Genomic DNA, 228,973 nt, shown 5'->3' with positions numbered 1-228,973 from the left:
CTGACTCAATTGTTGGGCGACCTTCGCGTCCACGGCCGCACAGGACGCTTCGCGGTGGTCAGCGAACCCCAGAAGCTCACGGACATCATCGAGGGTGAAACCCAGGCCACGGCTGCGGCGCACAAACAGCAGCCTGTCACGCTCAGCTTCCCCGTAGATCCGGTAGCCCGCGGCGGTGCGGCCACTTGGCGGCAGCAGCCCGAGCTGCTCGTAGTAACGGATGGTCACGGCCTTCGTCTGCGTCGCCTTGGCCAGTTCACCGATGCTCAACGTTGTTTCGCTCATGGAGCTTGACCTTATAGTTGCTATAACCCTGAGTCTACGCGAACCGACTTGAGGGAGCGAACTGCATGAAGTACGGCGCGGATCTATGTCCTTGTGAGTAGTGGGGCGACACGTTTGCCGCGAGGGCTGCTTGTGGCCGCTTGGTTTCTCGCGTTGGCGCTGAATGTGATGCTCTGGGGGCAGGAAGTGGTGTTGGCTCAAGCGCCTGGGGTGATTTGTCTTGTTCAGTTGATGCTGCTCGTGCCAATCCTGTGGCTGGCGTCGACAGCGCTGTATCGCCACGGCCAGAGCGCCCTTTATCGGGGGCTACTCTCAGCGGCAGCAGCAGGCACGCTGGCCTCTTCGATCTGCTGGTGTATTTGCAGCCGGACATTGGCCCAGCAGAGGGTAACATCCGCTGGGTTCGACATGCCGGCGAAACCATAGGGCCGCTGCCTTCGGCATTGCTCGCGGTTCTGATCGTAGTCTGCTTACTCAACTGCCAACTCCAGGCGTACTGGGAGGCCCGGGCAAGTCAGTGATACGCACAGAGCACCAGGGTTGACCTTATAGCCGCTAGAACCCTGATGCTTATACTCAGACCCTCGACAGTGTTGATTGTCGATTCCGCCTCAGAACTCGACCGGGCTTCTCTCTATGGATGCAACATCAAAAACGTTACCGAGCGACGCCGGGCTGCTGTTCACGGCTTGGTTGCTGGCACTCGTTTCGACGCTGGTAGTGCTGTTCGTGGGTGAAGTTATGGGGCAGGAGCCCTGCGTGTTGTGCTGGTATCAACGAGCGTTCATGTTCCCGCTGGCCATCATGCTTGCCGTCGCGACGGTACGGTGTGATTCGGACATCTGGCGCTATGCCGTACCACTCGCAGCCGCGGGTTGGCTTGCAGCCCTGTATCACAACCTTTTGTACTTCGCCGTCATCCCGGAAGCCATCAAGCCCTGCGGCACAGGTCCTTCATGCTCAGGAGTGGACATGACGATGATGGGCGTACTGCCCTTGCCCTCACTCTCGCTGGCTGCATTCACCCTCCTGATCATTCTTCTCTTGCTTCTTCGTCGGAACGCCAAACCATGAGCAGACGCACTGCGGTCATCATCATCAGCCTCCTTGCCATCGCGGGTTTCCTGGCGGCTGCATTCATCTACAAAGGTAAAGAGCCCGCACCGGAGGTGGCCGTGCCGGTGCAATCCACCAGCGCGCTGCTGCGTTTCAATGCACCCAGTTTCGGGCCCGCCAAGGCTCCAGTCACCATTGTGGAGTTCTTCGACCCATCATGTGAAAGCTGCCGGGCGTTCTATCCGATCGTCAAACAGATGATGGCCAAACACCCCGAGGACGTCAGGCTGGTCCTGCGCTATGTGCGCTTGCACGTTGGCTCTGAGGAGGCCATTCGCTTACTGGAGGCTGCGCGCAAGCAGGGTGTATTTGCGCCTGTGCTGGAAGCCGTCCTGGAATCTCAGCCGCAATGGCATGACGACGCCACGGCTGCGGCTGCGTGGGAAGCCGCTGCCTTGGCCGGATTGGACGTCGACAAAGCGCGCTCGCACATGATGTCGCCGGACATCATCGCAGCCATCGAGCGAGACACTCAGGATGCCAAAACACTGGGGGTCAAAGGCACGCCGACATTCTTCGTGAATGGCAAGCCGCTGCTGTCATTTGGTGCGCAACCGCTGTACGACCTGATCCGTAGCGAGATCAGCCAGTCACGCTGAGCGTGACCTAACTGTCAACGATGCCCCTTGTCCCTATAGTCGCTATAGGGTGTTTACTGATGTCCATCGATGCTCAGGAACTGCCTATGAAAAGCTGCTGCGGTGACAAACCCTCCAACACCAAAGGCGCTGTCGAAGTGTTCGACCCAGCGGCAGCGGCTGATGTGAATGCTCAATCCTCATCCTGCTGCCAGGGGAATTCGCCGAAGCTGTCTGCCCAGGAGTCTGGCCTTTACAAGTTAGCCGAGCCGGTAGGTAGCCCTGCACCGGACAAGCAGGAAGAACAAGCTGATGCATGCTGCACCTCAGGGGAGGCGTGCAAGGTTGAGACTGAGCAGTCCTCGGTCGAGAGCTGTGCGACAGGCTGTTGCGCTTCGTCTCCGGTTGCACGAGCCGCATCGTCCTCCACGCTGTATGCACTGGCGGAGCCAGCAACTGCCGCGAACGCTTCTACTCCGCTGTTCGTCCATGCCAGCGCTAATGTGAAGGTTGATGAATCGCGTGCGCCCACGGGAGAGCGGCGCGGTCAGTTCGAAAGATTCAGCATCGCCCAAATGTGCTGCCCAACCGAGCAGACCATGATCGAAGCGAAACTGAAGAAGGTCACCGGCATTCATGCCCTGGAATTCAACATGATGAACAGGACGATGGGTGTCTGGCACGAGCTGGCTGACAGTAGCCAGATCGTGGCCGCCATTCATGCACTGGGCATGCAAGCCGTGCCGGCGGCTTCGTCTGGGCAGGGCAGCGACTCGGCAGCCAAGGTTGTAGCGCCCAATGCCCACGTAAGCCGCTGGTGGACCATTGGATTGGCCGGGATCGCCGCAGTGTTCTCGGAAGTGCTGCACTTCACCGCCGCCGCACCTGAGTGGGTGGTGGCCCTTATGGCCTTGTTGGCCATCGCGTTGGGAGGTCCGTCCACCTACAAGAAGGGTTGGATTTCGCTGCGTAACCTGAACCTGAACATCAATGCGCTGATGAGCATTGCTGTCACGGGTGCGGCGCTCATTGGCCAATGGCCGGAAGCGGCGATGGTCATGGTGCTGTTCACGCTGGCCGAGCGGGTTGAGGCGAGATCCCTGGATCGCGCACGCAATGCAATCAAAGGCCTGATTGATCTGACGCCTGACCGCGCCACAGTGCAGCAGCACGATGGCAGTTGGCGGGAGGTCGAGGTCAAAGGTGTTGAGCTGTGGGCTATTGTGCGCGTGCGCCCAGGCGAGCGCATAGGCCTGGATGGTGAGGTGATCTCGGGGAGTTCGGCGGTCAATCAGGCTCCGATCACCGGTGAGAGCTTGCCCGTGGACAAGACTGTGGGTGACCCCGTGTATGCGGGCACGGTCAACGAGTCTGGCTCGGTCGAGTACCGCGTGACGGCCAAGGCCAGCGATACGACATTGGCGCGGATTATCCACGCGGTCGAGGAGGCACAGAACTCGCGGGCGCCGACTCAGCGATTCGTGGATCGTTTCGCCCGAATCTATACACCGGCAGTGTTCTTTTTCGCGGTTGCCATTGCGGTCGTCCCACCACTGTTCATGGCTGGCGTCTGGACCGAATGGATCTACCGTGCGCTCGTTCTGTTGGTGGTCGCTTGTCCTTGCGCGTTGGTCATTTCAACGCCGGTAACCATCGTCAGCGGGCTGACTGCCGCGACGCGGAAGGGGATTCTCGTCAAAGGCGGTATCTACCTAGAGCTTGGCGCCAAGCTCAGTTTCATTGCCTTCGATAAGACCGGGACACTGACACATGGCAAACCCGTACAAACAGATTACCGTCTGTGGGGTGAAGTCGCTGACGTTTCCCCTGAACTGATCGCGGCCAGCCTGGCGGTCCGCTCCGACCACCCGGTTTCCCAGGCAATCGCCAAAGCAGCGTCGGATTCGCTGGACCAGTTGGCCGATGTCGAGCAGTTCGAGGCGCTGCCAGGGCGAGGCATCCAGGGTGTCATTGGCGGTCACCTCTACTACCTGGGCAATTACCGCCTTGTCAGTGAGCTGAGCTTGACCACACCCATCCTTACCGGCGCCATGGATGCGCTGGAGCGTGAGGGTAAAACGGTAGTTGCGCTGCTCGACACACAACGTGTGCTTGCCATTTTCGGAGTGGCCGACACTATCAAACCTTCGAGCCAAAAGGCCATCGAGGCTCTCCACCAACTCGGCATCAAGACTGCGATGCTGTCTGGCGACAACGAGCATACCGCTGAGGCCATTGGTAGGAGCCTAGGCATCGACCAGGCGCGCGGAAACTTGCTTCCAGCAGATAAGCTCGATGTGATTGGCAAGCTCCAGAAGGCCAATCATATAGTGGGCATGGTAGGTGACGGTATTAACGACTCGCCGGCGTTGGCTAAATCCCAGATCGGCTTCGCCATGGGCGCAGCAGGTACCGGTACCGCGATTGAGACGGCAGATGTCGCGCTGATGGATGACGACCTGCGCAAGGTCCCTGCATTCGTGCAACTGTCGCGGGATACTGTCAGCATCCTCAAGCAAAACATCTACTTCGCGCTAGGGATCAAAGCACTGTTTTTGACCTTCACCCTGATGGGGCTCGCCACGATGTGGATGGCAGTTTTTGCGGACGTGGGGGTCAGTTTGCTGGTGGTACTAAATGGTCTGCGGCTCTTGAAAAAGTGAATGGCCCATTGCTGAACGGCCTGAGATCTTAGAGCGCAATTCAATCGCAAGGGAGTGGTATAGCAAAAATGATGAGCGGTTACCCTGCAATTGCCCTACACGCCTAACATTTTCTACCTAGGCTCGTGACGTGCCCAAATTAAAGCGGCGAGGGTGCATGAAGATATGCGTGAAGTGGTTTGGGTCGTAACCTATTCGTGGGCATTTGAACAAGCTCGCGAACTTGGCTGCGTCATAGTAAAGCTCACCTGCGACCGCGCTCGCCCTGACGCGCATCGCTTCTCTGAGTCATTGGGCTTTGTGCCCAGCCATATCAGGATTCAAAATGAAATTCTGAATGAAGGCTCTGCAATAGCGAGAAAGGCTGCCTTGATTAGTGGGCCAGCTGATCCTGGAGTAGAAGCACCGGGCGGGCGCAGATAGCGCACGACCGGTGCTATTCACTCACTCGTCGATACCGATACGCTTGAGGCTTTCAAGGGCCTTACCACACTCAGGTGAGCCATGCCGTAAACCGCAGGCCAAGGCAGCTTTGAGGCTCATCACACCGCCTACAAAACCGACTTGATTGCCGACTCCGTGTCCGTCCGAAAATCCCTGATCATACGCAATCTCGACAAGCGCATTGATCGCCGCCAGGGTGTCTTGTTTGTTTTTACTGTTCTGCATATCTACTCCGCGAGCATTCAGCTCATATCGCTCGGTTAGGTGGCGGCACCTTCAGGTTTGGGCTGAGCGAATCCCGCTCCCATAGCCAATCCCTTCAGGGGAGGGCAAAGCCCCGCCACCGAAAGAAAATCAGCTATTGAGAGCAGGTGGCTCGTTTTGGTCATCGGTGCTGCTCGCATCCCCGCACTGGCACTGAGTGGGTACATCCGGATAGCCGCTGTGTTTCTCGATGAACAGCGTTCGGCAGGTTTCGCACCCATAGATCCGCGGCAGAGACTTCAAACCCTCTGGCAACACATCGCTCAGAGGCTCGTTATGCCAAGGAGCTCCGTCAAGGATCCTGGAGCGCAGGATGTTTCCCAGGCGCCAGGTGTCACTTTGTGCGCGCCAGGACCACATCGGCGCAGAAAGCGAATACTGGATGAAGGTCTCTTGTGACTGCCTGGCGAGCGGGTACTTGGGGCGGGTCCAGCCGGAATCGATGATGCTGAAACCCATGCCCATTTCTGCGCTCGGATGGGTCTTTTCACCAAAGAAACGGTCATGCGTCGCTGGAGCCGTCGCATGATGGTCAGTCGGTGGGAATACCCACAAATAACACTCATCTCGGTTCACCATGCTGATGAGCTCGCTTGGCCCGCGCATAGGGGAATTTGCAGCCAAGGCGAAGCGATCCTTCCACGACATGTTGGGAGGCGGCGCAATACCAGCAGCGATGGCCAACGTGGCCGTCTTGGGGACGAACCGATCGCCGAGCTCGTTCAGATCCAGATTCTTGCAGAGGGCTTTGAAGGCCTTTTTGCGAGTCTTCGAGGTGAAGGTGGGGTCAAGAAGCAGGCGAACCTGGTTCACGCCGATTCCCGCGGTTCGTAGCACCTCGATGACCTCTTCTGCCACACCGACTGCTTGAAGATCGGTCAATCCCAAGCACTTTTTCGCACGCTCGACCGCCGCGTAGAGGTTGTACTGCCGTGTGTCGTTGTCACGACTGACCTGGATTGGGAGCTTGTCTTGGGAGGCTACTTGCGGTGCAACGGAGCCGATGGCCGCGTGGAACAGCTGGTGGATGTCCTGGTGAGAATACAGGCGGCCAGAAGCCGAAAACGAGGCGTGCAGCTGAGCAGCGAGAGGTTGAAGCAGCTTTTTGGCAGACATGACTATCCCCTAAAGAGCGACGTTGGGGTAGCTGCGCTTGTAGGGCCGTTAGACGCGAAGCTGGACGTCGAATCAGGTTCAATCATGAGTAGGAGTCAGGTTTGATTTGCTTGCACGGCCACCATGCAAAGCCCGACGCGGCAATCACACCAGATTCGCCGAGCGTTGGCAAGAGAGGTCATCGGTAAGCAAAAGCAGGTAGGAGGAGGGCGCTCCATGCTTGATCACGTCAGAAACAGGAAAGCCGGAAGCACATACAGCGCTTCCGGCTTTCTCACGTCAGACTGATGAGAGGGATCAGAAGACGTATTGCAGACGGGTCACGATGGCATTGCCGCTGTCGTCGCCCACGGTGTTCTCGTTATTGTCGGTACGCACGTTGATGTAGTTGGCACTGACTTTCACCGCCTCGTTGACGTACCAGTTCACACCCACAGTGTGGCTCTTGGCCTTGCGCTCGTTTGATTGGTCCGCTGCGGTGACCAGGTTGCCGTCTTCGACCTTGATATCGTCAAAGCGGTAGAAGACTTCCCAGGCCCCCAGTTCCTTGTTCTCTGGTTTGATAGTGTCGAACTTGGCACCGTCGAGCTTGTAGATACGCGGCTCGCCGGTCAGGGTGTAAGCCATCTGGGCGTAGTAACCGGAGGCCTTCATGTCGTTGTTGGCCTGGTCAGCTTTCAGCTTGCGGCGAAGGTATTCCGCTTGCACCGAGAACGGGCCGGTGGCCCAGGCACCTTCGAGACCCCAGACCGAATCGTCCTTCCACAGGCCATCTTGTGCGGCGGCACCGCCAAACAGCATGCGGTTACCGTTGGTGCCGGCATCGCCGCCGCCATTGGTATCTACACCGCGAACGCCCAGACGCGAACGAATCCGGGTATCGACCGCACTGTTTTTGAGGTCGCGGTAAGCGTACTGAGCACCGACGTGCAGGACGTTGCCATCACTGTGCAGTGGTGCGAACACGCCACGTACGTTGTAGCGCTTGGTGCTGTCGCCATCCGAGTTGTTGTTGGTTTCACTGAACACGCTACCGGAGACATAAGCCATGTCAGCGATGGTGCTGGTGGCTTGTACACCCATGCCGGCGTTGTCGTTGATCCAGTCCGCCAGGTCGTACGAGAGGTTCCGCTCCATGGCGGTGGTCCACTTCGAACTTGTGGCTTTCTCAAGACCGAAGTCGGTATAGAAACGGCCGAACCGCAGTTGGACCGGCTTGAAGCCGGTGTAGGTCAGGCTGGCTTCGTCGAAGTAGCCGTCGGAGTCGTTGCCCGTGTTGCGGGAAAGGTCGTAGTTGAGCTGATACTTCCAATCGCGGTACAGCACGCCGCCGAGCTCAAGGTAGGCGCGACGGAAGTACCCTGCGTCAGCGGTATCGCCATTCTTGGTGAAGACACCATCGAACCGGCCGTAATCGGCCTGAACTCGGCCGCCCAGTTTGAAACTGAATTCCTTGTCAGAAGTCGATACTTCAAGACCGCCCTTGGTCTTCAGAACGATGTCAGCTCCGTCAGTGGTTACTGTTCCGGAGAATGCTTGCGAGGAAAATGTGCCTATTATTGCGGCAGCCAACAGCTTTTCCCGCATGTTCGAAGAACGGATCATTGCTTGCCTCTCGTATGTTAAGTGCTTAGGTACCGACGTTGTGTTTCGCCCTGCGCCGGCCTAAATTGATCTTGCAGATGGGAGCAGGCCACGGTTGTCACCTGCTGTAACAAGATGCCTTTGTTCTAAGCACTCTGACTAGATTGCAAGCGAATATGACAGTTGTGTTTCTTAAGTGTTAACGGGAGAGTTTCAAACCTAACAAAACTGTTACCGAACAAGCCAGTCTTTCTTATCAAAGAAGCTCTTCTTGATCAATCTTCGAATTTCCAAAACCTGGGGATTACGTATCAATTTCGATTTGATAACAAGATAGACATCTTTCTCCTCCAGGTCGTCCAGGAAACCCGGCACGGGTAGGATATTTTTCTCTCCAGTTTTCGGCTGTAGTCGGGCAGCACTCCAATACACGCACCACCAACGACAAGGCCTCGTGATAGGTTGTAGCTCTTGACCCGAGTGGTACCGCCCTGATGCTCAGACATTATCGATGCCCACTTTCGTGAGCCCGCCAAGATCTCTTCATCCCAAGGGACAACGAGCATGAAGTTGTGCAAATCCAAGCTCTCCACAGGAAGGGTGACGCTCCTTGAGTAGCGGCTGGAAATGAACAGCGCGTGCCCAATCCGGCCGAGCCGTTCAAACCTATACGTAGGATGGCGATCAAAAGCGCCCTCATCATCTGGGCTCACGAAAGCGATACCCACATCGACTTCACACTCAGAAAGCATCTGCGTTGTGCACTCTGAATGGATTTCCAGCCGCATTTCGGCATGATCGCGTACGTAGGCGACTAGATCGCGGTTCACGATGTCGCTCAGCACTGGCTCTGTGATCGCGATGGTAAGCCTGGAGTCCTCCTTTTCACCAGACTTGCCCAGGCCTTCAGGGCCGAAGAGTTGGCACAGGTACTGGCTGACCCTCTCGCCTGTCCGGGTCAGAGCAAGCTTGTTGTGCTTGTAGACAAACACGGGAGCACCAATGTGCTCTTCCAGTTTCTCCAAGCGTTTGCGAAGGCCTACCACTGGCACATTGAGCCCTCGGGCAGCCTGTTTGAAACTGGCACAACGTGCTGTTGCGAAAAACTCTACGGCCAGCTGATCATCAATTGGCAGATCATCCAATATGTCAGGACTGTAAGAAACAACGCTGCTTGTATATGTTTCATTTTGTGTAACCATTCGATCCCCCTTCATTCGGGGAATCTAGCTCAATGTCGTCTGACATTTCCTTATCTTGACAACATTGTAATGCACAGGTCATGCGTGCGTTATTGGCAGGCCTTTATTTCAAAAGCGTAATCCTCAGGCAATCCCTCTGATATTGTAGCGTGCTAGTCTAGTGCGCCAACTCATTACTTATCATATATAGATTCAGCTAATTAAGCATTTACATTTAGTTCACTGTTTTTTCACCTTTGCCTCCATAGGCTTTGGCCATGGAAAATCAAAACCCACCTCTTATTACCTTACTAATTCGTTATCTGGGGATCGGCTTCATAGCAACGGGAATCCATTACGTGGTGTTCCTAGTGCTGGTTACGACAGAATTTGCTACTCCGTTGCTGGCCAGTATCTGTGGCGGCATGGTTGGCGCAATCGCAAGCTTTATTGGAAATAGGGCGCTCTGTTTTGTGGCAGATGGCTCTCGTAAGTTTCAGCCTGTCAGGTTTGCACTGGTCGCGTTAGCCACAAACTTCGGCAATGGCGTGGGTATGTGGTTCCTCATCAAGTCGAATCTGTCACCGCTTATCTCCCAAGTCCTAGTGACCTTAAGCCTCACTGCACTTGGATTCATTGCACATCGTTTTTGGACATTCAATCATGCAGACATTACATCGCTTTCCCGAGCGCCCTGATCCCTTGTTAACCATCGTGGTCCCTTGCTTCCAGGAAGAGGAAACCATCCCCGAGTTCCACCAGCGAATCACCCGCGTGGTTAAGCGCTTACCCGTCTCCTGCGAAATCCTCTATGTCGACGACGGCAGTAGTGACCGGACAGCCGACATTCTTCGCCACTATCAGGATGGGTCATCTGTACGTTGCCTGTCCCTGAGTCGCAACTTCGGTAAAGAGGCTGCACTGAGTGCCGGGATAGATCATGCCCGTGGCAGTGCGCTGATTTTCATTGATGTCGACCTGCAGGATCCACCAGAGCTCATCGCGGCCATGGTGGACTACTGGCAACGCGGCTACGACGTAGTGAACATGCAGCGCAACTTGAGAATCGGTGATTCGTGGTTCAAGCGCATGAGTGCCCGGGCTTACTACTGGGTCATGCAGCGCCTGGTGGAGAAGGTGGACATGCCGGCCGATGTCAGCGATTTCCGATTGATTGGGCCTGCGCCGCTGGCAGCACTGCGGGCGCTGGACGAACGCTCCAGGATTCTCAAAGGCATGATCGGCTGGGTAGGCTTTCGTACTATCGAACTGCCCTACAATCGCACTGTTCGCCATGCCGGGAGCACCAAGTGGAATGCATCTGGCCTGTTCAATCTGGCCATCGAGAGCATCGTCAGCTTCTCTCGCAAACCGCTGCGCATTTTCAGCCTCATCAGTTTCGGACTATTCGTCTCCAGCATCTGCTACATGCTCGCGTCGCTTGTGGCAGGCAGTTTCGACATCCATCACCTGATCGTCGGAATGGCTTCATTCATGTGCGTCGGTGTCGCCATGGTGGGAGAGTACCTGGGCGTGACACTCGCGGAAGTGAAGCGCCGGCCTCTCTATTTCCTGAAGCACAGCAACAAGGTAGATCCCGTGTCACTCCACCCTTCGATGGCTTCGATCGAGGGTAAGAAATGCTGAATCTGAAGAACGAGAGGACGCTGTGGTTGATCCTGGGTTCGATTTTGCTATTGCGCTTGGTGGGGCTGGGCATCTACCCGCTGATGGACACATCTGAGGCCCGCTACGCTGAAATGGCTCGCAAGATGGTCGAGTTGAATGACTGGATCACGCCCATGTTCGACTACGGGTACCATTCTGGGCAAGCCTCCGTTGTCCTTCTGGACTCAGGCCGCGAGCATGACGGTCTTCGGCGTTAACGAGTTCGCTGCGCGTTTCCCAGCGTGGCTACTACACCTGGCAAGCTGTTTCATCATCATCAAACTCGGTACGCAGCAGATTTCTCGTAACGCCGGCATCTGGGCTGCCATTATTTTTTCCAGCACCACACTTGGCCTGGTCTCCAGCGGTGTTGTGCTGACTGACCCTGTTTTGTCGTTCTCGATTCTGCTGGCCAGCTACGGTTTCTGGCGTTGGATGAAGTGCGCCAGCAAGGCGGATGCCTACCTGATGTTCGCAGGTCTCGGGCTGGGCTTGCTTGCCAAAGGGCCGCTGACCCTTGTGCTTATGGGGGCGCCGGCATTCGCCTGGTTCGTTATCTACAAGGAATGGGGACGGGTACTGAGGCTTCCCTGGATTAGCGGCCTTGTGCTCATGTTCGGTATATCCGTGCCGTGGTATGTCGCGGCCGAAATGAAAACGCCCGGCTTCATGGAGTACTTCTTCGTTGGTGAGCACTGGAGCCGCTACGTCGTCAGTAACTGGGCAGGGGACCTCTATGGTAGTGCTCATGCCAAGCCGTACGGCAGCATCTGGATCCAGCTCGGATTGTCGCTACTGCCATGGGCCTTGTTCCTACCACTGTTGATCCGCAAGCGTGGATCGATGCAGCGCTTCGAAGCCTACCTCTGGCTGTGGGCCTTGGCGACACCGGTCTTCTTCACATTTGCAGGCAACATTCTGTGGACCTACCTGCTACCCGCGCTGCCAGCGTGGGCCTTGCTGCTGTCTGCACGGGTCAGCGAAGTTGGCCCGAAGACCACCTGGGCTGCCGCTGCGAGCGCATTGGTGTTGCCAATCATCGGTGCGGGCATCATCTACGCCGGGGTACTGAGGAGCGACCTCAGAATCAGCGAGATGTGGTTCAAGCCTGGCTCAATGTGCAGTCTGCTCATTCCGCTCCCCTGATCTATCCTGGCCGCCGCTCATACTCGTCGGAGTTTTACAGCAGCGGGAAGTCCGAGAACATCAAGGATCCTGCCAAGTGGCCGCAGGATGGCTCGTTCTATCTGTCCAGGCGCTTGCGAGACAGCAAGGATGGTCTGCCCGCTGATCTAGCTTGCACATCGATTACCGAAGCGAACGCCAGCCAGCTCCTGCTGTGCCATTGGAAGCGTACCGCACAAGGTGCCGAGGGTCTGGCCGGAGAAAGCAATGCGGAAACGCCTCGCAAGAACGAAGGCTAAATTCCAAGCACAAAAAAGCCAGGTTTTACCCTGGCTTTTTTGTCGATTACTTTCGTCATTTGAAGTCCTATTTAACCGCCGATTAATTGTCGGCTTGTTCCTTACCATCCTTGCTTTTTTCTTTCTTTTGCTCTTGAGCGACTTGTTGTTTGTTCTGGTCCGAAGAGTCATCGCTCCATAGGCGAGCCTGTTCGGTTCGGAAGTTCTCGTTGAACTGTTTCGCTCGCTCGAAGCCGCCTTCAGCGTAAGCGGTACCCATGAGACCCAGCAGCAGGCTGCCAATAGCGATAGACTTGACAAATTTCATTGTGAACCTCGGTTCATACTAGGCCTACCTGATTAGCGGCCTTTGTTGGTTTGTAGTTTAGGAACGCGAAGCTAACGACAAGGTGAGTCAATAATTACAATTCCGTAATTTTGGCTGCAGATAGGATGCGTTAAATCGTCAAATCTGGAAGGATCATGTCTATCTCGGCACTGTCGAGGGCGACTTCGAATTTTGTCTTAAATTACAATTTTGATATCTAGCGCGTTAATTCAGCGCGGCGTTGTTGGCCGCCCTAGGAGATAGCCATGAATGACATAGAGCCCTGGGCAGTTGCTATCGGTGACTTTCGCCGCTGCACTGAAAAACTCACTGTCCAACTCGACGAGCTGACCTCGCAGACGCGCACCTCCAGCGCTGTTCTGGAGAGGTCGAACGAACTGGTGGAACAGGTGGACGCTGTCGGCCGGCAGATTCAGGAGGAGGTGCGAAAGGCGGAGAAGGCTTGGTCGAATGCGGAAGAAGTTGCCTTGCGCGCCGCTGCATCAGCATATTCAGCTGCATGCCGCGGAGTCGAAACCGCCATCCAGCCACTGATTTCGGAGCTTACAGCAGCGACAAAGGCCGCGGACGCCTCTATCCAGGAGCTCAAGCGTGCACCGGTGCTGGCCAAGCGTTATGTGATGGTGGTTGCCACGGCGTTCTTCATTCTGGCGCTGATCTGTGTCTACTCGACAATGCGCCTGATCGATGCCGCCGGCAGCGTAAGTGCTCAAGAGAAAGTGAATGCTCAGTACTTCTCCCACCTGTGGAAGAATGCCAATCCTGACGAGCAGAAGATCATCAAGTCGGTGATTCTGCGGTCGCCCATGGACCCTGTGGTCCTCCGGCACTGATGCATTGAGGCAAACAAAAAGGCCCGTCGATTGACGGGCCTAATCGTGTCTGCGCAATTTAAGCGGCGGTCATTGCCGGCTGCATTTGCTGGGCTGCGGGAAAGTGAAGGTGGAACCACGTGAAGTTTTCTTCGGTCACCTCCACGCTCGCCGACCCTTGGTGCAGGCTCATGATCGACTGCACAATGGCCAAGCCAAGACCGGTACCGCCTTCGCTCCGTGCTCGGCTCTTGTCCACACGGTAGAACCGCTCAAACAAGTGCGCATGGTGTTCCTTGGCAATACCGCGGCCGGGGTTGCCGACACTCAACGTCGTACCGCTCGCACTATGCTGCACCTTCACGTAGACCGTGCGGCCGCGAGGGCAGTAACGGATCGCGTTCGAGACCAGATTCGAGACGGCACGTTGAACCATCAGGCGGTTCCCGCGCACCACGTCATCACTGCCAGAGATCTGCAGCTGGATCTCGCCTTCTTCTGCCGAAATGCTGAAGAGATCGCACACTCGCTGAACCTCGTCCACCAAGGAAACGGGTTCGAACTCCACCATGGATGCTGGATGACTGACCTGGGCCAAGAACAGCATGTCGGAAACCATGCGGCTCATGCGGTCCAGCTCTTCTGTGCACGACTCTAGAACCTCCCGGTACTCGGAAAGCGATCGTTCTCTGGTCAAGGCAACCTGGGCCTTGCCCATTAGGTTGGAGAGCGGTGCCCGAAGTTCGTGAGCAAGGTCGTCAGAAAACTGCGAGAGCTGCTGAACCCCATCATCCAGGCGAGCCAGCATGATGTTGATACCGTCGGCGAGCTTCTTGAGTTCTGCAGGCATCCCATCAGTTGGAAGGCGATGGTCGAGGCTCTCGGTTGAGATCTTCGACGCGATCTTGAGGAACTTGGTCAGTGGCAGCAGGCCTCTGCGCACGGTCCACCAACCAATGGCCAGGATCAACGCGAGGATGACAGGGGACATCATTAGGCCCCAGGTTAACAACGCATCGAGTAGGGCTTCATTGGATGACTGATCAGCAGTCATGTAGACGCCGACCTCCGTACCATCGCCCAGAGTCATGGCCTGAGAAGCACTGAGCAGGGGGCGTCCGTTATAGTCGCTCCACTCATATTCCGTGGTCTGCGCCGCAGCCTGGAACCTATGAACCTCTCGATTGATCTGTTTGGAACCGATGGTGAGTAAAGGATCTTCACTCTCTGCGGACCTGTAGATGCTTACGTAGAGGTTGTTCTGGCCTGTGACCAAATCCACCAGCTTGTGCGAATCTGAACTGACATCGGCAATATCAGTGATTTCGGAAAGGCTGTGCGCCATTGCCTCCATTTTGACGCCGAGATCGATGCGAGCATTTCTATCCAGTGCTTGCCCAACCATCATGTAACCGAAGGTAGCGAACATCAGCAGCAGCGCTGCGCTCATCAATCCAACTTTTAGTCCCAGCTTTGCAGCCAGGCTGAATGGCCTCATGCGCGTTCCTCAAAAACGTACCCAACGCCACGAAGCGTGTGAATGAGCTTGGTTTCAAACGGGTCATCGATCTTCGAGCGCAAGCGCCGGATGGCTACATCGATGACATTGGTGTCGCAGTCGAAATTCATATCCCAGACCAACGAGATGATCTGAGAGCGAGTCAGCGCTTCGCCCGTTCGGCTCATGAGCAGGTGCAAAAGCGCAAATTCCTTGGTGGTGAGATCGATTCGTGTGCCACCGCGGAAAACGCGATGGCGGACGGAGTCGAGTTCTAGGTCGGCAATTTTCAGCGAGCTCTTCTCTACTAACTCATCACCACGGCGTTGCAGCGAACGGATGCGTGCAAGCAGCTCAGGGAATTCGAATGGCTTAACAAGGTAGTCATCCGCGCCGCCGTCCAAGCCCTTGAGCTTGTCATTGATGCGTCCGCGGGCGGTCAGCATGATGATGCGGACCCGGCTGCTCTTGCGGATGGTTTCCAGCAGATCCCAGCCGTCGATACCTGGGAGGTTCACGTCCAGCAGGACCAACGAATAGACATTAGTGTTGAACAAGTGCAGGGCATCTACACCGTTGTGCACGATATCTACGACATACCCGCTTTCGGATAGGCCCTGCTGAAGATATTCGGCAGTTTTAATTTCGTCTTCCACAACTAGAACGCGCATAACTTATCTCAAGGTGTGAGGAAGGAGTTGGCCTAATCCGCCATGGTTGCAGGCTGTTCGAAAGTTTGGCTGGGGGTATGGCATGTGGTAGTCGCTACCTCTGTCCATACGCCGGGTCACCTGAGGACGCTTGAATCTTAACGCGAAGAAGCTGGTCGCGGCGAAATCCTACAAATTTGTAATGTAGCCGCAAGATTTCTGACAGTCATGCAGGCTCCACCCTTGAGCTTAGCGGATTCTGGGGCCTGCAACGGTGTACGACAGCTTCGCCTGACGGGTGGAATCGGCCAGGACAGGCAGCATTTCTGCCGCTAGCTGGCGGGACTGGTACTGGCCTTGGATCGAGTGCCATGCAGGCAGTCCCCATGGACGGCCCCAAACCCCTGCGCCTTTCTGTGAATTAGTTCACGCGAGGGCTCAGTATTCTCTCGAATAATTATCTTACAATCTATTACATGTCCAAATTGTAATTGCGCGATCATCTTGGTGTTAGCCTCCTTTGCTAGTTTAACGGCAGCGTAAGAGGCATTGCTGCTTTGGAAATTGTCTCATTTCAAAGCAGCTTGGCAAGAGCGACGGGCAGTTGTTCACGCCAGTGCATTCACCTGTAAACCATACGCTCCTTTGGTAGGTGAATTTTAGCGCCCCCCTACGGGCGCTTTTTTATTAAGGGACTTCTTATGAACACTACTGTATCAGCGATCGCCGTGTTTATGCTCTTTACATCACTAACAGCCAATGCCCAAAGCGGTATGGAGATCAATCAACGCATTGAGCGATCTGCTAGAGAGGCTACTGCGGATTATGCTCAGCGCGTAAAAAAGCCCATGCCTCAGCTTGAAGACTACGCCTATGGCATGGACCTTGACGTTAGTAAGTTGGTGTATGTATCGCCCAGCGTGCGGTACTGCGGTAACGTGAGAAGCATGATGACCTACGAAGACTCAAAGGGCGAACTACATATGGTTCGCTACCTGGTCAAAGGTGAGTGCATCAATAGTCGTTGAACGGCCCCTGAATTGCAGTCCTGGCTCGTGACTTATAACAGCTCAATGCCAAATCGACGGAGCAGCAGGGCAAAGCCCCCAAAGCTCACCATGGTGATGACGATACTGCTGATAAGCGTTGGCCAGAATCCCAGTTTGGGCAGCAGCACTGGAAAAGCGATGAACATCGGCAGGGTCGGCAGCACGTACCAGAAGGTGTACCAAGCATGATTGGAGATCTTCTCCATGCTCTGGTTCTCCAGGTAAAGCCAGACCAGCGTCAAGACCGTGACCAGCAGCAGGGCGGCGACCAGCCCGCCCAGCTTGTCACTGCGCTTTGCCAGCTCCGATACGAGAATCACTAATCCGGCAGTGAGTAGATACTTCGTGATGATCCAAGCCATCGCTGAACCTTCTGGAGGTTATGGTCGGGGCAGGCGAAGCCATTCACCAACCCCTCTCGAAGTGCTCCTGCCGTTTACGCCATCCTTCACCGCATGTCTTCTACGACATCACCCTCAGCCAGGAGGGTGATGTGTTTGTTTGGTTTTTACCGATCGATCAGTGTGAGGGCGACGGAACGCTTTCGTGGAAAGCTGCCCGCTCGATCTGGATGGTGCAGTGATGGATTTCGAATGCATCGCTGACAGCATCCACGACGGCCGCCAGCACAGCATCCCCATCTGCAGAATCCCGTATCACTACGTGCGACGTCATCACGTTGCTGCCACTGCTGACGGCCCAGACGTGCAAGTCATGAACGTCCGTAACGCCATCTACGCCGAGGATGGTAGCCTCGATTGCCGTCACGTCGAGCCCCCTCGGCACACCCTCCATGAGGATTCCCAGGCTTTCGCGAAGCAACTGCCACGTCCGCGGCAGAACCCAGAGGCCGATTGCCACAGCGACAATCGTGTCGACCCAAGTCCAGCCGGTGAAGCGGATGATGAGTGCCGCGATGATTACGCCTAGCGAGCCGAGCATGTCGCTCCAAACTTCGAGGTAGGCTCCTTTGACGTTGAGGCTCTCGTTGCTCGCAGATGCCAGAAGGCGCATCGAAATTAGGTTGATGATCAGGCCGGCGATTGCGATCCACATCATCGCTCCGGTAGCGATCTCCGCCGGCATGAAGAAGCGCTGGTAGGCCTCATACAAGATGTACATCGCCACCAGGAAGAGCAGCACGGCGTTGAACGTCGAAGCCAGAATTTCCAGGCGCGCATAGCCGAAGGTTCTTTTCTGATCTGCCGGCCGCTTGGCTATCTGAAGTGCAATCAGTGAGATCGCCAAGGCGGCAGTATCTGTGAACATGTGAGATGCGTCCGACAGCAGCGCCAGGCTGCCGGTAATCCACGCGCCGATCACTTCTGCAATCATGAAGCTGCCAGTCAAGGCGAGCGCCATGATTAGCTTCTTCTGATGCCCCTCGCGTACTGCAGCGCTGCCATGGTCGTGATTTGAACCCACGTATTTCTCCTTGCGCAGGGTTGTGGTCTCGTTGGCCTTCCTGTCTAGCTAGCCTTAGAGCGTCGCTTGGCCACACTGACTGCAAAATCTTGCTCCTGCACTCAGCAGCGAGCCGCAGGCGGTGCAACCACTCGATAGCGGTGTTCCGCAGTTTAGACAAAAGCGTGCTGACGGATCGTTGGCCGTCCGGCACTGCCTGCAGCCCTGCAGATCTTTGATGGGGGCTGGAGTGGCAGGGCGCCCGCCGTCATACACCTGATTGCCGCCGTCGCAGCCCTGCTGCCGGCCATGGCGATCATATTGCTCGGCCCCATGTCCCCCGCTGTGGTGCTTGCCTCCACCGTGGTTTTCACGACCATGGTGCCCGCCCAGGATGTTTTTGAAAAAGCTCATGGTATTCGCCCCTCATTGATGGGTGACATATTAACGAGCAAAAGTTGAAAATAATGTTCTGCTCGCGAGAAAGACTTGTAAGTTGAATTGAAAGTTCAAAATTAGCCTACGACAAAACGAAACCGTTTTGTTCGTGAAATTAAATTTATCTAGCTGAGCGGCGCATTGTTTTTGGTGGGTGGTATTCCCCTAATTTTGATCATAGCGTGATCATTGACAATCAAAGCAGCAGTTATTGGATTTCTGTCAGCATTGTAATCCCGAGGTCATCGTGTCGTTATCAGGTCCCGGAAATAATGCGCTCAGCGAGATTCATTTCTCTTTTTATCCCTATGCCTCACACATACTAAGCGTCCCCAACGCGTAGGGGCCCAAGGCCTCTGGCGCTCCGCACATTGCGCAATCGCTCAGCATCTGTCGACGGCTTGCCTTGTAGCTCCCGCTAACTCCATAGCTACCGCCATGGATAAGCAGCTTCCAGAGTTTGATAATGACACCTTCCAAATCCATTGTTCACACCCTGTTAAGCAAATGGATCTTTGCTATTCGCAATGCGCGGCAGAAAGGCATCAGTACTAATTTGCTAATCGGCCTGGTGACTTTTTGGTTGCTGCTATTCGCGAACGCTGAGCTCTGGAACGTGCTCTGGACGCTGGTATTCAAAACCGATGAAGTGAACTGGCTGCTAGCTGCTAGCCTCCCAGTCATAGTATTCGCATGGGTGTTTACCGTTCTGAGCTTGCTGTCATGGGGGCGGCTGGCCAAACCCTTGCTGTGTCTGGTACTGATCAGCGCGTCTTTCGCGAGTTACTTCATGAATGCCTACGGCATCGTGGTCGATTACACAATGTTCACCAACGTTGTGGAGACCGACGTCGCTGAGGCAACCGAGCTGCTGAATTGGAAGCTCGGTCTTTGGGTCGCAATGGTTGGGGTGTTGCCCGTCTACCTGATTGCCCGGGTTCCCCTCCGGCGTAAGCCTTGGGCCAAAGCTTTGGTCAGCAGGTTCATTGCTCTGTCGCTCGCTCTGTTGACCTTATCTGGCATCGCGTTGAGTCAGTACCAGTCGTATGCCTCCTTGCTGCGCAACAATCGGGAGATCCGGCTGATTCTGGTACCTACCAACTTGTTTGCGGCTGGCCATGGGTACCTGAAGCGTCAGCTGGCCTCACCTAAAACGCTGACGGCCATTGGTACTGATGCGGTAGTTAATCGACAGGGTGCGGCTCGTAAACCCAGGCTGCTGGTACTGGCAGTAGGAGAGACCGCTCGCTCCGCCAACTTCTCCCTCAACGGCTACTCCCGTGAAACGAATCCGGAACTAGAAAAGCGAAATGTCATTAGCTTCACGAACGTGAGCTCCTGCGGTACCGCCACCGCGGTCTCGCTGCCATGCATGTTCCTGGACGTGGGTAAGGCCCAGTACAAAGATGGCTTGGCCAAGAGCCGAGAAGGGCTGCTCGACGTGCTTCAACGCGCTGGCATCAGTGTCATGTGGACTGACAACAACTCGGGGTGCAAAGGGGTCTGCGACAGGATTCCCAACCACAAGGCTGCCTCTCACGCGGATTCCCAACTGTGCACCAGCGAGGAGTGTAAGGACGGGGTGCTGCTCACGGAGATGCAAGACTTCATCAAGCGCCAGGAAGGCGATGCTGTCCTGGTGCTCCACTACAAAGGCAGTCACGGCCCGGCCTACTACAAGCGCTACCCCTCGCAATTCAAGAAATTCGCACCGGTGTGCGAGACCAACGAGCTCGACAAATGTAAGCAGGAGGAGGTGGTCAATGCCTACGACAACTCAATCCTCTACACCGATTATGTGACTGCAAATCTCATCGATATCCTGGCGGCCAACACCAAGTTCGACACTGCGCTAATGTACGTTTCGGACCACGGCGAATCGCTGGGGGAGGGTGGGCTCTATCTGCACGGGCTGCCTTACGCGATGGCTCCTGACGAGCAAACAAAGGTGCCGTTGGTACTTTGGATGTCTGACTCGCTCGCGAAGAGCGAAAAGGTCAACGTGGGTTGTTTGAAAGCTCAAACCACGTCACCGCTGAGCCACGACAACCTGTTCCACACCGTGCTCGGCATGATGAACGTCCAGACGTCCTCGTATCGCTCAGCGCTGGATTTCACAGCCCCTTGCAAGCCCTTGGCCGGAGGCTCTTATTCAGGCCTTTAAATGTTCGATATGGCCCGGATCATCGGCCAGGCGGCTCTGCACAAGCCTGCTTTGACAGCTGAGAGAAGCTGGACTAATTACATAGCTGCATCCAACAACCCAAGCGGAAAAGGAAGTTTTGCATGAGCATCAAGCCAGGCCCTAAGCGCACCAATGAAGATGGCACTCCGGACAAAAGGCAGCGAGTCACCCCTGAGAAGCAGAAGGACCATCCGGACCTGAAACCTCACAAGCACAAAAAGGGGGAGTAAGAGAAAAGCAGCTCTCGGGAGCTGCTTTTTTGTTTAGGCTGCGTGCAAACCTTCCTGACTGTAGTCGTGAGTCTTCTGCTTTGCGTGATCGGTTGGGGTTGTTTTAAGTCACTACAAGGTGGTCACTTGTCGGGCGCGACTCACAAAAAGCTTAGATCGGCTTGATTACCGCCTCGCTTTGGCTAGCTTGGAATCCATCGCTATCCATCGATTGCAGGGGGCTGCATGCGTTTGCGCGGAGATGTTTATTGAAGCTGGGCAGATCCTACGCTTCATCACCGGACCCACGAAGAGATCCTGAATGACGGATTTTATCTCGACGTGCAGGTAAAGCTTTCGCGGAAAGCCGCAACGCAGCTGTTTATCGGTGTGTACGCGCCGTCGGGAACCGCGCTTTATGAGGAAGCGTTCGACACCCGGCCGAACGAATCAATGACGAGCGCGTTGGCCTGGGGAGTCGCCAGAGCGCGTGTCGTAGCTACGTTGTAAACCACTTTTTTTCACTGTAAGCCACTGTGGTTTACAGTGAAAAAAGTGGTTTACAGCAGGCCTCCTCAGGCTTGAGTCAGCTCCAGCAGATCGCCCAGTTCCTCCCGGGCCATCTTCACTCAACACTGAGCCAGTCGTGAGGTTGCACCGCACAAAGTCTTCCGCATCTATGTCCCGCTTGGCAGAATTCGAAGGCGTGATGTCTGTACCTCCTTCAAATCCGCGATCATGGTCATGCGCCGACGCGATGGCGCGGCGCTGCCATTTGACATTTAAGAGAATACGAAATATTTGCGTACGGTCTCTACTACTTCCCAAGTTCCGGAAAAGCCAGGCTCTATAATAAATTTGTCGCCTGCTTTGAGGTGAATTGGCTGCTTACCATCGGGGGTAATCACGCAATAACCTTCTTGGAAGTCGCAGTACTCCCATTTGGTATAGGCCACGCGCCATTTACCGGGCGTGCATATCCATGTACCCATAATCTTCGAGCCATCTTCCGAGGTGTACGAGTTCAGATTGACAGTGTGAGGCTCGCCCGACAGCCGTTCCCAGGTGCATGCGTCAAGAACTGGTAAAGGGGAGGTGTCGCGCAGTACAACGATTAGGTCTTTCATAGAATGTGTTCGTGTGGTGATGATGTTTTGTAGCATCACAAAGTATGTCAGAAGAGAGATGTCTGTACCCGACACTAATATGCCCGTTTGCGAATTTCTGTCTAGGCTAACTCCATATGAAGGTGAGCGTTAGTGTTTTTTATATCTGATTATCAGCTCAAATGGTCGATGTTTCTATCCGGCCATTCAAAAACGATCTGAGGGTGGCGGTGGAAGGTGGTGATGTATTGAACTACGCTATACATGCGTCGCTGCAATAAACTAAATTGCATGAGAATAAAAATGCCAGAAGAATCTTATTGTAGCTATGATGAAGCTCGCCAGATAATTGCCGCGCTTAATATATGCACTGCCGGTCAATATAGGAGTCGATACAAAGAGCATGCGGGATTACCATCAAATCCCCCAATTTTCTTTGCGGGAAAAGGATGGGATTGTTGGTATGTGTTTCTGAGCAAGGCAAAGCCAGACTTATACGAATCGTTGTCGCAAGCACAGATTGCAGCAAGGTTTCTAGGTATTTCAACTCAGCTAGAATACGTGGCTCGTTATAAGGAAGACTCACGTCTGCCTTCCGATCCCGTACGGTTTTACGATGAATGCAAATCTTGGAGGCATTTCTTCCAAGAGGATTATGAGAAAGCTTATCCAACCTATGAAGAAGCAAAAAGCGCAGCGAGAAGGCTAGGTGTACACACCGCGAAAGAATATAAAAACCGTTACTTAGCCGATAAAAAACTGAGGAGTAATCCAAATGAAGTCTACGCGAAAACAGGTTGGAAAGGGTGGGGGCCGTTCCTTTCAGATGAGCTGGTTGCTATATACGCGAGCTATGAAGAGGCTAAGCAAGCGACAAAAAAGCTGGGGATTGTGAGTGTTCCGGATTATCGGAAAAGATACTACGAAGATCCCAGGCTCCCATCTAGCCCTGAAAAGGCTTATTCTGGCCGCGGCTGGACTAATTGGTATGATTTTTTTGATAGGCAGAAATCTAAATTTTATCCCACCTATTCAGAGATGGAGCAGGCGGTGCATAAATTGGGCATTACGAGTAAAGATGAGTATTTGGTTAGGCGTAAGGAAGACGAAAAATTACCCTGTGCGCCTTGGTCGGAGTACGCTTCTAAAGGCTGGGTCAGTTGGAAGTTTTTGTTTCGTTTCTTTAAACCGCTTTTTTATAGTGATTTGGCCGAGGCTAGCGCCGCTGCTCAGCGGTTGGGGATTATAAGTGCGTCTGACTATAGAGCTAAATATAAACTGGATCCTCGTCTGCCGTGCGACCCTAAGAGTCACTTTCTTCCATGGTCAGGATGGCCAAATTTCCTTGGGGTTGAGCGCGACAGGAATTACAAAACATATGAAGAAGCAAAAAAAGCTGCCGAAAAATTTGGTTTTAAGTCATATGCCGAGTATAGAGACGGATATAAGCAGGATCCTAGGCTGCCGAGTGCTCCCTATCGAGCCTTCAAGCACAAAGGCTGGATCAGTATACAAGACTTTCTTTCGCTGGAAATAGCTCCTGATTATTCAGATAGCTACCCATGCTTGTGTGATGTATATGAGAAACATTTGAGGTTTCAAACAAATTATGCAATACGTCGCATGGCGTTGAGGGTGCTGATAAACGGATACTTTCACGAATTAAATTTACCTGATGATCCAAAATTTTTATTATTAAGGGCTAATAAGTTTAATGCTGCGCTGTATATATCATTGATTGAGTCTCAGGCAGAGTCCCTGAAGCAGCAGGTACACACGTCAATTTCGACATTTTTTCAGTGGGTTCTCGACGAAGAATGTACAGATGTCGATGGGGATGAGAGCGTCGTGCTAAACGACTTCAGAAATCCGTTTTCTAGCATCCTCGCCGGATTCGCCAAAGGGTTAGGCTATTCTAAACTAGGTCAGACGAATAAACCCTCGCTTGGTTACGAGTATATTTTGAGAGCTAGAAACTACCTCGTTCCTGATTATGAGATGTCTCTATCACGACGCGTGTCCCTAAGCCAGTTAGAGCATCTCCAAGAGTTCTTCGATAGCCGCGGAGACTGGCTTGATGTCCCATTATCGAAAATTGATGTCGATGATCCTCATACGGTATGGCGAAAGCTTGAGCGAATTGAGCGGGTTGTTGCTGGGAAACGGCGCAGAGTAGTTGTGTATCAGGTATGGTCTCCGGTTCGGTTTGTAGCGCTTTATACCTTGCTAAGGTTTCCATTACGGGGGCAACAGATTCTGTGGCTGGATAGCGGAGAGGCTGACCGAGAGGTCGGAGTTGTTGACATGGAAACTGGTACAATTGAGTGGAGGAAGAATACTGGGCATCTTGCTTTGCGTGGCACCAGGAGCAGTACACCTCAGGCGGCAGTTCAAAAAGGGAAAAATGGATATCCAAAGTTCTATTGCACAACTAATAAAACTGGTGCTCGTGATCAAGGATACGAAGTCGAATGGATTCCAGAGGATTTGGCGTATTGGTTGTTGGTGTTGAGGGACTGGCAGGAAAAATACTCACCGCTTGATTACCCCACACCATGGACTTCGATAAAAACACACGCAGAGATCAATAGTGAGATTTTGAAATCTCGGGGTAGCCAATGCTTTCTTTTTCGACAAGATAAAACGGGTCAGCCTATTACTACGGCAACGGCCTTCCAGACCACATTGCCTAAGCTACTTTATCTCATTCAACGGGGTGGGGAAGATCTAGCCAGGAAAAACAGTCAGTACGGACCTCGTTATCTTAGTGACTACACTCCTCACTGCTTGAGGGTAAGTCTCATCACCGCCTATATAGCGGACGGGGATGCGCCGATACATATAGTGTCGAAGCTGGTTGGGCATGCAGCGCTCGTCATGACCATTCACTATGTGAGTCTTAAGGAACACCAAATGCGGAGGCCTATGCAAGAGGCCGAGAAGCGTGCTGAATATACCGCCTGTGATAATTTGGTGCGAGACGTGCTTGCCAATGGCTTGCAATCGCAAGCTAGGAATTTGATTGCAACTGACGGAAATAGGATTTTTTTCGAGAAGTCATCGACAAAATCTGCAAACGTAATTTTTGATTGGGGAATATGCCCGATGTCGGCTGCCGCCTGCAATATAGGTGGTGATCTCATTGAGAATGTATATGCCGCGGTTGAAGCTGGGTATCTAGGGCAGAAAAATTGTCCTCGTTGTCGTTTCTTTGTTTCAGGGATAGCATTCTTAGGAGGATTGGTTTCATTGGCGAATGAGATAGCTCTTGAAATTCATGATGAAAGCGGTAGATATCAAGCTTATACAGCTGAACTGGATGAGTTGGAAAGCGCCTGGTACGATGCGAGCATCAAAGATCTACCATTTGATCGGGAGCTGGACCGTAAACGTTCAGTCGCTCAACAGCAACAAAGTGCAGCAAAACTCGAAGTGTTGTTACGTGACTATGGGGCTGTCAATCGCTACGTAATGGATTGCGTAAAAGCAATCGATCACACTGAGTCAGAAAATAGTGAGGCAGAGCTTAAGTTAGTTGTTTCGGAAGACCTGAAGGAGATGAGCTTCAGGGCCTCAGAGTCGACCTACCATCTGCTGTCTGAAATCTGTCAAAATGCAACTATTTACAGATCTGCGAACCCATCTCGTGCCTTGCCATTGATTTCAGAAATGATCGACAGGATGGCAGCTAATAACGGGTTGCGGCCAGCAATGTATAAGCTTACAAATGCGCAAAAGCTTGCTGCATGCAATCAGTTAAATTCGTTGCTGATGAGTCGTCTGCATTCCTGGGAAAGAATCGATAATTTGATCTCAGGGAAGTTAATGATATTGGATGTTGATGAATATCAAGCCGGTTTGACTCCCATAACATCCGAAATCAAGGCGATTTTTTCGAATTACGTATCGCTTACCTCTGGTGCGCATGGAGACGAGAATGATGAGTGAGCTTCCAGAAGTGGTATTTGAAAGGTTGACATCCGAAGCAAGTGACTCTCGACGCCGTCGAAGTCTGGAGGCGATCAACGAAGCTTGTAAGATTGCTGCGAGCCTTGAGGTAAAGGACTTCTCATACAGAGCTCTGCTGGCTATGGGACAAGCTCGCGGCTTGGCAGTACCCAGTGAAAAGTCGATTGTGAATCCTACAGGGGAACATTACAGATTGCTAATCCATGCTTGGAAACAAGCATCGATGCCAGCTCCAACGCATCAATTCTCTGATGCATTATCTTGGGTCTCGAGTATCGAAGATCCGGTGCTGAAGTTAAATGTTTCTTTGCTGGTAAAGGAGTTGAAGGCGTTAAAATCAAAGATGCGTCGACAGCTTTCTAGTGGCATGACGCCCATTTTTTTAGGTGCGGTTGAAGGGAAAACACCTGAAACATACTTTCGGCTGAGGGAGGTTGAATTATCGGCGCTGAGGTTTGCAATCGATGAGGATAATCTGCGTCAGATGGGACAGACAATCGGGCCTCGTGGCGAGGTCTCGGACTCCAAGGGCCGTATCATTCAAAAACCGGGATTCAGAGATGCGATTGAGAAAGTGTTGACCTTGGAGAGGGGAGGTTAGCAAAGGGCCTTATCGGTGGCTTCGATTTAGGAACTGGATGCTGGGGTATCCTAAAATTATTCCCAAAAAAAAATCAAGAAAAACAAGTCGATAACGTATTTTTGTTGGTTTTGGGATATTTTTGGTTTCACTAAGCGAGGAAGTGGCAGAACTCCCACTTCTCGTAGTTGACCTCGAACTTGCCTGGGGTGCAGATCCAGGTGCCCATGATCTTGCTGCCGTCGGCAGACAGGTAGGCATTGAGGTTGACGGTGTGCGGATCGCCGCCGATGCGCTTCCACTTGGTGGCGTCCACGACCGGCGTCGGGCAGGTTTCGCGCAGGACGGTGATGAAATCGGACATGGCACAACTCCTGGTGACTGGCTGAATGACGGGTCACCATAGGCCCATCGGCCGAGCCGCAGTTGCCTGGGCTCGACGTCCAGCTGCCTGCCCGCGCTATGCCAGGCGTTTTACCTCGACGGTGATGTGCGCCAGTTCTTCGTGCCCGCCCAGAGCCTTGCGCACGCTGTTGGCGCTGAGAGCGACTTGGCTGGCCAGCCGAGAACGCAGGCGTACCGGTCTTTGCCCACGCGCCATAAATGCAGGTCGGTGATGCTGGCCGGCACTACCTGCACTTGTTGCTTGCCTCAGCCGCAGAGTGTGGTGACCAGCCCTGCGGCATAGCCCGGTAGCGCAGTAAAATCCCGCGCGCATACCAGCAACTTGCGGTTGGCCCATGGTTCCTCAAGCGCTACCCAATGCAACGGCAACATCCCTTGCCAGCGCTGCACCGCTGCCAGCGGCACCACCCCGACACCTGCACCGCCCGCCACCATGCGAATCACCCCGTCAAACCCTTCTGCCCGCACCCGAATCCGCATGCGCCGCCCCTCGCGTAGCGCCTGCTCTTCCAGGTACAGCGCCAACGCACTGCCAGCCCCAAGGCCGACATAGCCATGGCTCAGGCTTTCGATGAAGCTGGGCGCGGCTGCATGGGCCAGCGGGTGGCCCAGCGGTGTCACCAGCACCAGCGGGTCGTCGCGAAACGGCCGGGTTTGCAGATGCTCGCTGGGGGCAGCGGTGGAAACGATGCCCAGGTCGGCGATGCCCTGGGTAATCGACTGCACGATGCGCAAGCTCGGCAGCTCTTGCACGTCCACGCTGACACCGGGGTTTTCCGCCAGGAAGCTGGCCAGCAGTTCGGGCAGGTACTCGGTAAGCGCAGCGGTGTTGCACAGCAGGCGCACCTGGCCTTGCTGCCCCTGCGCATACTGGCTTAGGTCGAACTGCAAGCGCTCGACTTGCTGGGTTATCAGCCGCGCATGCTGCAACAACGCCTGGCCGGCCGGCGTCGGTTGTACGCCACGACGGTTACGCTCAAGCAAAGGAATACCCAGCGAGGCTTCCATGGCGCGGATGCGCGCACTGGCCGCTGCCAGTGAAAGATGGCTGCGGCTGGCGCCGGCGGTGATGTTGCCGCACTCCAGGGTGTGCTGGAACAGCTTGAGGTCGATCAGGTCAAAGTGCATGTGGCTCTGTCTTGGCAAGAGGCTGGCTGAGTATATGGCAGATTTTCACCTCGTTCGCTGTACGCCATCATCGGCCCCATGACTACCTTGCTCACTTTCTTCCAGAACATTGGCCCAGCACTCTCGCTGCTGGTGGTACTGACTTTCCTGCTAGCTGGTGCAGTGAAGGGGGTGATCGGCCTGGGCCTGCCGACCATTGCCATGGGCTTGCTGGGCCTGGCCATGTCACCGGCGCAGGCTGCCGCATTGCTGATCGTGCCCTCGACCCTCACCAATCTTTGGCAGTTGGCCAGCGGTGGGCACCTGCGGGCGCTGCTGGTGCGGCTGGGGCCGATGCTGGTGATGATCTTTGTCGGTACATGGCTGGGCAGCGCCTGGCTGGGAATCAACAGCGGCCCGTGGGCTGCCCACGCGTTGGGAGCCGCCTTGCTGGTCTATGCGTTGTATGGGTTGGTCGGCCTGGGCTTTCATGTGGCTGCGGGGCACGAGCGTTGGCTGGGGCCGCTTTGCGGCCTGGTCACTGGCGTGGTCACGGCGGCGACTGGGGTGTTCGTGATGCCCGCTGTGCCCTACCTGCAGAGCCTGGGTCTGAGCCGAGAGCAGATGATCCAGGCCTTGGGCCTATCATTCACGGTCTCGACCCTGGCCTTGGCCGTTGGCCTGGCTGGGCAGGATGCCCTGGGTGGCCAGGCGCTGGGGGCATCGCTGCTGATGCTGGCGCCGGCCCTGCTTGGCATGCTGGCCGGGCAGTGGCTGCGTCAGCGCATCAGTGCGCTGCTGTTCAAGCGTTGCTTCTTCATCGGCCTGGCCGTACTCGGCGGCCATCTGCTGATTAACGGTTAGCAGATGATGCGCTGAGCATGTCGACCCGCTGGATATCGAAATCGCGCTCCAGGTATTCCATGCGTTTTTCGAAGAACGCAGTCATGTGCGGCAGGGCCGAATGCACGTCCAGTGCAGCCTGGTCGGCCCACACTTCGAAGAACACGAACAGGCTCGGGTCTTCCTTGTCGCGCAGCATGTGGTACTCGATGCAGCCTGGCTCCTGGCGGCTTGGCTCGACGTAGGGGCGGAACAGGGTTTCGAACGCATCAGCCATTTCCGGGCGGGTCTTGGCTTTGAGGATGAAGGCGAACTGCTCACTCATGGGGCGCTACTCGATGATGGTTGGTGAGCTGATTCTACGGCAATAATTCATTGCCAATTCGTGACTTCTGATCAATTGTATTTTGCCCCGTCACTGCTGTATCCCACACCCGTGAGCCTCTAATCTGCCGGCCTGAATTTTGATTCGGCCGTGGAGGCCAGCATGAAAAAGATCCTTCTGCTCAATGGTGGTAAACAGTTCGCTCACTCTGATGGCCGTCTCAACGCAACCTTGCACGAAGCGGCCCTCGCTCATCTGGACCGCGCCGGGTTCGACGTGCAGCAGACATTCATTGACGGTGGTTACGATGTGCAGGCAGAGGTGGAGAAATTCCTCTGGGCTGATGTGATCGTCTACCAGATGCCCGGTTGGTGGATGGGGGCGCCGTGGACGGTTAAGAAGTACATCGACGAAGTCTTCACGGCAGGCCACGGCAGCCTCTACGCCAATGATGGCCGCACCCGTTCGGACCACTCGCAAAAGTACGGCAGCGGCGGCCTGGTGCACGGCAAGCAGTACATGCTGTCGTTGACCTGGAACGCGCCGCAGCAGGCGTTCGATGACCCGAGCGATTTCTTCGAAGGCAAGGGTGTTGATGCCGTTTACTTCCCGTTCCACAAGGCCAACCAGTTCCTTGGCATGAGCGGCCTGCCGACCTTCCTGGCGGTGGATGTGATGAAGCGGCCGGATGTGCCGGCTGCCTTGGCAGCGTATGAAGCCCATCTGGACAAGGTATTCGGCAAGGCGCAGTAATGGGAGGTTGGGGCCGCGCAGCGGCCCCTTGCACAGACTCCGATGACCCGCTATCAATCACCGCATACCCCTGCCAAGGCCAATCGTGTGATAACCCGATCCGAAGAACTCCAGGTATTCGTCGCCGTCATCGACTGCGGCTCGATCTCCGCCGCCGCCGACCAGATGGGCCAGACCCCCTCCGCCGTCAGCCGCACCCTGTCGCGGCTGGAAGGCAAGCTGGGCACCACGCTGGTCAACCGCACCACCCGGCGCATGGACCTGACCGAGGAGGGCCGTTTCTTCCTCGAGCGTTCGCGGCTGATCCTGGAGCAGATGGACGAGATGGAAGAGCGCCTCTCGATGAACCGCCAGACCCCCTCCGGGCGGCTGCGCATCAACGCCGCTGCGCCGTTCATGCTGCATGCCATCCTGCCGTGGATCGGCGAGTTCCGCCGCCAGTACCCGGGCATCGAGCTGGAGCTGAACACCGACGACTTGATCATCGACCTGCTGGAGCAGAGCACCGACGTGGCGATCCGCATCGGTGAGCTGGCCGACTCCAGCCTGCATGCGCGCAACCTGGGTTGCAGCCCCGTGCAGGTACTGGCCAGCCCTGCCTACCTGGAGCAGCACGGCACACCGCAGCGCGTCGAGGATTTGGCCAACCACTGCCTGCTCGGCTTCAGCCAGCCCGAATCGCTCAACCATTGGCCACTGCGCCACGCCCAGGGCGACCGCTTCAGCATCCGCCCGGCATTGCTCGCCTCCAGTGGCGAGACCCTGCGCCAGCTGGCGCTAGCCGGGGAGGGCATCGTCAGCCTGTCGCATTTCATGACCCACGAAGACATCCGCACCGGGCGCCTCCAAGTGCTGCTGGGCGAAGCCAATAATGGCTACCGTCAGCCGATCCACGCGGTCTACTACCGCAACACCCAGCTGGCGCTGCGTATCCAGTGCTTCCTGGACTTCATCCAGCGCAAATTGGCGATGTACGCCTGCTGAGTTGCCTGAACGCGACAAATCCTGCCCACAGGCGGCGAAACTTCCTACGGTTGATTGCACAGTCGAAGCGCTTCGGCCTTACTGACTGCTCAACAAAAACAACACCAAGGAAGTGTCATGCGTATTGTCCCGTTCCAGTACCTGGCTCTCGCAGCCGCGATTCTGAGCTGTTCCTCGGTTTACGCCGCCAACCTGGAGGGCGGCGCGGTGGCCGCACCTGATCAATATGGTGCACAGGTAGCCGCCGACATTCTGAAAAAGGGCGGCAACGCGGTGGACGCCGCAGTGGCAACCGCCTTCACCCTGGCGGTGACCTACCCCGAGGCCGGCAACATCGGTGGTGGCGGCTTCATGACCCTGTTCATCGACGGCAAGCCCTACTTCCTCGACTACCGCGAAGTCGCGCCCAAGGCCGCCACGCGCAACATGTACCTGGACGACAAGGGCGAGGTCATCGAGAACCTGAGCCTGGTTGGTGTACGCGCCGCTGGTGTACCCGGTACGGTGATGGGCTTGTGGGAGGCGCACCAGAAGTTCGGCAAGCTGCCCTGGAGCGAGTTGCTGACCCGGCCATCGGCTATGCGAAAAACGGCTTCAAGGTGGCGGAAAAACAGTACCAGTACCGCAACGATGCCCAGGGCATGTTCAAGACAGCGACCAACTTCAACGACTACTTCGGCAACATGAAGGTTGGCGAGCTGTTCAAACAGCCGGAAATGGCCCAGACCCTGGAGCGCATCGCCGACAAGGGCGTGAGCGAGTTCTACCAGGGCAAGACCGCCGACCTGCTGGTGGCGCAGATGCAGGCCGACAAAGGCCTGATCACCAAAGAAGACTTGAAGGACTACAAGGCCGTGTGGCGTGAGCCGATGGCCGTAAGCTGGCGCGGCAATGTGGTGTACACCGCCCCACCGCCGAGCTCCGGTGGCGTGGCACTGGCCCAGTTGCTGGGCATCAAGGAAGACCGCGCGGCGGACCTCAAAGGGGTGGCGCACAACTCGGCGCAGTACATCCACCTGTTGGCAGAGATCGAAAAGCGGGTGTTCGCCGACCGTGCCGACTACCTTGGCGACCCGGCCTTTACCAAGGTGCCGGTGGACCAGCTGGTGGCCAAGGATTACCTGGCCAAGCGCGCCGCGCAGGTCAACCCGAAGGCCATTTCCGACACCGACAAGGTCAAGCCAGGGCTGGAGCCGCACCAGACCACGCATTTCTCGATCGTCGACAAGCAAGGCAATGCGGTCAGCAATACCTACACCCTCAACCTCGACTACGGCAGTGGCGTGGTGGTGAAGGGCGCGGGCTTCCTGCTGAACGACGAGATGGATGATTTCAGCGCCAAACCGGGTGCGGCTAACGCCTTTGGTGTGGTCGGCGGTGATGCCAACGCCATCGAACCGGGCAAGCGCATGCTTTCATCGATGAGCCCTAGCCTGATGACCCGCGATGGCAAGGTCGAGCTGGTGATCGGTACCCCGGGTGGTTCACGGATCTTCACCTCGATCTTCCAGGTGATGAACAACCTGTACGACTACGGCATGCCGTTGGACAAGGCGGTGGCGGCGCAGCGGGTGCACCATCAGTTGCTGCCCAAGGACACCATCTACTTTGACAGCTATGCGCCCCTGACCGGGCCGGTAGCTGATGAACTGAAGAAGATGGGTTACGTGCTGGAGGACCAGGGTTGGGAGATGGGCGATATCCAGGCGATCCGGGTGGATGGGGCGAAGCTCGAGACCGCTTCTGATCCGCGTGGGCGTGGGGTGGGGATGATCGTCAAGTAAGCCTGTTCGGGCGCTGGGAGGGCTTCGCCCTCCTTTCGCGACACAAGGCCGCTCCTACAGGGGAACGCGATTTCCTGTAGGAGCGGCCTTGCGTCGCGATGGGCCGCTAAGCGGCCCCAGGGGCTTCAAGTCAGACGCGGAACTGGCTGACCAGTGTCTGCAACTGCCCACCCAACCGCGCCAGCTCAACGCTCGCCGACGCCGTCTCGTCACTGGCCGCCGCCGTCTGCTCCGACACATCACGTACATTCAGAATGCTGCGGCTGATCTCTTCAGCCACCGCACTCTGCTGCTCTGCCGCCGCGGCAATCTGCTGGTTCATCGACTGAATGCTCGACACCGTGCTGGTGATGCTCTCCAGCGAAGCCCCGGCCTTGCGCGCCAGTTCGACGCTGCTGTCGGTCAAGCTACGGCTGCCCTGCATGGCACTGGCCACTTGCTGGGTACCCTGCTGCAGGCTGGCAATCAGCTCTTCGATCTCTTCGGTGGACTTCTGCGTGCGTTGGGCCAGGCCGCGCACTTCGTCGGCGACCACGGCAAAGCCACGCCCGGCCTCGCCGGCGCGCGCCGCCTCGATCGCCGCGTTGAGTGCCAGCAGGTTGGTCTGTTCGGCCACTGACTTGATCACGTCCATCACGCTACCGATCTTCTGGCTTTCCTGCTGCAACAGGGTCATGGCCTCGGTGGAGCGGTGCATGTCTTCGGCCAGGCGCTCGATCTGGCCAATCGCCTCGCCCACCACGCGGTCACCGGCGCGGGCTTCGTCATCGGCACCGGTTGCGGCATGCGAGGCCTGCTCGGCATTGCGCGCCACTTCCTGAACGGTGGCGGCCATTTCGTGCATGGCGGTGGCTACCTGGTCGGTCTCGACCTTCTGGCTGTTGGCGCCGGCGCTGGTCTGTTCGGTTACTGCCGACAGCTCTTCGGCGGCGCTGGCGATTTGGGTGACGCCATCGCGGATGCCACTGATAAGTTCGCGCAAGGTAGTGCCCATTCGCGCGATGCCTTGCTGCAGTACGCCCAGTTCGTCGCGGCGGGTGACGCGCATGTGCTGGGTAAGGTCGCCGCTGGCGATCTTCTCCACGGCCACCAGGGTGTCGTGCAACGGGCGAGTGATCTGGCGGGTGATCAGCACCGCTGCCAGCACACCGACCAGCAGCGCCAGCAACGTTGCGATGGCCTGCAGGCTGCGGGCCTGGGTGCTCTCGATGTCACGGCGCTGCAGCTGGATCTGGTACAGCGCATCGCTTCGCTTGACGATATCGGCGCCCTGCACAGTCATTTCGGCACGTGAGGTGGTGATGTTGGCGACCGCATCGCGGAACTGGCGCACGGCGTCACGGTAAGCCAGTACCGAGCTTTCGAACTGTTGCAGGCGGGCGTCTTCGGCGGGCAGCTGGCGCTTGAGGTTGTCGATGTCGGCCAGCGCTGCATCCAGCTGGCGCAGGGCGGCCTGCTCGTTGGCGCTGCTGTTGTCGGCGATGTAGCCGCGCACATCGATGCGTACCTGCAGCAGTTGCTGGCGGGCCTTGCTGATCAGTTGGTACTGGGCCAGGCGCACGCTGTCCGCCTCGGGGCGTGCCATCACTTCCTGGCTGAGGGCGTCCATGGCCTGGTCGGCACGGGTGGCCGAGCTGTCCATGGTAACGCGTGCGCTGCGGGTGGCGTCGTAGCCCTGGCGCATCTTGTTCAGCGAAAGCTTGTAGGCGCTGATGGTGTCGCCCAGCTCACCCAGCAGCTTGATGTTTTCCGGGCTTTTGAACGTGGTGGCCAGGTAGGCTTGCTGCTTGCTGAAGGCGTCCAGCTTGGCCTGGGTGTTGGCGGCGGCAGTATCGTCGCCGTTGGCGATCATGTACTGCAGGCGCGCAATGCGCAGGTCAGTGAGATCCTTGTTCAACTGGCCGATATCGCCCATCCAGTTGCTGCGGTCGATCAGGCTGCCCAGGCTGGTCCAGCCGGTGAGGGCCAGCAGGCCAGTGAGGACCAGCACAAGGCCGAAGCCCAGGCCGAGTTTGAGGTTGACGCTGATGTTGGCGAACCAGCTGTTCATGCACGCTCTCCAGAAGTTGATTTCGCTCTTTTGATCTTCGATCGCCAGGCGTTGTTGTTCTGGATGCCCGCTGACTCGTGCAGGAGTTATCGGCAATGATGGGGAAGCTGAAACGCTTTTTCAGCAGATTTGTAACTGGATGATTGGGGCCGCCAAACGGCCCCAATCCGTGTCAGAGGTTACGTGCACTGAAGGTATCGCAGCTGTTCACTTCACCCTCGGCAAACCCGGTCTTGAACCAGCGCACCCGCTGCGCCGAAGTGCCATGGGTGAAGGAGTCCGGCACCACACGCCCACGGCCCTGCTGTTGCAGGCGGTCATCGCCAATGGCATTGGCCGCATTCAGCGCTTCCTCGACGTCACCTGGCTCCAGCCAATTCAGGCGCTTTTGGGCCTGGTAGGCCCAAACACCGGCCAGGCAGTCGGCCTGCAACTCCTGGCGCACCAGCAAGCCGTTGTCGCCCTCCATCCGCTGGCCACTGCGACGTGCGGCATCGACCTTTGCCGAAACGCCCAGCAGTGTCTGCACGTGGTGGCCGATTTCGTGGGCGATCACATAAGCCTGGGCAAAGTCGCCGGCCGCAGCGAAGCGGGTTTCCATTTCGCGGAAGAACGACATGTCCAGGTACACCCGCTGGTCCGCCGGGCAATCGAACGGCCCGACCGCTGCGGAGGCAAAGCCACACGCCGAGTTGACCTGGCCGCTGAACAGCACCAGCTTGGGGTCGCGGTATTGTTTGCCGGCCTCGGCGAACAGGGCCTTCCAGGTGTCTTCGGTATCGCCCAGTACCGAGGCGACGAAATCGGCCTGCTGGTCGTTGGCCGGCGGCGCCTTGCCGCCCGCACCACTGGGCGCCGTTTGTTGCTGCTGCTGTTCCATCTGGCCGGTGAGCTGGCCAAGAATCTGCAACGGGTCCTGCCCGGTAAGCCAGCCGATACCGACGATCAGCAGAATCGCCCCGAGCCCCAGCCCTTTGCCGCCGCCGAAACGCATGCCGCCGCCACCGCCACCCTCGCCTCGGGCATCGACCACGTTGTCGCTGCGTCGGCCTTTTCGCCATTCCATGAGTGCTCTCCCGAGCGTGAAACAAGAAGACAAAGATTAGTTCACGACAGCGGCGAGTGTCAGGGCAAAGTGTTTAGGCATAACCATTTGGTTATGTTTCGTGTGGTTGATTTCAATGTTCATCGTGCGCGACCTGTCGGAAACTGTAAGTCCGCCTGCCACGCCCAGGCGTTCAGATAATTCCAAGAGAGGAAATCGGCATGCCCGCACAGGACAACAGCCGCTTCGTGATCCGTGATCGCAACTGGCACCCCAAAGCCCTTACGCCTGACTACAAAACGTCCATCGCCCGCTCGCCGCGCCAGGCACTGGTCAGCATTCCGCAGTCGATCAGCGAAACCACTGGTCCGGACTTTTCCCACTTGGGCTTCGGTACCCACGACCATGACCTGCTGCTGAACTTCAACAACGGTGGCTTGCCGATTGGTGAACGCATCATCGTCGCCGGCCGTGTCGTCGATCAGTACGGCAAGCCTGTACCGAACACCCTGGTAGAGATGTGGCAAGCCAACGCCGGCGGCCGCTATCGCCACAAGAACGACCGTTACCTGGCGCCGCTGGACCCGAACTTCGGTGGCGTTGGCCGCTGCCTGACCGACCGTGACGGCTACTACAGCTTCCGTACCATCAAGCCGGGCCCGTACCCATGGCGCAATGGCCCCAACGACTGGCGCCCGGCGCACATCCACTTCGCCATCAGCGGCCCGTCGATCGCCACCAAGCTGATTACCCAGTTGTATTTCGAGGGTGACCCGCTGATCCCGATGTGCCCGATCGTCAAGTCGATCGCCAACCCTGAAGCCGTGCAGCAGTTGATCGCCAAGCTCGACATGAGCAATGCCAACCCGATGGACTGCCTGGCCTACCGCTTCGACATCGTGCTGCGTGGCCAGCGCAAGACCCACTTCGAAAACTGCTGAGGAACCCGCCATGCCAATCGAACTGCTGCCGGAAACCCCTTCGCAGACTGCCGGCCCCTACGTGCACATCGGCCTGGCCCTGGAAGCGGCCGGCAACCCGACCCGCGACCAGGAAATCTGGAACCGCCTGGCCAAGCCTGACGCGCCGGGCGAGCACATTCTGCTGATCGGCCAGGTGTACGACGGTAACGGCCACCTGGTGCGCGATTCGTTCCTGGAAGTGTGGCAGGCAGATGCCAACGGCGAGTACCAGGATGCCTACAACCTGGAAAACGCCTTCAACAGCTTTGGCCGCACCGCTACCACCTTCGATGCCGGTGAGTGGACGCTGCACACGGTCAAGCCGGGTGTGGTGAACAACGCTGCTGGCGTGCCAATGGCGCCGCACATCAACATCAGCCTGTTTGCCCGTGGCATCAACATTCACCTGCACACGCGCCTGTATTTCGATGATGAGGCCCAGGCCAATGCCAAATGCCCGGTGCTCAACCTGATCGAACAGCCACAGCGGCGTGAAACCTTGATTGCCAAGCGTTGCGAAGTGGATGGGAAGACGGCATATCGCTTTGATATCCGTATTCAGGGGGAAGGGGAGACAGTCTTCTTCGACTTCTGATTCAAACCTTTGGGGCCGCAAAGCGGCCCCAAAGGTGCGACGGTCAGCGCCTGACCAGTAGAACCCCGCTCTCCATATGGTGGGTATAGGGGAACTGGTCAAACAACGCACACCGCTCGATACGGTGCGTGTCCTGCAACTGGGCAATGTTTGCCGCCAGCGTTTCCGGGTTGCACGAGATGTACAGGATCCGCTCGAAGCGCCGGGTCAGCTCGCAGGTATCCGGGTCCATCCCCGCCCGCGGCGGGTCGACGAACACGGTACCGAACTCATAACTTTTCAGGTCGATGCCTTCCAGTCGACGGAAGGGTCGCACCTCATTCAGCGCCTGGGTCAGCTCCTCTGCCGACAACCGCACCAGCCGCACGTTATCCACAGCGTTCTCGTCGAGGTTGCTCAACGCGGCATTGACCGATGTCTTGCTGATTTCGGTGGCCAGCACCTGGCGCACACGGGTAGCCAGCGGCAGGGTGAAGTTGCCGTTGCCGCAGTACAGCTCCAGCAGGTCGTCCTCACGCTCACCGATGGCCTCGAAGGCCCAACTGAGCATCTTCTGGTTCACCGCACCGTTGGGTTGGGTGAACGCGCCTTCTGGTTGGCGGTAGCTGAACACACGGCCTGCCACGTCGAGTTCTTCAATCGCGTAGTCGCGGCCGATCACCAGGCGCTTGCCCTTGGAGCGGCCAATGACGCTTACGCCCAGCGCTTCAGCCAGTTGCCGCGCTTCCACTTCCCATGCCTCGTCCAGCGGGCGGTGGTAGCACATCGTGATCATCGCATCGCCAGCCAGGGTGGTGAGGAACTCCACCTGGAACAGGCGGTTGCCCAGTTCCTCGCTGGCCTGCCAAGCTGCCTTCAGGCGCGGCATCAGGGCATTGATGCGCTGGCTGGCAATGGGGAAATCATCGATCAAGATCGCCTTGTGCTTATCGCCCTGGGCAAACATGGCGTAGTGGCGCTGGCCATCCTCGCGCCACAGGCGGAATTCGGCGCGCAGGCGGTAGTGCTCACGCGGCGAATCGAAAACGGCCGGCTCCGGCGCGCTGAACGGCGCCAGCAGCTCGCGCAGCCGGGCCACCTTGGCGTCCAGCTGGGTGGCGTAGGAGGAGGGGTCGAAAGCAGCACTCATGCGTTGAACCAGCCCAGCTTGATGACGAACAGGATGGAAAGGATCACCAGGGCCGGGTTCAGGTCGCGGTGGCGGCCGGAAATCAGCTTGACGGCGGTCCAGGAGATGAAGCCGAAGGCAATGCCGTTGGCGATCGAGTAGGTCAGCGGCATGGCCAGGGCGGTCACCACCACCGGTGCGGCTTCGGTGACATCGTCCCAGTTTATTTCCGCCAGGCCAGAGGCCATCAGCACTGCGACGAACAGCAGGGCCGGGGCGGTGGCGAATGCCGGTACGCTACCGGCCAGCGGGGCGAAGAACAACGCCAGCAGGAACAGCACGGCCACCACGATGGCGGTCAGGCCGGTGCGGCCACCGGCACTCACGCCCGCAGCGGATTCGATGTAGCTGGTGGTGGTCGAGGTGCCCAGCAGCGAACCGGCCATGGCGGCGGTGCTGTCGGCGATCAGGGCACGGCCCATCTTCGGCATGTGGCCGTCCTTGCCCATCAGCCCGGCGCGCTTGGCCACGCCGATCAAGGTGCCGGAGTTGTCGAACAGGTCGACGAACAGGAAGGCGAAAATCACGCTGACCAGGCCGACGTCCAGCGCGCCAGCGATGTCCAGCTGCAAGAAGGTTGGGGCCAGCGACGGCGGCATGGAGACGATGCCACCGAACGGCGTCACGCCCATCACGATCGAGGCGATGGTCACCGCCAGGATGCCGATCAACACGGCGCCGCGCACTTTCAGCGACTCCAGGCCGACGATCAGGAAGAAACCCAGGGTGGCGAGGATCGGTGCAGGTTGCTTGAGGTCGCCCAGGCCCACCAAAGTGGCCGGGTTATCGACGACGATGCCAGCGTTATGCAGGGCGATCAGCGCGAGGAACAGGCCGATACCGGCGGCAATCGCCGAACGCAGCGGCAACGGGATACTGTTCACGATCCATTCGCGGATGCGGAAGATCGACAGCAGGAAGAACATCACCGCCGACAGGAACACCGCCCCCAGCGCCACCTGCCAGGTGTGGCCCATGTGCAGCACCACGGTGTAGGTGAAGAACGCGTTCAGGCCCATGCCCGGTGCCAGGGCAATCGGGTAGTTGGCGATCAGGCCCATGGTGGTGGAACCGATGGCTGCAGCCAGACAGGTGGCGACGAAGATCGCCCCTTTGTCCATGCCGGTCTCGCCGAGGATGCTCGGGTTGACGAACAGGATGTAGGCCATGGCCAGGAAGGTGGTAACGCCCGCAAGAATCTCGGTGCGCACGTTGGTGTTGTGTGCTTTTAGTTGAAACAGCCTTTCCAGCATGCCCGCTCCCCAAGGCGCCCCCGGCGCCATGAATGTATCGACCCCATCAGCAAAGCACAGACCGTACCGGTTGCCGTGGTTTTGTGTGGGGAGGAAAAAAGCCGCGCATCATACCAGCATGCTCGGTGAGCGGTAATCAATGTCGCGATATACTGCCGATTCTGCGCCGCGCGGCATGCGGCCTCGTGGGAGCAGCGCTGTGCAGTTGATTGACTACCGTGACCTGAACCAGGCCCAGCGCGCCCAATTGCTCGATATCCAGCTGCACCCAGCGCAGCAACGCCATGCCGGTGATGTGGCCAGTGCGTTGTATCTGCTGCTCAACTGCAAAAGCGATCAACGGCGTGCACTGGTGATTGTGCTCGACAGCGTGCCGCAGGGGTTGCTGTTGCTTCAGTGCGGGGCATTTCTACCCGCCTGGGCCAAGCCTGGTGCGGCGATGATAACGGCCTTGCAGGTCGACAAACGCTTGCAGGGGCGTGGCTTGGGCCGTGGGTGCATGCAGGCCTTGCCGGCAGTGGTGCGCGCGATGTGGCCGGATGTCGAATGCCTGCAATTGTCAGTGGACCGCGACAACCATGCGGCGTTGGGTTTGTACCGCGCCACCGGCTGGATGGACAGTGGCGATGGCTACACGGCCCGCAGCGGCCATGAACGTTGCATGACCTTGATGCTCTGAGCGGCCAGCGATCGGGCCACGGCGTTCAGTTGGTGGGCTTGCTGTGCAGTTGATCGCGCTTGGCCAGGGTCGGGAACAGCTTTATCCATACCCCGGTCACCACCAAGGTGCCCACCCCGCCCATCACCACCGCCGGCACTGTGCCAAACCAGTGCGCCGTCACCCCCGATTCGAACTCACCGAGCTGGTTCGAGGCACCGATGAACAAGCCGTTCACTGCACTCACCCGCCCGCGCATTTCATCCGGTGTCTCCAGTTGCACGAACGAGCTGCGAATGACCATGCTGATCATGTCCGCCGCGCCCAGCACCACCAGCACCGCCAGCGAGAACCAGAACGAGGTCGACAGGCCGAAGGCGATGGTCGCCACGCCGAATACGCCAACGGCGGTGAACATGGTCCGCCCGACTTTGCGCTCGAACGGGAAGCGTGCCAGCCACAGCGACATCAGCAACGCCCCCACCGCGGGTGCCGAGCGTAGCAGGCCAAGGCCCATCGGGCCGGTCAGCAGGATGTCCTTGGCGAACACCGGCAGTAGCGCGGTGGCCCCGCCCAGCAACACTGCAAACAGGTCCAGCGAGATGGCGCCGAGGATATCGGGCCGGCTGCGGATGAAGCGGATGCCGGCCAGCAGCGATTCGATGCTGGCGCGCCCACGTTGGGCGACTTGGCCGCGTGCCTGCAGGCTCAGGGTCAGCACACAGGCAATGGCGTACAGGGCAACGGTCGGGCCGTACACCCAGATGCTGCCGAACGCATACAGGAAACCGCCCACTGCCGGCGCCACGATGGTGGCCGACTGGGTGGCCGACGCCGAAGCCGCCACCGCCCGCGGGAACAGCCCAGGTGGCACCACATTGGGCAACAAGGCCTGGGTTGCCGGCATTTCGAACGAGCGCGTGGCTCCGAGCAGGAAGGCCAGGGCAAAGATCAGTTCGCGGGTGACGTTGTCGGTCGCGCTGCCCACCGCCAGCGCCAGGGCAATCAGCCCCTGCAGGCTCTGGCACAAGGCAGCGACCTTGCGCCGGTCATAGCGGTCGGCGACATGCCCGGTGTGCAACATGAACAACACCCGTGGGGCGAATTCGACCAGACCGACCAGGCCCAGGTCCAGCACATTGCCGGTCAACTGGTAGAGGTGCCAGCCAATGGCCACGGTGAGCATCTGGAAGCCGCTGGCGGTGAACACGCGGGCCAGCCAGAAGGCCAGGAAAGGGCGGTGGTGACGCAACAACTGCGGTGCGGAATCGGACATCGGAAACCAGGGGCCTCGGCGCAGTAGAGGGGTGGGCAGCGTATCATCTGTTTGTAACAAACGGTTACTGTTTGCCCAGGTCTGCACTTTTCCACGGTTTATGAAAGAGGGTGGGGCAACCGGTCACGCGGCAATCAACCACACGGCCCGTCAGGCCATTCGGGACTATGCTTCCTAGCAGTCGTTGATCTGGATCAATCGTTCCAGATGTAACGATCGGGCCCTTGGGCCGAAATCCCTGCGATCGAACAGAACAATTCCAACGCGCCGTACTCGACCCAGTGGGGGCAGTGGGCGACTGGGGCCACAAGCCCGGACGCCGGATTATCTGAAGAGGAAGCACCATGTTCGGAATAGAGGCCTTAGAGCTCGCCCGAATGCAGTTTGCCTTTACCGTGTCGTTCCACATCCTGTTCCCGGCCATCACCATTGGCTTGGCGAGCTACCTGGCAGTCCTCGAAGGCCTCTGGCTGAGGACCCACAACCAGGTCTACCGTGATCTCTATCATTTCTGGTCGAAGATATTCGCCGTCAACTTTGGCATGGGCGTGGTCTCTGGCCTGGTCATGGCCTACCAGTTCGGCACCAACTGGAGCCGCTTCTCCGACTTTGCCGGCGCCGTCACCGGCCCGCTGCTCACCTACGAAGTTCTCACTGCGTTCTTCCTCGAGGCGGGCTTCCTGGGTGTCATGCTGTTTGGCTGGAACCGCGTCGGCCGTGGCCTGCACTTCTTCTCCACGGTGATGGTGGCGCTCGGCACACTGGTTTCGACGTTCTGGATCCTTGCCTCCAACAGCTGGATGCAAACCCCACAAGGCCACGAGATCATCGATGGCCGGGTGGTGCCGGTGGACTGGTTTGCAGTGGTGTTCAACCCCTCGTTCCCCTACCGCCTGATGCACATGGCCACAGCCGCGTTCGTTTCCACCGCGTTCTTCGTCGGTGCTTCGGCGGCTTGGCACCTGCTGCGCGGGCGTGACAACCCGGCCGTGCGCAAGATGCTGTCGATGGCCATGTGGATGGCGCTTATCGTCGCCCCGATCCAGGCGGTGATTGGCGACTTCCATGGCCTCAACACGCTCAAGCATCAACCGGTGAAAATTGCCGCGATCGAAGGCCACTGGGAGAACGTACCCGGCGAGCCGACCCCGCTGATTCTGTTCGGCATCCCCGACATGAAGGCCGAGACTACCCGCTTCAAGGTCGAGATTCCCGCGCTGGGCAGCCTGATCCTGACCCATAGCCTGGACAAGCAGGTGCCGGCGATGAAGGAGTTCCCGCCCGAGGATCGGCCTAACTCGACCATCGTGTTCTGGTCGTTCCGGATCATGGTCGGGCTCGGCTTCCTGATGATCTTCGTCGGCCTGTGGAGCCTGTGGTTGCGCAAGCGCGGCACGCTGTACAGCTCGCGCCCGTTCCTGCATGTGGCCCTGTGGATGGGCCCATCTGGGCTGGTCGCGCTGCTGGCCGGCTGGTTCACCACCGAAATCGGCCGCCAACCTTGGGTGGTGTATGGCCTGATGCGCACGGCTGACGGCGTGTCCAACCACAGCTACGCCCAGCTTGGTTTCACCCTGGTGGCCTTCGTGGTGGTGTATTTCGCCCTGTTCGGCACCGGCCTTGGCTACATGATGCGCCTGGTGCGCAAAGGGCCGCAGACCGGGGAAGGTGACGAGCACACGCCGGGTGGCCCTGGCCAGAAACGCACTCCGGCGCGGCCGTTGTCCGCCGCCGATGATGGCCGAGAGGCCACCTCTGCCAGCCTGAACAAGGGGAACTGAGCCATGGGTATCGACCTTCCGCTGATCTGGGCCGTGATCATCATTTTCGGCGTCATGATGTACGTGGTGATGGACGGTTTCGACCTGGGCATCGGCATGCTGTTCCCCTTCGTCAAGGGCGAGCAGGACCGTGATGTGATGATGAACACTGTCGCGCCAGTGTGGGACGGCAACGAAACCTGGTTGATCCTGGGCGGGGCGGGGCTGTTCGGGGCTTTCCCGATGGCTTACGCCGTCGTTCTCGAGGCCTTGTACCTGCCGCTTATCCTGATGTTGATCGGTTTGATCTTCCGTGGCGTGGCCTTCGAGTTTCGCTTCAAGGCCAAGGCCGACAAGCGGCATATCTGGGACAAGGCATTCATCTGGGGGTCGTTGGTCGCCACCTTCTTCCAGGGTGTGGCGTTGGGTGCCTTCCTCGAAGGCTTCAAAGTGGTCGACCGCCATTTCGCCGGTGGCACACTCGACTGGCTTACCCCGTTCAGTCTGTTCTGTGGTTTGGGGCTAATCGTTGCCTACACGTTGTTGGGGTGCACCTGGCTGATCATGAAGACCGAAGGGCCGCTGCAACAGAAGATGCACGACATGGCCCGGCCGCTGGCGCTGGTGCTGCTGGCGGTGATCGGTATCGTCAGCCTGTGGACCCCCATCGCCTACCCGCAAATCGCCGACCGCTGGTTCAGCATGCCCAACCTGCTCTGGTTCATGCCGGTGCCGCTGCTGGTGCTGGTGACCTTCTACGGGCTGCTGAAGGCGGTAGCGCGCAATGCACACTACACGCCGTTCCTGCTCACCCTGGTGTTGATCTTCCTGGGTTACAGCGGCCTGGGCATCAGCCTGTGGCCGAACATCATCCCGCCGTCGATCTCGATCTGGGAGGCCGCAGCGCCCCCGCAAAGCCAAGGTTTCATGCTGGTGGGCACCCTGTTCATCCTGCCGTTCATCCTGATGTACACCTTCTGGAGCTACTACGTGTTCCGCGGCAAGGTGACCCACGAAGACGGTTATCACTAGGAGGGCCGCATGATGACGGGCAAACATGGCTTGGAAGACAAGAAACCGCTGTGGCAGCGGCTGGGTTGGCTACTGCTGATTTGGGCGATGAGTGTTGCCGCGCTGGGCGTGGCGGCATGGGTGATGCGGCTGTTCATGGGGGCTGCGGGATTGACCACCCATTGAGAGCAGCGGGGGCGCCTGTGGGAGCGGGCGTGCCCGCGAAGCAGGCATCGCGATAGATGGCACCGGCTTCGCCGGTGTTCGCGGGCAAGCCCGCTCCCACAGGGGCGGCGCGGGCTCTTATTTGCGGGCTTTCAGAATGACGAACTTGGGCGTAGCCGCCACCTGCTCAACCCCTCGGAACAACCGCGCCAGCTTGCTGTGATAGCCCAGGTGGCGGTTGCCCACGATGTACAGCGCCCCACCCACCACCAGCGCTTCTCGCGCCTGCTGGAACATGCGCCAGGCAAGGAAGTCCCCCACCACCTGTTGCTGGTGGAACGGCGGGTTGCACAGCACCACGTCCAGCGATTGTTTCTCTACCCGGCCAACCCATCGGCCGCGACGAAATTGGCGGCACGTTCGCCCAGTGCAGCTCGCCAGTTCTCCTGCGCTGATTGCACGGCCATGTACGACTCATCGACCAAGGTGTACTCAGCGTCCGGGTTGCCCAGGGCGCTGGCAATCGCCAGCACGCCGTTGCCGCAGCCCAGGTCCGCTACCCGCGCGTTGCCCAGGTCGCGGGGCAAGTGGGGCAGGAACGCCCTTGTGCCGATATCCAAGCCCTCACGGCAAAACACGTTGGCGTGGTTGACCAACTCCAGCACCGGCGCGTCGAGGTGGTAGCGGCTAGGGTAGGGTGAGCGGGCGAGCGGGCGTTCGGCCACCGTTGCGGTCAGCAAGCGGGCCTTTTTCTGTGCCAGCGAAGCCTGCACAGGGCCGATGTACTTCTCCATCAGGTCACCGGCCGCCCGTGGAAGGTGCTTGATCATGGCCCCGGCAATCACCTGCGCGCCAGGCGCCAGGTGGCCCTGCAGGCGGATCAGTTGTTCTTCAAGCAGGGCCAGGGTCTTGGGCACGCGTACCAGCACTCGGTCGAAGAGGCCTTGCCAGTGCTCGCTGGCCGGTACGAACGGCACGCTATCGAACGTCAAACCGTTGCGCGTCAGGTTCTTTTCCAGGCCAAGGTGCGCCAGATGTGAGTCACCGCTGCTGACCACCTGCAGGCGGCCCGCCAGGCTGACGGCCAGGGCGCCGAAGCTGTCATTGAGCACCAGTACCCGGCAGTTGGCGTCAGGTGCCTGTTCGTGCAATTGCGCTAGCAGGTACTCGTCGGCGGCATCGAAGGCCTGCAGCGGGTCGTTGGCCTGCTCCGGCTGGCGGATCAGGTCGAGTTCGGCGTAGGGGGTGGTCACAGGGGCATGGCGTCTGGCTCGGGTACGAAACTGCCCGTTGCGGTTCGCTCCGGGCTTTGCCGGGCGATTCTACAGGGCTTTGCCCAAGGTCGCAGGTGTGAAGGTCAGATCCAGCCACGCAGGGCGGCTATGGCGATGGCGCCAGCCTTGTTGGCAGCGTTGGTCTTGGTGATCACGCTGCGGATGTGGAAGTTCACCGTGCTTTGCGAAAGCGACAGGATGCAGGCAACGTCGGCAGCGGTCTTGCCGGCAGCCGACCATTTCAGCACTTCCAGTTCACGCTCGCTCATTCTTGGTTGAGGTGGGCACAGTGCGTTCAGGTGGTGTTCGCCAAGCACGGCATGCAGGGTATGGCACAGCCACTGGACGCTGCCGGCCTTGTCATAAAGCTCGACGATGTCGATCTTTTCGGCAGGCCTGGCCACGCTGATCTGGCTTTCGTTGTGCTGCAGGTCGTGCAGTGATTGCGTCCAGCCGTGACGCAAGCCGTGCTGACAGGCCGCTTCGCGAAATTGAGGGGCGTCTCGGTATAGGTCGTCAGTCCATAGTACGGGGGTGGTCGAACTGTGACTCATGTGCGCTGCCGGGTCCTGCTTGTAGAAATCGTCGCGCTGATAGCGCTCGATCCACTCACTTGGGTAGTTGCTGTAGAGGTACAGCCTTGGTGTTTGCGTGGCGATCTGGATGCGGATATTCAGCCCAAGGTAATCCATGCCCAGCTCCTGAGCCAGATGGACTGCGATGTCGAACAGCTTCTGCGGGTTGCGCTCGCTGACGAACGCATGAAGATGCTCGGGTTTCCAGTGAAGCATCGAGACATTCCTCGGGGCGTAGGATCCAATCCATTTGGGTACCCGATGATTGTAGGAAAGTCCTACCTTAGTGTTGGGATTTTTTTGTTATAGCACTTAGGGTTTTCTGCCAGTTCGGCACGATCCCCCTTGGTGAGGCCCTACAAAGCGGTGGTTTTTATCCAAGCCACTTTAAGCGACACTGTGCACACGCCAACCCTGGAGCCCGATATGACCGCTAGCGCCGAAAAGTTCACCCGCCAGACCCTGCTCGATGTTCAGCCGCTGACGCCGAACCTCTTCAGCCTGCGGGTTACGCGCGATGCGGGGTTCCGCTTTCGTTCCGGTCAGTTCGCCCGCCTTGGCGTGACCAAGGCCGATGGCAGCGTGGTGTGGCGCGCCTATTCAATGGTCAGCGCGCCCCATGATGAGCATCTGGACTTTTTCTCCATCGTGGTACCCGGTGGCGAGTTCACCAGCGAGCTTAGCCGGCTGGGTGCGGGCGATACCTTGCTGATCGACCGTCAGGCTTTCGGTTTCCTCACCCTCGACCGTTTCGTCGGTGGTCGCGACCTGTGGCTGCTGGCCACGGGTACGGGCATTGCGCCGTTCATGTCGATCCTGCAGGACTTCGAGGCTTGGGAGCGTTTCGACAACATCAAGCTGGTGTACTCGGTGCGCGAAGCCAAAGAGCTGGCCTACGTAGATGAAATCGCCGGGCTGGAGCAACGCGAGTACCTGGCGGAGCATGCGGGCAAGTTGCAGTTCATTCCGGTGGTGACCCGTGAACAACACCCAGGGGCGTTGAACCAGCGCATTACCACGTTGATCGAGAATGGTGAACTGGAGAAGGCGGCGGGGCTGGCGCTGTCGCCAGAGCATTCACGGGTGATGCTGTGCGGTAACCCGGAAATGATCGACGAAACCCGTAAAGTGCTGAAAGCGCGTGACCTGCAACTGAGCCTGAGCAAGCGGCCAGGGCAGGTAGCGGTCGAAAACTACTGGTAAGGCCAGGGGGCTGCAAGGCAGCCCCCTGCTACCTCACGGCAAGCGATTCTGATTCTGCGTCTTGAGCAAGTCGCGAATCTCGGTCAGCAGTGTCTCTTCAGCCGAAGGCACCGGCGGCGTAGTCGGCGCCACGGCTTCCTCACGCTTGAGCCTGTTGATCGCCTTCACCCCCATGAAGATGGCAAAGGCCACGATCACGAAGTCGATCACGGTCTGGATGAACTTGCCATACGCCAGCACTACCGCTGGTACGTCACCTTCGGCAGCCTTCAGGGTAATGGCCAGGTCGCTGAAGTCCACACCACCGATCAGCAGGCCCAGTGGTGGCATGATCACGTCACCGACGAAGGACGAGACGATCTTGCCGAAGGCCGCGCCGATGATGATACCGACCGCCATGTCGACGACATTGCCTTTGACCGCGAAAGCCTTGAACTCGTTGAGCATGCCCATGTTTGGTTCCTTGTAACAAAAGGTAAGGTTAACGCAGTGTAAGCCACTAAAACGCTTCATGCGTTGTGTTCAGGGCTACTGACTGCAGTTAGAACGAATAGTTTTGTCGCATCCCGAAGCGTTCGAGACACGTCCTGCTCGGCTATCATGGCGATTTTTTCCAGGAGACCCCACCCATGGCCAAGGCCAAGCGCTTGTATGGCTGCACCGAGTGCGGCGCGACCTTCCCCAAATGGGCCGGCCAGTGCGGCGAATGCGGGGCCTGGAACACGCTGGTCGAAACCATGATCGAAAGCGGCGGCGCCGCTGCGCCCAGCAGCGGCCGCGCGGGTTGGACCGGGCAGCAGGCACAGATCAAGACCTTGGCCGAAGTCAGCGTCGAAGAAATCCCGCGCTTCACCACCAGCAGCACTGAACTGGACCGCGTACTGGGCGGTGGCCTGGTGGATGGCTCTGTGGTGCTGATTGGTGGTGACCCCGGTATCGGCAAGTCGACCATTTTGTTGCAAACGTTATGCAACATCGCCGTCGGCATGCCGGCGCTGTATGTCACCGGTGAGGAGTCGCAGCAACAGGTTGCCATGCGCTCACGGCGGCTGGGCCTGCCCCAGGACCAGCTCAAGGTAATGACCGAAACCTGCATCGAGACCATCATCGCTACGGCACGCGTCGAGAAACCCAGGGTGATGGTGATCGACTCGATCCAGACGATTTTCACCGAGCAGCTGCAATCGGCCCCCGGCGGTGTGGCCCAGGTGCGCGAAAGCACGGCGTTGCTGGTGCGTTACGCCAAGCAGAGCGGCACGGCGATCTTCCTGGTCGGCCACGTGACCAAGGAAGGCTCGCTGGCCGGCCCGCGGGTACTGGAGCACATGGTCGATACCGTGCTGTATTTCGAAGGCGAGTCCGATGGCCGTCTGCGCTTGTTACGGGCGGTGAAGAACCGTTTTGGCGCGGTCAACGAGCTGGGCGTGTTCGGCATGACCGACCGTGGCCTTAAAGAAGTGTCCAACCCGTCGGCGATCTTCCTCAACCGTACCCAGGAAGAAGTGCCAGGCAGCGTGGTGATGGCTACCTGGGAGGGCACCCGGCCAATGCTGGTTGAAGTGCAGGCGCTGGTCGACGATAGCCATCTGGCCAATCCGCGGCGGGTAACCCTGGGCCTGGACCAGAACCGCCTGGCCATGTTGCTGGCGGTGCTGCACCGTCATGGCGGTATTCCTACCCATGACCAGGACGTGTTCCTCAACGTGGTGGGCGGGGTGAAGGTGCTGGAAACGGCTTCGGACCTGGCGCTGCTGGCGGCGGTCATGTCCAGCCTGCGCAATCGGCCGCTGGCCCATGGTCTGCTGGTGTTTGGCGAGATCGGCCTGTCGGGTGAGGTGCGGCCGGTGCCCAGTGGCCAGGAGCGCTTGAAGGAAGCGGCCAAGCACGGCTTCAAGCGGGCCATCGTGCCCAAGGGCAATGCGCCGAAAGAGCCACCGGCGGGGTTGCAGGTGATTGCCGTGACCCGGCTGGAGCAAGCCCTGGATGCATTGTTCGAGTAACTTGTAGCCTGTTCTGGCCCTATCGACGGCAATAGGCCAGAACAGGCAAACGAAAAAGGGGCCGATGATGCGCATCGGCCCCCTCCACCTCACCGCTCAGTCAGCAGTCAATGCTCGGCAACCGCTGCGCGCCTGACCGTTTCATTGCCATGCTCGTCCAGCTCCAGCATCGGCACTTCGTTACCCTCGGCATCGAACAGCTTGCCGTCCTTGAAGTAGTCGCCATCACGCAGCGCGGAAATGTCCGAATACTGGATGGTGCGCTCGTACGCCGCAGCGAACACCGACTGGTTTTCCGAGTTGCCGGTGGTGAAGTGGTTGAAGATCAGGTTCAGCAAGATGGCCATGATCGCCGCCGAGCTGATGCCCGAGTGGAAGATGGTCTCGAACCAGTTCGGGAAGTGGTGGTAGAAGGTCGGCGCGGCAATCGGGATCATGCCGAAGCCCAGCGAGGCCGCGACGATGATCAGGTTGACGTTGTTCTTGTAGCTGACCTTGGACAAAGTACGGATACCGCTGGCCGCCACGGTGCCGAACAGCACGATGCCAGCGCCACCCAGTACCGGGGTAGGCACGGCGGCAATCACCCGGCCCATGATCGGCAGCAGGCCGAGTACCACCAGAATCACACCACCGGTGGCCACCACGTAGCGGCTCTTGACCCCGGTCACGGCCACCAGGCCGACGTTCTGAGCGAACGCGCTCTGGGTGAACGAGCCGAAGATCGGTGCCAGGATGCTCGATGCCATGTCGGCACGCAGGCCGTTGCCCAGGCGCTTGGAGTCAACCTTGGTGTCGATGATTTCACCCACGGCGAGGATGTCGGCCGAAGTTTCCACCAGGGTTACCATGATCACGATGCACATCGACAGGATCGCGGCGATGTGAAACTCCGGCATGCCGAAGTGGAACGGCGTGGGGAAGGCCAGCATCGGGCCTTCGGTGACCTTGCTGAAGTCGGCCATGCCCAGCGACCAGGCGATCAGTGTGCCGATCACCATGGCCAGCAGGATCGACAGGCGCGAAATGGTCGCGCTGCCCAGCTTGCTCAGCAGCAGCACGATGGCGAAGGTCAACCCGGCCAAGCCGATGTTGGCCACGCTGCCGAACTCTGGCGAGGCGCTGTTGCCACCCATCACCCAGCGTGCGGCCACTGGCATCAGGGTCAGGCCGATGGTGGTGATGACGATGCCGGTCACCAGGGGAGGGAAGAACTTGGTGATGCGCGAGAACACCGGGGTGATCAGGAAGCCGATCAGCGACGCCGCCATGACCGCGCCAAGCACGCCAGGCAGGCCACCGCCGCCCTCGCTGCTGAGGATCGCACCCATGGTCGCCACACCGGCGAACGACACGCCCTGCACCAGCGGCAACTGGCAGCCGAAGAACGGCAGGCCAAGGGTTTGCAATAGGGTGGCCAGGCCACCGGCAAACAGCGAGGCGGCGATCAGCATGCCGATTTCGGCACCGTTCAGGCCCGCGGCCTGCCCCAGGATCAGGGGTACCGCGACGATCCCCCGTACATGGTCAACACATGCTGCAGACCATAAGCCAGGTTGGCACCAAGGCCGAGGTTTTCATCCTCGGGGCGCTTGGCGGGAGACGTGCTAGGGGACGTAGTCATGGAGCAGGCTCTCTGTTTATTGTTGTGCCGCTACTGTAGACACTTACCTCAAATGATTGCCACAAGAATTGTATACAATATTTTGATCGGAGCGCGCACAGATACGACCGCATGGGGTGCTAAATCCCAATGCAGAAGGCGTACCAACTTGTCAGAAGCTGTATTGGAAAGCTGTGTACAAAGTTCTGCTACCCAGGCTTAAAGCTGTCTGGGTAGACAGGAAACACTCGGTGGGAATGATATTAGCTAGCTAAGAGATTTCATTATTCGATGAGTTCGCGCAGCTCGCGCATCATTTCGGTGCTGTCGGCCACGTTCAATTCCACAAGACGGTGCAAATGGCTCATCGAATCGATGTCGATGTACAGGCAGATGAAGCCCAGCCGGCTCGGTTCTTCGTGGCGCAGTTCGACCTGCATCTGCACCTCGGTCACTTCGTCGTTGAGCACGATGTAGGCTTCGAAATCCTGGCTCAGGTCGGGATCCCAGGTTTTCGGGCTTTCGACCAGCAGGCCTTTGAGGGACAGGTCGAGCAGTTTCACCTCCCAGCAACGTTCGCCCTGGCAAAGCCTGGTCGGGGCGTCGAACTGGATACGCTGGAAACGGCGGCGTTCGTCGTGATCGCTCATGGCATGGATCCTTGGGTAGGTCCTAAGGTGACATCCTGACTATAGTTAGAATGTTATGTGCATCAGGTACCGCAATCTGGCCGCAGAGGCTCTAGACCAAAGCAAGTGTGGCAATGCGCGATGACTCGCCCTAGACTCGGTGGGCGGTCTTTCCAATCCACCAGCTGGAAGCTAACCATGAACAACAATAATAGCCTGCTACGCCACATTCCGTGGTTGGCGCTGGCAGTCATAGGGGCCTGCGCGCTGGGTGTGGTTGCCCTGCGTCGCGGCGAGGCAATCAACGCCTTGTGGATCGTGGTCGCGGCGGTGGCCATTTACCTGGTTGCCTACCGTTACTACAGCTTGTTCATCGCCACCAAGGTGATGCAACTCGACCCTCGCCGTGCCACCCCGGCGGTGCTCAACAACGACGGTCTGGACTACGTTCCGACCAACAAACACATTCTTTTCGGTCACCACTTCGCCGCCATCGCGGGCGCAGGCCCCTTGGTCGGCCCGGTACTTGCCGCGCAAATGGGCTACTTGCCCGGCACGTTGTGGCTGATTGCCGGCGTGGTGCTGGCCGGTGCGGTGCAGGACTTCATGGTCCTGTTCATGTCTACCCGCCGCAATGGTCGCTCGCTGGGCGACATGGTGCGCGAGGAGATGGGCCGCATTCCGGGGACCATCGCCCTGTTCGGCTGCTTCCTGATCATGATCATCATCCTCGCGGTGTTGGCGTTGATCGTGGTCAAGGCCCTCGCCGAAAGCCCGTGGGGCATGTTCACGGTGATGGCGACCATCCCGATCGCGATGTTCATGGGCATCTACATGCGCTACATCCGCCCGGGCCGCATTGGCGAGATCTCGGTGGTTGGCGTAGTGCTGCTGCTGGCGTCTATCTGGCTGGGCGGCGTGATCGCTGCGGACCCGGTATGGGGCCCGGCGTTCACCTTCACCGGGGTGCAGATCACCTGGATGCTGGTGGGCTACGGCTTTGTCGCCGCCGTGCTGCCGGTCTGGCTGGTGCTGGCACCACGTGACTACCTGTCGACCTTCCTCAAGATCGGCACCATCGTGGGCCTGGCCATCGGTATCCTGATCATTGCCCCCGAGCTGAAAATGCCGGCGCTGACCCAGTTCACCGACGGCACGGGCCCTGTGTGGAAGGGCACCCTGTTCCCGTTCCTGTTCATCACCATTGCCTGTGGTGCGGTGTCCGGCTTCCACGCGCTGATTTCCTCGGGGACCACCCCCAAGCTGCTGGATAACGAAACCAACGCCCGCTACATCGGCTACGGTGGCATGCTGATGGAATCGTTCGTCGCCATCATGGCCATGGTCGCCGCTTCGGTGATCGAGCCTGGCGTGTACTTCGCCATGAACAGCCCGGCTGCCGTGGTCGGTGCAGACGTAGCGTCGGTGGCGCAGACAGTCAGCAGCTGGGGCTTCCTGATTACACCCGAGCAGCTTGAAGCCGTCGCCCGTGACATCGGCGAGCACACCATCCTGGCCCGTGCTGGGGGTGCGCCTACCCTGGCGGTCGGTATCGCGCAGATCCTGCACCAGGTGTTGCCAGGTGAAAACACCATGGCCTTCTGGTACCACTTCGCGATCCTGTTCGAGGCGCTGTTCATCCTCACCGCAGTGGACGCCGGTACCCGAGCCGGGCGCTTCATGCTGCAGGACCTGCTGGGCAGCTTCGTGCCAGCACTCAAACGCACTGAATCGTGGGGTGCCAACCTGCTCGCCACCGCTGGCTGCGTGGCACTCTGGGGCTACCTGCTTTACCAGGGCGTGATCGACCCGCTGGGCGGCATCAACACCCTGTGGCCGCTGTTTGGCATCTCCAACCAGATGCTGGCCGGTATCGCCTTGATGCTCGGTACCGTGGTGCTGATCAAGATGAAGCGTCAGCGCTACATCTGGGTCACCCTGCTGCCGGCCGTCTGGCTGCTGATCTGCACCACTGCTGCTGGCCTGATCAAGCTGTTCGATCCGAACCCGGCGGTTGGCTTCCTGGCCCTGGCCAAGAAGTACAGCACCGCGCTGGACGCAGGCCAAGTGCTGGCCCCGGCCAAGGACATCGGGCAGATGCAGCACGTGATCTTCAACGCCTACACCAACGCGGGCCTGACGATTCTGTTCCTGCTGGTGGTCTTCAGCATCCTGTTCTTCGCCATCAAGGTCGGCTACGCCGCCCTGGGCCGCAAGGAGCGCACCGACAAGGAAACCCCGTTCCAGGCGTTGCCTGACGCGTAATCGAGAGGACTGCAGTTATGTTCAACGACTTGGGTCGACTGGGAAAATACCTGGGGCAGGCAGCCCGCCTGATGGTCGGCATGCCCGACTACGACAACTATGTCGAGCACATGCAGAAGACGCACCCGGACAAGCCGGTGATGAGCTACGAAGCGTTCTTCCGCGAACGGCAAGAAGCGCGTTACGGCGGCAAGTCCGGGCCCAAGTGCTGTTGAGCCTGCGACACGTGTGAACCTGTGGGAGCCTGGGTAACCGGCTCCCACAGTCATTTTCAGATTCAGGAGACTTTCTGCGTGCAGACGCCTATTCCCGTAACCGTCCTCACGGGCTTCCTCGGTGCCGGCAAGACCACCTTGCTCAAGCACATGCTCAAGGCCGAGCACGGCCTGAAGCTCGCGGTGATCGAAAACGAATTCAGTGAGGCCGGCATTGACAGCCAATTGCTGGGCGACCAGCCGGTGCAGGTGATGACCCTGGCCAACGGTTGTGTGTGTTGCAGCATCCATGGCGACCTGACCCGCGCCCTGTACCTGCTGCTCGAGCGCCTGGATGCCGGGGAAATCGCCTTCGACCGCCTGGTGATCGAATGCACCGGCCTGGCCGACCCGGCGCCGGTAGCGCAAACCTTCTTCATCGACGAGGAACTGCGTGAGCGCTACATCCTCGACGGCATCATCACCCTGGTCGATGCCGCGCATGCCGAACTGCACCTGACCCAGACCATCGCTCAGGCCCAGGTCGGCTTTGCCGATCGCTTGCTGCTGAGCAAGACAGACTTGGTCGAGCCGGCTGCGGTAGACGCGCTGCGCGAGCGCCTGGCCCGCATCAATGGTCGGGCCGCGATCCGGGTGGTTGAACACGGATGCATCGACCTGGCTGAACTACTGGATGTGCGAGGTTTCAACCTCAACCCTGACCTGGGTGCGAACTTGAAACTGACACTGCGCCCGGTGCTCAAACCCGCCACGCCGGACCGTATCTCCACGATGGTGCTGCGCACGGACACTGCGTTGGATATCGATCGCCTCAGCGGCTTCATGAACGAACTGCTGGAAACCCACGGCACACAACTGTTGCGCTACAAGGGCGTGCTGAACATTGCCGGCGAAGAGCGCAAGCTGGTATTCCAAGGTGTGCTCAAGCTCTATGGCTTCGATTGGGACGCCGAGTGGGGCGCTGGCGAAACGCGCGAGAGTGTGATGGTGTTCATCGCCGATGAATTACCCGAAGCTACGATTCGGGCTGGCTTCGAGGCGTTGGCTGCGGGCTGAGCCGCCGCGGCGTCTGCGCTGCGAACCACTGCGGCCAGGAGCTGCGGTGGCGGGTTTCGACCTCGATGCACGGGATCAGCCGCTCGGTCAGCACGGCAGTTTGCCGCACGGCTTTGGCGGTGCGGTACTTGACGCTGTGGATGCACTCGCGGTCGCCGAACTCGCAGCGGTTCAGGGCGGTTCCACCGCAGGGGCCATTGGCCAGGCCTTTGGGGCAGGTTTCTGGGCAGACGTACAAGGTATCTTCGAGGCGGCAGCGGCCACAGGTATCGCAACCCACCAGTGGCCGTTTCACAGCACGCTCCACCTTGTGCAGCACCAGTGCGCCAAGGCGCGTAGCCCATAGAGGCTGGCGCACCGCCCAGCCAAATGCCTTGCTCAGGCCGTTGCGGCGGCTGAACAGCAGTGAATGCATGCCGTGCATCAGGTGATAGCGCGCTTTCTCCTTGAACGTGGCATCGACCTGTGACTCGCCCTGGCGCCAGCTCGCCTGCGGCGGATGGAAGATCACTGCCGGCAGGCCGGGCATCTGCCAGCTGGCCTGCCAGGCGGGCGCCCATTGCTCCAGCGTGTGAACCCGGGTTTGCCAGTGCTCGATACGGGCTTCCAGGGCCAGCAACTGCTTGAGTTCGTGCACCCCTGAGAGGTGCACACCGGCGTAGCCCATCAGCTTTACACCGATGATCTGCAAGGCCAGGCGGTCAACACTGCGCGCCTGGGCAAATACCTTGGACAGCGCGGTCTCCGCTTCGAGCATGTCGCGCATGGACGGGGTGACGGTGACGCCGGCCACATGGTCGAGCATCGTCGCGCGCCCGTGGGTGAGGCTCATGAGGCAGGCCAGCATGGGCTTGGGCGTGGGCTGGCGGCGCATCCAAAGCATGGCTTCCTGGTGCTTGGCGGCATCAAAGCCCAGTTGCAGGGTGAAGAAGTCAGCCCCAGCCGCCAGCTTTTTCTCGGCCTTGAAATACTGGGCGCCGCCTTCTTCCTCGTGGTACTTGAACGGGTTCAGTGCCGCGCCCAGCAGCCAGTGCGGACAGGCTTGGCGGGCAATCTGCAGGGCGGCGACCGATTCCAGGTAGCGCACCGGGCGCAGGCCTGGTTCATGGCCGGGCAGGCGGTCGCCGGTAAGCAGCAACAGCTGATCGAGGCCTGCGGCGTCCATACGCTGCAGTTGCGCGAGCAGGTGATGGCGTTCGCGATCCTTGCCGGAAAAATGCGGCAGGGCAGGCACAGGGTTGGCGAACGAGGCGAGGGCGTCCAGCGGCGACATGTCCAGCGGGCTGCCGACGCGATCGCCGATGGCCACGGTCATCGGCCAGCCGCACAGGTGCGCACGGGCCAAGATCGCTTCCATGGCGGCGAAGCGTTCAGCCGAAGGCTTGGGGACGAATTCCATGACGCAGACGAAGTTCTTTTCGCGCAGCGCGGTTTTCAGCAGGCTCATGTGGCTGGGCACCCGGTGTGGTCAGGGTGGCATTGTGCGGCAGAAGGCGGGCGGGGTCATGTCCGAATGCGCAGGGTGATGCTCTGAATGAGACATCAGCATGATCATGAAGAAATCTTGGGTTCATCTCAAATTTAATGAGTTTGTCTCAAGCGTTTATCCGCCGGAAAATCCCTCTCATTCATTTATGCAGGTTAAGGGACAAAACATGGCACTGGCACACAACCTGGGCTTTCCACACATCAGCGGTGACCGCGAGGCGCGTGCCCGTCACTGGCAGGCTCAGCGTGATGCCGGCATCCAATTGCTGCCAGTGGGTGACTTTGCCTGGCATGATCAACCGTTCGACCTGAGCTGGGCGCAGCTTTTTGATGAAGTGGCACAAGCCAAGGCCTTGGGCCATGCGGTCAAGCCAGTGGTGATCGGCCCGTTGACTTATCTGTGGCAGGGCGAAAACAACGGCAGCATCGAAACGCTGGAACTGCTCGAGCGCCTGCTGCCGCTGTACGATCAGTACCTCAACCGCCTGGCTGCAATGGGCGTGGAGTGGGTGCAGATCGATGAACCGATTCTCGCCGAAGACCTGCCGCAGGACTGGAAAAACGCTTACGAGCGCGTCTACAACATTCTTCAGCGCGCGCCGCTGAAAAAGCTGATTGCCACCTACTACGGTGGCCTTGACGGCAACCTCGGCCTGGCCGTGAACCTGCCTGTCGATGGCCTGCATGTCGACCTGGTACAGGCACCCGAGCAGTACCAGACCCTTCTGGACCGCCTACCGACCTACAAGGTGTTGTCGCTGGGCCTGGTCGACGGCCGCACTGCAGCTGCTTGCGACTTGGGAGAAACCCTGGGCCTGCTGCACGATGCCCATGAGCGTCTGGGGGAGCGGCTATGGCTGGCGCCGGCCTGCTCGTTGTCGCGCAGCCCGGTGGAAGTGGCCGTGCAGAAGTGCCAGGAAGTGGCCGTGCTGGCAGCTGCGCTGGACGAAAACCGAGCTGCGGCTTGATCATCGCCACGGGCGCTTAAAACCCCCTAGAATGCCGACTCCGATCAAATCGACAGGGAGTGATGCGATGCGTGTTCTGGTAGTCGGCGCCAGTAAAGGCCTGGGCAAGGCTTTCATGGAAGGGTTGGGCAAACCCGGCGATACGTTGATTGGGGTGTCGCGCAGCAAACCCGCGGCAGTGAATGTCGGCAAGGGTATTGACGCCCAGTGGATCGAGGCCGATCTAGGCCAGCCTGCCGCTGCAGTAGAGTCGATAGCCCGAGCGCTGGCTGAGGGTGGCGTGGATACGCTGATCTATAACCTCGGCCTGTGGGAGGCCGAAGCGTTCGAAGACCACTACAGCTTCCTTGATGACTGTGACGCAGCGCTGCAGCGCATGGTCGACTGCAACATCACCGCCACCATCCTGCTGGTCAAACGGCTGCTGCCGCTGCTGCTCGAAAGCGAAAAACCACGGATCATCCTGACCGGTTCCACTTCCGGCCTGCCCCAAAGCGGTCGCCCAGAAGTGACCTTCGCTGCCTCCAAGTTCGGCCTGCGCGGCATCGCCGAAGCATTGCGTGAAGGCTATCGAGGGCAAGGCCTTGGGGTGACGTGCCTGAACCTTGGGTACCTCAATACCGAAGACGGCCTGGATGTGCCGGTGGAAGAGGCTGCCGCGCGTGGGGAAGGGGGGCTGATACCGCTGCACGATGTGGTGCTGATGGTGCGCACGCTGCTGGAGCTTTCGGCGGCCAGTTATGTGCGGGAGCTGACCTTGCCGGCGATTGCCGATGAGCGGTTCTGAAGCCTGAGAGTGGTGTTCAAGCAGGCCCGGCCTCTTCGCGGGTAACCCCGCGAAAGGGCCTAGCCTGTTCTACTCAATCTGAGATCAGCGCTCGATCGCCAGTGCCACACCTTGCCCACCGCCAATGCACAAGGTCGCCAGGCCTTTCTTGGCATCGCGCTTGATCATCTCGTGCAGCAAGGTCACCAGCACGCGGCACCCGGAAGCACCAATCGGGTGGCCCAGGGCAATCGCTCCGCCATTCACGTTGACCCGCGCGGCATCCCACTCCAGCGCCTTGCCCACGGCCAGCGCCTGTGCGGCAAAGGCTTCGTTGGCTTCGATCAGGTCCAGTTCGGCCAACTGCCAACCGGCTTTGTCCAGGCAACGCTGGGTCGCCGAAACCGGGCCGATACCCATGATCGCCGGGTCTACCCGGCACTGGCATAGGCGGCGACCTTCGCCAGCACTGGCAGGCCCAGGGCTTTGGCCTTGGCCGCGCTCATCAACAACACGGCGGCGGCGCCGTCATTCAGGCTGGAGGCATTGCCCGCAGTGACGCTGCCGTCCTTCTTGAAGGCCGGGCGCAGTTTGCCCAGGGACTCGGCGGTGGTGTCCGGGCGTGGCTGCTCGTCACGGGCGAAGACCTTGGGCTCGCCCTTTTTCTGTGGCAGCAGGATGGGGGTGATTTCCGCGTCGAATCGGCCGGCCTCGATCGCCGCCACCGCCTTGCGCTGCGATTCGGCGGCAAAGGCATCCTGCTGTTCGCGGGTGAGGCTGTACGTGTCCACCAGGTTCTCGGCAGTGATGCCCATGTGGTAGTCATTGAACGCATCCCACAGGCCATCGGTGATCATGCTGTCGATCAGTTGGCCATGGCCCATGCGCTGGCCAGTACGGGCCGAGGGCATCACGTAGGGAGCAAGGCTCATGTTCTCCTGGCCACCGGCAATCACCACCTCGGCGTCGCCGCAGCGGATGGCCTGGGTGGCCAGGTGCAGGGCCTTGAGGCCCGAGCCGCAGACCTTGTTCAGGGTCAGGGCCGGTACGCTGAAGGGCAGGCCGGCCTTGATCGCAGCCTGGCGCGCCGGGTTCTGCCCGGCGCCGGCGGTGAGCACCTGGCCGAGGATGACTTCGTCGACTTGCGCCGGGTCCAGCCCGGTCTGCTCCAGCAGCCGCTTGATCACGGCGGCGCCGAGGTCGACCGCAGGCACGGAGGCCAGGGCGCCCTGGAAGCTGCCAATGGCGGTACGGGTTGCGGCGACGATAACCACGTCGTTCATGTTGTTGTTCTCCGGGCAATAGGCGTAGTGCCACCAGCATCGGCGGGTTTGGCTTATTTGTTAAGTTTGTTTTTCTTTCGGAATGATATGAAAAACAAATCAATGGGCACTTGGCGTCCTCCCCAACTAAGCTGAATTTCGTGCTGTTTCACTCAACCCAATGGAGCCCATACCCATGCGCATCCTGATCGCACTGACCCTCCTGATCGGCAGCAGCACAGCATTCGCCGCCACCCAATGCACCACCGCGGATAAAAGCACCTGGCAAGACCAGGAAAAGTTCCAGGCCCAGCTCAAGGAGCAGGGCTACAAGATCAACAAGTTCAAGGTTACCAAGGGCAATTGCTACGAGATCTATGGGTTCGACAAGGACGGTCGCAAGGTCGAGATTTATCATGACCCGGTGACCGGCAAAGCGGTCAAGTCCGAGTACCACGATTGAACAGCGACGGCATGGTGCGGCTGTGGGATCCCCTCCTGCGGCTGTGCCACCTGTCGATCGCAGCGGTGTTCTTCGCCAACTACTTTTTCAACGAAGAGGGCGATGACTGGCACCAGTGGCTGGGCTACTACGCACTGGCGTGCGTCGTGGTGCGCGTGGTCTGGGGCTTTGTCGGGCCAGCCAGTGCGCGCTGGGCCGACTTCTGGCCAACCCCGGCACGCCTGGCCGGGCACGCGCGCAAGGTGCTGCGTGGGGAGCCTTGCCATCGTCTGGGGCACTCGCCGATTGGCGCCTTGGTGATGCTGTTGATGCTGGCGGGTATCGCTGGCCTGGGCCTGACTGGTTGGGCGTCGCAGGAAGTGGATGCACTGTGGGGCGCCGATTGGCCGACCGACCTGCACGGTTGGTTGGCCAATGCGGTGCTGGCGCTGGTGTGTGTGCATGTGCTGGCGGCCATCTACGAAAGCGTGCTGCTGCGCGAAAACTTGCCGTTGTCGATGATCACCGGGCGCCGGCGGCGTCGTGATTGAGGCCAGGCCAGGCAACCTCATTCAAACGGCCGGGCACTGATGGGTCACACAGTGAATCCCCCCACCTCCAGCCGCGATGGCATCGATGTCCAGTTGCACGATATCCCGCCCTGGATACAACGCCGCCAGCAGTGCTCGGGCCTTCTCATCCGCCTGCGCATCACCGAACTGCGGTGCGATGATCGCGCCGTTGATCACGAAGTAATTGATGTACCCCGCTGCAAAGTCGTCATTACCTTTGCTGAACTTGTTACGCCGCCCGCGCAGCGGCGGTGACACTACGTGAACCTGCAGTTTACGGCCTTCGGCATCGGTGGCCTGCTTCAGGATTTCCAGGTGTTTACGCGTCACGGCGTGGTCATAGGAGTCCGGGTCGTTGTCCAGGTTGGCAATCACCACACCCGGCCGCACGAAGCGGGCGTAGAAATCCACATGCCCATCAGTGATGTCTTCCCCGGCGATGCCCGGCAGCCAGATTATCTTGCTCAGGCCCAGCCGCGCCTTCAGCTCGGCCTCGACCTCGGCTTTGCTCCAGTCCGGGTTGCGGTTGGCATTGACCCAACTGCTCTCGGTCATGATGCCGGTGCCGTGCCCGTCCACCTCGATGGCGCCCCCTTCACCCACCAGCTCACTGCGCTGGTAGCGCGCGTTGGCCAGGGTGGCAACGCGTTTGGCCAGCTGGGCATCGTTACGGTGGCGCTGCTTGTTGCCCCAGCCATTGAAGTTGAAGTCCACCGCCGCCAGGGCGCCGTCATCGTCGACGACGAAATTGGCACCGATGTCGCGCATCCAGATGTCATCCAGTTGGCATTCGACAAAATGTGTGTTGTGGTGGCCACAGTGCTGCTCGGCCAGCTGGCGCTCGCTGGCGCGGCAGAACACGGTCACCGGCTGATAACGCGCGATGGCTTGGCTAATGCGACCGAGTGCGGCTTGCACGTCGGCGGTGAAGTCCTCCCAGATCGCATCCTGGGCGCCAAAGGCGATGAAGGCGCGCTGTTGCAATTCGCCCTCGTCAGGCATGAACCAGCGCCCCGGTTCTTCGGCACGGGCCAGCCCCAGGGGCAGGCCAAGGCCAGCGCCGAGGCCGGCGGCCAACGACAGTTGCAGGAAGGTTCTACGGCTTGGCATGGTTCAGTCCTGTGCAGTCTTGAAGCGCGTCCACACACGCATGCGTGCCCGCATGTCGGCCTGTGGAATATCCCGGCCCGGAATCAGCCGGGCATAGGTGGCTTCGTCGAGATAGATATCGGGGTTGTCGCGCATGCGTGGGTCCACCGCCTGGCGCGCTTTGGCGCTGGCCGTGGGGTAGCCGGTAAAGTTGCTGATGGCAGCCATGTTCGCCGGGCGCATGACGAAGTTGATGAAACGATAGGCGTATTCCGGGTGCCTGGCATCGGCCGGAATGGCCATGGTGTCCATCCACACCGTGGTGCCTTGGCGCGGTACGCGGTACTGGAAGTCGAGGTGCTTGCCAGCGGACTCGGCGGTACGCTGGGCCTGGATCACATCGCCGCTGTAGCCCAGTGAGAGGCACAAGTTCTCGTTGACCAATTCGGTCACCGGCTGGGACTGGAACTTGCGCACATACGGGCGTATCGCCTTGAGCAGTTCGCTGGCGGCGGCCAGGTCCTCACGCTTGGCACTGCGTGGTTCGCGGCCCAGGTAGTTGAGTACCACGGCCAGCACTTCATCGGGCGAGTCGATGACCGAGATACCACAGTCAGCGAACTTGGCCGCCAACTCCGGCTTGAACAGCAAGTCGAGGTTGTCCAGCGGTGCACCAGGCATGCGCTGGCGAACCTTGTCGGCGTTCACCGTCAGGCCGATGGTGCCCCAGGTGTAGGGCACCGTGGCCTGGCTGGCCTTGGGGTATTGGGCATGCAGCTTGCGCAGGCCGGGCTCGATATCGTCGAGCGCCTCCAGGCGGCTGTGGTCCAGTGGCTGCAGGCTGCCAGCGCGCATCAAACGCTCTGCAACGGTATCGCCGGGGAACACCAGGTCGTAACCACTGCGCCCGGACATCAGCTTGGCTTCGAGCACTTCACTGCCGTCCATCACGTCGTAGATCACCTGAATACCGGTTTCGGCCGTGAACTGCTTGAGGGTGTCCTCGGCAAAATAGTCGGCCCAGTTGTACAGGCGCAGCACCGGCTGTTCGGCCAGTGCCTGGCCAGCGCAGGCGGCCAGTGCCAATGCGGCTAGAACGTGGTGTTTCATGCTCAGGCCCTCAGGCTGTGTGGGTGTTTACCGTCCAGGGTCAGCAGCGTTGCGTACATTTCCGGGCGGCGATCACGGAAGATGCCCCAACTCAGGCGGTCTTCGCGCATGCCGGCCAAGTCCAGGTCATGCAGCCAGATGCCGCTGCTGTCGCGGTCGGCTTCGGCGAGCATGGCGCCCTTGTGGTCGCAGATGAACGATGAGCCATAGAAGCGCATGGCTAGCGCTGCATCGCTGGCGGCAACTTCCTCGCCCACGCGGTTGGCTGCCACCACCGGCAGCAGGTTGGCGGCGGCATGGCCGCGCATGGCGACCTGCCAATGGTCGCGAGAGTCCAGTTCGGCGCAGCCCGGCTCGGAGCCGATGGCGGTGGGGAACAGCAGCACCTCGGCGCCCATCAGGGCCAGGCAGCGAGCGGTTTCGGGGAACCACTGATCCCAGCAGATACCGATGCCCAAGCGCCCGAAGGCGGTATCCCAGACCTTGAAGCCGGTGTCGCCAGGGCTGAAGTATTCCTTCTCCTGGTAGCCGATGGCGTTGGGGATGTGGGTCTTGCGGTACACACCGAGCAGGCGGCCATCGGCGTCGGCCACGGTCAGCGAATTGAAGAAGGCATTGCCGGCGCGCTCGTACCAGCTCAGCGGCAGCACCACGCCCAGCTCGCCGGCCAGCGCGGCGAAGCGCTGCAGGATCGGGCTGTCGGGGTAGGGCTGGGCAAGGGCCTGGTGCTGGTGATCCTGCTCGATGCAGAAGTACGGGGTAGCGAACAACTCCTGCAGCAGGATCACCTGGGCGCCCTTGGCAGCGGCCTGGCGTACCAGTTGCTCGGCGCGGTCGAGGTTGTCGGGCAGGTTCCAACTGCACGGCATCTGCGTGGTGGCGATACGCAACTGGCTCATGGCTGTACCTCGGGCTGCTGCTGGGTGATGCAATGAATGCCGCCACCGCCGTAGGCGATGTGGTCAATGCGCACCGGCACGATCTCCCGGCCTGGGAAGGCGTGGCCCAGCTGCGCAGCGGCCTCCTGGTCGGCAGCGATGCCATAGGCCGGCATGATGATCGCGCCGTTGGCGATGTAGAAGTTGGTGTAGGACGCGCAGAACACCTCGGCATTCTGATCGACGGCGGCGCTGGCCTCGTACAGGTCGAGCAGTTCGAAATGGCGGCCTTGGGCGTCGGTGGCCAGTTCCAGGGCGCGGCGGTTTTCCCGCACCACCTCGGCGTACACCGAGTGTTGCTCATGGGTGGCGTCGACCAGCAGCACGCCTGGGCGGGCGAAGGCGCATACGCCATCGACGTGGCCGTCGGTCATGTCACCGGTGACGTACTGCGGGTCACCCGGCAGCCAGATGGTCTTGCTGATGCCCAGGTAGCGGGCGAAACAGGCCTCGAATTCAGCCTTGCTGATGCCTGGGTTACGGTTAGGGTTGAGCAGCACCGATTCGGTGGTGATCAGTGTGCCTTCGCCATCCACATGGATCGCCCCACCTTCGTTGCACAGGGACGTGCTGAAACCGTCCAGGCCCAGCTGGTCGAGCATGCGTCGGCCAAGGCTGCGGTCCAGGCTGTGGTGCGACTTGCCGCCCCAGGCATTGAAACGCCAGCTCAGGCCGGCCAGGCCATGCTGTGGGTGGCAGACGAAGCTTGGGCCGCTGTCACGGCACCAGCTGTCGTCCACGGCCAGTTCGATCAGCTCGATATCGGCGCCGCACAAGGCGCGGGCGCTGGCCATGGCGGAGGGGTCGACCACCATCTTTACCGGTTCGAAACGGGCGATGGCCGCTGCGACACGAGCGTAGTCCTGTTGTACATCGGCCAGGCGCACGTGCCAGCCGCTTTCCCATACGGCCTGGTTGTGTGGCCAGACCATCCAGGTTGCCGCGTGGCGGGCCCATTCGGCAGGCATACGCCAGCCGCTGTCGAGGGACAGGTGCATAGTGAACTCCGATCTATTAAGGATTTTTATCAACGAAGCCCGCCGTCGCGGGTGTTGGTGTCCATGCTATGGCTAGGCTTGGCTGGCGACAAACGATAGATTTAGCGCAAATCTGATTAGCGGGTCTTATCAATCATGCTCAAACACTGGCCACCCCTTAATGCCCTGCGCGGCTTCGAGGCCGCTGCGCGGCTAGGCAGCTTCCACAAGGCCGCCGAGGCGTTGAACCTGACCCAGTCGGCCATCAGCCAACAAATTCGCAGCCTGGAAACCTACCTGGAGCAGCCGCTGTTTCATCGCAGTGGCCGTAGCGTGAGCCTGACCGACGCCGGGCACGACCTGCTCAGCACCACGCAATCGCTGTTGCAGCACCTGGCCGTAGGCATTCGCCGGCTAGACCAGTACCGCAAGCCCAATCAGCTGGTGGTGAACACCAGCCCGGCTTTTGCCAGGCACTGGCTGCTGCCGCGGCTGGCGGACTTTCACCAGCGCTGTCCGCAGGTCGACTTGTGGTTGTTTACCAGTTTCGAGGTGCCGGACATGGCCACCGAGACCATCGACCTGGCTATCCGCGATGATCTCAGTGCCCAGGCTGAGTGCAGCTTCAGCGTGCTGCATCAGGACCAGCTGTACCCGGCTTGCCATCCTTCCCTGGCGACTGCAACCGCGCGTACGACCTTGCACGGCGAACGGGAGATGGACTGGAGCCATTGGCAACTGGAGGGCGGCGAGGATGTTGGGCAGCAGGGCAAGGGGCTGAATTTTTCCGACCCGGGGCTGTTGCTGGATGCGGCGAGCGAGGGGGTGGGGGTGGCGTTGGTCAGCCAGTTGCTGGCGCGTCGGGCCGTGCAAGAGGGGCGTTTGCAGGCGTTGTCGGCGCAGCGGGTGCGGGGGCCTGCGTGGGCTTGCCTGGTGCATCGGGAGAGTCAGGAGGATCCGCTGGCCCGGCAGTTTCTGGACTGGTTGAGAGCCGCGTTGGCCTTGGATTGATGCCGGCACGCAAGAACCTCGGTTTTGCATCCCCATGATCACCCCGTAATATGTGTCGGATAACCTGCGGGGGTAGTCTCACCCTCTGATCAATCGGAATCGCCCCAAGCGGCGCTTCCCCGGCATAAACCTGACGAGGTACAGACATTGGCCATCATTCATCCTAAGGTTCGCGGTTTCATCTGCACCACGACTCACCCGAAGGGCTGCGAGCTCAACGTCCGTGACCAGATCGAAGCCACCCGCAAGCTGGGCGTGCGCGAGGATGGCCCGAAGAAGGTCCTGGTCATTGGCGCTTCCAGCGGCTACGGCCTGGCAGCTCGCATCACCGCGGCGTTCGGCTTCAAGGCCGACACCCTGGGTGTGTTCTTCGAAAAGCCTGGCACTGAGACCAAGGCCGGCACCGCTGGCTGGTACAACTCTGCAGCCTTCGACAAGTTTGCCAAGGCCGAAGGCCTGTACAGCAAGTCGATCAACGGTGACGCCTTCTCTGACGAAGCCCGTGCCAAGGTCATCGAACTGATCAAGAACGAAATGGGTGGCAAGGTCGACCTGGTCATCTACTCGCTGGCATCGCCCGTGCGCAAGCTGCCGCAGACCGGTGAAGTGATTCGCTCGGCACTCAAGCCGATCGGCGAGCCGTACAAGTCGACCGCCATCGACACCAACAAGGACACCATCATCGAGGCCAGCATCGAGCCGGCCACCGAGCAGGAAATCGCCGACACCGTCACCGTCATGGGTGGCCAGGACTGGCAGCTGTGGATCGATGCCCTGGCAGGCGCCAACGTGCTGGCCGAAGGCGCTCGCACCGTGGCCTTCAGCTACATCGGCAGCGATATCACCTGGCCGATCTACTGGCACGGTGCCCTGGGCCAGGCCAAGCAGGACCTGGACGAAACCGCCCTGCGTCTGGACCAGAAACTGGCCGATGAAGTGAAAGGCGGCGCCAACGTGGCCGTGCTCAAGTCGGTGGTGACCCAGGCCAGCTCGGCCATCCCGGTGATGCCGCTGTACCTGTCGATGGTCTTCAAGATCATGCAGGAGAAAGGCATTCACGAAGGTACTCAGAACCAGCTCGACCGCATGTACCGCGACCGTATGTACCGTGCCGACGGTGCGCCGGCCGACGTTGACGAGAAGGGCCGTCTGCGCCTGGACGACTGGGAACTGCGCGACGACGTTCAGACCGCCTGCAAGGCCCTGTGGCCACAAGTGACCACCGAGAACCTGTTCGAGCTGACCGACTACGCCGGTTACAAGAAGCAGTTCCTCAACCTGTTCGGTTTCGAGCGCGCTGACGTCAACTACGACGAAGACGTGGCCACCGATGTCAAGTTCGACTGCATCGAGCTGTAACCGTAGTTAACCTGCACCGGCCCTTTTGCGGGTAAACCCGCGAAGAGGCCGGTACAGGCTATAAAATCTTTGCTAGCTTTGGCGCACAACAACAGGGAATGCGCCATGAGTAGCCTCACCCAACCCGCCGCCCCCTTTCGCCAGGCCACAGCCGACGGTTACAGCCTCGGCGGCTTCTGCTGGCGCCACGCTCGCCCTGACCCCCAGCGTCCGCTGGTGATCATCAACGCTGCCACTTCGGTACGCTGCCGCTATTACTCCCGCTTTGCCGACTACCTGTTTGCCCATGGCTGCGATGTGCTGACCTACGATTACCGTGGCATCGGCGAGTCCCGCCCAGCTTCATTGCGCGGCTTCCAGGCCTCGTGGAGCGATTGGGGCAGGCTGGATTTCGAAGCGATGCTGGCGCATGCGGCAGAGCATTTCCCCGGTCAGCCAGTGGACGTGGTGGGGCACAGTTTCGGCGGCTGCGCAGTAGGGCTGGCCGCGTCGGCAGGCCAGGTACGCCGGGTAGTGATGGTGGGCGCGCAGTTTGCCTATTGGCGCGACTACGCTGTCGACCAGCGCTGGCAGTTGCTCGGCAAATGGCATGTGGTAATGCCGCTACTGACGCGGTTATTCGGCTACTTCCCCGGCAAGCGCCTGGGTTGGCTTGAAGACACGCCATCCGGCGTGGTGCACGACTGGACCACACGTACCCCACGTTACGAGCATCGCCCCAGCGCTCGGGCGCTGGCGACGCTTCCGTTCGTTCAGGTGCGGGCGGCGACGCTGGCCATCAGCCTCACTGACGACCCGTTTGGCACCGTGGCGGCGACCGAGCGATTGTTGGGTTATCTACAGGGTGCCCGGCACCTGCGTATCGCGCCTGTGGATATCTCGGTCGACGAAATTGGCCATTTCGCGTTTTTCCATGACCGGTTTCGCGAAAGCTTGTGGCCGGTGGCCTTGCAGTGGCTGCAGCAGGGAGAGCTGAAAGAAGGGGGGCCTGGAACCATCATGGATTGAGGGTGGGATCGATATTTTGGGGCTGCTTTGCAGCCCATCGCGACACAAGGCCACTCCCACAGGAAGTATGCGCCCCTTGTGGGAGTGGCCCGGGCTATCTCAAGCCTTGCGCGACAGGGGCTGCCCGGCAAATTTCACGCCCGCCAGACCCTGCTTGATCAGCGCGCGGATATTGCCATGGTCGCTGCCCTCGGGCGTGGCCACCACGTCACGGTAGTGCTCGCCAAAGGCCAGCAGCGCTTCCTGGTCGCTCAGCCCTTCCAGCAAAGCTAGGCCCAGGGTTTTGCACGAACCTTCGTTTTGCCCGGCCGCATTCTCCACGCCGCCATTGTTGAACGCCTGAGGCTGGTAGCTGTAGTTGTCGGCAATGAACGCCAGGGTATCGGCAAAGACATGTTGGCCGCTGGCCAGGCTGGCGCGCAGGGTGTTCAGATCAGTCACGAGGTTTTCCTTTTTCGAACGCCGCTTGTTGTTCGGCGCTGGCTTCTTTCTGGTGTTGGGCTTTCCACTCGGCGTAGGGCATGCCGTACACCGCTTCGCGGGCATCATCCAGGCTCAGGTCGAGCTGGCGCTCGTCAGCCGCGGCCTTGTACCACTTGGACAGGCAGTTGCGGCAGAAACCGGACAGGTTCATCAGGTCGATGTTCTGTACATCGGTGCGCTTTTGCAGGTGTTCGACCAGGCGGCGGAACGCGGCGGCCTCAAGTTCGAGCTGTTGTTGTGGCGTCATGGGTGTCTCTCAAGTCATGCGGTTCTTCAGGTGGCGGCCACCGTTGATGACCACCTGGCTGCCGGTGCTGTACTGGCTGGCGAGCAGGTACTTGACGGTCTCGATCAGCGGGCCGGCGCCGGGTTCGAATTCCAGCAGGGCCTTTTTCAGGGTTTGCTGGCGGTAGGCTTCGTCACCCCCTTCCTTGAGGATCAGCAGCCCAGGCAGGATACCGTTCACGTGCACCTTGGGCGCATATTTTTCGGCAAATGACAGCACCATGTTCTGCAGCGCGGCCTTGGTGGCGGCGTAGCCGATGTGGCTTTTACTGCCGCGCGAAGAGGTTTCGTCGCAGATGTGGATGATGTCGGCCTTTTCCACCTTGGCCAGCAGGTCGCCCAGGGCCAGGTTGAGGTGGTAGGGCGCTTCGACGTGCAGGCGGAACATGGTGTCGAGGTTGTCGAGGCCATCGTCGAGCCACAGTGAGGCGTTATGGATGATGGCGCGCAAGCCGTCGTAATGGGTGTGCAGGTGGTCGATCAGGGCCTGGCGGTCGGCCGGCTGGCACAGGTCGGCCTGGAACTGCACGATGTTCGGGTGGGCCGCCTGTGGCTGGATGCTGCGGCTGGCACTGACCACCGTATGGCCGGCCTGTGCCAGTTCAAGGGCCAGGGCCAGCCCGACGCGCTGGCTGGCTCCGGTAACGAGAATGGGGCTGTTCATGTTCGGGGCGGTCAACTTGTCTGTCCTTTGGTTGCCACCCAGCATACCCGAACTGTTTCCCTGTTGTATGGCCTGGCCTCAGCGGCTGCGCAAGGCGCCAGTGGTGGCCGGGGAGGCCAGCAGCCAACTGGCTAGCAAGCGGGTGGACAACGGGATGAACAGGTACACCATCAGCGGCGTCAGGGCCAAAGTGCTGAGCAGTACGCGGGGTATCAGGTCGAGTGCCGACAACCAGTGGCCGAACAGCAGGTTGAATGCCAGCGATACCGGGAAGAACGCCAGCCAGATGGCCACGGCCTGCTTCCAGCGCGGTGGTTTTTGCACCATGTTGGTGCCAAACCAGTCATCGATGCCGCTTATGCGCGCCTCTTTGGGGCGCTCGAACAGGCCGTTGCCGCGCTGCAGCCAAGCCCGCCGCGAAGCGGAATGTTCCCAGGCATGCAAGGTGGGCTCGTCGCTGAAACGGAAGATGATCTGGAATTCGTCGCCATCGCGTGGCGGGGCGAGGATGCCCGAGCCGAGGTAACCGGGGAAGTCGGTGGCCAGCTGCTCGCCTTCGTGCAGCCAGGCCAGCAGGTCCTGGTAGCGGCCATGGGCGGCGCGGCGCGACACCATCAAGGTGACGGGTGGGGTAGACATCGTGTATCTCCTGGCAACGGGGCTGGCGGGTAGCTGGCCCCTTTGGCTGCGTGGCCCGGGGTGGTGGGCGACGCAGGCGTGCATGCAAGAATCGGGCGCGGATTATCGCGCAGTTGCGATCACCGGCAAATGTCAGCCGGCAAATGGCTGCACCCTGCGGCGGGTGCTGTCGTAGTAGACTATGTGTTCAACTTCCGCACCCAGGGTACACCGTGCAGATGAACGAACAGGGACGTAGTCCGGTTATCGATGCCAGCTTCGAGCAGCAGGAGCTGTTTCCGATTCGTGAAGTTTCCCGCCTGACTGGCGTCAACGCCGTGACCCTGCGTGCCTGGGAGCGCCGCTATGGCCTGATCCAGCCAATTCGCACCGACAGTGGCCACCGCCTGTACTCACAGGCCGACATCGACGAGGTCCGCCGTATCCTTGGCTGGCTGGAGCGCGGTGTGTCGGTCAGCAAGGTGGGTAGTATTCTCGCGCGAGGCCATGCCCTTGCCGGGCAGGCGGGTGGCGCGACAGATGCCTGGCAGCGTTGGCAGCACCAGATTCGTCTAGCGGTGCAGAGCTTCGATCTGGCAGGCCTGGATCGCCTTTACGAGATGGTATTTGCCGCCAGCACCCTGGATCAGGTTTTCGCCGAAGTGTTCATGCCTGTGTGGCACGACATGGCCGTGCGGCAAGGCGGCTACGGGCAGACCAGTGAATGGCTGTTCCTTGACCAGTTCCTGCGCGGTCGGGTGTTCGCCCGTCTGCAGCTTGCCCATGTGCCGCGCAGCCGTAACGTGTTGTTGGCGCCGTTGCCGGGGCAGTGTCATGAACTTGAGTTGCTGGTAACCAGCCTGCTTCTGAGCAGCGAGGAAACAGGTGTGACCCTACTGGCGAGCGGGCAGCCGCTGCGAGAACTGGCGTTGGTCTGCGAACGTCTGAAGCCGGACGCTCTGGTGCTGTTTTCTCATCAGGCACCGACAGCAGAAACTACCCGGCACGTTACGCGCCTGGCGGCGATGCTGGAATGCCCGTTGTTGCTGGCCGGCGAAGCGGCAGAAGTGGCACAGGAGAGCTTGGCTGGCAGCCTTGTCGCTTGCCTGGGGGCGCAAGGTAGTGTGATGCGCCAGCGTTTGCGGCAGTTCCTGGCCGGTCAGCTCGATACCTGAGTGTGCAGCTCGGGATGGGCCTGGCGATGGGCCTGGAGGATGTAGTCCCGCAACCGTTCGATTTCTTCGGCCGGGCTTTGGCTGAGGTCGTAGGCCGCCAGGTTTGGACCGATGCGCCGGCCCAATACGCCATGCAGTTCGATCGGGCTGATGCCGCCTGGGGCGAAGCGAAGCTCGAAGCGGGCGGGTGCCGCTGGCAGATCACGGATTTCCAGCAACACACCTTTGAAGGAAATATCACGCACCCACAGGCCGCAGGTCTGGTCATGGGCATCAAGCAGTGCGCTCGGCTGGTCCATCGACAGGCGCCAAGGGCGCAGCATGGGGCCGTCTTCGTAGATTTCCGGTGAGCCCAGTTGCAAGTGCAGGGCGTGAAACTCGTCCTCGACCAGTTGCAGCGGGAAACTGATCTGCTGGTTATTGAACTGGGCCTGCAAGGTCACTTGCTCGTTGGCCACCAGCTGGGTGAGCAAGTTCTGGATGCGGCGGTCGCCATTGACCAGCAGGCTCGACATGGAGTCGGCCAGGTTCAATTGCGGCGAGTGTTGCATGTTCTGTATGAAGTCCAGCTCGTCCTGGGTGAGGAGCACGTCTGCTTGCATGATCGAACTCGGTGGTGGCGATTTCTTCAACGGGGTTGACCGTGCGTGGCGTACTTGGTTCAGGCGCGTTCGTCGGTTTTCGGACGAGCGCACATTTCGGCCAGTTCCCGTTCCAGTTCGACCTGGCGGCTGACGTCTTTCTGGATGCCGATGAAGTAGGTGCGCTGGTCGGCGTCGCTTCTCACCGGCGTGATCGACAGTTCGTTCCAGAAGGCGCTGCCATCCTTGCGGTAGTTGCGCAGCACTTCGCGGCACGGGCGGCCTTCGGCCAGGGCCTTGCGGATGCGCGCGCGGCCAAGCTGGTCACGGTCGTCGGCCTGCAGAAAGCGGCAATCCTGATAGAGGACTTCGTCGCGGCTGTAGCCAGTCAGGCGTTCGAAGGCGGCGTTCACGTAGATCAGGATAGTGTCGTCGCCTTCCTGTTCGGCGACCACGATCCCGTCATTGGACGCATCGACCATCGATTGCAGCAATTGCGCGTTGATCATGTTCGGGCCATTGAGCAAGAAGGGGCGAAGCAGGGCTGAAGGCGGCGACTTTGGTAGAGGCGGCCTTTTGCCATCGCTGGATGCTAGTATCCTACGTTTTCACTCAGTTTCGGAATCCTCTTCCCGATAAAGTCGTCATTATTTCCGGATCGGTCTACGGCACCGCCGAAGAAGTCGCACGTCACGCTGAATCGCTGCTCAAGGCAGCGGGGCTGGAGGCCTGGCATGCGGCCCGCGCCACCCTTCAGGATCTTCAAGGCTTTGCCCCCGACGCCTTGCTGGCCGTGACCTCGACCACCGGCATGGGCGAGCTGCCGGACAACCTCATGCCGCTGTACAGCGCCATTCGTGACACCCTGCCTGCGGCCTGGCGCGGCCTGCCGGGCGCAGTGATTGCGCTGGGCGATTCCAGCTATGGTGACACCTACTGTGGTGGTGGCGAGCAGATGCGCGAGCTGTTTGCCGAGCTGGGCGTGCGCGAAGTGCAGCCGATGCTGCGCCTGGATGCGAGCGAGACAGTGACCCCGGAGGCAGATGCCGAGCCGTGGTTGGCTGAGTTGGCGAGTGCCTTCAAAGCCTGAGTCCCAAGGTAGAGCCGCTCCTACAGGGGCAGTGTCAGGCGTTGAGCTCGCGCAACAAGGCCAGCCACGCCTGAGCCGCCCGTGACAGATAGGCCCCGCGTCGCCAGATGAACGCGATATCCCACCGCAGGTCTTCCGGCGAACGCAGCGGCACACGCACCACCCCGGGGCGCTCCAGCGCTTTTGCTACCACCCGGGGCAGCAACACCACACCCTGGCCCGCCGCCACCAGCGCCGCCAAAAAATCTGCCTGGCCACTGCGCCCGCCTTCTTTCGGGGTAAAGCCCTGCTGCTGACACGCCTTCAACAGCCGATCGTTAAGCACGAAGCTGCGCTGGTACAGCAAGAACGGCGTATCGGCCAGTTGCCCCAGGTCCACTCCGGCCAAGCCCGACAAGGCATGCCCAGCCGGCAGCAAGGCGTCCAGGGGTTCGTTGCAGAACGGCTGGTAGTCGAATGCCTCGTCACTGGGCGTCAAGCTGCCGCCCAGTTCCAGCTCGCCGCTTCTGACAGCCTGTTCGACGCTGCGGCTACCGCCTTCGAGCAGTTGGATGGCGATGTTCGGGTGGCGCCGTCGGTACTCGGCGAACAGGCCGGCGAACAAGGCGTCGCTGCCTAGCATCGGTAAACCCAGGCGCAGTTCGCCACGCTCCATCAGGCTGAGATCGTCCAGTTCGTTGAGCAACGCCTGACGCTGACGCAGCAGGGCTTCGCCACGCTCCAGCACGATGCGCCCGGCAGCGGTCAGGTGCAGTTGCGAGGCCTGACGCTCCAGCAGCGGCTGGCCCACATCTTGCTCCAGCTGGGCTACCTGCTTGCTCACCGCCGACTGGCTGATGTGCAGCGTCTGTGCGGCCTGGGTAAAACCGCCCCGGTGGACCACTTCGATAAAGCTGCGCAGTTGTTTGAATTCCATGCTTGGATTCCATTATGGAATGGCGATCAGTCTAACAATTCGCTTCTGGCCTAGGCAGTCGAATCTTAAAATGAGGGCCTGTCGAGGAAACCCGCCATGAAACCCGCCTTATTGAAAAAAGCCCTGCGCCTGCTCATCGAGTTGGCGATCCTCTGTGCCCTGTTCCTGCTCGGCGGCCAGCTCGCCAGCTGGTTGGGCTGGCCGATCCCTGGCGGCGTGATGGGCCTGGCCCTGCTGTTGATACTGTTCGCTTCGGGTGTGCTCAAGCCGGCCATGTTGCAATTGGGCGCCGGCTGGCTGATGGCCGAGATGCTGCTGTTCTTCATCCCGGCGCTGATGAGCCTGTTGGACTACGGCTCGCTGATCCGTGAAGAGGGCTGGCGCATCTTGCTGGTAATCGCTGTGAGCACGTTGATGGTGATGGTGGTGACGGCATTGACCGTGGAACTGGTGTGCCGTTGGAGGTTACGCCATGAGCCTTGAACCCATGCCGCTGTTCTGGCTGGCGCTGACCTTGCTGGCCTACCTGGGTAGCCGCTGGCTGTACCGGCGCAGCAAGCGCTACCTGCTGTCGCCATTGATCCTGGTGCCGGTTTTGCTGCTGGCGGTGGCCGTGCCGCTGCATACAGCCTATGCCGAGTATGCCCGCAACACCCACTGGTTGATGAGCGTGCTCGGCCCAGTGACCGTGGCTTTCGCGGTGCCGATCTGGCAGCAGCGGGCCATGCTGGCGCGCCATTGGCCAGCCCTGATGGTGGGCATGGTGGCTGGTAGCTGTGCCTCGATTGCCAGCTCCTGGGGCTTGGCGCACCTGCTGGCGCTGGACAGCGCAACCAGCCTGTCGCTGGTGCCGCGTTCGATCACCACGCCCTTCGCCATGCCGCTGGCCCACGACCTGGGTGGCGTGCCGGAACTGACGGCGGTGTTCGTGATGTTCACTGGCGTGCTCGGCGCCATGTTCGGCGGCGTGCTGCTGCGCTGGTTGCCGCTGCGTACACCGCTGGCACGGGGTGCGCTGTTTGGTGTTGGCGCGCATGGCGCCGGGGTCAGCCGGGCGCAGGAGGTGGGCCGCGAAGAAGGCTCGGTGGCCGGCCTGGTCATGGTCCTGACTGGGCTGCTCAACCTGTTCGCAGCGCCGCTGCTGGCCATGCTGCTCTGACCGTTCGTGCCACTGACTCGCTCAGTCATCAAGCTGGCTGGCAACGCAAGTTCCAGCCAACGGGCTGCTGGCTAGACTCTGCCTCGACATAGAGAGCACATGTATGTGCCGAGGTGACATGCAATGACCGCAGCCTTGCCCTATTCCGTCAACACCACTTCTCCGGGACCGCTCTGATGCCTATGGCCGAAATTCCATTGTGCGTCTGGCGTACCCGGGACGAGTTTCATCTTCCGGGGCCAGAGCATCCGCTACTGGACCGCAGGGCAAGGAGAGCCCCTGCTTCTGTTACACGGTTTTCCCACTGCCAGCTGGGATTGGCACTACCTGTGGGGGCCTTTGACCCAACGTTTCCGGGTGATCGCGTGCGACATGCTCGGTTTTGGCGATTCGGCCAAACCGGTTGATCATGCCTACAGCCTGATGGAGCAAGCGGACCTGCAGCAGGCCTTGCTTGCCCACCTGCAGGTCAAGCAGCCGGTGCATCTGCTGGCCCATGACTATGGCGGCAGCGTGGCCCAGGAATTGTTGGCGCGCCATCATGAGCAGCGCGCCGACATCGCCAGTTGCGTGTTCCTCAACAGCGGGCTGTTCCCCGAAAGCTGCCGCATGCTGCTGATCCAGAAGCTGCTGCTCAGCCGCTTTGGCTGGCTGGTGGGGCGTTCGTTCGGGCGTGACGACCTGGTGCGCAATGTGACCCAGGTCTATGGCCCCTGCACTCACCCCAGTGAGAGCGCGCTGGATGACTTCTGGAGCCTGATCGCTACCAACCGGGGTACACGCATCCTGCACAAGTTGGTGGGCTACATGCCCGAGCGCAGGTTGCACCGTGAACGCTGGGTCGGGGCGATGCAGCGCAAAGGCGTACCACTGCGCTTCATCAATGGCGTGGTCGACCCACTGTCCGGCGGGCACATGCTCGAGCGTTACCGGCAACTGGTGCCGGAGCCGGACACCGTGCAGCTGCACGGCATTGGCCATTACCCCCATACCGAAGCGCCGATGCAGGTGCTGCGCCACTACCTGGCCTTTCGCGAACAACCGTCCAGCTACTACCAGCCGAAAGTGGCGTGGTCCTGACGGGGCCTCATCGCCCTGCGTTATTGCCAGGCATTCAGCCTGTGTGAGCTTGATTGTCCGCCTGCCGCTGGCGGCGGACACTCGGCTGACCTGAACCTGCCTGGAGCCATGAGCATGAGCGAGCCCGTCCATTTGCAAGATCGCGTGGTGATCGTCACCGGCGCCGGTGGCGGCCTGGGCCGCGCCCACGCGCTGCTGTTCGCCGCGCGGGGTGCCAGGGTGGTGGTCAACGACCTTGGCGGTTCTACCCACGGGGAAGGTGCCAGCGCCTCGGCCGCCGACCGGGTGGTGGAGGAGATCCGCGCCGCCGGTGGCAGCGCCATCGCCAACCATGACTCGGTCAGCCACGGTGCACGTATCGTCGAGCAGGCGCTGGACACGTTCGGCCGGGTCGATGTGCTGGTGAACAACGCTGGCATCCTGCGCGACAAGACCTTTCACAAGATGGACGACAGCGATTGGGAGCAGGTGTACCAGGTGCATGTCGAAGGGGCCTTCAAAGTCACCCGCGCCGCCTGGCCACACTTGCGCGAGCAAAACTGGGGGCGGGTGATCTTCACGGCTTCCACCTCGGGTATCTACGGCAACTTTGGGCAGGCCAATTACGGCATGGCCAAGCTGGGCCTGTACGGGTTGACCCGCACGCTGGCCATCGAAGGGCGCAAGCACGGCATCCTGGTCAACGCCATTGCTCCCACGGGCGGTACCCGCATGACCGAGGGGCTGATCCCACCCCAGGTATTCGAGCGGCTCAAGCCCGAGCTGGTCAGCCCACTGGTGGTTTACCTGGGCAGCGAGCAGTGCCAGGGCACGGGGGAGCTGTTCGAGGTGGGCGGCGGCTGGGTGGGCAAGGTGCGTTGGGAGCGCAGCCTGGGAGTGGGTTTTGATCCGCGCGAGGGGTTTACCCCGGAGCAGGTGGCGGAGCACTGGGCGCAAATCGGCGACTTTGACGGGGCGGTGCATCCTCAGGACAGTTTGCAGGCATTGCAGCAGATGATGGCGAACCTGCAGAAGTACCCGCTGGGCTGAAGATTTATCCGCTCAAATAAAAAAGGCCGCTGCAAGCCGCAGCGGCCAATCGAGACGTTAGATCAAGGAGCTTCAAAATCTACGTCGGTGAACCTCGCAGGCCTGAAAGGCGGGGGGAGAGCCCTTCATGCCGGCCAGTGAGTTAAGAATAAGCGCTTGATCCGCTGGGAAAAATAGCTGCTTATGACATTCACCTTTACGTATCGGGCAATAGTGCCGCTAGCGCTCAGGTAGCGGGCGAATAGCCCATGCGCCAGCTGGTTTCCCGCGCTGCCGCCAGTAGCCGTTGCGCCGCTGGGCCATGTTCGTCGGCGTGGAAGATCGAAGTCGGCCCGACCACGGTCATCACCGCCGCCACCTGCCCCATGGCATTGAACACCGGCGCCGACAGGGCGTCCACGCCCGGCATCAGCAGGCCGTGCACATGGTGCAGGCCACGTTCGCGAATGCCTGCCAGCACCGGCTGGTAATCGTCGGCGTGGTGCTGCAGGGCGGCCAGTTCGCGGTCACGCAACTCGACGGTTTCGCGCTCGGGCAGGTAGGCGGCGAACACCAGGCCGGTGGAGGAGGTGAGCAGCGGCAGCACCGAGCCCATCTGCGTCACCACGGTAACTGCACGCACCGCCGGTTCAATGCTGACCACGGTCGCGCCCTGGTTGCCCCACACGGCAATGAAGCAGCTCTCGTTAAGTTCGTCGCGCAGTTGCGACAGCGGCAGTGCGGCAGTTTTCAGCACATCGATGCTGCCCAGCGCCGCCAGCCCCACCCGCAATGCCTCGCGTCCCAGGCCGTAATGGTTGGTGGCGGCATCCTGTTCGGCAAAGCCGCTGGCGATCAGCGCTTGCAGGTAACGGTGCACTTTGCTTGCCGGCATTTGCACATGTTCCGCCAGGCGTGACAGCGAGGTGGACGGGGACAACTCGGCAAGGGCCTTGAGGATGTCGGTGCCGACCTCCGCCGAGCGGACTTTCTGCTTGCCGTTGTCGGCGGGGGAGCTGGCTTTGGTCATGGACATCTTCTTCTGGATTCTTCAAGTCGGGCCTTTATAGCTTGACGCCATGCGTGGAGCAAATTACGTTATTCGTAATCTGATTACGATAAAAACAATGCAGACGCGCTGCCACCCCACATCGGGCCAGCAGCCAGCTGCCCGCAACGGCTCGGCCAGAGCCCGGAGGCATCGATGAATCGCGACACCTCACCCGACCTTCACTACCTCAGCGGCTTCGGCAACGAGTTTGCCAGCGAAGCGCTGCCAGGGGCCTTGCCGGTCGGGCAGAACTCGCCACAGAAGGCACCCTATGGGCTGTATGCCGAGCTGCTCTCGGGCACGGCGTTCACCATGGCCCGCAGCGAGCTGCGTCGCACCTGGCTGTATCGCATTCGCCCGTCTGCCTTGCACCCTCGTTTCGAGCGCCTGGCGCGTCAGCCGCTGAGCGGGCCGCTGGGGGGCATCAACCCCAACCGCCTGCGTTGGAGCCCACAGCCGATTCCCGCCGAACCGACCGATTTCATCGAGGGCTGGTTGCCCATGGTGGCCAACGCCGCAGCGGAAAAACCGGCTGGCGTGAGCATCTACATCTACCGCGCCAACCGTTCCATGGAGCGGGTGTTCTTCAACGCCGACGGTGAACTTTTGCTGGTACCGGAACAGGGCCGCCTGCGCATTGCCACTGAACTGGGCGTAATGGAAGTCGAGCCGCTTGAAATTGCGGTGATCCCGCGTGGCATGAAGTTCCGTGTGGAACTGCTCGACGGCCAGGCCCGTGGCTACATCGCCGAAAACCACGGCGCGCCGCTGCGTATTCCAGACCTGGGCCCGATCGGCAGCAATGGCCTGGCCAACCCACGCGATTTCCTCACCCCGGTGGCGCACTACGAAGAGGCCGAAGCGCCGGTGCAACTGGTGCAGAAATTCCTGGGCGAACACTGGGCTTGCGAGCTGCAGCACTCGCCGCTGGACGTGGTGGCCTGGCACGGCAGCAACGTGCCGTACAAATACGACCTGCGCCGCTTCAATACCATCGGCACCGTCAGTTTCGACCACCCGGACCCTTCGATCTTCACCGTGCTGACCTCGCCGACCAGCGTGCATGGCCTGGCCAACATGGACTTCGTGATCTTCCCGCCACGCTGGATGGTGGCCGAGAACACCTTCCGCCCGCCATGGTTCCACCGCAACCTGATGAACGAGTTCATGGGCTTGATCAATGGTGCCTACGACGCCAAGGCCGAGGGCTTCCTGCCTGGCGGTGCCTCGCTGCACGGCGTGATGAGCGCCCACGGCCCCGACGCCGAAACCTGCGAAAAAGCCATTGCCGCCGACCTGGCGCCGCACAAGATCGACAACACCATGGCCTTCATGTTCGAGACCAGCCAGGTGCTGCGCCCGAGCCTGCAAGCCCTTGAATGCCCGCAATTGCAGGCCGACTACGATAGTTGCTGGGCAACCTTGCCAAGCACCTTCAACCCGAACCGGAGATAACCGATGAACCACACTGCCAATGCCCGTAGCTGGGTCGAGCACGCCAACGGGCACAGCGACTTCCCGCTGCAGAACCTGCCATTGGGCATCTTCAGCCGGCCGGGTGAAGCCCGGCGCTGTGGCGTGGCCATCGGCGACGCGATCCTCGACCTGGAAGCGGTGTTGGCCGCCGGCCTGTTCGCGGGGGAAGCCAAGGCCGCCGTCGAGGCTACTCGGGGTGGGGCACTGAACGCTTACTTCGCATTGGGCCGCAGCGCCCGTGTCGCCCTGCGCGAGCGTCTGCAGGTGCTGCTTGGCGAGCACAGCGAGCACCAGGCTGCTCTGCAGCCGGCACTGTATCCAGCCAGCGACTGCCAACTGCATGTGCCAGCGCAGGTCGGGACTACACCGACTTCTACGTAGGCATCGAGCACGCCAAGAACGTGGGCAAGCTTTCCGCCCCGACAACCCGCTGCTGCCCAACTACAAATATGTGCCGATCGGTTATCACGGCCGTGCCTCGACCATTCGCCCGTCCGGCACCGATGTACGCCGGCCAAAAGGCCAGACCCTCCCGGCTGGGCACACCGAGCCAAGTTTCGGCCCATGCGCACGCCTGGACTACGAACTGGAACTGGGCATCTGGATTGGCCAGGGCAATGACATGGGCCAGGCGATCCCGGTTGGCGATGCCGCCGAACACGTAGCGGGCCTGTGCCTGCTCAACGACTGGTCGGCGCGCGATATCCAGGCATGGGAATACCAGCCATTGGGGCCGTTCCTGTCCAAGAGTTTCATCACCAGCATATCGCCCTGGGTGGTTACCGCCGAAGCGCTGGAGCCGTTCCGCTGCGCCCAGCCTGCACGCCCGGAAGGCGACCCGCAGCCGCTGTCGTACCTGCTGGACAAGCGTGACCAGGCCGCCGGTGCATTCGATATTGAACTCGAAGTGTTGCTGCTGACCGAGCGCATGCGCGAGCAAGGTGTTGCCCCGCACCGCCTGACCCTGAGCAACACCCGCAGCATGTACTGGACCGTGGCGCAGTTGGTGGCGCACCACAGCGTCAACGGCTGCCAGCTGCAGCCGGGCGACCTGTTCGGTTCGGGCACGCTGTCGGGTGCTACGCCGGGTTCGTTCGGCAGCCTGCTGGAGATCACCGAAGGCGGCAAGCTGCCGATTGAGCTGGCCAGCGGCGAGGTGCGCAAGTTCCTCGAAGACGGCGACGAAATTATCCTGCGTGCCCGCTGCACGCGTGACGGCGTAGCCAGCATCGGCTTCGGCGAATGCCGTGGCACGGTCATCGCGGCCAACTAAGGAGGCAGGGGCATGGAGCTGTACACCTATTACCGTTCCACCTCGTCCTACCGGGTGCGCATTGCCTTGGCATTGAAGGGGCTGGCTTACCAGTCCCTGCCAGTCAACCTGCTGCAGGGGGAGCAGCGCGGTGCGGACTATACCGCCGTCAACCCGCAGGGCCGCGTGCCAGCCTTGCGCACTGACGGCGGTGAGTTGCTGGTGCAGTCGCCAGCCATCATCGAGTACCTGGAAGAGGTTTATCCACAACCTGCGTTGCTACCGACCACGGCCGTGGAAAGGGCAAAGGTGCGTGGTGTGGCGGCAATCATCGGCTGCGACATTCACCCGTTGCACAACGTCAGCGTGCTCAACCGGCTGCGCCAGGCGGGTCAGGACGAAGGGCAGGTCAATCAGTGGATCGGTTACTGGATAAGCCAGGGGCTGGCAGCAGTGGAGCGACTGATTGGCGATCACGGCTTCTGCTTTGGCGATACGCCTGGGTTGGCGGATGTGTACCTGATCCCGCAGTTGTATGCGGCCGAGCGCTTCAACATCGACCTCGACAGCTTCCCGCGCATCCTGCGGGTTGCCGCACTGGCGGCCGCGCACCCGGCGTTCGCCAAGGCCCACCCCGCCCAGCAGCCGGACAGCCCGGCTCAGTGAAGTGAACGGTTTGCCGCCGGAAGCTTGCCGATTCGCTCGGACAGCTTCAGGCGCTGGACCGGGTCTTCCGTCAGCAGCAACGCATGCTCCAGGTCGAAGCGCTCGGCCTGCGGGCAATCCAGTTGTTGGTAGAGCGAAGCGCGGGTCACGTAATCGCTGACTTGCACCGGGCCCAACTGCATGACCCGCTCGGCGTCGATCAACGCGGCCAGGTGGTCATCGTTGCTGATGTGCAGTTGACGCAGGTTGCGCGACAGGCGTTGCAGCATCTGCAGCGGCGTAGCGCTGCGCATGTGCTCTGCCGTCAGCGCCACATGCGGGCCAAACTGGCGTGCCAGCAGTTCGCGGCAGTCACTCGGGTACAAGCGCCGACCGCCACAGGGGTCGAGCAGGTGGTCGGCACCCGGCACGCGCAGCAAGAAATGGCCAGGAAAGCCCACGCCCTCCAGCGGTATGGACAAGCGCCGGGCCAGCTCCAGGGAAAGAATGGCCAGGGTCAGCGGTTGGCCGCGGCGGCGCTGCAGTACTTTGTCCATCATCGCCGCATGCGGGCGTAACGGGTGGTATTCATCCTGCTGAAAGCCCAGCGCAATCAGTTGGCGCAGCAGTGGCTGGGCCAGTTCGCACACTGGCAGCATCGGCAGGTTGGCGCTTATCTCGCGCTGCAGCTCGTTCAGGGTGGCAAGGCTGGCCGCGGGCTCGACACTACGATCGTGCTCGGCGGCAATCCACAATGCGGCTTCCAGCAGGGCGACAGGCTCGCGTTCCAGGCAGGCCAGGCAGGCTTGACGTGGCTTCATGGGGCATCTCCACACACGTTTGAGTATTAGCTGTGACGCGTGGTTTCGTCCAGTGGTCCGGCGGCGGCGTCAATGCCGGGGCCGTGCCTATACTGGAAGGAGCACCTCGTGGGGGAGCCTGTCGATGTTCGCACTGATGCAAAGTACCCGGACCCAGTCACTGCATTTGTTCAACGACCCACCTACGGGCCTTAAGGCGGTGGTGGCGATCCACAGTGAGCACCTGGGCCCGGCCATGGGCGGTTGCCGCTACCTGCCTTACGCCGATGACGAAAGTGCCATGACCGACGCCATTCGCCTGGCCCAAGGTATGAGCTACAAGGCGGCATTGGCCGGCTTGCCGCTAGGTGGCGGCAAGGCGGTGATCATGCGCAACCCGCACGTGGAAAACCGTGCCGCGCTGTTCGAGGCCTTTGGCCGCTTCATCGATACCTTGCATGGGCGCTTCATCATCGCCGTGGACAGCGGCACCTCGACCCTGGACATGGACTGCATCGCCCAGAGTACTCCCCATGTGACCAGCACCACTGCCTCGGGCGACCCTTCGCCGCATGCGGCGATGGGGGTGTTCGCTGGCATCCGCGCCACGACCTCGTTCCGCCTGGGCAGCGATGACCTCAGGGGCCTGCGGGTGGCGGTGCAGGGGTTGGGTAATGTCGGTTATGCACTGGCCGAGCAACTGCATGCGGTGGGCGCGGAACTGCTGGTCAGCGACCTGGACCCCGGGCGGGTGCGGCTGGCGATGGAACAGTTCGATGCCAAGCCTGTGACCAACGATGCACTGATCAGTACCCCTTGCGACATCTTCGCCCCCTGCGGTGTGGGGCCGGTGCTGAACGGGCAGAGCGTGATGCAACTGCGTTGCGCGGCAGTGGCGGGGGCGGCCAACAACCAGCTGACCACCTTGCAGGTGGCAGACCAGCTGGAGTCGCGGGGATACTGTATGCGCCTGACTACGTTATCAATGCCGGTGGGCTGATCTACGTGGCGCTGACCCATCGTGGCGAGGACCTGGGCACCATCACCGCGCACCTGGCGCGGATACCGTCACGGCTGACCGAAGTGTTTGGCCATGCGCAGGCGGAAAAACGTTCGCCGGCGCGGGTGGCGCAGATGTTGGCGGAGCGGTTGCTCTACGGCTGACTGTTGATGTTGGCTCTACTGGCCTCTTCGCGGGTTTACCCGCGAAGCAGCAACGTCGCTATCACTCGGCAGCGCCACCCTCTAGCAACTCGGCCAGGGCATCCGGCTGGCTTTTGAAGGCCCGAGCGAACACATCGCGGTTCTTGGCCATGTAGATACCGGCTTCCTCGACCTGTTGCTCGCTCAGCGACGGCACTGCCTTGTGCAGCACTTCGGCCAGGCGCTCGGCCAGTTCGAGCATCTTGTCGTGACGGTCTGCTTCGGCCTTATCCATGAACAAGCGCTCCGGGTCGCGGCTGCTGCGGTACACCACTTCGACGGCCATTCATCACCTCTATGCCTTTTTGCTGGTTGTGTTGCTGGTTACTGTATCTATATACAGTAATGGCATTTGCCATCACCACGCAACCAGATTCTCACGGCAAAAGCCTAGTACACAGGTGCCTTGCGGCAATCGGTCGCCTTCCAAGCCAAGGGCCTGGCCCTTTAACTGCATGGCACAAGCGTCACATCGGTGACGCATCATCCTTAAAGACGTATCGGGGAATGGAACATCGTGAACATCAAGTGGGCAGAAAAGCTGCGCAAGGGCCTGCACGGCTCGGCGGACTCGCTGGGCAACCTGTGCGTCGAGGCCTTCCATTACCTGGCGCTGTTCGGCATTGGCGCGATTACCGCCTATGCGGCAGTGGTGACCTTCCTGGACATGCTTGGCAAGGGTGGGGTCAGTGTCGATGACATCCTGCTGCTGTTCATCTACCTGGAGCTGGGGGCGATGGTCGGTATCTACTTCAAGACCAACCACATGCCGATCCGCTTCCTGTTGTACGTGGCGATTACCGCGCTGACCCGTCTGCTGATCGGCGATGTCTCGCACCACAAGGCGCCGGACGAAGGGCTGTTGTACCTGTGCGGCGGCATCTTGTTGCTGGCCTTCTCGATTCTGGTGGTGCGCTACGCCTCGTACCGCTACCCCTCGACCAAGGTGCTGGATGCCAACGGCAAGGAAGTGGAGGAGGGCAAGTAGCCCTCAGTTGGCCACGACATGGCGTGGGTGGTGGCGGGCATCGCGGGTCAATGCGGCCAGCACCTGCATGGGGTTCTGGCTGAGTTCGATGGCCAGGCCCAGGCGGATGCTGTCGATTACCCGCTGCAGGCGCACCGGGTCGTTGCGCTGGGCCTGGGTGATGAGGCGCTTGGCGACCACGCCTGCGTCGTCGGACAGGGTCAGCATGATGCTGCCATCGAGGTTTTCGATGCTCAGGTTGACCCGGTATTCGGGGGCAAATGCGGCACTGATGAGTTCGAATGGGTTGTTCATGTTCAGGCTTCTGCAGCGAATGAGTGCAGAAGTTGACTGGCAAAACGGCGGGTTGGTTCAGTGCCGTTGATCGCTGCAAATAAAAACGCCCGGCTCTAGGCCGGGCGTTTTGCATTGCCAATCAGGCGTCTGGGTCACTCAGTTCCAGGGCGCCGCGCTTGCTGCGCAGCTTGCCGTAGAAGTGTTCCAGCGCGTGGCTGAGCTTGGTGGCTGCACCGTCCACTGCCTGGTCCAGCGAAGTGGCGGTGTGGGTCACCGAAATCGGTTGGTGGCCTTTGGGGCGAGCCTCCATCTGGCAGCGTTTGTCATGCGGTCCGGGCTTGGCGCCGTTCTCGTCGCGCAGGTGAACCTCGATACGGGTGAGGTCTTCTTCGTAACGTTCCAGCGAGTTCTGCAGTGTGCTGCGGACCCACTGATCAAGCCGGGCGTTGCCTTCGAAATGGTTGCTGCTGTTGACCTGGATTTGCATGATTCAATCCTTATTCAGCTTGCTCGCATGGAGGCGCGCCTAGGCCCTTGAGACCCTTGGAATTTCTGCGCCTCTTGACTCTAAGGTCAGGCAACCACGAAACGAATTCAAGCCCTTTTTGAAAATAAATGTCTTGTTGCAAATGGGGCGGCAAAGCGGCCCCCCATTTGCAGTCGATCAGAATTCCACCGACGTCTGCACATACAAGGTACGCGGCTCACCCACGTACTTCCCTTTGTTGTTGTCATCGTAAGAGCGCGTGTAGTACTCGCGGTTGAACAGATTCTTCACCCCAACCGCCACTTTCAGGTTCGACAGCTGCGGGCCAAAGTCGTACCCGGCGCGGGTGCTGACCAGCATGTAGCCCGGAATGCGCCCGGTGCTGCCGTCGGCGCTTTCGGTGCTGGTGTTGGCGTTGTCTGCGTACTGGCTGCTCTGGAAGCTGCCGTCCAGGTTCAGCTGCCAAGGGCCATCGGTGTAGCCCACGCCCAGGTTGCCCTTGTGGCGTGACGAGAACGGCACCTGGTTGCCTTTGTTCGGCCCGTCCTCGCGGATAGTGGCGTCGACGAACGCATAGCTGGCATGCACATCGAAACCGGCCAGGGCGGGGCTCAGGCCGTCGAGCGCGTAGCGCACGCTGGTCTCGATGCCCTGGTGGCGAGTTTCGCCGCGGGCGATCACCGAGTCGTTGGTCTGGTTGCTTTCGTACTGGTTGTCGAAATTGATCAGGAACGCGCCAATCTCGGCCTGCAGGTCACCATTGTCATAACGGGTACCCACTTCCCAGGTACGCGCCTTTTCCGGTTTCACTTCGCCGCTGCTGACCCGGTTGGGCATCTGGCTGTACTGCACGCTGCCGAACGAGCCCTCGGTGTTGGCGTACAGGTTCCAGCTGTCGGTCAGGTGGTACATCACGTTCAGCGCCGGCAGCGCGGTGTTGTAGCTGCCTTGGTAGCGCTGGCCGTTGAGCTTGTTGCTTTGCTCGGAGTCGATCATCTCGTAGCGCACACCGGGGGTGATGGTCCAGCGGCCGATGTCGATGCGGTCATCCAGGTAGATGGCGTGGGCTTCGGTGCTGCCACGGGTGTCGCGGTCATTGCGGCTGGCGGTGGTCGGCAGGCTGCCATTGACCGGCTCGCGGAAGCGCAGCTCGTGGCCGGCTTCGTTGACGTAACGGTAGCCGATGCCCAGCTCGTGCCAGCTGTCGCCAAGGGCCAGGCCCTGCGAGAAGCGGGTTTCGATGCCGCGTACCCAGTACTCGCGTGGCGACAGCGAGACGAAGCTGCCCTGGTCCAGGTAACCGCTGCGCAGGGTCTTGGTGAAGAAGCTGTTGACGCTGAACTGGCGGTCGTCCTGCTTGTAGTCGTAGCCGAAGTTGAACAGGGTGCGGCGGCCCCAGAACTTGTCCTTCAGGCGCGTCGACTGGTACGGGTCGGCTGCGAAATCGGCAGTGCTCAGGCCGCCGGGCATGTCGGCTTCACCCTCGTAGTACTGGGCCATGGCGTGCAGGCTGTTGGCTTCGTCCAGTTGCAGCTTGCCCTTGAGGATCAGGTCGTCGATTTGCGTGTCGCTGTGTTCGCGCCAATCACCGCCACGGGTGCCGGAGTACAGCAGGGCGCCGCCCAGGCCGTTGGCATTGGTGCCGCCGACCAGCAGGTTGGCGCTGTTCTTGAAGCCATCGTGGCTGGAAGACGGGCTGATCTGGTTCTGCATGGCGGCCTTGAACGTGGCCTGTTCAGGGATCGCCCGAGTGACGAAGTTGACGATGCCGCCAACGTTCTGCGGGCCGTAGCGCACCGCGCCGTCACCGCGCACCACATCCACGGCGTCCATGTTGCCCATGCTCAGCGGTGCCAGCGACAGCTGCGGCTGGCCGTACGGGGCGAAGGGCACCGGGATGCCGTCCATCAGCACGGTGGAGCGCGATGCCAGGCGTGGGTTGAGGCCACGGATGCCGAAGTTCAGCGCCAGGTCGTGGCTACCGGTGCCGTTGTTGTCGGGGGCGTTGACACCGGGGATACGGTTGAGCACTTCGCGGGCGGTGGTGGCGCCGTTGCGCTCGAATTCCTCGCGACGCACTACGTCGCGGGCACCGGGGTGCTCGAACACGTTGTCCTGCCGGGCCTCGGCCAGCCAGTCGCCGACCACGGTGGAAGCACCGAGCTCGACCGGCGCACCCGCAGCGGGGGTATCGATGGGCTGCAGGCTGAAGGCGTTGTCGGTTTCCTGCCGCACCTGCAGGCCGCTGCCGCGCAGCAGTGCATCGAGGCCCTGTCGCACGTCGTACTGGCCGTCCAGGCCTTGAGTGTGGATGCCTTGGGTCAGTTGCGAGCCGAACGAGATCAGCGCCCCGCTTTCGCGGCCAAACTGGTTGAGGGCGTCTTCAAGCGAGCCGGCGGCGATATGGTAGCTGCGGGTTTCGGCATAGGCGGCAGGCGTGGCCAGGCCGAGGGTAGTGGTGAGCAGCAGGGCGTGGACGAACGGGCTGTGGCGCAACGGCATGGGTCGGGTCCTGAAAGAGGGGTTCTGCCATGTCTGTCACGCGAGGTTGGAAAAATGGCTCACTTGATTGAAAAAATGTACGTACGGCTCTACCCGATCTTCGGCTCGACCGTCACCCAGTACCGGGTGAACCGTCGCACCCGCACCGGTAGCGCCACCTCCAGCATCTGCAGGATGCGTTCACTGTCATCCAGCGGATACGATCCAGAAATACGCAAGTCGGCAACCTGTTCGCTACACCCCAACTGCCCATGGCGATAGCGCCCAAGTTCGGCAAGAAAGTCCGCCAGGCGCATCTGCGACGCCACCAGCATGCCGTCTACCCAGGCCCCGACATTAGGGTCGAGCGGCGTCACCGATCGCCAGGCGCCGGTGAAGCGGGCCTGTTGCCCGGCCCGCAGTGGCTGCCCAGCCGCGCTGGCAGCCCCCTGGAATACCGATACCAGGCTGTAACCGTCGAACTGGCGCACGTTGAAGCGCCCGCTGTCCAGGCGCATCGCCCCTTCAGCGGTGCGCAACAGCAATGGCCGTGCATCGCTGGCCACTTGCAATGCCAGTTCACCTTCGAACAGACGCAGCTGTCGCTGCTGGCTGTCGAAGCGCGCGTCTGCGGCACTGCGGGTATTGAGTTGCAGCACGCTGCCATCAACCAGCTGCATGCGCCGACGCTGGCCGAGCGGGCTACGGTAGTCGGCCATCAACCCAGGCAGCGGATTGTGCTGTTGCAGGCCAAGCCCGGTGGCACTCGCCACACCGACCAACAGCAACGCCTTGAGTGCCCGGCGCCTGGCCGGCGAAGGCGGGGCTTGCAGCGTTGCATGCACCACGGGCGACGACACACCGCGCAGCCGCTGGTTGACCTGCTGGATATGGGCCCAGGCTCGCTGGTGCTCCTGGTTGGCCTGGAGCCAATGCTCAAGCGCCAGTTGCTGTACCTGGCCGAAGTCATCGCCCTGAGATTCGATCAGCCAGTGCACGGCCTGCTCCGCAACCTGCGCAGAGAACGAGGCGTTCACAGGGCAAAGTAACAGCGCATGGCTGCCTTGCTCAGGTAGCGTTTTACCGTGGCCAGGGAAATGCCCAGCTCACGGGCGATTTCGCCTTGGCCAAGGCCGTCGACCTGGGCCAACAGGAAGGCACGTTTGACCAATGGAGGCAGGCCGTCCAGCAGGCGGTCGAGTTCCAGCAGGGTCTCGAAGATGATCGCCCTCTGCTCCTCACTGGGTGCCACTTCTTCCGGTATTTGGGCCAGGGCCTGCAAGTAGGCGCGCTCCAGCTCCTGGCGGCGGAAGTGGTTGCACAACACACGCTTGGCCACGGTGGCGAGAAATGCGCGAGGTTCGATCAGTTGCGGTGTTTCGCGGGCCTGCAGCAGGCGCAGGTAGGTGTCCTGGGCCAGGTCGGCGGCACTCTGCGGGCAGCCCAGGCGGCGGCGCAACCAGCTGGTGAGCCAGTTGTGATGGGCGTGGTAAAGGCCTTCGACCGTGGAAGAGAGCGCGCTGGGCACCGTGATACTCCGGCGCTCGATCGCGCAACTGGTAGTAAGAATTGTTCGCATTATATGGACGGTCGCGCTACTCGGCAATCGTCACTCGTCTTGGGGCTTTGCTTATGAGAATTGAAATCATTATTATTGCAGCCCCGAAAACGCCCGGACCTTCGCCATGACGCGCAAAACCGCCGGCCTCCCGCTCAGCTATCGCCTGGCCGTGACCTCTCGCAGCCTCGCCGCGCTGCTGGGCGGCTACTTGCTGGCGTCCCTGGCGAGCGTCTGCATTGCCTTGCTGGCACCAATGCCAAAGGTGGATGCCACGCTCACCGGCCTGCTGCTGTCGTTCGTCTTCTACCTGCTGGCGTTCATCTGGTGCTTTGCCTGCCGCAGCGCTTGGCGTGCGTGGTTGGGCGTGCTGGCGCCAAGCCTGTTGCTGGGCATGATCAGCGGCGTTGCCTACTGGATGCAGAACCCATGAAAGAAGGCTTCCGCCAGGCCATGGCCTGGCTGCACACCTGGACCGGCTTGATCTTCGGCTGGCTGTTGTTCGCCATCTTCCTCACCGGCACGCTGTCGTATTTCAAGGAAGAAATCACTCACTGGTCGCAGCCCGAAGTGCGCAGCCACGCCCTGGACCCGGTCAACAGCCTGGGGGTGGCGCAACGTTACCTGCAGGACAATGCCGGGCATTCGGGTACCTGGTTCATCCGTATGCCCAATGCGCGTGAAGCGGCCCTGAGCGTGGGCTACCGCGACCCCAATGGCGGGCCGCGTGGCTTTGTCAGCAAAACCCTCGATACCCAGACCGGCCAGCCGGTGGAGGCACGCGACAGCCGCGGTGGTGAGTTCTTCTACCGCTTCCATTTCCAGCTGCAGATGCCTCATCCGTTTGGCCGTTGGCTGTCGACGTTCTGCGCTTTCATCATGCTGTTGGGGCTGGTCACCGGCATCATCACCCACAAGAAGATCTTCAAGGAGTTCTTCACCTTCCGCCCTGGCAAGGGCCAGCGCTCCTGGCTGGATGGGCACAATGCTATTGGCGTATTGGTGCTGCCGTTTCACCTGATGATCAGCTACAGCAGCCTGGTGCTGTTCATGTACATGGTGATGCCGGCAGGCATCATGGCCAGTTACGGCAATGACACCGACAAATACTTCAATGACCTGTTCGGCCGTAACGATGCGCCCAAGGCTGCCCAGGTGGCTACACCTCTGGTAGCGCTGCCGAGTTTGTACGCCAAGGTGCAGGCACTGCAGCCGGGGGCGCGCATTGGCAACATCCAGGTGCAGAACCCAGGCGACAGCAATGCCCGCGTCACCTTCACGCAATCGGCCGCCGACCACGTGGCTTATCGGCGCAGCGCCAATTGGACTTTCGATGGCGCCAGTGGTGCGCTGCTGAGCCAGGGCAAGCCGGAGAGCGGGGCAATGATGACCGCGTTCAGTTTCGCCGGGTTGCACATGGGTAACTTCGCCGGGCCCTGGCTGCGCTGGTTGTACTTCTTCTTTGGCGTGGCCGGTACTGCGGTGATCGGCACCGGGCTGGTGATGTGGTTGGGCAAGCGCCAGCTCAAGCACGCCAAAAGCGCACACATGCCAGGCGAGCTACGCCTGGTCGAGGTGCTCAATATTGCCAGCATGAGCGGCCTGTTACTGGCAGTGGCGGGCTTTTTCTGGGCCAACCGGCTGATGCCCATGGGTGTCGAAGGCAGGTCGGACTGGGAGGTCAATGCATTCTTCATCGCCTGGGGGCTGTCGCTGGTGCACGCCGTTTTGCGCAGTGGGCGCAGGGCCTGGGGCGAGCAACTGGCGTTGGGCGCGCTGGCCTTTACCTTGTTGCCGCTGCTCAATGGCCTGACGACCGATCGGGGTTTGAACCATTCACTGCCGGAAGGTGACTGGGCCATGGCCGGCTTCGACCTGACTGCGCTGGGCACTGGCCTGTTCCTGGCCTGGCTGGCCAGCAAGATGCTGCGCAGCCCCAAGCCCGTAGCCAAGCGCGCCGCGCGTGCGGCAAAAAAGCCGAGCACTGAAACGGCGGAGGCGAGCTGATGCTGGGTAACGCACTGATCGCATTCGCAGGCTTCGTCGCCCTCTGCCTTGCCATGGAAAAGCACTTTAGCGACCTGCTTGGGCGCAAGCCGCGCCCAGGGCAGCTGCGCCTGTTGCGTGTCGTGGGTTGGCTGCTGCTGATGCTGTCGTTGGCGCTCAGCGTGCACCTGCGTGGCTGGGCTCATGGCCTGGTGGAGTGGACGGCGGTGACGATGGCCGGGGTGACGCTGTGGGTGTTTGGCCTGCCATACCAGCCGCGCCTGCTGTTGGGCCTGGCCGCCGCCAGTGGGGTGCTGGGCCCGTTGCTTGCCGTGTTTGCCGTGTGACGCTGTGAGCGAGCAGAGCGATAGCATAGAGCCTGACGCCGACAGCGCAGGTGCGCGTGCTCGTTTCGTCCAGGTGTTCCAGGCCCAGCGCGCGCGCATGGAGGCGCTGGTCAGCCGCAGGGTCGGCTGCCGAGCTACCGCTTCGGACCTGGTCCAGGAGCTTTTTCTACGCTTCTGGCGCCGCCCCGAGGTCAAGGTCGAAGCGTTGGACACCTACTTGCTGCGGTGCGCCGGTAACCTGGCCATCGACCACCTGCGCAGCGAGGGTAGCCGCGAACGCGTGGCCGAAGTTGCTCTGCAGGTGGATGAAGCGGCCATGGGCCATGCCCCGGAGCAGGCGGTGGAGATCGACCACGACTTGCAGCGAATCGAAGCCGCCTTGCGTGCCTTGCCCGAGCGCACCCGGCAGATCTTTTTGCTCAACCGCATTCACGGCTGCAAGTACGGCGAGATCGCCAAAGCCATGCAACTGTCCCAGAGTGCTGTGGAAAAGCATATGATGCGCGCCCTTGAAGCGTGCAAGGCGAGTATTGCCGAACCCGCGCCCACCCCACGCCGGCCAGGGAGCGCCCGTCGATGAGCAGCATGCCCCCCATCACCGAGGCGCAATCCCAGGCCGCCCTGCAATGGCTCAGCCGCATCAACGAGCAGCCCGCACAAGCCGAAGGGGCGGCGTTCAAGCGCTGGTTGCTGGCCGACCCAGGGCACCGTGCAGCCTACCGACAGGCGCAGGCGCTGTGGCAGAAAAGTGCCGCCCCGGCGCAGCGGTTGGCCGACGAAGAACAGCAAGCCCTGCACCGCTACCTCGATGCCATGGCCAGGCCAGCGCCCCGTGGCCGGTGGCGGCGGGTGGCAGCACTGGCGATGGCAGCCTGCATGGTACTGGCCCTAGGTATTGCAGGTGGTTGGCACCCGGGTTACTGGTTGCAGGACCTGCAAGCGGACTACAGCAGTAACGGGCAGGTGCGCCAGGTGACCTTGGCTGACCAGTCGCAGGTCACGCTTGATGCAGGTAGCGCCATTGCGGTCGATTTCAACCAGGGCGAGCGCCGTGTGCGGCTGCTGCATGGCGCAGCCTTCTTCCAGGTGACCCATACCGGCGAGCCGTTCATGGTCGAAGCTGCCGGTGGAGAGGTGCGAGTCCTCGGTACCCAGTTCGAGGTGCGCGAGCAGGGTGAGGGGGCGCTGGTCACGGTGCGCAGTGGGCGCGTGGGGGTTAGCCCTGTTCCGGGCGAGTTGGTGCGTGAACTGACTGCCAACCAGCAGGTGGCCTATCGCGCAGGGCGCGCGGGCGACACGTTGGCGGTGGACAGTGATAACCGCCTGGCCTGGCGGGAAGGCTGGCTGAACTACTACCAGGTGCCGCTGGCGCAGGTGCTCGAGGACCTTGGGCGCTATTACCCAGGGCGCATCCTGCTGCTGGATGGCGAACTGGGGCAGCGCAAGGTCAGCGGCAGTTTCCCGGTGGCCGAGCCGTTGCTGGCGCTGGATTCGTTGGGCAATGTGATGGGCTTTTCGCGGCAGACGGTGTTGGGGCGTTTGACCCTGATTCGGTAGTTGTCGGCGAAGCGGTCGGCACAGGAAAATATTTTTCAGATAGCGGGTGAGGTAACAGGACGTGGCATCCGTGTAATGAGTGGAAGTGCGATTCATTCGCAGTAATATCCCTCTCACAGGTCAGCGTCCATGAAGTTCTCCCCGCGTTGCGTCCCTCTCTGGCTAGGCCTTGCTACGCTGCCTGCCATCGCTGTCGCCCCCCTGGCCTGCGCCGCCGAGCAACAGCAGGCCTACGCCTTCGCCCAGCCAGCCCAGCCCTTGGCCCAGGCACTCAACGCTTTCAGTCGTACCACCGGCCAGAGCGTGGTCTACACCCTTGAGCTACCAGGCGTGCAGGCGCCTGCGCTAAATGGCCGGTACAGCGCCGAACAGGCCCTGCAACAGCTGCTGGGTACTTCCGGGCTGGCCTGGCGCCGCGTCGATGCACGCACCTTCACCCTCGAAGCTGCCGACACCTCCGGTGCCCTCAACCTGCAGGCCACAACGGTGACCTCGCAACTGGATGACTACAGCTATCAGCCCCCGGCTAGCGCCTCGATCATGCGCGGGCAGGGCCCTAACCAGGACATCCCCAGGCGATCAACGTGGTACCGGCGCAGGTCATCCGTGATCAGGCGCCGCGTAACCTCGATGACGCCCTGGCCAATGTCAGCGGCATTACCCAGGGCAATAACTTCGGTGGCACGTCCGACACGGTGATGAAGCGTGGTTTCGGCGACAACCGCGATGGCTCGATCATGCGCGATGGCATGCCCATCGTGCAGGGCCGCAGCCTCAACGCCAGCACCGAGCGGGTCGAAGTGCTCAAGGGCCCGGCTTCGCTGCTGTACGGCATCCAGGACCCGGGTGGGGTGATCAACGTGGTCAGCAAGCGCCCGCAACTGCAGCAGTACAACGCCCTGACCGTGCGTGGCTCGACCTACGGCAGTGGCAAGAACGGCAGTGGCGGCGGGCTCGACAGCACTGGCGCGCTGGGCGACAGCAACTTCGCCTACCGCTTGGTCGTCGACCACGAGGACGAAGACTACTGGCGTAACTACGGCGTGCACCGCGAATCGCTGGTGGCGCCGTCGCTGGCCTGGCTGGGCGAAGATACCCAGGTGGTGGTGGCTTACAGCACCGCGAGTTTCTCTACCCGTTCGATCGGGGTACCGCGTTCGGCAACAACGGCCACCCGCTGAACATCCCCGCCACGCGTCGTCTGGACGAGCCCTTCAACGACATGGAAGGGCGCTCCGACTTGTATCGCCTGGAAGTCGACCATCAGTTGGCCAATGACTGGAAGCTGCACTTCGGCTACAGCTTCAACCGTGAAACCTACGATGCCAGCCAGGTGCGGGTGACGGCCGTCAACGAAGCAAAAGGCACGCTGACACGCAGCATCGACGGCACCCACAACGCCATGAGCCGTGACCAGTTCGCGACCGTCAGCCTGGCAGGCAACGTGAATTTGGCCGGCATGCAGCACGACTTGCTGTTCGGCATCGACCACGAAGACCGCAAGATTTTCCGGGGTGATCTGATTCGCCAGATGGCCAAGTCCACGTTCAGCTATGTGGACCCAGTCTACGGTCAGGAAGTGGAAGGCAGCACGGCGCGCGCCAGTGACAGCGACCAGACCGACAAGCTGCGCACCGATGCGCTGTTCGTGCAGGACGCCTTGCACTTGGACGAGCACTGGATCCTGGTGGCCGGCGCGCGCTTCCAGCAGTACGACCAGTACGCCGGTCGCGGCCGCCCGTTCCACGTCAATACCGACATCAGTGGCCAGGCCTGGGTGCCTCACGCCGGCATTGTCTACAAGGTCGACGACCAGCTGTCGTTCTATGGCAGCTACAGCGAATCGTTCAAGCCAAACTCCACCATTGCGCCACTGACCGGCAATATCGTGCTCGACTCGTCGGTAGCCCCGGAAGAGGGCAAGTCGTGGGAGCTGGGGGCCAAGCTGGATATGCCGGGCCGCATCACGGGCACCCTGGCGCTGTTCGATATCACCAAACGCAACGTCCTGGTTTCGAACTTCGACGCCAGCACCAGCGAGACGGTCTACAGCAACGCGGGTGAAGTCAATTCACGAGGCGTGGAACTTGACCTGACCGGCCAGCTGACTGATCGCTGGAGCTTGATTGGCAGCTATGCCTACACGGATGCCAAGGTTACCAAGGACCCGGACCTGCAAGGCAACCGCCTGCAGAACGTAGCCAAGCACACTGGTTCGTTGTCGGCTGTGTACGACTTCGGCAGCCTGTTCGGTGGCGACAAGCTGAGGGTAGGTGCGGGTGCGCGCTACGTGGGCGAGCGGTCGGGTAACTCGACCAACACCTTCGACCTGCCGTCCTACACCGTGGCGGATGCATTCGCCAGCTACGAGACCAAGCTCGATGAACACAATGTGCGCCTGCAGCTCAACGTGAAGAACCTGTTCGACAAGGTTTACTACAGCTCGGCGGTGAACCAGTACTTTGTGGCGATTGGAGATGCGCGGCAGGTGAGTTTGTCGAGTACCTTTGAGTTTTAAGTACAGCCTGTGCCGGCCTCTTCGCGGCTAAAGCCGCTCCTACAGGGATCGCGTTACTCTGTGGAGCGGCTTTAGCCGCGAATGGCCGAGCGATATTCCCCAGGCGTTGCGCCAAGGGCCTGCCGGAAGCGGTTACTGAAATGGCTGGCACTGGCAAACCCGCACAACAGGGCAATTTCGCCCAGCGGCATTTCCCCCAGTCGCAACAACTCGCAAGCCCGCTGCAGCCGCCTGGCCAGCAAGTACTGATGCGGCGGTAACCCGAAACTGGCGCGGAACATGCGCGCGAAGTGGTATTCGGACAAGTTGCAGCGCAAGGCCAGTTCACCCAGGGTAATCGGCTGGTCCAGGTGCGCTTCGATGTACTCGACCAACTGCCGGCGCAGGTTCGGCGCCAGCCCGCCTTTCAGGCGCAGGCCTTGGCGCAGCCCGACCTGGTTGAGCAGCGCATGGTCGACGATTTCGTGTGCCAGGCTGCTGGCCAGCAGGCGTTCGCCGGGCTCGTCCCAGTCCAGTTGGATGAGTTGGCGAAAGCGTGCCGCCTGCTGTGGATCGTCCAGAAAGGTCGCCTCCTGCAGTTGCAGCTCCCGTGGCTCACGGTCGAGCAGGCGCACGCAGCCCAGTGCGAACTGCGCCTCGCTGACATACAGGTGTGCCAGCCGGATCGCGCCATTGACCACCCAGTTCGATTCCTGCCCGGCCGGCATCACGCACAGCTTGCCGGGTGCGCCCTTGTCGGCCGGGCGTTGGCGGCGGAAGGTGCCGGTGCCGTCGGCGATGTAGCACGACAGGGTGTGATGGGTCGGTGCCTGGTAATCACGAGCATCGTCACGGTTGCTCCACAACGCCGCCGCCAGCCCGTCGCCCAGGTGCGCGCTCAGCTCCAGCCGGGCGTGGGGCGAGGCATGCATGGCGTTGAACACTTGCAACTGGGTGAGTGGCGTCATGGCGGGTTCCTCTTGCCAGTCATCCTACTGCGCCCTGCACAGCGTGACATCTACTGGCGCAAGAAAAGCGCAAGTTTGTGCAAGCCGGTAAAGGCCCATCTAGCGAACACTGGTGATCCCTGTGGGAGCGGGTTTACCCGCGAAGCGCCGGGCACCGATCCTGAAAGGCCCAAGGAACTGCCGCCATGAACCTGTCACTCTACCTGCTCACCGTCCTGATCTGGGGCACTACCTGGATCGCCTTGAAGCTCCAGCTGGGCGTGGTCGCCATCCCGGTCTCGATCGTCTATCGCTTCGCCCTGGCTGGCCTGATTCTGTTCGCCATCCTATTGCTCACCCGCCGCCTGCAACCGATGAACCGCCGTGGCCACCTGATCTGCCTGGCACAGGGCTTTTGCCTGTTCTGCGTCAATTTCATGTGCTTTCTCACTGCCAGCCAGTGGATCGCCAGTGGTCTGATCGCCGTGGTGTTCTCCACTGCAACCCTGTGGAACGCACTTAATGCGCGGGTCTTCTTCGGCCAGAAAATCGCCGCCAATGTACTGGGCGGTGGTGCCCTGGGCCTGCTTGGGCTGGGGCTGCTGTTCTGGCCCGAGCTGTCCCATCATGCGGCCAGCCGTGAAACCCTGTACGGCCTTGGCCTGGCGCTGCTCGGCACGCTGTGCTTCTCGGCGGGCAACATGCTGTCGAGCATGCAGCAGAAGGCCGGGCTCAAGCCCATGACCACCAATGCCTGGGGCATGGTCTACGGGGCGGCCATGCTGATGGTTTATTGCCTGGTCAGCGGCATTCCTTTCAACATGGAGTGGAACACCCGCTACATCGGTTCGCTGATGTATCTGGTAATTCCGGGTTCGGTGATCGGTTTCACCGCCTACCTGACTCTGGTCGGCCGCATGGGGCCAGAGCGCGCGGCCTACTGCACGGTGCTGTTTCCGTTGGTGGCGTTGAATGTGTCGGCGGTGGCCGAGGGGTATCAGTGGACGGCACCGGCCTTGTTGGGGCTGGTGGCGGTGATGGCGGGGAATGTGCTGGTGTTTCGCAAGCCTCGGGTCCGGGTGGCTGGCGGTGTTGTGGTGGCCAAATAGGACATGCGTTGCCTGCACCGGACCTTTCGCGGGTAAACCCGCTCCCACAGCGTTCTGGACCTGTGGGAGCGGGTTTACCCGCGAAAGGGCCGGTGCAGGCAATAGAGCGCTATCAGCCTTTCCACACCTGCGGGTTCACCAGGTCCCGCGGCCGCTCGCCCAGCAGCGCCGCGCGCAGGTTGTCCATCGCCCGATTGGCCATGGCCTCACGGGTTTCGGCAGTGGCCGAACCAATGTGCGGCAAGGTCAGCGCATTGGGCAGCTTGAACAGCGGCGAATCGCTCAGCGGTTCCTTCTCGTACACATCCAGACCAGCCCCACGAAGGGTACCGTTCTGCAGGGCTTCGATCAGCGCCGCTTCATCCACCACCGGCCCGCGAGCGATGTTGATCAGGAAGGCACTCGGCTTCATCAGTTTCAGCTCGCGGGCGCCAATCAGCTTGCGGCTGGCGTCGGACAACGGCACCACAATGACCACGAAGTCAGCTTCGGCCAGCAACTGCTCCAGGCTGCGCAACTGCGCCCCAAGTTCTTGCTCCAGCGCGGTCTTGCGGCTGTTGCCAGCGTAGATGACCGACATGTTGAAACCGAACCGGCCACGGCGGGCAATGGCAGCGCCGATGTTGCCCATGCCGACGATACCCAGCGTCTTGCCATGCACATCGCTGCCGAAATGGGCCGGGCCTACGGTGGCCTGCCAGTTGCCGGCCTTGGTCCAGGCATCCAGTTCGGCGGTGCGGCGGGCACAGCCCATGATCAGCGAGAAGCCCAGGTCGGCGGTGCTTTCGGTGAGCACGTCGGGGGTGTTGGTCAGGGCGATGCCGCGTTCGTTGAAGTAGTCCAAGTCGTAGTTGTCATAGCCGACCGAAACACTGGACACCACCTCCAGCTTGGCCGCGCCTTCAAGCTGTGCACGGCCCAGCTTGCGGCCAACGCCGATCAGGCCGTGGGCCTCGGGCAGGGCTTCGTTGAACTGGGCGTTGATGTCGCCGAGCTTGGGGTTGGGCAGAATCACGTTGAAGTCTTGCTGCAGGCGCTCGGCCATGGCCGGGGTGATACGGCTGAAGGCCAGGACAGTCTTTTTCATCGGGCAACTTCTCTGCAAGGCGGGGGTGGACATTGGTTAGCAACCTACCATTGTCCACCCCCGCCATGCAGCAGCTTTTTAGTTGGCGATGAGCACTTGATGGGTTTTCAGGTCCGCCTCATGGGCCGCGAGAATCTCTGGCAGCGAGTTGCGCAGGTACTCGACCCAGGTCTTGATCTTGGCATCCAGGTACTGCCGCGATGGGTAGATGGCGTACAGGTTCAGTTCCTGCAGGCGGTACTCGGGCAACACTCGCACCAGGCTACCGTCACGCAGGCCGTCGATGGCCGAATAGATCGGCAGCACGCCTACGCCCATGCCGCTGCGGATCGCGGTCTTCATGGCATCGGCGGTGTTGACCATGAACGGCGAGCTGGTGATGTTGACCATCTCCTGGCCTTCCGGGCCGTCGAACAGCCACTTTTCCAGCGGGATCACCGGGCTGACCATGCGCAGGCAGGCATGCTTGAGCAGGTCGGCGGGCTTGTGCGCAGTGCCGTGGCGGGCGATGTAGCCGGGCGAGGCGCAGACGATGCTGTAGGTGATGCCAAGGCGCTGTGACACGAACCCCGAATCGGGCAGTTCGGTGGCCAGCACGATGGACACGTCATAACCCTCGTCGAGCAGGTCGGGCACGCGGTTGGCCATGGTCAGGTCGAAGGTGACGTCCGGGTGCGACTCGCGGTAGCGGGCGATGGCATCGACCACGAAGTGCTGGCCCACCCCGGTCATCGAGTGCACCTTCAACTGCCCGGCCGGGCGGGCGTGGGCATCGCTGGCTTCGGCTTCGGCTTCTTCCACATAGGTAAGAATCTGTTCGCAACGCATCAGGTAACGCTTGCCGGCCTCGGTCAGCGCAATGCGGCGGGTGGTACGGTTGAGCAGCCTTGTTTGCAGATGGGCTTCCAGGTTGGAGACCGCCCGCGACACGTTCGCGGTGGTCGTATCCAGTTGCGCGGCAGCAGCGGTAAAGCTGCCAAGCTGGGCTACGCAACTGAAAGCACGCATGTTTTGCAGGGTGTCCATGGGTCACTCTCGATGTAGAGGACAAAATTGTGTCACGAAGTAACGCAAAAAAGCTGAAAAGTTACCTTCGACCAAAGGCGGATTATCGCTGTTTTGGTAACAAAGATTCGCAGGAATCTGCGCTTATCGCCAGTGCTGTCGCCCCCTAGAATTGCCCGGCCCCTTCACCTCTTCCTCGGGAAATCGCAGCTGTGCCGCGTCGCATCATCAGAACGCTCAATGCGTTCAGTGCCTGTGCCCTTGCCCTCACCTTGAGTGGCTGTATCGGAACCTGGGGCATCGCCCCGCAAAGCAAGACGCTGCAAGCCAATACCTTGACCACCGACGCGGCCATACGCGAAGCCGCGACCGACGCCCATTGGCCTGATCAGCAGTGGTGGCACGCCTATGGCGACCCGCAGCTGGACCGCTGGATTGCCCTGGCCGTGGCCGGCAGCCCAAGCCTGGCCATGGCCGCGGCGCGGGTGCGCGAAGCCAAGGCCATGGCTGGCGTGGTCGAGTCGGCGGAAAAGCTCCAGGCCAACGGCCAGGCCACGCTCAAGCGCCACAACTGGCCTGAAGACCAGTTCTACGGCCCTGGCGCGCTGTCGGGCGCCAACACCTGGGACAACAACGCTGCCATTGGCTTCAGCTACGCCCTCGACCTGTGGGGGCGCGAGCGCAACGCCAGTGAGCAGGCCGTGGACCAGGCGCACATGAGCGTGGCCGAAGCCCGCCAGGCGCAACTGGAGCTGCAGAACAACGTGGTGCGCGCCTACATCCAACTGAGCCTGCACTTTGCCCAGCGCGATATCGTCAAGGCCGAACTGGAGCAGCAGGAGCAGATCCTGGCGCTGGCCAAGCGTCGCCTGGATGCCGGCATCGGCACTCACTTCGAAGTCAGTCAGGCCGAAGCGCCGCTGCCGGAAACCCACCGTCAGCTCGACAGCCTCGACGAAGAAATTGCCCTGACCCGCAACCAGCTGGCGGCGTTGGCTGGCAAAGGCCCGGGGAGGGCGCACAGTTGCAGCGCCCGACCCTGGCCCTGGCCGCGCCGCTGAAGCTGCCCTCGAACCTGCCTGCCGAACTGGTCGGCCAGCGCCCCGATGTGGTCGCCAGCCGCTGGCAGGTGGCCGCTCAAGCGCGTGGCATCGATGTTGCCCATGCCGGCTTCTTCCCCAACGTCGACCTGGTCGGCAGCCTGGGCTTCATGGCTACCGGTGGTGGCCCGCTGGAGTTCCTGACCGGGCGCAAGTTCAACTACAACGTCGGCCCGGCGATCAGCTTGCCGATCTTCGACGGTGGCCGCCTGCGTTCGGAGCTGGGCGTGGCCTCGGCGGGGTACGACGTAGCGGTGGCGCGCTACAACCAGACCGTGATTGGTGCGCTGAAGAACATTTCCGACCAGTTGATCCGCCGCGAGTCGATGAAAGAGCAGTCGCACTTCGCGGCCGAGTCCGTCGCCGCAGCCCAGAAAACCTACGACATCGCCATGGTCGCCTTCCAGCGCGGCCTTACCGACTACCTGAACGTGCTCAATGCGCAGACATTGCTGTTCCGCCAGCAGCAGGTGCAGCAACAGGTGCAGGCCGCCCGCCTGGTCGCCCATGCCGAGCTGGTCACCGCCCTGGGCGGCGGCCTGCAGGCCGGCCAGGATGTGCCGAAGGAGGAACGCCAGGCTGCGCCGAAAACCCCGGCTACCCTGGCCATTTTCGACAAGAAGCCGGATAACGCCGAATGAGCACTTCCAGTTTGCCCGTGCGCTGGCTGCAAAGCCTGGAATGGCGCCGGGGCTTCTTTGCCTGGGCGCGCACCGACGGCGTGACCTGGGTGTACATCTTCAAGGTGCTGGCCGCCGCGTTCATCACGTTGTGGCTGGCCATGCGCCTTGAGCTGCCGCAACCACGCACGGCCATGATCACCGTGTTCATCGTCATGCAGCCGCAAAGCGGGCATGTGTTCGCCAAAAGCTTCTACCGGGTGCTCGGCACCCTGGCCGGCTCGGCGATGATGGTGGCACTGATCGCCATCTTCCCGCAGAACACCGAGCTGTTCCTGCCCAGCCTGGCGCTGTGGGTGGGCCTGTGCTCGGCCGGTGCCATGCGCTACCGCACCTTCCGCGCCTATGGCTTCGTGCTGGCCGGTTACACCGCCGCGATGATCGGCCTGCCGGTACTGCAGCACCCTGACCAGGCGTTCATGGCAGCCGTATGGCGGGTGCTGGAGATTGCCTTGGGGATTCTGGTGTCGACCTTCGTCAGTGCCGCAATCCTGCCGCAGTCGGCCAGCGCCGCGATGCGTAACGCCCTGTACCAGCGCTTTGGCGTGTTCGCCGGGGTGGTGGTCGAGGCCCTGCGTGGCGATAGCCAAAAGGACCGTTTCGAGAGCAGCAACGTGCGTTTCGTGGCAGAGGCCGTAGGCCTTGAAAGCTTGCGCAACGTCACCGCCTTCGAAGACCCGCACATGCGCCGGCGCAGTGGTCGGCTGGTGCGGATGAACAGTGAGTTCATGGCCATCACCACGCGCTTCAACGCCCTGCACCGCTTGCTGGAGCGGCTGCGTGCCCGTGGCCCGCTACAGATTGTCAGTGCCATCGAGCCGGGCCTGAATACCTTGGTGGAGCTGCTGCAGCCCTACGTGGGGCGGGCGTTGACCGACGCCGATGCACTGCGCCTGACCCTGGAGCTGGCCGCCTACAAGGAAGGCCTGCAGGCCCAGGTGCGCGGCTTGCGGGCCGAATACCTGGCGACCGACCCCAGTGAATCCGACTTGCTCGACTTTCACACCGCGTTCGAACTGCTGTATCGCTTCGTCGACGAGATGTTCAGCTACGCCGAAACCCATGCCTCGCTGGCCGCGCACACGCACCAGCGCGAGCAGTGGGACGAGCCCTACGTGGCGCAGACCAGCTGGCTGGTGTCGCTGGCCGCCGGTGTGCGTGCCTCGGCGGTGCTGTTGCTGCTGGGTAGCTACTGGCTACTCAGTGACTGGCCCAGCGGCGCCATGATGACCCTGATCGCCACCGTCACCGTGGGCCTTTCGGCGGCGTCGCCGAACCCCAAGCGCATGTCGTTCCAGATGGCCTGCGGCACGGCCATCGGTGCTTTTGTCGGGTTCTTCGAAACGTTCTTCGTGTTCCCCTGGATCGACGGTTTCCCGCTGCTGTGCATGGTGCTGGCACCCGTGTTCGTGTTGGGCGCGTTTCTGTCGTCGCGCCCGGCCTATGCCGGCTACGGCATCGGCTTGCTGGTGTTTTTCGCGATTGGCTCGGTGCCGAACAACCTCACCGTGTATGACCCCTACACCTTCATCAACGACTACATCGGCATGGTGATCGGCATGTTCGTCTGTGCCGCCGCCGGGGCGATCATCCTGCCGCCCAACAGCCGCTGGTTGTGGAGCCGCCTGGAACAAGAGCTGCGCGAGCAGGTGCTGTTCGCCATCAGTGGTCGCCTGCGCGGCATCGGCACGGCGTTCGAAAGCCGCACCCGCGACCTGTTGCACCAGGCCTATGGCCTGGCGGCGGGCAAGCCGCAGGTGCAGAGCCAGTTGATGGGCTGGATGTTCACCGTGCTGGAAATCGGCCACGCCGTGATCGAGTTGCGCAAGGAGCAGGCCCGTGCGCCGGAGCACCCGGCCTACGCAGAGTCGCAGCCGTGGCGCCAGGCGATTCGCGTCATGGGCCGTGCCCTGGCGCGGTTGTTCCTGCAGCCAAGCGCCAGCAACCACGAGCGTGCATTGGTGGCCGTGGACCATGCCATCGCCCGCGTGCAGGCCACCGACGAGCCGTTCGCCCGGCACTTCGACACCTCGGTGCTGCGCCGTGCGCAAAGCTACCTGCACTTCATCCGTTCTTCCCTGCTGGACCCACAGTCGCCACTGGCACCGGCGAAAGGATTGCACCATGCCCCGTGAAATCGCCTTCCATGGCGTGTACATGCCCACCATGACCTTGATGTTCCTGTTCGCCCTGGGCCTGGCCTGGGGCCTGGACCGGTTCATCGCCAGCCATGATGGCTACCGTTTCTTCTGGCACCCGGCGCTGCTGCGCCTGAGCCTGTTCGTCTGCCTGTTCGGCGCCATGGCGCTTACTGTCTACTGGTGAGAAACCTTCGATGAAAAAGTTCTTCAGCCTGATCGCCACCCTGCTGGTGCTGGTCGCTGCCGTGGCCATCGGTCGCCAGTTGTGGTTGCACTACATGACCACCCCATGGACCCGCGACGGCCGCGTGCGTGCCGACATCATCAACGTCGCCGCCGACGTGCCCGGCTACGTGGTGGACGTACCGGTCAAGGACAACCAGCGGGTGAAGAAGGGCGACCTGCTGATCCAGATCGACCCCGAGCACTACCAGTTGGCGGTCGACCAGGCCAAGGCGCTGGTCGCCTCGCGCAAGGCCACCTGGGAAATGCGCAAGGTCAACGCCAAGCGCCGGGCCGACATGGACAACCTGGTGATCTCCAAGGAAAACCGCGACGATGCCAGCAACATTGCCAACGCTGCCCAAGCCGATTACCAGCAAGCCCTTGCTGAACTGGCCGCAGCCGAACTGAACCTCAAGCGCACGCACATCGTGGCCACGGTGGATGGCTATGTGACCAACCTGAACATCCACAAGGGCGACTATGCGCGTACCGGTGAGGCGGTGATGGCGGTGGTCGATGAGAACTCGTTCTGGGTGTACGGCTTCTTCGAGGAGACCAAGCTGCCGCACGTGAAGGTGGGTGACCAGGCCGAGCTGCAGATGATGAGCGGCGAGCGCATCAAGGGGCATGTGGAGAGCATCGCCCGTGGCATCTACGACCGCGACAACCCGCAAAGCCGCGAGCTGATTGCCGATGTGAACCCTACGTTCAACTGGGTGCGGCTGGCGCAGCGGGTGCCGGTGCGTATTCACATCGATGAAGTGCCGGAAGGGTTTTTGCTGGCGGCGGGGACGACTTGTACGGTGGTGGTGAAGCCGAGTTCGCCTTGAGAGATTTGTAGTCAGGAACATCGAGCGCCGCCCGCGCGGCGCTCGATCTCAAAGGCGCTGTAAAAATCATGGCGAGCACCTGCATGCCCAAATGAAGCTCAGAGCCAAGCGTCCAATCTTCTGTGATTTCTACCCCGCCGCCCCCACCAACACTGGCACCTTCACCTGGTCAATCACCTTCGCGCTGATGGAAGGGTCGAGCAACCGTCCCAGCCGCGACAGGTGACGGTGGCCCATGATGATCAGCTCGCAATTGAGTTCGTGCGCCTTAGTCACGATCACATCGACCGGCTGCCCAGCCACCATGCAACCTCGGCTGGCAAAGCCGGCTTGCTGCAGTTCGCGCACGGCCTCGGTCACGGCGTGGTCGGCATGCTGCTGTTCCTCGCAGGCGGCGGGGTATTCCTCCAGCTCTTCGGTGGTATAGGGCGCTGGTTGCTCATGCACGGCGAAGGTGGAATCGATGGCCAGCAGCACGTGCAATTCGTGATGGCCAGGGCGGCAGTAGCGGCGGGCGAGGGCCAGCAGGGCACTGGAAGCCGGGGAGGCGTCGATGGCGATCAGGACGGAGCTGGGCATGTAGGATCCTTGGCAGTGGCTGGCGGGTGTATCTGCAGGATCGGCCCTTTCGCGGGCACGCCCGCGAAGAGGCCGATCCTGCCAATGCTCTATTTAAGGCCGAACACGGTCAGTGAATAAATGCCCCACAACGCACGAGCGCATTGCGTCTGGTGCAATCGAGCAACCTGTTACCATCGCCATTCCCACAGCTGTAACGGAAAACGGCCATGCAACTCCCGGACATGAACCTGCTCGTCGCCCTCGATGTCCTGCTCGACGAGGGCAGCGTGGTCGGCGCAGCTCAGCGAATGAACCTGAGCCCGGCGGCCATGAGCCGGACACTGGGGCGCATTCGCGAAGCCATGGGTGACCCGATCCTGGTGCGTGCCGGCCGTGGCCTTGTGCCCACGCCGCGGGCGCTGGCCCTGCGCGAGCAGGTGCATGGGTTGGTAGAGCAAGCCGGGCAGGTGTTCCGTAGCCGTGATGATGTCGACCTGGTGAACCTGGACCGTGCCTTCAACATACGCACCAATGACCTGTTCATCGCCCTGTACGGCGCCCAATTGCTGAGCATGATGCTGGCCCAGGCGCCGCGAACGGTGTTGCGCTTCGTCCCGGAGGGCAGCGGTGACGATGATGCGGTGCTGCGCAACGGGCATATCGATTTGATCATCAGCTCGGCCGTTGAACTTGGCCCGGAAATCAAGGTGCAGAGCCTGTTCAGCACCTACTTCGTGGGCCTGGCGCGTGTGGGGCACCCGATTTTCGACGCCCCGATCACCCCAGAGCGTTTTGCCGCCTACCCGCAGATCAGCGTATCGCGGCGCGGCCGGGCCAATGGGCCGATCGATGTGGCGTTGGCCAACCACAAGGTAGAGCGGCGGGTGGCCCTGATCACCACCAGCTTTCATTCGGCGATGTTCTCACTGCCGGATTCGGACTTGATCCTGCCGATACCCGCCAACATCCTCAACAGTGTGCAGCGGCTGAAGCTGCCATTGCGCTCGTTCGAGATCCCGGTGCCGTTGGAGAAAGTCAATGTGAAGCAGGCGTGGCACCCGCGTTTCGACAACGACCCCGCACACCGTTGGCTGCGCCAGACGTTGAAAGCGTGTGGGCGCATTGACCCGTGATGTCGCCATTGATTGCGTCTGACGCAATATAAAACTGCCAACAAGTCAGTTTTCGTCAGCATTCGACCTTCTTAAACTTGCTCCAGCCCTGAAATTGTTGCTGGAGATGTATTCCCATGAGTTCCCTGACCGCGCCCCCTGCGGCGCTGGCCGCCGCCCCCGCGCCGGCCGCGCCTGCGCAGACGGCGTTTGGCCTGCAGGTGGTAGTGGGGCTGTTCGGTGTGTTGCTGGCCGTGCTGTGCGCAGGCCTCAACGAGTCGGTTACCAAGATTTCCCTCGCCGATATCCGCGGTGCCATGGGCATCGGTGCTGACGAAGGTGCCTGGCTGCTGGCGGTGTACAGCGCCGCCTCGGTCTCGGCCATGGCCTTTGCGCCGTGGCTGGCCACCACCTTCTCGCTGCGGCGCTTCACCATGAGCGCCATCGGCCTGTTCGCCGTGCTCGGCTTGCTGCAACCGTTCGCCCCCAACCTGCACAGCCTGATGCTGCTGCGCGTGCTGCAGGGCTTTGCTTCGGGGGCCTTGCCACCGATGCTGATGAGTGTGGCCCTGCGCTTCCTGCCACCGGGCATCAAGGTCTACGGCCTGGCCTGCTATGCCCTGACTGCCACCTTCGGCCCCAACCTTGGCACGCCGTTGGCGGGGCTGTGGACCGAGTATGTCGGTTGGCAATGGGCGTTCTGGCAGATCATTCTGCCCTCGCTGCTGGCCATCGTCTGCGTCGGCTGGGGCCTGCCGCAGGACCCGCTGCGCCTGGAACGTTTCAAGCAGTTCGACTGGCGTGGCGTGCTGCTCGGCCTCCCCGCCATCAGTTGCATCGTACTGGGCCTGTCGCTGGGCGACCGCTGGGGCTGGTTCGATTCGCCGCTGATCTGCTGGCTGCTGGGCGGTGGCTTGGTGTTGCTGGTGCTGTTCATGTTCAACGAGTGGTCCGAACCGCTGCCGTTCTTCCAGTTGCGCATGTTGCAGCGGCGCAACCTGAGTTTCGCGCTGGTGACACTGGCCGGTGTGCTGATCGTGCTCTCGGGCGTGGGCAGCATTCCTTCGGCCTACCTGGCGCAGATCCAAGGCTACCGCCCGGCACAGACCAGCCCGCTGATGATGCTGGTGGCCATGCCTCAACTGATCGCCCTGCCGCTGACGGCGGCACTGTGCAACATCCGTGCAGTGGACTGCCGCTGGGTGCTGGGTATCGGCCTGGCGATGCTGGCGGTGTCCTGTGTCGGCAGCAGCCTGCTGACCAGCGAATGGATCCGTGGCGACTTCTACCCGTTCTACCTGCTGCAGGTGTTCGGCCAGCCGATGGCCGTGCTGCCGTTGCTGATGCTGTCCACCAATGGCATGACCCCGCAGGAAGGCCCGTTCGCCTCCAGCTGGTTCAACACTGTGAAGGGCTTGGCCGCCGTGATTGCCGGTGGCCTGCTGGACGCCCTTGGCACCCTGCGCCGGCACTTCCATTCCAACCACCTGGTGGACAGCCTGGGCAACGCCCCGCTGGTCGACGACAGCGCTGCAGGCCTGGCCAAGCGCATCCACGACCAGGCGTTGGTCCTGACCTCGGCCGACCTGTACCTCGTCATGGCCTGCATTGCCGTGGCCTTGATCTGCCTGATTCCTTTCGTGCCTACCCGGGTCTATCCGCCGCGTGCGGTGGCCTGAACCCTGGATGAATTCGAGAACCGCTGAAATGACCAACAACCGCAAAACCCTGTTCATCGGCTCGGTGCTGGCCGTGGCCGTCCTGGCTGGCATCGTCGGCCCCTGGATGTTGGGCAGTGACCACCGCCAGAGCACCAATGACGCCTATGTGATCGCCGACTACACCGTGGTCGCGCCCAAAGTCGCCGGTTTCATCAAGGACGTGCTGGTGGAAGACAACCAGCAGGTCACCGCAGGCCAGTTGCTGGCGACCATCGATGCCCGTGACTACCAGGCCGCGCTGGATGCCGCGCAGGCGCAGTTGCTGGTAGCCCAGGCGCAAAGCGCCGATGCCCGTGCCACCCTGGAGCGCCAGGCGGCGCTGATTGCCCAGGCCGAGGCTGCTGTCAAAGCGGCCCAGGCCGAAGCGGCGTTCGCCGACCATGAAGTCAACCGTTACAGCCGCCTGGCCGAGCAGGGCGCCGGTACCGTGCAGAACGCCCAACAGGCGCGCAGCGGTGTCGACCAGGCCCGTGCTCGCCTGGCCAATGCCCAGGCGGCGCTGGTGGCGGCGCGCAAGCAAGTGGACATTCTCACCGCTCAGGTGGCCAGCGCCGATGGCCAGCTCAAACGTGCCGAAGCGGGGCTGGAAAAGGCTCAGCTCGACCTGTCCTACACCCGCATCACTGCACCGGTGGACGGTATGGTCGGCGAGCGTGCCCTGCGCGTCGGCGCCTACGTCAACCCAGGCGCCCGCCTGCTGTCGGTGGTGCCGTTGCAACAGGCCTATGTGGTCGGCAATTTCCAGGAAACCCAGCTGACCCACGTGCAACCGGGCCAGCCGGTGAGCATCAGCGTCGATACCTTCTCCGGCGAAAAGCTGCACGGCCATGTAGAAAGTATCGCTCCCGCCACCGGCGTCACCTTCGCTGCCGTGAAACCGGACAACGCCACCGGCAACTTCACCAAGGTGGTGCAGCGCATCCCGGTGAAAATCGTCTTCGATGACGGGCAGCCGCTGCTCAGCCGCCTACGTGTGGGCATGTCGGTGGAAGCGACCATCGACACCCGTGGTGACAAGCTGGACGGCAAAGAGGTAAGTGCACGATGAAATCGGCATTTCGCTTGAGTCCTTTATTGCTGGCCGTACTGATGGCCGGCTGCACCATGGGCCCGGACTTTCTGCGCCCCGACAGCCAGGCACCGCAACAGTGGGCGCCGCTGCAGGGTGAGGCAGCGGCCAGCCAGCCGCAGGCCGAACCGCTGGAGTTGCGCTGGTGGGAATCCTTTCACGATGCCCAGCTCAGCGCCTTGATCCAGCGCGTCGCCGAACGCAACCTCGACCTGCAGATGGCCAGCGCACGGTTGCTGCAAAGCCGTGCCCTGCGCAGCACCGTGGCCGCCGACGAAATGCCGTCGGTGGACGCCAACGCCGGCTACAGCCGCGCGCGTAACAGCGCCGAAGGCCTCAGCGACCCGTCCGGCAAAGCGGGTAAAGCGGCGTACAACCTCTGGCAAGGCGACCTGGTGGCAGGTTGGGAGTTGGACCTTTGGGGCCGCGTGCGGCGCCAGGTCGAGGCTGCCGATGCCAGCGTCGAAGTGGCTGAGAACGACCGCCGTGGGGTGCTGCTTGCCCTGCTGTCGGAAACCGCCGGCAACTACATCCAGCTGCGCGCGGTGCAGCACACCCTGGATGTGACGCAGGACAACCTCAAGGTTGCCCGGCACAGCCTGAAGCTGTCCGAAGACCGCCAGGCCGAAGGCGTTGCCACGCGCCTGGATGTGGCCCAGGCCAGCGCTCAGGTCGCGTCGATCGAGTCGCGACTGCCCAGCCTGGAGGCCCGCCGTGATGACCTGATCAACGCCCTCAGCCTGCTCGCTGCCGAACCGCCACGCAGTTTGCAGGCCGAATTGCTGCAGGGCGGCGAGCTGCCCGCGCCGCAGCAGAAGTTTGCCATTGGCTTGCCGTCCGAACTGGCCGAGCGCCGCCCGGACATCCGCCAGGCCGAGGCCCGCCTGCATGCCGCCACCGCCAGCATCGGTGTGGCCAAGGCAGATTTCTACCCGAGCATCCGGCTGTCGGGCAGTGTCGGTTTCCAGGCCATGCAGCTGTCTGATTTTGGTGGCTGGGATTCGCGTCGGTTTGCTTTCGGGCCGCAGCTGTCGCTGCCGATCTTCGAGGGTGGCCGGCTCAAGGGCACCCTGGAACTGCGCGAGGCGCAGCAGCAAGAGGCCGCGCTGAACTACCGCAAGGTGGTGCTGGGGGCCTGGCATGAAATTGACGATGTGCTGCGCCTGTACAACGCCAGCCAGTTGCGCCGCGACCATTTGGCCGAGGCCGTGCGGCAGAACCGCATCGCCCTGGAAACCGCCCAGCGCCAGTATGTGGAAGGGGCAGTGGACTTTCTCAATGTGCTGACAGTGCAAGGGGCATTGCTGGCCAGCGAGGAGCAGTGGATCGACAGCTCGGCAGCGGTGTCGCAGGCCTTGGTGGGTTTGTACAAGGCTTTGGGCGGTGGCTGGCAGGCGTTTGATGAGCAGCCAGCGAACAAAGCCTAGAAAGCGGGGCCGCTGTGCGGCCCATCGCGACACAAGGCCGCTCCTACAGGAGACCGCGACTGCCTGTAGGAGCGGCCTTGTGTCGCGATGGGCTGCAAAGCAGCCCCAGGGCATCCGAAAACTCAGAGCGGCCGCAGCAGCCCAAAGCGCTTGCGTAACGCCCAGTCCAGCAACCGCCGTGGCAGCAACCGGGCCATTAACGGCAACGCCGTACTGCCGTTGCCCAGCCGCACCACCCCTGGTATCGGCGCCTTGCCGACGGCCGCCAGCACCCCCTTGGCAAACACTGCCGCCGAAGTCGGCCTGTCCTGCGAAGCCCGCGCCCGTGCCTGCACATGCTCGCGCAGCGGCCACCACGGTGAATCCGCCGCCAGCACCTGCTCGGCCTGGCGCTGGGCATGGCTGGCGAACTGCGTGGCAATCGCCCCCGGCTGCACTTCCATCACCTGCACACCGAACGGTGCCAGCTCCAGGCGCAAGGCATCGCTCAGCGCATGCACGGCGGCTTTCGAGGCGCAGTAGGCACCGGCGAATGGCGTGACCAGCACGCCGGAGACGCTGCCGATGTTCACCACCAGGCCCCGTGAGCGGCGTAGCAGCGGGAACAGCGCACGGGTAACGCCGACTACGGCGAAGACGTTGGTTTCGAACTGCTGGCGCAGGGCATCCACGCCGCCATCGAGCAACGGGCCCATGGCGCCGTATCCGGCGTTGTTGATCAGGATGTCGAGGCTTTCCAGTTCGTCGGCCAAGCGGGCCAGCGCCTCGCCGTCGTTCACATCCAACTGCCGGGCGGTGTAGCCGGCGGCGCTCAGTTGCTCGACATCTTCAGGCTTGCGGGCAGTGGCCCAGACGTGGTGGCCGGCATCGCGAAAAGCATCGGCCAAGGCGCGGCCGATGCCGCTGGAACAACCTGTGATCAGGACAGTGGGCATGGGAGAGGCCTTCGATTAATTGGCGAATGTACCTTGCAGATGCTCGGCACGAAATTCCAGGGTCTGTGGCCGGTACCCGGAGCGCAGCGGCGGCACCGGCAGGCAATCTTTCCACTCGGCTCCCGGCTGCAACTCACCCGGTCCACGGTAACGCGGTGCGTTGTAGGTATTCTCGGCCAGGTTCACGGTATCGCCCGGCGCATACGCCGCTACCCGCCAACGAAGCTCGGTGAGCGGGGCCTTGTTGCCGTTTTTCATGCGTACCTGCAGGGCGCGGTCGGCAGGGCACTGCTCGGGAGCGTAGCTCAGGCGCAGGTCCAGGCGGGCCAATTGCGAGGCTTCGCGGTTTTCCTGCCAGGCAACGAACAGGGCTACCAGGCCCAGGCCGCAAACGGCGGCCAGCGAAATCGGCAAGGCCTTGGCCGGGTAGCGCAACAGCAGCACCAGCCAGGTGAGGATGAGGAAGGCACCGATGATCATTGGGCTTGAAGACCTTGGTTGCGCGGGGTCTGACCATCGTAGCCTGAAATGGGGGAGGGCTCAAAAGCGCGAGGGCTTCGCCCTCGTGTCGAGAAAAGGGCCGCAAAGCGGCCCCAGGGGTTTACTTACTGCGCAATCGTCTTGACCGAAACACCTCGCTCCACCGGCGTCGATGTCCGCCCATACACATCCTCGAAGCGCTCGATGTCATCCTCGCCCAAATAACTGCCGGACTGCACTTCGATGATCTCCAGCGGGATCTTGCCTGGGTTGCGCAGGCGGTGCACCGATGCGATCGGGATGTAGGTCGACTGGTTTTCGGTCAGCAGGAACACGTTCTCGTCGCAGGTGACCTCGGCGGTGCCGGACACCACGATCCAGTGCTCGGCGCGGTGGTGGTGCATCTGCAGCGACAGGCTGGCACCCGGCTTGACAGTGATGTGCTTGACCTGGAAGCGGCCACCCATGTCCACCGAGTCGTACGAGCCCCACGGGCGATACACTTCCAGGTGGTTCTGGGTTTCAGTGCGACCCTGTTCGTCGAGGGTCTTGACCATCTGCTTGACGCCCTGGACCTTGTCCTTGTGGGCAATCATCATGGCGTCCTTGGTTTCGACCACCACGATGTTTTCCAGGCCGATCACCGACACCAGCTTGCCGTTGCCGTGGATCATGCAATTGCGGCTGTCCTGCACCACCACGTCGCCCTTGGTGACGTTGCCGTTGTCGTCCTTCTCGTGCACTTCCCACAGCGATGACCAGCAGCCCACGTCGCTCCAGCCGGCCGACATCGGCACTACGCAGGCGCGCTGGGTTTTTTCCATCACCGCGTAGTCGATGGAGTTGTCCGGGCAGCAGGCGAAGGTGGCTTCGTCGATGCTCAGCACATCGCCGTCTTCCTCGCTGCGCTCCAGCGCCAGCACGCAGGTGTCGTAGATGTCGCCGTCGTGCTTTTTCAGCTCTTCGAGGAAGCGGCTGGCGCGGAACAGGAACATGCCGCTGTTCCAGAAGTAGCCACCGGCCTGGACGAACTCGGCGGCGCGTTTCTCATCGGGTTTCTCGACAAACTGGGCCACGCGTGCCACGCCTTCGGGCAGCAGGGCATCCTGGCTGGAGCGGATGTAGCCGTAGCCGGTTTCCGGCTTGGTCGCCGGCACGCCGAACAGCACCATCTCGCCACGCTCGGCGGCGATGGTGGCCAGGGCCAGGGCGCGCTGCAGGGCCTTCTGGTCGTCGATCACGTGGTCGGCTGGCAGCACCAGCATCAGCTCGTCGCGGCCTTCGTTGACCAGTTTCATGGCGGCCATGGCCACGGCCGGCGCGGTGTTACGGCCGAACGGCTCCATCAGGATGCCTTGGGTTTCCAGCTTCAGCGCAGCCAGCTGTTCCTGGACGATGAACTTGTGGTCCTTGTTGCAGACCACGATCGGTGTGTCCATGCCTTCGAACGCCAGGCGCTCGATGGTTTGCTGGAACAGGGTGTGTTCGCCGGTCAGGGCCAGGAACTGTTTTGGGAACTGCTTGCGCGACAGAGGCCACAGACGCGAACCGCTACCACCAGAAAGAATTACCGGGATCATCATGTTTCTCCAATAGTCGTTAAAGGCAGGGGGATCAGTTGCTAGCCACGGGGCGAGTTACCCACACCGGCGACAAGGCGTTGCCGGAACCCGTTACATACAGCACGGCGGCTTCGCCGCGCTCCAGGGCGACGGGTTTCACGTCACCCACTTTCTTGTCACCTTGGTACAGCGCCAGGTTGACCTTGACCGGGTTGATTTCGCGTTCGCCCCGGCCGTTTGCGGCCACCGGCTTGACCACTTCGGTCTTGCCGTCGGCGGTTTTCAGGGTCAGCTGCTGGTCGCTCAGGTTCTGCACGCGCACCAGGGCTTTCTGCTTGTTCTTGAACGGTGGTTCTTCGATCAACTGCGGGTTGCCGCTGCTGCTGTTGACCAGGGTGTAGTACTTGTCCGAGGCCAGCTTGACCGGCACGCTCTTGCCGCCGACCTGGGCTGTGTAGTCGCCGCCTGGCAGGAAGCTGAAGTCGCTGCTGGCCTGGGCGCCAACCTGCTTGATCTGGGTGTTGCCGACCGAGGCGGCGGCCGGTGCGCTGGCCGCGTTGTACAGGCGCACGAAGGTCGAGCCTTTCGGCGCGCTCGGGCCATACAGCGCGGCATCCGCGCCGGCGAAGGCCTGCATGGAAGCAAGGGACAGGCCGGCCGCGAGGGTGAGGGCTTTGGCAATGGAAGTCTTGGTAGTCATGTGCGTTTCCTCTCTATCGATCAGTGGCGCGTCTGGTTGGACGACAAGGCCAGGTTTTCTTCGGTTTTACGGGTGTTCTTCAGCTGCGCGATCCACTGCGGATCGAAACTGCTGAGGTCGTTTTTCATGGGCAGATAACGCTCGGGGAATTCCCACACCACCACTTGCGGTGCGGCGTTTTTAAAGGCATCGCTTTGCAGGTACTTGAGCATTGGCAGCAGCGGGCCATGGCCGTCTTCTGCGTAGTTGGCGACGTCGCTGTTCAGGGCCTGCTGCAGGGCACCAAGGAAGTTCCAGTGCGGGTTGGCGCTGTAGCTGGTACCCACCAGCGCAACCGGAATCTGCTTATCGGCGAACAGTGCGTCCCCGCGTCACCCTCGGCATCGACCGGGCGGGTGGTGCGCTGCTGCAGGTTGTCCGGGGCCGGCAACAGGTTGCTGAACAAAGGGTCCAGTGGCAGGAAGTTGGTCAGGTCGCCTTTGTAGGGCGCGGTGCTGCCAGCTTCGGTGACGAAGGTTTGCGGGTCACCGTTGAGCAGGTTCTGCCGGCTTACCGCCTCGGCCAGCGTCTGGGCGGCGACTTCGGCGCCCATTGGTGTCCAGTGGGTGTCGGTGCGCAGGAATACCTGGCCGCGGGCTTTGGCTTGTTCCATGGCCGCTTGCAGGTCTGGGGCGAACACGTTGGCCTGGCGTACCTGGGCGTGGAACTGGTTGTACAGGTCATCGTGCAGGCTGGCCGGTTGCTCTTTGCCCAGGTATTCCGAATAGAGGCGCGCCTTGGCCGGGATGATAGCCAGCACCAGCTGGCTACCGTGCTGCTGCAAGGTGTCGCGCACGCCACGGATCAGCGCCAGGTTTTCCTGCATCAGTTGTTCGGCACCGGCGGTGGGCTTGAACTCTTCGTCGCTGAACAACCACTGGTCGCGGCCCAGTACCACACCGGGTCGGCCCTCGTTGAACAGCTTGAAGTCCATGGCCGCCCAAAGGTTCGTGCCCAGGCGCTTGATCGGGAACTCGTCGTCGTAGTGGGTCTCGGCGGCCTTGGCCAGCTTGCCGTTGAGCAGTGTCATCTGCTCGGTGCGCTGAAAGCTTTGCAGACCACCGGTGGACCACACGCCCATGCCCACCAGCAAGCCAAGAAACGACAGGGAATAAGTGATGCGTAATGTGCGGTTCATGTCATCGGCCTCAGAACTGGAAGTACAGGAACGGCGAGTAGCTCTGCGCCGAAAGCTTGAGGATCGAGGCGACGAACAGCAGCAGAATCAGGGCGCGGGTCATCACCCGGGTCCAGTCCAGGCCGATCGAGCCATCGCTGTTCACCTGCACCGGGGTTGCCTTGGGCGTCGGTTTGGCATTGCGGTAGAAGTCGCGTAGGCCGAAGAACGCCAGGGTGAGGTAGGCGATGACCAGGGTCGCCACCTGCAGGCCGGTCAGCTGGGCACTGTTGAGTTCCGACAGCTGCCAGTCGCCGAAGCTGAACATGGCGCCGTACATGCGGCCGGCCACGTGCAGGTTCTCGGCGCGGAAGATCACCCAGCCGACCACCACCAGCAGGAAGGTGAAGGCCCATTTGACCGGGTTGAAGCGCTGCGGGTTGGTGTCGATGCCCAGCGCGCGTTCGATGGCCAGCCACATGCCGTGCCAGGCGCCCCAGATGATGTAAGTGAAGTTGGCACCGTGCCACAGGCCGCCCAGCAGCATGGTCAGGAACAGGTTGCGGTAGGTGTTGAAGGTGCCTTTGCGGTTACCGCCCAGGGTGATGTACAGGTAGTCGCGCAGCCAGGTCGACAGGCTGATGTGCCAGCGCCGCCAGAACTCGGTGATCGATTGGCTGATGTATGGCTGCTTGAAGTTCTCCATGAAGCGGAAGCCCATCATCAGGCCCAGGCCGATGGCCATGTCGCTGTAGCCGCTGAAGTCGAAGTACAGCTGTGCGGTGTACGCCAGCGCGCCCAGCCAGGCATCGCCCGTGGTCGGGTTTTGCAGGGCGAAGCAGTGGTCGGCGACCACGGCCAGGGTGTCGGCGATGAACACTTTCTTGATGAAGCCCTGCATGAAGCGGGTGCAGCCTTCGGAAAACTTGTCCAGGGTGTGGGTGCGGTTGTTGAATTGCTCGACCAGGTCCTTGAAGCGCAGCACGGGGCCTGCGATCAGGTGCGGGAAGATGGCCACGAACGCGGCGAAGTCGATCAGGTTGCGAGTAGCCGGGGTGTCGCCACGGTAGACGTCGATGATGTAACTGATCGACTCGAAGATGTAGAACGAGATACCGATCGGCAGCAGCACGTGGGTGAGGATGAACGGCTCAAGGCCGAACGAGGCCATGATCGCGTTGAGGCTGTCGACGCCGAAGTTGGCGTACTTGAAGTAGCCGAGAATCGCCAGGTCGACACCCACGCCAAGCAGCAGCCAGCGCTGGGCGGGCTTGGTGCGCACACCGGCGGCACCCACTTTGAGGCCGATCCAGTAATTCCACAGGGTGACCCCGGCGAACAGGGCCAGGAAGTCCACCCGCCACCAGGCATAGAAGATGTAGCTGGCGATCAGCAGCAGCAGGTTGCGATAACGTTGCCCGCTCAGGTAGTACAGGCCGAGGAAGATCGGCAAGAACAGGAACAGGAACACGTTGGACGAGAAGACCATCCCGGTTCTCCTAATTTGTTCACAGCATCCAGGGCAAAGCGCCCCCCAAACCCCCCAGCAAAAAGCTGGAGGAAACCGTTGTCACTTCATTCCTGATGGGCCGCAAAGCGGCCCTAACCCAGGCGACATCTATTTCTTGCTCTCTGCGTTCGGGTCGTAGACCCGGGTCAGGTCGCCGCCCAGCCGGAAGCTGTTGAACGGCTGCATGCCGTGCTTGCGCTGCAGGGTGTCGCCGACGCAGTGGTACAGTTCGCACCAGGGTTCGAGCCAGGCATACTTGCTGTCGACCTTGAGGTCCTTCATGTCCTGCTTCTCGCCGGTGCGGGCCTTGAACTGGCTCGGGTCGCGGGCACCGGCCAGTACGCCTTCACCCAGACGCTGCAGGGCGAAGTTGTTCTCTTTGCGCAGGTCCACGCCATTGGCCTGGGCAAAGCTGGCAATCATCGCCAGGGGCGGCAGGGCATAGTTGTGGTAGGCCAGTGCGCGCTGCTTGCGCTTGATTTCGTTGGGCAGAAAGCCCTGGTCATCCACCTGGTTGGCGCCCACCTTGTATTCCTTCACGGCCCAGTCGAACAGGTCGCGACGGTCGGTGGCGACAGCGGTCGCCATGACCGACCAGGCCGCCCAGTAGCTGTGGTTGTTGATCTTCTCCAGCGGCAGGTCGCTCCAGTCGCGCACGGTCTGTTCAGCCAGGCGGGCGAACCATTTTTCGATGACTTCGGCTTCAGCCTGGTGCGCGGCCAGCGGCTGCGAGTGGGAGAACTTCAGGCGCAGCCACGAGCCGCTCATGCTGCCCAGTGCCCATTTGCGCATCGACTTGCCGGTGTGGTTGTAGTCGGTGGACAGCAATGCGTCGGCGCGCGCCCAAGTGCCCAGCCAGGCCAAGGTGCAATCGAGCTGCGCCGGGCGGCCATCGCGCATGTACTGGCCAACCATCTTGCTCACGCCTTTCTCAAGCGTGGTGATGTCTTCGGTCGACTTGCGGAAGGCCTTTTCCGAGGCAACATTGAGCGTTGCCCGCGCCTTGTCAGAGCCTTCGTATTTGCTGCGAAACTGCAACGCGCCGGTGTACGGCTTGGGCGCCGCTTCGCAGTGGAAATTGCCGTCGCCGGTCTTGAGCTTTTCGATCCCCTCGTAGTAACCCTGCGGGGGTACCAGCGCAGCGTGCGCGGCACCGCCAAACAGGGCCAAAGCGAGCAGGGCGGGGCTGGAAATTCGCTTCAATAGGGTCATGGATCGCCTCACTGGCCGGCCTGCGCGGTCTGCGCAGGCACGGCGAAGTTGTTGCGTTTGCAGAGCTTGGCCTCGACCTTCTGGGTGCCGCTTTCCGGCCCCTGTACCTCGAACGCCAGCAGGCCCTGGCTGGCCCAGTCTTCGTCTTCACGCATTTGGAAGACGAAGCGGCCGTCGGTGTCGGAGGTTTCCGGTTTTTCCAGCTTGATGTCCTCGTGGCGGCCGTTGAGGTACCAGAGGGTGGCTTGCAACACCTTCACCGACGGGTCTTCGAACTTCACGTCCATCTGCAGGTTGCGGTTGATCAAGTCTTTGATCACGCCGCCCTTGCCGTTGACCATCAGCTCGTTCTTGCCGGGCTTGAGGGTGGTGCTGGCGCTCATCAGGGCAGGGCGGTCGTCGCAGCCGTCATCGAGCAGGCCAAGGATTTGCCGCCAGATGGTTTCCTGGTCCAGGCGGTACAGCGGGGAGAACTCCCACACCAGGATCTTCGGCGGGTGCTTCTGGAATTCCTCGCTGCCCAGGTACTGGATCATCGAGCCCTCCAGGCCACCGCCAGGGAAGGCAACGTTGAGCACGTCGGCGCCGATGTACTGCTCGAGGAAGCCCGAGAAGTTGTAGTTCTTGCCACTGTGGCTGGTGCCGACCAGGGTGATCTGCGCGTTGCCGCCGTCACCGAACAGGTCGTCGCCGCCGCTCGAACCTTTCGGCTCGGTGGCGAACTGGTCCATGTACTGCACCGCGTAGCTGGTGCCGCACAGCTGGCCGGCTACGTTATGCAGGGTGCCGGTCTTGCCCATGCGCCCGGACTTCTTGGTCTCGAATTCCTTGCGCGGTATGCCTTCGAAGGCCGGCATCTTGTGCACGGTGTCGGCCACGATTTTTGCCGCGCGCTCGGCGCCATAGGGCGTCCAGTGCTGGTCGCCACGGAAGTAGAAGTCCTTGCCCTGGTCGGCGGCGGCCAGTTGCTCGTTGGTCAGCGGCGACAGGTCGGGCACGTTGTAGCCCATGCTGGCGAAGCGCTTGAGCATGGCCTGGTAGTTGCCCAGGGCCTTTGGGTAGTCGAAGGCGGCTTTCTCGGCCGGGTTGAGCATGTTGCGGTTCACCAGGCCACGGGTCGGCTGGTACACCACCACCAGTTCCACGCCACGCTTCTTGAACGCGTCGTGCACTTGTTGCAGGCGCTTGTAGCCGGCCGGGGTGGTGGTGAACTCGGTGCGCAGGTCTTCGCGGGTACGGAACAGCCAGTCACCCTTGGCCTGCACCAGCGTGGTGAAGTTCTGCTGGTAGCGGGTGGTGTAGCGGCTGGCATCGTGCGCTTCGGGGCACAGCTGGCAGCAGGGCTCGGCGCTGAAGGTCGGGGCCTTGACGTCTTCGGCGCGCACGCCCTGGCTGATCGCCAGAAGGGCGGCGGACAGGCCCAGCAATTTCATCAGGTGTGGAGTCATGGTCTGGGCTTCCTTAATCGATCATTTCGGTCTGGCGTTCGACCGGGTCGATCAGCACAGCCTTCTGCTGGCGTACCAGCAGGTCGAGGATTTCGTCCTGGCGCTCGCCCAGCACGCCATTGAGGCTGATGCCGCTGGCCTTGCGTGGGGCGAGCATGGATACCTTGTACAGTTCGACCGACAGCGGCGAGTCGATCGACAGCGGGCCGGAGCCGTTGGCCGCCAGCTCGCCACCCACCACGATCAGCGACACCTTGGTGTCGAACGGGTCGAGGGCAATATCGCGGTCGGTGTCGGACAGGTCCTTGATGTGGCCGTACACGCCGACCAGGCCGTTGGCCATGGCGACGTTTTCGTACAGACGGATGTTCACGCTGTTGCGCACGCGGATGCCGTGGCGGCGGTTGTTGATCAGCTTGTTGCCCCAGATCAGGTTGTCGCCACTTTCGTACAGGGTGATGCCGTCGGTGTGGTTGCGGTAAATCTCGTTGTAGGCCACCAGGTTGTTGACGCTGTTACGGTCGATCACTACGCCCGAGAGCTTGTTGTCGTAGCTCTTGTTGTTGATGATCCAGCTGTCGTTGACCTCACGCGAAACGATGATGCCGTGCTTCTTCTTGGTGCCGTACACCGTGTTGCCGGCGATGATCAGGCGGTGCGAGCGGTCGTGCGGGTCGATGCCGTAGACGATGTTGTCGCGGTAGGTGCTGTCCTTGACCACGAAATCCTGGGTTTCGTAGCAATAGAAGCCGTACCACATGTCGCTGAATTCCGAGCCGATGATCCAGCCGGTGGGTTCCGGGCGGCCCATGCGCTTGGCCATGTTCGGCGTGTACTGCGAAATGCTCACGCCATACGACTTGGACTTGGCGTAGCCGAAGCTGGCCATCCTGGTGTTGACGATGTAGGTCTCGGTGCCGCCCCACGACAGCAGGAACGGGCGGAATTCCTTGGGCGAGCGGAAGGTGGCCGGGCCATTGTCCTTTTCCCGCCAGCCGGTCACCTGGGTGTCGGTGACGAACAGCTTGCCGTCGTTGACCAGGAACGAACCGCCCTCCTGGGACAGGCGCAGCTGCTTGACCTTGCCGTCGATCTCGAGGATGCCCTTTTGCCCGACCACGATCGGCAGGCGCGCCAGGTACACACCGGGCTCGACTTCGCTGAGGTACTGTTTGGGCACCTTCTTGCTCAGCTCGACCAGGTCGACATGGCCGTCATCGACGAAGATCGCCTGCGGAATGCCGTGCTGGCGCTGCACCCACTCGGCTGCCTTGTTGTCGCCGCCGACGAACTCCTTGAGGGTGTCCTCCTGGAACATGCGGCGCAGGCTGACCTTGCCTTTGTGGCTACGGTCGATCTTTTTCTGCACCGCCTCGGCGGTGAAACCGGTCAAGTCGGGCAGCTTTGGCGGGTCCATCTGCAGCGGTTCGATCGGTGCGCTGGCCACTGTGTAGGTCTTGGCCTGCTGCAGCTCCTTGGCGATCACCTGGGGTTCTGCGGCAGCGGCCAGGCCGCTGGCCAGCAGCAAGGCGCTGGCCAACAGGCTGTGACGTAAGTGCGGGTGAAGGTTCATAACGGTCAGTCCCCTACCGGCCTCAGAAGCGCCAGATCACATCGACGAAGGCGCGGTGCATGTACGAGTCCGCTTCCTTGCCGTAGGCATCGCCCGGCTTGAATACACCGGCACGCAGGCGCACCAGGGCGGACGGCTCGTCGATGGCCTGGCTCATCGATGCCGGCAGCAGGCCTTGCTTGAAGTACTTGGTCACGACCACGTCCATTTCCTGGCCAAGGTCTTTTTCGCCGTCGACCAGCGGGCGGTTCACGCCGTTGTCGTTGACCACCGCGTTGATGCCGCTGGAGCCGATGTTCTGGTTACCGTCGACCCGCCAGAATTTGTGGTAGATCAGGCTGGCGTCGTAGTCGTCGCGCAGCTGCCAGGAGGCGAACAGGGTGGCTGCCTGCAAGTTGCCCAGCTCGCCACGGAAAGCTTCGCCGAAGCGGTGCACGCGCGAGCGGGTGCCGGTGAAGTTGGAGCGGTTGCTCTCAAGGCCGGTCTGCTCGAAGTTGTTCGAGCCGTCGTCGCCACCACCGCCGCTGCCACGGGCGTAGGCCGCACCGACTTGCCATTGCGGGTCCAGGCGCAGGCGAATGCCAAGGTCGGTGGCCCATGCATTGACGTCGCCGCTCTGCTTGCCGGTGGCAATCTGATCGTTGCCGACGGCCTGGCTGCTGAGGGTGTCGCGGTCACCGGTCAGCCAGGTGACGCTACCCCAGTAGTTGACGGTGTGGTCGTTGCGCCAGTTGTAGGCGTCGCTGTTGGCTTCCAGGCCCAGCCAGGTCAACTCGCCAGTGCGGGTCTTGTCCAGCGCGTCGACGGTTTCGCCGGGGTTTTTCAGGCTGCCGCTGTCGTGCGTATGGTGTGCCCGCACGCCAACCCAATGGCCAGGCGTCCACTGCGTGGCGACGTTGCCGTAGATGTGGGTGCGGTCCTTGTCTTCCGGGGCCAGTTCGGTGAGGTCGGTGCGGTACTCGCTGAAGCGCTGGGCCACGCCCAGGTCGGCCTTGAGCAGGGTGGTGTCGAAGGTCCAGTTCAATGCTTCGATGTTGGTGTCGCGCCACATGCCATCGTCGCTGCGCAGGCGCTGGCGGCCGAAGCGCAGTTGCTCGCCGGGGTAGGCGGTGAGGCCGCTGTAGCCGACCCAGAACTCGCGCATGGCCAGGTAGCTTTTGTCCGGTTGGCGGCTGTCGTCGCCGGTTTCGGTGCTGGTGCCGTCGTCGTTCTGGCGCAGGGTGTCGGTTTCGATGGTGTCGGTGGCGGCGACGGCCTGGCCCATGGCATAGGCACTCCAGTTACCGCGCTCGCCGTACACCCAAGGGCGCAGGTCCAGGCCCAGGCCGTTGACGTCTCCACCAGGGCGGGTGCCCAGGTCGCGGTCGTCTTCCGACTGGCCGGTGATTTTCACGTCCAGGCCAAAATTCTTTTCAGCGGTCATTTCCGCCAGGGTCGGGCAGGACCACAGCAGGGCGAAGCTCAGGCCGATGCCGGCTTTCACGAAGGGATTGAGCGTCATAGCGAGTCCTCACCGTCTACTTCTTTTTCGTCGTCTTGCAGGGCTTCGAGGGCCAGGGTGCTGTTCGCGCCCTGCGCCATGCTGCCGCGTGCGCGCTTTTCCTGGCCCAACAGTTGCTGGGCCTGGCTGCGCTGGTCAGGCGTGAGTTGCTGGTCGAGTTGCTGCAGCAGTTCGCTCGATTGCGGCGTCGGGTTGGCCTGCGACAGCTGGGCGAACACCCAGGCGTTGCCCGGTTGCGGGCGGATGCCGTGGCCTTCGCTGAACAGCTGGGCCAGGGCATAGTCGGCGCTGTTCTGCCCACCACGGGCGGCGGCCAGCAGGTGATCGACGGCTTTCTGCGGCTCGACATTGCCCAGGTAGCCACGGCGGTACAGCTGGCCCAGGTAGTAATGGGCGCTGATTTCGCCAGCGTCGGCGGCGGCTTGCAGGTGCTGCTCGGCTTTTTTCGCGTCGGCTGGCAGGGTTTTGCCTTCGTAGTACAGGCGGCCCAGCAACAGTTCGGCGCGTGGTTGTTCGGCCTCGCGGCCCTTGTCGATGTAAGCCATTAGCTGGTCGGTATCGCCCAGTTCGGGGAAGTCGTACAGCAGTTGCGCCAGGCTGACCCAGGATGCCGGGTTGGCGGGGGCCACCTGCTCAAGCAGGTCCTTGGCGGTTTTCTCGTCGGTCTGGCCAAGGCTGCGGTCGGCCAGCACCCGGACAACGCTGTCGACCCGAGTGGCCGGCACCGCGCCACGGGCGTAGGCGGACTTCAACTGGGCGAGCAGGGCGGCTTGCTGGTCGGCCTGGCCACGCTTCTGGTACACGGTGGCCAGTTCGACGTAGCAGATGTCGGTGCTGTTCAGGGCGGCCTTGCAGATCTTCTCCACGTCGCCCAGGTGCTGGTCGTAGGTGCCCTGGGTGCGGTACAGCAGCACTTGGGCCAGGCCCGCTTCCGGGTTGCCGGCGGCGCGCCATTGGTCGATCTGCTGCTGCGCATTGACCTTGGGGAAGCTCTGCGGGTAGCTGAGGTAGAGCATTGCCAGCGGAATCAGGGTATTGCTTTCGCCCTGCTTCGCAGCCTGCTTGAGCAGGGTTTCGGCTTCTTCGCGTTCGGCCTGGGTGCTGTCGGGCTTGGCCACCAGCAGGCGGCCAAGGCGCGCCTGGGCACGGGGCGAAGTGGCCGCCGCTGCGCGGTAGGTGGCCTCGGCTTCCTTGATTTGCGATGGGTCGCGGGTGGCCACCTTGATGTCTGCCAGGCCTACTTGTGCTTCGCTGTAGCCCAGGTCGGCCAGGGCCTTGTAGTTGCGCTCGGCCAATGCCGTGTCACCGCGCTTCATGGCCTCGTTGGCCAGGCGCTGGTCGGGCAGGCCGGCACAGCCGGCCAGGGTAATGGCCAGGGCGAGTGTGCACCATGCGAATGGGCGAGCGCTGCGCGCTCGATCGCGACGCAAGGCCGCTCCTACAGGTTGAGTGCCAGGCGACAGATGGGAGAACGACTCGGACCCTGTAGGAGCGGCCTTGTGTCGCGATCGAGGGCAAAGCCCTCGCAACGGCGGCATGCTAGTCATCGCAAGTTCCTCTTACAGCCCACGGGCCACTGCTTTGTCGATCAGCCAGTTCATAGACGGGCCACGGTCGCTGTTGACCGAAGCCGGGCGGCCGGCCAGTTCGGCGGGCATTCCAGTGTCAGGCTTGATCTGCACGCGGATGTCGGAGGACAGGTCTTCGCTGTTGAGGCTGGTGCTGCTGACGATCTGGCCGGTGCGCACTTCGTCTTCGCCGGCGACCTGGAAGTTGACCCGGGTACCCGGCTTGACCTCGTCGAACTGGCGGTAGCTGAAGCGGGCCTCGACCATCGGCGTGGTGGTGCGCGGGATCAGCTGGAAGATCGCCTGGCCTTTGGCTGCGTACTGGCCATCGTCCACCAACTGGCGGGCGACCACACAATCGCAGGGGCTGGTGAGGGTGCCGGACAGCTGCTTGCCGAACAGCTCCTCGATCTTCGCCGGCTCCAGCTGTGCGTCTTCAAGGTTGCCCTTGAGCATGTCCAGCATGCTGGTGGTGAAGCTGGCCAGTGGCGCGCCCTTGGCGATCTGCCCGCCACTTTCGACCAGGCTGCTCACAGTGCCGTCGCGCGGCATGGTGACGGTGGTGGTCGGTACCGCGACCACACCCGCTTCGGCATGGCTGACGAAGTACATGCCGTACAGCGACTTGGCGACGAAGCCAAAAGCTGCAACGCCGACCACGAACACGCCGAGGGTGACGGTAACGGCCTTGAGCCGGCCGAAGGCGCTCAGGCCAGAACCACCGTCCTTCTGCTTGCGCGCCTTGGTGAAGTTGTCGCGCTGCAGGGTACTGAGCACGTCGCCGATGCTGATCAGCTCACCGGACAGGTGGCTGGTGATGATGTGCCGCAGCGTGGCGATGTCGCGTGGTTCAAGGTTCTGGAACTGCGCGCCGGTACGGCCATTGTCCGGGTTGTACGAGCGCACCTGGAACTCGATGTCGATCGACAGGCCCAGGTTGTCGACCACGAACTGCAGGCGCCCGCGCAGTACATCGCCTACCGTCAGCTGCTGCTTGGTGTGGAAGCTCAGGCCACCGGCGGAAAGGTCGTCGACCTTCACTTCGTGGGTCTGGCGCTGGGCGTCCAGGAAGCGCAGCTTGGCGGGAATGCGTACCCGGGCGTGTTGGCGCTGGGCTTCGGACTCATGCACGACATTGACGTTCACGGCGGTATTCATGGTGGTTTGTTCCTGTTAGATCCGATCCGGGTTGGGCTCACACGACCATGAACAGCACAGCAACGAAGATGCTGGCAGCCGAGAAGGTCATGGTCCGCGAGGACCAGGTGTTGAACCATTGTTGAAAGCTGGCGAGGTCACGCTTGAGGGCAGTGGGCTGACGCGTCCACGACTGTTTGTCGAGGCGGAAGAACACGTAGATCTTCATCAGTGCGCCGATGATCTGGTTGTAATAGAGAATCAGCGGGTAGGCCGGGCCTACGTTGTGGCCGGAGCACAGCAGCATGATGGTGAGGATCAGGCGGGTAATGCCGATCCACAGCAGGTACACCAGCAGGAAGGCCAGGCCGAACTTGAGGCTGGCGATCACCGCCACGGTCAGGCCCAGCAGGCTGGTCCACATCGACACGCGCTGGTCGAACAGCACGATGCTGGTGAACAACCCCAGGCGGCCCAGGCCCAGGCCCAGTGCGCGGGAGTTCTGCCGCAGGTTGTTGCCGTACCAGCGGTACATCAGCTTGCGGCTGGCTTTGAAGAAGCTTTTTTCCGGCGGGTGCTCGACCGTGTTGATGGCCGCGTCCGGCACGTAGAACGTGTCGTAGCCCAGGCGCATCAGGCTGAACCAGCTGGACTTGTCGTCACCGGTGAGGAACTTGAAGCGGCCCAGGCGCCAGTGCATCAGCGAGTCGCTTTCAACATCGGCGATGAATTCGGGGTTGGTCACCACGCTGGCGCGGAACATCGACATGCGGCCGGTCATGGTCAGCACGCGCTTGCTCAGTGCCATCGAGCACATGTTGATGTGGCGCTGGGCGAAGCGCAGCTTGTGCCACTCGCTCATGATGTAGCCGCCGCGCACCTCGCAGAATTCGTTGGTGGTCAGGCCACCGACGTTGGGGAACAGCTTGAACCACGGTACGGTCTTGCGTACCACGCCATCGGCCAGCACGGTGTCCCCGTCGATCACCGCCACCACGGCGTTCTCGTCCGGCAGCATGCGTGAGATGGCGCGGAAGCCGTAGGCCAGGCCATCGCGCTTGCCGGTGCCGGCGATGCGCACGATGTCCAGCTTCACATGGGCTGGTGGGTTGTATTTGGCCCACAGGCTTTTCACCAGCAGCTCATCGGACATTTCCACCAGTGAGCAGACCACGGTGGTGGGGAAGCCGCAGTTGATCGCCTCGCGGATCACCGAGCTGTACACCTGGGCGGTGGTCAGCGCTTCGATGCGGAAGCTGGTCACCATCAGGTAAACGTGCGACGGGTCGGCAGCAGTGCCCATTTTCTGCACCTTGCGGCGCAGGTACGGGTACACGCCGTAGAGGAAGATCATGCCGCGGATGAAATGGGTGGCGCCCATGGAATAGCGCCAGATGCCGACTGCGCCGACCAGGAAGATGAAGTGCTTCGATTGCGAGTCGAAGATATCGGCTGGCAGGGCCAGGGCGATCAGCATGAGCAGGCTCATGTAGAGCAGCCACCCGGCGCACTGCAACAGCACGGTCTGGAGCCTTTGCATGTTCAGCATCCGTCGAAAATTCGGGGGAGGGTGGGCAGCGCAAGTGGGGAGGGCTTGCGCTGCCCGGTCAGGCACTTACCAGCAGATGCCTTCGGTACGGCTGGTGGTGCAGGTTGGTTTGCTCATGAAACCGACCAAGTCGATTACTTGCTTGCCAGCTGGCGCTTGCTGGGCCAGCGCGCGGAACTGCTCGTCACGGTTGCCGAGGACGATGATGTCGGCGTTGTCGATCACCTGCTGGAAGTTGGCATTGAGCAGCGACGACACATGCGGGATCTTCGATTCGATGTAGTCCTTGTTGGCGCCGTGGACGCGGGCGTACTGGACGTTCTCGTCGTAGATGTCCAACTGGTAGCCCTTGCCGATCAGGCGCTCGGCCAGCTCGACCAGTGGGCTTTCGCGCAGGTCGTCGGTGCCGGCTTTGAAGCTCAGGCCCAGCAGGGCGACCTTGCGCTTGTCGTGGGCTTCGATCAGCTCGAAAGCGTTCTGCACCTGCGATTCGTTGCTGCGCATCAGCGAGTCGAGCAGCGGTGCGCGCACATCGAGACTGGCGGCACGGTAGGTGAGGGCACGCACGTCCTTGGGCAGGCACGAGCCGCCGAAGGCGAAACCTGGGCGCATGTAGTACTGGGACAGGTTCAGCACCGTGTCCTGGCAGACCACGTCCATCACTTCACGGCCATCAACGCCTACCGCCTTGGCAATGTTGCCGATTTCGTTGGCGAAGGTGACCTTGGTGGCGTGCCACACGTTGCAGGTGTACTTGATCATCTCGGCCACCTCGATCGGCTTGCGGATGACCGGGGCGTCAAGCTCTTCGTACAGGGCCTGGAGGATGTCGCCGCTGGCGCTGTCCAGTTCGCCGATAACCGTCATCGGTGGCTGGTCGTAGTCCTTGATGGCGGTGCTTTCACGCAGGAATTCCGGGTTGACCGCGACACCGAAGTCGACGCCGGCCTTTTTGCCCGAGCAGTCTTCGAGGATCGGGATGACCACATTCTTGACGGTGCCCGGCAGCACGGTGCTGCGCACCACGATGGTGTGACGGCGGGTGGTGTCACGCAGCACGTAGCCGATTTCACGGCACACCGATTCGATGTACTCAAGGCCCAGGTCGCCGTTTTTCTTGCTGGGCGTACCCACGCAGATCATCGACACATCGCTGGCACGGATGGCTTCGGCGAAGTCGGTGGTGCCACGCAGGCGGCCATTGGCGATGCCCTGTTGCAGCAGTGCTTCCAGGCCAGGTTCGACGATGGGCGACTTGCCCTGGTTGATCAGGTCGATCTTGGTGCTGGACACGTCCACACCGATCACTTCATGGCCACGCGCCGTCAGGCAGCCTGCACAGACTGCACCCACATAACCCAAACCAAAGATGCTGATACGCATCGCTATCACCTCATGTGTTTATCACGCCGGCGCCTCCGCAGAGTGCCGGGCTGGGTTGATTAACAACAGTTTTCGGGCGCACGGATCCATGGCGAATGCACACTTCGCCGAGCGCAGGCAAAATAAATCCGGAGCGCAAAAAGTTATGCGCTCAAAGTTGGCAGTAAAAAGCCATCAATTAAAAAACGTGCCCTGAAATGCAGCCGTCTTTATTGCAATGCGCTACTTGGCGCGTTGCTGTGCTTGTTTTTTCAAGTGGATAAATCCTTTGAAATCAACCACTAGGACGATTTTTAAGGGGCGCGTATCTCCAGCATGGACACGGTCTTGGGGTGTTCCCGTAGTACCTGTCGAAGTTGTAAGGGCACGGTAGTGGATACCTGCCATTGTCATCTGTAAGTCATCTCTCACAGCCCACAGGCAGGAAAATCGTTACGGCACTATGAGCGATTGCTCCTAGCAGAAGTTCCTGAGCCGGTTTCGCTCGGATGAAAGATTTCTAAATATTTATTCAGTTGTAGGCAGTTTCAATTTGATAGCACGCGGTGTTTCACCCCCGTGTATCAAGGGTGTAACTGTTACGAGATGTTTTTATGCCAGTATCGGAAAATATTTTTCAAAATTCGTCAAAAAAGGTATGAACGGTCTTATGGCGTTTGGCGATAAAGGTAGGCGTGTCGATTTGTTGGCGCCTGATTTATGGCGTGATGGCGATTTGCATCGTGCCCTGTTGCAGGGCGGAGGGGATGGGGCTTGGCTGATGGCCCCTTCGCGGACACGCCCGCGAAGAGGGCTTTGCAGGCTTAATCGGCAGGGTGATCGCGCAGGAACACCAGATGGTCCGGCTTGGACTGCTCGGCACTGTAGTAATAGCCCTGCACATCGAACTGCTTGAGCTGCTCTGGGTCGCTGATGCGCTGCTGGATGACGAAGCGGCTCATCATGCCGCGGGCTTTCTTGGCGTAGAAGCTGATGATCTTGTACTGGCCGTTCTTCAGGTCCTTGAAATCGACATTGATCACCCGGGCCTTCAGCGCGCTGCGTTTCACCGCGCTGAAGTACTCATTGCTGGCCAGGTTCAGCAGCACGTCATCACCCTGTTCGGCCAGGGCCTCGTTCAGCCATTCGCTGATGCGTGTGCCCCAGAAGGCGTACAGGTCCTTGCCGCGTGCGTTGGCCAGCTTGGTGCCCATTTCCAGGCGGTAGGGCTGCATCAGGTCCAGCGGGCGCAGCAGGCCGTACAGGCCAGAAAGCATGCGCAGGTGGTCTTGTGCGTAACTGAAGTCGTCTTCAGCCAGGCTTTCGGCGTCGAGGCCGGTGTACACGTCACCCTTGAACGCCAGCAGCGCCTGTTTGGCATTGGCGGGGGTGAAGTCTGGGGTCCAGCTGCCGAAACGAGCGGCATTCAGGCCCGCGAGCTTGTCGGACAGGTGCATCAGTTCGCTGATCTGCGCTGGCGACAGTTCGCGCAGCTGCTGGATCAGCGCCTGGGAGTCATCCAGGTACTGGGGCAGGGTGAAACGCTCGGTTACTGGCGGGGTGTCGTAGTCGAGGGTCTTGGCGGGGGAAATCACCGTCAGCATCGGGTCGGCTCCTGGCATCGTTGGCCGAGGATTCTACGGGCTGGGCGGTGCAAGTCCAAACTATGGCGACGATAGTCACAGACCATGGCCGATGCAGGCGCTATAGTTCGCGTTTTGCCGTTGCGGAGCCTTCGACCGTGCGCACTGCCTTTGCCTTGCTGGCCGCTCTGCTGAGCCTGGCCGTGCAAGCCGCCCCTTCACCCCAGGTCAGCCTGGACCGCAGCCTGTGGCCCGAGCAACTGAACAGCCCGGCGCTGTTCGACGTGGCCTCGCGGGCGGAAATTCTTTCGTTCGCCCAGGTGCTGCACGAAAGCGAGTTGCTGGATGACTCGGCGCTGGCGGCGAGGCTGGGGCTGCGGCAGATCAACCTGCAGAAGGTGCGCCAGGTGCGGGCACGTATGTGGCAGCGGTTGTGGGCTGGTTATCAACAGGCGCAGCGCAGTTGCGAGCAGGACGCGTCGTTCTGCTACCCGGTTACGTCGATGGCGGAGTTGCGCACGCAGGCAGCCACGTTCGCTGCTGATGTCGGCACGTTCTATACCGGCTGGGTCGAGCCAAGCCATCAGTTTCATGTGCGCTATCTGGACGAGCAGCTGCGCAAGGCGGCGTTGTTGCCGCAGACCAGTAGCGAAATCGAACGGTTGTCTTCGCGCGAGCGCAATGGCGACGAATTGAACGACCGTATGTTCCTGCTGACCTTCGTCGGCGGGCCCGGGCCTGAGAGTGGCAGTACCGATTTACTCACCGATTACTTGCGCCGGCAGAAGCTCGAAGGCACGTTCTTCGTGCTCGGCAACCGTCTGCAGCAACGCCGGGATGGCGGGGCTGCGAACGCCTTGCGCCGGCTCTATGGCGGCCAGTGCGTGGGCATCCAGGGTTGGGAGTACCGCTCCCATGCGCAGTGGACCGACTGGCAGGATTCGCTGCGGCGCAGCCAGGCGCGGGTGCAGGCCGACTTGCCGGAACAGTATGTGCCGCTGTTCCGCCCGCCTTATGGCCAGCGCCGGGCCGACGGCGAGGCGTTCATGGCCAGCCAACAGCTGCGGGTATCGTTATGGGATATCGATGCCCAGGATGACGGCGCACTGAGCGCAGAGGCGTCGGCGCAGCGTGTACTGACCCTGATGCTGCTGTGGCGCAAGGGCGTGATCCAGTTCCATGACAGCCTGCCCAAGGCGCAGCCGGCGGTGGAATGGGTGCTGCGCAATACCGCCCAGAGCGGGATTGGCTGGGAGAGTTGCCGAGAATATGGATATAGCGAATAGAGGGTATGACTTCTGAGCGTAGACCCCTCTGGCCCTGCCGCCAAGAGGGCTTCGTCAATCAGAAAAATAAAGTTCAAAAACACGTAAAAATGCTTTTTTTGGTCATGGTTTTTGCGGTATGAAGAAACCAGACAGCCGATTCCTGCAGCACAGGTGGCGTCATCCAGGCCCACCTTGCCAGGTTCGCTTCCCGCCCGTAACAACGCGGATACGGGAACAGCGGCAGTCACTTTGCGGCGCAACAGACCGCGCCGTATGGCTTCGACATAAGGTGACCGAGTATGGATGACCAAGGACGCAACCCTTCCTCCAGCAAGCCAATCCTCTATGTGCTCGATACCAACGTCCTGATTCACGACCCCAACGCGTTACTGAACTTCGAGGAGCACCATGTCGCCATTCCGATGACGGTGCTGGAGGAACTCGACAAGCTCAAGACCGGTAAACAGACCATCGCCGCCGAATGCCGGCAGGCCATCCGCCTGATCGACCAGACCCTTGGTGACGCTTCGCCCAGCGATGTCGAGCAGGGCGTGCCGATCCAACGCAACAAAAGCGGGCCCAAGGGCTTCCTGTCGATCCTGATGAGCCCGCGCAACGAGCCCAGCAAGTTGCTGCCGGAAAACCTCAACGACAACATCATCATCAACACCCTGCTCGACGTACGCAGCCGGCGCACCGACTTGGACGTGGTGCTGGTCACCAAAGACATCAACATGCGCCTGAAGGCGCGCGCCTGTGGCATTGCGGCCGAGGACTACAGCACCGACCAGTTGGTCGATGACGTGTCCTTGCTGTCCAAGGGTTACCACTCGGTCACCGGCTCGTTCTGGGACCGCGTCAGCAAGGTCGATACCCGCCAGGAGCGTGGCCGTACCTGGCATCGGGTGCAGATGATCGACAACTTGCCAGCCGTGCATATCAACGAGTTCATCATCGATGAGCAGGGCTTCGTCGGCTGGATCAAGGGCATCCGCAACGACGAACTGCTGCTGCTCGACTTGCACCAGGAACCGCTGCTGCACCAGGAAGCCTGGGGCCTGAAACCACGCGACATCCACCAAAGCCTGGCGCTGTTCGCCTTGCTCGACCCGGACATCCACCTGGTCAACCTGACCGGCGCCGCAGGCTCTGGCAAGACCATCCTGGCCCTGGCTGCGGCCATCGAGCAGACCATGGTCAGCAAGCGCTACCGGCGCATCATCGCCACCCGCAGCGTGCAGGGGCTGGACCAGGAGATCGGCTTCCTGCCGGGTACCGAAGCGGAGAAAATGGAGCCGTGGCTGGGCGCCATCACCGACAACCTCGAAGCCTTGCACATGGATGACGAAAGTACCCATGGCAGCGTCGAGTACATCCTCGAACGCGTGCCGTTGCAGTTCAAGTCGCTGAACTACATCCGTGGCCGCAGCTTCCAGCAAAGCCTGATCCTGATCGACGAGTGCCAGAACCTGACGCCGCACCAGATGAAAACCATCATTACCCGTGCCGGCTCCGGTTCCAAGGTGGTCTGCCTGGGCAACCTGGCGCAGATCGACACCCCCTACCTGTCCGCGACCAGCTCGGGCCTGACCTACCTGACCGAGCGTTTCAAGGACTTCCCCCACGGCGTGCACATCACCCTGCAGGGTGTGCCACGCTCGGTGCTGGCCGAGTACGCCGAGTCGCATCTGTAACCCTTGCCGCCGGGCGGTTCGCCGCCCGGCCTCTTCGCGGTCAAACCCTCTGCTCAAACCTGACCCACGGGTTTACACTGGCTGTTCCCTTCACAGGAGCAGAGCAGTGCTGACACATCTTGATTCCCAGGGGCGGGCCAACATGGTCGACGTCACTGAAAAGGCCGTGACCGAGCGCGAGGCCACCGCCGAGGCGCGGGTGCGCATGTTGCCGCAGACGTTGCAGATGATCGTCGACGGTGAACACCCCAAAGGCGACGTGTTCGCCGTGGCGCGCATTGCCGGGATCCAGGCGGCGAAGAAGACCAGCGATTTGATCCCGCTGTGCCACCCGCTGATGCTGACCAGCGTCAAGGTCGAACTCAGTGCCGAAGGGCAGGACGCCGTGCGTATCGTTGCCCGCTGCAAGCTGGCCGGGCAGACCGGTGTCGAGATGGAGGCGCTGACCGCCGCCAGCGTTGCTGCGCTGACGATCTATGACATGTGCAAGGCCGTGGACAAGGGCATGGTCATCGAGCAGGTGCGCCTGCTGGAAAAGCTCGGCGGCAAGAGCGGCCACTACAAGGTGCAAGCGTGATGAAGGTCAAGGTGAGTTATTTTGCCCGTTACCGCGAGCTGCTGGGCGTGGATGCCGAGCATGTAGAGGGCGCGTTCAAGGTGCTGGACGATGTCCGCCAGGTCCTGGTGGCCAAGGGCGGGCAATATGCGGTGCTGGCCGAGCAGAACCTGATGTGCGCGCGTAACGAAGAACTGTGCAAACTCGACGAGCCGCTGGCAGAGGGTGATGAAGTGGCGTTTTTCCCGCCGGTGACCGGAGGCTGAACATGGCAGTGCGAGTGCAGCAAGGCGCGTTCGACCCGGGGGCCGAGGTCAATGCCATGCATGCGGCCAACGTCGGCGTGGGCGCGGTGGTCGGTTTTGTCGGCTATGTGCGGGATTTCAACGATGGCCGTGAAGTGGCGGGGATGTTCCTTGAACACTATCCCGGCATGACCGAGAAGGCCTTGGCCAAGATCGTGGTCGAGGCCGAGCAGCGCTGGCCACTGCTGAAGGTGGAAGTGCTGCACCGCATCGGTGCGCTGGAGCCGGGTGAGCCGATCGTGTTCGTCGGTGTGGCCAGTGCCCATCGGCAGGCAGCGTTCGACGCCTGCAACTTCATCATGGACTACCTGAAGACCCGGGCGCCGTTCTGGAAGAAGGAGAATACCGAGGAAGGGCCGCGGTGGGTGGAAGGGAAGCAGAGTGACCAGGATGCGGCGGGGCGCTGGTAGTCAAGGTTGCACCGATTCCCTGTAGGAGCGGCCTTGTGTCGCGAAAGGGCCGCAAAGCGGCCCCGGCAATAGCTGCATTAAAGATGAAATCTTTGGGGCCGCTGCGCGGCCCTTTCGCGACACAAGGCCGCTCCTACAGGGACGGCGTTAGCATTTCGGGTAATCAGTGGTGCTTGCGCGGCACCGGCTTCAACAGCTCATCCGGCGGCATTTCACACTTGATCTTGCGCCCCAGCAGTTCTTCGATCGCCGGCAACTGGTAGGAATCATCCTCACCGGCAAAGCTGATCGACACACCACTGCTCCCCGCACGGCCAGTTCGGCCAATGCGGTGCACGTAGTCGTCCGGGTCTTCCGGCAGGGTGAAGTTGATCACATGGCTGATACCATCGATGTGAATACCACGCCCCGCCACGTCGGTCGCCACCAGCACGGTGATGCGCCCTTCACGGAAGCTCTCCAGGGTACGGATGCGCTTGTGTTGCGGCACGTCGCCCGACAGCTGGGCGGCATTGATGCCGTCACGCACCAGCTTTTCTTCGATACGCCGCACTTCGTCCTTGCGGTTGGCGAACACCATTACCCGTTCCCACTTGTTCTGGGTCACCAGGTTGTACAGCAGCTTGTACTTGTCGCTGCCGGCCACGGCATACACATGCTGCTCGACCGTTTCGCTGGCGACGTTTTCCGGTTCGATCTCGACGATGGCCGGGTTGGTGGTCCACTGCTTGGCCAGGTTCATCACGTCGTCGGTGAAGGTGGCGGAGAACAGCAGGGTCTGGCGCTCGCTCTTCGGCGGCGTCTGGCGAATGATCTGGCGAACCTGGGGATGAAGCCCATGTCGAGCATGCGGTCGGCTTCGTCCAGCACCATCACCTCGACCATGTCCAGGTGCACCTCGCCGCGCTGATTGAAGTCCAGCAGGCGGCCCGGGGTGGCCACCAGGATATCGCAGTGGCGCGCTTCCAGGGCCTTGAGCTGCTTGTCGAAGTCCATGCCACCGACGAAGCTCATCACGTTCAGGCCGGTGTACTTGGTCAGGGCCGCGGCGTCCTTGGCGATCTGCACCACCAGCTCGCGGGTAGGGGCGATGATCAGCGCGCGCGGTTCGCCCATGTAGCGTTCCTTGGGCGGGGGCGTTTGCTGCAACTGGGAAATGATCGAGATCAGGAATGCGGCGGTCTTGCCGGTACCGGTCTGGGCCCGGCCGATGGCGTCCTGGCCACGCAGGGTGTAACCCAGTACCTGCGCCTGAATCGGCGTGCAGTATGGGAAGCCCAGGTCGTGGATGGCGTGCATCAGCTCGTTGGACAGCTTGAAGTCGTGGAAACGGGTTTTGCCTTCCTGCGGCTCGACCACGAAGTCTTCGGGCTTCCATAGGCTGGCCTGCGGTTTGGGCTTGCGCTCGCGACGCGGTTTGTCCTTGGCCGGCTTCTCGGCTGCTGGCGCTGGCGTAACGGCGGCAGGCCGCTCAGCCTTGGGGGTGGGGTTGGCGCGCGGGGCGGCCGGTTTGGCTGCGGGCCGGGGCTCGCTGGCGGGCGTGGGCGCCGGTGGCGTCACGCTGGCAGCAGGAGCGACGGCCTGTGGCGCGGCGTCTCCCTTGCCGAATATTTTCTTGAGTGCCTTGAGCACGATCGTCTCATCAACTGGTTAAGGAATGTACGCCGGGCAGTGTAATGCAAGATTCGGGCGCGGCGTAGTGGAATAGCCCTACAACTACAGGCGGTCGCGGCTTATTGCAGTTGCTTGGCCAGCCATTCGTGAATGTCGTTCAGCTCTTCGACTACCACTTCGTGCTCCATCGGGTACTCGTGCCAGCGGGCGGCGACGCCCCAGGTGTTCAGGTACTCGAAGGCGGTGCGGCCCATGGACGGGATCACTACCGGGTCGTGCACCCCATGCAGGCACAGGGCCGGGGTGCGTTGCTGGCAGGCACTCAACTGGTGCTGGTCGTTGAAGGTGGGGGCGTAGGTGGACAGGGCGATCACCCCGCCCAGTGCTTCTTGCCACTTTATATAGGCAGTGTGCAGCACCACCGCACCACCCTGGGAGAAACCGGCCAGGAAGATCCGCGACAGGTTGATGCCTTTGGCCTGCTCGGCCTTGATCAGGGCAACCACTTGCTCGGCCGACTCCTCCAGCTGAGCTTCGTCGATGGCGCGGGCTGGGGTCATGGCCTTGATGTCGTACCAGCTGGGCATGGCGTAGCCGCCGTTGATGGTCACGGGGCGGGTTGGCGCCTGGGGCATGATGAAGCGGGTGCTGAGCAGGCGCTCCTGCATGAATTCGGCCACAGGTAGGAAGTCGTAACGATCGGCCCCCAGACCGTGCAACCAGATCACACAGGCGTCAGCGGTTTTCTGTGGTTCGAGAATCAGCGGGTTGGTCATGACTGCTCCGAAAATGTGCGTGTCTTGTTATGGCGTGCGTGAAAAGAAGGCACGGAAAATGATTGTCGGAAAAAGAATGTCGCAACGATACAACTTTCCCTACTTGACGAGCGCTTAAACGCTACAGCCAAAGAATCTGGTACGCCCTTTGCAATTCAACCTGTGATGCAAAGGGCAAGCCGTGACGGTAACACCCTTTGCACGCGAAGGCTGTCACAGAACAGTCCATTGCGCCAATTGACCCAATAACAAGCCAATACGGGTCGGATACGCCTCAAAAGGGTGCGGTGCAATTCCGGCTCGATACAACAAGAGCGATTTGGAGGTTGTGAATGAAGATGTTGAAAACCACCCTGGCAGTCCTGACCGCTGCCGCCGCGCTGGGCGCCGTGAGCAATGCCCAGGCCGGCGCCACCCTCGATGCGGTAAAGAAAAAGGGCTTCGTCCAGTGTGGCGTGAGCGACGGTCTTCCAGGCTTCTCGGTACCTGATGCACAGGGCAAGATCGTCGGTATCGACGCCGATGTCTGCCGTGCCGTGGCCGCCGCCGTGTTTGGCGATGCCACCAAGGTCAAGTTCAGCCAGCTCAACGCCAAGGAACGCTTCACCGCCCTGCAATCGGGCGAAGTCGACGTGCTGTCGCGCAACACCACCTGGACCAGCTCGCGCGATGCGGGCATGGGCCTGGTGTTCGCCGGTGTCACCTACTATGACGGCGTCGGCTTCCTGGTCAACAAGAAGCTGGGTGTTTCCAGCGCCAAGGAGCTCGATGGCGCGACCATCTGCATCCAGGCCGGTACCACCACCGAGCTGAACGTATCGGACTTCTTCCGCGCCAATAACCTGAAGTACACCCCGATCACCTTCGACACGTCCGACGAAAGCGCCAAGTCGCTGGAGTCCGGCCGTTGCGACGTGCTGACTTCGGACAAGTCGCAGTTGTTCGCCCAGCGCTCCAAGCTGGCCGCACCGACCGACTACGTGGTGCTGCCGGAAACCATCTCCAAGGAGCCATTGGGCCCGGTAGTGCGCAAGGGCGACGAGGAGTGGTTCAGCATCGTCAAATGGACCCTGTTCGCCATGCTCAACGCCGAAGAGGCGGGCATCACCTCGAAGAACGTCGAAGCTGAGGCCAAGGCCACCAAGAACCCGGACGTCGCCCGCCTGCTGGGTGGGGATGGCGAGTACGGCAAGGACCTCAAACTGCCCAAAGACTGGGTAGTGCAGATCGTCAAGCAAGTCGGCAACTACGGCGAAGTGTTCGAGAAGAACCTGGGCCAGAGCACCGACCTGAAGATCGACCGTGGCATGAACGCCCTGTGGAACAACGGCGGCATCCAGTACGCGCCACCTGTGCGCTGATGGTTGCACCCTGCGGCGGCATCCCGCCGCCGCAGGCTGTTCGAATCCCTACTGTCCGGGGCACTTCATGCAAAATCAAATCGGCGCACCCAAGGGCTTGTCCCTTAACGATCCGCGTGTGCGCGCGTGGCTGTTCCAGATTCTCACGATCGTCTTCGTGGTCGGTCTGGGCTGGTACCTGTTCCACAACACGCAAACCAACCTGCAGCACCGAGGCATCACGTCGGGCTTCGACTTTCTGGACCGCAGTGCCGGCTTCGGCATCGCCCAGCACCTGATCCCCTACGTGGAATCCGACAGCTATGCGCGGGTGTTCGTCATCGGCCTGCTCAATACCCTGCTGGTGACCTTCATCGGTGTCATCCTGGCGACGATCCTGGGCTTCATCATCGGTGTGGCGCGGCTGTCGCCAAACTGGATGATCAACAAGCTGGCGACCGTGTATGTGGAAACCTTCCGCAATATCCCGCCGCTGTTGCAGATCCTGTTCTGGTATTTCGCCGTGTTCCTGACCCTGCCAGGCCCACGGGGCAGCATCAACATCGACGATATGTTCTTCATCAGCAACCGTGGCCTGAACATGCCGGGCGCCTCCATGGCCGATGGTTTCTGGCCGTTTGCAGTGGCCGTGGTGGTGGCAATCGCGGCCATTGCCGTGATGGTGCGCATGGCCAACAAACGCTTTGACGAGACTGGCGTGCCGTTCCACAAGTTCTGGGCAGGGCTGGCGCTGTTGATCGCCATCCCGGGCTTGAGCGTGCTGTTGTTCGGCAGCCCGGTGACCTGGGAAGTACCGCAGCTGAAGGGCTTCAACTTCGTCGGTGGCTGGGTATTGATCCCCGAACTGCTGGCGCTGACCTTGGCGCTGACTATTTATACGGCAGCTTTCATCGCTGAAATCGTGCGTTCCGGCATCCGTTCGGTCAGCCATGGCCAGACCGAAGCCGCCCGTTCGCTCGGCCTGCGCGAGGGCCCGACCCTGCGCAAGGTGATCATCCCCCAGGCACTGCGGGTGATCATTCCGCCGCTGACCAGCCAGTACCTGAACCTTGCGAAGAACTCGTCGCTGGCGGCCGGTATCGGCTACCCGGAAATGGTCTCGCTGTTCGCCGGTACCGTGCTCAACCAGACCGGCCAGGCCATCGAGGTGATCGCCATCACCATGAGTGTCTATCTCGCCATCAGCATCAGCATTTCGCTGCTGATGAACTGGTACAACAAGCGCATTGCGCTGATCGAGCGGTGAGGATACGCCCGTGAATGCCCATGTTTTCAAACCCGATATGCCGCCACCGGTGAAAACCGTCGGCGTGCTCGCATGGATGCGTGCCAATCTGTTCTCCAGCTGGCTCAACACGTTGTTGACCCTGTTTGCCCTGTACCTGGTGTGGCTGATCGTGCCGCCGTTGCTGCAGTGGGCGTTGATCGACGCCAACTGGGTCGGCACCACCCGCGCCGACTGCACCAAGGAGGGCGCCTGCTGGGTGTTCGTGCAGCAGCGCTTCGGCCAGTTCATGTACGGCTACTACCCGGCGGAGCTGCGCTGGCGCGTGGACCTGACCGTGTGGCTTGCCGTGCTCGGTGCCGCGCCGCTGTTCATCAAGCGCTTCCCGCGCAAGGCCTTCTATGGCCTGGGCTTCCTGGTGCTGTACCCGGTTTTGGCCTACACCCTGCTGCACGGGGGCTACCTGGGCCTGGATAGCGTGCCGACCAGCCAATGGGGCGGGCTGATGCTGACCCTGGTGATCGCCACCGTGGGTATCGTCGGTGCCTTGCCGCTGGGCATCCTGCTGGCCCTGGGCCGGCGTTCGCGGATGCCAGCCGTGAAGGTGGTGTGCGTGACCTTCATCGAGTTCTGGCGCGGCGTACCGCTGATCACCGTGCTGTTCATGTCCTCGGTGATGCTGCCGTTGTTCCTGCCTGAAGGCATGAGCTTCGACAAGCTGCTGCGGGCGATGATCGGCGTGATCCTGTTCCAGTCGGCGTACATCGCCGAGGTGGTGCGCGGTGGCCTGCAGGCCATCCCCAAGGGCCAGTACGAAGCCGCTGCGGCCATGGGCCTGGGCTACTGGCGCTCGATGGGCCTGGTGATCCTGCCGCAGGCACTCAAGCTGGTGATCCCCGGCATCGTCAACACCTTCATCGCCCTGTTCAAGGACACCAGCCTGGTGATCATCATCGGCCTGTTCGACCTGCTGAACAGCGTCAAGCAAGCCGCCGCCGACCCGGCCTGGCTGGGCATGGCCACCGAGGGCTATGTGTTCGCCGCCCTGGTGTTCTGGGTTTTCTGTTTCGGTATGTCCCGCTACTCCATGCATCTGGAGCGCAAGCTGGACACTGGCCACAAGCGTTAGGAGTTTCGAAATGAGTGAAGCGATCAAGCAGCCTGCTGGCCCCGAAGGCATCATCCAGATGCAGGGTGTGAACAAGTGGTACGGCCAGTTCCATGTGCTCAAGGACATCAACCTGAATGTGCGCCAGGGCGAGCGCATCGTGCTGTGCGGGCCGTCCGGCTCGGGCAAGTCCACCACCATCCGCTGCCTCAACCGCCTGGAAGAGCATCAGCAGGGGCGTATCGTGGTCGACGGCGTGGAGCTGACCAACGACCTCAAGCAGATCGAGGCTATCCGCCGTGAAGTGGGCATGGTGTTCCAGCACTTCAACCTGTTCCCGCACCTGAGCATTCTGGAAAACTGCACCCTGGCGCCGATGTGGGTGCGCAAGATGCCACGGCGCAAGGCCGAGGAAATTGCCATGCATTACCTGGAGCGGGTGCGTATTCCGGAGCAGGCGCACAAGTACCCAGGGCAGTTGTCGGGTGGCCAGCAGCAGCGTGTGGCGATTGCCCGTGCGCTGTGCATGAAGCCCAAGATCATGCTGTTCGATGAACCGACCTCGGCGCTGGACCCGGAAATGGTCAAGGAAGTGCTCGATACCATGGTGGGCCTGGCCGAGGATGGCATGACCATGCTTTGCGTAACCCACGAAATGGGCTTTGCCCGGACTGTGGCGAACCGGGTGATCTTCATGGACAAGGGGGAGATTGTGGAGCAAGCCGCGCCGGATGACTTCTTCGACCGGCCGCGCAGTGATCGGACCAAGTTGTTCCTCAGCCAGATCCTGCACTGATGCAGTTGGGGCCGCAAAGCGGCCCCGTTTTTTATTTCTCTTCCGGGTTGGCAGCCGGCGCCGGCGGCGGCCGCAGCCCCACCTCGGCAACCAGCTTCAATTGCTGCCCATTGCGCATCACCTCGATGGTGATCTTCTCATTGGGCTTGATCCGCGCCACCTGGTTCATCGACTTGCGCCCGTCACCGGCCGGCTCGCCGTTGATGCTCAGGATCACGTCACCCAGCTGCAGCCCGGCCTTGGCCGCCGGCCCTTCGCGGAAGATACCCGCCACCACGATGCCTGGGCGGTCCTTCATGCCGAACGACTCGGCCAGCTCCTGGCTCAGCGGCTGCACTTCGATACCCAGCCAGCCACGAATCACCTGGCCATGCTCGACGATCGACTTCATCACCTCCAGTGCCAGTTTTACCGGGATGGCAAAACCGATGCCTTGCGAGCCGCCGGACTTGGAAAAGATTGCCGTGTTGATGCCGACCAGGTTGCCATTGGCATCCACCAGCGCGCCACCCGAATTGCCGGGGTTGATCGCCGCGTCGGTCTGGATGAAGTCTTCGTAGTCGTTCAGGCCCAGCTGGTTGCGGCCGGTGGCGCTGATGATGCCCATGGTCACGGTCTGGCCGACGCCAAACGGGTTGCCGATGGCCAGCGACACGTCGCCGATATGGATGTTGTCGGAACGGCCGATGGTGATTGCCGGCAGATTCTTCAGGTCGATCTTGAGCACCGCCAGGTCGGTTTCCGGGTCGCTGCCGATCACGCGGGCCAAGGTTTCGCGGCCATCCTTCAGCGCAACGACGATCTGGTCGGCGCCGCTGGTGACGTGGTTGTTGGTCAGCAGGTAGCCCTCGGGGCTCATGATCACCGCCGAGCCCAGGCTTGATTCCCAGCGGCGCTGCTTGGGCAGGTTGTCGCCGAAAAAGCGGCGGAACTGCGGGTCTTCGAAGAGCGGGTGAGCGCTTTTGTTCACCACCTTGGTGGTGTACAGGTTGACCACAGCCGGGGCGGCCAATGTCACGGCGTCGGCGTACGACACCGGGCCTTGCATGATCCGCGTGGTCTGCGGTGCTTGCTGCAGGTTGACGTCCTGGCTGGGCAGGCCGACCCATTCCGGGAAACGCTGGATGATCAGCATGGCGATCAGTACGCCGGTAAGCAGGGGCCAGCCAAAGTAACGCAAAGCCTTGAACATGAACGAATCCTGGAAAGAGCGGGGGCCAGCGGCCGCGCAGTGGGGCATGAGCGCGCGCGATGATACACCGGTTCCCCCAGTGCCGGCGACGGCCCATAATGGCCGGCATTATACGGGCGTTCGCTAGGCGTTGTGCCTGGGAAAAGCGCAGTTTTCGAGGAGATTTTCATGGCCGTCGCTCTAAACACCCTGGTCGAAGAAGCCGAGCGTTACCTGGGTAGCGCGAAGATCCAGGATTATTGCCCCAATGGCCTGCAGGTCGAAGGCCGGCCACAGGTCAGCCGCATCGTCAGTGGCGTTACCGCCAGCCAGGCGCTACTGGACGCAGCGGTCGAGGCCGGGGCCGACCTGGTGCTGGTGCACCATGGTTACTTCTGGAAAGGTGAAAACCCATGCATCACCGGTATTCGCCAGCGTCGCCTGAAAACCTTGCTGAACAACGATATCAGCCTGCTGGCGTTTCACCTGCCGCTGGACGTGCACCCGGAGGTAGGTAACAACGTGCAACTGGCGCGGCAACTGGACATCACCGTCGAAGGGCCGCTGGACCCGGAGAACCCCAAAGTGGTCGGGTTGGTCGGTTCGCTGGCCGAGCCCGTGACCGCGCGTGATTTTGCAAGGCGGGTGCAGGACGTGCTGGGCGTGAGCCGTTGCTGGTCGAAGGCGACGAGATGATCCGTCGGGTCGGCTGGTGCACCGGTGGCGGGCAGGGTTACATCGACACGGCGATTGCGGCCGGGTGGACCTGTACCTCACAGGCGAGGCGTCGGAGCAGACTTACCACAGTGCCCGCGAGAATGGGGTCAGCTTCATTGCGGCCGGGCACCATGCCACCGAGCGCTATGGCGTGCAGGCGCTGGGCGATTACCTGGCGCGGCGGTTTGCCGTGGAGCACCTGTTCATCGATTGCCCGAATCCCATCTGAAATCAGTGCTGCCCTCTGCGCGGGCTCGCCTGCTCCCAAAGGGCCGCAACGCGGCCCCGATATCAGCCAAACCCCCAGTCATATCGTTAGACCTTTTCGATCTAGCCCGCCGCCTAAATAGAAGCAGCCGCTGTGATAAAGTGGCTCGCTCGAACACGGCCCGCAGGCCGTCCATAAGATCGTTTTTCGTGAGTAGCCATGGTCGACAAACTGACGCACTTGAAACAGCTGGAGGCGGAAAGCATCCATATCATCCGCGAGGTGGCCGCCGAGTTCGACAACCCGGTGATGCTGTACTCGATCGGCAAGGATTCCGCCGTGATGCTGCACCTGGCGCGCAAGGCCTTCTTCCCGGGCAAGCTGCCGTTCCCGGTGATGCACGTCGACACCCAGTGGAAATTCCAGGAGATGTACAGCTTCCGCGACAAGATGGTCGAGGAAATGGGCCTGGAACTGATCACCCACGTCAACCCCGAGGGTGTGGCGCAGGGCATCAACCCGTTCACCCATGGCAGCTCCAAGCACACCGACATCATGAAGACCCAGGGCCTGAAGCAGGCGTTGGACAAGCATGGTTTCGACGCCGCTTTCGGTGGCGCGCGCCGCGACGAAGAGAAGTCGCGGGCCAAGGAACGCGTGTATTCGTTCCGTGACAGCAAGCACCGTTGGGACCCGAAAAACCAGCGCCCAGAGCTGTGGAACGTGTACAACGGCAAGGTCAACAAGGGTGAGTCGATCCGCGTCTTCCCGCTGTCGAACTGGACCGAGCTGGACATCTGGCAGTACATCTACCTTGAAGGCATCCCGATCGTGCCGCTGTACTTCGCCGCCGAGCGTGAAGTCATCGAGAAGAACGGCACCCTGATCATGATCGACGACGAGCGCATTCTCGAGCACCTCTCCGAGGAAGAGAAAGCCCGCATCGTCAAGAAGAAGGTGCGTTTCCGTACCCTTGGCTGCTACCCGCTGACGGGCGCTGTCGAGTCGGAAGCCGAAACGCTCACCGACATCATTCAGGAAATGCTCCTGACGCGCACTTCCGAGCGCCAGGGCCGAGTCATCGACCACGATGGCGCCGGTTCCATGGAAGACAAAAAACGTCAGGGCTACTTCTAATTTTCAGGGTTACTCCATGTCGCACCAATCCGATTTGATCAGCGAAGACATCCTCGCTTATCTGGCTCAGCACGAGCGCAAAGAACTGCTGCGTTTCCTCACCTGCGGCAACGTGGATGACGGCAAGAGCACCCTGATCGGGCGCCTGCTGCACGATTCGAAGATGATCTACGAGGACCACCTCGAGGCCATCACCCGTGATTCGAAAAAAGTCGGTACCACCGGCGAAGAAGTCGACCTGGCACTGCTGGTAGACGGCCTGCAGGCCGAGCGTGAGCAGGGCATCACCATCGATGTTGCCTACCGCTACTTCTCCACCGCCAAGCGCAAGTTCATCATTGCCGACACCCCGGGCCACGAGCAGTACACCCGCAACATGGCCACCGGTGCATCCACCTGCGACCTGGCGATCATCCTGGTCGATGCCCGCTACGGCGTGCAGACCCAGACCCGCCGCCACAGCTACATCGCCTCGTTGCTGGGCATCAAGCACATCGTGGTCGCGGTCAACAAGATGGACCTCAAGGGCTTCGACCAAGACGTCTTCGAGTCGATCAAGGCCGACTACCTGCAGTTCGCCGAAGCCATCAACCTGACCCCGAGCAGCCTGCACTTCGTGCCGATGTCGGCGCTCAAGGGTGACAACGTGGTCAACCACAGCGAGCGTTCGCCGTGGTATGCCGGCCCGACGCTGATGGAAATCCTCGAAACCGTCGAAGTGTCGGCCGACCGCAACTTCACCGACCTGCGTTTCCCGGTGCAGTACGTGAACCGCCCGAACCTGAACTTCCGTGGCTTCGCCGGCACCATCGCCAGCGGCGTGGTGCACAAGGGCGACGAAATCGTCGTGCTGCCGTCGGGCAAGAGCAGCCGCGTCAAGTCCATCGTCACCTACGAAGGTGAGCTGGAAAACGCCGGCCCAGGCCAGGCAGTGACCCTGACCATGGAAGACGAGATCGACATCTCCCGTGGCGACCTGCTGGTACATGCCGACAACGTACCGCCGGTGACCGACCAGTTCGACGCCATGCTGGTGTGGATGGCCGAAGAGCCGATGCTCCCGGGCAAGAAGTACGACATCAAGCGCGCCACCAGCTATGTGCCGGGCTCGATTGCCAGCATCACCCACAAGGTCGATGTGAACACCCTGGAGCAGGGCGCTGCCAGCGCACTGCAGCTGAACGAGATCGGCCGCGTGAAGGTTGCACTGGACGCCTCGATCGCCCTGGACGGCTACGACAGCAACCGCACCACCGGTGCGTTCATTGTCATCGACCGCCTGACCAACGGCACCGTTGGCGCCGGCATGATCATCGCTCCGCCCGTTCTGCCACACGGCAGCACCGGCCAGCATGGCAAGCAGGCCCACGTGTCGACCGAAGAGCGCGCCCTGCGCTTCGGCCAGCAGCCAGCCACCGTGCTGTTCAGCGGCCTGTCCGGCGCTGGCAAGAGCACCCTGGCCTATGCCGTGGAGCGCAAGCTGTTCGACATGGGCCGTGCGGTATACGTGCTCGATGGCCAGAACCTGCGCCACGACCTGAACAAGGGCCTGCCGCAAGACCGCGCCGGTCGCACCGAAAACTGGCGCCGCGCCGCCCATGTGGCGCGCCAGTTCAACGAGGCCGGCCTGCTGACCCTGGCTGCGTTCGTGGCCCCGGATGCCGAAGGCCGCGAACAGGCCAAGGCGCTGATCGGCAAAGAGCGCCTGGTGACCGTTTACGTCCAGGCCTCGCCGCTGGCGTGCCGCGAGCGTGATCCGCAAGGCCTGTACGCGGCCGGTGGCGAAAACATCCCGGGCGAAAGCTTCCCGTTCGATGTGCCGCTGGACGCCGACCTGGTGATCGACACCCAGTCGATAAGCGTCGACGAAGGCGTGAAGCTGGTGCTGGACGTGCTGCGTCAGCGTGGCGCGATCTAAGCGCTGAGCTGCAAGAAAAACCCCGCTGCGGCGGGGTTTTTTATTGCCCGCCACATGCCTGTACGACCCCATGTAGAAGGACCGTCTTCCTCAGAATTCCAAGGCTAATGCAGCCCGTGTGGCAGCTGGCTTACCGGCGATCACCGGCGCAGCCGGTGCCATCCAGCGTGATGCCTGCTTCGCGCCAGTTCGATATCTCGATTCGCCCGCTCCAACGGGTATCCCGTGACCTTCAAGTTCACACCGTGTCTTGGGGGCGCGGTTAGTGCTCAAGCTTTAATGCTCTCAAGATCTGCATTATAAGTTCAGACGCTTCCTACAAGTTTCATACCGCCTCATCCGGTAAGCTGTAATTGCTCCTGAAACACGTGGTTTTTAGTTGGGCGCAGGATGTGAGTATCAAAAGTTTATGAGGGAGAATCGTATGGATCTGCGTAGAGAACTGATGCCGCCTGAGCTGGATGAACAGTTAGTTTCGAAGCTGTGTGAGCTTTCAGAGGAAATAGACTGTGGGAAGCGTGATCTGACGGAGCACCTCGTTATCGAATTTAATCGGCTAGCCGCGACTGAATTTGATTTCCGAGATTTTCAGGGGATTTATGGCGCGCAAGACCATAACACCTGGGTGCGTAAGGTTCTGTATGAGCCGTATATTCAGCCGGTTGCTGATGTTACCAAAGATGAGTTGGTGGAGATGGCGCGAAGAGGGATGGAGTGTGAAGGGGCTGAGCATGACGTTGATTTTTGGCTTCTTATGTTGGAAGTGAATATTCCTAACGAACGCGTAATGGATTTGATATTTCATCCCGGCGTATACTTTGGTGGTGCTGAATTTACACGGGATCTCTCACCTGTTGAGGTGGTTGACCTTGCGCTGAGTACAAGAGCGGTTACGGTAATCTTCTAGTTCCTTTGAGAGCTGCTTGTTTAATTTATATAGAGTGTAACTGAAGGCCCTGACAGATCAGGACCTCGCTCTATTTAGCTAGGTTTGAATCCTTCTTTGCCGTTGGCCGGACGGAGCATGTGTCGAGTTAAGACTTGAAACCGCTTTTTCCGTTGGCGGCTCGCCAAGACTTGATGATTTCTATAATTTTCTCGGGCTTGCCATCCTCTGGTGTAGCTGGTCTGTAGAGGAGATTTATTCCAGAGGGGTGTTCAGTGATTTTTCTGAAATGTTGTAGCAAAGGGGTTAGCACTTGATCAGGTTCGTCTTCATTTGCTCTGTCAATTTCAGCTAAAAACTCCAGAAATTCCTGCTCTGTATAGTCGCTTAGATTTTCCTTGAGTATCATGGCTTTTCTCCGTAATGAATGGTGTTATGAACCTTAGGGGTTACGACTTTCAAATTGCTCATGTCGTAAACGCCACCGCCTTCACTTATTGGTATCACGTGATGAATCACGAAAGTCATTTGACTCATGTAAATGTCCTCGTCATCCACCAGCGGTGAATTTCCATTTTTCTTCATGCGCGCCAAGTCCCTTTCGCTGAATTGTTTGGAGAGCTCAGGATCGTTAGCCACAGCCTTCCAGAACTGCCCCCTAAACGCGTCAAAACTCCTGAATTCTCTGTCTCTGAGAAGATCAGCAATCTGCGCAGGAATTGGAGCCCCTTCGAGGTTGGCTGCCGATTTACGCCATGTATCTGATACCTGTGTACCAGTTCCGGTCGATGTACCTGGCTCGTACCGCGGGCTTTTGAACACCACCAGAATAGGCGGTAAACCCGAGTCCATGGGGAAGGTGATGATCAGCCGTTCCTGGTCCAGCAAATCCAGCGCGGGGTAACCCTCCGTCTCGGTGCTGACGGGGTTCAGGGTACTGCCGGTGTAAACGACGGTACCGGGCGGCGCTGGCGGCAAGCTTATAGAACTTCCACCTTCACCGCCCGGCGCGCTGGAAGGTGTCCAGGTCAAAATCCGCTGCGGGTTATCCAGCGCCAGGCTGTAGACCTGCCGCTCACTGTCGAATGTCGCAGCGCGTACCGGTACCGGTTTACCCCCAGCCACCACATACAGGTCCATGCCATTTGGGTGCTCGGATCCAGCCAGCAGATACGGCAGGTCGATGCTGGTTGATGACGCTGCCAAGGTTGCAAGGTCAGGCCCACCGGGTGGCGTAAGGCTGGCTAGCGGGGTGCTGATAAGATAACGGCGCTCACCGTTACCCAGCGTTGACGGCCAGGCCATCGCAAGTGTGCCTACTGCAAGCGAAGGGATAGTCGTAGCAACAAGGCGGGCAATCGCGGCCGTGATTGCTTCACCCAAAGCCGAGTAAGCCGCTTCGGCTACTGCAAAAGAGGTAGCACCAATGGGGATTACGGCAGGCGTCAGTCCCGCCAAACGCGCTTCATTGATATAGGAAATGCTCCGCCGCAGAGCCTCTTGCCTTTGCCGCTCGGCTTCTGCAGCCAAGCGCGCAGCTTCGGCCTGCTGGCGTGCAGCTTTTTCCTGTGCGGCGAATTGACTTTGGAGGTTCTCCACTTCAGCGGCGCGCTGCATCAGGTTTTGCGTGGCACCTGCATATACGCCCAGGAATCTGATCGATTCGTTTAGCGCCAGTGTGAGGTGGTATTCCTGCCAGCGCGGGCCGGCCCGGCGTAATCGTTGTTCATCTACAAGATGCAAAAGCCCTTCAAGTTGAGGCTTCGACAGGGGGGCGTTGATGCGGGGGTTTTGATCATGGTACGCCGGAATTTGCGATTGCTTGGCCTGCACCAAGGCAGCAGCGGTTGCAAGGTAGGCACTGAGGGTTTGAACAAGCGTGAGCGCGTCGTCAATGACGGTTTGCCCTAACTCATGCTGAAGAACGTTGGGTAAACAATCGAAATGTATTTGCCGCTCTGCGTGAATCTGAGCTGTTCGACGCGCGATCATTTCCAGCAGATTTAGAGGCTGGTGGTTGAGCTCCTCCTGATCCACTTGCCTTGCGAGGCCCTCAAGTTCGTCTGCCAGCGCTTGGTGCTTTTGAGCTTCGATGTGTAAACGGTAGGTGCCATCCCAAGCCCTCTGCAGCCTTGTGGCCCATTCCACACCGAGCTCCTGGCCTGTTGTTGCTGCGAAGAAGCCCGGGTCCAGAAACCGGCTCATCATTGAATCGCCGCGCTTGTAGAATGCGGGTACGCCAAAGTAGTTATTGGCGTCGGGTAAAATCTGCAAATAACCGTCACGAATCTGACTGATGCGTGACGACAGGATTTGTTGTTCTGTTGAAAGTGTGGAGGCCGCGCCGTTTGCACTGTTCGCCTCGGCTTTGATCTGGGCTTTCAGTGCAGCAATGGTTTCAGGGATCTGATTTACTTCGTGGGCATATTTGTCTGAATAGTCCTTCTCTATAATCTGAAACTCTTCTGTCAGCACCCTGCGAGTGGAAATGACCCGTGCGATGTCATTTTTGGTTGGGCTGGTCCCGCGTGGATAACCATCGCTTAGCCCCCAGCCACCTGCGCCCGGTCCACCACCACCGCCACCAATCAAACTTAGTTCGGCACCTGTTGGTGCTTGCGCACTGATGTACAGCGCTTCATCGAGATAATACGTGTTGTCCCGTGCCATGTAGGTTCTCCTGGTCACTACACGGGCTAGCTTTACGTATATTGAATTCGCGGTATGTCAGCTCCGGCCTGTCAATCGGTGGGAAGCTTCCTGGCACTCGGAAAGATCTGTCTTAGATGTGTTTTTCCGACACAGGTATCACCCGTTTCTCCTTCACCGCCTTGTAGGAAAAAACTCGAATAGATCTCCTTCACCCCCGGCAGCCGTTGCAGCACTTCCCGGGTAAATTCGCCAAACGACTCCAGGTCCCGCGCCAGAATCTCCAGCAAGAAGTCATAGCGCCCGGAGATGTTGTGGCAGGCGACGATTTCGGGGATTTCCATCAGCCGCTGCTCGAACGCCAGCGCCATGTCCTTGGTGTGCGAGTCCATCATGATGCTGACGAACGCGGTCACGCCAAACCCCAGCGACTTGGGCGAGAGGAGGGCCTGGTAGCCGGTGATGTAGCCGTTGTCTTCCAGAAGCTTGACCCGTCGCCAGCAGGGCGAGGTGGTCAGCGCCACCTGGTCGGCGAGCTCGGCGATGGTGAGGCGGGCGTTGTCCTGCAAGGCAGCCAGCAGGGCGCGGTCGGTGCGATCGAGGCTTGAAGGCATGTTTTGCCCTCCTGGTCCGTTGATTATTGTTTTCGTTCCAACAAGCACGCGTATGCGTGGGCCAATTTGGAAAAAATCGGGCAGCCCGGTGGCATAAGCTTATAACAAACCACAAGAGGCTGTTGCCATGCGCGACTCCCATAACAACACCGGTTTTTCCACGCGGGCCATTCACCATGGCTACGACCCGCTTTCCCACGGTGGTGCCCTGGTGCCACCGGTGTACCAGACCGCTACTTATGCCTTCCCCACTGTCGAATACGGCGCTGCGTGCTTCGCCGGGGAGGAAACGGGGCATTTCTACAGCCGCATCTCCAACCCGACCCTGGCCTTGCTCGAGCAACGCATGGCTTCGTTGGAGGGCGGTGAGGCGGGGCTGGCGCTGGCGTCGGGGATGGGCGCGATCACTTCGACCATCTGGACCTTGCTGCGGCCTGGCGATGAACTGATTGTCGGGCGTACTTTGTATGGCTGCACGTTCGCTTTCCTGCATCACGGCATTGGCGAGTTCGGGGTAAAGATCCACCATGTCGACCTCAACGATGCCAAGGCCCTGAAAGCGGCGATCAACAGCAAAACGCGGATGATCTACTTCGAAACGCCGGCCAACCCCAACATGCAACTGGTGGATATAGCAGCGGTCGTCGAGGCAGTACGAGGGCGTGATGTACTTGTGGTGGTCGACAACACCTATTGCACGCCGTACCTGCAGCGGCCGCTGGAGCTTGGGGCGGACCTGGTGGTGCATTCGGCGACCAAGTACCTCAGTGGCCATGGTGATATCACGGCGGGCCTGGTGGTGGGGCGTAAGGCGCTGGTCGACCGCATTCGCCTGGAGGGGCTGAAGGACATGACCGGGGCGGTGCTGTCGCCGCATGACGCGTCGCTGCTGATGCGCGGTATCAAGACCTTGGCCCTGCGCATGGACCGCCATTGCGCCAACGCCTTGCAGGTGGCGCAGTTCCTCGCGCGGCAGCCGCAGGTGGAACTTATTCACTACCCAGGTTTGCCGTCGTTCGCCCAATACGAACTGGCGCAGCGGCAGATGCGCTTGCCGGGTGGGATGATTGCCTTCGAGCTCAAGGGGGGATCGACGCCGGGCGGCGCTTCATGAATGCGCTGCAGCTGTTTGCACGGGCGGTGAGCTTGGGTGATGCCGAATCGCTGGCGCAGCATCCGGCGAGCATGACGCATTCCAGTTACACGCCGCAGGAGCGGGCGCATCACGGCATATCGGAAGGATTGGTGCGGTTGTCGGTGGGGCTGGAGGATGTGGAAGACCTGCTGGCGGATGTCGAGCAGGCATTGCAGGCTTGCAAATAGGCAGCCTGTACCAGCCCACAAAAAAGGCCTCTTGCGAGGCCTTTTTCATGTTCAGCCGATCAGCGCTTGAGCCCGTAGCTCTCGTCGAGCATGCCCGGCGAGTTCGGCGCTTTTGGCGCATAGTCGCGTGGCACTTCGGCGGTGTCCTTCGGCGGGGTCAGGCGGTCACGCGGGCCTTGCGGCGCTTCGGAATGCAGCGCAGCCAGCAGGCGCTGGCGGGTGACGTCGTCGAGGGCCAGGCTGTTGGCGCCTTCGGCCAGGTGATCCTGTACGTCCTGGTAGCTCTGGGTCAGTTTCTTGACCAGCATGGCGGTGCTGTTGAAGTGGGTGACCACTTCGTTCTGGTAGCTGTCGAAACGCTTCTGGATATCATCCAGTTGGCGCTGGGTGTTGCTCGGCGCCGCATTGGGCAGCAGGCGGGCAACGATGAAACCGACCGCCACACCGATGACCAGGGCCAGGGTTGGCAACAACCAAACAAGGAGCGAGAGTTCCACGAGTCCTTCCTCTATAAACGGCTTTGCTTTACGTTAACGGCTCAGACCTGCGCTGTATACCGCGAGCGATCGCAAATCAGAACAGAATTCCTCACCTAGACGAATCGACCCTTCCCGAGGTCACGGAGTAGTGCCTTGCTTGTCCGCGAAACCCCCTTGTTCATCGATGGCCCCAGCGGCCAGCTGGAAGCCTTGTACCTGGACGTGGCCGACGCCCGTGGCGCGGTGCTGATCTGCCACCCCAACCCGGTCCAGGGCGGCACCATGCTCAACAAGGTGGTCTCGACCCTGCAGCGCACCGCACGTGATGCCGGCTATGTGACCCTGCGTTTCAACTACCGTGGTGTTGGCCAGAGCGCCGGTAGCCATGACATGGGCGCTGGCGAAGTAGCCGATGCCGAGGCCGCTGCCGCCTGGCTGCGTGCCAAACACCCCGAGCTGCCACTTGTGCTGATGGGCTTCTCGTTCGGTGGTTTCGTGGCCACCAGTCTGGCTGGGCGCCTGGAAGCTGCAGGCACGCAGTTGCAGCATCTGTTCATGATCGCCCCCGCCGTCATGCGCCTGACCACCGAGTTCCCGGTGCCGCAGCGTTGCCCGATCACCGTGGTGCAACCGGACGCCGACGAAGTCGTCGCACCGCAGCTGGTTTACGAGTGGTCCGACAGCTTGTCGCGCCCCCATGAGCTGCTGAAAGTGGCAGAATGCGGACACTTCTTCCATGGCAAGCTGACCGATCTGAAGGATCTGCTGCTGCCGCGCCTTTCGAACTGAGCCAAGCCTGAATAAGCGAACACCCATGACCACGCGCATTCTTACCGGTATCACCACCACCGGCACACCGCACCTGGGCAACTACGCCGGCGCCATCCGCCCGGCGATCCGTGCCAGCCAGCAGCCCGGTGTCGACTCGTTCTACTTCCTGGCCGACTACCACGCCCTGATCAAGTGCGACGACCCGCAGCGCATTCAACGTTCGCGTCTGGAAATCGCCGCCACTTGGTTGGCCGGTGGGCTGGACCCGGACAAGGTGACCTTCTACCGCCAGTCCGATATCCCGGAAATCCCCGAGCTGACCTGGCTGCTGACCTGCGTTGCCGCCAAGGGCCTGCTGAACCGTGCCCATGCCTACAAGGCCTCGGTGGACAAGAACGTCGAGAGCGGCGAAGACCCGGACGCCGGCGTGAGCATGGGCCTGTTCAGCTACCCGGTGCTGATGGCTGCCGACATCCTGATGTTCAACGCCAACAAGGTGCCGGTTGGCCGTGACCAGATCCAGCACGTGGAAATGGCCCGCGACATCGGCCAACGCTTCAACCACCTGTTCGGTCAGGGCCAGGACTTCTTCGCCCTGCCAGAAGCGGTGATCGAAGAAAGCGTGGCCACGCTGCCCGGCCTGGATGGGCGCAAGATGTCCAAGAGCTATGACAACACCATCCCGTTGTTCACCAGCGCCAAGGACATGAAGGACGCCATTTCGCGCATCGTCACCGACTCGCGCGCGCCAGGCGAAGCGAAAGACCCGGACAACTCGCACCTGTTCACCCTGTACCAGGCTTTCTCGACGCCGGAGCAATGCGCCGGCTTCCGTGAAGAGCTGCTGCAGGGTCTGGGCTGGGGCGATGCCAAGCAGCGCCTGTTCCAGTTGCTGGATGGCCAGCTGGCCGAAAAACGCGAGTACTACCACCAGTTGATCGCCCGCCCGGCGGACCTGGAAGACATCCTGCTGGCCGGCGCCGCCAAGGCCCGCAAGATTGCCACGCCGTTCCTCGAGCAACTGCGCGAAGCCGTTGGCCTGCGTTCGTTCCGTACTGGCGTGCAGGCCACTACCGAAGTGAAGAAAAAAGCCGCCAAGAGTGCGCGCTTTGTCAGCTTCCGTGACGAAGATGGCAGCTTCCGCTTCCGCCTGCTGGCCGCTGACGGCGAGCAACTGCTGCTGTCGCGCAGCTTTGCCGACGGCAAGAGCGCCGGCGCCGTGAGCAAGCAGCTGCAACAGGGTGGCGAGGCCGATGTACGGGTTGAAGGCCTGAGCTTCGGCCTGTGGCTGAATGGCGAGCAGGTTGCCGACGGGCCGCAGTTCGACAGCACCGAAGCCCGTGATGTGGCCATTCAAAGCCTGCGTGATGCCCTGGCACCACAGCACGACTGAGGCATATTGACGCAAGTCTGATTGCCATTAAGCGGGCCTGTCGCTACAGTGACGGCCCGTTTTTTGTTGCCTCGCTAACGAATCATGACTCCCTTAGAACGCTATCAAGCAGATCTGAAACGTCCCGACTTCTTCCATGACGCGGCGCAGGAAACTGCGGTGCGTCACCTGCAGCGCCTGTACGACGACCTGGTGCAGGCGCAGAACAATAAGCCAGGCATGTTCGGCAAGTTGTTCGGCAAGAAGGAGCAGACCCCGGTCAAGGGCCTGTACTTCTGGGGTGGGGTAGGGCGAGGCAAGACCTACCTGGTCGATACCTTCTATGAAGCGCTGCCGTTCAAGCAGAAGATGCGCACGCACTTCCACCGCTTCATGAAGCGCGTGCACGAGGAAATGAAAACCCTCAAGGGCGAGAAGAACCCGCTGACCATCATCGCCAAGCGCTTCAGCGAAGAAGCCAAGGTCATCTGCTTCGACGAATTCTTCGTGTCGGACATTACCGATGCCATGATCCTCGGCACTCTGATGGAAGAACTGTTCAAGAACGGCGTATCGCTGGTGGCCACCTCCAACATCGTGCCGGACGGCTTGTACAAAGACGGCCTGCAACGTGCGCGCTTCCTGCCGGCCATCGCCATGATCAAGCAGTACACCGACGTGGTGAACGTGGATAGCGGCGTCGACTACCGCCTGCGTCATCTGGAACAGGCCGAACTGTTCCACTTCCCGCTCAATGATGCGGCGCATCAGAGCATGCGTGCCAGCTTCAAGGCGCTGACCCCTGAGTGCACCCAGGCGGTCGAGAACGACGTGCTGATGATCGAGAACCGCCCGATCAATGCCCTGCGTACGTGCGACGACGTCGCCTGGTTCGACTTCCGCGCCCTGTGCGACGGGCCGCGCAGCCAGAACGACTACATCGAACTGGGCAAGATCTTCCACGCCGTGTTGCTCAGCAACGTGGAGCAGATGGGCGTTACCACCGACGACATCGCCCGTCGCTTCATCAATATGGTGGACGAGTTCTACGACCGCAACGTCAAGTTGATCATCTCGGCCGAGGTGGAACTAAAGGACCTGTATACCGGTGGGCGCCTGAGCTTCGAGTTCCAGCGTACCCTGAGCCGGTTGCTGGAGATGCAGTCGCACGAATTCCTGTCGCGCGCGCACAAGCCATAAATTTGGGGGCCGCAAAGCGGCCCCATTGGCCTCAAGCCTCTTGCATGAACTGCTGCCGATACTGGTTTGGTGACAGCTCGGTGTGCTGGCGAAACAGCCGCGCGAAGAAACTGGCATCGTCATAACCGACCTCGTAGCTGATGGTCTTGATGCTCTTGCGCGTGCTCGACAACAACCCCTTGGCTGTCTCGATGCGTAGCCGTTGCAGGTAGTGCAGCGGCTTGTCACCCGTTGCGCCCTGGAACCGGCGCATGAAGTTGCGGATGCTCATGCCGTGGTTGCGGGCCACATCTTCGAAGCGGAACTTGTCGGCGAAGTGCTCTTCCAGCCAGTGCTGAATCTGCAGGATGATCAGGTCCTGGTGCAGTTTTTGCCCGCCAAAGCCCATGCGCCCCGGGGTGTAGTTGCGTTGCACTTCGTAAAGAATGTCGCGTGACACCGCACGGGCCACATTGGCACCGCAGAAGCGCTCGATCAGGTAGATGTACAGGTCGCAGGCTGAAGTTGCACCGCCGGCGCAATAGATATTGTCGGCATCGGTCAGGTGCTTGTCCTGGTTCAGGCGGATCTTCGGGAAGCGTTCGGCAAAGCTGCTGAAGAAGCGCCAGTAGGTGGTGGCCTCCTTGCCGTCGAGCAGGCCCGACTCGGCCAGCCAGAACACGCCACTGGCCTCGGCGCAAAGCACCGCGCCACGCGCGTGCTGCTCACGCAGCCACGGCAGCACCTGCGGGTAACGTTGCAGGAGGTTGTCGAAGTCATCCCAGTAGGCCGGGAGAATGATCACATCGGCGTCGTCCAGGCCACCATCGACCGGTAGCTGCACATTGCTGAAGCTGTCCACAGGTTGGCCGTCGGGGCTCACCAGGCGGATTTCGAACATGGGCTGCAAACCCAGGCCCAGCTGCTTGCTGTAGCGCAGGCTGGCGAGGTGGAAGAAGTCCTTGGCCTGCATCAAGGTCGAAGCAAACACCTTGTCAATGGCCAGGATGCTGACGCGCCGCAGCGACGCGGAGGGTTGGGTAAACATCATTGTCATTGTTCTTATAGGGTAGAGTGGTCAATCACCGGCTGGATCGTCTTATTTTTTGGCGATTGTGTCTACCCCATGTAACAGCGGGGCTGCTTTGCAGCTCAAGGTGCCGGGTTAGGCTGCTCCTGGTGGATGGCTTCAATCGCCGCCAGCAACTCATCGCTCAGGTTCAGCTCAAGGCTCGCCAGGTTGCTGTCCAGCTGTTGCAGGCTGGTGGCACCGATGATGTTGCTGGTCACGAACGGCTGTCGGGTGACGAACGCCAGGGCCATCTGCGCCGGGTCCAGGCCGTGCTCGCGGGCCAGTTGCACATAGCGGCTGCAGGCTGCCACGGTCTGCGGGTTGGAATAACGGGCAAAGCGGCTGAACAGGGTCAGGCGTGCGTTGCCCGGCCGTGCGCCGTTCTCGTACTTGCCCGAGAGCATGCCGAAGGCCAGCGGCGAATAGGCCAGCAGGCCGCACTGCTCGCGGATGGCCACTTCCGCCAGGCCTACCTCGAAGCTGCGGTTGAGCAGGTTATACGGGTTCTGGATCGACACCGCCCGCGGCCAGCCACGGCTTTCGGCCAACTGCAGGAACTTCATGGTGCCCCACGGCGTTTCGTTGGACAGGCCAATGTGGCGGATCTTGCCCGCGTGCACCTGCTCGTCGAGTACTTCGAGGGTTTCTTCCAGCGGGGTGAAATGGTCCTGTGGCAGGTGCTGGTAGCCCAGCTTGCCGAAGAAGTTGGTGCTGCGCTCCGGCCAGTGCAACTGATACAGGTCGATACGGTCGGTTTGCAGGCGCTTGAGGCTTTCGTCCAGCGCCGCGACGATGTGCTGGCGGTTGTGCTTGAGCTGGCCGTCGCGGATGTGGCTGATCCCGTTGCCGGGGCCTGCGACCTTGCTGGCCAGGACCCAGTCATCGCGATCGCCGTTGGCCCGGAACCAGTTGCCGATGATGCGTTCGGTGGCAGCGTAGGTTTCCGGGCGGGGTGGCACCGGGTACATTTCGGCGGTGTCGATGAAGTTGACCCCGGCTTTCTTGGCCCGGGCAATCTGTTCGAAGGCCTCGGCTTCAACGTTCTGCTCGCCCCAGGTCATGGTGCCCAGGCACAGGGCGCTGACGTTGAGGTCGGTACGGCCGAGCTGACGGTATTCCATCGGTTAGACACTCCTTGGCAATAGAAGCCTATCAAAGCAGGTTGAAATTTTTCTCGCAATCTGGATAATTCAGCCCCTCTCCGCGTGGCGGAAGTGATGCACCATCACGCAGGAAGAACCCCGTCGAACATTGGCGTGCCCGACCCGAGCCCCCAAAAGCGTCTGTGTTCGGCTGCGCGCTTGCCCTTGGCAAGCTGTGCACTATCCAGTAAGATTCGCCGTCTATTTTTCGCTGGGCGGCCTCTGAGGCTTTAGAGAATGAAAACTTTTACTGCTAAACCGGAAACAGTAAAGCGCGAGTGGTTCGTAGTCGACGCCGCTGGCCAGACCCTGGGTCGTCTGGCTACCGAAATCGCTACCCGTCTGCGTGGCAAACACAAACCAGAATACACCCCTCACGTTGACACCGGCGACTACATCGTCGTTATCAACGCCGAGCAGGTTCGTGTGACTGGTGCCAAGTCTTCCGACAAAATGTACTACTCCCACTCCGGCTTCCCGGGCGGTATCAAGGAAATCAACTTCGAGAAGTTGATCGCCAAGGCCCCTGAGCGTGTTATCGAAACCGCGGTCAAAGGCATGCTGCCTAAGAACCCGCTGGGTCGCGACATGTACCGCAAGCTGAAAGTGTACGCGGGTGCTGCTCACCCACACACTGCTCAGCAGCCTCAAGAACTGAAGATCTAACGGGATAGTTCATTATGTCGGCGACTCAAAATTACGGCACTGGCCGTCGCAAGACCGCAACCGCTCGCGTATTCCTGCGTCCGGGTACTGGTAACATTTCCATCAACAACCGTTCTCTGGACGTGTTCTTCGGTCGCGAAACCGCTCGCATGGTTGTTCGCCAGCCACTCGAGCTGACCGAAACCGTTGAGAAGTTCGACATCTACGTCACCGTTTCCGGTGGTGGTGTCAGCGGTCAAGCCGGTGCGATCCGTCACGGTATCACCCGCGCTCTGATGGAATACGACGAAACCCTGCGTGGCGCTCTGCGTCGTGCTGGCTACGTCACCCGCGACGCTCGTGAAGTTGAGCGTAAGAAAGTGGGTCTGCGTAAAGCGCGTAAGCGTCCTCAGTACTCCAAGCGTTAATACCGCTTCGGCAGTCGAAAAAAGCCCGGTTCCTTGGAACCGGGCTTTTTTTTTGGCTTGAACTAACCTGTCAGCATGTCAGTGGCCGCTTGTCGCATAGACACAGATCAAGCAAAGCGCGGGTTGTCACCCTTGCCGGGGTAATCACCTTGTCAGTGTGTGGATTTGTTTCTTACCATGGCGGCCAATTTTTAGTGCCATTGACACAACCTAAGTACAAGCCTGGTTCAACAGGCCAAGCAAGCTGATGGGAGAGGACTGAATGAGCAATGACGGCGTCAACGCAGGCCGGCGCCGCTTCCTCGTAGCCGCGACATCCGTGGTCGGGGCAGCGGGAGCAGTGGGGGCTGCGGTACCGTTCGTGGGGTCATGGTTTCCCAGTGCCAAGGCGAAAGCCGCGGGTGCACCGGTGAAGGTCAATATTGCCAAGGTCGAGGCCGGGCAGCAGATGGTGGCCGAGTGGCGTGGCCAGCCCGTATTCATCGTGCGCCGAACGGAGGAGATTCTCGGTAACCTGAAAAAAATCACCGGCGATCTGTCTGATCCAGAGTCCAAGGCCTCGGTCCAGCCGGCTTACGTCGACCCCGAGGTTCGCTCGATCAAGCCGGAAATCCTCATTCTCGTGGGCCTCTGCACGCACCTGGGTTGCTCGCCCACCTTCCGCCCGGAAGTCGCGCCCGCCGACCTTGGCCCGAAATGGGTAGGTGGCTACTTCTGCCCATGCCACGGCTCCCACTATGACCTGGCTGGCCGTGTCTACAAGTCGCAGCCGGCGCCTCTCAACCTGCCCGTGCCACCGCACTCTTACGAGTCGGACGAGATCATCGTCATTGGCGTCGACCAGGAGAACGCATGATGAGCAAGTTCATGGACTGGATTGATGCTCGCTTCCCCGCCACCAAGATGTGGGAAGACCACCTGAGCAAGTATTACGCGCCCAAGAACTTCAACTTCCTGTATTTCTTCGGCTCCTTGGCATTGCTGGTATTGGTGAATCAGATCGTTACCGGCGTGTGGCTGACCATGAGCTTCACGCCCTCGGCGGAAGAGGCGTTCGCCTCGGTCGAGTACATCATGCGTGATGTGGAGTACGGCTGGATTCTGCGCTACCTGCACTCTACCGGTGCGTCTGCGTTCTTCATCGTGGTCTACCTGCACATGTTCCGCGGCCTGCTCTACGGCTCCTACCAGAAGCCACGCGAACTGGTCTGGTTGTTCGGCATGCTGATCTACCTGGCGCTGATGGCTGAAGCGTTCATGGGCTACCTGTTGCCGTGGGGGCAGATGTCTTACTGGGGCGCCCAGGTGATCATTTCGCTGTTCGGTGCCATCCCGGTGATCGGTGACGACCTCACCCAGTGGATCCGTGGTGACTACCTGATCTCGGGCATCACCCTGAACCGCTTCTTCGCCCTGCACGTGGTTGCCCTGCCAATCGTGATTCTCGGCCTGGTGGTGCTGCATATCCTTGCGCTGCACGAAGTGGGTTCGAACAACCCTGATGGCGTGGACATCAAGAAGAAAAAGGACGAAAACGGCATTCCGCTGGACGGCATTCCGTTCCACCCGTACTACACCGTCAAAGACATTGTCGGGGTGGTGGTGTTCCTGTTCGTGTTCTGCGCCGTGGTGTTCTTCTTCCCGGAAATGGGCGGTTACTTCCTGGAAAAACCGAACTTCGAGCAGGCCAACGCGTTCAAGACCCCTGAGCACATCGCACCGGTGTGGTACTTCACACCCTTCTACGCGATCCTGCGTGCGGTGCCCGACAAGCTGATGGGTGTCATTGCCATGGGTGCGGCCATCGCCGTGCTGTTCGTACTGCCCTGGCTCGACCGTAGCCCGGTGCGTTCCATGCGTTACAAGGGCTGGATCAGCAAGGTCTTCCTGCTGGTGTTCTGCGTGGCCTTCGTCATCCTCGGCGTGCTGGGCGTACTGGCGCCGACACCTGGGCGTACCTTGTTGTCGCAGGTATGCACGGTGCTGTACTTCGCCTACTTCCTGCTGATGCCGTTCTACACAAGGCTCGAGAAGACCAAACCGGTTCCGGAAAGGGTGACTGGCTGATGAAAAAGTTGATTGCAGTATTTTTGCTGGCAGTGATGCCTGCCTTTTCCTTCGCTGCCGAACACGGCCTGGAGCTGGACAAGGCCGATATCGACCTGACCGACAAGGCCGCCATGCAGGACGGTGCGCGTACCTTCGCCAACTATTGCATGGGTTGCCACAGTGCCAAGTTCCAGCGTTACGAGCGAGTGGCCGATGACCTGGGCATTCCGCACGAGCTGATGCTCGAGAAGCTGGTGTTCACCGGTGCCAAGATCGGTGACCACATGCAGATCGGCATGAAGCCCAGCGACGCCAAGACTTGGTTCGGCGCTGCGCCACCCGACCTGACCCTGGTGGCTCGGGTGCGCGGTACCGACTGGCTGTACACCTATCTGCGCAGCTTCTACGAGGACCCGTCGCGGCCTTACGGGGTGAACAACAAGGTGTTCCCGAACGTCGGCATGCCGAACGTGTTGGTTGGCCTGCAGGGTAACCAGGTGATCGGCTGCAAGCAGGTGCAGACCGTGACCGATGGCAAGAAGCAATTCGACCCGTTGACCGGTAGCCCGATAACCCATGAAGCCTGTGACCAGCTGACCATTACGCCGAAATCCGGTACCCTGACCACTGAGCAGTTCGACGAGAAGGTCAAGAACCTGGTGACCTTCCTGGCCTATTCGGCCAACCCGGTCAAACTGGAAAGCCAGCGCATCGGTACCTACGTGTTGCTGTACCTGGCTTTCTTCTTCGTATTCGCCTACTTGCTCAAGCGTGAATACTGGAAGGACGTGCACTGATCACGCAGTAGTTTCTGGTTGTTGAACGCGCCCGTGGCGCCTGGCAATACTGCCAGGGTGCCCCGGGCGCGTTTTCATTTACAGTGTCACAAGCATCCCGTGCGAGGAGCCGCTACATGGGCGCAACCAACAGGTTAGCCTGCTATTCCGATCCCGCTGATCACTATTCTCATCGGGTTCGCCTGGTGCTGGCCGAGAAGGGTGTGAGCGTGCAGGTCATCGATGTCGACCCAGCTCGCCTGCCGCCCAAGCTGGTCGAGGTCAACCCTTACGGCAGCGTGCCGACTTTGGTCGACCGAGACCTGGCGTTGTATGAGTCGACCGTGGTGATGGAATACCTCGAAGAGCGTTACCCGCACCCGCCGCTGATGCCGGTCTACCCGGTTGCGCGCGGCAACAGCCGTTTGCTGATTCACCGCATCCAGCGCGACTGGTGTGCCCTGGCCGATACCGTCCTCGACCCGCGCAGCAAAGAGGCTGTCCGAGCCGATGCGCGTAAGGCCTTGCGTGAAAGCCTGACCGGGGTCTCGCCGTTGTTCAGCGAGTTCGCCTGCTTCATGAGTGATGAGCAAAGCCTGGTCGATTGCTGTCTATTGCCCATACTCTGGCGTCTGCCGGTGTTGGGTATCGAGTTGCCGCGGCAAGCCAAGCCGCTGCTTGATTACATGGAGCGCCAGTTCGCCCGCGAGTCTTTCCAGGCGAGCCTGTCCTCCGTAGAACGTGAAATGCGCAAGCTTTAAGGAGCCGTTGATGAACTCCAGTCGCCCCTATCTGGTTCGAGCACTGTACGAGTGGATCGTCGACAACGATTGCACGCCCCATATGCTGGTCAATGCCGAATTCCCGAAAGTTCAGGTGCCGGATGGTTTCGCCAGTGATGGCCAGATCGTCTTGAATATCTCGCCAAGTGCCGTGCGCAGCCTGAACATGGACAACGAAGCGGTCAGTTTCGATGGCCGCTTCGGTGGCGTGCCTCATTCGTTGTACGTGCCGGTTGGCGCCATCCTGGGCATTTATGCTCGCGAAAATGGCCAGGGTATGGTCTTCGAGCTGGAGTCCCCGTTGATGGATGGCGACGACCTTGAAGACGATGATGTACAGCCGGATGACGATGGCCCGCCAGAGGGCGGTGGCCAGCCGCCGCGTCCGACTGGTCGGCCAAGCCTGAAAGTGGTCAAGTAACAAAAAAGGCGATCCAACCGGATCGCCTTTTTCTTTACCGCCAATCTGGGTTACAGGTCGCTGATGGTGCGTACCTGGTCCTTGTTGATGCGGGTGCGCTTGCCGTCGAGCTGTTGGAACTCGTAGAAGCCGGCGTCGCGGTCGAACTTTGGTGCATCGACAGCCTGAATTTCACGGCCATCGTTGAGGGTGATCAGGCTTGGGGTGGAGCAGCCGGCCAGGGTGGCGAAGGTGCCGATCAGCAGGGCGGGCAGCAGAAGCTTTTTCATGCGGTGTTTCCTGGGTTTCTTGAGGGTGTTGTCTGCGCCGGCCTCTTCGCGGCTAAAGCCGCTCCTACAGGGTGTAGCGTACCCCTGTAGGAGCGGCTTTAGCCGCGAAGAGGCCGGAGAGTCAGTCGATGTACTCGAACAGCTTGACGATCTTTTGCACGCCCGACACGCCTTGCACCACGGCAGTGGCCGAGTTGGCCTCTTGCTGGGTGACCAGGCCAAGCAGGTAGACGATGCCGTTTTCGGTGATCACCTTGATGCGCGAGCTTGGCACCGCATTGTCGGTCAGCATCTGGGTCTTGATCTTGGTGGTCAGCCAGGCGTCGTTGTTGCGCGCCAGGATGGAGGAGGGCTGCATCACCTGCAGCTCGTTGTGCACTTTCTTGACCCGTTGTACCTGGCTGGCGGTTTGCTCGGCCAGGCTCTTGAGGTCGGCGCGTGGGGTCTGGCCGGCCAGCAGGACAATGCCGTTGTAGCTGCTGACAACGATGTGCGAGCCCTTGTCCAGGTCTGGGTTGGCCTTGGAGATGTTCACGGCGGCCTTGGTCTCGATCAACGAGTCGTCGATCTTGCTGCCAATGGTGCGCGTACCGCGATCGTCCTCAATCGGCGAATTGCGAGTAGAGGTGAGTACCGAGCTGCATCCGGTGACGCTCAGGCACAGGGTCAGGGCCATCAGGCCGAGGCGCATAGGGGTCATTCTTCACTCCCGAACAGTTGGCTGTCGATCAGATCGCACAGGCAGTGGATCGCCAGCAGGTGGACTTCCTGGATGCGCGCGGTAACCGTCGAAGGAACGCGGATTTCCACGTCCTCGGGCAGCAGCAGCGAAGCCATGCCGCCGCCGTCGCGACCAGTCAATGCTACGACAATCATTTCGCGGTCATGTGCGGCCTGAATCGCTTGAATGACGTTGGCCGAGTTGCCGCTGGTGGAGATCGCCAGCAGAACGTCGCCGGGCTGGCCCAGGGCGCGGATCTGCTTGGAAAAGACTTCGTTGTAGCTGTAGTCGTTGGCGATAGAGGTCAGGGTCGAGCTGTCGGTGGTCAGCGCGATGGCCGGCAGGCTCGGGCGCTCGCGCTCGAAGCGGTTGAGCAGCTCTGAAGAAAAGTGCTGGGCATCGCCGGCCGAGCCGCCGTTGCCACAGGCGAGCATCTTGCCCTCGTTGAGCAGCGCATTGACCATGACCAGGCTGGCCTGCTCGATGTGCGGTGCCAGGATGTCCATTGCCTGTTGCTTGGTATCGATGCTGGCCTGAAACAGCCGGCGAATTCGGGATTGCATGTCCATCTGGTGACCTTAAGTGGGGCGGTGGCCTTTGCTACGCGCAACAACGACCAGCCCGCGAAACATAGAGCAAAAAAAACGAAGTGGGTTCAGCATTCGAAGGCGTTTTTCAGCCATTGAAGCGGTCTGCCTGCATGGTGGCTGCCCTGCAGGGCGACTACGTCGAAGCGGCAGGGGTGGTTGCCCCAGTGGGGCTCCTTCTGCAGGAACAGGCTGGCGGCAAGCACCAGCCGTTTCTGCTTGCGCCCATCGATACTGTCGAGGGCGCCTCCGAAGCCCGCGTGCAACCGGTAGCGGACTTCGACGAATACTACTGTATCGGCGTCGAGCATGACCAGATCAAGCTCACCGCCTTTGCATCGCCAGTTGCGTGCCAGCAGTTGCAGGCCTTGCCCCTGAAGGTACTCAAGGGCTTGGGTCTCTGCTGCTTGCCCGGCACGGGTAGGCGATGCTGCAGGCATCAGCGCGGGGTGTCAGGCAGGCGCTTGACCTGGCCGCCGGCAAACTCGGCCCATGGCAGCTGGCGCTCGACGCGTTGGTTGGCGTTGATGCTCAGGCTGCCCGAAAGGCCCAGGACGCGGTTGTCCGGCAGTGCTTTCAGCTGGCCCAGGCGTGGCGCCAGGCTGTAGGCATCGACGCCCATGGCATACAGACGGCCCAGGCTGCCAGCGGCCTGTGGCCACTGCTGTACGACCTGTTGGCGCAGGCTGTTGCTGGTGTCGAGCAGCCACGGCGTTTCGCAGAAGCGGATGCCGTTCATGTCGTTGTACTGGTTGACGTCACCGCTGGCGCTGTACAGGTTCGAGGTGGCGTAGACCGGTACGTCACCGGCGTACTGGAAGTTCAGGGTCGGCTTGATCTGCTGGGCCTGCTGTGGGGTCGAGGCGAGGAAGATGAAGTCGATGTCCTGGCGGCGCGACGGTTGTGCGGCAATGCTGCCGCCTACCGTGCTTTGCAGGCTCTTGGCGCGGCCTTCGCTCTGGCGCAGTTGGAACAGGTCGGCAATCTGCTGGGCCAGGGCGACCGGCTGGGCGATGCGCTCGGCGGCGAGCAGGGTGCCACCATTGCCTTCCCAGTCCTGACGGAAGGCGGCCAGTACGCGGTCGCCCCATTCACCGCTCGGCACCAGGGCCACGGCGCGGACCATGCCATCGGCGCGGGCGCGGCGGGCTACTTCGCGGGCTTCGTCTTCGGCAGCCAGGCCGAACTGGAACAGTTGCGGCGGGGCTTTCTGGCCGGCGTCGGCGTAGTTCAGGGCCAGGGTAGTGATCGGCAATTGCGGTTTGGCGGCCAGTTGCTTCACCAGCGGCTTTTCCAGCGGGCCGATGACCAGTTGCACGCCGGCGGCCTGGGCCTGGCGATAGAAGTCATCGAGCGAGCCGATGCGCGAGCTGTCGAACACCTGCACGGCAGGTGCCGGTTGGCCGGCTTGCTGGGCCTGGAAGTGAGCGGCCATGAAGCCGTCACGCAGGGCGCGGGCAACACCGGCCAGCGGGCCCTCCTGAGGCAGCAGCAGGGCGACCTTGGTCAGCGGTTGGCTGGCCAGTTCCTTGAGCTTGGTCAGCGCCAGCGGCAGTTGCTGGGCGGCAGGGTGGTCCGGGTGTTGTTTGACCCAGGTCTCGATGGCCGCTTGTTGCTGTTCCAGGGTGCCTGCACTTTTCACGGCGAAGGCCAGGCTGGTCCAGCCGGCCAGGGTCTGATCGTTGGCTGGCTGTTGCAGTTGCTCTGCCGGCAGTGAGGCAACCAGGGCCCAGATGGCGTCATTGTTGGCGCTGGCGGCCTGGCCGCTGAGCAGCGGGGCCAGCAGCACGCGCTGTTGTGCGGCCGCCAAGGCCTGGCCGTCGGCTTCGAGGGCGGCGGCATGCACGTTGTAGGTGCGCGCTTGCTGTTCCTTTGGCAGCTCAGCTACGCGCTGCAGGCTGGGGTGGGCCAGGGCAGCCAGGGCCGCTTTGGGCTGGTTGCGGCTCATGGCCAGCTCGGCGGCGAGGGTGCTGGCGAACACTTGCTGGGCCGGCTTGAGCGTGTCCAGCGGAACCTGCTCGAGAATGCGTGCGGCGCGTGGGAAATCCTTCTGCTTGTAGGCCAGGTCGGCCGCGCTCAGGCGCAGCAGGGCCGCGTCTTCAGCAGACTTGCTGGAAGCGGCTTTTTCGAGCAGTTGCTCGATGCTGGCGTCCGGGGTGCGTGGCAGTTCGCCCAGGCTGGATGAGGGCGAGCTGGCGCAGGCTGCCAGCAGGGCGGCGAGGCAGAGGGCTGTGAGCAGCCGCAGGCAAGCGATCATGTAAAGGTCCTGTTACTCGATCAAGTTGGCCGGCAATTGTACCCAAGCACTGGCCGGGGCGCGATGTTGCTGTGTCGATCCTTCACTATAGGCGGCTTGTTGCTGATCGCCGGCGAAGATCTTTGCGCCCTGTTGCAGGCGCTCGGGCTACAATGGCGCCTTTGATCCAAATGACAGGTGTACGCAGTGACTGATGTGGCAGGGGCTTCGAAATCCACGGTGGGGACGCTGTATGTGGTGGCAACCCCCATCGGCAATCTCGACGACATGAGCGCCCGGGCGCTGAAGGTGCTGGCGGATGTGGCCCTGATCGCCGCCGAAGACACCCGTCATTCGATCCGCCTGCTGCAACACTTTGGCATCGATACGCCGTTGGCGGCCTGCCATGAGCACAACGAGCGCGACGAGGGCGGGCGCTTTCTCACCAAGCTGCTCGCGGGTGAGCATGTGGCGCTGGTTTCCGATGCCGGCACGCCGCTGATTTCCGATCCGGGTTACCACCTGGTGCGCCAGGCGCGGGCCGCGGGCGTGAACGTGGTGCCGGTGCCGGGCGCCTGTGCTTTGATCGCCGCGCTGTCGGCAGCCGGCTTGCCGTCGGACCGCTTCATCTTCGAAGGCTTCCTGCCGGCCAAGCAGGCCGGGCGTCGGGCACGCCTGGAGCAAGTAAAGGAAGAGCCGCGTACGCTGATTTTCTATGAGGCCCCGCACCGGATCCTGGAGTGCCTTGAGGACATGGAAGCGGTATTTGGTGGCGACCGCCCGGCGTTGCTGGCGCGCGAATTGACTAAAACCTTCGAGACCCTGAAGGGTTTGCCGCTGGCGGAGCTACGTGCATTCGTTGCTGGTGATAGCAACCAGCAGCGCGGTGAATGCGTGGTGCTGGTCGGCGGCTGGAGTGCGCCGGAGGGCGAGCAGGCCATCAGCGCCGAGGCGCAGCGTGTGCTCGACCTGCTGTTGGCCGAGTTGCCGCTGAAGCGGGCGGCGGCACTTGCCGCGGAAATTACCGGTGTGCGCAAGAACCTGTTGTATCAACTTGCCCTTGAAAAGCAGAAAGCCGAATAGTGGCACTTTGATATAAATACCGGTATTGCTTGTTCTTGTGCGCGCGTGCCGGTAACCTTGGCGGCGGAGAGTCGATCGGACAGTCGCTGCCTGTTTTTGTTCCGCAACTTTGTTGTGTGGACAGCAGGGGGAGGAAAGTCCGGGCTCCATAGGGCAGAGTGCCAGGTAACGCCTGGGAGGCGCGAGCCTACGGAAAGTGCCACAGAAAATAACCGCCTAAGCACTTCGGTGCCGGTAAGGGTGAAAAGGTGCGGTAAGAGCGCACCGCACGTCTGGCAACAGTGCGTGGCTGGGTAAACCCCACTCGGAGCAAGACCAAATAGGGTTCCATCAGGCGTGGCCCGCGTCGGAACCGGGTAGGTTGCTAGAGGCGTCCAGTGATGGCCGTCGTAGAGGAATGACTGTCCTCGACAAAACCCGGCTTACAGATCGACTCTCCACCTTTCCTTCCCTGCGTGATTCGGTAGCAGATCCTCTCTGGTAATACCGAAAAAATCTTACTCTTGATAAATCACTTTAACTTTGAACTCCATTCGCTTGAGTGGGTTTGATTTTTCACGTGTTTTTTTCTCTTCGGCAGTCCTTCCACATTCCCTTATCGCGCTAAATCTCGGTCCTGTAAGGCTTTTCCTTATGAACGCGCCTTGACGGTGCTGCGGACGGATTCCTATAGTGTGCGCAAGTGGCAGAAAGTGGGATGAAGTGGGTTTTCTGGCACAAAAAAGCTAACATTGTGGGGAATCGCAGCCGTGTTCCGCGGAGCCAACGCCGTCAGCCTCGATGCCAAGGGCCGTCTCGCCATGCCGAGCCGGTACCGTGACGAGCTCGATTCGCGTTGCAATGGTCAGCTGATCGTGACCATCGACGCCGTAGACCCCTGCTTGTGTGTTTATCCCCTCGATGAGTGGGAACAGATAGAAGCCAAGTTGCGTGCCTTGCCATCGTTGCGTGAGGAAAACCGCCGCCTGCAGCGCTTGCTGATTGGTAATGCGGTTGACCTGGAGCTCGATGGCAGTGGTCGTTTCCTGGTGCCGCCCCGCCTGCGTGAGTACGCCAAGCTCGACAAGAAGGCGATGCTGGTGGGGCAACTGAGCAAATTCCAGCTGTGGGATGAAGATGCCTGGAACGCGGTTTCGGCAGCCGACCTTGCAGCTATTCAACAACCGGGCGCCATGCCCGACGAATTGCGTGACCTGATCCTGTGACCATAGATAGCGGCTTCAACCACATTACCGTCCTGCTCGACGAAGCTGTCGAGGCATTGGCCCTGCGCGCCGACGGTTGCTATCTGGACGGCACCTTTGGCCGTGGCGGACACAGCCGGCTGATACTCAGCAAGCTCGGGCCGCAAGGGCGGCTGCTGGGCTTCGACAAAGATCCACAGGCGATTGCCACGGGGCAAGCGCTGGCGGCCGAAGACGGCCGCTTTGTCATTGTGCAGCGCAGCTTTGCCGAGCTGGGCGCTGAGGTGGCCGAGCGCGGCCTGCACGGGAAGGTCAGTGGTGTGCTGCTGGACCTGGGCGTGTCTTCGCCGCAGCTGGATGACCCCGAGCGTGGCTTCAGCTTCCTCAATGATGGCCCGCTGGACATGCGTATGAACCCGGGCCAGGGCATCAGTGCCGCGGAGTTCATCGCCACTGCGCCAGTAGAAGAAATCGCCCGCGTCTTCAAGGAGTACGGCGAGGAGCGTTTCGCTGGGCGTATGGCGCGGGCCGTGGTCGAACGCCGCGAAAAGCAGCCGTTCACCCGTACCGCCGACCTGGCAGAAGTGCTCAAGGTGGCCAACCCGGCTTGGGAAAAAGGTAAAAACCCGGCTACCCGTGCCTTCCAGGGGCTTCGCATTCACGTCAACAACGAGCTGGGCGACCTTGAGGCTGGCCTTGAAGCCGCACTCGATGCGCTCGAAGTCGGGGGCCGTCTGGCGGTCATCAGTTTCCACTCGTTGGAAGACCGTATCGTCAAGCTGTTCATGCGCAAGCTGGTGAAAGGCGAGGCCGACAACCTGCCGCGCAACCTGCCGGTGCAGCACAAGGTCTTTGAGCCAAAAATCAAACTTATCGGCAAGGCCCAGTTCGCCTCCGAAGCCGAGCTCAAGGCCAACCCGCGGTCGCGTAGCGCCGTGATGCGTGTGGCGGAGAAACTGCGGTGAGCAGGCTGTTCGCCAAGCCTTTGCCAGGCGGAAGCTTCCTGATGCTTCTGCTGTTCGTTGGCGTGCTGGTTTCGGCCATTGCCGTGTCCTACAGCGCGCACTGGAACCGCCAGCTGCTCAATACCCTGTACGGTGAATTGAGCGAGCGCGACAAGGCTCAGGCCGAATGGGGCCGGCTGATTCTGGAGCAGAGCACCTGGACCGCCGCCAGCCGTATCGAGAACCTGGCTTCCGAACAGCTGAAAATGCGCGTGCCGTCGGCTGACGAAGTACGGATGGTGGCGCCATGATGAAGCTCGAAGGCGCACTCTACCCGTGGCGCTTCCGCGTGGTGATCGGCTTGCTGGCAATCATGGTCGGTGCGATCTGCTGGCGCATCATCGACCTGCAGGTAGTTGACCGTGACTTCCTCAAGGGCCAGGGCGATGCGCGCAGCCTGCGTCACATTCCCATCCCGGCGCACCGTGGGTTGATTACCGACCGCAACGGTGAGCCATTGGCCGTGAGTACCCCGGTTACCACCCTGTGGGCCAACCCCAAGGAAATGCAGGCCTCCAAGGAGCGCTGGCCGCAACTGGCTGCCGCGCTGGGGCAAAACCCGCAACAGCTGATCGAACGCCTGACTCAGCAGGCCAACAAAGAGTTCATCTACCTGGTGCGTGGCCTGACCCCGGAGCAGGGCCAGCACGTGCTCGACTTGAAAGTGCCCGGTGTGTACGGCCTGGAAGAATTCCGCCGCTTCTACCCGGCCGGTGATGTCACCGCGCACATGGTCGGCTTTACCGACCTCGACGACCACGGTCGTGAAGGGGTGGAGCTGGCCTATGACGAGTGGCTGGCCGGTGTCCCAGGCAAGCGCCAGGTGATCAAGGACCGGCGCGGCAGGCTGATCAAGGACATCCAGGTAACCAAGAACGCCAAGGCCGGGAAGACCTTGGCGTTGTCGATAGACCTGCGCCTGCAGTACCTGGCTACCCGCGAGCTGCGCAATGCCATTGCCGAGCAGGACGCCAAGGCCGGCAGCCTGGTGATCATGGACGTGAAGACCGGTGAGGTCCTGGCCATGGTCAACCAGCCGACCTACAACCCCAACAACCGCCGCAGCATGTTCCCGGCGGCCATGCGTAACCGGGCGATCATCGATGTGTTCGAGCCGGGTTCCACGGTCAAGCCGATTTCCATGAGCGCGGCGCTGCAGAGCGGCCGCTGGAAGCCGACCGACAAGGTCGAGGTGTACCCGGGTAGCCTGCAGATCGGCCGCTACACCATCAAGGACGTGTCGCGCAGCGAGGGCCCGATCCTCGACCTGACCGGCATCCTGATCAACTCCAGTAACGTCGGCATGAGCAAGATCGCCTTCGACATCGGGGGCGAGGCCATCTACCGGGTCATGTCCCAGGTCGGTCTGGGTCAGTACACCGGCCTTGGCTTCCCGGGCGAGCGTGTCGGTAACCTGCCCAACCACCGCGAGTGGCGCAAGGCCGAGACCGCGACGCTGTCCTATGGCTATGGCTTGTCGGTGACTGCCTTGCAACTGGTGCATGCCTACGCAGCGCTGGCCAACGACGGCAAGATGGTGCCGCTGTCGATCATCAAGGTCGACAAGGCCCCGGAAGCGGTGCAGGCCATTCCGAAGGAAACCGCCGAAACCGTTCAAGGCATGCTGCAACAGGTGATTGAAGCGCCGCGTGGTGTGTTCCGTGCCCAGGTGCCGTTCTATCACGTGGCCGGCAAGTCCGGCACCGCGCGTAAAGCCACCGTGGGCTCCAAGGGTTACACCGAAAACGCCTACCGCTCGCTGTTCGCCGGCTTCGGGCCGATGAGCGACCCGCGCTACGCCATCGTCGTGGTCATCGACGAGCCGGGCAAGGGTGGTTACTTCGGTGGTCTGGTCTCGGCGCCGGTGTTCAGCAAGGTCATGTCCGGCACCCTGCGCCTGATGAACGTGCCGCCAGACAACCTGCCGCCACCAGCACCCGCGGCACCTGCCGTGCAATCGCAAGTCAATGCAACAGCCGCCAAGGGAGGGCGTGGATGATGACAATGCCATTAAGCAAACTTTTCGCCCACGCCAGCCGTGACCCGCTGATTCGTGAACTGACCCTGGACAGCCGCAACGTGCGCCCGGGTGACCTGTTCCTGGCCGTGCCGGGTGCCAAGGTCGATGGCCGCGAGCATATCGCCGATGCCTTGACCCGTGGTGCCGCCGCCGTGGCCTATGAAGAGCAGGGCGCCACCGTGCTGCCGCTGACCGAAGTGCCATTGATTCCAGTCAAGGGCCTGATCGCACAGTTGTCGGATGTCGCCGGGCGTTTTTATGGCGAACCCAGCCGCCAGCTGAACCTGGTCGGTGTGACCGGGACCAACGGCAAGACCAGCGTTACCCAATTGGTGGCCCAGGCGCTCGACCTGCTCGGCCAGCGCTGCGGCCTGATCGGCACCCTGGGTACCGGCTTCTACGGCGAGCTGCAGAGCGGCCGTCTGACCACGCCCGACCCGATTGCCGTGCAGTCGACCCTTTACGATTTGAAAAAGCAGGGCGCCAAGGCTGTGGCCATGGAGGTTTCCTCTCACGCCCTGGAGCAAGGCCGAGTCGCCGCATTGGAGTTCGACATCGCGGTGATGACCAACCTGTCCCGCGACCACCTCGACTACCACGGCAGCATGGAGGCCTATGAGGCCGCCAAGGCCAAGCTGTTCGCCTGGCCCAGCCTGCGTTGCCAGGTGGTCAACCTGGATGACGCCTTTGGCCGTCGCCTGGCCGCTGACTTTGCCCGCCGTCCGAGCGTCGACCATATCGACACCCGGCTGCTGAGCTACAGCCTGGAAAACCCAGATGCCTCGCTGTTCTGTCGCGAGGCCGCGTTCAGTGACGATGGCGTGCGCGCGACGATCGTTACCGCACAAGGTGAGCGTATCCTGCGCAGTCAGCTGCTGGGGCGCTTCAACCTGAGCAACATGCTCGCCGCTGTCGCGACACTGCTGGCACTGGATTATGCACTGGACGAAATCCTCAAGGTCACCCCGCAACTGCACGGTCCGGTAGGCCGTATGCAGCGCCTGGGTGGCGGCGACAAACCGCTGGTGGTGGTCGATTACGCCCACACCCCGGACGCCCTTGAAAAAGTGCTCGAAGCCCTGCGCCCACACGCCCACGGTAAGCTGCTGTGCCTGTTCGGCTGCGGCGGCGACCGTGATCGCGGCAAGCGCCCGCTGATGGCCGAAGTGGCCGAGCGCCTGGCCGATCGCGTACTGGTCACCGATGACAACCCACGTACCGAAGACCCACAGCGCATCTTCGACGACATCCGTCCCGGTTTCGCCCGGCCTGTCTCGGTCGAGTTCGTTGCCGGTCGTGGCGAGGCCATCGCGCAGTTGATTGCCTCCGCTGCTGCCAACGACGTGATCGTGCTGGCTGGCAAGGGGCACGAGGATTACCAGGAGATCAATGGCGAGCGCCATGACTTCTCCGATTTGACCGAAGCCGAAAAGGCACTTGCAGCCTGGGAGGCGCCACATGCTTAAGCCACTATCACTCAGCCAGCTGACCACAGCACTGAGTGGTCGACAAAACGGTGCCGATGCCACGTTTACCGGTGTCAGCATCGACAGCCGCAGTGTCGGCGCCGGGCAACTGTTCGTCGCCCTGGCCGGTCCGCGTTTCGATGGTCACGACTACCTGGCCGATGTAAAAGCCAAAGGCGCGGTCGCAGCCTTGGTAGAGCGTGAAGTCGCCGATGTAGACCTGCCACAGCTGTTGGTGGCCGATTGCCGCCTGGCCCTTGGCCAACTCGGTGCATTGAACCGCGCCGCATTCGACAAGCCGGTGGTGGCCATTACCGGCTCCAGCGGCAAGACCACGGTCAAGGAAATGCTCGCCAGCATCCTGCGTACCCGTGGCCTGGTGCACGCTACCCGTGGCAACTTGAACAACGACCTCGGTGCGCCGCTGACACTGCTGGAGATCGCCCCGGAGCACAGCGCCGCAGTGATCGAGCTGGGCGCCTCGCGCATTGGTGAGATCCGCTACACCGTGGGCCTGACCCAGCCGCAGGTGGTCATCATCAACAACGCCGGTACCGCCCACGTTGGCGAGTTCGGCGGCCCGGAGAAGATTGTCGAAGCCAAGGGCGAGATTCTCGAAGGCCTGGGCGAGGGCGGCATTGCCATCCTCAACCTGGACGACAAGGCCTTCGCCATCTGGAGTGCGCTTGCCGGCTCGCACAAGGTCGTCAGTTTCGCGCGCAGCAACCCGAAGGCCGATTTCCACGCCACGGTCATCGGTCGCGATGCACGTGGCTGCCCGTCGTTCAAGCTGCATGGCGCGGGTGAAACGGTAGACGTGCAACTCAATGTGCTGGGCGAGCACAACGTCAGCAATGCCCTGGCCGCTGCCGCCGCTGCGCATGCCGTTGGTCTGAGCCTGAACGGTATTGCTGCCGGCCTGGCTGCAGTGCAGCCGGTCAAGGGCCGTACCGTGGCACAGATTGCGCCGAACGGGGTACGGGTGATCGACGACAGTTACAACGCAAATCCCTCCTCCATGTGCGCGGCCATTGATATACTCGCCGGCTTTTCCGGACGCACCGTCCTGGTGCTTGGGGATATCGGCGAATTGGGGCAATGGGCGGAAGAAGGCCATCGTCAGGTGGGTGACTACGCGCGTGGCAAGGTCGATGCCCTGTACGCAGTGGGTTCCAACATGACACACGCGGTCAAGGCGTTCGGCGCCAATGGCCGCCATTTCGCTACTCAAGCTGAGCTGATCGACGCAGTTAGCGCCGAACACGCCAGCGACACCACTATTTTGATCAAGGGCTCGCGCAGCGCTGCGATGGAAAACGTCGTGGCGGCATTGTGCGGTGCCAGCGGGGAGAAACATTAATGCTGCTGCTGTTGGCCGAGTATCTGCAACAGTTCCACAAAGGCTTCGCGGTCTTCCAGTACCTGTCCCTGCGCGGGATTCTTGGTGTACTGACCGCGTTGTCCCTGGCGCTGTGGCTGGGGCCGTGGATGATCCGTACCCTGCAAATTCGCCAGATCGGCCAGGCCGTGCGTAACGACGGCCCGCAATCGCACCTGTCCAAGTCCGGCACCCCGACCATGGGTGGCGCGCTGATCCTGTCGGCCATCGCCGTCAGCACCCTGCTGTGGGCGGACCTGAGCAACCGTTATGTCTGGGTTGTGCTGATCGTCACCCTGGCGTTCGGTGCCATCGGCTGGGTCGATGACTACCGCAAGGTGATCGAAAAGAACTCGCGTGGCCTGCCGAGCCGCTGGAAGTATTTCTGGCAGTCGGTGTTCGGCCTGGCGGCGGCAGTGTTCCTGTACAAGACCGCGCCAACCAGCGTGGAGACCACCCTGATCCTGCCGTTCATCAAGGATGTCACCATTCCGCTGGGCGTCGGCTTCGTGGTGCTGACTTACTTCGTCATCGTCGGCTCGAGCAACGCGGTCAACCTCACCGATGGCCTCGACGGCCTGGCAATCATGCCGACAGTGATGGTCGGCGGTGCGCTGGGCATCTTCTGCTACCTGTCAGGTAACGTGAAGTTCGCCGAATACCTGCTGATCCCCTATGTGCCGGGCTCGGGCGAGCTGATTGTGTTTTGCGGCGCGCTGATCGGTGCCGGCCTGGGCTTCCTGTGGTTCAACACCTACCCGGCACAAGTGTTCATGGGCGACGTTGGCGCGCTTGCGCTGGGCGCTGCGCTGGGCACCATCGCCGTGATCGTGCGCCAGGAAATCGTGCTGTTCATCATGGGGGGCATCTTCGTTGTCGAAACCCTGTCGGTGGTGATCCAGGTCGCCTCCTTCAAGCTGACCGGCAAGCGCGTGTTCCGCATGGCGCCGATCCACCACCACTTTGAACTCAAGGGCTGGCCAGAGCCACGGGTGATCGTCCGCTTCTGGATCATCACCGTGATCCTGGTGCTGATCGGCCTTGCAACCCTGAAACTGAGGTAGATGAGCGTGTCTTTGATCGCTTCCGACCAATTCCGCATCGTTGTCGGCCTCGGCAAGAGCGGCATGTCCCTGGTTCGCTTCCTGGCGAACCGGGGCATTGCCTTTGCGGTCGCCGACACCCGCGAGCAACCGCCGGAACTGGACACCCTGCGCCGTGATTACCCGCAGGTGGAAGTGCGCTGTGGTGAGTTGGACGTGGACTTCCTGTGCCGCGCCAACGAGCTGTACGTGAGCCCTGGCCTGGCCTTGGCCACGCCGGCGCTGCAGCAGGCGGCCGCGCGCGGCGTGAAGCTGTCCGGCGATATCGAGTTGTTCGCCCGCCATGCCACCGCGCCGATCATTGCCATCAGCGGTTCCAACGCCAAGAGCACCGTCACTACCCTGGTCGGCGAAATGGCCGCCAAGGCCGGCAAGCGCGTGGCCGTGGGCGGCAACCTCGGTACCCGGCGCTGGACCTGCTGGCCGATGATGTCGAGCTGTACGTGCTGGAGCTGTCCAGCTTCCAGCTGGAAACCACTGACCAGCTCAACGCTGAAGTGGCTACGGTGCTGAACATCAGCGAAGACCACATGGATCGTTACAGCGGCCTGCCTGCCTACCACTTGGCCAAGCACCGGATCTTCCGGGGCGCCAAGCAGGTGGTGGTCAACCGTCAGGACGCCCTGAGCCGGCCGCTGCCGGTGGAAGGCCGCCCATGCTGGACCTTCGGCCTCAACCAGCCGGACTTCAAGGCCTTTGGCCTGCGTGAAGTGGATGGCGAAAAATACCTGGCGTTCGAGTTCCAGGCGCTGATGCCGGCGCGCGAGCTGAAGGTTCGCGGCGCTCACAACCAGAGTAACGCCCTGGCGGCCCTGGCCTTGGGGCATGCCGCCGGCCTGCCATTCGAACCCATGCTCGAAGCCCTGCGTGAGTTCGGTGGCCTGGCCCACCGTTGCCAGTGGGTACGCGAGCGTAACGGGGTGAACTGGTACGACGATTCCAAGGCCACCAACGTGGGTGCTGCCCTGGCCGCCATCGAAGGCCTGGGGGCCGATATCGAAGGCAAGCTGGTGCTGATTGCCGGTGGCGATGGCAAGGGCGCTGAATTCACCGCACTGCGCGAGCCGGTCAAGCGTTTCTGCCGCGCCGTGGTGTTACTGGGGCGTGATGCCGAGCGTCTGGCCGACGCCTTGGGCGATGACGTGCCGCTGGTACGGGTCAAGAGCCTCGACGACGCCGTGCAGCAGTGTGCCCAGCTGGCCCAGGCCGGTGATGCCGTGCTGCTGTCGCCGGCGTGCGCCAGCCTCGACATGTTCAAGAACTTCGAAGAACGCGGGCGCCTGTTCGCCCAGGCAGCGGGAGGCCTTGCATGATCTTCGGCATCCTCAAGCCTTACCCGTCGCCGCTGATCAGCGGCCGTGGCATCGACCTGGACTTCCCGATGCTTGCCGGTTGCCTGGCCTTGCTGGGCCTTGGCCTGGTGATGATCACCTCGGCGTCCTCGGAAGTGGCTGCGGTGCAGTCGGGCAACCCGCTTTACCACATGTTCCGCCACCTGGTTTACGTATCCCTTGGCCTGGTTGCCTGTGGTGCGACCATGCTGGTGCCGATCGCCACCTGGCAGCGCATGGGCTTCATGATGCTGCTGGGCGCCTTCGGCCTGCTGGTGCTGGTGCTGGTGCCAGGCATCGGTCGTGAAGTGAACGGCTCCATGCGCTGGATCGGTTTCAGCTTCTTCAACGTGCAGCCTTCGGAAATTGCCAAGGTGTTCGTGGTCATCTACCTGGCCGGCTACCTGGTGCGCCGTCAGACCGAGGTGCGCGAAACCTGGATGGGCTTCTTCAAACCGTTCATCGTGCTGCTGCCCATGGCTGCACTGCTGCTGATGGAGCCGGACTTCGGTGCCACCGTGGTGATGATGGGCGCGGCGGCGGCGATGCTGTTCCTTGGCGGGGTGGGGCTGTTCCGCTTCAGCCTGATGGTGGTGCTGGCGGTGCTGGCGGTGTTCGTGCTGGTACAGGCGCAGCCGTACCGGATGGCGCGCCTTATCACGTTCACCGACCCGTGGTCCGACCAGTTCGGCTCGGGTTACCAGCTGACCCAGGCGCTGATTGCCTTCGGCCGTGGCGAGTGGCTGGGTGTTGGCCTGGGCAACAGTGTGCAGAAGCAGTTCTACCTGCCTGAAGCGCACACCGACTTCGTGTTCTCGGTATTGGCCGAAGAGTTGGGCGTGGTCGGCTCGCTGGTGACCATCGCCTTGTTCGTGTTCGTCACCGTGCGTGCCCTGTACATCGGCCTGTGGGCCGAGAAGGCCAAGCAGTTCTTTGCCGCCTATATGGCGTTCGGCCTGGCCTTCCTGTGGATCGGCCAGTTCCTGATCAACATTGGCGTGAACGTCGGCCTGCTGCCGACCAAGGGCCTGACCTTGCCATTCCTCAGTTACGGGGGCAGCTCGCTGGTGATCTGCTGTGCCTGCGTGGGCCTGTTGCTGCGCATCGAGTGGGAAAGCCGCACGCACCTGGGCAGCGAGGAACACGAATTCAGTGAAAGCGATTTTGCCGAGGAGACCAGTCATGGCCGCTGACGGCAAGAATGTATTGATCATGGCAGGCGGCACCGGGGGCCATGTGTTCCCGGCCCTGGCCTGCCCCGAGAGTTCCAGGCACGCGGTTACAGCGTGCACTGGCTGGGCACCCCGCGCGGCATCGAGAACGAGCTGGTGCCACAGGCAGGCTTGCCATTGCACCTGATCCAGGTCAGCGGCTTGCGCGGCAAGGGCAAGCTGTCGTTGCTCAAGGCGCCGTTCACCCTGATCAAGGCCGTGCTGCAGGCGCGGCGGATCATTCGTCAGCTCAAGCCGGTATGCGTACTGGGCTTTGGCGGTTACGTGACCGGCCCTGGTGGCGTTGCTGCGCGGCTGTGCGGCGTGCCGCTGGTGATTCACGAGCAGAATGCCCGGGCCGGTACCGCCAATCGCCTGCTGGTGCCACTTTCGGCGCGGGTCTGCGAAGCTTTCCCGAACACCTTCGAGGCTAGCGACAAACGTCGCACCACCGGCAACCCGGTGCGCCCGGAGCTGTTCATGGACGCGCAACGCGCGCCCCTGGCCGAGCGCCGTGCACGCCTGTTGGTGCTCGGTGGCAGCCTGGGTGCGGAACCATTGAACAAATTGTTGCCTAAGGCCCTGTCCGAGGTGCCCGCTGGGCTGCGGCCAGAGGTGTTCCACCAGGCCGGCAAGCAACACGCGCCGATCACTGCCGAGCGTTATCACGAGGCGGGCGTCGCAGCTCAGGTAGAGCCCTTCATCAAAGACATGGCCCAAGCCTATGGCTGGGCCGACATGGTGGTGTGCCGGGCCGGTGCCCTGACCGTCAGCGAGCTGGCGGCAGCAGGCCTGCCTTCGATGCTGGTGCCTTTGCCCCACGCAATCGACGACCACCAGACCCACAACGCCCAATATCTGGCCCGCGAAGGCGCTGCCTTCCTGATGCCACAAGCGACAACTGGCGCAGCGCAGCTCGCTGAACGCCTGAACGAGGTGCTGATGCAACCCGAGAAACTCAACGTCATGGCAGGCACCGCACGGCGCCTGGCCAAACCTGCCGCAACCAGCACCGTGGTCGATATCTGCCTGGAGGTGGCCCATGGTTGAGAGCCAGAAAGCCATGCCCCAGCCGAAGATGGGCCGTATTCGCCGTATTCACTTCGTCGGTATCGGCGGCGTGGGCATGTGCGGTATTGCCGAAGTGCTGCTGAACCTGGGCTATGAAGTGTCCGGTTCCGACCTTAAAGCTTCGCCGGTCACCGAGCGCCTGGAATCGTTCGGCGCCGAGATTTTCGTTGGCCACCGTGCCGAGAACGCCGCCACCGCCGACGTGCTGGTGGTGTCCAGCGCGATCAACCCGGCCAACCCGGAAGTGGCCACCGCCCTCGAACGGCGCATCCCAGTGGTACCGCGTGCCGAGATGCTGGCTGAGCTGATGCGCTATCGCCACGGCGTTGCCGTTGCCGGTACCCATGGCAAGACCACCACCACCAGCCTGCTGGCGTCGGTGTTTGCCGCCGGTGGCCTGGACCCGACCTTCGTCATCGGTGGCCGCCTGACCGCTGCCGGTACCAATGCCCAGCTGGGCACCAGCCGCTACCTGATCGCCGAAGCAGACGAAAGCGATGCCAGCTTCCTGCACCTGCAGCCGATGGTGGCCGTGGTCACCAACATCGACGCCGACCACATGGCGACCTACGAAGGTGACTTCAACAAGCTGAAGAAAACCTTCGTCGAGTTTCTGCACAACCTGCCGTTCTACGGCCTGGCCGTGATGTGCCTGGACGACCCGGTGGTGCGCGAAATCCTGCCGCAGGTGAAGCGTCCGACCGTGACCTACGGCTTCAGCGAAGAGGCCGACATCCGCGCCATCAACGTGCGCCAGCAGGGCATGCAGACCCACTTCACCGTGCTGCGCCGCGACTGCGAGCCATTGGAGGTGTCGGTGAACATGCCCGGCAACCACAACGTGCTCAACGCCTTGGCCACCATCGCCATTGCCACTGACGAAGGCATCACTGACGAAGCCATCATCCAAGGCCTTTCTGGCTTCCAGGGTGTCGGCCGTCGCTTCCAGGTGTACGGCGAGCTGCCGGTCGAAGGCGGCAGCGTGATGCTGGTCGACGACTATGGTCATCACCCGACCGAAGTGGCCGCGGTGATCAAGGCCGTGCGCGGTGGCTGGCCAAGCCGTCGCCTGGTGATCGTTTACCAGCCGCACCGCTACAGCCGCACCCGCGACCTGTATGACGATTTCGTCCAGGTACTGGGCGATGCCAACGTGCTGCTGCTGATGGAAGTGTACCCGGCCGGCGAAGAGCCGATCCCCGGTGCCGACAGCCGTCAGCTGTGCCACAGCATCCGTCAGCGCGGCAAGCTGGACCCGATCTATATCGAGCGTGGCGCCGAGCTGGCGCCGCTGGTCAAGCCACTGCTGCGCGCTGGTGACATCCTGATCTGCCAGGGTGCCGGTGATGTTGGCGGCCTGGCCCCGCAGTTGATGAAAAGCCCGCTGTTCGCAGGCGCCAAGCAGGAGAAGTCGAAATGACCAGCGCCTACGACAAGCTGCACTCCACCTTGGACGTCAAGGCATTCGGCCGCGTTGCCGTGCTGTACGGTGGCAAGAGCGCCGAGCGTGAGGTGTCGTTGAAGTCTGGCGCTGCGGTGATCGATGCGCTGACAACTGCCGGTGTCGACGTGGTTGCCATCGACGTCGGTGACGACCTGCTCGCGCGCCTGCAAAGCGAGAAAATCGACCGCGCCTTCATCATCCTCCACGGCCGTGGCGGTGAAGACGGCAGCATGCAAGGCCTGCTGGAGTGCCTTGGCATCCCCTACACCGGCAGCGGCATCCTTGCTTCGGCGCTGGCCATGGACAAGCTGCGCACCAAGCAGGTGTGGCAGAGCCTGGGCATTCCGACCCCGCGTCACGCGGTATTGGCGAGCGAAAGCGATTGTTTGCAGGCCAGTACGGAACTGGGCTTCCCGCTTATCGTCAAACCCGCCCATGAAGGCTCTAGCATCGGCATGGCCAAGGTGAACAGCGCCCAGGAACTGGTCGCCGCCTGGCAGGACGCCGCCAAATACGATTCCCAGGTACTGGTGGAACAGTGGATCCACGGCCCGGAGTTCACCATCGCGGTACTGCGCGGCCAGGTGCTGCCGCCGATCGCCCTGGGTACGCCGCACGTGTTCTACGACTACGACGCCAAGTACATCGCCAACGATACCCAGTACCGCATCCCGTGCGGCCTGGATAGCGCCAAGGAACAGGAACTGATCGACCTGACCGCACGTGCCTGCGATGCCATCGGCATCGAAGGCTGGGGGCGGCTGGACGTGATGCAGGACGAGCAGGGCCGGTTCTGGCTGCTCGAAGTCAACACCGCACCAGGCATGACAGATCATAGCCTGGTGCCCATGGCGGCCCGCGCGGCCGGCCTGGACTTCCAGCAACTGGTGCTGGCAATCCTGGCCGAAAGCGTGGCGACGCGAGGTTAACAACCATGCAAGGCGCGATGATACGTCAGCAGCAACCCGTTACCGGCCGTAGCAAGCCGGTGCCGCGTGGTGCCAGCCGGCTGGTGGCCGACGAGCCCGTATCGGCGCGCCTGCCACGGCCAAGCCTGGGCGGCCTCAAGCGCCTGCTGTGGCCGGTGCTGCTGGTGGCGGCCGGTTTTGGTGCCTACGAGGGCGCCATTCGGCTGATGCCGTACGCCGACCGGCCCATCACCAAGATCGACGTGCAGGGTGACCTCAGCTACATCAGCCAGCAGTCGGTGCAGCAGCGTATCGCGCCCTACGTGGCGGCAAGCTTCTTCAGTGTCGACCTGCCGGCGATGCGTGCCGAGCTTGAGCAGATGCCCTGGATCGCCCATGCCGAAGTGCGCCGGGTGTGGCCCGACGAGGTGGTGATCCGCCTGGAAGAGCAACTGCCGGTAGCCCGCTGGGGTGATGAAGCTTTGCTCAACAACCAGGGCCAGGCCTTTACCCCGCGCGAGCTGGCCAACTACGAACACCTGCCGCAGTTGGCCGGGCCGCAGCGTGCGCAGCAACAAGTCATGCAGCAGTATCAGGTATTGAGCCAGATGCTGCGCCCCCTGGGCTTTTCCATCGCTCGCCTGGAGCTGCGCGAGCGAGGCAGCTGGTTCCTGACCACCGGTGCGAGCAGTGCCGGGCCGGGCATCGAGCTGCTGCTGGGGCGCGACCATCTGGTGGAGAAGATGCGCCGTTTCATTGCCATTTACGACAAGACACTCAAAGACCAGATCACCACTATCGCCCGCATTGATCTGCGTTATTCCAACGGACTTGCCGTTGGTTGGCGGGAACCGATTGCACCGACGACGGCCCAACCCGCCGTTGCGAAGAATTAGAGAGAGGCAGGACCATGGCAAACGCGCATAGCGGCAAAATGATCGTCGGGCTGGACATTGGCACCTCCAAGGTGGTGGCGCTGGTGGGCGAAGTGGGCGAAGACGGCACCCTGGAAATCGTCGGGATCGGCACTCATCCGTCCCGTGGCCTGAAGAAGGGCGTGGTGGTGAACATCGAGTCCACCGTGCAGTCGATCCAGCGCGCCGTGGAAGAGGCACAGCTGATGGCCGGCTGCCGCATTCACTCGGCGTTCGTCGGCGTGGCTGGCAATCACATCCGCAGCCTGAACTCCCACGGTATCGTCGCCATCCGCGACCGCGAGGTCAGCGTGGCCGACCTGGAGCGCGTACTCGACGCCGCTCAGGCCGTGGCGATTCCGGCCGACCAGCGCGTGCTGCACACCCTGCCGCAGGATTACGTGATCGACAACCAGGAAGGCGTGCGCGAGCCGCTGGGCATGTCGGGCGTACGCCTGGAAGCCAAGGTTCACGTGGTCACCTGCGCGGTCAACGCGGCGCAGAACATCGAGAAGTGCGTACGCCGCTGTGGTCTGGAAATCGACGACATCATCCTCGAGCAGCTGGCTTCGGCCTATTCGGTACTGACCGATGATGAAAAGAGCTGGGCGTGTGCCTGGTGGACATCGGTGGCGGCACCACCGACATCGCCATCTTCACCGAGGGTGCCATCCGCCACACCGCAGTCATCCCGATTGCCGGCGACCAGGTGACCAACGACATCGCCATGGCCCTGCGTACCCCTACCCAGTACGCCGAAGAAATCAAGATCCGCTACGCCTGCGCCCTGGCCAAACTGGCCGGCGCCGGCGAGACCATCAAGGTGCCGAGTGTGGGCGACCGCCCACCGCGTGAGCTGTCGCGCCAGGCCCTGGCCGAGGTGGTGGAGCCACGTTACGACGAGCTCTTCACCCTGATCCAGGCCGAACTGCGCCGCAGCGGCTACGAGGACCTGGTGCCGGCCGGCATCGTGCTCACCGGCGGCACCGCGAAGATGGAAGGCGCCGTGGAACTGGCCGAGGAAATCTTCCATATGCCGGTACGCCTGGGCGTACCGCACAGCGTTCGGGGGCTGAGCGACGTGGTGCGCAACCCGATCTATTCCACCGGCGTGGGCTTGCTCACCTATGGCCTGCTGAAGCAGTCCGAGGACCTGGTCCTGACCGGTAACAGCAACAGCAGCAACAACAGCTATGGCGATGAACCGAAGGCCCCAGTGCTTGAGCGCTTCAAGAAATGGGTCCAGGGCAACTTCTAAGTTTCAAAGCAGTAGTGGTAGGCGCAACAACTAGAGAACTGTAAGGAGAGGGAAAATGTTCGAGCTCGTAGACAACGTCCCGCAAAGCCCGGTCATCAAGGTGATCGGCGTTGGTGGTGGTGGCGGCAACGCCGTCAATCACATGGTCAAGAGCAGCATCGAAGGCGTGGAATTCATCTGCGCCAACACCGATGCCCAGGCGCTGAAAAACATTGGTGCGCGCACCATTCTGCAATTGGGCACTGGCGTGACCAAGGGCCTGGGTGCTGGTGCCAATCCGGAAGTCGGCCGTCAGGCCGCGCTGGAAGACCGTGAGCGCATCGCTGAAGTGCTGCAAGGCACCAACATGGTGTTCATCACCACTGGCATGGGCGGCGGTACCGGTACCGGTGCAGCGCCGATCATTGCCGAAGTGGCCAAGGAAATGGGCATTCTCACCGTAGCCGTGGTGACCCGTCCGTTCCCGTTCGAGGGTCGCAAACGTATGCAGATCGCCGATGAAGGCATCCGCATGCTGGCTGAAAGCGTCGACTCGTTGATCACCATCCCCAACGAGAAGCTGCTGACCATCCTGGGCAAGGATGCCAGCCTGCTGTCCGCCTTCGCCAAGGCTGACGATGTACTGGCCGGTGCCGTGCGCGGTATTTCCGACATCATCAAGCGCCCTGGCATGATCAACGTCGACTTTGCCGACGTGCGTACCGTAATGGGTGAGATGGGCATGGCCATGATGGGTACTGGCTGCGCCAGCGGCCCGAACCGTGCGCGTGAAGCCACCGAAGCCGCGATCCGCAACCCGCTGCTGGAAGACGTCAACCTGCAGGGCGCGCGCGGCATCCTGGTGAACATCACCGCAGGCCCGGACCTGTCGCTGGGTGAGTACTCCGACGTGGGTAGCATCATCGAAGCCTTCGCCTCTGACCACGCGATGGTCAAGGTCGGCACCGTGATCGACCCGGACATGCGCGACGAACTGCACGTGACGGTCGTGGCCACTGGCCTGGGCGCGCGCATCGAGAAGCCTGTGAAGGTAGTCGACAACACCCTGCAGACCGCCCAGCAGGCGTACGAAGCGTCCAACCCTGCGCCGGCCCGCCAGGAGCAGCCAGCGGTCAACTACCGTGACCTGGAGCGCCCGACCGTAATGCGCAACCAGGCCCATGCAGGTGCTGCCGCAGCCGCTAAACTGAACCCTCAGGATGACCTGGACTACCTCGATATCCCGGCTTTCCTGCGTCGTCAGGCTGATTAATGGAATTTATCAGGGGTATAAAGGTGATTGGTATTCATCAAAGGTTGGGTCTGTTATCATCCCCAGCCTTTGTTGATACCTGTTCGCAATTTGCGCTGAAGCGGCCAATGCCATGATTAAACAACGCACCCTGAAGAATACCATCCGTGCCACAGGTGTCGGTCTGCACTCCGGGGAGAAGGTTTACCTGACCCTCAAGCCTGCACCTGTTGACACCGGCATCGTCTTCCGCCGCGCCGACCTCGACCCTGTGGTCGAGATCCCTGCGCGTGCGGCCAACGTCGGCGAGACAACCATGTCGACGACGCTGGTCAACGGTGACGTCAAGGTCGATACGGTCGAGCACCTGCTCTCCGCCATGGCGGGCCTGGGCATCGATAACGCCTACGTCGAGCTCTCCGCCTCGGAAGTGCCGATCATGGATGGCAGCGCCGGACCCTTTGTATTTCTGATTCAGTCTGCCGGCCTGGAAGAACAGGACGCAGCCAAGAAGTTCATCCGCATCCTGCGTGAGGTAACTGTGGAAGAGGGCGACAAGCGCGCCACATTCCTGCCTTTCGAAGGGTTCAAGGTGAGCTTCGAGATCGACTTCGATCACCCGGTGCTTCGCAACCGGACCCAAAGCGCCAGCGTCGACTTTTCCAGCACCTCGTTCGTGAAGGAAGTCAGCCGCGCGCGTACCTTCGGCTTCATGCGTGATATCGAGTACCTGCGCAAGCACAACCTTGCGTTGGGTGGCAGTGTCGAGAACGCCATCGTGGTCGATGAGGACGGCGTGCTCAACGAAGACGGCCTTCGTTACGAAGACGAATTCGTCAAGCACAAGATCCTCGACGCCATCGGCGACCTGTACCTGCTGGGCAACAGCTTGATTGGCGAGTTCAAGGGCTACAAGTCCGGCCACGCGCTGAACAACCAGTTGCTGCGCAAGCTGATTGCTGAAACCGATGCCTGGGAAGTGGTCACTTTCGAAGATGCCAGTACGGCACCGATCTCGTACATGCGCCCTGTTGCGGCCGTGTAAGTTCGAACACTCTCTCTAGTGTTGTAATCAAGGCCACCTTCGGGTGGCCTTTTTTATGGCTTGTGCTGAGCGTGGGCTGCCAGCCGTTCCAGCGCTGCGCGCAGCTTGGGGTCGGTGATGCCCTCGGCGGTATCGCGCAGGCTCTCGGCCGCGCTGTTCGACAGCTCTGCGGCGTGCCCACCACGCTTGGCCGGCACCAGCGGCGGCTGCACCTTGAACAGGATGCGCCTGAGGTTGCCGAAGGCTTCCATGGCCTGCAATGCCGCCAGCAAACGCTTCTGCTGGTAGCGCAGGCGGGTTGCCCAATGGCCGTCGGTCACCACCAGCAACAAGGTGCCATCACGCCACGACGCCACGTGACAGTGCTCGCGGGCCGCCGGTTGCAGTTGGCTTTCCAGCAGGCGCTGCAGGTGCTCCAGGCGCTCGGCCTGGTTCAGCAGCAGGCGCAGTGGGCGCACCTGGCGCAGCAGGGCGGAGGGCGGCTGGGCGGGGGAGGGTTTGTAGGCCATGGGGTACGCATGAGATGGCAAGAGCGGCAGTTTAACACCTCTATAGCCTGTGGCGGCCGTTCGCGGGCAATGCAAGATACGAGTCATTCTCGATACGTTTCATGAACACGGGCCTTGAACTCAGGGAAAATGCCCCTATCTAAAACAAGCCCCCGCCAAAACGCTGTAATAGCATCGTGGAAATCCACCACTTTCCTCACCATCGTTTCCGGGTAGAATGCTCGTTCGCATGCGGCCTTAGGGCTGCACGGGCGACTCATGGGGCCGCCCTCCATCCCTACGTGTGGAAGATCCTGCCGATATGTTTGCGCCTTTGTTAAAAAAACTTTTTGGAAGCAAGAACGAGCGTGAAGTCAAACGCATGCTCAAGACGGTGAGTATCGTCAATGCCTTCGAAGAGAAGATGGTGGCCCTCTCCGACGAGCAGCTGCGGGGCAAGACCGCAGAGTTCAAGGAGCGCCTGGCCAAAGGCGAGACACTGGACCAATTGCTGCCCGAAGCCTTCGCCGTGGCCCGTGAGGCCGGCAAGCGCGTAATGGGCATGCGCCACTTCGACGTGCAGCTGATCGGTGGTATGACCCTGCACGAGGGTATGATCGCAGAAATGCGCACCGGTGAAGGCAAGACCTTGGTCGGTACCCTGGCCGTGTACCTCAACGCATTGTCCGGCAAGGGCGTGCACGTGGTCACCGTCAACGACTACCTGGCCCGCCGTGACGCCAACTGGATGCGCCCGCTGTACGAGTTCCTCGGCCTGTCGGTCGGTATCGTCTCGGCCTTCCAGCCGCCGGAAGAAAAGCGCGCCGCTTATGCGTCCGACATCACCTACGGCACCAACAACGAATTCGGTTTCGACTACCTGCGCGACAACATGGCGTTCAGCCAGGAGGAGAAGTTCCAGCGTGAACTGAACTTCGCCGTGATCGACGAAGTCGACTCGATCCTCATCGACGAAGCGCGTACCCCGCTGATCATTTCCGGCCAGGCTGAAGACAGCTCCAAGCTGTACATCGAAATCAACCGCCTGATCCCGCGCCTGACCCAGCACATCGAAGAGGTCGAAGGCCAGGTCACCCAGGAAGGCCACTTCACCATCGACGAGAAGAGCCGTCAGGTCGAGCTGAACGAGGCCGGTCACCAGTTCATCGAAGAGATGCTGACCCAAGCGGGCCTGCTGGCCGAAGGCGAGAGCCTGTACTCCGCCCATAACTTGGGCCTGTTGACCCACGTTTACGCTGGCCTGCGCGCGCACAAACTGTTCCACCGCAACGTCGAGTACATCGTCCAGGACGGCCAGGTCCTGCTGATCGACGAGCACACCGGCCGTACCATGCCGGGCCGTCGTCTGTCCGAGGGCCTGCACCAGGCCATCGAGGCGAAAGAAAACCTGAACATCCAGGCCGAGAGCCAGACCCTGGCTTCGACCACCTTCCAGAACTACTTCCGCCTGTACACCAAGCTGTCCGGCATGACCGGTACCGCCGACACCGAAGCGTTCGAGTTCCAGTCGATCTACGCCCTCAACGTGATGGTCATTCCGCCGAACAAGCCGCTGGCGCGCAAGGACTTCAACGACCTGGTGTACCTGACCGCCGACGAGAAATACGCCGCGATCATTGCCGACATCAAGGAAAGCATGACCAAGGGGCGGCCGATCCTGGTGGGTACCGCGACCATCGAAACTTCCGAGCACATGTCGAACCTGCTCAAGAAGGAAGGCATCGACCACAAGGTACTGAACGCCAAGTACCACGAAAAGGAAGCCGAGATCATCGCGCAAGCGGGTGCTCCGGGTGCCCTGACCATCGCCACCAACATGGCTGGCCGTGGTACCGACATCCTGTTGGGCGGTAACTGGGAAGCCGAAGTGGCCGCCCTGGAAAACCCGAGCGCCGAACAGATCGCCCAGATCAAGGCCGACTGGCAGAAGCGTCACCAGCAGGTGATCGAGGCCGGTGGCCTGCACGTAATCGCCTCCGAACGTCACGAATCGCGTCGTATCGACAACCAGCTGCGTGGCCGTTCCGGCCGTCAGGGCGACCCAGGCTCCAGCCGCTTCTACCTGTCGCTGGAAGACAGCCTGATGCGCATCTTCGCCTCTGACCGGGTGAAGAACTTCATGAAGGCACTGGGCATGCAGTCGGGCGAGGCCATCGAGCACCGCATGGTCACCAACGCCATCGAGAAGGCCCAGCGCAAGGTCGAGGGCCGCAACTTCGACATCCGTAAGCAACTGCTCGAATACGACGACGTGGCCAACGAGCAGCGCAAGGTGATCTACCACATGCGCAACAGCCTGTTGGCCGCCGAGAACATCGGCGACACCATCGTCGAATTCCGCCAGGAAGTTCTGGACGCTACCATCAGCCAGCACATTCCGCCGCAGTCGCTGCCCGAGCAGTGGGACGTGGCCGGCCTGGAAGCTTCGCTGGCCAGCGATTTCGCCATGAAGCTGCCGATTCAGCAGTGGCTCGACGAGGATGATCACCTCTACGAAGAGACCCTGCGCGAGAAGCTGCTTAACGAAATCACTACCGCCTACACCGAGAAGGAAGACCAGGCCGGTATCGAAGCCCTGCGTACCTTCGAGAAACAGATCCTGCTGCGCGTGCTGGACGACCTGTGGAAAGACCACCTGTCGACCATGGACCACCTGCGTCACGGTATTCACCTGCGCGGCTATGCGCAGAAGAACCCGAAGCAGGAGTACAAGCGCGAGTCGTTCAGCCTGTTCCAGGAGCTGCTGGAGTCGATCAAGCGCGACACCATCCGCGTGCTGTCGCACGTACAGGTTCGCCGCGAAGACCCTATCGAAGAAGAAGCCCGCCTGCGTCGCGAGGCCGAAGAACTGGCCAGCCGCATGCAGTTCCAGCACGCCGCCGCACCGGGCCTGGAAAGCGAGCAACTGAGCGAGGAGGGTGCCGAAGTGGCGGTAGCCGCGGCGCCAGTACGTAACGACCAGAAGTTGGGCCGCAACGAACCGTGCTGGTGTGGTTCGGGCAAGAAGTTCAAGCATTGCCACGGGCAGATCGAGTGATCTGATCCACTCGCAGTAACGTGACAAATCCGGGGCCGCCGCGCGGCCCATTCGCGGCACAAGGCCGCTCCCACAAGGACCGCGCCGCATTCTAGGCTGCGATGCCCTTGTGGGAGCGGCCTTGTGCCGCGAATGGGGCGCGAAGCGGCCCCGTTCTTCCATCATCATTTCACCGTTTTTCTAGGAGCGCTCTAATGGCTGTTGGTCTTGGTCCTTTGCCCACCCTGCACCCGGTTCCGGGTTTTGAACTCGGCATCGCTTCTGCCGGCATCAAGCGCCCAGGGCGCAAGGATGTGGTGGTCATGCGCTGTGCCGAAGGCTCCAGCGTGGCTGGCGTGTTCACCCTCAACGCCTTCTGCGCGGCGCCGGTGATCCTGTCCAAGCAGCGCGTTCAGGGCACCGTGCGCTACCTGCTGACCAACACCGGTAACGCCAATGCCGGTACCGGCGCGCCAGGCCTGGCCGCAGCCGAACGTACCTGCGCCAAGCTGGCCGAGCTGGCGGGTGTGCCAGCTGAATCGGTATTGCCGTTTTCCACCGGCGTGATCGGCGAACCACTGCCGGTCGAGAAGATCGAGGGAGCACTGCAGGCCGCCCTCGACAACCTGTCGGAAAACCACTGGGCTGAAGCCGCCACCGGCATCATGACCACCGACACCCTGCCCAAGGGCGCCAGCCGCCAGTTCCAGCACGAAGGCGTGACCGTTACCGTGACTGGCATCAGCAAGGGTGCAGGCATGATCCGCCCGAACATGGCCACCATGCTCGGCTACATCGCCACCGACGCCAAGGTTGCCCCTGCGGTGCTCAAGGACCTGATGCTGGACGGCGCCAACAAGTCGTTCAACCGCATCACTATCGATGGCGACACCTCGACCAACGACTGCTGCATGCTGATCGCCACCGGCAAGGCCAACCTGCCGGAAGTGACCGAAGCCAGCGGCGCGCTGTTCGAAGCGCTGAAAAAAGCGGTGTTCGAAGTGTGCATGGAAGTGGCCCAGGCCATTGTCCGTGACGGCGAAGGCGCCACCAAGTTCGTGACCGTGCAAGTCAACGGTGGTGGCAACCACCAGGAGTGCCTGGACGTCGGCTACGCCGTGGCCCATTCGCCGCTGATCAAGACTGCGCTGTTCGCCTCCGACCCGAACTGGGGCCGTATCCTTGCCGCCGTTGGCCGTGCCGGCGTACCGGAGCTGGACGTGAGCTTGATCGACGTGTACCTGGACAGTGTGTGCATCGCCAGCAAAGGCGGCCGCAGCCCAAGCTACACCGAAGCGCAGGGTTCGGCAGTGATGGCCCAGGAGGAGATCACCATCCGTATCGAGCTGGGCCGTGGCCAGTGCAGCGAAACCATCTGGACGACCGACCTGTCCCACGAGTACGTGAAGATCAACGCCGAGTACCGTACCTGATCGAAAATGGGGCCGCGTTGCGGCCCAATCGCGACACAAGGCCGCTCCCACAAGGTCCTGTGAGAGCGGCCTTGTGTCGCGATTGGGCTGCAAAGCAGCCCCAGACATCCAAACCAATGGAGCCGAACCATGAGCTATCACCTGATCATCGGCGACAAGCTGTATTCCTCCTGGTCGCTGCGTGGCGCCCTGGCCCTCGAGCTGGCTGGCGTGCCCTACGAAGAAACCCTGATCAAGCTCAACCAGCCTGATACCCGTCAGCGCATCCTCGCTTTTTCCTCCACCGGCAAGGTGCCGCTGCTCAAGAGTGAGCAGGGTGTGATCGCCGATTCCCTGGCCATTGCCGAATACCTCAACGAACAGCACCCCGAAGCCCAACTGTGGCCTGCCGACGTAGCCGCCCGTGCCCAGGCCCGTTCGGCTTGCGCACAGATGCACAGCGGTTTCTTCGCCTTGCGCAGCGCCATGCCGTTCGACCTGTCGCGTGACCAGGCCCTGGACGATATACCGCTTGAGGTGCAGGTCGACATCGATCGCATCGTCGCGCTGTGGTCCGAATGCCGCGTGGTGGCCAAGGACAGCGGCCCGTTCCTGTTCGGCAAGCCGAGCCTGGCCGACGCCTTCTTCGCCCCGGTGGCCGTGCGCCTGCGCACCTACCGCGTAGAGGTGCCGGCAGAGGCGGCAGCCTACATCGAAACCATTTATCAGTGGCCAGCCTTCCAGGCATGGCAGCAGGCCGGCCTGGCGGAGCGTGAAGGGTGAAACGGATACATGTTGTAGCTGCGGTCATTCGTGGTACTGACGGCCGCATTCTGATTGCACGCAGGGCCGATACCCAGCACCAGGGCGGCCTGTGGGAGTTTCCCGGCGGCAAAGTGGAGGAGGGGGAAGGCGTGGAAGCGGCATTGGCCCGTGAGCTGCGCGAGGAGCTGGGCATCGAGGTGACCCGCTCGCGTGCGCTGATCAAGGTCAGCCATGACTACCCGGACAAACAGGTGCTGCTGGACGTGCGCGAGGTCGAAGCGTTCACGGGCGAACCTCATGGCGCGGAAGGGCAGCCGCTGGAATGGGTTGCGCCGCGCGATTTGCCGCAGTACGAATTCCCTGAGGCCAACAAGCCGATCGTTGCAGCCGCACGCCTGCCGGACCAGTACCTGATTACCCCGGATGGCCTGGAAGTGCCGCAGATGCTCAAAGGCATCCAGAGGGCGGTGGCCAACGGTACGCGCTTGATTCAGTTGCGGGCGCCGGACATGTACGACCCCAAGTACCGCGATGTAGCGGTGGATGCCGTCGGGCTGTGCGCAGGCAAGGCTCAGTTGATGCTCAAGGGGCCGCTGGAATGGCTGGGCGATTTCCCGTCGGCGGGTTGGCACCTGACGGCTGCGCAGTTGCGCAAGTACGCCGCCAAAGGCAGGCCGTTCCCCAAGGAGCGCTGGCTGGCGGCGTCCTGCCACAGCGTCGAGGAACTGGCGCTGGCTGAGCAGATGGGCGTGGACTTTGTCACCTTGTCGCCGGTGCAGGCGACCCAGACTCACCCAGAGGCGGTGCCGCTGGGGTGGGATGAGGCGCAGCGATTGATTGCCGGGTTCAGCAAGCCGGTTTACCTGTTGGGCGGGGTAGGGCCGGGCGAGCGCGAGCAGGCCTGGAATGCCGGGGCACAGGGTGTGGCAGGGATCCGCGCGTTCTGGCCTGAAATCTGAGTCAATTGGGCCCCAGTGGGAGCGGGTTCATCGAGGCGTCGAACCGCCGCGAACACCGGCGCAGCCGGTGCCATACACCGCGTTGGATGCTTCGCGGGTAAATCCGCTCCCACAGGGAATCGCGTAAATTTCAGCCTTTCGGTTTCTCAGCAGGCTGCCACAACACCTCAGCCACGCCCTGGCGTCTGCCAATGATCCGCGCTGCCACGAACAGCAGATCGGAAAGCCGATTGATGTACGCCAACCCAACGCCTTGCAGCGGCTCTATGGCATTCAACTGCTGACACCGCCGCTCTGCACTGCGCGCCAGGCTGCGGCACACATGGGCTTGTGCCACCAGCGCCGAACCACTGGGCAAGATGAAGTTCTTCAACGGCCCCAGCTCTTCGTTCCACACATCGATGGCCGCCTCCAGGCGCTCCACCTCTGCCAGGGTCAACGCCTGGTAACTGGGCATCGCCAGCTCACCACCCAGGTCGAACAAGCGGTGCTGACATGGCACCAGCACAGCACTCAGCTCGTCCAGCCCTTGCTCGTCCAGCCCCGCCAGCAGCAGGCCCAACTGGCTGTTCAGGCTGTCCACCTCGCCAATTGCCTCGATCCGCGGGTGGTCCTTGGGTACCCGGCGTCCGTCGCCCAGGCCGGTTTCGCCCTTGTCGCCGGTGCGAGTGTAGATCTTCGACAGGCGGTAGCCCATGTCACTTCTCCGTGTTGGCCGGCGTCGCCGGCTGGCCGAGGGGCAAGCGCAGGGTAAAGCAAGTGCCCTGGCCGGGCGTGGACTGCACTTCCATCTGCCCCTTATGGTTATTGGTGATGATGAAGTACGAGACCGACAGGCCAAGCCCGGTGCCCTGGCCGATTTCCTTGGTGGTGAAGAACGGCTCGAAGGTGCGCTTGCGCACCGCCTCGGGCATGCCGACGCCGTTGTCCTCGACCTGGATCTCCGCCCATGGCGGGTTCAGCCGGGTACGCAGGGTGATGCGCCCGGGCTCACTCGGCTGCGGGCGCTGGTGGATGGCCTGGGCGGCGTTCTTCAGCAAGTTGAGCAGCACTTGTTCCAGCTCGTTGGCCGTGCAGGGTACTGGCCCCAGGTTGGGGTCGAACTGGCGCACGATTGCCTGGCCCTTGAAGTCGAAACCGATGGCCAGGTCGAAGTCATTGCCAGCAATTTCCAGTGCCTGGTCGATCAGTGCCGGCAGCTCGCACGGCACCAGCTGGCGGTTGCTGCGTCGGCTGAAGCTGAGCATGTGGGTTACGATTTTCGCCGCCCGGGCGCCGGCTTGCGCGATGCCGTCGAGCAGTTGCGGCACCTCGCGGCTGTCCAGGTAGCGGTTGACCGTGGCCAGGTCGATGCCCAGCTCTTGGGCCTGTTCCTGGTTGCGCGGCAGGTCGGTCGACAGGCGTCGGCGTATGTTTTGCACGTTGTGCAGGATGGCGCCCAGCGGGTTGTTGATTTCGTGGGCCATGCCGGCAGCCAGGCCACCGACCGAAAGCATTTTCTCCGATTGCACCATCATTTCTTCCAGTGACAGGCGCTGGGTGATGTCGTCGATACGGATGACCACACCGCGCCCGCCGCCGCCGGTCAGCGGGTAGAAGGTCAGGGCGTAATGGCGCAGGTCGTCGTCTTTGGGCCAGGTAACCCGCTCGATCTTCGCCACCCGGTGTTTTTCCACGGTTTCCTTCAGCTGTGGCAGGAACGGCTTGAGCGGTTCAAAGGCAATGAACACTGGCTGGTTCAGTGCTTCGTCCAGCGGCGTGCCGGAAAGCACCGTGGCTTCGTGGTTCCACTGGGTCACGTAAAGCTGTTCGTCGAGGGCGATCAGTGCCGAGGGCATCGAGTCGATGATGCTATTGAGGTAGTTCTGGAAGCCGGTGAGCTTTTTCTCGATCTTGCTGCGCACCTGCACTTCCAGTTCCAGCTTGCGGTTGGTGTGGCGGGTCTCCTCGGCCAGGCCCTGAGCCTGGTCGTAGGCATCCTGGAATTCGTCGCGGGCGCGCTTGAGCTGATGCTCGCGGGCCTCGATGCGCGACAGCATGGTATTGAAAGCCTCGGCCAGGCTGCCGATTTCATCGTCGTTGCCGCGCCGGGCGCGCAAGGCGTAGCTCTCTTCGCGGGTGACCTGGCGGCTGAGTTCTTCCAGCTGGTTGATCGGCTGGGTGATCAGGCGTTTGATCTGCCGGGCGATGACGATCCACAGCAGGATACTGAACACCAGAATGCCCAGGCTGGCGCTGAGGGTGCCGGTGTAGAAGGCCGTGGGCAGTTCGCTGCTGGCCACCAGCAGCAGGTGCGCCGGTGGGTTGGCATCGCGCGGAATGCGGATCAGCTGAGTGCTTCGAAATTCCATCAGGCGCCAGCCGTCGATGTTGCGAAAACGCTTGGGCAGGGCCAGCGGCTCGCCATGCTGCAGTTGTGCAAGCAGGCGACCATCACCCCCGTAGACAGCGGCAGCGCGCAGCGGTGTGTAGCTGTCCAGCTCCTTGAGCAGGGCGCTGGCGGTGTCGGGGGTATCGCCGGCGCGGGCCGCAAGCTGCGGGTTGGCTACCAGCCGGCCTATGGTCTGCAGAGCCTGCGGTGCCATGCTTTCCTGGGTGATCCAGTAGGCGGCGCTGATGAAGGTAAGGTTGGCCACCAGCAGGATGGTTACCAGCAATACCAGCAGGGCCGCCAGCAGCTTCTGCCCGACCGGCAGGTTTTCCAGGCGTTGGCGCAAGGTCATGGGCTAGGCAATGTCCGTATCCGGTTGGAGGGCCGCGTCAGTCGCAGGGCAAGCCACGCGTGCGCAGGTTTTCGACCAGGCGCTGCAGCAGGTGTTCCAGCTGCGGCAGCTGCAGGCCATGCCGGCCTGCGGCCCGGCAGGCATGGCCGAGCAGGTAGTGCAGCTCGGTGCGCCGGCCCGCGCGCACGTCCTGGTACATCGAAGAGTAGTTGGCTGCGGTGGCGAGGATAACCCGCTGCACTTCTTCGTCCAGCTCATCGGCTGCTTTCGGCTGACCACAGCGGCGTAGCAACTGGGCCAGCTCGACGCACAGAGCCTGCACTTCAGCCAAGTGCCCCAGCAGCCCGCCGTTCTGGCAGTCGTGCAGCACAGTCAGCGGGTTGATGGCGCAATTGAGCGCCAGCTTGCGCCACAAGCGGGTGAGAATGTCCACCGTCCACTCAGCGGGAATGCCTGCTTCGTGCAGGTCATCGAACCAGGCAGGGATCGTGGGGTTGCGTGGGTCGCCCAGCCAGTTGAAGCCATGGCCGGCAAAACGCACCTGCCAGTCCCCTTCGCGAAAGGCCCCCTCGGTGCTGGAGACGAAGATGCAGCGCGCGCGTGGCACCAGGTCGGCGACCTCATCCTGGCTGCCAAGGCCATTTTGCAACAGCAGTACCTCGGCGCCCTCGGCAAGCCGCGGTGCTACACCGGCGATCGCCAGCGCCGCATCATAGGCCTTGCAGGCTACCAGCAGGCGGTGGATCGGGCCTTGCGCCTGCGCGGTTTCGGCAGGGATGGCGTAGTGCTGGGGTTGCTCCTGTTCGACCAGGGTCAGGCCGCCGGCCTGCTGATAAGCCTGCAGCCGTTGCCCGTCGCGCAGGATCAGGCGCACTGCCTTGCCCGCGCGTGCCAGGCGGCAGGCCCACAGGCTGCCCAGGCTGCCGGCGCCGAGAATATGCCAGGTGCTGCTCATATGCGTTTCGCAACCCGTTATAATGAGCCCGCATTTTAACCGTCAAACCCAGCGCGCTCCATCTTCAGCCTGAGCGCGCTTTTATTTTGGGAGAACAACCATGCCTTCGTTCGACGTGGTATCGGAACTGGACAAGCACGAAGTGCAGAACGCCGTTGATAACGCCATCAAGGAGCTTGATCGCCGTTACGACCTGAAGGGCAAGGGCTCCTTCGAGTTCAAGGACAAAGATCAGACCGTGATGCTTACCGCCGAGGAAGAGTTCCAGCTCGAAGCGATGCTGGAAATCCTGCGCTTGGCACTGGTCAAACGCAAGATCGACGTGAAATGCCTGGAAACCAAGGACCCGTACCCTTCCGGCAAGGAAAAGAAACAGGAAGCCAAGTTCCGCGAGGGCATCGACAAGGACCTGGCGAAAAAGATCGTTGCCACCATCAAGGATGGCAAGCTGAAAGTACAGGCCGCCATCCAGGGCGAGCAGGTGCGCGTAACCGGCAAGAAGCGCGACGACCTGCAGGAAGCCATTGCCCTGCTGCGCACCAAGGAATTTGACATGCCGCTGCAGTTCAACAACTTCCGCGACTGATGCAGGCGCCGCCCGGAACCCCGATGGCGTAATGATGTCCATGGGGGCCGGGGCTGCGTAAACACGCGCGGCCTGTTTTACCGTGTACTTGCCGCTCGGCATCAGGAGATGAGTATGGATTTGAACGCTGAAGTCGATCAGCTGGTCCGCCAATCGCAAACCTGGATCCCTTTGATCATGGAATACGGCAGCCGTGTGCTGCTGGCACTGCTCACCCTCGCGGTCGGCTGGTGGATCATCAACAAGGTCAGCGCCCGCCTCGGCAAGCTGGTTGGCCTGCGCAACGCCGACCTGGCGCTGCAGGGTTTTATCAGTACCCTGGCGAACATCGTGCTGAAGGTGCTGCTGATGGTCAGCGTGGCCTCGATGATCGGCATCGAGACCACCTCGTTCGTTGCCGCCATCGGTGCCGCAGGCCTGGCCATCGGCTTGGCCTTGCAAGGTAGCCTGGCGAACTTCGCCGGCGGTGTGTTGATTTTGATGTTCCGCCCGTTCCGTATCGGTGATTGGATTGAGGCGCAGGGTGTTTCCGGCACCGTCGACAGCATCCAGATCTTCCACACCGTGCTGCGCACCGGTGACAACAAGACCGTCATCATGCCCAACGGTAGCCTGTCCAACGGCATCATCACCAACACCAACCGCCAGCCGACGCGCAAGGTGGTGTTCGATGTAGGTGTGGACTACGAGGCCGACCTGCAGAAGGCTCGCAATGTGCTGCTGGCGCTGGCAGAGGACCCGCGTGTGCTGCCTGACCCTGCACCGCAGGCGGTAGTGGCGACGTTGGGCGACAGCTCGATTACCGTGTCGCTGCGGTTGTGGACCAAGACGTCCGATTACTGGGACGTGATGTTCATGCTCAACGAGCATGCGCGTGACCGGTTAAAGGCCGAAGGGATCGACATTCCGTTCCCGCAGCGGGTGATTCGTGTGGTGCAGGAGACTGCAGCGCAGTAATTACGCATGAGACCGGGGCCGCAATGCGGCCCTTTTTTTACACTTGTTCACAGCAATATCACCCCATTTCTGGCATATAGCCTGACCCTTCCTGTCACACCCGATACGCCATCATGAAACCACTGCTGTACATCACCCCCTTGCGTGCCTTGCTGTTCGGCCTGACCCTGGCTCTGTTCGAGCTGCTGACCTACCTGGCCAGCGACGCGGTCATGCCGGCCATGCCGGTGGTGGTCGGCGACCTGAACGCCAGCCCCGAATACATTCCCCATGCTCTCAACCTGTACCTGCTGGGGGGCGTGGTACTGCAATGGCTGATCGGCCCGCTGGCCGACCGATATGGCCGGCGCCCGTTGCTGCTGGTCGGTTGCGCGTTCTTCGGTTTGTCCTGCCTGGCCACCTTCTGGGTCCATGATATTGGCCTGTTCAACCTGCTGCGCCTGTTGCAGGGCATAGGCCTGGGCTTTGTGGTCACGGTCAGCTACCCGGCGCTGAACGAGGCCTTCAGCGAGGCTGATGCCGTGCGCATGATGGCCTTGCTGGCCAACATTGCCCTGCTGTCGCCGCTGCTCGGGCCGCTGGTGGGCACCTTGTTGCTGCAGTGGCTGGACTGGCGCTGGCTGTTCGTGGCGTTCGCCATTGGCGCGGTGTTGGTCTGGCTGCTGCTGTATCGCCTGATGCCGGAAACCCTGGGTGTGGAACGCCGAGATGGCTCGCGCCTGGCATTCACACCAATCCACCTGCTGCCACTGCTGGCGGGTTACGGCCAGTTGCTGGCCAACCGTCGCTTCGTTGCCGGCAGCGCTGCCCTTGGGCTGGTCGGCTTGCCACTGATTGGCTGGATCGGCCTGTCGCCGGTGCTGCTGATTCACGATGAGGGTTTAAGCACCCTGGAATACGCGTTGTGGCAGTTGCCGGTATTTGGCGGGCTGATTCTCGGCAACCTGATCATCAACCGTATCGCCGACCGCTACCCGTTGCCGGCTTTGGTGCGTGGCGCGCTTTGGCCGTACCTGGCCGGCCTGAGCCTGATGGTGCTGGTGACCTGGTACTGGCCGAGCGTGACCAGTGTGGTGGCGGGCATGTCGCTGTACGCACTGGGGTTGGGCGTGGCCAACGCGGTGCTGTACCGCATGACGTTGTTCTCCAGCGAGCAAAGCAAGGGCCTGGTTTCGGCCATGCTGGGGATGATCACCATTGCCTTGTTGGGGCTGGGCGGGGCGTTGCTGGCGATGATTGGCGCCGGTGCCAGCTTGCTGCACTTTGCCTTGGCGGCGGGTGTGGCGGGGGCGTTGGCGTTGTGGCCGTTGTGGTTTGTCGTAGGCGGGCGCCCTGGGGAAGGGGCTGTAGCTCAGTAACTTCATTGCCTGTACTGGCCTGCGCGAGTTCACCCGCGAATAGGCCAGTACAGGGGCCATCGATCTATCAGGGCCGCTCGGCCGCCGAGTTTTCCTCTGCCACCGGGGTGCCTCGCCCAGCCTCCTGGCGCCACTGCAGGGCGATCAGAATCAATGTAGGCACGCCCAGCAAGGCAGTAATCAGGAAGAAGTCGTGGTAACCGAACTTCTCCACCATCACCCCCGAATAGCCGCCGATCAGGCGTGGCAACAGCAGCATGATCGAGCTGAGCAGCGCATATTGGGTCGCCGAGAACTTGAGGTTGGTCAGGCTCGACAGGTAGGCGACAAAGGCCGAAGTGGCCATGCCAGAGCTGAAGTTGTCCAGCGAGATGGTCACCACCAGCATTTCCAGGTTCGGGCCCATGTCTGCCAGCATCAGGAACAGGATGTTGGTGCCGGCCGAGGCTACGCCGCCGATGAACAGGATCGGCATGATCCCGAAGCGCACGATCAACAGGCCGCCGACCCCGGCGCCGACCAGGGTCATGATCAGGCCGAAGATCTTGCTGACGCTGGCGATCTGGTCCTTGGTGAAGCCCATGTCGATGTAGAACACGTTGGCCATTACGCCCATCACCGTGTCCGACATGCGATAGGTGGCAATCAGGCCAAGCAGCAGCAGGGCTTGCCAGCGGTAGCGGGCGATGAAGTCGTTGACCGGGGTCAGCACTGGGGCCAGGCCGCGACGGCCGAGGCTCGACAGGCACGCCCAGGTCAGCAGCACGTAAAGGATCAGGCGCAGGAAAGCGCGGTCTTCCAGTAACAGATCGAGCGGCGTGGCGTCACCGGAAATCACGCTGGACCAGCCGGTGTTGAACATCTGGGTGAAGCTGGCCGGTACCGACACCAGGAGGATGATCAACACGAACACCGAGGCCATCTGGTGCACCAGCCCATAGCGTGCTGCCGACAGCTGAGTGCGCATGGGCACTGGCGGTTCGCGCATGACCAGGGTGGTGAACAGGGCGGGCAGCATCATGACCCCGAACATCACGTAGGTGCCGGCCCATGCCTTGTGCAGATAGCTGAAACCGGTGGAGCCGAACCATTCGGCAAAGAACAGCGCGCCGGCCGTGGCCAGCAGGGCAGCTACCCGGTACCCGGCCATGTAGCTGGCAGCGAGCGCAGCCTGACGCTGGTCGTCAGCGATCTCCAAGCGGTAGGCGTCCACAGCGATGTCCTGGGTCGCCGAGGCAAAGGCCACCAGCACGGCCATGGCAATCAGCCATGACAGATGTTGTTGCGGGTCGCACAGGCTCATGCCGACCAAGCCGATCACCACCAGCGCCTGCGATAACAGCAGCCACGAGCGGCGGCGACCCAGGCCACCGAGCAGCGGCAGGCGCCATTGGTCGAGCAGCGGCGACCACACCCACTTGAAGGCGTAGGCCAGGCCGATCAGGCTGGCATAACCAATGGTTTCACGGGCCACGCCGGCTTCGCGCAACCACACCGACAGGGTCGAGAACACCAGCATGTAGGGCAGGCCGGCGGCGAAACCGAGTAGCAAAAGTACCAAGGTTGACGGGCTGGCATAGGCAGCAAGCGCAGCGCGCCAGGTTTTACGGGGCATGGGCCAACATCTGCCTCAAGTTTGCGAAAACAAAGCGCGCACTCTAACCGCTGTGCTCCATTGGGCGCCAGCCATGGCGCGTCATATCCACACGATTGTTGGTTACATTCACACCTTCCGCGCGTAGTCGCGCCCGTTGTTCATCCCCCGATGGGGTGCCCAGTGCCAGGCTCAACCGGCCCCCTGCACCGAGCACCCGGTGCCAGGGCAGGCGTGTGTCCTCGGGCAACTGCCCAAGGGTACGGCCGACCCAACGCGCTGCTCGGCCAAGCCCTGCCAGTTCGGCCAGTTGGCCATAGCTCACCACTTTGCCGGCCGGCACCTGCCCAAGTACTGAATATAGCGCCGTTCGTCGGCCCTCGGCGGAATCAAGCGCGTGCGCATATCCATCAGACATCACGCCCCCCTTGGGCTGTAGATGAAACCGGACCGGTGGTCCGGCAAATGAGAGTTGAACTCAACGGCATGTGCTCGGTCTGTCCTTGCTCTGGCCGGCGGTATCTGGATAATGCCCGGCTTTTTTCGTCGAATCGAACCCGTAGTCCGCTTATGAATACTAGATCGTTGTTGTGCCTGCTAGCTGCCTCCTTGTGCGCCTCCCCGGTGTTCGCCGACACCGTGTGGATGAAAAACGGTGACCGGCTCAGTGGCAAGATCAAAGTTTTCGACGGCGGCAAGCTGCTGCTGGAAACCCCCTATGGCGGGTCGATCGCCCTGGACTGGAAAGAAGTCCAAACCCTGGAAAGCGACCAGGAGATGCTGGTCAAGCAGGACGCCTACAGCGGTGAGAAGGCCAAGTCGCTGAAGGCCGCCGAGCCAGGCAAGGTGACTCTGGCCAATGGCGAGGCGCCGAAAACGGTGGAACTGGCCAGCATCGAGCAGATCATGAAGCCCAAGCCCCTGGTCGAGGACTTCGTATGGAAAGGCAACGTCGACGTAGCGCTGGACTACAAGCGCGCCGAGAACGACACCGACGATTACGACGTAGGCTTCAAGACCACCGCCCGCCATGGCCGCTGGCGGCACAATGCCGAAGGCGAATACAACCGCGAGACCAAGGACGACGTCACCACCACCGACAACTGGAGCGCCGAGTACGCCCTGGACCGCTTCATGACCGAGAAGTGGTTCTGGCAGGGGCGTGCGGAATACAAGCGCGACCGTATCGAAGACCTGGCCCGTCAGCGTACCGTCGGCACCGGCCCGGGTTACCAGTTCTGGGATGACGAACTGGGCGCGTTCTCGCTGGGCTCGCTGATCAACCGCACCGACTTCGAGTACCAGGACGGCTCCAAGGACAACTTCTATTCCGCGGCGGTGAAGTGGGACTACACCCGCTACCTGATCGGCAAGAACGTGCAATTGTTCACCAACGGCGAGTTCGCCAAACCGTTGGGTGGCGTGGCCGACTACTCGCTGGATGCCGAGATTGGCCTGCGCTACAAGGTCACCGAGTGGGCCTCGCTGAACCTCAAGGCGGAGAAGGACATCATCACCGGCACGCGTGAGAGTGACCTGGACAAGACGCGCTATACCGCGGGCTTCGGCGTTACCTGGTAATTTTTTGGGGCCGCTTTGCGGCCCATCGCGACACAGGGCCGCTCCTACAGGGGATGGTGTACGGCCTGCAGGCGGTCGGAAGGACCCCATTGGCACTGGACCTGATAATGCTTATCTTGTCCTCCATCCAGTCCGCCAGGAGCCGCCCTCAAGTGAGTACCAACGCCATCCGCCCCGCCCGGGAACTGCTGCTCAAGGAATACCGTGGCGTGCTCTCGACTCATTCCAAGTCGATGCCCGGCTACCCCTTCGGTTCCGTCGTGCCGTACTGCCTGGACGCCCAGGGCAACCCGCTGATCCTCATCAGCCGCATTGCCCAGCACACCCACAACCTGCAGAAAGACCCGAAATGCTCGCTGCTGGTGGGTGAGCGCGAGGCGGAGGATGTGCAGGCCGTGGGGCGCCTGACCGTGATGGCCGAGGCACACAAGCTGGTCGACGAAGCCGCTATCGAGGCGGCTGCCGAGCGCTACTACCGCTATTTCCCGGAAGCGGCCAACTACCACAAGGCCCACGACTTCGATTTCTGGGTGTTGCAGCCAGTGCGCCACCGCTACATCGGCGGCTTCGGCGCCATCCACTGGCTTGACCAGGTAACCCTGGGCAATCCGTTCGCCGGCAAGGCCGAGGCAAGCATGGTCGAGCACATGAACAGCGATCATGCCAACGCCATCGCCCATTACGTCGAACTGACCGACCTGCCGCAGCATGCGCCGGCGCAGATGGTTGGCGTAGACAGCGAAGGCATGCACCTGCGCATCGGTCAGGCCGTGTATTGGCTGCCATTCCCGAATACTTGCAACACGCCGACACAAGTCCGCGAAGCCTTGGTTTTACTGGCGCGCGCCGACCAGTGGCCGGTTCAGGCGCAAGTCGAGGGTTGAAATCTGGAGCGCAGGCATCCATGTGAGGTCTTATTGGAAGGTTATCTTCCGTCGAGGAACCCTTGATGCGTGCTTTTCTACTGCTGTTTCTGATTTTTCCTGTGCTGGAGCTGTTCGTCTTCGTGAAGGTCAGCGCGGCAATCGGTTTCTTCCCGGCGTTGCTGCTGATCATCGCCGGCTCCGCCCTGGGTGTGCTGGTGATGCGGGTGGCCGGCCTGGCCACCGCACTGCGCGCCCGTGAAAGCCTGCAACGTGGCGAATTGCCCGCCGAGGACATGTTCCAGGGCATGATGCTGGCCGTGGGTGGTGGCCTGCTGCTGCTGCCGGGCTTCATCAGCGATGTGCTGGGCGTGCTGTGCCTGCTGCCGTTCACCCGCCGCCTGGCGGCGCGCAAGATGCGTGAGCGTGCCGAGGCCCAGGCCATGCGTCAGCGTGCGTTCCAGGATGACCCGTTCCAAGCGCAGCCACGAGAGGGTGGCCATCGCCCGAACGTGATCGAAGGCGAGTACGAGCGCCGCGACAAGTAAAACGCCGGGGCCGCGCAAGCGGCCCCGGTTTTTTTGGTCTGACGAAAAATTTTGTATCTCAAGCCTTGTAATTGATTATGGCGGCCTCATGTATGTGGTCACCGCAAGGTTTCTGGCGGCAACGCCAGACATTACACAGGTGGTTCGCCCATTGCGGGCCACCTCCCGGCAACGCCGGACAGCATCAACCCGCCGGTGTCGATACCGGCCGATGAAAACCACAATTTGGGAGAGATCGACAATGAAGCTTCGTCCTCTGCATGACCGCGTCGTTATCCGTCGCAGCGAAGAAGAATCGAAAACCGCTGGCGGTATCGTCCTGCCGGGTTCGGCCGCTGAAAAACCAAACCGCGGCGAAGTTGTTGCCGTCGGCACCGGTCGCATCCTGGAAAACGGCGAAGTTCGCGCGCTGGCCGTGAAAGTGGGTGACAAAGTGGTTTTCGGCCCTTACTCGGGCAGCAACACCGTGAAAGTCGATGGCGAAGACCTGTTGGTCATGGCCGAGAACGAAATCCTCGCCGTCATCGAAGGCTGATTTCCCCGACTTCCCGTTACTCCAAAGAATTCCAAGGATTAAACGATCATGGCTGCTAAAGACGTAAAATTCGGCGATTCCGCTCGTAAGAAAATGCTGGTTGGTGTCAACGTTCTGGCTGACGCGGTAAAAGCGACCCTGGGCCCGAAAGGCCGTAACGTGGTACTGGCCAAGAGCTTCGGCGCGCCAACCATCACCAAGGACGGCGTTTCCGTCGCCAAAGAAATCGAGCTGAAAGACGCGTTCGAAAACATGGGCGCCCAGCTGGTCAAGGAAGTGGCTTCCAAGGCCAACGACGCTGCCGGTGACGGCACCACCACCGCTACCGTTCTGGCTCAGGCCATCGTCAACGAAGGCCTGAAAGCCGTCGCTGCCGGCATGAACCCGATGGACCTCAAGCGCGGTATCGACAAGGCCACCGCTGCAGTCGTTGCCGAGCTGAAGAACCTGTCCAAGCCATGCGCCGACTCCAAGGCCATCGCCCAGGTAGGCACCATCTCCGCCAACTCTGACGACTCCATCGGCAACATCATTGCCGAAGCCATGGAAAAAGTCGGTAAAGAAGGCGTGATCACCGTTGAAGAAGGCTCGGGCCTGGAAAACGAACTGTCCGTCGTAGAAGGCATGCAGTTCGACCGTGGCTACCTGTCGCCATACTTCGTCAACAAGCCAGACACCATGGTTGCCGAGCTGGAAGGCCCGCTGCTGCTGCTGGTCGACAAGAAAATCTCCAACATCCGTGAGCTGCTGCCAGTTCTGGAAGCCGTTGCCAAGGCCGGCCGCCCACTGCTGATCGTTGCCGAAGACGTCGAAGGCGAAGCGCTGGCTACCCTGGTAGTCAACAACATGCGCGGCATCGTCAAGGTTGCAGCGGTCAAGGCGCCAGGCTTCGGCGACCGCCGCAAGGCCATGCTGCAGGACATCGCCGTCCTGACTGGCGGCCAGGTCATCTCCGAAGAAATCGGTCTGTCCCTGGAAACCGCTACCCTGGAGCACCTGGGTAACGCCAAGCGCGTCATCCTGTCCAAGGAAAACACCACCATCATCGACGGCGCTGGCGCCGACACCGAGATCGAAGCACGCGTCAAGCAGATTCGCGCCCAGATCGAAGAAACTTCTTCGGACTACGACCGTGAGAAGCTGCAAGAGCGTCTGGCCAAGCTGGCTGGCGGTGTTGCCGTGATCAAGGTCGGTGCCGGCACCGAAGTTGAAATGAAAGAGAAGAAAGCCCGCGTTGAAGACGCCCTGCACGCTACCCGTGCAGCCGTTGAAGAAGGCGTGGTGCCTGGCGGTGGTGTTGCTCTGGTTCGTGCCCTGGCCGCGATCGTTGACCTGAAAGGCGAAAACGAAGACCAGAACGTCGGTATCGCCCTGCTGCGCCGTGCTGTTGAAGCCCCGCTGCGCCAGATCACTGCCAACGCCGGCGACGAGCCAAGCGTTGTCGCTGACAAGGTCAAGCAAGGTTCGGGTAACTTCGGTTACAACGCTGCTACCGGTGAATACGGCGACATGATCGAGATGGGTATCCTGGACCCAGCCAAGGTCACCCGTTCGGCCCTGCAAGCTGCTGCTTCGATTGGCGGTCTGATGATCACCACCGAAGCCATGATTGCTGACGCTCCGAGCGAAGCCCCAGCTGGCGGCGGCATGCCAGACATGGGCGGCATGGGTGGCATGGGCGGCATGATGTAAGCCAGCCTTACCCCCTGCACCATCAAAAAGCCCCGGTTCGTGAGAACCGGGGCTTTTTGCTTGGTGTGGGTTATGTGGCGCCTGCGAGATCGAGCGCCGCGCGGGCGGCGCTCGGTTTACGCACCGCATCAAACTCAAGACATGCTCCTCTGTCAGGCGACGCTACGCTCGACGACAGGCTCCTCAGCCACCCCATGCCGATACAGCACAAGGTAATAAGACCCCAACCCTATCAACCAGCAGAACACTGCCGTCCACACGTTGTGCGACAAGAAGTGCGCCCCTTGCATCATTCTGCCCACCGACAGCACCGACCCTGCTATCAAGGCCACCACGAATGCCACCTGTGCCAGACGCGGCTTGCGATCACGCAACATGAAGAACAGGCCGAACAGGCAGAACCCGGTGGCTGCATGCCCACCCGGCCAGCACAGCCCGGCTTTGTCGGTAGCCGGCCGTGGCTCCAGCAGCTTGCTGTAGGTTTCCGTGCCGCCAAACTGTGTGAGGCTCCACGGGCACTGCACCTGGGTGACCTTCTTCAGCGGTGTGACAAACGCCGTGGACAAGCCCAGTGCCAGCACCAGGCAGCCCAATTCGCGGCGCCAGCCGAACAAGCGCTTCCAGAAAAAGCTCGCAGCAAAGGTGAACAGCGATAGCACCCCCAGCAAAATCACCACTTGCTTGACCCGGTCATGCAGGATGTTTTCCAGAAGGTAGCTGTGGCGGCCAATGAACTGCCCGGCAACGGGATCGAAGAACAGGTTGGCCACATCCATGTCGACCGAAGTCAGCTCCAGCAGAATCAAGGCCAGCGCGGTCGCCAGGGGTATCCCCAGGTACAGCCAGTAGTTGATCGGGCGAGGGCGGGTGCGTTGCTGCATGACGGCTCCAGGGCGCGAAAAGATCGGGCATTGTCGGCTGGCCGCTATCCTGTGTCCGTGAAGGATCAGTGAAAAAACCGTCAAGTGCGGTGAATTTTCCCAGGGGCTGGCACCGTGCAGGCATAGGCCTTAAGCTGCGCCTGCCGCGCACCACAGCGAGAAGCGCCGCACAGGAGAAACCGATGCGCATTCTTTTGGTTGAAGACAACCGCGATATCCTGGCCAACCTGGCCGATTACCTGGGCATGAAGGGTTACACCGTCGACTGTGCCCAGGATGGCCTGTCCGGCCTGCACCTGGCCGCCACCGAACACTACGATTTGATCGTGCTCGACATCATGCTGCCCGGCATCGATGGCTACACCCTGTGCAAGCGCCTGCGCGAAGACGCCCGCCGCGACACGCCGGTGATCATGCTCACCGCCCGTGACCAGCTCGACGACCGCTTGCAAGGCTTCCGCTCAGGTGCCGATGACTACCTGCTCAAGCCGTTTGCCCTGTCGGAGTTGGCGGCGCGCATCGAAGCGGTGCTGCGCCGTGCCCAGGGCGGCGGGCGCCGTACCCTGCAGGTGGCGGACCTCAGCTACGACCTCGACACCCTCGAAGTTACCCGCCAGGGCCGCCTGCTCAAGCTCAACCCGGTCGGCCTCAAGCTGCTGGCGGTGCTGATGCAAAAAAGCCCGCACGTCCTGCGCCGCGAGGTGCTGGAAGAAGCCCTGTGGGGCGACGACTGCCCCGACAGCGACAGCCTGCGCAGCCATGTGCACCAGCTGCGCCAGGTGATCGACAAACCGTTTGAAAAACCGTTGTTGCATACCGTCCATGGCGTCGGCTATCGCCTCGCCGAGGGCCGCGATGGAGTTTAAGCAAAGCCTTGCCCAGCGCATCATCATTGCTTTTGCCTTGATGAGTGCGCTGGTGGCCGGGGCCTTCGCCTTTGGCATCGTCGCCACCGTGCACCTGGTTGAAGAGCGGCTGATTTCCTCGGTACTGGGCGGTGACCTGCAGCGCCTGTTGCGTATGGACAGCGTCAGTGACTGGAGCCACCGGCCGCGTCCCGACCAGCTGTTCTACTTCAGCGGCGGGCGCGACGATTTCGAGCTGCCCAAGGACTTGCGCCACCTCGATCGCGGCTTCCACGAGGTGTTCCGCGACCAACTGTCGTATCACGCCATGGTCGAGATCGTCGATGGCCGCCGCTATGTACTGCTGCAGGATCAGAGCGATTTCGAAGAGCGCGAGCGTGTGCTGTTCGCGGTGGTGGTGGTGGGCTTCGTGCTCAGCCTGGTGCTGGCCGTGATCCTCGGCTGGCTGGTGGCACGTCGGGTAATGGCACCGGTCATCCGTCTGGCGCGCCAGGTGCGTCACCGCGACCAGTTGCTGGGCCTGGCCCCGCCACTGGCACCGGATTACGCGGCGGACGAAGTGGGCCAGCTGGCAGTCGCGTTCGATGACACCCTGGGCCGCCTGCGCGACGCGTTGACCCGCGAACGGCTGTTCACCAGTGACGTCAGCCACGAGCTGCGCACACCGTTGATGGTGCTGGCGACCTCCTGCGAGTTGCTGATGGAAAACCCTAACCTCGATGCTCGCGCGCGCAGCCAGGTGGAACGTGTGGCGCGGGCCACCGAGGAAATGCGCGAATTGGTCAAGACTTTCCTTATGCTGGCCCGGGCGCAGCGCGACGAGGGTGCGGTGGCATCGCAGGCGACCCTGCGCGAAGTGGCCGATGAGCTGATCGGCGTATGGCGCGACACCATCGAACAGAAGGGCCTCACCCTGTACTTCGATGGCCGTGTCAGCGCCAGCCCGGTGCTGTACAACGCCACCTTCCTGCAGTCGGTGATGGGCAACCTGCTGCGTAATGCGGCGCACTACACCGATGGCGGCTACATACGCCTGAGCCTGGAAGCCAACGGCTTCAGTGTAGAGGACAGCGGCGTGGGTATTCCTGAAGAGCAGCGCGAGGCCATGTTCAAACCGTTCGTGCGTGGTGATGAACGGCGTGGCGAGGGCCTGGGCCTGGGCCTGTCGTTGGTGCAGCGAATTTGTGACGACCAGGGCTGGCATGTCACCCTGACATCCACTTTGCCGCATGGTTGCCGCTTTCGGGTAGACCTGAGCAACACAGCCGGCCAAGGCGACCCGGATGCCTTGGCTGAGTAATCTGTTGTAACAGGTCAAATGGGGCTCAACGTTTTTTTCACATTGGCATGACCTGATTCCAACGCTTGCCTACCTAATGTGCTCGCAATGGAGTCAGGAGATACCCAATGCGTAGCCCCATCAAGCTTGAATTTTCCGAGAAGTACGACAAAGACCATGCGCGTGAGTACTTTCTCAAGCACCAGGACGGCCTGGCGCGACGCCTTTCCCACAAGCGAGATGAGCAGCTGGCGCGTCGCGCCCTGGCATTGGCTGGCGAGCCTGGCCTGGTACTGGACCTGCCGTGCGGTGCCGGCCGCTTCTGGCCACTGCTGGCTGAAAAGCCCAACCGGGTGATCATCGGGGCCGACAACTCCGAGGCGATGATCGAGACGGCCTGTGCGGCGCAACCGCCAGAGGTGGTGGCACGGGTACGGCCTTTGCAGACTTCGGCATTTGCTATCGACCTGCCGGACAACTCGGTGGACAGCATTTTTTGTATGCGTCTGTTCCACCACATTGGCGAATCGGCGCACAGAAAGACCATACTTTCGGAATTTCAGCGGGTTAGCCGTGATAGTGTGATCCTGTCCCTGTGGGTGGATGGCAACTTCAAGGCCTGGCGCCGGAAAAAACTCGAGCAGCGCCGCAGCGCCAAGGCCGAACAGGACAATTACCAGAACCGTTTCGTGTTACCGGCCGAAACGGTCGAAGAAGAATTCACGGCCGCCGGCTTCAGAATCCAGGAACGCCTCGACTTCCTGCCGTTCTATGCCATGTGGCGGGTCTACGTATTGCGTAAGGGGTAGTGTTTGATGGCTGTAGCCCAGAGAGGGGAGTCGCGCTTCGATTTTTATTGGCGCCAGCAAGGCGAGTGGGTCGAGGAGCCTAACCAGCGGCGCGGCGGTGAGAGTGGCGTGCAACGCCTCAACGATGCCAATGGCAAGCTGCTGTATGCCAAACGGCAGGTCGGGCATATCTACCGCAGCCTGCTGCACCCTTTCGGCCGGCCTACGGTATTGCGTGAACTGGATGCGTTGAACAGCTTCGAGCAACTGGGCGTGCGTGTACCGCGCATTGTTTTCTGTGGCGCCGAGCGCGATGCCGACCACCAGTGGCGTGCGCTGCTGGTCAGTGAAGCGCTGGACGGCTTTGTCGAGCTCGACACCTGGCATGCCGAAGGTGCCCGCGAGCGGTACCCACAGGTGGTGCATGAGCGCATGCTCAAGGACCTGGCGGACAACCTGGCACGCATGCACCTGGGGCACTGGCAGCACGGCTGCCTGTATGGCAAGCACGTGTTCATCAAGGTAATTGGCGAGGGTGAGCAGGCCCGCGTCGAGGTGGCGCTGTTGGACCTGGAAAAGTGCCGACGGCGCATCAGCTGCCAGCGTGCAGCAGGTAACGACCTGCGCCAGCTGCGCCGCCATTCGTCGATCAATGACGCGGAATGGCAGACGCTGCTCTACTTTTACAAGATGGCGTTTGGCAGCGCTGTCAAAGGGTTAGAGTAATGAAACTAGAAATAGCTCGAGCTTTGTTCCTGGTAGCTGGCCTGGCGGTGACCACCGTGGCGGTGGCAGCCTGGGAAGAGCCGAGGCCGAACGTGTTCAGCAAGGCCGAAATGGCCGACCAGTGCGCATTGCCGCGGGAAGCGAAACCGCAGCAACAGGCACAGGTCGCGCCAGATCAGGACCTGTTGCTGTTCCTGTTCGGCCTGCGTCAGGGGTTGCGGCCATTTGGTTGAGCCCTGCGTTAGCTAGAAAAATGCCAGAGGCCCCGCCAATGCGGGGCCTCTGGCATTTTTGTATGTGCCTTTCCGGCAGGTGTCAGCAGTGCTGAAAGCTGTTGTCCCTGAGGCAAGCAAGCAGCAAGAAACCGCTAATGGCACTGCTCAAGAATAGAATGCCTAAGGTCATTGGAAGCAGATGTTCGGCTGAAGCAACTAAAGTGCCAGCGAATCCACCTCCAGCAAATAGCAAAGTAGTGTTGAGCGACGCTGCTGCCCCTGCCTGCTGCGGATAACGTGCCAAGGCCTGCGTAGTCGTGACGGGTCGTACCATCGTTGTGCCTGCCGTACATAAGATCATCGGTAACATGAGGCCTATTACCGTTAGGCCTGCTGCCCACTGCCAGATCAGCAGAGTGGCCCCTGCGGTAGCTATAAGCAGGAATCCCGTGAGAATTTGAGCCTGCGCGGTGATGCGATTGTTCAAGAATGTCGCGACTGCACCACCGACGACATATGCCAGCCCGTAGGCGATTAATACAACGGAGAACTGATACGGCGTGAGGCCCAGTTGTTCCATGAGCACCAAGGGTGCAACAACGATGAAGGCAAAATGGCAGGCGAACGCTAAAGTCGCCTGTAGGGAATAGGCAACATATAAGGTGTCACGCAACATGGGGACATAGCTTTGAATGCCTGAGTTATTCTGGCGTAAACCAGGTGTTTCTTGAAGTAGTTCCCATGCAAGTAAGATGACAATGCTGGCTATTGCAATAAATACCGTAAAACTACCTGCCCAGCCGAGTAGCTGTTGAAGAGCCGCACCCGCGACGGGTGAGATTGATATGAACAAACCACTAGCACTCGTCAACAAGATGCGCATGGTGTTACGCTGCTTGCCAGTATATAGGTCTTGCACGAGAGCTTGACCCAGAACCAAGCTTCCACAGCCGACGGCTTGTAACAACCGAAAAGCCATAAAAATTTCATAGTTACTTGAAAGTAGGCAGCCAACAGCCCCGGCAATGGAAACCCCTAAGCCACCAAGCAACAACCGTTTGCGTCCGACTTGATCTGACAGGGGGCCAATCACCAATTGCGCCACTGCAACGCCAAACGCGAAGAAACTAACGGAGTAGGCGATTTGCGTAGCCTCTACTCGAAAGGCTTCTGCAAGTGCAGGGAACGAAGGAAGGATGACATCCAGAGGAAAAACACCTAGAAGGCATAAAAGAACCAAAAGCACTGGGCGAAGAATGGTGTGTGTTGAAGTTTTGGTCTGGCTCATGCTATCAGTCCAGCGGACCTGAACTGTAATGCATAGCGTTCCTCCTTCAATAAGTCGGTACGCATTATTGCTCGAAGCGTCATTTTGGATGTAATAGGCATCCGGATCGTCCAATTTTCATTTATGTTGTCAATAATCACTTTTCCGAAGGATGGATGCTTTTTGAAAATCGATCCTAAAAAATTCTCGTCGGGTTGGCAGAAAGCTTTGAGCGTTTTCAGTAGAGTTGCTACCAAGTAATCCCTCTGTGGGATACATAACTGCTGCCAGAGTCGTGCAAAACAGTCTGAGAAGAAAATGGCATGACGCCCTTCATCATGAAGGTGGTCTATCAGCATATGCGCTACAGGGGCGACGAGAGAGGCACGAGTCAAGCTGTATAGTTCGTAAGTTATCAGTGTTTCAGAAACGAAGGCGATGCAGAATCGGGTAATGCTGCTGAGCGCTGGAGGGCTATTTTTTAATACTTGATCAAGTCGCTTGAGGCGCGCAGAATTTATTCGCTCTAGGCAAAAGTGGTTTGCCACCTGATCTGCAATTTCTCTGGAGAAGAGCGCGTGATAGGCCTCGTCAGCATAAAGTTTTAAAGCGTTTAGATAAATTGTTTCATCGAAATATTCTTTTAATTTACCAGTAACTATGCTTTGAACAGCCTTATTGATGTGACACATCTCAAGCTGGGTTGTATAGTCCATGAAATGGACGAGGTGGTAAGCGTGTAGTATTAGTTTATCTTTTTTCGAAAGCAGCGTTGTCAAGTCATGGGCCAGCGCTGGGCTCAGGGCGCTAGGAAACCAAAGGTCGAGTTCGGACTGCGTAAAATCTTCTACAGAAAAATGATAGGCATAAGGGCGCGAGCGTACAGCGCTCGTGGTGTGCCAGCTTTTGAATACTGTACAGCTACGGTTGGTGGTTTTTTTCATGTCTGTATCCCGCGCCAGCGTCTTACGACATCAGAGCCCTTAAGCAACTGGGTGTCGCATTCCCGTTGCCATAGCCACATGCAACGAAAAAAAGGACTTGTTCACTTGGGTTTTCAAACATGAGTAGGGGTTCGATGTCCGTTTCATTCAATGCGCCAGTGAGCCAGGTGCTCATTCCGCGATCGGTTGCTGCAAGTTGGAATGTTTGTGCAGCATGCCCAACCTCTATCAAAGCCATTCTATAAGCGCGGGAGTGCTCGTATTTCCACCACAGTTTGTCGAATCTGGAACTCAAGAATAATCCAGCGGGTATGTCATTGGCGAAGTGCTGGCCTGATAATAAGTCACCTAGAGCACAAGGCAGCGCGCTTCGCCAGTGCAGTTGATGTCGCCGTGGATCGTAGTAATAAATCCCCGCTTCTAGGCTATCTACGTTATTTACATATACATAGCCTTCTGTAGCGTTTAGCCCGCCTACTGAGGGGGTGGCCCGGCGTCTTGAATATTCATTTCCTTCTTCTTCTACTTCGACGTTATTAACGGATCTGTTTTCAATAAAGCCTAGGGTATGGTGCAAAATTTCGGCAAGATCAACTAGGGAGATCGATATTCGCTGAAAATCTCTAACGGTTGCTCGGTTTTTGAATGTCTTGTCAACTGCAAAGGTACTTCTCGGTGTAGGCAGTGAAATGCCGATTTCGCTGATGCGTTTATTGTTAGGGTGTATAGGCTTGTTTCGTACGGAGTTGCAGTGTTCAAGGTACTGCAGTGCCCACTCCTCCTCGCTTGAAGGAAGTTTTTCTATAGGGATGTCTTTAGTGCCGTAATGGAATATTCTTGAGAGTACATCCCAGCCCCAGTCAGCATGGTCGTCAGCATCGTCCATGAAAACTCTGCAGCGTTTCAGGTCGTCGGTTAGGTTATCATTTAAGTCTTTGTGGTTTTTCTCGTAAATGAGATGGATTAACCGGTCTGCATGGGCTCTTGATAACTCGTACTGTTTGTGATTTTTGAAATCCCAACAAATCAGGGAGTTATTCATGACGATAAAGAAGCAATTTTTACTTATCATGGTCACTCCTTTAACTGAAGGGCAGGCCGGCACTGCTCTTCAGTGTTTATGGATTAAGGTTTATTTGGTTTTTTTGACAAGGTGCGCCATGTTCGCCAGTTTGGTGCATTCCATTTTAATGGTTTTCATATTGTTTTCTCCATTTTGGTGTCGCGTCATTGCGACGTTCTTGATAATAGCGGTAAGTTCAAGAGGTACAAGTCAAAGGGGGTGATGAAATTTCTGATAAAGTTGTAGGAATTTTTACCAGAGCCATTTTCAAGGGCGGTTTTATTTCTCTGCAAGACGTCTAGAGTGCGGGTGCCATAGCATCTCTACTCTGACTTTTACCATGCGAATTAGATGCAGAAATTGCTCTGCTTTTCCACCGACAAGCAACAACATCAGGCTCGAGTCTGGATAATGTGAGAGATTGGGAGCGGTGATTTTGAGACTGTGTTGCGGAGCAACGCTTTTCTATTGGGGATTTTGTATCTGGCCTTTCGGCCTCCTCGCGAGCGAGCCCGCGAAGAGGCCGGATCAGGCGATGGCAGGTTCCTGGGCTTTGGTCTTGTGCGCCAGCAGGGTGTAGATGCAAGGCAGCACGAACAGGGTAAACAGCGTGCCAATCGACATCCCGGTGGCAATCACCGTACCGATGTCAAAACGGCTGACCGCCCCGGCGCCAGTCGCCAGAATCAGCGGCACCATGCCGAACACCATCGCCGCCGTGGTCATCAGCACCGGCCGCAGGCGAATCGCCGCCGCTTCCTCGATGGCCTCGCGCACGCTCAAACCGCGCTCCTCACGCAACTGATTGGCGAACTCGACAATGAGAATGCCGTGCTTGCTGATCAGGCCGATCAAGGTCACCAGGCCGACCTGGGTGTAGATGTTCATGCTCGATATGCCCAGGAACAGCGGCAACAGCGCGCCACAGATCGACAAGGGCACGGTTACCAGAATCACCAACGGGTCGCGGAAGCTTTCGAACTGCGCCGCCAGCACCAGGAAGATGATCGCCAGTGCCAGGCCAAAGGTAACCCACAGCGCGCTGCCTTCCTGAACATACTGGCGGGCCACGCCGGCATAGTCGAAGGCGAAGCCTTCCGGTGCCTCTTCGCGGGCGATGTCCTGCACGGTCTTCAGCGCTTCGCCCAGGCTGACCATGGGCACGCCCTGGATGATGGCCGAGTTCAGTTGCTGGAACTGATTGAGCTGGCGTGGGCGGGCGCGGTCGGTGAGGGTGATCAGGGTCGACAGCGGCAGCAATTGGTTCTGGTCGTTCTTCACGTAGTAGTTGTTCAGCCAGCCCGGGTTGTCGCGGTACGGCCGTTCTACCTGGGCGATCACCTTGTAGCTGCGGCCCTCAAGCGTGAAGCGGTTGATTTCCGCTTCGCCCAGCAAGGTCGCAAGGGTGCCGCCGAGGGTGTCCATCGACACCCCCATCTGCGCCGCCTTGGCCCGGTCGATATCCACCACCACCTCGGGCTTGTCGAAGGCTAGGTCGACGTCGAGGAAGGCGAACTTGCCCGATTCCTGCGCGCGCGCCTTGATGCGCTGGGCCACTTCCAGCAGTGCTGGGTAGTCGCCAGCGGTATTGATCACGAACTGGAACGGCAGGCCCTCGCCAGTGCCCGGCAACGACGGCAGGTTGAAGCCGAAGATCTGCAGGCCGCCGATTTCTTCGAGTTTGGCCTGCACCAGCGGCAGCAACTCCATCTGCGTGCGCTCGCGCTCGTTCCAGGGCTTGAGCAAAAAGCCACCAATGCCGGTCTGCACGCCGTTGAAACCGTTGATCTGGAACGATGAGTAGTATTCGGGGAAAGCCTTGAACAGCGGCGTGAACTGGTCGGTGTAGGCGTTGAGGTAATCGAGGTTGGCCGGTTGCGGCGAGCTGCTCATCATGAAGATCACCCCCTGGTCCTCGTTGGGCGCCAGTTCGTTCTGGGTGAACTTGAGCAGCACCGGGATCAGGCACAGGATGATCACGGCAAACACCAGCACTACCGGCCGGCTGTCGAGGGTGGCGTGCAGCAGCTTCTGGTAGCGCACCTTCAGGCGTTCGAACAGTTGGTCGAGGCGGTGGGCCAGGCCGCTGGGGTTCTGCTCCTGGCGCAGCAGCAGGGCGCACATCATCGGTGACAGGGTGAGGGCAACGATACCGGAAATGATCACCGCCCCAGCCAGGGTCAGGGCGAACTCCTTGAACAGGGCCCCTGTGAGCCCGGTGAGGAAGCCGATCGGTGCGTATACGGCGGCCAAGGTGATGGTCATCGACACCACGGGCATGGCGATCTCGCGGGCACCTTCCAGGGCTGCGTCGAACGGTGACTTCCCTTCCTCCATGTGCCGGTGGATGTTTTCCACCACGACAATGGCATCGTCCACCACCAGACCGATGGCCAGGACCATCGCCAGCAGGGTCAGCAGGTTAAGCGAATAGCCCATCATCTGCATGAAGAACAGCACGCCGATCATCGACAACGGTATGGTCACCACCGGGATCAGTACCGAACGCAGGGCACCGAGGAACAGGAACACCACCACGATGACGATCAGCACCGCTTCGCCGAGGGTTTTGATCACTTCGTCGATGGAGGCCTGGATGAACAGTGTGGCGTCGTAGGCGATCGACACTTTCAGGGCCGAGGGCAGCTGGCTTTGCAGTTCGGGCATGATGCGCCGCACTTCCTTGATCACCTCCAGCGGGTTGGCGGCGGGGGTGGCCTTGATGCCGATGTACACCGACGGGGTGCCATCGAACGAGCTGACCGTGTCGTAGTTTTCCGCGCCCATTTCGACCCGCGCCACATCGCCCAGCAGCACGCGGCTGTCACCGCTGGTCTTGACCGGCAGGGCGGCGAACGCCTCGGCCGACTTCAACTCGGTACTGGCGTTGATACTGGTGACCACGTATTCGCCCTTTACCTCGCCGGCGGCGGAGAGGAAGTTGTAGCGGCGTACGGCGTTGGTCACGTCGGTGGCCGACAGGCCGAAACCGGCCAGTTTGACCGGGTCCAGCCACAGCCGCATGGCGAACACCTGGTTGCCGAGGATTTCCGCCTCGGCCATGCCCGGCAAAGTGGCCAGCTTGGGTTGGATCACCCGCGACAGGTAGTCGGTGATCTGCGGGTTGCTCATTTCCTTGCTGTAGAAGCTGACGTACATCAGCGCCGAGGCATCGGCGGCTTCCTTGCTCAGTACCGGGTCTTCGGAGTCCTGGGGCAGCTTGTTGCGCACTTCGTTGGCCTTGGCCAGCAACTCGGTGAACAGCCTGTCGCTGTCGGCGCCGATCCGCGCGTAGATGGAAATGATCGAGAAGTTCTGCCGGCTCACCGAGGTCATGTAGTCGATGCCTTCGGCGCTGGCCAGGCTTTGTTGCAGCGGCTGGGTGATGTAGCCCTGGATGGTTTCGGCGTTGGCCCCAGGGTAGGCGGTAGTTACCGTGATCAGGGCGTTTTCCATCTGCGGGTACTGGCGGATCTGCAGCTTGTTCCAGGCCTGGAAGCCCAGCAGCAGGATCAGCAGGCTGACCACACTGGCCAGCACCGGGCGGCGGATGAACGGGTCGGTGAACGCCATGCCAGCCTCCTGTCAGTCCTTGGCCGCTGTGCCCGGTGCGGGCTTTAGAGCGTTATCCTGGCCGATGCGTATCGCAGCACCGGGGGTGAGTTTCAGCTGCCCGGCAGTGACCACTTGCTCCCCTGCCTGCAGGCCTTTGCTGACCACCACCACGCCGTCTCGGCGCTCGCCGGTCTGAACGGTGCGCTGTTCGGCCACCCGTTGGGGTTGGCCTTTGTCGTCGTTTTCCGGCTTGCCGTCCTTGTCTTTTTTCGGCGAGGCGACATACACCGAGTTGCCATACAGGGTGTAGGTAATGGCGCTTTCCGGCACCACCACTTGCGGCTGTGGGTTGGGCAGCAGGATCAACAGGCTGGCGAACATGCCCGGCAGCAGTTTGCCGTCGGGGTTGGCCATGGTGGCGCGTACCAGCAGGTTGCGCGTGGCTTCCTCGACCTTGGGGTTGATGGCGCTCAGGCTGGCGGGGAAAGTCTGGCCCGGGTAAGCGGCCACTTGCACCAGCACCTGCTGGCCCAGGCTCAGGCGTGGCAGGGCCTGTTCCGGTACGTTGAAGTCGACGTACAGGCTGGAGGTGTCCTGCAGGGTGGCGATCACTGTGCCGGCGGCCAGGTATTGGCCGATGTCCACCTGGCGGATGCCGATGGTGCCGCTGAACGGGGCGTTGATGCTTTTCTTGATCTTCTGCGCCTTGAGCTGCTCGACCACCGCCTGGTTACGCCGGTATTGGGAGGTAAGGCGATCGAACTCGCCACGGGAGATGGCCGCGTCGCCGACCAGCTGGCTACCACGGCCGAAATCGACCTTGGCCAGGCCCAGGTCGGCCTGGGCGGTGCCGAGCAGGGCGGTTTCCTGGTCGTCATTGAGTTGCAGCAACAGTTGCCCGGCCTTGACCTGCTGGCCCGAGTCGAAATGCAAGGCTTTGACGATGCCTTCCACCTCCAGGCTCAGGTCAACGCCTTGCAGGGCCTTGAGGCTGCCGACGGCGGGCAGGCGCTCTTGCCACTGGCGCTGTTCGGCCACAGCGGCCGCTACGGTGATGGGCGGCTTGGGGGCAGTGAACATCTGGATCTGCTGGTAGATCGAAAAGGCTTTGTAGCCCCCAGGGCCAGCACGATCAGCAGAACCACGGCCAACATGATGAGCATGCGGCGGCGCAGCATAGGTCCGGTTCCTTGGATGCAGTTGTTATTCGTTTGGACACGAAAACGGGCGATCCTGCCCACGTGGCTGGGAGAATTATTGACTGTTTTTGGGAGGAAGGGGAGTGAAATGCCTGTGCCGGCCTCTTCGCGGGCACGCCCGCTCCCACAGGAACCGCGCAGTCAGTGGGTTGCGCGGTCCCTGTGGGAGCGGGCGTGCCCGCGAAGAGGCCGGTGAGGGCAGCAGAAAAATCAGACGAGATGCAAGTGGTTGTCCCAGAAACCGGACGGCAGGTTCATCGGCTGCCCGACCAGCTCGGCCTTGGTGCAGTCGTAGAACCGGCAACGGCCCTGCCCGGACGTGACGACAAAACCATCTTTCACCGTACCCACCCCTGCGCAATCGGGCATCGGCGCATCCAGCCGCACCGCACCGCTGTCCAGGTCCCAGACGAACAGGCGGTTGGCCCGTGGTGCAGTCAGCGCCACCAGCCGTAGTTCGCTGTGGATGGCAACGCTGGCGGTGTACTGGGCCATGGCCTGCAACTGCCGCTCTGGCACCGGGAAGGCCTTGAACGGCTCGCCTGGGCGCTTGATCGCCAGCAGCTCGGCCGTTTCATCGGCATCGCCCATGAACTGCTGGCAAGCGGCGATGGTGCCGTCGCTGCCCACCGCCAGGTGGCGCACGCTGTTCATCTGCTGGGCCAGGGTTTCCTTGCTCAACAGGGTGCCGTCGCGCTGCATCAGTACCAGGCTTGGCTCCATGGCATTGAGGTTCATCTCCACCCGGCTTTCGGCTTCGGTGCGAATGCCGCCATTGGCCACGATCAGCGTCTCGCCGTCGGGCAGCCAGGCCACCTCGTGCGGGCCGATGCCGTGGGTTGGGATTTCGCCGGTGTGCACCAGCCGCTCGCCCTCGAAACGGTATACCCCAAGCACGCCGCGCCCAGGGTCGGTGGTGTCGTTCTCGGTGGCATACAGCCATTCGCCGCCTTTGTGCACCACGGCGTGGCCATAGAAGTGCCGGTTTGGCTGTGAGGCGAGCGTTTGTAGCAAGCGCCCGTCGCGCAAATCGATCAGGTAGCTTTCGGTACCGGGGCGGCGGGCGACGAACAGGGCGATCGGCTGCTCGGGGTGGTGGATGATGGCATGGCAACGCTGGGCGACCTGGGTGCTGAACACCTGGGTGCCGTCCAGGCGGAAACCGACGGCATAGTGCTTGCCGTCGCCGTCGTCACGCGCCGAGAGCAGCAAGGGTTCGCTGCCTTTGTTGCGGAACAGGCTCCAGCCGCCCAGGGTGAGGGCGCTGAGCAATACGCTACCGAGTTTGAGTGCCTGGCGTCGCAGCATGATCAGTCACCGTCGTTGGCATTGAAGCCCAGCTGGATGTTCAGCGCCTTGGCCAGGTCGCCTTCGTGCAGGCGGTGGACGGCGTTGAGGCTGTCGTAGATCTGGTTGAGGGTTTGCTGGCCAGCGTCGTCGGCCAGCAACTCACCGAGGGTTTTCTGGTTGTCGGCCAGCAGTTTGAGCGAGGTAGCGTAGGCGGCGTCGATCTTGTCCGCCAGCGCTTTCTGATCGCTGGGCAGCAAGCCGCGCAGGCCCTGGTTGTCGACACCGACCCAGACGGTTTCGGCAGCCTTGAGGGTGGCTTCCAGGCTCTTCAGCGAGGAATGGCTGCGCCAGGCTTCGGCCTGCAGCGGCTGCGGGATGCCCTTGCTTTGGCGGCCCATCGGCGCGCCCAGCTTCTTCTTCAGGGTATCCAGGGCGGTGACCTGGGAGCGCAACAGGTCGGCGATGGCCTCGTGGGAGTCAGCGTAGCGCTGGTTGGGGAACTTGGTCATCTGCGAGAGCATGCCGTCGGTGCTGTTCCAGCTCTTGAGGATCTCCTCGGCCAGGACCTTCTGGTGTTCACCGATGGCCACCAACAGTGGGCAGTAACGGGCTTTCTGCTCGGCAGTGGCGATGTCTGGCTTGCTGTCGAACAGGATGTACTCGTAGGCCGACAGGCCACGTACTACCACGCTGGCTTTGCCCAGAGCGGCGGCATCGACGGGCTTGTCGCCGTTGACCAGTTGCTCGACCTGGCGGCCGACCAGGTTCTTCTTGTCGGGCCAGAACTGGACCTGCCAGGCGCGGTTGCCTTCGGCCAGCGGGCCGACCAGCAGCGGTTGCAGCTCGGCCCAGGCTTTTTGCGCGTTGAGGAAGTCGGCGCGGGCTTTATCCAGGGACTCCTTGCCTTCGCAGTAGGCCAGGGCGCTGGCAGCCAGCGTGCGATCGGCTTCGACCCAGCGGCTGTAGGTTGGCAGGATCACCTGCTTGGCGATGGCGGCGGAGGTCACGGCTTGCGGGTCCTGCGGCGAGCAGGCACCAAGGGCGAGTGCGGCGAGGCTGGTGAACAACAGTTTGGGTCGGAACATGCCCGGCTCCTTTGCGCGTTTTAAAGTGAATTCAGGAACGCCAGCAACGCGGCGCGCTGCTCTGCGTTGAATGTGAGCACGAAGTTGCGTGCCGCCTCGGCTTCGCCACCGTGCCAGAGCACGGCTTCTAGCAGGTTGCGGGCGCGCCCGTCGTGCAGGAACTGGCTGTGGCCACTGACCGTTTCACTCAGGCCGATGCCCCACAGGGGCGGGGTACGCCAGTCCTGGCCGTTGGCGGCGAATTCGGTACGCTCGTCGGCCAGGCCAGGGCCCATGTCATGCAGCAGCAGGTCGCTGTAAGGGCGGATGACCTGGTTGGCCAATTCTGGCTCGGTCGCATCGGCGGCAGTGGTGAACTGCGGTGTGTGGCACCCTTGGCAGCCGGCCTGGTAGAACAGGTTCTTGCCCGCCAGCACCTGCGGCGAGCCAACGTCGCGGCGGGCCGGCACCGCCAGGTTGCGGGTGTAGAAGGTGACCAGGCGCAGGATGTTGTCGCTGACTTCTTTCTCGCCATCGGCGCCGTCGCCGTTGGGCGCAGCCAGGCAGTCGGTTTGTGCCGGGGTGCAATCGTCATTGGGCTGCAGGGTGCTGGTAAGGCCCATGTCGCCGGCAAAAGCGTGCACGTTCTGCTGGTTGACGTTGGGCTGCCCGGCTTTCCAGCCGAAGCGGCCGATCACGGTCTTGCCCAGGGCGTCGTCCCACACACGGTTGGCACGCCCGCGGATGCCGTCGCGGTTGCGGTCGTCCGGGTCTTCGTTGGCCAGCAGGTCGGCTTCGGGGATGGCCTCGAGCAGGCCCAGGCCGATCATCGGCGGGGCCACCCGCGCCGAAAAGCGTGTGTCGGGGTGCATGACGCCGTAGCCGAGCTGGGTGATCTGCAGGGCAGGCTTGCGCAGCTCGACCTGATGACCGTCCTTGAACGCTACCGTTTCCTGGGTGTAGCTCACCCGTACCTTGCCTTCTGGCGCCACGCCCGGGATGGCCATGTCCTGCAACTGGGTGCCGTACACCGGCTCCGGCACCACGCCGAGGCGTTCGATCACTTTGGCCAGGTAAGGCTGGTCGGGGATCGACAAGCGCACCAGCATGCCCACCGCGTTGCTGTTGCCAGGCTCCGGCGGGTGACCGCGGCCATCGCGCACATGGCAGTTCTGGCAGGCGTTGGTGTTGAACAGCGGGCCCAACCCGTCGCGGGCAGTGGTGGTGGACGGGGCGATCACCCAGGGGTTGCGGAAGAAACTGTTGCCTACGGCAAAGTCCACGCGCCGCTCGGGCGAGAGGTTGGCCGAAGGCAGGGAATAGGCGTTGCGGTCAGTGCGCTGCACAGTCGCCTTGCCGGCCGACAACGCTTCGCCAGGCTCGGCTTGGGTGAAACGCGGGGCGTCGTCACAGGCGGCGAGGGCAAAGGCCAGCAGCAAGGGGGAGAGTCGGGACAGCGACAAGGACATGCAAAATCCTGGGCGTGGACGAAAAACCGGCGTGCAAGCTTAGCAGGCCAGCGGCTCTTGAATAAGAGCAATTTGCAATTACCTGGGTGAAAGGGATGTGAAATGCCAGCATTTTCATGTGCCTGTTCGCGGTCCGGTTGGCCGCGAACAGGCCATCAGCAAAAAAGGCGACCCGAAGGCCGCCTCTTTCAGTACCGCTACAGCAGGATCAGAATTCGTGATCCGCAGTGTCCGGGTTCAGGTTGGCGATGCCCAGCTTGCCTGCAGCCTGCTCGATCGAACCGGTCTGCTTGACCAGGGCGGCGATGGCGTCACGCACGATCTGGTTGCCGGCCGCGTTGTCGGCAGCGATCAGCTGGTCGTAGTGCTCGCCTTTGAGGGCGTGGTCGACGATTACCTGAATCTTGGCTTCGGTGGCCTCCAGGTCGGCCTTGAGGGCTGCATCGGTAGCCGGGTCGACCTTGGCGACCAACGACGACAGGCTTGGGCCGCTTACCTTGGTGCCGTCCGGGCGGGTGTACTCGCCCAGGTAGACGTTGCGGATGCCCTTGGCGTCGTAGAAGTGCGAGTAGTGGGTGTTGTCGCTGAAGCAGTCCTGCTCGTCTTCCGGCGAGTTGGCTTCCAGCGAAACCTTCATGCGCTCGCCAGCCAGTTCGCCCAGCGACAGGCTGCCCATGCCGAACAGCATCTTGCGCAGGCCGTCGTTGACAGGCTCGGCTTCCAGCTTGGCGCGGTAGTTGTCGGCGACGTTCGGTGCCCAGTTGCCGACCATCTCTTCGAGGTCGCTGACCAGCAGGTCGGTAACCGCTTTCAGGTAGGCACGACGGCGGTCGTTGTGGCCACCGGTAGCGCCCTGGCCTTCCAGGTAGTCGGATGCCGGGCGGTTGCCAGCGCCTGGGCCGGTGCCGTTCAGGTCCTGGCCCCAGAGCAGGAACTCGATGGCGTGGTAGCCGGTGGCGACGTTGGCCTCGGAGCCTGCCAGCTCGTTCAGGCTGGCCAGTTTCTCGGGGGTAATGTCCTTGACGTCGACCTTCTCTTCGCCCACCTGAATCTCGGTGTTGGCGATGATGTTGGCGCCAGCGGCCGGGTTGCCCAGGGCGTGCTCGTAGCTCTTGTCGACGTAGTCGATCAGGCCTTCGTCCAGGGGCCAGGCGTTCACCTGGCCTTCCCAGTCGTCGATGATGGTGTTGCCGAAGCGGAAGGCTTCACTTTGCAGGTACGGTACCCGCGCGGCGAACCAGGCTTCCTTGGCGGCCTTCAGGGTTTCGTCGTTGGGCTTGGCCAGGAACGCGTCGATGGCGGTCTGCAGCGTCTTGGCGGTGCTCAGCGAGTCGCTGTACACGGCGTAGACCATTTCGGTGTAATGCTTGACCACGGCTTTGCCGGCGGCTTCGTCGACGGCCCCTGGCGCAGCAGCGGTGGTGCTGGCGGCAGCAGGTGCCTGGGCTTGCGGCGCGGCGGCTTTTTCGTCCTTGCCTTCGCCGCAACCGGCGAGGGCGATGGCAATGGCCAGCAGACTGGCGGAGGCCAGAGGCATTCGAATCATTATTGGTTTTCCTGCGTCGTGTGGTTGGACCAAGGGGTGGACCGTGCGCCGTGGCACGCGAAACCGCAACATCATGCGAAAGATTTGCATTTGCTGTAAAGGGGCGGGCACGCAATTCATGTAAATCCCGGTCACAGCCTGTAACCGGGCAGGTGGGCTCAGAACATCGAAACCTGGTTGCGTTGCGCCTGCTTGAGGAAGTGGGTCAGCTCGCGGGCCGACAGCGGCTTGCTGTAGTGGTAACCCTGGCCCTCGTGGCAACCCTGGGCAACGATGTAGGTTTCTTGCTCGGCGGTTTCCACGCCTTCGGCGATTACCTGCATGCCCAGGCTCTTGCCCAGCTGGATGATGGCGCGAACGATGGTGGCGTCGTCATCGTCGTCGAGCAGGTCCTGGACGAAGCTCTTGTCGATCTTGATCTTGTCCAGCGGCAGCGACTTCAGGTAACTGAGCGATGAGTAGCCGGTGCCGAAGTCATCGATGGCAATCAGCGCCCCGGAGCGGCGCAGGCTCAGCAGGTGCTGGGCGGCGGTGCTGATGTCTTCCATCAGGCCGGTTTCGGTGACCTCCAGCTCCAGGCTGCGCGGCGGCAGGCGATAGGCCTGCAGCAGGTTGTTGACCACCCGTGGCAGCTCGCTGTGGTGCAACTGCACGGTGGACAGGTTGACTGCCATGCGCAGGTCGCTGAAGCCCTGGTCGTGCCATTCGCGTAATTGCCGGCAAGCCTGGTCCAGCACCCACTCGCCGATGCTGATGATGCTGCCGTTCTGCTCGGCCAGGGGGATGAACTGGTCGGGTGGCACCATGCCCAGCTCCGGGTGCTGCCAACGCAACAGCGCCTCTACGCCGACCACGCGGTGGTCGCGGTAGCTGATCTGTGGCTGATACACCAGGTACAGCTGGTTGCGCGGCAAGGCTTCACGCAGGTCCTTTTCCAGCTCGCGGCGGCGGCGCATCTCGCTGTCGACGCTGGCGATGTAGAACTGGTAGCGGTTGCGCGAACGGGCCTTGGCCAGGGTCATGGTCTGTTCGGCTTTCTGCAGCAGTTTCTCGGTGCTGTCGCCGTCTTCGGGGAACAGGGTGATGCCGATGGTGGCGCGCAGGCGGATCTGCTCGTGGTCGAGGTCGAACGGCACTTCCAGGTCGTCGAGGATGCTTTGCGCCAGTTCGGCCGCTTCGTAGGGTTGCTCGATATTGGCCTGCACCAGGGCGAACTGGTCGCCGCCCAACCGCGCCAGCGCGCCCAGGCGGCCGCTGTGGGCCCGCAGGCGGTCGGCCAGGGCCAGCAGCAGCTGGTCACCGACCTGGTAGCTGAATTGCTCGTTGATGCCCTTGAAATCGTCCAGACCCACGCACAGTACCGCCACGCGATGCTGCAGGCGGCCGCCGTCGACAAGAATCTTGTCCAGTTGCTGCTGCAATTGCTGGCGGTTGGGCAGGCCGGTGAGGAAGTCGTACTGGGCCATGCGCTGCAGGCTGTTTTCCGCCTCGTGGCGCAGGTGGGTGTTGCGCTCGATCGAGGCCAGCAACTGGTTGGCGGTGTTCACCCACAGGCCCAGCTCGTTCTTCTCGTGGCCTTTGAGCAGCGGTAGCTGGTGCTGGCTGGGGCGGTCGGGGTTGATCTGGGTGAGGTGCTCGATGATCTTCGACAGCGGTTTGGTCAGCAGCCAGTGGTACACCAGATACAGCACCAGGCCCATGGCCAGGGCCCGCAGCACGCCGGAAATGAAGATGATCACCGCGTTGATCAGGAAGTCTTCACCGTAGGACGAGGTGTCCAGGGTAATGCTGAGGTCGCCGTAGTATTCGCTGTATGGGCCGCGGCCAACCAGTTGCGTGGTATAGGTGCGTTCCTGGCCGAGGATCAGGTCGGTGAGCCAGCGCATGGACATGTCCTGCAATGGACGTGACTTTTCTGCCAGCATGGTTTCGTTGGGGTGGCCAATGGAGGCCATGCGCACCGATTCGTCCGGGAACAGGCCTTCCATCACCTGCATGCCCATTTCGCGGTCGAGGCTGTACACCGCCTGGGTCGAAGGGTCACGGAACATGTCGAGGATGCGCTGGGCATCATTGTTCACGGCCTGGCGGGTCTTGTAGGTGTCGTAGACGATTTGCGCACAGCTGAGCACGACGCCGACCGCCAGCGCCGACAGCAGCACGACCCTGAGCAACTTGACCGACAAGCTGTTCCGCAATTCCAGCTTCAATGGGGTTTCCTTAATCCATGCGCATGGCATCATTTTGCCATCAACGATGACGATACACTATCGGCCGATCATGAGCAGTGTATCGGTTGCCTGACCCCGCAACTTGAGTGCGCTGTATCAATCTTCCAGAGGTTTGATGTTAGCGCGCTATGCGGGCTGAGCAAGCAAAACCGTGCGTGCCTCTGTGGCTGCGGGTTTACCCGTGAAGGGGGCCGGCACAGGCATAAAAAAACCCGGCACAAGGCCGGGTCTTTTCATTCAGGGCTGAAGACTCAGGCCTTGAAGGTCTTGCCTTCGAACTGCTCGGCAACGAAGGCCCAGTTGACCAGGTTCCAGAACGCCTCGACGTACTTCGGACGCAGGTTGCGGTAGTCGATGTAGTAGGCGTGTTCCCAGACGTCGCAGGTCAGCAGCGGGGTATCGCCGCTGGTCAGCGGGCAGCCGGCGCCGATGGTGCTGGCCAGGGCCAGGGAACCGTCAGCTTTCTTCACCAGCCAGCCCCAGCCGGAACCGAAGGTGCCAACCGAAGTCTTGGTGAATTCTTCCTTGAACTTGTCGAAGGAACCGAAAGCGGCGTTGATGGCGTCTGCCAGGGCACCGGTCGGCTGGCCACCGGCGTTAGGGGCCAGGCAGTTCCAGTAGAAGGTGTGGTTCCAGACCTGAGCGGCGTTGTTGAAGATGCCGCCCGAAGAGGTCTTGACGATCTCTTCCAGGGTCTTGCCTTCGAATTCGGTGCCTGGGACCAGGTTGTTCAGGTTCACGACATAGGTGTTGTGGTGCTTGTCGTGGTGAAACTCCAGGGTTTCCTTGGAGATGTGCGGCTGCAGGGCATCGTGGGCGTACGGCAGCGGCGGCAATTCAAAAGCCATGGTGGATCTCCTGATTCAGGTCTAGTTCGCGGTTTGCGCAGGGCCGATCACGGGCGGCCCTATGAGCGTCGGCGAGTTTGTACTCTTTGCGACGCAAGGGGTCGATCATAGCACCAGCCCCGGCGCATAACCACGCAACAAACATAGGGAATAGAGGTTCCAGAGCGGTTGGCGGTCGCCGACCAGTGGTGGTCGTTTTCAGGCCAGCAGGTGTGTGCCGGGCCTTGCAGGCCTGCGATCAGTTGAAGATCAACTGCGCTGCCACCGCGAACATCATCACCGCCACCATCAGGTCGAGCATGCGCCAGGTCGCCGGCCTTGCCAGCCATGGGGCCAGCCAGGCCGCGCCGATCGCCAGGGTCGAAAACCACAGCAGCGAGGCGCTGGCGGCGCCGGCCACGTAGGCGCCGGGGGCGGTCTGCTGGGCGCCCAGCGAGCCGATCAGCAACACCGTGTCGAGGTACACGTGCGGGTTTAGCAGGGTCACCGCCAGGGCGCTGAGCAGCACGGCACGGCGTGAGCGGGCGCCCTGGCCTTGCTGGTGCTGCAGGCTCTGCTTGGAGCAGGCGCTGCGCAGGGCCTTGGCGCCGTACCAGATCAGAAACACCGCGCCGCCCCAGCGTGCGACCGCCAGCAAGGTCGGGTTGTGCGCCAGCACGGTGGCCAGGCCGAACACCCCGGCTGCCACCAGGAGGGCATCACAGACGATGCACAGTGCCGCCACCGGCAGGTGATGCTCACGGCGCAGGCTTTGGGCAAGTACGAAGGCGTTCTGCGCGCCGATGGCCATGATCAGGCCGAAGGCCACCAGCATGCCGTTGAGGTAGCTTTGCCACATGGCTGGGCTCTCCAAAAAGGTCGTAAAAGATGCTGGTTATTGTGAGGATCGGCACTGTATAAGAAAAACAAATAAAG

Annotated in this window: 195 protein-coding genes, 1 other RNA gene and 22 pseudogenes (1 of these 218 running past the window's edge); 119 read left to right on the top strand and 99 right to left on the bottom strand. The window is 61.3% G+C overall.

Translation table 11 applies throughout. The annotated features are described in order from the left end of the window. On the bottom strand, positions 1–285 hold the 5' portion of the coding sequence (locus tag AB5975_05885) for a helix-turn-helix domain-containing protein (GenBank protein ID XDR21411.1). It extends 126 nt beyond the left edge of the window; the window shows 285 of its 411 coding nt (coding positions 1–285); its start codon is at positions 283–285; the stop codon falls past the left edge of the window. A gap of 636 nt (positions 286–921) precedes the next feature. Between AB5975_05885 and AB5975_05880 the strand changes: the two genes are divergently transcribed. From AB5975_05880 to AB5975_05870, 3 genes are all read left to right on the top strand, one after another. Beyond that, on the top strand, positions 922–1,359 hold the full coding sequence (locus AB5975_05880) for a disulfide bond formation protein B (protein XDR21410.1): 438 nt from the start codon (positions 922–924) through the stop codon (positions 1,357–1,359). Then, on the top strand, positions 1,356–2,000 hold the full coding sequence (locus AB5975_05875; GenBank protein XDR21409.1) for a DsbA family protein: 645 nt from the start codon (positions 1,356–1,358) through the stop codon (positions 1,998–2,000). The genes AB5975_05880 and AB5975_05875 overlap by 4 nt, the downstream gene beginning before the upstream one ends. Before the next feature lie 554 nt (positions 2,001–2,554). Then, complete coding sequence (locus tag AB5975_05870; protein XDR22927.1) at positions 2,555–4,642, top strand: heavy metal translocating P-type ATPase; 2,088 nt, start codon at positions 2,555–2,557, stop codon at positions 4,640–4,642. Between the two features lie 444 nt (positions 4,643–5,086). Here the strand turns inward: AB5975_05870 and AB5975_05865 are convergent, their stop codons facing one another. The 4 genes from AB5975_05865 to AB5975_05850 form a co-directional block, all read right to left on the bottom strand. Continuing rightward, the gene (locus AB5975_05865) at positions 5,087–5,311 is read right to left on the bottom strand and encodes a hypothetical protein (protein ID XDR21408.1); all 225 of its coding nucleotides are present in this window, start codon (positions 5,309–5,311) and stop codon (positions 5,087–5,089) included. Positions 5,312–5,440: 129 nt separating this feature from the next. After that, on the bottom strand, positions 5,441–6,466 hold the full coding sequence (locus AB5975_05860) for a hypothetical protein (protein ID XDR21407.1): 1,026 nt from the start codon (positions 6,464–6,466) through the stop codon (positions 5,441–5,443). Positions 6,467–6,763: 297 nt separating this feature from the next. Further along, the gene (locus AB5975_05855) at positions 6,764–8,071 is read right to left on the bottom strand and encodes an OprO/OprP family phosphate-selective porin (GenBank protein ID XDR21406.1); all 1,308 of its coding nucleotides are present in this window, start codon (positions 8,069–8,071) and stop codon (positions 6,764–6,766) included. Between the two features lie 290 nt (positions 8,072–8,361). After that, the gene (locus tag AB5975_05850; GenBank protein XDR21405.1) at positions 8,362–9,252 is read right to left on the bottom strand and encodes a LysR family transcriptional regulator; all 891 of its coding nucleotides are present in this window, start codon (positions 9,250–9,252) and stop codon (positions 8,362–8,364) included. Between the two features lie 257 nt (positions 9,253–9,509). On the opposite strand from AB5975_05850, the gene AB5975_05845 reads away from it, so the two are divergent. The 3 genes and pseudogenes from AB5975_05845 to AB5975_05835 all read left to right on the top strand — a co-directional run bounded on the left by AB5975_05845 (position 9,510) and on the right by AB5975_05835 (position 12,323). Then, entirely contained in the window at positions 9,510–9,929 is a 420-nt protein-coding gene (locus AB5975_05845; GenBank protein XDR21404.1) for a GtrA family protein, read from the top strand. Further along, a complete protein-coding gene (locus AB5975_05840; protein ID XDR21403.1) occupies positions 9,895–10,878 on the top strand; it encodes a glycosyltransferase family 2 protein in 984 nt (327 codons plus the stop codon). The genes AB5975_05845 and AB5975_05840 overlap by 35 nt, the downstream gene beginning before the upstream one ends. Further along, positions 10,872–12,323: pseudogene (locus AB5975_05835) on the top strand (ArnT family glycosyltransferase). Before AB5975_05840 ends, AB5975_05835 begins: the two are co-directional and overlap by 7 nt. 82 nt (positions 12,324–12,405) lie before the next feature. Here AB5975_05835 and AB5975_05830 read toward each other — a convergent pair. Further along, a complete protein-coding gene (locus AB5975_05830) occupies positions 12,406–12,630 on the bottom strand; it encodes a hypothetical protein (protein XDR21402.1) in 225 nt (74 codons plus the stop codon). A gap of 266 nt (positions 12,631–12,896) precedes the next feature. Here AB5975_05830 and AB5975_05825 point away from each other — a divergent pair, with 266 nt between their 5' ends. Beyond that, positions 12,897–13,484: a hypothetical protein gene (locus AB5975_05825; protein ID XDR21401.1), complete on the top strand. Its 588-nt coding sequence runs from the start codon at positions 12,897–12,899 to the stop codon at positions 13,482–13,484. A gap of 58 nt (positions 13,485–13,542) precedes the next feature. Here the strand turns inward: AB5975_05825 and AB5975_05820 are convergent, their stop codons facing one another. After that, positions 13,543–14,961 (bottom strand): heavy metal sensor histidine kinase, encoded by a 1,419-nt coding sequence (locus AB5975_05820; GenBank protein ID XDR21400.1) that lies wholly within the window; start codon positions 14,959–14,961, stop codon positions 13,543–13,545. After that, a complete protein-coding gene (locus AB5975_05815) occupies positions 14,958–15,632 on the bottom strand; it encodes a heavy metal response regulator transcription factor (protein XDR21399.1) in 675 nt (224 codons plus the stop codon). Before AB5975_05815 ends, AB5975_05820 begins: the two co-directional genes overlap by 4 nt. A gap of 680 nt (positions 15,633–16,312) precedes the next feature. On the opposite strand from AB5975_05815, the gene AB5975_05810 reads away from it, so the two are divergent. Beyond that, positions 16,313–16,639: a DUF2790 domain-containing protein gene (locus tag AB5975_05810; protein XDR21398.1), complete on the top strand. Its 327-nt coding sequence runs from the start codon at positions 16,313–16,315 to the stop codon at positions 16,637–16,639. 32 nt (positions 16,640–16,671) lie between these two features. On the opposite strand, the gene AB5975_05805 is transcribed toward AB5975_05810, so the two are convergent. The 3 genes from AB5975_05805 to AB5975_05795 all read right to left on the bottom strand — a co-directional run bounded on the left by AB5975_05805 (position 16,672) and on the right by AB5975_05795 (position 18,478). Next, positions 16,672–17,022: a DUF3147 family protein gene (locus AB5975_05805; GenBank protein XDR21397.1), complete on the bottom strand. Its 351-nt coding sequence runs from the start codon at positions 17,020–17,022 to the stop codon at positions 16,672–16,674. Positions 17,023–17,179: 157 nt separating this feature from the next. Further along, the gene (locus AB5975_05800; GenBank protein ID XDR21396.1) at positions 17,180–18,085 is read right to left on the bottom strand and encodes a cation diffusion facilitator family transporter; all 906 of its coding nucleotides are present in this window, start codon (positions 18,083–18,085) and stop codon (positions 17,180–17,182) included. A gap of 54 nt (positions 18,086–18,139) precedes the next feature. Next, entirely contained in the window at positions 18,140–18,478 is a 339-nt protein-coding gene (locus tag AB5975_05795; protein ID XDR21395.1) for a zinc ribbon domain-containing protein, read from the bottom strand. 490 nt (positions 18,479–18,968) lie between these two features. On the opposite strand from AB5975_05795, the gene AB5975_05790 reads away from it, so the two are divergent. Both AB5975_05790 and AB5975_05785 read left to right on the top strand, forming a co-directional pair. Then, positions 18,969–20,666 carry a phosphoethanolamine transferase gene (locus AB5975_05790; GenBank protein ID XDR21394.1) on the top strand — a complete coding sequence of 566 codons (1,698 nt, stop codon included), beginning with the start codon at positions 18,969–18,971 and terminating at the stop codon, positions 20,664–20,666. Positions 20,667–21,142: 476 nt separating this feature from the next. Continuing rightward, positions 21,143–21,406, top strand: a pseudogene (locus AB5975_05785) (hypothetical protein). 272 nt (positions 21,407–21,678) lie between these two features. Here the strand turns inward: AB5975_05785 and AB5975_05780 are convergent. Further along, positions 21,679–22,023 carry a cupin domain-containing protein gene (locus AB5975_05780; protein ID XDR21393.1) on the bottom strand — a complete coding sequence of 115 codons (345 nt, stop codon included), beginning with the start codon at positions 22,021–22,023 and terminating at the stop codon, positions 21,679–21,681. A gap of 282 nt (positions 22,024–22,305) precedes the next feature. On the opposite strand from AB5975_05780, the gene AB5975_05775 reads away from it, so the two are divergent. Together AB5975_05775 and gmtX are read left to right on the top strand one after the other, a co-directional pair. Then, entirely contained in the window at positions 22,306–25,950 is a 3,645-nt protein-coding gene (locus AB5975_05775; protein XDR21392.1) for a VPA1269 family protein, read from the top strand. Next, the gene (gene gmtX, locus AB5975_05770; GenBank protein XDR21391.1) at positions 25,940–26,572 is read left to right on the top strand and encodes a gamma-mobile-trio protein GmtX; all 633 of its coding nucleotides are present in this window, start codon (positions 25,940–25,942) and stop codon (positions 26,570–26,572) included. The genes AB5975_05775 and gmtX overlap by 11 nt, the downstream gene beginning before the upstream one ends. Before the next feature lie 136 nt (positions 26,573–26,708). Here the strand turns inward: gmtX and AB5975_05765 are convergent. From AB5975_05765 to AB5975_05755, 3 genes and pseudogenes are all read right to left on the bottom strand, one after another. Further along, positions 26,709–26,915 (bottom strand): annotated as a pseudogene (locus AB5975_05765) (cupin domain-containing protein). Between the two features lie 96 nt (positions 26,916–27,011). Then, positions 27,012–27,178: pseudogene (locus AB5975_05760) on the bottom strand (cation transporter). Between the two features lie 24 nt (positions 27,179–27,202). Next, positions 27,203–28,084: a LysR substrate-binding domain-containing protein gene (locus AB5975_05755; GenBank protein XDR21390.1), complete on the bottom strand. Its 882-nt coding sequence runs from the start codon at positions 28,082–28,084 to the stop codon at positions 27,203–27,205. A gap of 78 nt (positions 28,085–28,162) precedes the next feature. On the opposite strand from AB5975_05755, the gene AB5975_05750 reads away from it, so the two are divergent. Next, a complete protein-coding gene (locus AB5975_05750; GenBank protein XDR21389.1) occupies positions 28,163–28,927 on the top strand; it encodes a sulfite exporter TauE/SafE family protein in 765 nt (254 codons plus the stop codon). Here AB5975_05750 and AB5975_05745 read toward each other — a convergent pair. Then, on the bottom strand, positions 28,917–29,231 hold the full coding sequence (locus tag AB5975_05745; protein XDR21388.1) for a putative quinol monooxygenase: 315 nt from the start codon (positions 29,229–29,231) through the stop codon (positions 28,917–28,919). The two genes, AB5975_05750 and AB5975_05745, sit on opposite strands and share 11 nt — an antisense overlap. 162 nt (positions 29,232–29,393) lie before the next feature. On the opposite strand from AB5975_05745, the gene AB5975_05740 reads away from it, so the two are divergent. The 3 genes and pseudogenes from AB5975_05740 to ggt all read left to right on the top strand — a co-directional run bounded on the left by AB5975_05740 (position 29,394) and on the right by ggt (position 32,752). Then, positions 29,394–29,984 carry an NAD(P)H-dependent oxidoreductase gene (locus AB5975_05740; protein ID XDR21387.1) on the top strand — a complete coding sequence of 197 codons (591 nt, stop codon included), beginning with the start codon at positions 29,394–29,396 and terminating at the stop codon, positions 29,982–29,984. Positions 29,985–30,071: 87 nt separating this feature from the next. Then, the gene (locus AB5975_05735) at positions 30,072–30,968 is read left to right on the top strand and encodes a LysR family transcriptional regulator (protein ID XDR21386.1); all 897 of its coding nucleotides are present in this window, start codon (positions 30,072–30,074) and stop codon (positions 30,966–30,968) included. Positions 30,969–31,085: 117 nt separating this feature from the next. Further along, a pseudogene (ggt, locus tag AB5975_05730) lies at positions 31,086–32,752 on the top strand (gamma-glutamyltransferase). Positions 32,753–32,882: 130 nt separating this feature from the next. Here ggt and AB5975_05725 read toward each other — a convergent pair. Beyond that, positions 32,883–34,802 carry a methyl-accepting chemotaxis protein gene (locus tag AB5975_05725; protein XDR21385.1) on the bottom strand — a complete coding sequence of 640 codons (1,920 nt, stop codon included), beginning with the start codon at positions 34,800–34,802 and terminating at the stop codon, positions 32,883–32,885. Between the two features lie 172 nt (positions 34,803–34,974). Beyond that, entirely contained in the window at positions 34,975–35,868 is an 894-nt protein-coding gene (locus AB5975_05720; protein XDR21384.1) for a neutral zinc metallopeptidase, read from the bottom strand. Positions 35,869–36,068: 200 nt separating this feature from the next. Between AB5975_05720 and pcaH the strand changes: the two genes are divergently transcribed. Both pcaH and pcaG read left to right on the top strand, forming a co-directional pair. Then, positions 36,069–36,788 (top strand): protocatechuate 3,4-dioxygenase subunit beta, encoded by a 720-nt coding sequence (pcaH, locus tag AB5975_05715; protein ID XDR21383.1) that lies wholly within the window; start codon positions 36,069–36,071, stop codon positions 36,786–36,788. Between the two features lie 10 nt (positions 36,789–36,798). Continuing rightward, entirely contained in the window at positions 36,799–37,404 is a 606-nt protein-coding gene (gene pcaG / locus AB5975_05710; GenBank protein ID XDR21382.1) for a protocatechuate 3,4-dioxygenase subunit alpha, read from the top strand. Between the two features lie 43 nt (positions 37,405–37,447). Here the strand turns inward: pcaG and trmA are convergent, their stop codons facing one another. Further along, positions 37,448–38,533, bottom strand: a complete 1,086-nt coding sequence (trmA, locus tag AB5975_05705) for a tRNA (uridine(54)-C5)-methyltransferase TrmA (protein XDR21381.1) — start codon at positions 38,531–38,533, stop codon at positions 37,448–37,450. Further along, the gene (locus tag AB5975_05700; protein XDR21380.1) at positions 38,530–39,825 is read right to left on the bottom strand and encodes an NCS2 family permease; all 1,296 of its coding nucleotides are present in this window, start codon (positions 39,823–39,825) and stop codon (positions 38,530–38,532) included. Before AB5975_05700 ends, trmA begins: the two co-directional genes overlap by 4 nt. A gap of 199 nt (positions 39,826–40,024) precedes the next feature. Here AB5975_05700 and AB5975_05695 point away from each other — a divergent pair, with 199 nt between their 5' ends. Then, on the top strand, positions 40,025–40,504 hold the full coding sequence (locus tag AB5975_05695; GenBank protein XDR21379.1) for a GNAT family N-acetyltransferase: 480 nt from the start codon (positions 40,025–40,027) through the stop codon (positions 40,502–40,504). Between the two features lie 25 nt (positions 40,505–40,529). Here the strand turns inward: AB5975_05695 and AB5975_05690 are convergent, their stop codons facing one another. Continuing rightward, positions 40,530–41,759: an MFS transporter gene (locus AB5975_05690; GenBank protein ID XDR21378.1), complete on the bottom strand. Its 1,230-nt coding sequence runs from the start codon at positions 41,757–41,759 to the stop codon at positions 40,530–40,532. A 344-nt stretch (positions 41,760–42,103) separates the two neighbouring features. On the opposite strand from AB5975_05690, the gene AB5975_05685 reads away from it, so the two are divergent. From AB5975_05685 to AB5975_05675, 3 genes are read left to right on the top strand one after another with little or no spacing between them, the layout of a single operon-like run. Beyond that, positions 42,104–43,540: a cytochrome ubiquinol oxidase subunit I gene (locus tag AB5975_05685; protein XDR21377.1), complete on the top strand. Its 1,437-nt coding sequence runs from the start codon at positions 42,104–42,106 to the stop codon at positions 43,538–43,540. Between the two features lie 3 nt (positions 43,541–43,543). Beyond that, a complete protein-coding gene (gene cydB, locus AB5975_05680; GenBank protein ID XDR21376.1) occupies positions 43,544–44,551 on the top strand; it encodes a cytochrome d ubiquinol oxidase subunit II in 1,008 nt (335 codons plus the stop codon). Between the two features lie 9 nt (positions 44,552–44,560). Further along, positions 44,561–44,716 carry a DUF2474 domain-containing protein gene (locus tag AB5975_05675; protein XDR21375.1) on the top strand — a complete coding sequence of 52 codons (156 nt, stop codon included), beginning with the start codon at positions 44,561–44,563 and terminating at the stop codon, positions 44,714–44,716. A gap of 117 nt (positions 44,717–44,833) precedes the next feature. Here AB5975_05675 and AB5975_05670 read toward each other — a convergent pair. Together AB5975_05670 and AB5975_05665 are read right to left on the bottom strand one after the other, a co-directional pair. After that, positions 44,834–45,489 (bottom strand): annotated as a pseudogene (locus AB5975_05670) (class I SAM-dependent methyltransferase). 563 nt (positions 45,490–46,052) lie between these two features. Next, a complete protein-coding gene (locus AB5975_05665) occupies positions 46,053–46,760 on the bottom strand; it encodes an autoinducer binding domain-containing protein (GenBank protein ID XDR21374.1) in 708 nt (235 codons plus the stop codon). Between the two features lie 210 nt (positions 46,761–46,970). Here AB5975_05665 and AB5975_05660 point away from each other — a divergent pair, with 210 nt between their 5' ends. Beyond that, complete coding sequence (locus AB5975_05660) at positions 46,971–47,747, top strand: ferredoxin--NADP reductase (protein ID XDR21373.1); 777 nt, start codon at positions 46,971–46,973, stop codon at positions 47,745–47,747. A gap of 33 nt (positions 47,748–47,780) precedes the next feature. On the opposite strand, the gene mscL is transcribed toward AB5975_05660, so the two are convergent. Next, on the bottom strand, positions 47,781–48,200 hold the full coding sequence (mscL, locus tag AB5975_05655) for a large-conductance mechanosensitive channel protein MscL (protein XDR21372.1): 420 nt from the start codon (positions 48,198–48,200) through the stop codon (positions 47,781–47,783). Between the two features lie 176 nt (positions 48,201–48,376). Here mscL and radA point away from each other — a divergent pair, with 176 nt between their 5' ends. Then, positions 48,377–49,747: a DNA repair protein RadA gene (radA, locus tag AB5975_05650; protein ID XDR21371.1), complete on the top strand. Its 1,371-nt coding sequence runs from the start codon at positions 48,377–48,379 to the stop codon at positions 49,745–49,747. 107 nt (positions 49,748–49,854) lie between these two features. Here radA and AB5975_05645 read toward each other — a convergent pair. After that, positions 49,855–51,371, bottom strand: a pseudogene (locus AB5975_05645) (nucleobase:cation symporter-2 family protein). A 263-nt stretch (positions 51,372–51,634) separates the two neighbouring features. Beyond that, positions 51,635–52,000 (bottom strand): PilZ domain-containing protein, encoded by a 366-nt coding sequence (locus AB5975_05640; protein XDR21370.1) that lies wholly within the window; start codon positions 51,998–52,000, stop codon positions 51,635–51,637. Positions 52,001–52,177: 177 nt separating this feature from the next. Between AB5975_05640 and AB5975_05635 the strand changes: the two genes are divergently transcribed. From AB5975_05635 to yjiA, 3 genes are all read left to right on the top strand, one after another. Next, positions 52,178–54,244: a carbon starvation CstA family protein gene (locus AB5975_05635; GenBank protein XDR21369.1), complete on the top strand. Its 2,067-nt coding sequence runs from the start codon at positions 52,178–52,180 to the stop codon at positions 54,242–54,244. Positions 54,245–54,261: 17 nt separating this feature from the next. Further along, positions 54,262–54,459, top strand: coding sequence for a YbdD/YjiX family protein (locus AB5975_05630; protein ID XDR21368.1), 198 nt, complete (start codon positions 54,262–54,264; stop codon positions 54,457–54,459). Between the two features lie 78 nt (positions 54,460–54,537). Then, positions 54,538–55,515: a GTPase gene (yjiA, locus tag AB5975_05625; protein XDR21367.1), complete on the top strand. Its 978-nt coding sequence runs from the start codon at positions 54,538–54,540 to the stop codon at positions 55,513–55,515. On the opposite strand, the gene AB5975_05620 is transcribed toward yjiA, so the two are convergent. Continuing rightward, entirely contained in the window at positions 55,475–56,962 is a 1,488-nt protein-coding gene (locus AB5975_05620) for a methylenetetrahydrofolate reductase C-terminal domain-containing protein (protein XDR21366.1), read from the bottom strand. The two genes, yjiA and AB5975_05620, sit on opposite strands and share 41 nt — an antisense overlap. 208 nt (positions 56,963–57,170) lie before the next feature. Between AB5975_05620 and AB5975_05615 the strand changes: the two genes are divergently transcribed. Both AB5975_05615 and AB5975_05610 read left to right on the top strand, forming a co-directional pair. Beyond that, positions 57,171–57,971 carry a 5-methyltetrahydropteroyltriglutamate--homocysteine methyltransferase gene (locus tag AB5975_05615; protein ID XDR21365.1) on the top strand — a complete coding sequence of 267 codons (801 nt, stop codon included), beginning with the start codon at positions 57,171–57,173 and terminating at the stop codon, positions 57,969–57,971. A 67-nt stretch (positions 57,972–58,038) separates the two neighbouring features. Next, entirely contained in the window at positions 58,039–58,758 is a 720-nt protein-coding gene (locus tag AB5975_05610; protein ID XDR21364.1) for an SDR family NAD(P)-dependent oxidoreductase, read from the top strand. An 84-nt stretch (positions 58,759–58,842) separates the two neighbouring features. Here the strand turns inward: AB5975_05610 and AB5975_05605 are convergent. After that, positions 58,843–60,020 (bottom strand): annotated as a pseudogene (locus AB5975_05605) (acetyl-CoA C-acetyltransferase). 175 nt (positions 60,021–60,195) lie between these two features. On the opposite strand from AB5975_05605, the gene AB5975_05600 reads away from it, so the two are divergent. Continuing rightward, positions 60,196–60,462, top strand: coding sequence for a PepSY domain-containing protein (locus AB5975_05600; GenBank protein XDR21363.1), 267 nt, complete (start codon positions 60,196–60,198; stop codon positions 60,460–60,462). Continuing rightward, positions 60,459–60,992, top strand: a complete 534-nt coding sequence (locus AB5975_05595) for a cytochrome b/b6 domain-containing protein (protein ID XDR21362.1) — start codon at positions 60,459–60,461, stop codon at positions 60,990–60,992. Before AB5975_05600 ends, AB5975_05595 begins: the two co-directional genes overlap by 4 nt. Before the next feature lie 21 nt (positions 60,993–61,013). Here AB5975_05595 and AB5975_05590 read toward each other — a convergent pair whose 3' ends face one another. The 4 genes from AB5975_05590 to AB5975_05575 are packed head-to-tail and all read right to left on the bottom strand — an operon-like array spanning position 61,014 to position 65,148. Continuing rightward, complete coding sequence (locus AB5975_05590; protein XDR21361.1) at positions 61,014–62,123, bottom strand: agmatine/peptidylarginine deiminase; 1,110 nt, start codon at positions 62,121–62,123, stop codon at positions 61,014–61,016. Positions 62,124–62,126: 3 nt separating this feature from the next. After that, positions 62,127–63,212 carry an extracellular solute-binding protein gene (locus AB5975_05585; GenBank protein ID XDR21360.1) on the bottom strand — a complete coding sequence of 362 codons (1,086 nt, stop codon included), beginning with the start codon at positions 63,210–63,212 and terminating at the stop codon, positions 62,127–62,129. Between the two features lie 2 nt (positions 63,213–63,214). Continuing rightward, the gene (aguB, locus tag AB5975_05580; GenBank protein ID XDR21359.1) at positions 63,215–64,111 is read right to left on the bottom strand and encodes an N-carbamoylputrescine amidase; all 897 of its coding nucleotides are present in this window, start codon (positions 64,109–64,111) and stop codon (positions 63,215–63,217) included. Next, positions 64,108–65,148 (bottom strand): agmatine/peptidylarginine deiminase, encoded by a 1,041-nt coding sequence (locus AB5975_05575; protein ID XDR21358.1) that lies wholly within the window; start codon positions 65,146–65,148, stop codon positions 64,108–64,110. Before AB5975_05575 ends, aguB begins: the two co-directional genes overlap by 4 nt. Before the next feature lie 135 nt (positions 65,149–65,283). Between AB5975_05575 and AB5975_05570 the strand changes: the two genes are divergently transcribed. The 3 genes from AB5975_05570 to AB5975_05560 all read left to right on the top strand — a co-directional run bounded on the left by AB5975_05570 (position 65,284) and on the right by AB5975_05560 (position 68,505). After that, the gene (locus AB5975_05570; GenBank protein ID XDR21357.1) at positions 65,284–66,138 is read left to right on the top strand and encodes a LysR substrate-binding domain-containing protein; all 855 of its coding nucleotides are present in this window, start codon (positions 65,284–65,286) and stop codon (positions 66,136–66,138) included. Positions 66,139–66,285: 147 nt separating this feature from the next. Continuing rightward, complete coding sequence (gene fabV / locus AB5975_05565; GenBank protein ID XDR21356.1) at positions 66,286–67,497, top strand: enoyl-ACP reductase FabV; 1,212 nt, start codon at positions 66,286–66,288, stop codon at positions 67,495–67,497. Positions 67,498–67,602: 105 nt separating this feature from the next. Then, positions 67,603–68,505 carry an alpha/beta fold hydrolase gene (locus AB5975_05560; GenBank protein ID XDR21355.1) on the top strand — a complete coding sequence of 301 codons (903 nt, stop codon included), beginning with the start codon at positions 67,603–67,605 and terminating at the stop codon, positions 68,503–68,505. 99 nt (positions 68,506–68,604) lie between these two features. Here the strand turns inward: AB5975_05560 and AB5975_05555 are convergent, their stop codons facing one another. The 4 genes from AB5975_05555 to AB5975_05540 are packed head-to-tail and all read right to left on the bottom strand — an operon-like array spanning position 68,605 to position 70,576. Further along, positions 68,605–68,946, bottom strand: coding sequence for a HopJ type III effector protein (locus AB5975_05555; GenBank protein ID XDR21354.1), 342 nt, complete (start codon positions 68,944–68,946; stop codon positions 68,605–68,607). After that, the gene (locus AB5975_05550; protein ID XDR21353.1) at positions 68,939–69,235 is read right to left on the bottom strand and encodes a DUF1244 domain-containing protein; all 297 of its coding nucleotides are present in this window, start codon (positions 69,233–69,235) and stop codon (positions 68,939–68,941) included. Before AB5975_05550 ends, AB5975_05555 begins: the two co-directional genes overlap by 8 nt. Before the next feature lie 9 nt (positions 69,236–69,244). Then, positions 69,245–69,982, bottom strand: a complete 738-nt coding sequence (folM, locus tag AB5975_05545; protein ID XDR21352.1) for a dihydromonapterin reductase — start codon at positions 69,980–69,982, stop codon at positions 69,245–69,247. 33 nt (positions 69,983–70,015) lie between these two features. After that, a complete protein-coding gene (locus AB5975_05540) occupies positions 70,016–70,576 on the bottom strand; it encodes an antibiotic biosynthesis monooxygenase (protein ID XDR21351.1) in 561 nt (186 codons plus the stop codon). Positions 70,577–70,794: 218 nt separating this feature from the next. Here AB5975_05540 and AB5975_05535 point away from each other — a divergent pair, with 218 nt between their 5' ends. Next, entirely contained in the window at positions 70,795–71,730 is a 936-nt protein-coding gene (locus AB5975_05535; GenBank protein XDR21350.1) for a MerR family transcriptional regulator, read from the top strand. On the opposite strand, the gene AB5975_05530 is transcribed toward AB5975_05535, so the two are convergent. After that, positions 71,715–72,332 carry a hypothetical protein gene (locus AB5975_05530; GenBank protein ID XDR21349.1) on the bottom strand — a complete coding sequence of 206 codons (618 nt, stop codon included), beginning with the start codon at positions 72,330–72,332 and terminating at the stop codon, positions 71,715–71,717. The genes AB5975_05535 and AB5975_05530 overlap by 16 nt on opposite strands. Before the next feature lie 59 nt (positions 72,333–72,391). After that, positions 72,392–72,820: a PAS domain S-box protein gene (locus tag AB5975_05525; GenBank protein XDR21348.1), complete on the bottom strand. Its 429-nt coding sequence runs from the start codon at positions 72,818–72,820 to the stop codon at positions 72,392–72,394. 80 nt (positions 72,821–72,900) lie between these two features. On the opposite strand from AB5975_05525, the gene AB5975_05520 reads away from it, so the two are divergent. Continuing rightward, positions 72,901–73,401 (top strand): flavodoxin, encoded by a 501-nt coding sequence (locus AB5975_05520; protein ID XDR21347.1) that lies wholly within the window; start codon positions 72,901–72,903, stop codon positions 73,399–73,401. Between the two features lie 34 nt (positions 73,402–73,435). Here the strand turns inward: AB5975_05520 and AB5975_05515 are convergent, their stop codons facing one another. After that, positions 73,436–74,317, bottom strand: a complete 882-nt coding sequence (locus tag AB5975_05515; GenBank protein XDR21346.1) for a LysR family transcriptional regulator — start codon at positions 74,315–74,317, stop codon at positions 73,436–73,438. A gap of 96 nt (positions 74,318–74,413) precedes the next feature. Here AB5975_05515 and AB5975_05510 point away from each other — a divergent pair, with 96 nt between their 5' ends. The 4 genes and pseudogenes from AB5975_05510 (at position 74,414) to AB5975_05495 (ending at position 77,585) form a co-directional block, all read left to right on the top strand. Beyond that, the gene (locus tag AB5975_05510; GenBank protein XDR21345.1) at positions 74,414–74,800 is read left to right on the top strand and encodes a CidA/LrgA family protein; all 387 of its coding nucleotides are present in this window, start codon (positions 74,414–74,416) and stop codon (positions 74,798–74,800) included. Next, positions 74,790–75,476, top strand: coding sequence for an LrgB family protein (locus tag AB5975_05505; protein XDR21344.1), 687 nt, complete (start codon positions 74,790–74,792; stop codon positions 75,474–75,476). Before AB5975_05510 ends, AB5975_05505 begins: the two co-directional genes overlap by 11 nt. A gap of 176 nt (positions 75,477–75,652) precedes the next feature. After that, positions 75,653–76,556 (top strand): annotated as a pseudogene (locus tag AB5975_05500) (alpha/beta fold hydrolase). A 114-nt stretch (positions 76,557–76,670) separates the two neighbouring features. Beyond that, positions 76,671–77,585, top strand: a complete 915-nt coding sequence (locus AB5975_05495) for an SDR family oxidoreductase (protein ID XDR21343.1) — start codon at positions 76,671–76,673, stop codon at positions 77,583–77,585. Between the two features lie 226 nt (positions 77,586–77,811). On the opposite strand, the gene AB5975_05490 is transcribed toward AB5975_05495, so the two are convergent. After that, a complete protein-coding gene (locus AB5975_05490; GenBank protein XDR21342.1) occupies positions 77,812–78,594 on the bottom strand; it encodes an IclR family transcriptional regulator in 783 nt (260 codons plus the stop codon). A 174-nt stretch (positions 78,595–78,768) separates the two neighbouring features. Here AB5975_05490 and hmgA point away from each other — a divergent pair, with 174 nt between their 5' ends. The 3 genes and pseudogenes from hmgA (at position 78,769) to maiA (ending at position 82,009) form a co-directional block, all read left to right on the top strand. Next, positions 78,769–80,070: a homogentisate 1,2-dioxygenase gene (gene hmgA, locus AB5975_05485; protein XDR21341.1), complete on the top strand. Its 1,302-nt coding sequence runs from the start codon at positions 78,769–78,771 to the stop codon at positions 80,068–80,070. 3 nt (positions 80,071–80,073) lie between these two features. Next, positions 80,074–81,364: pseudogene (fahA, locus tag AB5975_05480) on the top strand (fumarylacetoacetase). A gap of 12 nt (positions 81,365–81,376) precedes the next feature. After that, positions 81,377–82,009: a maleylacetoacetate isomerase gene (maiA, locus tag AB5975_05475; GenBank protein ID XDR21340.1), complete on the top strand. Its 633-nt coding sequence runs from the start codon at positions 81,377–81,379 to the stop codon at positions 82,007–82,009. Here maiA and AB5975_05470 read toward each other — a convergent pair. Continuing rightward, entirely contained in the window at positions 82,003–82,809 is an 807-nt protein-coding gene (locus tag AB5975_05470) for a SirB1 family protein (GenBank protein ID XDR21339.1), read from the bottom strand. The two genes, maiA and AB5975_05470, sit on opposite strands and share 7 nt — an antisense overlap. Before the next feature lie 124 nt (positions 82,810–82,933). On the opposite strand from AB5975_05470, the pseudogene AB5975_05465 reads away from it, so the two are divergent. Continuing rightward, positions 82,934–83,952: pseudogene (locus AB5975_05465) on the top strand (Leu/Phe/Val dehydrogenase). Between the two features lie 61 nt (positions 83,953–84,013). Here AB5975_05465 and AB5975_05460 read toward each other — a convergent pair. Beyond that, positions 84,014–84,277, bottom strand: coding sequence for a YebG family protein (locus tag AB5975_05460; protein XDR21338.1), 264 nt, complete (start codon positions 84,275–84,277; stop codon positions 84,014–84,016). Positions 84,278–84,508: 231 nt separating this feature from the next. Between AB5975_05460 and AB5975_05455 the strand changes: the two genes are divergently transcribed. Next, entirely contained in the window at positions 84,509–84,979 is a 471-nt protein-coding gene (locus tag AB5975_05455; protein ID XDR21337.1) for a phosphate-starvation-inducible protein PsiE, read from the top strand. Positions 84,980–84,982: 3 nt separating this feature from the next. On the opposite strand, the gene AB5975_05450 is transcribed toward AB5975_05455, so the two are convergent. The 5 genes from AB5975_05450 to AB5975_05430 all read right to left on the bottom strand — a co-directional run bounded on the left by AB5975_05450 (position 84,983) and on the right by AB5975_05430 (position 89,802). Next, positions 84,983–85,273 carry a DUF3509 domain-containing protein gene (locus AB5975_05450; protein XDR21336.1) on the bottom strand — a complete coding sequence of 97 codons (291 nt, stop codon included), beginning with the start codon at positions 85,271–85,273 and terminating at the stop codon, positions 84,983–84,985. 121 nt (positions 85,274–85,394) lie between these two features. After that, positions 85,395–85,742 (bottom strand): HPF/RaiA family ribosome-associated protein, encoded by a 348-nt coding sequence (locus AB5975_05445; GenBank protein ID XDR21335.1) that lies wholly within the window; start codon positions 85,740–85,742, stop codon positions 85,395–85,397. Positions 85,743–85,919: 177 nt separating this feature from the next. Then, entirely contained in the window at positions 85,920–88,244 is a 2,325-nt protein-coding gene (gene fecA / locus AB5975_05440; protein ID XDR21334.1) for a TonB-dependent Fe(3+) dicitrate receptor FecA, read from the bottom strand. An 89-nt stretch (positions 88,245–88,333) separates the two neighbouring features. After that, positions 88,334–89,260, bottom strand: a complete 927-nt coding sequence (locus tag AB5975_05435; protein XDR21333.1) for a FecR domain-containing protein — start codon at positions 89,258–89,260, stop codon at positions 88,334–88,336. Beyond that, positions 89,257–89,802, bottom strand: coding sequence for a sigma-70 family RNA polymerase sigma factor (locus AB5975_05430; protein ID XDR21332.1), 546 nt, complete (start codon positions 89,800–89,802; stop codon positions 89,257–89,259). The genes AB5975_05435 and AB5975_05430 overlap by 4 nt, the downstream gene beginning before the upstream one ends. A gap of 106 nt (positions 89,803–89,908) precedes the next feature. Here AB5975_05430 and AB5975_05425 point away from each other — a divergent pair, with 106 nt between their 5' ends. From AB5975_05425 to AB5975_05400, 6 genes and pseudogenes are all read left to right on the top strand, one after another. After that, complete coding sequence (locus tag AB5975_05425; GenBank protein XDR21331.1) at positions 89,909–90,214, top strand: DUF3649 domain-containing protein; 306 nt, start codon at positions 89,909–89,911, stop codon at positions 90,212–90,214. Then, positions 90,211–91,788, top strand: coding sequence for a PepSY-associated TM helix domain-containing protein (locus AB5975_05420; GenBank protein XDR21330.1), 1,578 nt, complete (start codon positions 90,211–90,213; stop codon positions 91,786–91,788). Before AB5975_05425 ends, AB5975_05420 begins: the two co-directional genes overlap by 4 nt. Then, on the top strand, positions 91,788–92,114 hold the full coding sequence (locus AB5975_05415; protein ID XDR21329.1) for a DUF3325 domain-containing protein: 327 nt from the start codon (positions 91,788–91,790) through the stop codon (positions 92,112–92,114). The genes AB5975_05420 and AB5975_05415 overlap by 1 nt, the downstream gene beginning before the upstream one ends. Positions 92,115–92,118: 4 nt before the next feature. Continuing rightward, complete coding sequence (locus tag AB5975_05410) at positions 92,119–92,694, top strand: RNA polymerase sigma factor (GenBank protein XDR21328.1); 576 nt, start codon at positions 92,119–92,121, stop codon at positions 92,692–92,694. After that, positions 92,691–93,671 carry a FecR domain-containing protein gene (locus tag AB5975_05405; GenBank protein XDR21327.1) on the top strand — a complete coding sequence of 327 codons (981 nt, stop codon included), beginning with the start codon at positions 92,691–92,693 and terminating at the stop codon, positions 93,669–93,671. The genes AB5975_05410 and AB5975_05405 overlap by 4 nt, the downstream gene beginning before the upstream one ends. A gap of 129 nt (positions 93,672–93,800) precedes the next feature. After that, positions 93,801–96,189: pseudogene (locus AB5975_05400) on the top strand (TonB-dependent siderophore receptor). Between the two features lie 71 nt (positions 96,190–96,260). Here the strand turns inward: AB5975_05400 and AB5975_05395 are convergent. Further along, the gene (locus AB5975_05395) at positions 96,261–97,136 is read right to left on the bottom strand and encodes a helix-turn-helix domain-containing protein (protein ID XDR21326.1); all 876 of its coding nucleotides are present in this window, start codon (positions 97,134–97,136) and stop codon (positions 96,261–96,263) included. 185 nt (positions 97,137–97,321) lie between these two features. On the opposite strand from AB5975_05395, the gene AB5975_05390 reads away from it, so the two are divergent. Next, positions 97,322–98,224: a DMT family transporter gene (locus AB5975_05390; protein XDR21325.1), complete on the top strand. Its 903-nt coding sequence runs from the start codon at positions 97,322–97,324 to the stop codon at positions 98,222–98,224. 112 nt (positions 98,225–98,336) lie between these two features. Here the strand turns inward: AB5975_05390 and AB5975_05385 are convergent, their stop codons facing one another. Both AB5975_05385 and AB5975_05380 read right to left on the bottom strand, forming a co-directional pair. Next, positions 98,337–99,311: a 2-hydroxyacid dehydrogenase gene (locus AB5975_05385; GenBank protein ID XDR21324.1), complete on the bottom strand. Its 975-nt coding sequence runs from the start codon at positions 99,309–99,311 to the stop codon at positions 98,337–98,339. A 78-nt stretch (positions 99,312–99,389) separates the two neighbouring features. Then, positions 99,390–100,337: a LysR family transcriptional regulator gene (locus AB5975_05380; GenBank protein ID XDR21323.1), complete on the bottom strand. Its 948-nt coding sequence runs from the start codon at positions 100,335–100,337 to the stop codon at positions 99,390–99,392. A gap of 191 nt (positions 100,338–100,528) precedes the next feature. Here AB5975_05380 and AB5975_05375 point away from each other — a divergent pair. The 4 genes and pseudogenes from AB5975_05375 to AB5975_05360 all read left to right on the top strand — a co-directional run bounded on the left by AB5975_05375 (position 100,529) and on the right by AB5975_05360 (position 105,292). Beyond that, positions 100,529–102,057, top strand: a pseudogene (locus tag AB5975_05375) (efflux transporter outer membrane subunit). Further along, a complete protein-coding gene (locus AB5975_05370) occupies positions 102,054–104,231 on the top strand; it encodes an FUSC family protein (GenBank protein ID XDR21322.1) in 2,178 nt (725 codons plus the stop codon). Before AB5975_05375 ends, AB5975_05370 begins: the two are co-directional and overlap by 4 nt. Next, complete coding sequence (locus tag AB5975_05365) at positions 104,221–104,421, top strand: DUF1656 domain-containing protein (protein XDR21321.1); 201 nt, start codon at positions 104,221–104,223, stop codon at positions 104,419–104,421. Before AB5975_05370 ends, AB5975_05365 begins: the two co-directional genes overlap by 11 nt. 10 nt (positions 104,422–104,431) lie before the next feature. After that, positions 104,432–105,292 carry an efflux RND transporter periplasmic adaptor subunit gene (locus AB5975_05360; GenBank protein ID XDR21320.1) on the top strand — a complete coding sequence of 287 codons (861 nt, stop codon included), beginning with the start codon at positions 104,432–104,434 and terminating at the stop codon, positions 105,290–105,292. 129 nt (positions 105,293–105,421) lie between these two features. Here the strand turns inward: AB5975_05360 and AB5975_05355 are convergent, their stop codons facing one another. Continuing rightward, positions 105,422–105,871 (bottom strand): universal stress protein, encoded by a 450-nt coding sequence (locus AB5975_05355; protein ID XDR21319.1) that lies wholly within the window; start codon positions 105,869–105,871, stop codon positions 105,422–105,424. Between the two features lie 209 nt (positions 105,872–106,080). Between AB5975_05355 and AB5975_05350 the strand changes: the two genes are divergently transcribed. The 4 genes from AB5975_05350 (at position 106,081) to AB5975_05335 (ending at position 111,182) form a co-directional block, all read left to right on the top strand. Continuing rightward, positions 106,081–106,986: a LysR family transcriptional regulator gene (locus tag AB5975_05350; protein XDR21318.1), complete on the top strand. Its 906-nt coding sequence runs from the start codon at positions 106,081–106,083 to the stop codon at positions 106,984–106,986. Positions 106,987–107,102: 116 nt separating this feature from the next. Then, complete coding sequence (locus AB5975_05345) at positions 107,103–108,644, top strand: MFS transporter (GenBank protein XDR21317.1); 1,542 nt, start codon at positions 107,103–107,105, stop codon at positions 108,642–108,644. 28 nt (positions 108,645–108,672) lie between these two features. Then, positions 108,673–109,734 carry an HlyD family secretion protein gene (locus tag AB5975_05340; protein ID XDR21316.1) on the top strand — a complete coding sequence of 354 codons (1,062 nt, stop codon included), beginning with the start codon at positions 108,673–108,675 and terminating at the stop codon, positions 109,732–109,734. Beyond that, positions 109,731–111,182, top strand: a complete 1,452-nt coding sequence (locus tag AB5975_05335) for an efflux transporter outer membrane subunit (protein XDR21315.1) — start codon at positions 109,731–109,733, stop codon at positions 111,180–111,182. Before AB5975_05340 ends, AB5975_05335 begins: the two co-directional genes overlap by 4 nt. A 122-nt stretch (positions 111,183–111,304) precedes the next feature. Here AB5975_05335 and AB5975_05330 read toward each other — a convergent pair whose 3' ends face one another. From AB5975_05330 to yaaA, 15 genes and pseudogenes are all read right to left on the bottom strand, one after another. Then, positions 111,305–112,117: an SDR family oxidoreductase gene (locus AB5975_05330; protein ID XDR21314.1), complete on the bottom strand. Its 813-nt coding sequence runs from the start codon at positions 112,115–112,117 to the stop codon at positions 111,305–111,307. Between the two features lie 15 nt (positions 112,118–112,132). Further along, positions 112,133–112,597, bottom strand: coding sequence for a multidrug transporter (locus AB5975_05325; GenBank protein XDR21313.1), 465 nt, complete (start codon positions 112,595–112,597; stop codon positions 112,133–112,135). A 125-nt stretch (positions 112,598–112,722) separates the two neighbouring features. Then, entirely contained in the window at positions 112,723–114,177 is a 1,455-nt protein-coding gene (locus AB5975_05320; GenBank protein ID XDR22926.1) for a mannose-1-phosphate guanylyltransferase/mannose-6-phosphate isomerase, read from the bottom strand. Between the two features lie 34 nt (positions 114,178–114,211). Further along, entirely contained in the window at positions 114,212–114,859 is a 648-nt protein-coding gene (locus AB5975_05315; GenBank protein XDR21312.1) for an alginate O-acetyltransferase AlgF, read from the bottom strand. A 20-nt stretch (positions 114,860–114,879) separates the two neighbouring features. Then, positions 114,880–116,036: pseudogene (locus tag AB5975_05310) on the bottom strand (alginate O-acetyltransferase). A 10-nt stretch (positions 116,037–116,046) separates the two neighbouring features. After that, positions 116,047–117,504 (bottom strand): MBOAT family protein, encoded by a 1,458-nt coding sequence (locus AB5975_05305; GenBank protein ID XDR21311.1) that lies wholly within the window; start codon positions 117,502–117,504, stop codon positions 116,047–116,049. A gap of 129 nt (positions 117,505–117,633) precedes the next feature. Further along, on the bottom strand, positions 117,634–118,737 hold the full coding sequence (locus AB5975_05300; GenBank protein ID XDR21310.1) for a mannuronate-specific alginate lyase: 1,104 nt from the start codon (positions 118,735–118,737) through the stop codon (positions 117,634–117,636). A gap of 8 nt (positions 118,738–118,745) precedes the next feature. Beyond that, positions 118,746–120,185 (bottom strand): alginate O-acetyltransferase, encoded by a 1,440-nt coding sequence (locus AB5975_05295; protein XDR21309.1) that lies wholly within the window; start codon positions 120,183–120,185, stop codon positions 118,746–118,748. A 13-nt stretch (positions 120,186–120,198) separates the two neighbouring features. Beyond that, positions 120,199–121,758 carry a mannuronan 5-epimerase AlgG gene (gene algG / locus AB5975_05290; protein XDR21308.1) on the bottom strand — a complete coding sequence of 520 codons (1,560 nt, stop codon included), beginning with the start codon at positions 121,756–121,758 and terminating at the stop codon, positions 120,199–120,201. A 22-nt stretch (positions 121,759–121,780) separates the two neighbouring features. Next, positions 121,781–123,259 (bottom strand): alginate export family protein, encoded by a 1,479-nt coding sequence (locus tag AB5975_05285; protein ID XDR21307.1) that lies wholly within the window; start codon positions 123,257–123,259, stop codon positions 121,781–121,783. After that, positions 123,256–124,806 carry an alginate biosynthesis TPR repeat lipoprotein AlgK gene (gene algK, locus AB5975_05280; protein XDR21306.1) on the bottom strand — a complete coding sequence of 517 codons (1,551 nt, stop codon included), beginning with the start codon at positions 124,804–124,806 and terminating at the stop codon, positions 123,256–123,258. The genes AB5975_05285 and algK overlap by 4 nt, the downstream gene beginning before the upstream one ends. A 12-nt stretch (positions 124,807–124,818) precedes the next feature. Beyond that, complete coding sequence (locus tag AB5975_05275; GenBank protein XDR21305.1) at positions 124,819–125,985, bottom strand: PilZ domain-containing protein; 1,167 nt, start codon at positions 125,983–125,985, stop codon at positions 124,819–124,821. A 37-nt stretch (positions 125,986–126,022) separates the two neighbouring features. Continuing rightward, the gene (locus tag AB5975_05270) at positions 126,023–127,504 is read right to left on the bottom strand and encodes a glycosyltransferase family 2 protein (GenBank protein ID XDR21304.1); all 1,482 of its coding nucleotides are present in this window, start codon (positions 127,502–127,504) and stop codon (positions 126,023–126,025) included. A 75-nt stretch (positions 127,505–127,579) separates the two neighbouring features. Then, positions 127,580–128,896, bottom strand: a complete 1,317-nt coding sequence (locus tag AB5975_05265) for a nucleotide sugar dehydrogenase (GenBank protein ID XDR21303.1) — start codon at positions 128,894–128,896, stop codon at positions 127,580–127,582. Between the two features lie 803 nt (positions 128,897–129,699). Continuing rightward, complete coding sequence (gene yaaA / locus AB5975_05260; GenBank protein XDR21302.1) at positions 129,700–130,479, bottom strand: peroxide stress protein YaaA; 780 nt, start codon at positions 130,477–130,479, stop codon at positions 129,700–129,702. Between the two features lie 137 nt (positions 130,480–130,616). Here yaaA and AB5975_05255 point away from each other — a divergent pair, with 137 nt between their 5' ends. The 5 genes from AB5975_05255 to moaE all read left to right on the top strand — a co-directional run bounded on the left by AB5975_05255 (position 130,617) and on the right by moaE (position 134,691). After that, positions 130,617–131,744 carry a polysaccharide deacetylase family protein gene (locus AB5975_05255; GenBank protein ID XDR21301.1) on the top strand — a complete coding sequence of 376 codons (1,128 nt, stop codon included), beginning with the start codon at positions 130,617–130,619 and terminating at the stop codon, positions 131,742–131,744. Positions 131,745–132,025: 281 nt separating this feature from the next. Continuing rightward, positions 132,026–133,420 (top strand): PhoH family protein, encoded by a 1,395-nt coding sequence (locus AB5975_05250; GenBank protein XDR21300.1) that lies wholly within the window; start codon positions 132,026–132,028, stop codon positions 133,418–133,420. 106 nt (positions 133,421–133,526) lie between these two features. Next, on the top strand, positions 133,527–133,997 hold the full coding sequence (gene moaC, locus AB5975_05245; GenBank protein XDR21299.1) for a cyclic pyranopterin monophosphate synthase MoaC: 471 nt from the start codon (positions 133,527–133,529) through the stop codon (positions 133,995–133,997). Continuing rightward, on the top strand, positions 133,997–134,242 hold the full coding sequence (gene moaD / locus AB5975_05240) for a molybdopterin converting factor subunit 1 (GenBank protein XDR21298.1): 246 nt from the start codon (positions 133,997–133,999) through the stop codon (positions 134,240–134,242). Before moaC ends, moaD begins: the two co-directional genes overlap by 1 nt. A 2-nt stretch (positions 134,243–134,244) precedes the next feature. Further along, positions 134,245–134,691, top strand: coding sequence for a molybdopterin synthase catalytic subunit MoaE (moaE, locus tag AB5975_05235; GenBank protein ID XDR21297.1), 447 nt, complete (start codon positions 134,245–134,247; stop codon positions 134,689–134,691). Positions 134,692–134,854: 163 nt separating this feature from the next. Here the strand turns inward: moaE and rhlB are convergent. Continuing rightward, positions 134,855–136,323: pseudogene (gene rhlB, locus AB5975_05230) on the bottom strand (ATP-dependent RNA helicase RhlB). Between the two features lie 101 nt (positions 136,324–136,424). Continuing rightward, entirely contained in the window at positions 136,425–137,081 is a 657-nt protein-coding gene (locus tag AB5975_05225; protein ID XDR21296.1) for an alpha/beta hydrolase, read from the bottom strand. A 332-nt stretch (positions 137,082–137,413) separates the two neighbouring features. Here AB5975_05225 and AB5975_05220 point away from each other — a divergent pair, with 332 nt between their 5' ends. The 4 genes from AB5975_05220 (at position 137,414) to AB5975_05205 (ending at position 141,571) form a co-directional block, all read left to right on the top strand. Beyond that, positions 137,414–138,442 (top strand): amino acid ABC transporter substrate-binding protein, encoded by a 1,029-nt coding sequence (locus AB5975_05220; protein XDR21295.1) that lies wholly within the window; start codon positions 137,414–137,416, stop codon positions 138,440–138,442. A gap of 67 nt (positions 138,443–138,509) precedes the next feature. Further along, complete coding sequence (locus AB5975_05215) at positions 138,510–139,688, top strand: amino acid ABC transporter permease (GenBank protein XDR21294.1); 1,179 nt, start codon at positions 138,510–138,512, stop codon at positions 139,686–139,688. Positions 139,689–139,698: 10 nt separating this feature from the next. Continuing rightward, the gene (locus AB5975_05210) at positions 139,699–140,796 is read left to right on the top strand and encodes an amino acid ABC transporter permease (GenBank protein ID XDR21293.1); all 1,098 of its coding nucleotides are present in this window, start codon (positions 139,699–139,701) and stop codon (positions 140,794–140,796) included. Positions 140,797–140,806: 10 nt separating this feature from the next. Beyond that, positions 140,807–141,571: an amino acid ABC transporter ATP-binding protein gene (locus AB5975_05205; protein ID XDR21292.1), complete on the top strand. Its 765-nt coding sequence runs from the start codon at positions 140,807–140,809 to the stop codon at positions 141,569–141,571. A gap of 31 nt (positions 141,572–141,602) precedes the next feature. On the opposite strand, the gene algW is transcribed toward AB5975_05205, so the two are convergent. Next, positions 141,603–142,763, bottom strand: coding sequence for a Do family serine endopeptidase AlgW (gene algW / locus AB5975_05200; GenBank protein XDR21291.1), 1,161 nt, complete (start codon positions 142,761–142,763; stop codon positions 141,603–141,605). A 168-nt stretch (positions 142,764–142,931) separates the two neighbouring features. Between algW and AB5975_05195 the strand changes: the two are divergent. The 4 genes and pseudogenes from AB5975_05195 to AB5975_05180 all read left to right on the top strand — a co-directional run bounded on the left by AB5975_05195 (position 142,932) and on the right by AB5975_05180 (position 147,629). Then, a pseudogene (locus AB5975_05195) lies at positions 142,932–143,688 on the top strand (Nif3-like dinuclear metal center hexameric protein). Between the two features lie 198 nt (positions 143,689–143,886). Then, on the top strand, positions 143,887–144,804 hold the full coding sequence (gene cysD / locus AB5975_05190; GenBank protein ID XDR21290.1) for a sulfate adenylyltransferase subunit CysD: 918 nt from the start codon (positions 143,887–143,889) through the stop codon (positions 144,802–144,804). Positions 144,805–144,820: 16 nt separating this feature from the next. Then, positions 144,821–146,722 carry a sulfate adenylyltransferase subunit CysN gene (gene cysN / locus AB5975_05185; protein XDR21289.1) on the top strand — a complete coding sequence of 634 codons (1,902 nt, stop codon included), beginning with the start codon at positions 144,821–144,823 and terminating at the stop codon, positions 146,720–146,722. Positions 146,723–147,146: 424 nt separating this feature from the next. Further along, positions 147,147–147,629: a hypothetical protein gene (locus AB5975_05180; protein XDR21288.1), complete on the top strand. Its 483-nt coding sequence runs from the start codon at positions 147,147–147,149 to the stop codon at positions 147,627–147,629. A 127-nt stretch (positions 147,630–147,756) separates the two neighbouring features. Here the strand turns inward: AB5975_05180 and AB5975_05175 are convergent, their stop codons facing one another. The 3 genes and pseudogenes from AB5975_05175 to AB5975_05165 form a co-directional block, all read right to left on the bottom strand. Then, the gene (locus AB5975_05175; protein XDR21287.1) at positions 147,757–148,017 is read right to left on the bottom strand and encodes a bacteriocin immunity protein; all 261 of its coding nucleotides are present in this window, start codon (positions 148,015–148,017) and stop codon (positions 147,757–147,759) included. Continuing rightward, positions 148,014–150,278, bottom strand: coding sequence for an S-type pyocin domain-containing protein (locus AB5975_05170; protein ID XDR21286.1), 2,265 nt, complete (start codon positions 150,276–150,278; stop codon positions 148,014–148,016). The genes AB5975_05175 and AB5975_05170 overlap by 4 nt, the downstream gene beginning before the upstream one ends. 112 nt (positions 150,279–150,390) lie before the next feature. Beyond that, positions 150,391–150,871, bottom strand: a pseudogene (locus tag AB5975_05165) (Lrp/AsnC family transcriptional regulator). A 127-nt stretch (positions 150,872–150,998) separates the two neighbouring features. Between AB5975_05165 and AB5975_05160 the strand changes: the two are divergent. Beyond that, positions 150,999–152,194: pseudogene (locus tag AB5975_05160) on the top strand (methionine gamma-lyase). Positions 152,195–152,253: 59 nt separating this feature from the next. Here AB5975_05160 and AB5975_05155 read toward each other — a convergent pair. After that, positions 152,254–152,691: a YhcB family protein gene (locus AB5975_05155; protein XDR21285.1), complete on the bottom strand. Its 438-nt coding sequence runs from the start codon at positions 152,689–152,691 to the stop codon at positions 152,254–152,256. A gap of 135 nt (positions 152,692–152,826) precedes the next feature. Here AB5975_05155 and AB5975_05150 point away from each other — a divergent pair, with 135 nt between their 5' ends. The 3 genes from AB5975_05150 to zapE all read left to right on the top strand — a co-directional run bounded on the left by AB5975_05150 (position 152,827) and on the right by zapE (position 156,016). Further along, a complete protein-coding gene (locus AB5975_05150) occupies positions 152,827–153,462 on the top strand; it encodes an alpha/beta hydrolase (protein ID XDR21284.1) in 636 nt (211 codons plus the stop codon). 25 nt (positions 153,463–153,487) lie between these two features. Beyond that, on the top strand, positions 153,488–154,837 hold the full coding sequence (locus tag AB5975_05145; protein XDR21283.1) for a tryptophan--tRNA ligase: 1,350 nt from the start codon (positions 153,488–153,490) through the stop codon (positions 154,835–154,837). Between the two features lie 84 nt (positions 154,838–154,921). Continuing rightward, positions 154,922–156,016: a cell division protein ZapE gene (gene zapE, locus AB5975_05140; GenBank protein XDR21282.1), complete on the top strand. Its 1,095-nt coding sequence runs from the start codon at positions 154,922–154,924 to the stop codon at positions 156,014–156,016. Between the two features lie 31 nt (positions 156,017–156,047). Here zapE and AB5975_05135 read toward each other — a convergent pair whose 3' ends face one another. Together AB5975_05135 and AB5975_05130 are read right to left on the bottom strand one after the other, a co-directional pair. Beyond that, a complete protein-coding gene (locus AB5975_05135; protein XDR22925.1) occupies positions 156,048–156,968 on the bottom strand; it encodes a GlxA family transcriptional regulator in 921 nt (306 codons plus the stop codon). A 179-nt stretch (positions 156,969–157,147) separates the two neighbouring features. After that, a complete protein-coding gene (locus tag AB5975_05130; GenBank protein ID XDR21281.1) occupies positions 157,148–158,188 on the bottom strand; it encodes an NADP(H)-dependent aldo-keto reductase in 1,041 nt (346 codons plus the stop codon). 258 nt (positions 158,189–158,446) lie between these two features. Between AB5975_05130 and rplM the strand changes: the two genes are divergently transcribed. The 7 genes from rplM to AB5975_05095 all read left to right on the top strand — a co-directional run bounded on the left by rplM (position 158,447) and on the right by AB5975_05095 (position 163,310). Continuing rightward, positions 158,447–158,875 (top strand): 50S ribosomal protein L13, encoded by a 429-nt coding sequence (gene rplM, locus AB5975_05125; GenBank protein ID XDR21280.1) that lies wholly within the window; start codon positions 158,447–158,449, stop codon positions 158,873–158,875. A gap of 14 nt (positions 158,876–158,889) precedes the next feature. After that, positions 158,890–159,282 carry a 30S ribosomal protein S9 gene (rpsI, locus tag AB5975_05120; protein ID XDR21279.1) on the top strand — a complete coding sequence of 131 codons (393 nt, stop codon included), beginning with the start codon at positions 158,890–158,892 and terminating at the stop codon, positions 159,280–159,282. Between the two features lie 262 nt (positions 159,283–159,544). Beyond that, a complete protein-coding gene (gene petA, locus AB5975_05115) occupies positions 159,545–160,138 on the top strand; it encodes a ubiquinol-cytochrome c reductase iron-sulfur subunit (protein ID XDR21278.1) in 594 nt (197 codons plus the stop codon). After that, positions 160,138–161,349 (top strand): cytochrome bc complex cytochrome b subunit, encoded by a 1,212-nt coding sequence (locus AB5975_05110; protein ID XDR22924.1) that lies wholly within the window; start codon positions 160,138–160,140, stop codon positions 161,347–161,349. Before petA ends, AB5975_05110 begins: the two co-directional genes overlap by 1 nt. Beyond that, positions 161,349–162,128, top strand: a complete 780-nt coding sequence (locus AB5975_05105; protein ID XDR21277.1) for a cytochrome c1 — start codon at positions 161,349–161,351, stop codon at positions 162,126–162,128. Before AB5975_05110 ends, AB5975_05105 begins: the two co-directional genes overlap by 1 nt. Before the next feature lie 116 nt (positions 162,129–162,244). Beyond that, entirely contained in the window at positions 162,245–162,868 is a 624-nt protein-coding gene (locus AB5975_05100) for a glutathione S-transferase N-terminal domain-containing protein (GenBank protein ID XDR21276.1), read from the top strand. A gap of 10 nt (positions 162,869–162,878) precedes the next feature. Beyond that, on the top strand, positions 162,879–163,310 hold the full coding sequence (locus tag AB5975_05095) for a ClpXP protease specificity-enhancing factor (GenBank protein XDR21275.1): 432 nt from the start codon (positions 162,879–162,881) through the stop codon (positions 163,308–163,310). A 50-nt stretch (positions 163,311–163,360) separates the two neighbouring features. On the opposite strand, the gene AB5975_05090 is transcribed toward AB5975_05095, so the two are convergent. From AB5975_05090 to AB5975_05070, 5 genes are all read right to left on the bottom strand, one after another. Continuing rightward, the gene (locus AB5975_05090) at positions 163,361–163,579 is read right to left on the bottom strand and encodes a YgdI/YgdR family lipoprotein (protein ID XDR21274.1); all 219 of its coding nucleotides are present in this window, start codon (positions 163,577–163,579) and stop codon (positions 163,361–163,363) included. A gap of 121 nt (positions 163,580–163,700) precedes the next feature. Further along, a complete protein-coding gene (locus AB5975_05085) occupies positions 163,701–164,279 on the bottom strand; it encodes a BON domain-containing protein (protein XDR21273.1) in 579 nt (192 codons plus the stop codon). After that, positions 164,276–164,869 (bottom strand): phosphoheptose isomerase, encoded by a 594-nt coding sequence (locus AB5975_05080; protein XDR21272.1) that lies wholly within the window; start codon positions 164,867–164,869, stop codon positions 164,276–164,278. Before AB5975_05080 ends, AB5975_05085 begins: the two co-directional genes overlap by 4 nt. A gap of 86 nt (positions 164,870–164,955) precedes the next feature. Then, positions 164,956–165,327: a YraN family protein gene (locus tag AB5975_05075; protein XDR21271.1), complete on the bottom strand. Its 372-nt coding sequence runs from the start codon at positions 165,325–165,327 to the stop codon at positions 164,956–164,958. Further along, positions 165,327–167,144 carry a penicillin-binding protein activator gene (locus AB5975_05070; GenBank protein ID XDR21270.1) on the bottom strand — a complete coding sequence of 606 codons (1,818 nt, stop codon included), beginning with the start codon at positions 167,142–167,144 and terminating at the stop codon, positions 165,327–165,329. Before AB5975_05070 ends, AB5975_05075 begins: the two co-directional genes overlap by 1 nt. A 186-nt stretch (positions 167,145–167,330) precedes the next feature. On the opposite strand from AB5975_05070, the gene rsmI reads away from it, so the two are divergent. The 18 genes and pseudogenes from rsmI to lpxC all read left to right on the top strand — a co-directional run bounded on the left by rsmI (position 167,331) and on the right by lpxC (position 186,774). After that, positions 167,331–168,206 carry a 16S rRNA (cytidine(1402)-2'-O)-methyltransferase gene (gene rsmI, locus AB5975_05065; GenBank protein ID XDR21269.1) on the top strand — a complete coding sequence of 292 codons (876 nt, stop codon included), beginning with the start codon at positions 167,331–167,333 and terminating at the stop codon, positions 168,204–168,206. A gap of 67 nt (positions 168,207–168,273) precedes the next feature. Then, positions 168,274–168,647, top strand: an RNA gene (gene rnpB, locus AB5975_05060) — RNase P RNA component class A. A gap of 308 nt (positions 168,648–168,955) precedes the next feature. Next, positions 168,956–169,411 carry a division/cell wall cluster transcriptional repressor MraZ gene (gene mraZ / locus AB5975_05055; GenBank protein XDR21268.1) on the top strand — a complete coding sequence of 152 codons (456 nt, stop codon included), beginning with the start codon at positions 168,956–168,958 and terminating at the stop codon, positions 169,409–169,411. 2 nt (positions 169,412–169,413) lie between these two features. Then, positions 169,414–170,355, top strand: a complete 942-nt coding sequence (gene rsmH, locus AB5975_05050) for a 16S rRNA (cytosine(1402)-N(4))-methyltransferase RsmH (GenBank protein XDR22923.1) — start codon at positions 169,414–169,416, stop codon at positions 170,353–170,355. Continuing rightward, complete coding sequence (gene ftsL / locus AB5975_05045) at positions 170,352–170,645, top strand: cell division protein FtsL (GenBank protein XDR21267.1); 294 nt, start codon at positions 170,352–170,354, stop codon at positions 170,643–170,645. Before rsmH ends, ftsL begins: the two co-directional genes overlap by 4 nt. After that, positions 170,645–172,393: a peptidoglycan D,D-transpeptidase FtsI family protein gene (locus AB5975_05040; protein XDR22922.1), complete on the top strand. Its 1,749-nt coding sequence runs from the start codon at positions 170,645–170,647 to the stop codon at positions 172,391–172,393. Before ftsL ends, AB5975_05040 begins: the two co-directional genes overlap by 1 nt. Continuing rightward, complete coding sequence (locus AB5975_05035) at positions 172,393–173,880, top strand: UDP-N-acetylmuramoyl-L-alanyl-D-glutamate--2,6-diaminopimelate ligase (GenBank protein XDR21266.1); 1,488 nt, start codon at positions 172,393–172,395, stop codon at positions 173,878–173,880. Before AB5975_05040 ends, AB5975_05035 begins: the two co-directional genes overlap by 1 nt. Continuing rightward, positions 173,873–175,240 carry a UDP-N-acetylmuramoyl-tripeptide--D-alanyl-D-alanine ligase gene (gene murF / locus AB5975_05030; GenBank protein XDR21265.1) on the top strand — a complete coding sequence of 456 codons (1,368 nt, stop codon included), beginning with the start codon at positions 173,873–173,875 and terminating at the stop codon, positions 175,238–175,240. Before AB5975_05035 ends, murF begins: the two co-directional genes overlap by 8 nt. Continuing rightward, on the top strand, positions 175,240–176,322 hold the full coding sequence (gene mraY / locus AB5975_05025) for a phospho-N-acetylmuramoyl-pentapeptide-transferase (GenBank protein ID XDR21264.1): 1,083 nt from the start codon (positions 175,240–175,242) through the stop codon (positions 176,320–176,322). The genes murF and mraY overlap by 1 nt, the downstream gene beginning before the upstream one ends. A 6-nt stretch (positions 176,323–176,328) precedes the next feature. Beyond that, a pseudogene (gene murD / locus AB5975_05020) lies at positions 176,329–177,674 on the top strand (UDP-N-acetylmuramoyl-L-alanine--D-glutamate ligase). Then, on the top strand, positions 177,674–178,885 hold the full coding sequence (gene ftsW / locus AB5975_05015; GenBank protein XDR22921.1) for a putative lipid II flippase FtsW: 1,212 nt from the start codon (positions 177,674–177,676) through the stop codon (positions 178,883–178,885). The pseudogene murD and the gene ftsW overlap by 1 nt, the downstream one beginning before the upstream one ends. Beyond that, positions 178,875–179,953, top strand: a pseudogene (murG, locus tag AB5975_05010) (undecaprenyldiphospho-muramoylpentapeptide beta-N-acetylglucosaminyltransferase). Before ftsW ends, murG begins: the two are co-directional and overlap by 11 nt. Further along, positions 179,946–181,394, top strand: a complete 1,449-nt coding sequence (gene murC / locus AB5975_05005; GenBank protein XDR21263.1) for a UDP-N-acetylmuramate--L-alanine ligase — start codon at positions 179,946–179,948, stop codon at positions 181,392–181,394. The pseudogene murG and the gene murC overlap by 8 nt, the downstream one beginning before the upstream one ends. Beyond that, positions 181,391–182,347, top strand: a complete 957-nt coding sequence (locus AB5975_05000; protein XDR21262.1) for a D-alanine--D-alanine ligase — start codon at positions 181,391–181,393, stop codon at positions 182,345–182,347. Before murC ends, AB5975_05000 begins: the two co-directional genes overlap by 4 nt. Positions 182,348–182,352: 5 nt before the next feature. Next, on the top strand, positions 182,353–183,222 hold the full coding sequence (locus AB5975_04995; GenBank protein XDR21261.1) for a cell division protein FtsQ/DivIB: 870 nt from the start codon (positions 182,353–182,355) through the stop codon (positions 183,220–183,222). A gap of 14 nt (positions 183,223–183,236) precedes the next feature. Beyond that, positions 183,237–184,498, top strand: a pseudogene (gene ftsA, locus AB5975_04990) (cell division protein FtsA). Positions 184,499–184,553: 55 nt separating this feature from the next. Then, positions 184,554–185,750: a cell division protein FtsZ gene (ftsZ, locus tag AB5975_04985; GenBank protein XDR21260.1), complete on the top strand. Its 1,197-nt coding sequence runs from the start codon at positions 184,554–184,556 to the stop codon at positions 185,748–185,750. A gap of 112 nt (positions 185,751–185,862) precedes the next feature. After that, complete coding sequence (gene lpxC / locus AB5975_04980; protein XDR21259.1) at positions 185,863–186,774, top strand: UDP-3-O-acyl-N-acetylglucosamine deacetylase; 912 nt, start codon at positions 185,863–185,865, stop codon at positions 186,772–186,774. A 53-nt stretch (positions 186,775–186,827) separates the two neighbouring features. On the opposite strand, the gene AB5975_04975 is transcribed toward lpxC, so the two are convergent. After that, positions 186,828–187,283 carry a DUF721 domain-containing protein gene (locus tag AB5975_04975; GenBank protein XDR21258.1) on the bottom strand — a complete coding sequence of 152 codons (456 nt, stop codon included), beginning with the start codon at positions 187,281–187,283 and terminating at the stop codon, positions 186,828–186,830. Positions 187,284–187,584: 301 nt separating this feature from the next. Here AB5975_04975 and secA point away from each other — a divergent pair, with 301 nt between their 5' ends. The 4 genes from secA (at position 187,585) to AB5975_04955 (ending at position 193,435) form a co-directional block, all read left to right on the top strand. Continuing rightward, complete coding sequence (gene secA / locus AB5975_04970) at positions 187,585–190,320, top strand: preprotein translocase subunit SecA (protein XDR21257.1); 2,736 nt, start codon at positions 187,585–187,587, stop codon at positions 190,318–190,320. Positions 190,321–190,514: 194 nt separating this feature from the next. Continuing rightward, positions 190,515–191,732 carry a bifunctional glutamate N-acetyltransferase/amino-acid acetyltransferase ArgJ gene (gene argJ / locus AB5975_04965; protein ID XDR21256.1) on the top strand — a complete coding sequence of 406 codons (1,218 nt, stop codon included), beginning with the start codon at positions 190,515–190,517 and terminating at the stop codon, positions 191,730–191,732. A 129-nt stretch (positions 191,733–191,861) separates the two neighbouring features. Then, positions 191,862–192,494 (top strand): glutathione S-transferase family protein, encoded by a 633-nt coding sequence (locus AB5975_04960; protein XDR21255.1) that lies wholly within the window; start codon positions 191,862–191,864, stop codon positions 192,492–192,494. Next, a complete protein-coding gene (locus AB5975_04955; GenBank protein ID XDR21254.1) occupies positions 192,491–193,435 on the top strand; it encodes a Nudix family hydrolase in 945 nt (314 codons plus the stop codon). Before AB5975_04960 ends, AB5975_04955 begins: the two co-directional genes overlap by 4 nt. Positions 193,436–193,565: 130 nt before the next feature. Here the strand turns inward: AB5975_04955 and AB5975_04950 are convergent, their stop codons facing one another. The 3 genes from AB5975_04950 to AB5975_04940 are packed head-to-tail and all read right to left on the bottom strand — an operon-like array spanning position 193,566 to position 197,113. Then, positions 193,566–194,132 carry a cob(I)yrinic acid a,c-diamide adenosyltransferase gene (locus tag AB5975_04950; GenBank protein XDR21253.1) on the bottom strand — a complete coding sequence of 189 codons (567 nt, stop codon included), beginning with the start codon at positions 194,130–194,132 and terminating at the stop codon, positions 193,566–193,568. Position 194,133: 1 nt separating this feature from the next. After that, entirely contained in the window at positions 194,134–196,158 is a 2,025-nt protein-coding gene (locus tag AB5975_04945) for an ATP-binding protein (protein XDR21252.1), read from the bottom strand. Between the two features lie 37 nt (positions 196,159–196,195). Beyond that, entirely contained in the window at positions 196,196–197,113 is a 918-nt protein-coding gene (locus tag AB5975_04940) for a putative 2-dehydropantoate 2-reductase (GenBank protein XDR21251.1), read from the bottom strand. 100 nt (positions 197,114–197,213) lie between these two features. Between AB5975_04940 and AB5975_04935 the strand changes: the two genes are divergently transcribed. The 3 genes from AB5975_04935 to AB5975_04925 all read left to right on the top strand — a co-directional run bounded on the left by AB5975_04935 (position 197,214) and on the right by AB5975_04925 (position 200,014). Beyond that, a complete protein-coding gene (locus AB5975_04935; protein ID XDR21250.1) occupies positions 197,214–197,699 on the top strand; it encodes a YajQ family cyclic di-GMP-binding protein in 486 nt (161 codons plus the stop codon). A 114-nt stretch (positions 197,700–197,813) separates the two neighbouring features. After that, on the top strand, positions 197,814–198,656 hold the full coding sequence (locus AB5975_04930; GenBank protein XDR21249.1) for a mechanosensitive ion channel family protein: 843 nt from the start codon (positions 197,814–197,816) through the stop codon (positions 198,654–198,656). 113 nt (positions 198,657–198,769) lie between these two features. Then, positions 198,770–200,014, top strand: a complete 1,245-nt coding sequence (locus AB5975_04925; GenBank protein ID XDR21248.1) for an MFS transporter — start codon at positions 198,770–198,772, stop codon at positions 200,012–200,014. A gap of 67 nt (positions 200,015–200,081) precedes the next feature. Here AB5975_04925 and AB5975_04920 read toward each other — a convergent pair whose 3' ends face one another. After that, positions 200,082–201,629 (bottom strand): AmpG family muropeptide MFS transporter, encoded by a 1,548-nt coding sequence (locus AB5975_04920; GenBank protein XDR21247.1) that lies wholly within the window; start codon positions 201,627–201,629, stop codon positions 200,082–200,084. 43 nt (positions 201,630–201,672) lie between these two features. Next, positions 201,673–202,026 carry an MGMT family protein gene (locus AB5975_04915; protein XDR21246.1) on the bottom strand — a complete coding sequence of 118 codons (354 nt, stop codon included), beginning with the start codon at positions 202,024–202,026 and terminating at the stop codon, positions 201,673–201,675. Between the two features lie 152 nt (positions 202,027–202,178). On the opposite strand from AB5975_04915, the gene AB5975_04910 reads away from it, so the two are divergent. From AB5975_04910 to groL, 5 genes are all read left to right on the top strand, one after another. Beyond that, positions 202,179–203,189 carry a DUF481 domain-containing protein gene (locus AB5975_04910; GenBank protein XDR21245.1) on the top strand — a complete coding sequence of 337 codons (1,011 nt, stop codon included), beginning with the start codon at positions 202,179–202,181 and terminating at the stop codon, positions 203,187–203,189. 152 nt (positions 203,190–203,341) lie between these two features. Beyond that, positions 203,342–204,073, top strand: a complete 732-nt coding sequence (locus tag AB5975_04905; protein ID XDR21244.1) for a HugZ family protein — start codon at positions 203,342–203,344, stop codon at positions 204,071–204,073. Positions 204,074–204,138: 65 nt separating this feature from the next. After that, positions 204,139–204,600, top strand: a complete 462-nt coding sequence (locus tag AB5975_04900) for an FxsA family protein (protein XDR21243.1) — start codon at positions 204,139–204,141, stop codon at positions 204,598–204,600. 241 nt (positions 204,601–204,841) lie between these two features. After that, positions 204,842–205,135 carry a co-chaperone GroES gene (locus AB5975_04895; GenBank protein ID XDR21242.1) on the top strand — a complete coding sequence of 98 codons (294 nt, stop codon included), beginning with the start codon at positions 204,842–204,844 and terminating at the stop codon, positions 205,133–205,135. 48 nt (positions 205,136–205,183) lie between these two features. Further along, positions 205,184–206,827, top strand: coding sequence for a chaperonin GroEL (gene groL, locus AB5975_04890; GenBank protein XDR21241.1), 1,644 nt, complete (start codon positions 205,184–205,186; stop codon positions 206,825–206,827). Between the two features lie 152 nt (positions 206,828–206,979). On the opposite strand, the gene AB5975_04885 is transcribed toward groL, so the two are convergent. Further along, entirely contained in the window at positions 206,980–207,708 is a 729-nt protein-coding gene (locus tag AB5975_04885) for a phosphatase PAP2 family protein (protein XDR21240.1), read from the bottom strand. Positions 207,709–207,890: 182 nt separating this feature from the next. On the opposite strand from AB5975_04885, the gene colR reads away from it, so the two are divergent. From colR to AB5975_04860, 5 genes are all read left to right on the top strand, one after another. After that, positions 207,891–208,574 carry a two-component system response regulator ColR gene (gene colR, locus AB5975_04880; protein XDR21239.1) on the top strand — a complete coding sequence of 228 codons (684 nt, stop codon included), beginning with the start codon at positions 207,891–207,893 and terminating at the stop codon, positions 208,572–208,574. After that, on the top strand, positions 208,564–209,874 hold the full coding sequence (locus AB5975_04875) for a sensor histidine kinase (GenBank protein XDR21238.1): 1,311 nt from the start codon (positions 208,564–208,566) through the stop codon (positions 209,872–209,874). Before colR ends, AB5975_04875 begins: the two co-directional genes overlap by 11 nt. Positions 209,875–209,981: 107 nt before the next feature. Next, entirely contained in the window at positions 209,982–210,662 is a 681-nt protein-coding gene (locus AB5975_04870; GenBank protein ID XDR21237.1) for a class I SAM-dependent methyltransferase, read from the top strand. Positions 210,663–210,668: 6 nt separating this feature from the next. Continuing rightward, positions 210,669–211,367, top strand: coding sequence for a lipopolysaccharide kinase InaA family protein (locus AB5975_04865; GenBank protein ID XDR21236.1), 699 nt, complete (start codon positions 210,669–210,671; stop codon positions 211,365–211,367). After that, positions 211,367–211,600 carry a hypothetical protein gene (locus AB5975_04860; GenBank protein ID XDR21235.1) on the top strand — a complete coding sequence of 78 codons (234 nt, stop codon included), beginning with the start codon at positions 211,367–211,369 and terminating at the stop codon, positions 211,598–211,600. The genes AB5975_04865 and AB5975_04860 overlap by 1 nt, the downstream gene beginning before the upstream one ends. Positions 211,601–211,682: 82 nt before the next feature. On the opposite strand, the gene AB5975_04855 is transcribed toward AB5975_04860, so the two are convergent. From AB5975_04855 to AB5975_04800, 12 genes and pseudogenes are all read right to left on the bottom strand, one after another. Next, positions 211,683–212,870 (bottom strand): Bcr/CflA family efflux MFS transporter, encoded by a 1,188-nt coding sequence (locus tag AB5975_04855; protein XDR21234.1) that lies wholly within the window; start codon positions 212,868–212,870, stop codon positions 211,683–211,685. Then, positions 212,867–213,793: a diiron oxygenase gene (locus tag AB5975_04850; protein XDR21233.1), complete on the bottom strand. Its 927-nt coding sequence runs from the start codon at positions 213,791–213,793 to the stop codon at positions 212,867–212,869. The genes AB5975_04855 and AB5975_04850 overlap by 4 nt, the downstream gene beginning before the upstream one ends. 22 nt (positions 213,794–213,815) lie before the next feature. Further along, complete coding sequence (locus tag AB5975_04845) at positions 213,816–214,865, bottom strand: SagB/ThcOx family dehydrogenase (GenBank protein ID XDR21232.1); 1,050 nt, start codon at positions 214,863–214,865, stop codon at positions 213,816–213,818. A gap of 519 nt (positions 214,866–215,384) precedes the next feature. Further along, complete coding sequence (locus AB5975_04840) at positions 215,385–218,429, bottom strand: multidrug efflux RND transporter permease subunit (protein ID XDR21231.1); 3,045 nt, start codon at positions 218,427–218,429, stop codon at positions 215,385–215,387. A gap of 12 nt (positions 218,430–218,441) precedes the next feature. Continuing rightward, positions 218,442–219,589, bottom strand: a pseudogene (locus AB5975_04835) (efflux RND transporter periplasmic adaptor subunit). Positions 219,590–219,820: 231 nt separating this feature from the next. Further along, on the bottom strand, positions 219,821–220,918 hold the full coding sequence (locus AB5975_04830; GenBank protein ID XDR21230.1) for a DUF1513 domain-containing protein: 1,098 nt from the start codon (positions 220,916–220,918) through the stop codon (positions 219,821–219,823). A 2-nt stretch (positions 220,919–220,920) separates the two neighbouring features. Then, on the bottom strand, positions 220,921–221,985 hold the full coding sequence (locus tag AB5975_04825; GenBank protein ID XDR21229.1) for an imelysin family protein: 1,065 nt from the start codon (positions 221,983–221,985) through the stop codon (positions 220,921–220,923). Between the two features lie 20 nt (positions 221,986–222,005). Then, a complete protein-coding gene (locus AB5975_04820; GenBank protein ID XDR21228.1) occupies positions 222,006–223,433 on the bottom strand; it encodes a di-heme oxidoredictase family protein in 1,428 nt (475 codons plus the stop codon). Between the two features lie 208 nt (positions 223,434–223,641). After that, positions 223,642–224,979 carry an imelysin family protein gene (locus AB5975_04815; GenBank protein XDR21227.1) on the bottom strand — a complete coding sequence of 446 codons (1,338 nt, stop codon included), beginning with the start codon at positions 224,977–224,979 and terminating at the stop codon, positions 223,642–223,644. 158 nt (positions 224,980–225,137) lie between these two features. After that, positions 225,138–227,189, bottom strand: coding sequence for a putative bifunctional diguanylate cyclase/phosphodiesterase (locus AB5975_04810; GenBank protein XDR21226.1), 2,052 nt, complete (start codon positions 227,187–227,189; stop codon positions 225,138–225,140). A 272-nt stretch (positions 227,190–227,461) separates the two neighbouring features. After that, complete coding sequence (locus tag AB5975_04805) at positions 227,462–228,058, bottom strand: superoxide dismutase (protein ID XDR21225.1); 597 nt, start codon at positions 228,056–228,058, stop codon at positions 227,462–227,464. A 238-nt stretch (positions 228,059–228,296) separates the two neighbouring features. Beyond that, positions 228,297–228,896: a LysE/ArgO family amino acid transporter gene (locus tag AB5975_04800; protein XDR21224.1), complete on the bottom strand. Its 600-nt coding sequence runs from the start codon at positions 228,894–228,896 to the stop codon at positions 228,297–228,299. Between the last annotated feature and the right edge of the window lie 77 nt (positions 228,897–228,973).

Origin of the sequence: Pseudomonas putida (genome assembly GCA_041071465.1) — a bacterium.
GTDB lineage: Bacteria > Pseudomonadota > Gammaproteobacteria > Pseudomonadales > Pseudomonadaceae > Aquipseudomonas > Aquipseudomonas putida_P.
Note: the sequence above shows the minus strand (reverse complement) of the source record. Positions and strands in the feature narration are given on the sequence as shown.

What these genes read in the sequence shown, in the direction of transcription:
- AB5975_05745 (XDR21388.1), bottom strand. Translation starts at nt 29,231, where the DNA reads ATGAGTGAGCAGTTCGCCTTCATCCTCAAAGCCAAGACCCGCCCGGAA.
- AB5975_05585 (XDR21360.1), bottom strand. Translation starts at nt 63,212, where the DNA reads ATGAAACACCACGTTCTAGCCGCATTGGCACTGGCCGCCTGCGCTGGC.
- aguB (XDR21359.1), bottom strand. Translation starts at nt 64,111, where the DNA reads ATGAGCCAGTTGCGTATCGCCACCACGCAGATGCCGTGCAGTTGGAAC.
- AB5975_05685 (XDR21377.1), top strand. Translation starts at nt 42,104, where the DNA reads ATGTTCGGAATAGAGGCCTTAGAGCTCGCCCGAATGCAGTTTGCCTTT.
- AB5975_05570 (XDR21357.1), top strand. Translation starts at nt 65,284, where the DNA reads ATGCTCAAACACTGGCCACCCCTTAATGCCCTGCGCGGCTTCGAGGCC.
- AB5975_04960 (XDR21255.1), top strand. Translation starts at nt 191,862, where the DNA reads ATGAGCTATCACCTGATCATCGGCGACAAGCTGTATTCCTCCTGGTCG.
- AB5975_04865 (XDR21236.1), top strand. Translation starts at nt 210,669, where the DNA reads ATGGCTGTAGCCCAGAGAGGGGAGTCGCGCTTCGATTTTTATTGGCGC.
- AB5975_05340 (XDR21316.1), top strand. Translation starts at nt 108,673, where the DNA reads ATGACCAACAACCGCAAAACCCTGTTCATCGGCTCGGTGCTGGCCGTG.
- petA (XDR21278.1), top strand. Translation starts at nt 159,545, where the DNA reads ATGAGCAATGACGGCGTCAACGCAGGCCGGCGCCGCTTCCTCGTAGCC.
- murC (XDR21263.1), top strand. Translation starts at nt 179,946, where the DNA reads ATGGTTGAGAGCCAGAAAGCCATGCCCCAGCCGAAGATGGGCCGTATT.
- AB5975_05365 (XDR21321.1), top strand. Translation starts at nt 104,221, where the DNA reads ATGCCCCGTGAAATCGCCTTCCATGGCGTGTACATGCCCACCATGACC.
- AB5975_04830 (XDR21230.1), bottom strand. Translation starts at nt 220,918, where the DNA reads ATGCTGCGACGCCAGGCACTCAAACTCGGTAGCGTATTGCTCAGCGCC.
- AB5975_05815 (XDR21399.1), bottom strand. Translation starts at nt 15,632, where the DNA reads ATGCGCGTTCTAGTTGTGGAAGACGAAATTAAAACTGCCGAATATCTT.
- AB5975_04895 (XDR21242.1), top strand. Translation starts at nt 204,842, where the DNA reads ATGAAGCTTCGTCCTCTGCATGACCGCGTCGTTATCCGTCGCAGCGAA.
- AB5975_05345 (XDR21317.1), top strand. Translation starts at nt 107,103, where the DNA reads ATGAGTTCCCTGACCGCGCCCCCTGCGGCGCTGGCCGCCGCCCCCGCG.
- rplM (XDR21280.1), top strand. Translation starts at nt 158,447, where the DNA reads ATGAAAACTTTTACTGCTAAACCGGAAACAGTAAAGCGCGAGTGGTTC.
- AB5975_05145 (XDR21283.1), top strand. Translation starts at nt 153,488, where the DNA reads ATGACCACGCGCATTCTTACCGGTATCACCACCACCGGCACACCGCAC.
- rpsI (XDR21279.1), top strand. Translation starts at nt 158,890, where the DNA reads ATGTCGGCGACTCAAAATTACGGCACTGGCCGTCGCAAGACCGCAACC.
- AB5975_05660 (XDR21373.1), top strand. Translation starts at nt 46,971, where the DNA reads ATGACCGCTAGCGCCGAAAAGTTCACCCGCCAGACCCTGCTCGATGTT.
- hmgA (XDR21341.1), top strand. Translation starts at nt 78,769, where the DNA reads ATGAATCGCGACACCTCACCCGACCTTCACTACCTCAGCGGCTTCGGC.
- AB5975_04945 (XDR21252.1), bottom strand. Translation starts at nt 196,158, where the DNA reads ATGACCTTGCGCCAACGCCTGGAAAACCTGCCGGTCGGGCAGAAGCTG.
- AB5975_05790 (XDR21394.1), top strand. Translation starts at nt 18,969, where the DNA reads ATGACACCTTCCAAATCCATTGTTCACACCCTGTTAAGCAAATGGATC.
- AB5975_05525 (XDR21348.1), bottom strand. Translation starts at nt 72,820, where the DNA reads ATGATCAACGCGCAATTGCTGCAATCGATGGTCGATGCGTCCAATGAC.
- AB5975_04815 (XDR21227.1), bottom strand. Translation starts at nt 224,979, where the DNA reads ATGATTCGAATGCCTCTGGCCTCCGCCAGTCTGCTGGCCATTGCCATC.
- AB5975_05850 (XDR21405.1), bottom strand. Translation starts at nt 9,252, where the DNA reads ATGGTTACACAAAATGAAACATATACAAGCAGCGTTGTTTCTTACAGT.
- AB5975_05445 (XDR21335.1), bottom strand. Translation starts at nt 85,742, where the DNA reads ATGCAAATCCAGGTCAACAGCAGCAACCATTTCGAAGGCAACGCCCGG.
- AB5975_04885 (XDR21240.1), bottom strand. Translation starts at nt 207,708, where the DNA reads ATGCAGCAACGCACCCGCCCTCGCCCGATCAACTACTGGCTGTACCTG.
- AB5975_05865 (XDR21408.1), bottom strand. Translation starts at nt 5,311, where the DNA reads ATGCAGAACAGTAAAAACAAACAAGACACCCTGGCGGCGATCAATGCG.
- AB5975_05630 (XDR21368.1), top strand. Translation starts at nt 54,262, where the DNA reads ATGTTCAACGACTTGGGTCGACTGGGAAAATACCTGGGGCAGGCAGCC.
- ftsZ (XDR21260.1), top strand. Translation starts at nt 184,554, where the DNA reads ATGTTCGAGCTCGTAGACAACGTCCCGCAAAGCCCGGTCATCAAGGTG.
- algG (XDR21308.1), bottom strand. Translation starts at nt 121,758, where the DNA reads ATGAACCTTCACCCGCACTTACGTCACAGCCTGTTGGCCAGCGCCTTG.
- lpxC (XDR21259.1), top strand. Translation starts at nt 185,863, where the DNA reads ATGATTAAACAACGCACCCTGAAGAATACCATCCGTGCCACAGGTGTC.
- folM (XDR21352.1), bottom strand. Translation starts at nt 69,982, where the DNA reads ATGCTGGGTGGCAACCAAAGGACAGACAAGTTGACCGCCCCGAACATG.
- algW (XDR21291.1), bottom strand. Translation starts at nt 142,763, where the DNA reads ATGTTCAAGGCTTTGCGTTACTTTGGCTGGCCCCTGCTTACCGGCGTA.
- AB5975_05405 (XDR21327.1), top strand. Translation starts at nt 92,691, where the DNA reads ATGAGCAGCATGCCCCCCATCACCGAGGCGCAATCCCAGGCCGCCCTG.
- AB5975_05305 (XDR21311.1), bottom strand. Translation starts at nt 117,504, where the DNA reads ATGGTCTTCTCGTCCAACGTGTTCCTGTTCCTGTTCTTGCCGATCTTC.
- AB5975_04870 (XDR21237.1), top strand. Translation starts at nt 209,982, where the DNA reads ATGCGTAGCCCCATCAAGCTTGAATTTTCCGAGAAGTACGACAAAGAC.
- AB5975_05550 (XDR21353.1), bottom strand. Translation starts at nt 69,235, where the DNA reads ATGACGCCACAACAACAGCTCGAACTTGAGGCCGCCGCGTTCCGCCGC.
- argJ (XDR21256.1), top strand. Translation starts at nt 190,515, where the DNA reads ATGGCTGTTGGTCTTGGTCCTTTGCCCACCCTGCACCCGGTTCCGGGT.
- AB5975_04975 (XDR21258.1), bottom strand. Translation starts at nt 187,283, where the DNA reads ATGGCCTACAAACCCTCCCCCGCCCAGCCGCCCTCCGCCCTGCTGCGC.
- AB5975_05530 (XDR21349.1), bottom strand. Translation starts at nt 72,332, where the DNA reads ATGCAAGCAGACGTGCTCCTCACCCAGGACGAGCTGGACTTCATACAG.
- moaD (XDR21298.1), top strand. Translation starts at nt 133,997, where the DNA reads ATGAAGGTCAAGGTGAGTTATTTTGCCCGTTACCGCGAGCTGCTGGGC.
- AB5975_05490 (XDR21342.1), bottom strand. Translation starts at nt 78,594, where the DNA reads ATGACCAAAGCCAGCTCCCCCGCCGACAACGGCAAGCAGAAAGTCCGC.
- AB5975_05635 (XDR21369.1), top strand. Translation starts at nt 52,178, where the DNA reads ATGAACAACAATAATAGCCTGCTACGCCACATTCCGTGGTTGGCGCTG.
- AB5975_05380 (XDR21323.1), bottom strand. Translation starts at nt 100,337, where the DNA reads ATGGACACCCTGCAAAACATGCGTGCTTTCAGTTGCGTAGCCCAGCTT.
- AB5975_05875 (XDR21409.1), top strand. Translation starts at nt 1,356, where the DNA reads ATGAGCAGACGCACTGCGGTCATCATCATCAGCCTCCTTGCCATCGCG.
- AB5975_05370 (XDR21322.1), top strand. Translation starts at nt 102,054, where the DNA reads ATGAGCACTTCCAGTTTGCCCGTGCGCTGGCTGCAAAGCCTGGAATGG.
- AB5975_05420 (XDR21330.1), top strand. Translation starts at nt 90,211, where the DNA reads ATGAAAGAAGGCTTCCGCCAGGCCATGGCCTGGCTGCACACCTGGACC.
- secA (XDR21257.1), top strand. Translation starts at nt 187,585, where the DNA reads ATGTTTGCGCCTTTGTTAAAAAAACTTTTTGGAAGCAAGAACGAGCGT.
- groL (XDR21241.1), top strand. Translation starts at nt 205,184, where the DNA reads ATGGCTGCTAAAGACGTAAAATTCGGCGATTCCGCTCGTAAGAAAATG.
- AB5975_05270 (XDR21304.1), bottom strand. Translation starts at nt 127,504, where the DNA reads ATGCAAAGGCTCCAGACCGTGCTGTTGCAGTGCGCCGGGTGGCTGCTC.
- radA (XDR21371.1), top strand. Translation starts at nt 48,377, where the DNA reads ATGGCCAAGGCCAAGCGCTTGTATGGCTGCACCGAGTGCGGCGCGACC.
- AB5975_05795 (XDR21395.1), bottom strand. Translation starts at nt 18,478, where the DNA reads ATGAGCTTTTTCAAAAACATCCTGGGCGGGCACCATGGTCGTGAAAAC.
- AB5975_05315 (XDR21312.1), bottom strand. Translation starts at nt 114,859, where the DNA reads ATGACTACCAAGACTTCCATTGCCAAAGCCCTCACCCTCGCGGCCGGC.
- mraY (XDR21264.1), top strand. Translation starts at nt 175,240, where the DNA reads ATGCTGCTGCTGTTGGCCGAGTATCTGCAACAGTTCCACAAAGGCTTC.
- AB5975_04805 (XDR21225.1), bottom strand. Translation starts at nt 228,058, where the DNA reads ATGGCTTTTGAATTGCCGCCGCTGCCGTACGCCCACGATGCCCTGCAG.
- AB5975_04920 (XDR21247.1), bottom strand. Translation starts at nt 201,629, where the DNA reads ATGCCCCGTAAAACCTGGCGCGCTGCGCTTGCTGCCTATGCCAGCCCG.
- AB5975_05840 (XDR21403.1), top strand. Translation starts at nt 9,895, where the DNA reads ATGCAGACATTACATCGCTTTCCCGAGCGCCCTGATCCCTTGTTAACC.
- AB5975_05690 (XDR21378.1), bottom strand. Translation starts at nt 41,759, where the DNA reads ATGTCCGATTCCGCACCGCAGTTGTTGCGTCACCACCGCCCTTTCCTG.
- AB5975_04900 (XDR21243.1), top strand. Translation starts at nt 204,139, where the DNA reads ATGCGTGCTTTTCTACTGCTGTTTCTGATTTTTCCTGTGCTGGAGCTG.
- AB5975_04910 (XDR21245.1), top strand. Translation starts at nt 202,179, where the DNA reads ATGAATACTAGATCGTTGTTGTGCCTGCTAGCTGCCTCCTTGTGCGCC.
- pcaG (XDR21382.1), top strand. Translation starts at nt 36,799, where the DNA reads ATGCCAATCGAACTGCTGCCGGAAACCCCTTCGCAGACTGCCGGCCCC.
- AB5975_05510 (XDR21345.1), top strand. Translation starts at nt 74,414, where the DNA reads ATGAAACCCGCCTTATTGAAAAAAGCCCTGCGCCTGCTCATCGAGTTG.
- AB5975_05070 (XDR21270.1), bottom strand. Translation starts at nt 167,144, where the DNA reads ATGATCGCTTGCCTGCGGCTGCTCACAGCCCTCTGCCTCGCCGCCCTG.
- AB5975_05450 (XDR21336.1), bottom strand. Translation starts at nt 85,273, where the DNA reads ATGAACAACCCATTCGAACTCATCAGTGCCGCATTTGCCCCCGAATAC.
- zapE (XDR21282.1), top strand. Translation starts at nt 154,922, where the DNA reads ATGACTCCCTTAGAACGCTATCAAGCAGATCTGAAACGTCCCGACTTC.
- AB5975_05755 (XDR21390.1), bottom strand. Translation starts at nt 28,084, where the DNA reads ATGCACTTTGACCTGATCGACCTCAAGCTGTTCCAGCACACCCTGGAG.
- AB5975_05620 (XDR21366.1), bottom strand. Translation starts at nt 56,962, where the DNA reads ATGAGCCTGCTGAAAACCGCGCTGCGCGAAAAGAACTTCGTCTGCGTC.
- AB5975_05725 (XDR21385.1), bottom strand. Translation starts at nt 34,802, where the DNA reads ATGAACAGCTGGTTCGCCAACATCAGCGTCAACCTCAAACTCGGCCTG.
- cysD (XDR21290.1), top strand. Translation starts at nt 143,887, where the DNA reads ATGGTCGACAAACTGACGCACTTGAAACAGCTGGAGGCGGAAAGCATC.
- AB5975_05170 (XDR21286.1), bottom strand. Translation starts at nt 150,278, where the DNA reads ATGGCACGGGACAACACGTATTATCTCGATGAAGCGCTGTACATCAGT.
- AB5975_05110 (XDR22924.1), top strand. Translation starts at nt 160,138, where the DNA reads ATGAGCAAGTTCATGGACTGGATTGATGCTCGCTTCCCCGCCACCAAG.
- AB5975_05355 (XDR21319.1), bottom strand. Translation starts at nt 105,871, where the DNA reads ATGCCCAGCTCCGTCCTGATCGCCATCGACGCCTCCCCGGCTTCCAGT.
- AB5975_05640 (XDR21370.1), bottom strand. Translation starts at nt 52,000, where the DNA reads ATGAGCGATCACGACGAACGCCGCCGTTTCCAGCGTATCCAGTTCGAC.
- AB5975_04840 (XDR21231.1), bottom strand. Translation starts at nt 218,429, where the DNA reads ATGGCGTTCACCGACCCGTTCATCCGCCGCCCGGTGCTGGCCAGTGTG.
- AB5975_05085 (XDR21273.1), bottom strand. Translation starts at nt 164,279, where the DNA reads ATGACCCCTATGCGCCTCGGCCTGATGGCCCTGACCCTGTGCCTGAGC.
- fecA (XDR21334.1), bottom strand. Translation starts at nt 88,244, where the DNA reads ATGCCGTTGCGCCACAGCCCGTTCGTCCACGCCCTGCTGCTCACCACT.
- AB5975_05090 (XDR21274.1), bottom strand. Translation starts at nt 163,579, where the DNA reads ATGAAAAAGCTTCTGCTGCCCGCCCTGCTGATCGGCACCTTCGCCACC.
- cysN (XDR21289.1), top strand. Translation starts at nt 144,821, where the DNA reads ATGTCGCACCAATCCGATTTGATCAGCGAAGACATCCTCGCTTATCTG.
- AB5975_04925 (XDR21248.1), top strand. Translation starts at nt 198,770, where the DNA reads ATGAAACCACTGCTGTACATCACCCCCTTGCGTGCCTTGCTGTTCGGC.
- mscL (XDR21372.1), bottom strand. Translation starts at nt 48,200, where the DNA reads ATGGGCATGCTCAACGAGTTCAAGGCTTTCGCGGTCAAAGGCAATGTC.
- AB5975_05615 (XDR21365.1), top strand. Translation starts at nt 57,171, where the DNA reads ATGGCACTGGCACACAACCTGGGCTTTCCACACATCAGCGGTGACCGC.
- AB5975_05330 (XDR21314.1), bottom strand. Translation starts at nt 112,117, where the DNA reads ATGCCCACTGTCCTGATCACAGGTTGTTCCAGCGGCATCGGCCGCGCC.
- AB5975_05575 (XDR21358.1), bottom strand. Translation starts at nt 65,148, where the DNA reads ATGCACCTGTCCCTCGACAGCGGCTGGCGTATGCCTGCCGAATGGGCC.
- AB5975_05180 (XDR21288.1), top strand. Translation starts at nt 147,147, where the DNA reads ATGGATCTGCGTAGAGAACTGATGCCGCCTGAGCTGGATGAACAGTTA.
- AB5975_05810 (XDR21398.1), top strand. Translation starts at nt 16,313, where the DNA reads ATGAACACTACTGTATCAGCGATCGCCGTGTTTATGCTCTTTACATCA.
- AB5975_05540 (XDR21351.1), bottom strand. Translation starts at nt 70,576, where the DNA reads ATGTCTACCCCACCCGTCACCTTGATGGTGTCGCGCCGCGCCGCCCAT.
- AB5975_05505 (XDR21344.1), top strand. Translation starts at nt 74,790, where the DNA reads ATGAGCCTTGAACCCATGCCGCTGTTCTGGCTGGCGCTGACCTTGCTG.
- AB5975_05870 (XDR22927.1), top strand. Translation starts at nt 2,555, where the DNA reads ATGTGCTGCCCAACCGAGCAGACCATGATCGAAGCGAAACTGAAGAAG.
- pcaH (XDR21383.1), top strand. Translation starts at nt 36,069, where the DNA reads ATGCCCGCACAGGACAACAGCCGCTTCGTGATCCGTGATCGCAACTGG.
- AB5975_05285 (XDR21307.1), bottom strand. Translation starts at nt 123,259, where the DNA reads ATGACGCTCAATCCCTTCGTGAAAGCCGGCATCGGCCTGAGCTTCGCC.
- AB5975_04995 (XDR21261.1), top strand. Translation starts at nt 182,353, where the DNA reads ATGCAAGGCGCGATGATACGTCAGCAGCAACCCGTTACCGGCCGTAGC.
- AB5975_05430 (XDR21332.1), bottom strand. Translation starts at nt 89,802, where the DNA reads ATGCGAACAATTCTTACTACCAGTTGCGCGATCGAGCGCCGGAGTATC.
- AB5975_05515 (XDR21346.1), bottom strand. Translation starts at nt 74,317, where the DNA reads ATGGAATTCAAACAACTGCGCAGCTTTATCGAAGTGGTCCACCGGGGC.
- AB5975_04825 (XDR21229.1), bottom strand. Translation starts at nt 221,985, where the DNA reads ATGTTCCGACCCAAACTGTTGTTCACCAGCCTCGCCGCACTCGCCCTT.
- AB5975_05320 (XDR22926.1), bottom strand. Translation starts at nt 114,177, where the DNA reads ATGATCCCGGTAATTCTTTCTGGTGGTAGCGGTTCGCGTCTGTGGCCT.
- AB5975_05300 (XDR21310.1), bottom strand. Translation starts at nt 118,737, where the DNA reads ATGACCCTATTGAAGCGAATTTCCAGCCCCGCCCTGCTCGCTTTGGCC.
- AB5975_05385 (XDR21324.1), bottom strand. Translation starts at nt 99,311, where the DNA reads ATGAAAAAGACTGTCCTGGCCTTCAGCCGTATCACCCCGGCCATGGCC.
- AB5975_05780 (XDR21393.1), bottom strand. Translation starts at nt 22,023, where the DNA reads ATGAAAGACCTAATCGTTGTACTGCGCGACACCTCCCCTTTACCAGTT.
- AB5975_05855 (XDR21406.1), bottom strand. Translation starts at nt 8,071, where the DNA reads ATGATCCGTTCTTCGAACATGCGGGAAAAGCTGTTGGCTGCCGCAATA.
- AB5975_05775 (XDR21392.1), top strand. Translation starts at nt 22,306, where the DNA reads ATGCCAGAAGAATCTTATTGTAGCTATGATGAAGCTCGCCAGATAATT.
- AB5975_05415 (XDR21329.1), top strand. Translation starts at nt 91,788, where the DNA reads ATGCTGGGTAACGCACTGATCGCATTCGCAGGCTTCGTCGCCCTCTGC.
- AB5975_05520 (XDR21347.1), top strand. Translation starts at nt 72,901, where the DNA reads ATGCTAGTATCCTACGTTTTCACTCAGTTTCGGAATCCTCTTCCCGAT.
- AB5975_05610 (XDR21364.1), top strand. Translation starts at nt 58,039, where the DNA reads ATGCGTGTTCTGGTAGTCGGCGCCAGTAAAGGCCTGGGCAAGGCTTTC.
- AB5975_05750 (XDR21389.1), top strand. Translation starts at nt 28,163, where the DNA reads ATGACTACCTTGCTCACTTTCTTCCAGAACATTGGCCCAGCACTCTCG.
- AB5975_05535 (XDR21350.1), top strand. Translation starts at nt 70,795, where the DNA reads ATGAACGAACAGGGACGTAGTCCGGTTATCGATGCCAGCTTCGAGCAG.
- AB5975_04845 (XDR21232.1), bottom strand. Translation starts at nt 214,865, where the DNA reads ATGATAAGTAAAAATTGCTTCTTTATCGTCATGAATAACTCCCTGATT.
- AB5975_05425 (XDR21331.1), top strand. Translation starts at nt 89,909, where the DNA reads ATGACGCGCAAAACCGCCGGCCTCCCGCTCAGCTATCGCCTGGCCGTG.
- AB5975_05130 (XDR21281.1), bottom strand. Translation starts at nt 158,188, where the DNA reads ATGGAATACCGTCAGCTCGGCCGTACCGACCTCAACGTCAGCGCCCTG.
- AB5975_04820 (XDR21228.1), bottom strand. Translation starts at nt 223,433, where the DNA reads ATGTCCTTGTCGCTGTCCCGACTCTCCCCCTTGCTGCTGGCCTTTGCC.
- AB5975_05075 (XDR21271.1), bottom strand. Translation starts at nt 165,327, where the DNA reads ATGCCTGCAGCATCGCCTACCCGTGCCGGGCAAGCAGCAGAGACCCAA.
- colR (XDR21239.1), top strand. Translation starts at nt 207,891, where the DNA reads ATGCGCATTCTTTTGGTTGAAGACAACCGCGATATCCTGGCCAACCTG.
- moaE (XDR21297.1), top strand. Translation starts at nt 134,245, where the DNA reads ATGGCAGTGCGAGTGCAGCAAGGCGCGTTCGACCCGGGGGCCGAGGTC.
- AB5975_05275 (XDR21305.1), bottom strand. Translation starts at nt 125,985, where the DNA reads ATGAATACCGCCGTGAACGTCAATGTCGTGCATGAGTCCGAAGCCCAG.
- AB5975_05250 (XDR21300.1), top strand. Translation starts at nt 132,026, where the DNA reads ATGGATGACCAAGGACGCAACCCTTCCTCCAGCAAGCCAATCCTCTAT.
- AB5975_05205 (XDR21292.1), top strand. Translation starts at nt 140,807, where the DNA reads ATGAGTGAAGCGATCAAGCAGCCTGCTGGCCCCGAAGGCATCATCCAG.
- murF (XDR21265.1), top strand. Translation starts at nt 173,873, where the DNA reads ATGCTTAAGCCACTATCACTCAGCCAGCTGACCACAGCACTGAGTGGT.
- AB5975_05095 (XDR21275.1), top strand. Translation starts at nt 162,879, where the DNA reads ATGAACTCCAGTCGCCCCTATCTGGTTCGAGCACTGTACGAGTGGATC.
- AB5975_05880 (XDR21410.1), top strand. Translation starts at nt 922, where the DNA reads ATGGATGCAACATCAAAAACGTTACCGAGCGACGCCGGGCTGCTGTTC.
- cydB (XDR21376.1), top strand. Translation starts at nt 43,544, where the DNA reads ATGGGTATCGACCTTCCGCTGATCTGGGCCGTGATCATCATTTTCGGC.
- AB5975_05360 (XDR21320.1), top strand. Translation starts at nt 104,432, where the DNA reads ATGAAAAAGTTCTTCAGCCTGATCGCCACCCTGCTGGTGCTGGTCGCT.
- AB5975_05665 (XDR21374.1), bottom strand. Translation starts at nt 46,760, where the DNA reads ATGCTTCACTGGAAACCCGAGCATCTTCATGCGTTCGTCAGCGAGCGC.
- trmA (XDR21381.1), bottom strand. Translation starts at nt 38,533, where the DNA reads ATGAGTGCTGCTTTCGACCCCTCCTCCTACGCCACCCAGCTGGACGCC.
- AB5975_04875 (XDR21238.1), top strand. Translation starts at nt 208,564, where the DNA reads ATGGAGTTTAAGCAAAGCCTTGCCCAGCGCATCATCATTGCTTTTGCC.
- AB5975_05740 (XDR21387.1), top strand. Translation starts at nt 29,394, where the DNA reads ATGAAAAAGATCCTTCTGCTCAATGGTGGTAAACAGTTCGCTCACTCT.
- AB5975_05295 (XDR21309.1), bottom strand. Translation starts at nt 120,185, where the DNA reads ATGACTCCACACCTGATGAAATTGCTGGGCCTGTCCGCCGCCCTTCTG.
- AB5975_04860 (XDR21235.1), top strand. Translation starts at nt 211,367, where the DNA reads ATGAAACTAGAAATAGCTCGAGCTTTGTTCCTGGTAGCTGGCCTGGCG.
- AB5975_05000 (XDR21262.1), top strand. Translation starts at nt 181,391, where the DNA reads ATGACCAGCGCCTACGACAAGCTGCACTCCACCTTGGACGTCAAGGCA.
- AB5975_05845 (XDR21404.1), top strand. Translation starts at nt 9,510, where the DNA reads ATGGAAAATCAAAACCCACCTCTTATTACCTTACTAATTCGTTATCTG.
- AB5975_05100 (XDR21276.1), top strand. Translation starts at nt 162,245, where the DNA reads ATGGGCGCAACCAACAGGTTAGCCTGCTATTCCGATCCCGCTGATCAC.
- maiA (XDR21340.1), top strand. Translation starts at nt 81,377, where the DNA reads ATGGAGCTGTACACCTATTACCGTTCCACCTCGTCCTACCGGGTGCGC.
- AB5975_05035 (XDR21266.1), top strand. Translation starts at nt 172,393, where the DNA reads ATGACAATGCCATTAAGCAAACTTTTCGCCCACGCCAGCCGTGACCCG.
- AB5975_05600 (XDR21363.1), top strand. Translation starts at nt 60,196, where the DNA reads ATGCGCATCCTGATCGCACTGACCCTCCTGATCGGCAGCAGCACAGCA.
- AB5975_05805 (XDR21397.1), bottom strand. Translation starts at nt 17,022, where the DNA reads ATGGCTTGGATCATCACGAAGTATCTACTCACTGCCGGATTAGTGATT.
- AB5975_05590 (XDR21361.1), bottom strand. Translation starts at nt 62,123, where the DNA reads ATGCCAAGCCGTAGAACCTTCCTGCAACTGTCGTTGGCCGCCGGCCTC.
- AB5975_05105 (XDR21277.1), top strand. Translation starts at nt 161,349, where the DNA reads ATGAAAAAGTTGATTGCAGTATTTTTGCTGGCAGTGATGCCTGCCTTT.
- AB5975_05080 (XDR21272.1), bottom strand. Translation starts at nt 164,869, where the DNA reads ATGGACATGCAATCCCGAATTCGCCGGCTGTTTCAGGCCAGCATCGAT.
- AB5975_05460 (XDR21338.1), bottom strand. Translation starts at nt 84,277, where the DNA reads ATGGCCGTCGAAGTGGTGTACCGCAGCAGCCGCGACCCGGAGCGCTTG.
- AB5975_05350 (XDR21318.1), top strand. Translation starts at nt 106,081, where the DNA reads ATGCAACTCCCGGACATGAACCTGCTCGTCGCCCTCGATGTCCTGCTC.
- AB5975_05215 (XDR21294.1), top strand. Translation starts at nt 138,510, where the DNA reads ATGCAAAATCAAATCGGCGCACCCAAGGGCTTGTCCCTTAACGATCCG.
- AB5975_05395 (XDR21326.1), bottom strand. Translation starts at nt 97,136, where the DNA reads ATGACGCCACTCACCCAGTTGCAAGTGTTCAACGCCATGCATGCCTCG.
- AB5975_05495 (XDR21343.1), top strand. Translation starts at nt 76,671, where the DNA reads ATGAGCGAGCCCGTCCATTTGCAAGATCGCGTGGTGATCGTCACCGGC.
- AB5975_04800 (XDR21224.1), bottom strand. Translation starts at nt 228,896, where the DNA reads ATGTGGCAAAGCTACCTCAACGGCATGCTGGTGGCCTTCGGCCTGATC.
- AB5975_04855 (XDR21234.1), bottom strand. Translation starts at nt 212,870, where the DNA reads ATGAGCCAGACCAAAACTTCAACACACACCATTCTTCGCCCAGTGCTT.
- AB5975_04915 (XDR21246.1), bottom strand. Translation starts at nt 202,026, where the DNA reads ATGTCTGATGGATATGCGCACGCGCTTGATTCCGCCGAGGGCCGACGA.
- AB5975_05720 (XDR21384.1), bottom strand. Translation starts at nt 35,868, where the DNA reads ATGGAATGGCGAAAAGGCCGACGCAGCGACAACGTGGTCGATGCCCGA.
- AB5975_04935 (XDR21250.1), top strand. Translation starts at nt 197,214, where the DNA reads ATGCCTTCGTTCGACGTGGTATCGGAACTGGACAAGCACGAAGTGCAG.
- AB5975_05700 (XDR21380.1), bottom strand. Translation starts at nt 39,825, where the DNA reads ATGCTGGAAAGGCTGTTTCAACTAAAAGCACACAACACCAACGTGCGC.
- AB5975_05825 (XDR21401.1), top strand. Translation starts at nt 12,897, where the DNA reads ATGAATGACATAGAGCCCTGGGCAGTTGCTATCGGTGACTTTCGCCGC.
- AB5975_05325 (XDR21313.1), bottom strand. Translation starts at nt 112,597, where the DNA reads ATGATCATCGGTGCCTTCCTCATCCTCACCTGGCTGGTGCTGCTGTTG.
- AB5975_05135 (XDR22925.1), bottom strand. Translation starts at nt 156,968, where the DNA reads ATGCAGGCCAAGGACTTCTTCCACCTCGCCAGCCTGCGCTACAGCAAG.
- AB5975_05470 (XDR21339.1), bottom strand. Translation starts at nt 82,809, where the DNA reads ATGAAGCCACGTCAAGCCTGCCTGGCCTGCCTGGAACGCGAGCCTGTC.
- AB5975_05675 (XDR21375.1), top strand. Translation starts at nt 44,561, where the DNA reads ATGATGACGGGCAAACATGGCTTGGAAGACAAGAAACCGCTGTGGCAG.
- AB5975_05225 (XDR21296.1), bottom strand. Translation starts at nt 137,081, where the DNA reads ATGACCAACCCGCTGATTCTCGAACCACAGAAAACCGCTGACGCCTGT.
- AB5975_04940 (XDR21251.1), bottom strand. Translation starts at nt 197,113, where the DNA reads ATGAGCAGCACCTGGCATATTCTCGGCGCCGGCAGCCTGGGCAGCCTG.
- AB5975_04850 (XDR21233.1), bottom strand. Translation starts at nt 213,793, where the DNA reads ATGAAAAAAACCACCAACCGTAGCTGTACAGTATTCAAAAGCTGGCAC.
- AB5975_05265 (XDR21303.1), bottom strand. Translation starts at nt 128,896, where the DNA reads ATGCGTATCAGCATCTTTGGTTTGGGTTATGTGGGTGCAGTCTGTGCA.
- algK (XDR21306.1), bottom strand. Translation starts at nt 124,806, where the DNA reads ATGACTAGCATGCCGCCGTTGCGAGGGCTTTGCCCTCGATCGCGACAC.
- AB5975_05175 (XDR21287.1), bottom strand. Translation starts at nt 148,017, where the DNA reads ATGATACTCAAGGAAAATCTAAGCGACTATACAGAGCAGGAATTTCTG.
- AB5975_05830 (XDR21402.1), bottom strand. Translation starts at nt 12,630, where the DNA reads ATGAAATTTGTCAAGTCTATCGCTATTGGCAGCCTGCTGCTGGGTCTC.
- AB5975_04950 (XDR21253.1), bottom strand. Translation starts at nt 194,132, where the DNA reads ATGGGCTACCGCCTGTCGAAGATCTACACTCGCACCGGCGACAAGGGC.
- AB5975_05335 (XDR21315.1), top strand. Translation starts at nt 109,731, where the DNA reads ATGAAATCGGCATTTCGCTTGAGTCCTTTATTGCTGGCCGTACTGATG.
- AB5975_05390 (XDR21325.1), top strand. Translation starts at nt 97,322, where the DNA reads ATGAACCTGTCACTCTACCTGCTCACCGTCCTGATCTGGGGCACTACC.
- AB5975_05560 (XDR21355.1), top strand. Translation starts at nt 67,603, where the DNA reads ATGAGTAGCCTCACCCAACCCGCCGCCCCCTTTCGCCAGGCCACAGCC.
- AB5975_04930 (XDR21249.1), top strand. Translation starts at nt 197,814, where the DNA reads ATGGATTTGAACGCTGAAGTCGATCAGCTGGTCCGCCAATCGCAAACC.
- AB5975_05220 (XDR21295.1), top strand. Translation starts at nt 137,414, where the DNA reads ATGAAGATGTTGAAAACCACCCTGGCAGTCCTGACCGCTGCCGCCGCG.
- AB5975_05820 (XDR21400.1), bottom strand. Translation starts at nt 14,961, where the DNA reads ATGAGGCCATTCAGCCTGGCTGCAAAGCTGGGACTAAAAGTTGGATTG.
- AB5975_05040 (XDR22922.1), top strand. Translation starts at nt 170,645, where the DNA reads ATGAAGCTCGAAGGCGCACTCTACCCGTGGCGCTTCCGCGTGGTGATC.
- AB5975_05860 (XDR21407.1), bottom strand. Translation starts at nt 6,466, where the DNA reads ATGTCTGCCAAAAAGCTGCTTCAACCTCTCGCTGCTCAGCTGCACGCC.
- gmtX (XDR21391.1), top strand. Translation starts at nt 25,940, where the DNA reads ATGATGAGTGAGCTTCCAGAAGTGGTATTTGAAAGGTTGACATCCGAA.
- yaaA (XDR21302.1), bottom strand. Translation starts at nt 130,479, where the DNA reads ATGCTGACGGTGATTTCCCCCGCCAAGACCCTCGACTACGACACCCCG.